This is a genomic window from Caldanaerobacter subterraneus subsp. tengcongensis MB4 (assembly GCF_000007085.1).
GTDB lineage: Bacteria > Bacillota > Thermoanaerobacteria > Thermoanaerobacterales > Thermoanaerobacteraceae > Thermoanaerobacter > Thermoanaerobacter subterraneus.
Genome location: NC_003869.1, coordinates 1,605,344 through 1,836,029, shown reverse-complemented (window position 1 = coordinate 1,836,029; position 230,686 = coordinate 1,605,344). Strand labels below are relative to the sequence as shown.

The following is a 230,686-nucleotide window of genomic DNA, read 5'->3' as shown; positions in this document are numbered from 1 at the left end:
GGTCTTCAATGTACAGGATAGAAACTTTGAAGGATTCAAAAGGGATTGAGAATGTATATAAGCCTGTTGAAATTTATGTGGATGAAGAGGCTATAATCTATAAAGGAGAAAAGAAATAGGCTTCTGCTGATGCAGAAGCCTATTTTTAATAAATAGACAAGCACAAGGCCAGGAGTAAAATCATATATAGAAATGAGCAGATAAATTTGAGAAAGAGTGATATTGATGGAAAAGCAAAAAGAGGGATTTGATGCCTATTTGTTTGTGGTTATTTTTACATTGATACTCTATTTTGCTTTAGGATATGCGAGACCTGAAGAGCCTGCTATAATAATTTTCCCGTTGCCTATAAGATAAGTATATGTCAGGAGGATAAAAAATGTTTGAGCCTGATAATTTTGGAGAACAGCTCAAAGAATTGCTTTTAAAACTTAGGATAGAAGAAAATGATGAAAGTTCTGGTGATGGAGGAAATGGAGAAAACGATGAAGAAAAAGGCTCTTCAGGTGGAGATGAAAAGAAAAAAGGAGTGCTGACTCCTTCACAGATAATGATTATTTTGGCTGTACTTAGCGGTGCTTTAGAACCAATTTCTATAATTGTGGACAGAAACCAAAATGTGCAGGTGGTTTTGTCAGGGACTTTAAGAGTGCCATTGAAGGAAAGCAACCCATCAAAAGGGACTTTAACAGATGAGGAAGAGAAATTGATTAATACATTAAAAGGACTTCTTTCAAAGATTTAAGAAGTCTCTATTTTTTTGCACTTATAACCACAAATGACCCTTTTCCAAAGCCGTACTTTACAGGCTCTTTTTCTTTTATTTCGTCGAGTTTTTTAAATATAGTCTGAGAAAAATTGAAATTTTTAAAACCTGCTTCATACAGCAATTCTACTATTTCAGCTGTTGTGAAAAAGGTGGCTTCTTTGTAAAAAAGGCTTTTCTCCTTGTTTGCTTGATATATTCTCCCTATTGTGCTATCTCTGTCTACAAAGCCTATCAATATTGTTCCATCATTTTTTAGTACTCTGTAGCATTCTTTTAATGCCCTCAATGGATCGTCTACAAAACATATCGTAGTTACCATTAAAACAAGGTCAAAAGAGCTGTCTTCAAAGGGCAGATTTTCTGCTACTCCTTCTATTACATTAAGCCCTTTTTCTATTGCTATTTTTCTCATTTGCAAAGAAGGCTCTATCCCATTTTTTATCCCTAAAGGTAGTGCAAATCTTCCTGTCCCAATTCCCACTTCTAAACCCTTTTCAAATTTGGGCATCAAAAGTTTCACAGCGTCGAGTTCTGATTGGTAGGCATATTCGTTTTCTACAAACCACTCTTCATATCTGTCAAAGTGCTTTTCAAAGGGAGATATTTTGGGCATTTTTTTCATCCTTTCAACTTTAATTTTGCATCATCTTCTTTACTTGACTTCATTATATCACATTTATACATTTATTCCATTCAAATTTTATGTTTGAAAATTATTTTTCTGCACAAAATATTATTGACATAAGTTCAAAATGGTGATATTATATAACTAGGTAATGGTCATATGACCAATATAAAAGGAGGGATTGGTATGCCAAGAGGAGATGGAACTGGTCCTCTCGGATTAGGTCCAAGAACAGGGAGAGGATTAGGGTATTGTGCAGGATATAATGTACCTGGTTATTTAAACCCTATTGGAGCATATTGGGGTTGGTGGGGAAGAGGTCCAGGCTGGGGAAGAGGAAGAGGATTTAGATGGATGTACTACTTGACAGGACTTCCTGGCTGGGCAAGAGGATGGTATGGTTATGTACCTCCAGCAAATGTACCCTATAACCCGTATAATGTAAATGAGAAAGATATTTTAAACGCAGAAGCAAAGTATTTGGAGGACCAGCTCAAATATATAAGAGAGAGATTGGACCAACTAGAGAGGAAAGAAGATAAAAAAGAGGATTAATGGTTTAAAGGTGCAGTCACATAAATGTGGCTGCTTATTTTTTTAGCTATGATTTACTTTAATTTGTAACACACACTTGTTTAATAATTTTATTGACATATGCCAAAAATAATAATATATTAGTAAGTGTAAATTAACATATGTCAATAATGGATGGAGGAGATGGAACATGAAAGTAGCTGTATCTTCACAAGGTAAAACTTTAGAATCCCATGTAGATACCAGATTTGGGAGAGCACAGTTTTTTATCATAGTGGATACTGAAACCATGGATTACAAAGTAGTTGACAATTTGGCAGTGGCGCAAAGCAGTGGTGCTGGAACTAGGGCTGCACAAACTCTTTTGGATGAGGGTATTGAGGCTTTAATTTCAAGCAATGTAGGACCTAATGCTATGGAGGTATTTAAAGCAGCAGAAATTCCTGTATATAAAGCGGTAGACAAAGATGTAAAGACAAATATAGAACTGCTTAAAAAAGGTGAGTTAGAAAAAATAACAGAAGCTACAAATCACGGACACCATCATCACTGGTAAAGGAGCAGTAGAAATGGAAAGAATTAAGATTTCAGTTTTAAGCGGGAAAGGTGGAACAGGAAAGACTACTGTCTCTGTAAATCTCGCTAAGACTTTAAAGGAAAGTTTCTATGTTGACTGTGATGTAGAAGAACCAAATGGGTATCTATTTTTAAACCCTGAAATCGAATATGAAAAAGATGTAAATGTGTTGATTCCGGAAATAGATTACGACAAATGCACTTTGTGTGGTGAATGCGTGAAGGCGTGCCGCTTTGGCGCTTTGACTAAGTTAATTAAAAAGATACTGGTGTTTGACCATTTGTGCCATTCTTGCGGTGCCTGTTATGAAATCTGCCCTTACAATGCTATAAGAGAAGTCCCTAAAAAGATTGGAACGATAAGAAAAGGGAAAGTGGATACTCTGGATTTTATAGATGGCAGGTTAAATTACGGAGAGGCGACAGGAGTTCCGATTTTAAGGGAGATAAACAAAATGATAAAGGATGTAGCCAAACCTGTAATAGTTGATAGTCCTCCCGGCACTTCCTGTTCTGTCATACATTCTATTGAGGGTAGCGATTTTTGTATATTAGTTACAGAGCCTACCCCATATGGCTTACATGACCTTGATTTAGCAGTCCAATTGGTAAAAGAGATGAATATACCTATGGGAATTGTGATAAACAAAGCCGGAGAAAGGGACGAATTAATAGAAGAGTATGCCCAAAAAGAGGGTATAAGAGTGCTTGCCAAAATTCCCTTTAAAAGGAAACTGGCGCAGGCTTATTCAACAGGAAAGTTGTTAATTGAAGTGGATGAAGAGATAAAAAGCATTTTTGGAAGATTAGCAAGTGATGTATTGGGGTTGATAAAAAAATGAAACAGATTGCGATTTTAAGTGGCAAGGGTGGAACGGGTAAGACTACTGTTGCTGCAACTTTAAGCACAATTGTTAAAAACAAAATTATGGCAGATTGCGATGTAGAGGCTCCTAATTTGAATATAATTCTGCAGGGTGAAATAGTAGAAAAATACGATTTTTACGGCAAAGAAACGGCTGTGATTGACAAAGACAAGTGCATAGAATGTGGGCTGTGTGAAGAGCTATGCCGCTTTAATGCGATTTCTAATTTTGAAGTAAATCCTTACTACTGTGAAGGCTGTGGCCTTTGCATGTATAAGTGCCCTGTTGAGGCTATTAAAATGGTAGAGGAAAAAACAGGTCATGTCATATATGCAAAGACAAAAGAAGGGGAAAAAGTAGTTTATGCAGAGCTTTTCCCCGGTGCTGATGGGTCAGGTAAACTGGTAACTGAAGTGAGAAAAAAGGCTAAAGAGGTGGCGGAAGAGGAGGAATATTTAATAATTGACGGTGCCCCTGGGATAGGGTGTCCTGTTCTTGCTTCTGCTACAGGGGTTGACCTTGTTTTAATTGTGACTGAACCAACTTTATCGGGCTTTGCCGATATGAAAAGAGTGATGTCCGCAATTGAGACTTTTAAGGTACCTGTGACCGTCTGTATAAACAAATGGGATTTAAACAAAGAAGTGTCAGAGGAGATAGAAAATTATTGCGAACAAAATGGCATTCCTGTTGTTGGGAGAATAAATTTTGATGAAACTGTAGTAAAAGCCTTAAAGAATCTGAAGAGTTTAAAAGATTATCCTGAGAGCGTAGCTTACAGGCAGATTCTAGACATGTGGGAAAATATAAAGAGAATTTTAGAGGAAAGGGCGGTGACTCAATGAGGATTGCAGTGGCATCAGAGGGGAAAGAGGTTTCTATGCATTTCGGGCATTGCGAAGGGTTTTGGATTTTTGATGTGGAAGGGAAAGAAATAAAAAACTCTTCTTTTTTGCCTAATCCAGGGCACAGACCTGGCTTTTTGCCCGAATTTTTAAAAAACCACGGTGTAGACTGTGTAATTTCTGGAGGTATGGGCATGAGCGCTATTGAGCTTTTCAATAACTACGGAATAGACGTTATAACAGGTGCAGAAGGTGAAGTTGATAAAGTGGTAAAAAAATATTTAGAAGTGACTTTGATGGCTTCTAACAGTCCTTGTGAAGAGCATAAATCTCATGGACATTATCACTGAGGGAAGGGGATGAGAAGGAGTGGAGGTACAAGTTTTAATAGAAAATGTGGTTTTTGCTAGAAATTTTGTGGCAGAGCACGGGCTTTCTCTCCTCCTTAAAAAAGGGAATAAGGAAATAGTGGTGGATACAGGTCAGAGTGAGAATTTCATAAAAAATTGCGGGCTTATGGGGATAGATGTAGGAAGGATAAAGAAAGTGGTTTTAACCCACGGCCACTATGACCACATAGGAGGGCTAAAGGGCCTTCTTGAGAGAAATCCAGAGGTAAAGATATACACCCATAAGGAAATTTTAAATAAGAAATACGCTATGAGAAAAGGGGGGCAGTTTGAAGAGATAGGATTTGATTTGTCTTTTTATGAAAAGTACAAAAATAATTTTGTGCTAATTGATAAAGATGCAGAAATTGAAGAGGGTTTTTATGTAATAACAAATACGGACATAACCTATGACAATGAATTTACTACCAAAAACTTCTTTGTAGAAAAAGAAGGGAAAAGAATACCGGATAAATTTTTAGACGAGGTTTTTGTAGTTGTTAAAGAAGAAGATGGGATAAATGTAGTTACCGGATGTTCTCATGCTGGCATTTTAAATATACTGGAAACCGCCAGAAATCGCTTCGGTGTGTCTTACATAAAGTCTCTAATAGGTGGTTTTCACCTAAGAGGGATGGAGGAAGAGAAAGTAAAGGATATTGCCAGGAAAATTGAGGAATACGGCGTGAAAAAGGTTCTTACCGGCCACTGTACCGGCATAGATGAATACGGATTTTTGAAGTCTGTTTTAAAGGACAAAATTTCGTATTTAACCACAAGCTCTTCCATTGTTGTTTAAACCAAAGAAAACAGGGGGGATTTTAATTGGTGAAAGTAGCTGTTGGTTCCAACGATAAAGTTCACCTTTCTGACAAACACTTCGGCATGAGTAAATTTTTTATAATTTTTGAGGTAGATGAAAATAGTAATTTCAAAAAAGTGGAAGAAAGGGAAAACCCCTATGGGGATGGCAAGCACAGGCATGCAGAGACAGAGGAGATAATGGAAGTTTTAAAGGACTGCGATGTCTTAATAGGCAAGTCTATGGGCAAGGAAAGCCAAAGGAGGATAAAAGAAGAGTGGAATAAAACTCCTATTGTGGCTAAAGAAGTGGAGATGGTTGAAGAAGCTATGAAGTTTTATTGCGAAAAATATTTGTAAGAAGGGGACGATCATATGCCGGGTTTTGGTAGAGAAATGGGAAGAGGCGGTGGATTCGGAGGAGGATATGGAAGGGGTAGAGGATTTGGAAGGGGAGCAGGGTTTGGACCTGATGGCACTTGTATGTGTCAGAATTGCGGTTACGAAATTCCCCATCAAAGGGGAGTTCCTTGCTACACCTTAAAATGTCCCAAGTGCGGAGGGCCTATGGCCAGAAAAGATGTAATGTCTATGGGCGGATATTTTGCTCCACCTGCTCCACCTGAAGCTTATACGCCAGCAGGTGAAAAGAAAGAAAACTATAAATACACCAAACCGCCAAAGCCAAAAGTTGATGAAGAAAAGTGTATAGGTTGCGGTGAATGTTTGAGATTTTGTCCTTTTAAAGCTATTGAACTAAAAGATGGTGTTGCTCACATAGATCCAAATAAATGTAGAGACTGTGGAAGATGCATCGATGTATGTCCGGTAGGTGCAATATCCTAAAACAAAGGCTATCGCATCAGTGAAAGACCTTTTTGCGATAGCCTTTATCTTTGCCAATACTTCTATTTTGTGATAGGATTACTTTTTTGATATTTTCAATACTGTTTACAGCTTCATTGGGGTCATCCGGCACTTTGCCCGGATAGAGCTTGTAAAGCCTTTTATACTCTTCTATTCCTATATTTGGCATTATTACATTGGCTCCGCACTGAAGCCCTTTTGCGTAGCCATCCTTGTCTTTGACTGCTAAAGCGGTAGTGGCAGGTATATTTATATCAGGAAGAAGAAGCCTTGAAAGAGCTATCATCTTGAGCACTAAATTAACATCTCCACCTTTTTCTTTTTCTAAAGGAGTGTTTTCACAGGGTATAAAAGGACCAATACCTAACATGTCGGCATTTATTTTTTTAAAAAACAAGAGGTCATCTGCCAGCATTTCTAAAGTTTGACCGGGAAGTCCAATCAGACTTCCTGTGCCTACCTCATATCCCAGTTCTCTTAAATCCATGAGACACCTTAAGCGGTTTTCATAACTCATGCCAGGATGTAGCTTCCGATAAAGTTCTCTATTTGTAGTTTCAATGCGAAGAAGATACCTGTCGGCACCTGCTTTTTTTAATTCTGCATATTCTTTTTTAGAGAGTTCTCCGATGATTAGTGTGACAGCTACATCCATCTCCTTTATTTTTTCTACTATGTTACACAAAGTGGTTATTTTATAATACCTGTCCTCACCACTTTGAAGTACTATCGTTTTAAGCTCCATTTCTACTCCTCTTTTTGCGCATTCTATTATTTCTTCGGGTTCCATTCTGTAGCGCTTAATTGCTTTATTTGGGCCTCTTAATCCACAGTAAAAGCAGGTATTGTGACAGTAATTGCTAAATTCTATAAGACCTCTTAAATGCACTTCATCTCCTACATATTTTTTCCTTACCCTGTCTGCAGCTTTATAAAGTTCAGAGGGATTTTCCATAGAGAGAAGCATTATAAGGCCTTTTTTGTCAAGAGAATGCTGTTTTTCTAATTTTTCGATTAAACTAGATATATTTTTTTCTGCTGTCAGTTCTTTTATCATGGCATATCACACTCACTTTCTTCTCATAATAAGTATAAAACATTTGTCAACAAAAAATCAATTGAATTGTTAAACTATTTTCTTAACAAAATTTTTGATATTTTATTGACATAATTTCATTAGAAACCTATAATTGAAATAGGGGCCCCTCAGGGTAGGGGGGGGGTAAAAGAAAAATATAATCAGGAGGTAATTTATAGTATGGAGACGGATGTTTTAGTAATTGGAGGAAGTGCGGGTGGAATTTTAGCGGCTTTATCTGTTAAAAAGACGTACAAAGACAAAAAAGTAACAGTTATAAGAATGGCAGAAAGAGTGATGGTTCCTTGTGGAATCCCTTATATTTTTGGTACTTTAAAAGATACTTCAAAAAATGTGATCCCTGATTCTATGCTTACAAATGCAGGAGTAGAGTTGGTAATAGACGAAGTTGTCTCTATTGATAGGCAAAATAAAAAAGTTTCTACAAGAAAAAATGGAGATATTTCTTATAAAAAATTAATTTTAGCGACAGGTTCCCTACCGATAGTTCCGACATTTATACCTGGCTATGACTTGGACAATGTATTCACAATAAAGAAGGATGAGGAGTATTTGAAATTTGTTCAACAAAAGATTAACGAAGCAGAGGATGTTGTAGTAGTAGGTGGGGGCTTCATTGGAGTTGAAATGGCAGAGCAGGTACAATTATTAGGTAAGAATGTTACAATAATAGAAGTGGCAGATAAACTCTTGTGGCAGGCTTTTGACCCAGAATTTAGTGATATGGCGGAAGCTAAATTAAAAGAGCATGGTATAAAAGTGCTTACAGGTACAAAAGTTACAAAGTTTATTGGAGAAAAAGAAGTCAAAGAGGTAGAAATCCATACTGGAGAGAGGATAAAGGCAGACGTTGTTATAGTAGCTATGGGAGTAAAGCCTAATACAAAGTTAGCTGAAGAAGCGGGTATTAAACTAAATGAAAAAGGCGCAATAACTGTTGATGAATATATGAGGACAAATGACCCAGATATTTTCGCAGTAGGTGACTGCGCGGAAAAGAAATGTTTCTTCACAAGGAAAAACGTACCAATACTTTTGGCTTCTATTGCAGCTAATGAAGCTAAAATTGCTGGTGTAAATGCATTTGAGTTAAGATTAGTAAGAGAAAATAAAGGCACTATAAGTGCTTTCTCAACAAAGATATACAATACTGCTTTTGCTGCAGCAGGCCTCACAGAAACACAAGCTAGAGCTGAGGGATTTGATATAGTCATTGGTGAATTTAACACTATAGACAAACACCCTGGAACACTGCCAAATACCATGAATGTTAAGATAAAATTGATTTTTTCAAGGTATTCAGGAGTTATACTGGGAGCTCAACTAGCAGGTGGAGATAATGTGGGTGAAATGATAAACATTTTAAGCCTAGCAATACAAAAAGGGACAACAGCTTCAGAATTGACTACTTTCCAAGTGGCGACCCATCCACTTCTTACTTCATCGCCAGTTTCTTACCCAATAAGTTCTGCTGCTTTAGATGCTTTGTCAAAAATATGATTAAGTGTTATAATTAAATTAAAATGAAAAAAGGCAGGATTTTAACAAACCTGCCTTTTTTCATGAGTTAAAAGGGGAGGGAGAATTTTTATGGATAATATAGTTGATGCAAGGGGTAAAAACTGCCCTATTCCTGTCATTATGACTAAAAAAGCGTTGGAAAACATTCAGGAAGGAAAAATTTTAGTAATTGTGGACAATGAAACGGCTAAAGAGAATGTTTCAAAATATGCGAAAAGTGCAGGTTGTGAAGTGGCAGTAGAAGAAAAGGAAAAAGAATTTTACATAAATATTTACAGGAAAAAGACTGTAATCAATGAAAAGAGCGATAATTATGTAGTTGTCGTTACTTCTGACAAATTTGGTGAGGGAGATGAGAGACTTGGTAAAATTCTAATGAAGAGCTTTATTGTTTCTCTAAAGGAGCAGAGTAAAAAGCCTGAAAGTATAATTTTTATAAATAATGGTGTAAAGCTTACCACAGAAGGTTCAGAAGTCATCGAAGATTTGAAAGAGTTAATGGAAATGGGAGTGGAGATTATCTCTTGTGGAACTTGTCTTGATTTTTATGGCATAAAAGAAAAGCTTTTAGTGGGCAGTATTTCAAATATGTATTCAATAGCAGAAAAAATGACTACTTTGAGGGCAATCAGGGTATAACCTTTAAGAGAAAATGTATTGACGTTGGTGATTTTATGGAATATAATATAATTGTAAAGTATTTAACAAACAATTTAATATTGAAATGGGATGAAGAATGCGGGAGAGACCCTAACCGGGCGCCGAAGGAGCAAGCGGGTATATGGCCTGTATACTCGTGAAACTCTCAGGCAAAAGGACCGCATTCGGACCATATCCCGGAAAGCCTCTAAAGAGGCACCGAAGGAGCAATTCTTCTATAAAGAAGAATCTCTCAGGTAAACAGACGGGGGAATAAAAGGCGTAAGGTCCTTTTATTCCCCTATTTTGGTGATATTATGAAATACGTTATCATCACAAATAACCCTTTAGTAAGAGATAAATATCCTCAAAACTGTGAGTTTGTTGTGGGAACAATTGTTAATGTATTGACAAGGTGTAGAGACCTCATCCATAAAGGATATGTCTTAATGTCCCATCCTTTTGCGGGAAACGTAAAACCAGATTGTTCTCCTTTTAAATCTGTTTTGCTTAAGGAAAATAAAGGCCCTGTTGATTTTAATAGTGTGATGATAATTGAGGAATGCCTTAATAGAGTAAAAGAGATAATAGAGAAGGAAGGAATAAATTATATAGACGATGAAAAGGTTTTAAATGACTTTGCCTACCTTGATAAAGAATTGATAAAAGAAGCTATAGAAACTTTTAGAGAATAGCGAGGTGAAATTGTGTCTACTTTATATGATTGTCTCATAATTGGTGGAGGGCCTGCTGGACTATCTGCAGCGATTTACGCTTCAAGAGGAAAATTGAATACTGTAGTTTTTGAAAGAAGTAAGATTGGAGGTCAAGCTGCTATAACGGATGATATAGAAAATTATCCCGGTTCTGTGGAAGAGGCGACAGGACCTAAAATTGTAAAGAGGATGAGAGAACAGGCAGAATCTTTTGGAACTTGTTTTGTCATGGAAGAAGTCAAAAAAGTAGAATTGAGCGAAAAGATAAAAAAGGTTATAACTACAAAAGGCTGTTATGAAGGGAAGACGGTTATAATTGCTACAGGAGCGGAACATATGAAATTAAATGTGCCAGGAGAAGAAGAATTTATAGGCAAAGGAGTTTCTTATTGCGCAACCTGTGATGCAGATTTCTTTACTGATTTGGATGTGGTAGTGGTAGGGGGAGGGGACTCTGCTGTTCAGGAGGCGTTATACCTCACTAAATTTGCTAAAAACGTTACAATTATCCACAGAAGAGATAAGTTAAGAGCAAACAAATGCTTGCAAGATAAGGCTTTTAAAAATCCCAAAATAAAATTTCTGTGGGACAGCGTAGTGGAAAGGATAGAAGGGGATGGGATAGTAGAGAAAGTTATAGTGAGAAACGTCAAAACAGGAGAGTTGAAGGAAGTAAAAACGGATGGGGTGTTTATTTTCATCGGGATGAAGCCCAGTACAGAAATTTTCAAGGGATTAATTGAGATGGATGAAAGGGGATATATTCTGACAGATGAAAATATGAGGACAAATATTGAAGGAGTGTTTGCCGCAGGGGATTGCAGGGCAAAACTGTTAAGACAAATAGTGACAGCAGCGGCAGATGGGGCGATAGCAGCAGTAGCTGCTGAGAGGTATATTGAAGAATTGGAGTGTTGAAAGGAGGTGAGAATTGGTGATTGAAGTGAATAAAGACAATTTTGATGAAGTAGTAAAAAAGGAAGAAAAGTTGGTCTTGATTGACTTTTGGGGACCAAAGTGCGAACAGTGCCTTGCTTTAATGCCTGAAGTAGAAAAGTTAGAGCAAAAATATGCTGATAAAGTTAAATTTTGCAAATTAGATGCTTCACAAAACAGGAGATTGTGCATTTCTTTGAAGGTATTAGGACTTCCAACTTTTCAGCTTTACAAAAATGGCGAAAAAGTGGATGAAATATCAAAAGATGTGACAATAGAGAAGATTGAGGAGATGATAAAAAGGCATATTTAGAGGAGGTGATTTTATGAGGCTGGAAATAGGGAATATTTATATAAAAGATGTGGTGTTTTCTGATGTAACAAAAGTAAAAGATGGAGTGCTTTACTTAAATAAAGAAGAAATAATTAAAGCTTTAAAGCAAGACAGCAGACTAGAAAGAGTAGATATAGAAATTGCAAAGCCGGGAGAAGAAGTGAGAATAATACCAGTAAAGGACGTAATTGAACCGCGTGTCAAAGTTAGAGGAAAAGGAGGAATATTTCCAGGATTTATAAGCAAAGTAGAGACAGTAGGAGAGGGTAGAACTCATGTCTTAAAAGGGACAGCTGTGGTGACAACCGGTAGGATTGTGGGATTCCAGGAAGGCATAATTGACATGTCAGGGGAAGGTGCAAAATATACTCCTTTTTCGAAGCTTATAAATATCGTAGTGGTGTGTGAACCCGTAGAAGGGCTTCCAAAACATGAACATGAGGAAGTTGTAAGAATAGCTGGTTTAAAAGCAGCAGCTTTGATAGGGGAAGCTGGAAGAGATGTAGAACCTGATGAGATAAAGGAATATGAAACTTTGCCACTCCTTGAAAGTGTGAAAAAGTATCCCGATTTGCCTAGAGTAGGATATATTTACATGTTACAGAGCCAGGGGTTGCTTCACGATACTTATGTGTATGGAGTTGATGCTAAGAAAATTGTTCCAACTTTCATTTATCCTACAGAAGTGATGGACGGGGCTATAGTCAGCGGCAATTGCGTTTCAGCCTGCGATAAAAATACCACCTATGTTCACATGAATAATCCCATCATAGAAGATTTATATGAAAAGCATGGCAAAGAAATAAATTTTGTGGGAATAATCATAACAAATGAAAATGTCACACTAGCGGACAAAGAAAGGTCTTCTGATTATACAGCCAAATTGGCAGAATACCTTGGGCTTGAGGGAGTCATTATTTCAGAAGAAGGTTTCGGGAATCCAGACACAGACTTGATAATGAATTGTCGTAAGCTGGAAGAGAAAGGAATAAAAACGGTTCTTGTTACAGATGAATTTGCAGGAAGAGACGGTTTGTCTCAGTCTTTAGCAGATGCAGACCCGAGAGCAAATGCTGTTGTAAGTACAGGAAATGCAAATGAGATAATAAGGCTCCCAAAAATGAAAAAGATTATAGGGCATATAGAAGCAGCAAATGTAATAGCGGGTGGTTTTGAGGGAAGCGTTAAAGAAGATGGCAGCATAGAGGTAGAATTACAGGCTATTACTGGTTCTACTTCTGAAGTGGGATTTAATAATCTGACTGCAAGAGAATATTAAAGGGAGGTAGAAAGAATGTTAGAAGGTAAGAAAGTGATAATAGTAGGCGATAGGGATGGAATACCAGGTCCTGCCATTGAAGAGTGTATAAAGACAACTGGAGCAGAAGTGGTGTTTACTGCTACTGAATGCTTTGTCTGAACTGCTGCAGGAGCAATGGACCTGGAGATCCAAGGTAGGATTAAAGAGTTAGCAGAAAAATACGGTCCGGAAAATGTAGTAGTGATTTTGGGAAGCAATGAGGCAGAAGCTGCAAGTTTGGCTGCAGAAACGGTTACAAATGGAGATCCTACCTATGCAGGTCCACTGGCAGGGGTCCCGTTGGGACTCAGAGTTTACCACATATTAGAAGAGGAAATAAAGAAGGAGATAGACCCTAATGTGTATGAAGAACAGGTCGGCATGATGGAGATGGTGCTAGATGTTGAGGCAATTTCTAAAGAAGTCAGGTCTATAAGAGAACAGTATTCAAAATATTAAGTTTTCCTCGAAAGGAGGAGATAATTTGTTAAGGGTTGTCCATTATTTAAATCAGTTTTTTGGTCAAATTGGAGGAGAGGACAAAGCTTCAATTCCGCCCATGGTGAAAGAAGGACCGGTAGGTCCGGGAATGGCTTTTAAAGGTTCTTTTGGTGATAAAGCAGAGATTGTAGCAACAGTAATTTGTGGAGACAGCTATTTTAATGAAAACATTGAAAAGGCTACACAAGAGATTCTACAGATGATTGAAAGATATAAGCCTGATGTTTTCATAGCTGGTCCTGCTTTTAATGCGGGAAGGTATGGAACAGCTTGTGGCACCATCTGCAAAGCTGTTCAGGATAAGTTTGGAATTCCTGCGGTTACTGGAATGTATCCTGAAAACCCAGGAGTTGACCTATATAAGAAGCATGTGTACATCATAAAAACTACTGATTCGGCAGCAGGAATGAAAAATGCAGTTTCTAAAATGGCAAGTTTAGCTTTGAAGTTAGGTTTTAAGGAGCCCATAGGTGCGCCTGAAGAAGAGGGATATATTCCAAGAGGAATAAGAAAAAACATCTTTGTTGAAGAAAGGGCTTCTAAAAGGGCTGTAGAAATGCTCATCAAAAAGTTAAAAGGAGAGCCTTTTACCACGGAATATCCTATGCCTGATTTTGACAGAGTTCCTCCCGCTAAAGCTGTAAATGTCAAAGAGGCCCTGATCGCACTCGTCACTTCAGGCGGAATTGTTCCAAAAGGCAATCCAGACCACATAGAATCTTCCAGTGCTTCTAAGTACGGCAAATACAGTATAGAAGGAATAGATAATTTAACTAGCGAAACTCATGAAACGGCTCATGGAGGATATGACCCTGTATACGCCAATGAAGACCCTGACAGGGTGCTTCCGGTTGACGCTTTAAGGGAGTTAGAAAGGGAGGGCAAGATTGGCAAGCTTTATAACTACTACTATGCTACTGTGGGAAATGGCACTTCAGTAGCTAATGCGAAAAGATTTGCTCAAAATATTGCTAAGGAATTGCTTGAAGCCAAAGTGCAGGCTGTTATTCTAACCTCTACCTGAGGAACCTGTACTCGTTGCGGTGCAACGATGGTAAAAGAGTTGGAAAGGGCCGGTATACCAACAGTTCACGTTTGCACCATAGTTCCAATCTCCAAGACAGTAGGTGCGAATAGAATTGTGCCAGCAGTGGCTATACCACATCCTTTGGGCAATCCTTCACTTGGGCCTAAAGAAGAATATGCTTTAAGGAAAAAATTAGTAGAAAAAGCTCTAAAAGCTTTAGAAACAGATATAGAAGGGCAAACTGTTTTTGAATAAAATTTTATGCAGCTCTTTTTAAAAGAGCTGCAATTTCATGTGAAAGGAGTGGCGCTGATGAATCCAGTGATAAAAGGATGTAGTCATATTTTGGTTCATGTGCCTAACGTAATGCTGGAAGCAGGTACAACCCAAATATTAGAAAGAGAAAACAAAAATTCCGATTATCTCTTAAAAATAAATGACTACATAAGGTCTTATGAAGACTGTATTTCTTACCCTCCAAATCAAGCTTATATAGGGAATATATATCCTGACAAACTGAATGATATTCCACGGCCATGGTATCAAAATCCATTGCCTCCTAAGAGATTTGGGTCATTTGGAGAGATAATGCCTGAGGATGAGTTTTACGCTTTGATGCAGATATCTGACGTTTTTGATTTAGTGCTTTTGGAAAAAGACTTTGTAAAAGAAGTTAGAAGAAAATTAGAAGGACATCCATTGATCAGTGAGAAAGATTTGTCAAGATTAAAAGAAGGAGTCTCTTTAGAGGAGATAGAGAGGCAGATAGAAAATAAGGCGGTACCTCTTAGATTTAACGGCAAAATAGTTGGATGTGTAAAGAAAGCTCATGACAAAGATATAACTCTTTCCTCCCATGTAATGTTGGAAAATCTGGCCACAAAGGCTTCTGCAGTATTGGCCTTTAAGCATTTGTTAAAAAATACAGGGATGAGTCCGGAAGAAATAGACTACATAATAGAATGTTCGGAAGAAGCCTGTGGGGACATGAATCAGAGAGGTGGCGGAAACTTTGCAAAAGCCATCGGTGAAATTGTAGGTTGCAGTAATGCCACAGGTGCCGATGTAAGGGGATTTTGTGCCGGACCTGCCCATGCTCTTTTGAATGCTGCGTCGTTAGTAAAAGCAGGTGTTTTTAAAAATATAGTAGTGGTAGCTGGTGGGGCTACTGCTAAATTAGGAATGAATGGGAGAGACCATGTTAAAAAAGGATTGCCTGTCCTTGAGGATGTGTTGGGCGGTTTTGCTGTACTAGTTTCACAAGATGATGGAATAAATCCAATTATTAGATTGGATAGCATTGGAAGACATACAATAGGAGCAGGCGCTTCGCCTCAGGCTGTTATGCATGCAGTAGCAGTGGAACCTCTTGAGAGGTTGGGGCTTAAAGTGACAGATGTTGACAAATATTCAGTTGAGATGCAAAACCCAGAGATAACAGAGCCAGCAGGTGCAGGAGATGTCCCTAAAGCTAACTACAAGATGATTGCAGCACTAGGTGTGAAGCGAGGGGATATAGAAAAGAGTCAAATAGATGAATTCATACTAAAACACGGCATGCCTGGTTTTGCTCCCACTCAAGGGCACATTCCTTCAGGTGTTCCTGTATTGGGGCATATAAGAGAAAAAATACTAAAGGGAGAAATTAAAAGAGCTATGATAATAGGGAAAGGTAGCCTCTTTCTGGCGCGCATGACAAATCTGTTTGATGGGATTTCAATGATTATAGAGGCAAATCCGGGGGTAAAAGAAGAAAAGGGAGTTGAAGAAAAAGAGATAAGGAAAATGATAGCTAAAGCCCTGAGGGACCTTGCAGAGCATCTCATTGGTAGTGAGGTGTAAAAAATGAACAAGAAAGTGATTGCAGAGATTTTTAATCAAATGGCGGATTTTGTTGAGAAGGGGGAATACAGCAAGAAAATAAGAGTAGGAATAACTACCTTAGGCAGTGAACATGGAAGTTCTGAAATAATCCTGGGAGCTAGGATGGCACAAGAGAGGTTTAGCGATGTCGAAGTTGTACTCATTGGGGATAGGGGAGATAGTGACTTAAAATGTTATGAAGCAAAAACACTTGAAGAATGCCACAAAATAATGGAGGATTTATTAGATAGAAAAGAATTGGATGCCTGTGTCACAATGCATTACAATTTCCCTCTGGGTGTTGCTACAGTAGGAAGAGTTGTAACACCTGCAAAAGGGAAGGAACTTTTGATAGCTACCACAACAGGTACTGCTGCTTTTGATAGAATAGAAGCTATGGTGAGAAATGCTGTGTACGGCAATATTGTGGCAAAAGCGCTGGGGATCAAAAAGCCTAGAATAGGAATCTTAAATGTAGATGGTGCAAGACAGGTTGAGCGGATTTTGCTTGAGCTTCGGGAAAGAGGTTATGACATTGATTTTGCGACTTCTATAAGGCAGGATGGGGGCTTGATAATGAGGGGAAATGACCTTTTGTCCGCTTCCTGTGACGTGATGGTGACGGACACACTTACAGGAAATATCATTGTAAAGATTCTCTCTGCTTATACTACGGGAGGAGACTATGAAGCGTTGGGATATGGCTATGGACCGGGGATAGGAGAAAATTATGGAAGACTTATACTGATTTTATCGCGAGCTTCTGGAGCTCCTGTAGCTGCCAATGCCATAAGGTTTGCAGCAGATTTAGTAAAGGGGAATATCTTTGAAATTGCATCAAAAGAGTTTGAGCTGGTTAGAAGAACAGGATTTGATGATGTAATAAAGGGGTTGAAGGGTAAAGAGATAGAAGAGAAGCAAATTTCTGTTAAAATACCCGAGAAAAAGCCAGTTACGGAAGAAATTTCTGGGATTGATGTTCTGGAGCTTGAAGATATGGTGAAACTCTTATGGGAAAATGGGATTTATGCAGAGAGTGGAATGGGCTGCACAGGGCCTGTGATCCTTGTAAGTAAAGAGGATTATGAAAAAGCATTAGAAGTTCTCAACAGGCGGTAATTTTCATAGTGACAAGGCCCTGGGCCGATTTATAATAACAGAAAGGAGGTATCAGTTGTGATAGAAAAAATAAAACTTACACAATTTACAAAAAGCGCTGGTTGAGCAGCCAAGATTGGCCCTGAGGCCTTGGCACAGGTTCTGTGCCAGTTAGAGATAACCTGGAATGAAAATTTGCTAGTTGGTTTGAATACCAATGATGATGCTGCTGTGTACAGATTAAATGAAGACATTGCGATAGTCCACACAGTTGACTATTTTACTCCTGTGGTGGATGACCCTTATGACTTTGGACAGATTGCGGCAGCAAATGCCCTAAGTGATGTATATGCCATGGGAGCAGTTCCTTTGTTTGCGCTAAACGTGGTGTGTTTTCCAGCTGCTTACATTGACGTGCTGAAGGAAGTGTTAAGAGGTGGAAATGACAAAGTGAAAGAAGCTGGAGCTTTAATAGCAGGAGGTCATACTATTGAGGACGAAGAACCTAAATACGGTTTGAGCGTCACAGGAATTGTGCATCCTGAGAAGGTGATAAAAAATTCTACTGCTAAGCCGGGAGATGTGCTGATTCTCACGAAGCCCTTGGGAATTGGTGTTATAAATACTGCCATAAAAGGAGAGATGTGCCCATCTGAAACATATTTATTGGCAGTGGAAGTTATGAAGTATTTAAATAAAGAGGCTTCTGAAATAATGAAGGAAGTTGGAGTTAATGCCTGTACTGATATAACAGGATTTGGACTTTTGGGACATGCCTATGAGATGGCTTTTTCCAGCGGTGTTACTATTGAATTTGATAAAGATTCTATTCCTTTGATTGAAGGGGCGAGAGAATTGGCTCAAATGGGGTTAATCCCTGGGGGATGTTACAGGAATAAAAAGTATTTAAAAGGAAAAGTTTGCATAAAGGTGGAAGAGGACGAGGTCATTGACCTTATGTTTGATCCCCAAACTTCAGGAGGATTGTTAATATCAGTGTCAGAAGAGAAAGCAGAAGAACTTTATCGAAGGCTTAATAAAAAGTTAAAATTTGGAGCTTTTATTGTAGGAAGGGTGAAAGAAAAACAAGAATATGATATTTATGTCAGATAACTCCGGCGAGAGGAGCTGTGCTATGGAGGACTTGTACAGAAAACTTCCGTCAGTAGATGAGATACTTAGGGAAGAAAAAATAAATGAGGTTTTGAAATTTAATAAGAGGGAAGTAGTAAAAAACTGTATAAGGGAAGTTCTTGAAAGATACAGAGAAAAAATTAGAAGGGGAGAAGTAAAAAAGATTGACATAGAAAAAATTTTGGAAGATGTGGTAAGCCAGATTGAAGAGAAAAAGAAAATGAGCTTGAGGAGGGTAGTGAATGGAACAGGAATTATTCTACACACAAATCTTGGAAGAGCTCTATTCCCTCCTCAAGTGAAAGAACATCTGTTAGATATAGCCTTTTGCTATTCCACTTTAGAGTATGATGTGGAAAAAGGAGAGAGGGGTTCTAGGTATTCTCATGTAGAAAAGCTTTTGTGCGAACTTTTGGATGTGGAGGCAGCTTTGGTTGTAAATAATAATGCAGCTGCTGTGCTCCTTGCTCTTAACACTCTCGCTAAAGGGAAAGAGGTTATAGTTTCAAGGGGACAGCTTATTGAAATAGGAGGATCTTTTAGAATTCCCGATGTAATGCTTCAAAGCGGAGCCATTTTAAAAGAAGTGGGTACTACGAACAAGACTTACGACTTTGACTATATAAATGCTATTACTGAGAATACCGCTCTTCTCTTAAAAGTTCACACCAGCAACTACAGAATTGTAGGTTTCACCCATGACATAGCAACTGAGGAATTGGTTCAGATTGGCAGGAAGTACGACATTCCTACAATGGAGGATTTGGGCAGCGGAGTTATGGTAGATTTAAGAGAATACGGTTTGCCCCATGAACCAACTGTCCAGGAAGTTGTAAAAGCAGGTGTGGATATTGTCACTTTCAGTGGAGATAAGCTTTTGGGCGGACCACAGGCCGGGATAATCGTCGGGAAGAAAAAATACATTGACCTCATGAAAAAGAATCCTCTTACAAGGGCATTGAGAGTGGATAAGCTTTGTCTTGTCTCTCTAGAATGTGTGTTAAGAATTTATAGGGATTCTAATCCAGTAGAAGCCATCCCTACTTTAAAGATGCTGACTGCAAAACCTTCCCAATTATATGAAAAGGCAGCTATCTTAAATAAGCTTGTTTTAACAATTCCTAAAGTTAAATCAAAAGTTGTAGAAATTACATCCTTGTCGGGGGGAGGATCACTGCCAGAAGAAAGTTTGCCTTCCTATGGTATTACTTTAGAGGTGGAAGGGTTTGATACTGAAGATTTAGAAAGAAGGCTAAGAATACGAGATATTCCTATAATAACCCGTATAGTTGATGGTGTTGTTACAATAGATGTGAGGACTTTATTAGAGGGTGATGAAGAGGTAATTCTTCATGCTCTAGAAGAAATAACGGGGGTGTGCCAGTGAAAAATATTATAATTGGCACAGCAGGACATATTGACCACGGTAAAACGACCTTGATAAAAGCTCTTACAGGGAAGGATACAGATAGGCTCAAAGAAGAAAAATTAAGGGGAATTACCACGGATTTGGGATTTGCTTATTTTGATTTGCCTTCTGGCATAAGAGCGGGTATAATTGATGTGCCAGGCCATGAAAAATTTATTAAAAACATGCTGGCAGGGGCTCACGGTATAGATATAGTCATGCTTGTAATTGCTGCTGATGAGGGAGTAATGCCACAGACTAAAGAACACGTGGATATACTATCTTTTCTCGATATAAAGGCTGGCATAATTGTGCTGACAAAATGTGATTTGGTAGAAAAAGATTGGCTTTTAATAGTAGAGGAAGATGTAAGAGAGAATTTAAAAGGTACTTTTCTAGAAAATGCGCCAATAGTTCATGTATCGTCTGTTACAGGAGAAGGATTAGATATTTTGGTAAATACACTGGATGAATTAGCGCAAAAAGTTAAGGAAAGAAGTTCAGAAGGAATATTTCGCCTGCCTGTAGACAGAGTTTTTTCTATTGCCGGCTTTGGGACTGTAGTCACTGGTACTTTGATATCTGGAAAGATAAAAGTCGGAGATAAAGTGATGATCTATCCCAAGATGATTGAGTCAAGAGTGAGAAACCTTCAGGTGCATGAAAGAAATGTTGAGTGTGCTTTTGCAGGGCAGAGAACTGCAATAAATTTAGCAAATGTCAAGGTAGAAGAGATAGAAAGAGGAGATGTGATTGCTCCTCCTGAGGCCATTATTCCTTCTACTATGATAGATGTAAAGCTCTCTCTTTTAAAAGAAGCAAAAACTCTTAAAAATAGAGAAAGAATAAGATTTTATACAGGTGCTTCAGAAGTAATAGGAAGAGCAGTGTTGCTTGATAGGGATGAGCTACATGGTGGAGAAAGCTGTTATGCGCAGATTTACCTGGAGGATTGTGTCTCTGTGTTGAGAAAAGATAAATTTGTCATTAGAACTTATTCCCCCATGCTTACGATAGGAGGAGGTATCATATTAGATCCGAATCCGGAAAAACACAAAAGATTTGATATAGAGGTCATTGAAACGCTGAGTAACATTGAAAAACTTGGAGATAAATTTGTGATAGAGAAATTAGTGTATGAGTCGCTATTGCCATTGTCAGAAGAAGAAATTAAGAGAAAAGCAAATGTGGTTGATATAGGTAAATTTTCTCTTAAAAATTTGATTAAGCTAAAATTAGAAGAAAAAGATTATTTTTATCACCGGGAAAAGTATGAAGAGATGTGTTTGAGAACAAAAGAAATCCTCGAGGATTTTCACAGGAAAAATCCTTTAAAAGAAGGCATTTCAAAAGAAGAGCTGAAAAATAAGCTGTTTGGAGATATTAAATCTAAGCTCTGCGATTTTATCTTTGAATTAATGGAAAAGGAAGAGATAATAAAGATAAAAAATCAGCTAGTAGCTTTAAAAGACTTTAAAGTCGTACTTAATGAAGAGCAAGAAAAGTTAAAAGAAAGGATAATAAAAATTTATAGAGACTCAAAATTTGAACCTCCGAAACTTTCCGAGTTAGAAGGGTATCCCGAAATAATTCCTATGGTAGAATATTTGGTAAATATAGGAGAGTTAGTAAAACTTGATGAGGAAATTTTTCTTTCAAAAGATAATTATGAAGAAGCCCAAAATGTGCTGATAAATTATCTTAAGGAAAATAAGGAAATCACTTTGGCAGTTTATAGGGATCTGTTAAATACCAGCAGAAAATATGCTATGGCAATTTTGGAATACTTTGATTCTATTAAACTGACTAAAAGAATAGGAGATGTAAGAGTTCTAGCAAGGGAAATAAAGAATTAAGCCCATGGGAACACCATGGGCTTATTATCAATAGATGGCGGGAGTATGTGGGAATCGAACCCACCTCTCGCTTAAATAGCGAGACCGTAGATTTGAAGTCTAGGAGGCACACCAGCGCCTATCTACTCCCGATAGTTTATTTTATAACATTTTTTAAAGCTTTTCAACAAAAATTTTAGGAGGAAAAAAGATGAAAGGCAATTACATAGCTTTTCCAAGCGTGAATTATGTCATGAGAGCAGAGGATATTTTGAAGAAAAAGAATTTGTGGTATAAAGTGGTACCAACGCCAAGGTCTATTGATTTAAGCTGTGGAATATCGATAATGTACGATAAGAAAGATGAAGAGATAATACGGAAGCTTTTAGAAGAAAATGGTGTTTTAGTAAAGGGATTTTACTCTATAGAATAGATAAAAATTTTTTTGAGACCTTATTGTTTTTTTATATTGCGCGTGTTATAATTTTTATAAAAGTAGCACTAAATTAAAACTAGAGTATACAGTGTACAAGTGCAATTAGAAAATTTTAGTGGAGGTGCGGGAATGTTAAAAGGTTTTAAGAGGTTAAACGTTGTGCTAGCTATACTGCTAATAATTGTTATGTCTTTAACAGCCTGTAGTAAATCGCAGAATCAGGCGCAAATCTCTGAAACTTCCAAAGAGACAGTTCAAACTATAACAGTTACAGATTTGGTAGGAAGGCAGGTGGAAGTAAAAGGTCCAGTACATAAAGTAGTTGCTATTGGTCCTGGAGCTTTAAGGCTTGTGACCTATGTTGATGGTATTGACAGAATTGCAGGGGTTGAAAACATAGACAAAAAATTGACTAATGGCAGAACCTACAACATGCTTTTCCAGGAAGAGTTTGCGAAGCTTCCTACCATTGGGCAGGGAGGTCCTGATTCTACACCGGACGCAGAAAAGCTGGTGCAAGTAAATCCCGATGTAATTTTTGTCATATCTTTGCTTGACAAGTCAAAAGCTGATGACTTGCAGTCAAAGACAGGAATTCCTGTAATTGTTTTGAGTTATGGTAAATTGGGGACTTTTGAAGAAGATATATACACCTCTTTAGAGATTATAGGAAAAGTGTTAGGGAAAGAGGATAGAGCAAAAGAACTGGTGGAGTATATAAAGGGAATTCAAAAGGACTTGCAGGACAGAACTAAAGATATTCCCGATGATAAAAAACCGACAGTTTATGTAGGGGCGTTGGGATTTAAAGGCGCTCACGGCATAGAAAGCACTCAAGGAAATTATCCCCCTTTTATGGCGGTTAATGCTAAAAATGTGGCTGATACTTTAGGGCAAAAAGGTAGTGTAATGATAGAAAAAGAAAAGTTATTGGCTTGGAATCCAGATATAATCTTCATTGATGAGGGGAATCTTGATTTGGTCAAGCAAGATTATCAGAAAAATCCCGATTTTTATAATAATTTGAAGGCAGTTAAGAATGGCAATGTGTATGGGATACTCCCATATAACCAGTACAACACAAATGTTGACACGGCTCTGGTTGATTCATACTGGGTAGGCAAAGTTTTATACCCTGAAAGATTCAATGATGTAGACCCTGTAGAGAAAGCGAAAGAAATATATGCGAAGTTTTTTGGTGAAAAGGGTAAAGTCCTCTACGATAAGATGAAAGAGGTCTATGGCGGTTTTGAAAAAATTAAATTTTAAGGGATAATCAAAGATAAATTCCTCCACTTTTTGTGGGGGAATTATAAAGGACGAGGGGATGAAGTCTTGAGGCAGTTGATATTAGAGGCGGTACCTGAAAGTTACAATCGTTATATAAGGAGAAAAATATGGATAATACTTCTTACTATATTAACAACTTTTCTCCTTGCTGTGTATGCCATAAATGCTGGTTCTGCAGGACTTAGCGTGAAGGATGTAGTAAAAACTTTGGTAGGACAAGGGGAAGAAAGATTCAGGATAATTGTGTGGAATATAAGGATGCCGAGAATTTTATCGGCTATGATGGCAGGAGTAGGGCTTTCTGTAGCTGGGTGTGTTACGCAAAGCATATTGAGAAATCCCTTGGCGTCCCCTTTTACTTTAGGGATATCACAGGGTGCAGCTTTTGGAGCGGCAGTTGCCATTATCTTATTTGGGGCAGGAAGCACTACAAATCCTGATTCTGTAATAATAAACAATCCTTATCTGGTAGTTATCTTTGCTTTTTTGGGGTCTATGGGTTCTACTGTAGTTGTGCTTATGTTGGCAAAAAATTTTAGAGTTACACCTGAAGCGATGGTGCTTGCAGGGGTTGCCTTGGGTTCTCTATTTTCTGCCATCACGATGATTTTGCAGTACTTTGCAGATGATGTAAAAGTGGCTTCAATAGTTTTCTGGACTTTTGGTGATTTGGGAAGGGCTTCCTGGAGAGATTTAACTATAATGTCTGTTGTGGTAGGGATTTCACTTATATATTTTATGTTAAACCGATGGAATTACAATGCTTTAGACAGCGGAGAGGAGACGGCAAAGGGGTTAGGCGTAGAAGTTGAGAAGATAAGGCTTTATGGCATGTTTATGTCTTCTCTTGTTGCTGCAGTGATTACATCTTTTGTTGGCATAATAGGGTTTGTAGGGCTTGTAGGGCCCCACATTATGAGAAGATTGATTGGAGGAGACCACAGGTTTTTAATTCCTGCGTCTTCTGCAATAGGTGCACTGATACTTCTTGCTTCAGATACTCTGGGCAGGACAATAATTTCTCCGATAGTTCTGCCCGTTGGAGCTATCACTTCCTTTTTAGGTGCCCCGGTTTTCCTGTATGTGCTTTCTAGGGGGTATAGAAGGTGATTTTAAACATAGATGGTATAGAATTCAGTTACACCAGCGTTCCTGTGTTAAGAAATGTGAAATTTCATCTTGAAAAAGGAGAATTTTTATCTATTTTAGGAAATAATGGGGCTGGAAAGTCTACTCTTTTAAAATGCATAAACAGGATTTTGAAGCCCCACAAAGGTACTATATACATTGAAAAAGACGAGATTTCAAAGCTCAGTAGGGTGGAAATTGCAAAGAAAATTGGGTATGTCGCTCAAAGAAATGAGAATGGCCGGTTTACAGTATTTGATGCTGTGCTTTTGGGGAGAAAGCCCTATATAAAGTGGGATATTACTGAAAAGGACATAAAAATTGTAAATGAGGTTTTAAAAAAGTTTGATTTAGAAAAACTTGCCTTAAGATACTTAAATGAGTTAAGCGGTGGAGAATTGCAAAAAGTGGTTATAGCGCGGGCTTTGGCGCAGCAACCAGTTGTTATGCTATTAGATGAGCCTACGAATAATTTGGATTTAAAAAATCAGATTGAGGTTTTAAAAATTATAAAAGATACTGTAAAAGAACAGAATATCGCCGCAATTGTAATAATTCACGATTTGAATTTGGCTTTGAGGTTTTCAGATAAATTTTTGCTTTTAAAAGACAATACCATTTTTGCCTATGGTGGAATGGAAGTCATGACTGAAGAAAACATAGAGGCTGTATATGGGATTCCTGTTGCAGTAGAAACCTGCCGAGGAGTACCCGTTGTCATTCCACTTTAACAGCTCAGACAAGGGGGACGGTTCCTTCCGTCTGAGTTTTCAGACAGGAGGAACCGTCCCTCCCGTCTGAGTCCCTCCCGTCTGAATTTTTATTCTACTTTAACGGAAAGGAAGGGAGAATTGCTGTGGAACTAGTACCTATAGGTGTTATACACAGCCCTTATAAAAGGAAAGGGGAAGCGCCTCATCAAGGAAGGGCTAGGAATGAGGAGGCAATATTGGAAATATATCCTGAATTTCAGGAAGGGCTTCAAGAGATAGAGAAGAAAAAGCACATAATAGTTCTTTATTGGTGCCATTTAGGGAAAAGAGACGTGATAAAAACGGCTACTCCGTGGGGACCGGAGATAAAAGGTGTTTTTGCTACCCGTTCACCTAATAGGCCTAATCCTATAGCTTTTTGTGTAGCGGACCTTATAAAGGTGGAGGGCAATAAGCTGTATGTTAAAGGGGTTGATGCTCTTGATAAAAGTCCTATTCTGGACATAAAACCTTACGTATACGAGCTAGACAGTGTCAAACCAGAAGATAGGCTGTAAAGGTAGAGGAGGATTTTTATGGACAAAAAGCTTTGGGAAGAATGTGTTTCCTTTCACGGGCATGAGTGCCCAGGACTTGCAATAGGTTTTAGAGCCAGTGAAGCGGCAATTAAAAAATTGAATCTCACCTTTTCTAAGGGCGAAGAAATTGTCTGCATCACAGAGAACAATGCCTGTGGAGTCGATGCCATTCAGTATATCACAGGGTGTACTTTTGGAAAAGGAAATCTAATTTTTAAGGATAAAGGCAAGCAGGCATTTACATTTTTTAGAAAAGATACCCGGGAAGGTGTTAGAATAGTATTAAAGGCTTTTAATCACGCTGATGACAGAAAAAAGTGGATGGAATACTTGCTTAATGCTCCGCTGGAGGAAATTTTTGATTTTAAGACACCGCCTTATGAAATACCCCCAAAAGCGCGAATATATCCCTCTATTAAATGCGAAATATGCGGAGAGTACGCTGGAGAGCACAGAATAAGGTTAAAAGATGGTAAAAAAGTTTGTATAGATTGTTTTGGGGAATGAAAAAGCACGGGAAAGTGCTTTCAGTTTGTTGACAAAACCCATATTAATTTAAGTGGCATTTTGTGTTAATGCTCCGGAGTTGCAAAGCGACTAAACTAAGGCTCACTTTTCGGGCTCCGGCGGGGTCCCGACCAATTCGCCCTTCGGGCTCAGGTGGTCGCTCGCTTCGCTCGCCCCGCCTTCGCCCCTCAAGTTCGCCAAGTTTAGTTACCGCTTTGACAACAAGTCGCATTTACACACAAAATGCCACTTTTAAACTTTGTCAACAGTCTGAAAGCACGGGAAAGTGCTTTTTCTTTTTTATAAAAAGTTGACAGCCCTTTTTTTATGCGTTTATAATAAAAAACAGGGATTATCTACGCTTATAAAACGTTTACCACCACTATTAAAAATAATGTAGGAGGGGTTAAGAAATGAAGATTGTCAAAGTATTAACTTTGGCTGTTACATTTCTAATGCTCTTCACTGGCTGGAATAATATCGCTTATGCTGATGTTTCAGGAGTGACCTTTTTTACGCCCTATATAAATATAGCGGTTACACCTGGAGAGACTATTTCCTACAGCATAGATGTTCAAAACAAATCTGGTCAAATTAAAAACATACCTTTAAGTGTAAAAGCCCCTGAGGGATGGCAGACTACTTTGACAGCTGGGGGATGGAAGATCGAAGAAATTTCTGTAAAGCCTAATGACAGCCAGACAATAACTCTTACTGTGGAAGTGCCTTTAAAGGTTGATAAAGGAAGCTATAAAGTGGTGCTTTTAGGCTCTGGAGTTCCTGTTTTAACTCTTACAGTAAATGTGACAGAGCAGGGTACTTATCAGACAGAGTTGACTACAGACCAGCCCAATATGGAGGGGACGAATAAGTCTACCTTTAGTTATGAGCTTAAGCTTAAAAACCGTACCCCAGATACGCAAAATTATGCTCTTATCGCTGATGTGCAACCTGGCTGGAACGTGCAGTTTACTGTGGAAGGCAAAGAGGTGACATCCGTATCAGTTGAGCCAAACAGTCAGAAGCTAATTAGGGTTTCTATAACACCTCCATCTCAGATTAAAGCTGGTACTTACAAGATACCAATTAAGGCAGAGACGAAGAATACAAGCGCTTCTGTTACGTTGGAAGTGGTGATAAGGGGCACATATGGGTTAAAGCTTACTACTCCTACAGGAGTGCTTTCAACTGATATAGTTGCCGGTGGAGATAAAAAGGTGACTTTGCAGGTGAAAAATACAGGTTCGGCACAGCTGGCAAAGATAAAGTTTTATGCGGATACGCCTGTGGATTGGCAGGTAACCTTTGAACCTGATACTATAGATACCCTCGCTCCTGGAGAGACAAAAGAGGTTACAGCTACGATACACGCTGATAAGAAAGCCATAGCAGGAGACTATGTGGTCACAATGAGGGCAAGTACCCCAGAGGCTAGTGACGAGGCTGTATTTAGAGTTACTGTAAAGACAAGCTGGGGTTGGGGAATTGTAGCGCTTCTCATAATTGCTGCTACAATAGGGGTTTTATATTATCTGATTGAGAAATACGGGAGGCGGTAAAATTGGCTGATGTTGTAATAGAGCTAAAAGGTCTCACTAAAATCTATGGTACTCAGCCAGCCGTCGACCATCTGGATTTAGAGATAAAAAGAGGAGAGGTTTTTGGACTTTTGGGCCCTAATGGTGCGGGCAAAACTACTACTATTTTAATGATATTAGGCCTTGTGGAACCAACCGAGGGGGAAGTAAAAGTTTTAGGGATTAATTCAACGCGAGAGCCACTTAAAGTAAAAAAATGGGTTGGCTATTTGCCCGAGGATGTCGGGTTTTATGAAGACATGACAGGGCTTGAGAATCTGAAGCTCACTGCTGCTTTAAACGGTATGGAGGAGAAAGAAGCGGTAAAAGCAGCAGAAGAACTGCTTGAAAAGGTGGGGCTTGGGGAAGCTAAAGACAAAAAAGTGGGAGCATATTCCAGAGGCATGAGGCAGAGACTGGGGCTTGCAGATGCCCTTATAAAAAAACCTCAGATAGTGATTCTCGATGAGCCGACTTTAGGGCTTGACCCGGAGGGGATGAAAGAATTTTTGGAACTCATAAAGAATTTGAGCAGAGAAGGCGGTATGACTGTTCTTTTGTCTTCTCACCATCTCCATCAAGTTCAGGAGATATGCGATAGAGTAGGGATATTTGTAAAAGGGAAGCTAATAGCAAAAGGTACTGTGTCGGAACTGGCAAAAGAGCTGTTTTCTACAGAACTTTACACCTTTGAAGTTGCTGTTAATCCTATGGAGGATGACCTTATTTCCAAACTTATGAGTGTGGAAGGCGTGAAAAAAGTAGAAAAGGAAGGTAAAGCCTTCATCGTCCATGCTGAAAAAGACGTTTCTGCTGAAGTTGCCAAAACTGTGGTAAAGGAAGGCTATAATCTTGTAAGGCTTATGCCTAAAAGCTATGGATTAGATGATATTTACCATCGCTATTTTGAGGGGGTGCAATAAAATGCGCCACTCACTGCGAGTCCTTATTAAAAAAGAAATTGCCGACCATATACACAGCTGGAGATTTAACATACTTTTGGCTCTGATATTTTTGACAGCACTTGCCTCTATCTACACTGCTGGAATGGCTATAAGAGATGCAGTATCAAAAGCTGATACTCCGCTGGGCGATTTGTACCTTTTTTTGAAGGTTTTTACTGTATCTGATGGGCGACTGCCTTCTTTTATCACATTTGTGGGATTTTTAGCCCCTCTTTTGGGAATAGGCATGGCTTTTGATGCTATAAATGGGGAGATAAATCGAAGAACATTGGTGAGGCTTATAGCTCAGCCTATTTACAGAGATGACGTAATTTTATCAAAATGGATTGCAGCTCTTCTGGTGATAACAGTTTTCTTCCTGGCACTTGGCTTTTTTGTGATGGGGCTTGCTATATTATTTTTCGGCATTCCTCCTACCTTTGAAGAGGTAATGCGAATAATCGTGTTTTTGCTGGCTACAGCCCTGTACGTAGGAGTATGGCTGAGTTTGGGAATTTTATTTTCTATATATTTCAGACAGCCGGCAACTTCATTGCTTGCCAGCATAGCTGTGTGGCTCTTCTTTGCGCTATTTTACGATATGATAGTAAATATCTTGGTCCCAATAGATACAGAGGGACCTGCACAGATAGTGTTTCGTCAGATGCAGATTCATCAATACCTTTTGAGGATTTCACCAACTACTCTGTATCAAGAAGTTGTTACTACCCTTTTGTCCCCAAATGTAAGGTCACTAGGGCCACTTACAGTTGCTCAGGTAGTTGGAGCGATACCTACGCCTCTTTCTTTTGACCAGAGTCTCCTTTTGATTTGGCCTCAGATTGCTGGGCTTGTTGCTCTTAGCGTTTTCCTCTTTGCAATTTCCTTTACACTTTTTATGAGACAGGATATCCGCCACTGATTGGCGGATTATTTTTTTATCTTGACTTTTAAAGAGGGGTGTGCTATTCTTTTATTAGATAATGAGAATTATTCTCAATATCAAGTATTACTGTATATCAATTTCATGTCGAAAAGAAGGGAGGCATTAGTTTGGAAGAGAAAGTGAGTACGCTTGATAAGCTACCTGTTGGGACAAAAGGAAAAATAGTGAAAATTAAGGCGGTGGGGGAACTGAGAAGGCGACTTGTGGATATGGGAGTAATTCACGGGACAGAAGTCAAAGTGGAAGGGGTAGCGCCACTTGGAGACCCGATTGAAGTTACAGTGATGGGCTACAGGTTAAGTCTTAGAAAAAGGGAAGCTTCTCAGATAGAAATCGAGGTGATATAATTTGTTAAAAAAGGGAGGAATTGTATTGCCTCTTTCTATGCTTCCACCGGGGAAAAAGGCTGTGGTAGTGGACATAATAGGAGGGGAAAGTATAAGAAGAAGGTTAATTGACATGGGGATTGTAAGGGGAGTAGAGATTTTGGTTGTAAAAAACGATGTAGGACCTCTTATAGTAGGAGTTGGGGAGATGAGGTTTGCTTTGGGCTTTGGCATGGCTCAAAAAATATTAGTGGAGGAATTATAGGGGAGGGCAAAGATGGAAAAGATGGGCGTTTTAGAAGGTAGAAAGGAATTAGTGGTTGCATTGGCAGGGAACCCAAATTCAGGTAAAACAAGCTTGTTTAATGAGCTTACAGGATCAAGACAGCACGTGGGGAACTGGCCAGGAGTTACTGTTGAGAAAAAAGAAGGAAGGCTTAAATTTGAAGGTATAGATTTTAAGGTAGTAGACCTTCCTGGCACTTACAGTTTGGGGGCTTACACGGAAGATGAAGTGATTGCCAGGAATTTTATAATATACGATAAGCCAGATGTTGTGATTAATGTGGTAGATGCCACTAATCTGGAGAGAAACTTGTACCTTACAATGCAGCTTTTGGAGATGAATGCAAACCTGGTTATAGCTTTAAACATGTCGGATGAGGCAAAGGCTAAGGGCATTGAGATTGATAAAGATAAGCTGTCGCAGATTTTGAAAGTGCCAGTTGTAATGACAGTGGCCACTAAAGGGGAAGGTGTAAAAGAGTTACTGGAGAACGTACTAAAAGCGGTAGAATTTAAAGGAGAAAGATATCGCATAGATTATGGGAAGGAATTGGAAGAGGGCATTTCTGAGCTTGAAAGTTTGATTAAGGAAGATGAAGAGCTTTCAAAGAAGTTTTTTCCTAGGTGGCTGGCTATTAAATTCATAGAAAACGATGAGAACATAATGAAAGAGTTTTCATCCAAAACGGCATTGATGGAGAAAGTCAAGTTGATCCAAAAGAAGTTAGAAGGGATTTTTGGAGAAGATGCAGAGGTTGTCGTCGCTGATAAAAGATATGGGGTCATTTCTGGTATAGTAAAGGAATGTGTAAAAAAGAGGAGTACTCCTGAAGAGAGGTACACCTTATCTGACAGAATAGATAGGATTGTGACGAATAAATACCTCGGCATTCCAATATTTCTTGTAGCTATGTGGGCGGTTTTTGAATTCACTTTTGCTTTGGGCAATCCCCTATCAGACTGGATAGAAATGTTTTTTGACTGGCTGGGTGAAGTTACAGCCTCCTGGCTTTTGTCAATCGCTGCACCGGACATTTTAATTTCCTTTATAAGAGATGGAATAATTGCAGGAGTTGGTTCTGTACTGGTATTTATACCACCGATTTTCCTCTTATTCTTTGCAATTTCTGTGTTAGAAGATAGCGGCTACATGGCGAGAGCCGCTTATGTTATGGATAGATTTATGACTGCTTTGGGACTTCATGGCAAATCTTTTATACCTATGCTGATTGGTTTTGGCTGCAATGTGCCCGGCATAATGGCTACTAGAACTTTGGAAAACAAGGAGGATAGATTGGTTACTATTCTGGTAAATCCTTTAATGTCTTGTGCTGCCAGGCTTCCAGTTTATGTGCTTTTCGCAGGAGCTTTCTTTGCAGAGAATCAAGGGCTTGTGGTGTTTTCTATATACCTTTTGGGGATAGTGCTGGCAGTTATAATGGCTAAAATATTTAAAAAATTTCTTTTCAAAGGCAAGACAGCTCCTTTTGTGATGGAGCTTCCTCCTTACAGAGTGCCTACTCTAAAGGGCTTGCTTATTCACATGTGGGAGAGAGGAAGTTTATTTGTGAGAAAAGCTGGCACCATAATTTTGGGAGTAGTTGTGCTGGTATGGATTTTATCTAGCCTTCCCGCGGGAGTGGAATATGCCAGCGCTGAGAGCTATATTGGTAGATTGGGAAGCGCTGTAGCGCCCATTTTAAAGCCGGCTGGATTTGGTACTTGGGAAGCGGCTTCAGCCTTGATATTCGGCATTTTAGCGAAGGAAACGGTAGTTGGTACTCTTGGAGTGGTGTACGGTGCAGAGGGAGATGCTTTGTTTGAGGCTATAAGGCAGCATTTTACGCCTCTGTCTGCCTATGCCTTTATGGTTATGACTCTTATATACATCCCCTGTGTGGCTACAATTGCCGCTATAAGAAGAGAGACAAATTCATGGAAATGGACTTTCTTTGCAATAGGATACACTCTGGTTCTCGGATGGCTAATGGCGGTTTTGGTATATCAGGGAGGGCGAATTCTAGGGCTTGGGTAAAAATTTTGTAAAATAAAAGGAAAAAGGTGTTTACCGTGGAATATATTATATTAGTGGGAGCAGGAGTTTTTCGGCCGCTATGATTTGGATTGGGATGAGGAGACAGTTTGAGAAAGGCGGTAAGTGTCATCGTTGTCCTTTTAAAAGGGAGTGTAAAATGACTTGTAAAAATTAAGTTCAGGGGGGAGAGGCAATGGAATGGCTTAAAGTGTTGAAAGAGGATATTTTGAGATTTTTAAAGGAAAAAGAAGGCAATAAGTCTTCATTGGAAGAAATAGCAATAGAGAGTAAAGTAGCTAAAGAAGACGTAATTGAAGCAGTGAGAAGTTTAGAAAAAGATAATTTTGTCAACTTTGAAAAGCAAGAGGTCTCTCTCACAGAAGACGGGAAAAAAGAGGCTGAAGGTATATATGAAAAACACAATCTCGTAGAAAGTGTGTACGGGCATCAAATTGCTCATGCTTTGGAGCATTACGCCATGAAGGATATGAAAAAAGCTTTTGAGTCTGCCTCTTCCCCTAAAAAATTAAAAGATTTTAAAGAGCAACAAATAGGGTTTGTTGTGCGCCTTTCTATAGATAACCCCATGGTATTGTCAAGGATTATAGGGTTAGGCTTTGCACCTGGAAGCTATTTTAAGATTGTCAAGAAAAGAGATGACTTTTTAGTGATAGAATCCCATGGTAGGCTTGTGGTTTTAGGAAGAGAAATTGGAGATGATATAGAGGGGGTAGAAGCTTTTGAGGATGCTTCTGGTAGGACAGCCTAATGTAGGGAAATCGCTCTTTTTGAACACTCTAACAGGAGCAAAGGTTATAGTGTCTAATTACCCTGGTACAACTGTAGATGTTACAGAAGGTAGAACAAAAGTTGGAGATGAATCATGGGAATTTGTAGATACCCCCGGCATTTACAGCCTTACCCCTTCCAGTGAAGAAGAAAAAGTTACATATAGGATAGTATTAGAAGGAAATTATGATTTTGTGATACACATTTTAGATGCACTTGCTTTAGAGAGAAATCTCATAATTTCCCTCCAATTGGCAGAATTAGGAGTTCCTTTCATGATAGCGGTTAATTTTTATGAGGAAGCGCTGAAAAAGGGGATGAAAATTGACTTAAGGGCTTTGGAGGAATTATTGGGCGTTCCTGTTGTGGTGATAAATCCTTTTAAAAAGGAGATTGAAAAATTAAAAAATGCTTTTAAATCAGTAAAAAAGTCTAACTACTCTATTCAGTACGATGACCACATAGAAGAGATGATAGAAATAATAGAAAGAGAAATTGATTATGAGGGAAAGTTTTCTAAAAGAGGCATTGCTGTAAAAATATTAGAAGAAGGGGACATGGTATGTAGACTGTTAAACTTGAATAAGTTTGAAAATTTAAAGGAAAGATATAGGGGAGTTCATCCAAATGTGACAAGAGACATAGTTATAACAAGGGCAGGATATGCCTTTTATATTTCTCAAAAGATTTTAACCTATAAAGAAGAAAGGGCAAATAAATTAAATTTACTTGATAACTTTATACTTAACAATCCAATAGGTAGTGCAGTTTTTAGCTTAAGTGTCCTTTCCCTTATATTTTTAGGGCTTTTCTACATTGGCGGATGGTTTCAGGATGCTTTAGGAAATTTATTTGAAGGATATATTGAAAGCTTAAGCGCATATCTTTCGGCTTACCATCCTCTTCTTGACGTTTTGGTGACAAATGCTTTCATAGGCCTTGCTGCAGGTATAAGTATAGCTGTACCTTATGTGGGTATATTCTATATTTTTCTTACATTCATGGAAGATACTGGTCTTTTATCCCGCTTTATAATCGCATTAAATGGCTTGATGTCAAGGCTTAACCTCCCTGCGAAGGCTATCATTCCTTTGATGCTGGGTTTTGGTTGCAGTGTGCCTGCCATAAAATCTACAAGGATTCTCAGTAATTTCAAGGACAGGTTTAAGGTGGCAATACTCTATTCAGTTGTCCCGTGTTCTTCACGAAATGCCATACTCTTTGGAGTGGTCGGGCATTACGCAGGAATAGGGTATCTTATATTAACTTATTTTACGTTACTCGTTGTTTTTATAATCACTTCAAAGATTTTAGGAATAGTCGTTTCAAAGGAAAGACTGCCTCTTGTAGAAGAAATGCCTCCATATCGCATGCCTGTTGTTAGAAATTTACTGGTTAAAGCATGGGTTAGGATGGAAGACTTTGTAAAAGTGGTTATTCCTCTTTTGGTAGCTGGAGGAATTTTGTACGGCATGTTAGACTATTATGACCTTACTGCTTTTATAGTTAAACCCTTTAGGTTTTTGACAGTAAGCTGGCTTGGACTTCCTGCAAATACCGTAATACCGCTTCTTTATGGCTTTTTACAAAAAGACCTTGTGATTGCAATGCTGGCAAATGCCATGGGGACTTATGACTTTGGGACGGTCTTGTCAAAATTTCAAATATTTACTTTTGGGCTTGCATCTTCAGCACAGATTCCTTGTATAATAGCCTTTGGCATGTTTATAAAAGAATTTGGCTTTAAAAGGGCTTTGATTGTTACGTTTTCTGCTTTTATATACGGCATGTTAATCGCTGGTCTTATTTATAGATTAATTGCATTGATATAAAAATAAAAGGAGGGCTACTATTTATGAGAATATATTTTGAAAGGGATTGGATGAAAGAGCTTCTTTTTGAAGGGTGGGTGTACGAAAAACCTCTGTTGGTAAGCGGACCTGGAGGCTCAGGGAAGCCTTTAATAGGAAATTTCTTTGCTGATGAGTGGCTTAAAAAAGGCGGGAATGTGATATTTATGACTGCTAGCACATCAATTGAAACACACAAGAGAATGATGAAGCATTTGGGATGTGAGTTAGAAAAATATGAGGAGGAAGAGAGGGTATTCTACATTGAACTTGCACCACAGATAGAGGATATAGAGGAAGTTTCTGAAAATTCAATAAGAGCAAATTATGTCAAACCAGAAGTTTGGGACAAAGCGTTGGATTTTGCAGGAGATAAGGTCAAAAAGGGAAGCGATTTAGGCACACTTGTTACAAGTGCCTCTCTTAATTTACTGTTTTTTTCAAAGACCTATGGAGAAAAGATGTATGAGAAGTTAAAGTTTTTAGTTAAAGGTGAAGATAAAAATTACTTTTACGTTCTTACTTTAAATAGCGATGCTTACAAGGATTGGGCAAAAGCACTGGAGGATTCTTCATATAACCTTATGGTAAGCGGTATGAGTGAGAATATGAAGCTTACATTAAAAGTGATTAAGATGCACGAGGTTAAATACAAGGATGAAGAGATTATACTGCCTTTGACACCGGATATAATCATGGAAATTAAAAAAGAGGCTGAAGGCGGGAGGACAACCTGATACCTGCTATTAGAAAGTTGTAGAAAAATCTAACCTCTTTTGTGGCAGTAAATTCTGATATGTTTCAGGAATTTAATGAAAGGCTAAAAGAGGTTTCTGACAATATACTGGAGTTTTTCAAAAAAGGCGAAGGCATTTGGATAAAGGTAAGGAAATTTAAAGGAGAGTACGATAATGAAGAGAAGGAGTTTAAATTTGCCAAAGAGCTTTTTACAACTACAAAAAAAGAGGTAGCAGAAAGGACCTCAAAAATGATATGGGCAAAAAGAGAGGGACATAAACTTAGTTATTTCTTTTAATTCTAACCTTTCTATAGTAAAATATAAAAAGGAAACCAATAAATATGGTGGTGAATATAATGACTTTAAAGGAACGAGCTTACAAGATAATAGACAAAATCCCGGAAGACAAAATGGCAAAAGTTATAGCCATTCTTGAAAACTTAAAAGAATTAATAGAAGAGGAATTGGACGAATTTGATATTCAACTTATAGAAGAAGCTAAACAAGTTCTTGCCAGCGAAAATGAATATGTACCTTTTGAGGAGGTGCTTAAGGAGGCTGGAATTAATGGGGAAGAATTATAAAATAGAATTCAGCAAAAAGGCTGCAAAGTTTTTTAAAACCCAGCCTCTTCTTTTTTGTTTTTCTTAATTTAGCTATTTTTATAAAAAGGCTTGCAGTTTGACCCTGTCTTGGTGGATGAGATAGATGATTTTCTGTGGGAGAAATGGAGAAAAATGTACGAAAGTTATTGACATATGTCAATAAAAATTGTATATTTAAATTGAACATATGTCTGAAATTTGGTGAGTTGTATGGTGAAAAATCAAAAAAACCTTATGCCTCTTTTAGTTAAGGTTCTAAAAGGTAGGGGCTTGAAGGTTACGGAAAAGCGGCAGATCCTTTTGGATGTATTTTTAAAAAATCCGGATAAGCATTTTGATATTGATTCACTTTATGAAGAAGTAAGGAAAAGGTGGCCTCACTATGGAATTGCTACTCTATACAGGAACTTAAAAATTTTAGTAGAAAGCGATATTATCTCTGAAAATCTTATCGGAAACAAGAAATACTATGAGCTCAAGATGTTTAGCAAAAAAAGGATACACGCGCATTTAATCTGCAAATACTGCGGTAATATTGACGAGTATTATAGCCCAGAGCTTATAAAAACTGTAAAAGAGATAGAAAAAAAGTATGACTTTGATATTTACTATGGAGAACTAAATTTTTATGGAATATGCAGCAATTGCAAAGCCAGGCTTTTAGCAAATTCAGAGGAAAAGTCTTAAAGTGCGGCGGGTTTCCGCGCTTTATTTTTTTATTGACTTGGATAGGTGACCATGATATACTAAATATTGAGGCATTAAATTAAGATACTACTATATTTTGTGTCATATTGAGAGTTTTTTAAACAAAAGAATGGAGGGTTACGTATGGAAATTGAGATGAAGGTGATTAAAAGAGACGGGCGAGAGGTGAAATTTGATAAGACAAAAATCTCAAATGCGATTTATAAGGCTTTTAAAGCTGTGGGAGAAGGGGAATACGAAGAGGCATTAGAAATCGCTGATGAAGTGACAAAGCACGTAGAACAGGTTTTTGAGGGGATAGCCAGTGTTGAGCAAATTCAGGATGTGGTGGAAGTATTTTTAATAAAAAGGGGATATGCTAAAGCTGCAAAAGCTTATATTCTTTACAGAAAACAACACCAAGATATAAGAGAGTTTAAAAAGATGGTCATGGATATTGAGAAAATGGTAGATGAGTACCTGGGAAAGCAGGATTGGAGAGTAAATGAGAATAGCAATATGAGCTATTCACTGCAAGGGCTCAATAACCATATATCGAGCAGCATTACTGCTCACTACTGGCTGAATAAAATATACCCTCCAGAGGTGAGAGATGCGCATATAAGCGGGGATTTACATATTCACGATTTGGGACTTTTATCTGTTTACTGCTGCGGCTGGGATTTAAGGGATTTGCTTTTGAACGGGTTTACAGGAGTGGAAGGAAAGGTTCAGAGCAAACCGCCAAAGCACTTCAGGTCAGCCCTTGGGCAGATTGTCAACTTTTTCTATACGCTTCAAGGAGAAGCAGCAGGGGCCCAGGCTTTTTCCAATTTTGATACATACCTTGCTCCCTTTGTTTACTATGACAATTTGTCTTACAGGGAAGTCAAACAGGCCATGCAGGAATTTATATTCAACCTGAATGTCCCAACAAGGGTGGGCTTTCAGACACCTTTTACGAATATAACCATGGATTTGGTTGTGCCCGAGATTATGGCAGATGAGCCTGTAATAATAGGCGGAAAGATTATGGACAGGACCTACAAGGAATTTCAAAAAGAGATGGACATGATAAATATGGCTTTTGCAGTGGTGATGATGGAGGGGGACGCGAAAGGGAGGATATTCACATTCCCCATACCCACTTATAACATAACTAAAAATTTTGACTGGGACAGCCCTGTTGTAAACAAAGTGATGGAGATGACAGCAAAATACGGCCTTCCTTATTTCAGCAATTTTGTAAATAGCGACCTAGACCCAAATGATGTCAGGTCAATGTGCTGTAGACTTAGATTGGACAACAGGGAGTTGAGGAGAAGGGGAGGAGGGCTTTTTGGAGCAAATCCCTTGACAGGGTCAATAGGTGTTGTGACGATAAATATGCCCAGGATTGGATATCTGTCCAGGACGAAAGAGGAGTTTTTCCAGAGGTTAGAAAGACTTATGGACATTGCAAAGACCAGCCTTGAGATAAAGAGGGAAGTACTTGAGAAGATGACAGAAATGGGGCTTTATCCTTATTCCAAGTTTTACCTTAGAGATGTGAAAAAGAGGTTTGGGTATTACTGGCAGAATCATTTCAACACCATAGGGCTTATTGGTATGAATGAAGCCTTGCTCAATTTCATGGGAGTGAGCATTGCCACGGAAGAGGGGAGAAAATTTGCACTTGAGGTCTTAGACTTTATGAGGCATAAGTTAGAACAGTATCAACTGGAATCCAGTTTTATGTACAACCTGGAGGCAACTCCTGCAGAAGGAGCCTCTTACAGATTGGCCAAAAAAGATAAAGAGCTTTTCCCAGATATAATTACTGCAGGAGATGATGTTCCGTACTATACCAATTCTACTCAACTGCCAGTGGATTTTACAGAGGATATATTTACTGCGCTTGATTTGCAAGAGGAATTGCAGACTAAGTACACTGGAGGGACTGTATTTCACGGTTTTATAGGGGAAGCCATTAGCGATGTGGAAACTTGCAAGGCATTGGTAAGGAAAATCGCCTATAATTACAGGATTCCCTACTACACAATAACTCCTACTTTTTCCATATGCGAAGACCACGGGTACATTTCAGGCGAGCATTTTGAATGTCCCTACTGCGGTAGAGAATGTGAGGTTTACAGCCGCGTAGTGGGATACTATAGGCCTATTAAAAACTGGAATGAAGGGAAGAGAAAAGAATTTGAGCAAAGGAAGGAATTTGTGGTATGATGTACGATTTTTTGCCGGTTTCTTTTGTAGATTTTCCTGGGAAAATTGCAGCCACTGTGTTTGTGAGTGGCTGCAATTTTAAATGTCCATACTGCCATAACTCTTATTTGATACAAATGAGAGAAGGAATAAAAAGTGAAAAAGAGTTTTTTGATTACCTTAAAAAGAGGGCAAATTTGATAGAGGGGGTATGCATAACAGGAGGAGAGCCTACACTTTGGAAAGGGCTTAAAGATTTTATAAAAAATATAAAGGACTTAAATTTTGAAGTTAAACTTGACACCAATGGTTCAAGACCTCAAGTGTTGGAAAGTTTGCTTGAAGAGGGATTACTGGATTATATAGCGATGGATATAAAAGCGCCAATAGAAAAGTATGATATGTTTTTAAAAAATGAAAAGGACATAGAAAATATTAAAAAAAGTGTAGAGTTAATAAAAGACTCGGATATAAATTATGAGTTTAGGACAACTGTAAATGATAAATTGCTTACTCTTGAGGACTTCACTTTTATTGCAGATTGGATTTCTCCTGTAAAAAGATATGTTTTACAGAGGTATAAATATGCTGAAGGAGTACTTGATAAAAATTTAAGCGGAACAGGTAATTGTGATATTGATTTTTTGTTAAAAGTAAAAGAGATTGTATCTCAAAAAATAAAAGAAGTATTAATTAGAGAATAAGAGTGACAATTTAATTTGTAATGGACATGCGTCTAAAAAGGATTTATAATGGAATTAGGAAGATTTGTTATGGGCTATATCCGGATAATGAAGAAAAGGTACTTTTTAAATATGAGGCCTTAGAAGAGATTAAAAAGATGGCGGATGACAATTTGACCCAATTTTGGTTGAAAAGTTTTTTGGATTTCACATAGTGTAAAATTATCGTAGGATTTTTAAAGTGAAAAAACAAGAGACAACCCCTGTGATAAAATAGATTGTGGAAAACAAAAAACACGAAAGGGGTGTCTCTTGTGAAAAAACATATTTTTGAGGATATTATACTACAAAATGCTCTAAATTTCACTAGGGAAATGATGAATGTTTTTGAGGATTTATTAAAGAATGGAATGAATATTACAGAGCTTGTAGCAAGGATAAAAGAACTTACGGACAAACTAGGTAGAGAGGCAATAGAAGCAATTATTGAGGAGTTAGATAGGATAATAAAAGAAGACAAGAGAAGGAAAGAAAAATGGGTAGTAGAGAGGAAAGATAAAAAGAGATTAACGACAGTCCTTGGGGATATTGAATATGAGAGGACATATTACAAATCAAGGGAGGATGGTAGATATACATATTTAGTGGATGATGCATTAGAGATAGGACGGCACGAGAGGATAGAAAAGGGAGTAAAAATAAAGTTAGTAGAAAATGCGATAGAAGAATCATACGAGAAAAGTAGCGAGAAAGCATGTCCAGAGAAAATAAGTAAACAGACGGTATTAAACGCATAAGGGAAATAGGAGAAGTAGAGGTGAAGAGAGAAATAAAAGAGAAGAAGGAAGTAAGGGTTTTATACATAGAAGCAGATGAAGACCATGTACCTTTACAAGATGGCAGCAGTGAAACACCGCGATTGATATACATACATGAAGGTAGGGAAGAGAAAAACGGAAGGAACGTACTGAAGAATGTGTATTACAAGGCATACGTAGGAGAGAAAGCAGAAGACATATGGATAGATGTAGCGAATTACATAGAAGAAAATTACAAGGAAGAGAAGATAGAGAAGATATACATAGCAGGAGATGGAGCACCATGGATAAAAGAGGGATTAGAATGGATAGTAAAATCAAGGTTTGTGTTAGACAGATATCATTTAAACAAATACGTATTAAAAGCAACATCAAAAGAGCCAAAGTATAGGGATAAGATATGGAGAGCAATAAATGAAGGGGATAAAGAAGGAGTGAAGAAAATATTTGGTGAGTTAATAAAGATAGCAAAAGAAGAGAAAGAAAAAGAAAAGATAAAGGAAGCGAAGAGATACATACTAAACAATTGGGAAGGGATAAAGATATACAGTGAAGACGAAGATGTAATAGGGTGCAGTGCAGAAGGGCATATAAGCCATGTATTTTCTGCAAGACTTAGCAGGAATCCATTAGGGTGGAGCAGAGAAGGATTAAAGTTAATGGCGAAATTAAGGGTATTTAGCAAGAATGGAGGAGACTTAAGAGAAGTAGAGTGGGGCAAGAAAAAGAATATAAATGCAGGAAGTTACAAATTAACAGAGAAGCAAATAAAAGAGGCAGTAAGGAGAGTTAAAACGTCTACAAATGAAAAAATAAACAATATTACGGTTTTGAATATAGGGAAAGTAACGCCAATATATAGGGTTTTAAGAGCATTAAAATATGCACAAGTTATATAAAGAACATGATAAAACGAAGCCCTGAATTAATTAAGTTTCAGGGGTTGTCTTAAAAAAATCCTACAGTATCTTGACACTATCGGATTTCATGAGGGATTGATATTTTTTCGCAGAAAGTATAAAATATTAAAGTAATTGCAATTTATAAAAATAGTAGGGTGTGATAAAATGCCAAGACCGCCGAAGTGGAGATGGGTTAGAAGCGAACCAAATGTTACTTATTTTAAACCAGTAGGGATTCCGCTTTCTATGCTGGAAGAAGTGATACTCACAGTAGAAGAACTGGAGGCTATCAGGCTGAAGGATTTAGAAGGGTTGGAACAGGAAGAATGTGCCGATATGATGAAGGTATCTCGGCCAACTTTTTTTAGAATAATAACTTCTGCTAGGCAGAAGATAGCTGATGCATTGGTAAATGGCAAGGCTATAAGGGTAGAAGGAGGAAATTACAAAGTATACGGGGAGGATATGAGGGGTCACGGTGGAATGAGGCACAGGCATGGCTGGTATAACGAAGAAGATTAAATTTTGATTAAAATTTCTCGTATTTTCACACAACCTTTCATATATATAGTATAATTGAAAAGGACTATATATATGGAAGGATGAAGTTAATGGACATCGTAAAAAATTTTGTAGATATTGTACTTCACTTGGATAAATATCTTGGAACGATAATTCAAACTTATGGCACATGGACCTATAGCCTTTTGTTTTTTATCATTTTTCTTGAGACGGGTTTTGTAGTGACCCCTTTTCTCCCAGGTGATTCGCTTTTATTTGCTGCAGGGACCTTTGCTGCGATAGGGAGTCTGAACGTGTACTATGTGATTGTGCTTTTAGCTTCTGCTGCAATATTGGGAGATACGGTTAATTACCATATAGGTAAGTTTATAGGTGAAAAAATTTATGAGAGTGAAAATTTGAGATGGATAAAAAAAGAGCATTTACTGGAAGCTCGTGATTTTTATGAGAAGTACGGCGCTATTACTATTGTGGTAGGAAGGTTTATCCCTATCATCAGAACCTTTGTCCCTTTTGTTGCAGGAATTGGCCAGATGAGATGTTTTAGGTTTTTGTTTTACAACGCATTTGGCGGAATTCTCTGGGTTTCTCTTTTTACTTTGGGAGGATACTTTTTTGGAAATTTGAAAATAGTCAAGGACCATTTTGGGTTGGTTACTATTGCTATAATTGTGATTTCAGTGATACCTGCAATTGCCACTTTTCTTAAAAGAAGATGAGCTGGGGTTTTGCCCTAGCTCATCTCAGACTGATGACAAACTCAGAGAAGTGGCATTTTGTATGTAAATGCGACTTGTTACAAAGCGGTAACAAAACTTGGCGAGCTTGAGAGCGGAGGCAGGGCGAGCGAAAGCGAGTGGCCACGTTGAGCCGTAAGGCGAATTGGCCGGAACCCCGCTGGAGCTCGAAAAGCGAGCCTTAGTTTTGTCGCTTTGTAACTCCGGAGCATTAACACAAAATGCCACTTAAAAGATAAGGACTTTGTCAGCACTCTGAGGCAGGATAAAATGTCCTGCTATTTTTTATGCTATAATAAAGAGAGCAACTTAAAAAAGAGGGGGCGGAAAGGTGAAGGCAATAAACAGCGGAATAGATGAGAAACTTTTTGAAGATCTTTTGAAAGTGAACAGGGATACAAATTTTCATCAGTTAATAGGAGTTCATGTGGTAGAACTGGGACAAGGCTATGCTGTGACAGAAATAGAAATTGAAGAAAAGCACCTTAATCCTCTTAATATTGCTCATGGAGGCGTGCTTTTTTCAGTGATGGATATCACTATGGGTATGGCGGCAAGGACAGTAGGTAAACAGGTGATAACTATTGAGATGAATATAAATTACCTTTCCCCAGTAAGAGTAGGGGAAAAAGTGAAAGCCAAAGGCAAAATAGTTCATGCGGGGAGTAAAACTACTGTGGCAGTTTGTGAAGCCTATGCAGAAGATGGGAGGCTTTTAGCTGTGGCAAGAGAAACTTTTTTCAATGTACTGGATTAAGTATTTTTGTGGTATAATTTTGGCAAAAGAGTTGATTAGAGGGGGTAATTTTTTATGAATTTTGATAGCTTTTTGTATAACACCAGGCCATTTTTAAATTACCTTTTTGACTTTTATAGCAACCTTGAAGAAAAAAGCTTGAGCAGTGTAATATACAATGCTGGTGGAGAGGATAAGGTTTCAGTTTTGGTTGTGGATATGCTAAACGGTTTTTGTAAAAGCGGTCCATTAGCTAGTCCAAGAGTGGCAGGCATAATAGAACCTATAAAGAATTTATTAAAGGCCTGCTACAGAATGGGGATAAAAAATGTGTTCTTTTTAAATGACGCTCATCCTTCAGATGCAGTTGAATTTGGAGAATTTCCACCTCACTGTGTAAAAGGCACTTTTGAGAGTGAAATTGTTGACGAATTAAAAGAAATAATTGAAGGAGAACCTGTGATTGTGGAGAAAAATTCGTTGAATGTGTTTTTTGGAGGGGAATTAGAAGGCGGGAATGAGTTTTTAAAGAAAGTTGTTGAAATGATAAAGGAAGGAAAATCTACTTTTATCGTTGTAGGAGATTGTACTGATTTATGCGTTTACCAGACGGCTATGTCTATAAAAATGATTGCAAATGCCAATAATCTTAAAGTAAATGTAATTGTACCGGAAAATTGCGTTGAAACCTATGATACATCTGTAAAAACTGCTCAATCCCTCAAAATAATGCCTCATGATGGCAATTTGATACATACCATGTTTTTGTATCACATGAAATTAAACGGTATAGAAGTTGTAAAAGAGCTGTTGGAGGAGTAATAAAATTCCATATTGACTTTAGGAAATTTTAGTATATAATATTAATAGAGATATTAGGACGGATGTCCGAATTAATTTTGAAAGGGGTTATATATATGACAAGTTTGCTTGAAAAATCTATCAATTTTGGTTTGGGATTATTTGCATTATCACGAGAGAAAATAGAAAAAATAGTAGAAGAACTTGTAGATAGAGGAGAAGTTGCAAGAGAAGATGCACAAAAAATGGTAAAAGACTTGGTAAAAAAAGGTGAAGAACAGAAGGAAGAATTGAGAAAAATGATTAAAGACGCAGTTGCTGAAACGTTAGGCTACATGAATGTTGCCAAAAAGGAAGATATTGTTACTAGGGAAGAGATAAAAAGTATTGTTCGTGAGGAAGTCAGAAAAGTGCTGGAGGAAATGCAAAACACAGAAAAATAAGTAACTATAAAATTTTGATGACAGGTGTGAAATAATGCAACATTTAAGAAGATATAGAGAAATAATTTTCGTATTCATCAAATACGGGTTTGGTGCTATAATTGACAATATTGGAATTTTAAAACATATAAATGTAAGAAGAAAAATCTTGAAGCAAACAAATGATGAAAATATTGCGAAACTTTCCCGTGGAGAAAGATTAAGACTTGCTCTTGAAGAATTAGGACCTACTTTTATAAAAATGGGGCAGATTTTAAGCACAAGGTCTGACATTTTGCCAAAAGATATAATAAAAGAATTGGAAAAATTACAGGACAAAGCTCCTGCTTTTTCTTTTGATGAGGTGAAATCAGTTATACAAAATGAATTTGGCGAAAGTTTGGAGGAAGCCTATGCTGAATTTGAACCTACTCCTCTAGCGGCGGCTTCTATAGCACAAGTTCACAAGGCTTTGTTGTGGTCAGGCAAAACTGTTGTTGTCAAGGTTCAAAGGCCAGGGATAGAAAAAATCATAGCCCAAGATATGAGGATATTAGAAGATATTGCCAAATTTGTTGATAATCATACAAAATATGGAAAAATATACAATTTTACAAAAATGGTAGAAGACTTCAAAAAGAGATTGGAAGAGGAATTAGATTTTAGAATAGAGGGGGAAAACGCAGAAAAGTTCAAAAAGAATTTTTTAAAAGACAAAAAAGTCAAAATTCCTTCTATAATCTGGACCCATACGACAAGACGTGTATTGACGATGGAATACATTGGTGGCATTCCGTTAAATGATTTTAATGCAATTGATGAGGCTGGATTAGACCGCGGTGCAATTGCAAGAAACCTTGCAAAATCTGTATTGAATCAGATTTTAAGGGATGGTTTTTTTCATGGAGACCCTCATCCGGGAAATATTATGGTGCTAGAGGATGGGACAATAGCATTTTTAGATTTTGGAATGGTAGGTAGCTTAAGTCCAGAAAGGAAAAGACAGTTTTCTAAAATGTTGTTGGGGATTGTTTACAAAAATAGCAGGATGATTATTGAAAGCATTATAGATTTAAATGCTGTGACTCTAAATGTCAATATGAAAAAGCTAGAAAAAGACATAAATAATTTGCGAGATAGATATGTTGAAATACCGTTAGAAAAGCTCAAAGTTGGGGAAGTCCTCAATGGGATATTTGACCTTGTATTTTCGTATAATATTGTAATTCCCAATGAATTTAATATGCTGGCTAAAAGCCTTATAACGTTAGAGGGAATAGTAGAAAAGTTAGATCCCAAAATTAGCGTTTTAGAAGTGGCAAAACCAATTGCAAAGCAGTTGATACCTAAAATGTTTTCTACTCAACATATGAAAGAAGAGATAATAAATGCCACAATGGATTATAGCAGATTGATAAAGGAGTTGCCATCGTTTTTATTGAATTTTTTAAGGAAAACAGAAGAAGAAAATTATGCTATAGAATTGAAAATAAGAGACCTTGAAAATTTAGAGAAACGGGTTGATAAGGTATTTAATCGGCTTTCCACCAGTATTATACTTTTGGCTTTAAGTATTGTCATTGCAGGGATTTTAATAGGGTCAGGAATGAGTGCTAATGCTGGTGCAGAAATGTATAAGCTTAATGGGATAATTTTAAAGATTGGTTTAGCGATAGCTTTTGTCATAGTTTTAGGTTTAGCAATTTCTATTTTCCGATCTGGGCGGCTTTAATAAATAAACTTCAAAAGGGGAAATCCAAGATGGAAGGTAAAAACCAATCGCAAAGAATATTAAATGCTGCATATAAGTGTATTTCAACTAAAGGATATGCTAATGTTTCCTTAAGAGACATTGCAGAGGAAGCTGGTGTTGTATTAAGCCAATTGCATTATTATTTTGGCAGTAAGGAAGGGCTTTTTACAGAGGTAATAAAGATGATGATAAATAAATATTTAAAAGAAATAAATGAAGCTTTGAGTATGGGAGAAACTGCAAAAGATAAGATGCTATCCTTAGTGAATTTTTTTAAAGACCTTTTAAAAAATAATCCAGGACTTTTTAAACTGTTGTACGATTTTACAGGTTTAGCTATGTGGTCCTCTTCTTTTAACAGTTTATTAAAAGATTTATTTAATGACTTATCTAAAATGATTGAGGAAAAAATTCTAAGTAACAGTGCTTTAGGAGAGAATTTTAGAAATTATTCTCCACGAGCAGTGGCGAGGATGATACTTGGTGCAATGTTTGGTACGGGAATTCAAGTGATTTTAGATTCTAATGAAAATGAAATTTTGGATGCGTTAAATGCCATACAAATTATCTTTGAGTAAAAATGGTGATGGGAAATGAGACCAAGAGTAGGACTTATACTGGGCGGTGGAGCAGCAAGAGGATATGCGCACTTAGGTATACTAAAAAGATTTGAAGAAGAAAATATTCCTATTGATTTTATAGTAGGCATAAGTATGGGAGCGATAATAGGAGCAATCTATGCTTCAGGACATAATGTAGACAAACTTATAAGTGATGCAAAAAAGATTAATATGTTAAAATTTATAAGTTTATTGGATTTTAAAGCCTCACGAACCGGCTTAGTAAAGGGTGAAAAAATAGAGAAATATTTGCGGGGTTATGTGAAAGAAAGTTTTGAGGAACTTAATATTCCTCTATATATTGTGGCTACTGATATTCAAACAGGAAAGGGAGTAGTATTTAAAGAGGGAGACTTGATAAAAGCTATAAGGGCAAGCATTTCTATCCCTGCCTTTTTTGAACCTGTGGAGTACAATGGAACCAAGTTAGTTGATGGATCAATTGTTGATTCTGAGGCAATAGAATTAGCAGCTAGCTTGGGAGCAGACATAATTATAAATTGCGATGTAAGCTCAAGCATTGATATGGGCTTTTTCGAAAGGTTTTTTTATTCTTTAGCTAATAGTGAGAAAGTGCTGCCAATAAAAAAGTATTTTAATATAAAAAGGCCTTTACCTGAAATCATATCTATTACAACAACCGCTATTAAATTGTTAAAAGACAATTCTAATAAGAATCTTGAAAAAATGGAGGGAAATAAACGGGTTTATACAATAAAACCTAATGTCGATAATATACGCTGGTATAGATTTGACCAGGCAGAAAAATGTATAAATATGGGATTTGAAGCTGCCGATTCTATTGTTGCGAGAATAAAGAGGGAATTAGAAATGTAGGGCAAACGACTTGTGTTTATTTATTCTAAAGGAACTTTTTCCTCAATGTCCAAATAAATTTCAAGCGTAGTATTTACTACAATAAATTTGACTTTTAAGATTATTTTTTTATTTTCAATTGACAAAGTTCTGTATTATAAAAAATATTCCCCGAAGCATTTGTGGAGGGGGTAGAAGGTTCGGAGAAAAAGAATAAAAAGAGGAGAAATATTAAGAAAATGTAAGAAAAAGTCCAAAATATTAGACTATTTCCTATTTGCATTATGTGGTATAATATTTAATGGACAAAAGTAGGGTGTGTACATAAAATATTCAAAATTTTGAGAAGATTGTTGGTAATGAAGAGGTGATTACTTTATGGAATGCCCAAATTGCAAGAGTACTAATGTGGGCAAGATAGGAAATAACCTCTATTTTTGCAGGGACTGCAATTGCGAGATAAAAATAAAAAAATGCACGGCGGTTGTCAGCATGTACGATGCAGAAGGGTGTGTTACAAAAAGGTTTAAGGTATGTTACAACGCATGAAAGGAGGGGCTATCCCTCCTATTTATTTTGTAAATAAAAAGTGGTATTATAAAATTGCACATGGAATGAAATTAACATGTAATTGATAGACTATAGATGGAATAATTTTTTGATTTTTAATTTTGAGGAGTGGTACAGTGGCTGAGATACTTGTTGATAAATTGAAAGAAATTTTAAAAGAGGGGAAATTATATTTAAATGAGCCAATGAAAAGGCATACCTCTTTTAAAATAGGAGGGCCAGCTGATGTACTAGCTGTTCCGGGAAGCAGAGACGAACTTATTAATCTCATCGCATATTTAAGACAGGAAAAAATACCTTTTTTTATTCTAGGGAATGGCACTAATTTGCTGGTAAGTGAAAAAGGTATAAGAGGCGTGGTTGTAAAACTTAGTTCTTTGAGGAATGTCATTGTAGAAGGAACTAAGATAATAGCAGAAGCAGGAGCTTCCCTGTCCTATATTGCAAATGTAGCATTGGTACATGAGCTTACCGGTTTTGAATTTGCAAGTGGCATACCTGGCACTTTGGGTGGGGCCATAGTGATGAATGCCGGTGCCTATGGGTCTGAGATGAAGGACGTGGTAGAAAAGGTAGAAGTCTTAGATGAAAATAACAATATATTGATTCTTTCCAATCAGGAAATGAAGTTCTCTTATAGATATAGCATTTTGCAAGAAAAAGAATGGATAGTTTTGAGAGCCTGGATTTCTCTTGAAAGAGGGAATTATGAAGAGATAAAAAAGAAGATGGAGGAACTAAATCAGAGGAGAAAAGAAAAACAGCCTTTAGATTATCCCAGTGCAGGGAGCACTTTTAAAAGGCCTCCAGGGTACTATGCAGGAAAGCTTATTGAAGATGCGGGGCTCAAAGGGTACTCGATCGGGGGTGCTAAAGTTTCAGAAAAACATTCGGGATTTATTATAAACACTGGGAATGCGACTTTTTACGATGTGCTCAACTTGATTGAGTATATCCAGAAAGTAGTAAAAGAGAAATTTGGAGTTGAGCTTATGCCTGAGATAAAAATTGTGGGGGAAAAATAGGAGAGAGAACAAATGAGGATTTTTGCAGATTATCACACCCATACGATATACAGCCACGGCAAAGGGACAATAGAAGAAAATGTGAAAAAAGCGGTAGAGCTTGGGCTTAAGGCTATTGCTATTACTGACCATGGCCCTGCTCATGTGTTTTATGGCATGAGAAAAAAAGACTTTAAGAAAATGAGAGATGAAATAGACAGGCTTAGGGAAAAATACTCTCAGATAAAAATACTGATGGGAGTGGAAGCGAATTTGATAAGTATAGAAGGGGATATTGATGTTCCCGATGAACTTCTGAAGTATCTAGATATTTTGCTTGTGGGGTACCACACTGGAATAGTACCGAAAAGTTTTAAAGACGCCATTGACCTTTTTGGTAAAAATATGGTGTCAAAGTATACAGGTTATCTTAAAGAAGAGGTGAGAGAGAAAAATACAGAAGCGATGGTAAAAGCAATAAAAAAATATAGAATTGATATAATAACTCATCCTGGAGCAAAGGTGGATATTGATACGCGAAAATTGGCCAGAGCAGCAAAAGAAAGTAGAACAGCACTGGAGATTAACTCGAGTCACGGATACCTGACAGTGGAGTATGTAAAGATAGCAAAGGAAGAAGGATGTAAATTCGTCATAAACAGCGATGCCCATACTCCTTCTAGGGTGGGGGATTTTAAAAAGGGAATACAAATTGCGAAAGAGGCTGGACTCACTGAGGAAGACGTGATAAACGCCGAGAGGTGATAAATTATGAGGTTTGTGATAATAACAGGGCTTTCCGGTGCAGGAAAGACGCAGGCTTTAAAGGCGATGGAGGATATGGGATTTTTTTGCATAGATAATTTTCCTCCCGCCTTAATACCAAAACTTGCTGATTTGTTTTATCAATCAAAAAATATTGACAAGGTAGCTTTGGGGATGGATTTGAGAGGAGGGCAGTTTTTTGAAGATATTTATTCCAGTTTGGACTTTTTGAAAAAAAATAACTACGATTACGAGATAGTGTTTTTAGAGGCTTCTGATGAGGTTTTGATAAAAAGGTTTAAAGAGACCAGAAGGAGACATCCTTTATCTGAAGAAGGGAGAATAGTTGACGGTATAAACGAAGAAAGAAAAAGGCTTTCAGATATAAGGAAAATTGCTAATTATATTATAGACACTTCTAATTTGACTTCTTCTCAATTAAAAGAGGAGTTATCTAATATCTTCCTAAAAGGGAAAAAATTTAAGGGAATTATAATTGATGTTATGTCTTTTGGCTATAAGTACGGAATACCTCTTGAGGCTGACCTTGTGTTTGATGTGAGGTTCTTACCTAATCCTTTTTATATTGACGAGCTGAGACCTTTAACTGGAAATGACGAGAAAGTAAAAGAATATGTGATGAAGTGGGAAGAAGCGAAGGAATTTTTGAAAAAATTGGGAGACATGATCAAATTTTTGATTCCATATTATGTTAGAGAAGGGAAATCACAGCTTGTAATAGCAATTGGCTGTACAGGAGGAAAGCACAGGTCTGTTGCGATTGCCAATGCCCTTTATGACCTTTTAAAAAAAGAGGATTATTCTGTTGTGGTGAATCACAGAGACATTGGAGAGGAGTAGATATTTATGCGAAAACAGCCTCGCATTGTGGCGATTGGTGGAGGTACAGGGCTCTCTACTATGTTAAGAGGGCTCAAGCTTTTCACAACAAATATAACTGCTGTAGTGACAGTGGCAGATGATGGAGGAGGGTCGGGAATTTTGAGAGAAGACTTAGGTATACTTCCTCCTGGAGATATACGAAATTGCATATTGGCTTTGGCAAACACAGAGCCTACAATGGAACAGCTTCTCCAGTACAGATTTACAGAGGGGATGTTAAAGGGGCAGAGTTTTGGAAATTTGTTTTTGGCTGCAATGATAGGAATTTCTAACAGTTTTGAAGAGGCTGTCAAGAGGATGAGTGAAGTATTAGCTGTGTCAGGAAAGGTTTTGCCTGTTACAGTGGAAGATGTGAGACTTGTCGCTGAGCTGGAAAATGGTACTATTATAAGAGGAGAGTCCAAAATACCTGAGATACAGCAAAAAGAAAACAGCAGAATAAAGAGAATATATTTGGAACCTTCTCCTGCTGCTCCTTTTGAAGAAGTTTTAGTGGATATATTGAATGCCGAGGCGATAGTGTTAGGGCCGGGGAGTTTGTATACAAGTGTTATTCCGAACCTTTTGGTAGATGGAATTTGTGATGCTATTGAAACATCTAAAGCCATAAAAATATATGTATGTAATATAATGACACAGCCGGGTGAGACTTTGGGGTATACTGCTACTGACCATATAAAGGCTCTTTTTGACCATGGGCTTAAGTCTTTGGACTATGTGATTGTGAACAAAGGTGAAATCCCTGAGGAGTACAGGCAGCGCTATATAAGAGATTTATCTGAGCCCGTGAAATATGACAAAGAGGAGATAGAAAAAATGGGTATAAAAGTTGTTGAAGAAGACTTGGTAACTATAAAGCAGGAATATATAAGGCATGATGAGCAAAAGCTTGCAGAGATTATTGTAGATTTGATAAGTTAAGTTTAATTTTTAGTCCATCTTGTACAAAAAAATCTATTGACATTCGTCTAAATAAGATATACAATATTATTGAAACGATAGCGCAAGCGATTGCAATAAAATTTTCTACTTTGCTCTTTTTTAATTGCATTTCAGGAAAGCGATTGCTGTAATATTATGGTATTAAAAGTGTAAGGGGGAAAGAGATGAGAAAAAATTTAAAAGCATTTGTGGCGCTTTTTGCAGCAATTTTGCTGTTCTTTAGTGGGTGCAGTAGCAAGCAAGAGGCAAAAGCCCCAAAGTCAGAAGTCATATATCAGGTTATGGTGGATAGGTTTTACAACGGAGACCCTTCAAATGACGACCCAGAAGTGAGCAAAGGAATGTTTGACCCCACCCATACCAACTGGAGGATGTACTGGGGAGGGGATTTGAAAGGACTGACAGAAAAAATCCCTTATATAAAGGGGATGGGGGTCACTGCTATCTGGATTTCTCCAGTAGTGGATAATATAAATAAACCAGCCGTATATAATGGCGAGATTAATGCCCCCTATCACGGATACTGGGCAAGAGATTTCAAAAGAGTAGAAGAACACTTTGGTACATGGGAGGACTTTGACAATTTTGTAAAGGTTGCGCATGAGAATGGAATAAAAGTGATTTTAGATTTTGCGCCAAATCACACGAGCCCTGCCGATGAAGAAAATCCTGATTTTGCAGAAAATGGCGCATTATATGACGATGGGAAGCTATTAGGTACTTACAGTAATGATTCACTTAAGCTTTTTCACCACAATGGCAGCATAAGCAACTGGAATAATTTAAAGGAACTTCAGGATAAAAATTTGTTTGATTTGGCAGATTTGGACCAGAGCAACCCTATTGTTGATAAATACTTAAAAGACTCTATTAAGTTATGGTTTAATCATGAAATTGATGGAGTAAGGCTGGATGCTGCAAAGCATATGCCTATGGAGTGGGTGAAAAGCTTTGCTAACACTATTTACAGTATTAAAAAGGATGTGCTTCTTTTTGGTGAATGGATGTTAAGCGGTCCTACTGACCCGTTGTATGGGTATAATATACAGTTTGCTAATACTACCGGCTTTTCTGTCCTGGATTTTATGTTAAACGGTGCTATAAGAGATGTATTTGGCAAGGGGTACGGATTTGAGAGGTTAAATGACACGTTAGAGGATACCAATAAAGATTACGAAAATCCTTATAAGCTGGTTGCTTTTATAGACAACCATGACATGCCTAGATTTCTGTCCTTGAACAATGACAAGGATAAATTACACGAAGCTATTGCTTTTGTAATGACGACTCGAGGGATACCTGTAATATACTATGGCACTGAGCAGTACCTTCATAACGACACAAATGGCGGTAATGACCCGTATAATAGACCAATGATGGAAAAGTTCGATGAGAGCACAAAGGCTTATACATTGATAAAAGAGCTGTCAAGGTTAAGGCAGCTCACTCCAGCCCTACAGTATGGAACTACTACGGCAAGGTATATTTCTGACGATGTGTATATTTATGAAAGGCAGTATGGAAAAGATGTGGTGCTGGTTGCGATAAATAAAGGAGAGAAAACTACTGTTAAGGCAGTAAAAACATCTTTGAGGAAGGGAATTTATAAAGACTACCTTAAAGGTCTGTTGGAGGGTGTTGAGTTAAAAGTCACAAAAGGCAATGGAGAAAACCTAGTGCAAGGTTTGACTTTACCTGGGGACAGCGTAAGTGTGTGGACAAATGTGAAAGCGAAGTAAAATTTTGGGGTGCACCCCAAATTATTATAAAACCAATTTAAGAGGAGGATTTGTATGAAGAAGTATTCAAAAATACTTGCGTTGTTGACAGCAATGGTGTTTGTGCTGTCAATTGCTCTGACTGGCTGTGGCGGCGGCAGCAAGACAAGTGAAAGTCAGTCATCACAGACTCAGACAGCAGAGCAGAAAAAGGAACCTGTAGAATTGATAGTATGGTCCCACTTGACAGACCCTGAAATAGCAAAAGTTCAAGAAATTGCTAACAAATGGGCTGAACAGACAGGAAACAAGGTCAAAGTTCTAGCAGACCAGAGCGATTTCCAAGCTTTTGCTACAGCTGCTCAAAGCGGTAAAGGGCCAGACATAATGTTTGGATTGCCCCATGACAACTTGGGAACTTTCCAAAAGGCAGGACTTTTAGCTGAGGTTCCAGAGGGAGTTATAAACAAAGATGACTATGTGCCAATGAGCATAAGCGCTGTTTCCTATGATGGAAAGATGTATGCAGTGCCAATTGCTATGGAAACTTATGCCCTTTTCTACAATACGGATAAAGTCAAAACTCCTCCAGCTACATTAGATGACTTGATTAAATTGGGGAAAGAAGTAGGGTTCCAGTATGACGTCAATAACTTCTATTTCAGCTTTGCTTTTATCGCAGCGTATGGCGGATATGTTTTTAAAGACACAGGAGGCGGACTTGATCCAAACGACATAGGGCTCAACAACGAAGGCGCAAAGAAAGGGTTAGAGCTTATAAAAGATTTTGTTCAGAAATATAAATTCATGCCTCCAGATATAAACTATGACATGGCAAAAGGTAACTTCCAGAGTGGCAAAATTGGACTTTATATAAGCGGTCCATGGGATGTGGACGGATTCAAGAAAGCCAATGTTCCATTTAAAGTTGCACCACTTCCCAAAATTGATGGCAAGCCAACTCCTTCTTTTGCAGGTGTGCAGGCTGCATTTGTGAGCGCAAATTCAAAGCATCAGAAAGAAGCTTGGGATTTGATGAAGTACTTGGTTGAAAATACAGGGCTTCCATTGTTTGAGACAGGAAACAGAATTCCTGTGATTAAGTCCTTGCTGGACAATCCAGAAGTTAAGGGCAACGAGATACTAAGTGCATTTGCTGAACAGGCACAGCATGCTATTCCAATGCCAAATATTCCTCAGATGAGCCAGGTATGGACACCTGCTGGTAATGCGCTGCAGCTTATAACCTCAGGAAAAGTGCCTGTTGACAAAGCAGCTGACGATATGGTAAAACAAATTAAACAGGGAATTGCTACAATGCAGTAAAAAGGGGCTTTATGCCCCTTTTTTTAAGGGAAAGGAGGTACAGGATGAACCAGCATAAATCGTTGAAAGATAAGCTAAGACCTTATGCCTATTTGTCTCCAGCAATACTTTCTATGACTGTTTTAAGCTTTGCTCCAATGGCATACACTATCTACATCGCTTTTACTAATTTTAATCTGTATCACTTTAAGAATTATCAATTTGTAGGTTTTAAAAATTTTGTCGACATACTGACAGGACCTTTTAAAAATGTTTTTGCACCTGTTTTTGTGTGGACTGTAATTTACGCCTTATCAGCGACATTGCTAAGCTATATTGTTGGACTTTTATTAGCAGTAATTTTAAATAACAAACATATGTGGGAGACGAATTTTTACAGAGCTATTTTGATTATACCGTGGGGGCTGCCTGGTACTATTGCAGTTCTTACCTGGACAGGACTTTTAAACCAGCAGTACGGCGGTATAAATTTAATACTTCAAAAACTGCACTTACCCATGATACCTTGGCTTTTAGAGCCTTTTTGGGCAAAAGTTGCTATTATAATGGTGAGCGTATGGATGGGTTATCCTTTTATGATGAATGCCTCCCTTGGGGCATTACAGGCTATTCCGCCAGAACTTTATGAAGTGGCGGATATTGACGGGGCTTCGTGGTTTCAGAAGCTTACTAAGATAACTCTTCCGATGCTCACTTCTTCTACATTGCCCTTGATAATATCTTCCTTTGCGTATAATTTCAATAACTTTGGAACAGCTTTCCTCATCACAGGAGGAGGACCACCTAGAACTGACACTTCTTTTGCAGGGCATACGGATATACTAGTGAGTGCTGCTTATAAATTGACAATGCAGGCAAACCGCTATGATTTGGCAGCGGCTCTTTCTATAATCATATTCCTTATCATAGGTACTTTAAGCCTTCTCAACATGAGGCTTACAGGTGCTTTTAAGGAGGTGGATTAAAGTGGAATATGCAAGTGTGAGGACCCAAGCTCAAAAGCCGGCAAGGAAAATTCAGTATAGAGAAAGATTAAAACCCCATGAGAAAGTTTCTCTGTGGATAAGCCGCCTCATCATATGGGCAGTGATAATTGTGATGATGTTTCCGGTGGCGTGGGTAGTGGGAGCTTCTTTTGCGCCAGGAGATGCTTTCTTTTCTGGAGCGATTTTTCCTAGCCACATCACTTTTGAAAATTACACCACTGTATTAAAGAAAACTAATTTTTTGCTCTGGGTAAAAAACAGTATGATTTTAAGTGTGGGGGTAGCAACTATTCAGCTGTTTTTAACAGCTACTTCTGCCTATGCTTTCAGCAGAATGAAATTTGCGGGAAGAAAAAATGGCTTAAAGACTCTTTTAATACTTCAGATGTTTCCAACCTTTATGGCATTGCCAGCCATATATGGGATAATGGCGAAGTTAAATTTATTAGACAATCTATATGCTTTGATGCTGGTGATGGCAGGAAGCAGCGCTTTTAGCATATGGCTTTTAAAAGGGTATATTGATAGCCTTCCAAAAGAGCTGGATGAAGCCGCTTTGGTGGACGGAGCCACTCACTGGCAGATTTTCACAAAAATAATACTTCCACTGGCAACCCCTATGCTCGTAGTGATATTCTTATTTAGTTTCATGGGAGTGTACAGTGAATTTATTTTGTCCAGTGCTGTATTAAAATCACCTGAAAACTATACAATAGCATTAGGACTTCAAAGATTTATAACTAACCAATTTTCAGCTCATTGGACTCAATTTGCGGCTGCTTCTGTGATGGCTTCACTACCACTTGTAATACTATTTATGGTATTGCAGAGATACTTGCAGGCAGGTCTTGCTGCAGGGGCTGTGAAAGGATAAAAATTGTTACACATGGAACAATTTGTAAATACCGGATTTTGTCCGGTATTTTTTTATTTCTTTTAGGGAAAAATAGATAGTGTATTTGCAATGGAGGAGGTTAAAAATGGGAAAAATAGTAGGCATACCAAAAGGGCTTTTGTATTACGATTTTTATCCCATGTGGAAGACATTTTTTGAAGAGCTGGGGGCCAAAGTAATTACTTCACAGAATACGAATAAAAAAATTGTGGACGATGGCGTAAAGAACAGCGTTGAAGATGCTTGTTTGCCTGTTAAAACTTATGTAGGCCATGTGATGGATTTAAAAGAAAGAAGAGTGGATTATATTTTTATACCTAGAATTGTAAGTGTAGAGAAAAAGAAATACTTGTGCTCTAAATTTTTGGGGCTACCTGACTTTATAAAAAGTTTAATAAAGGATTTGCCGCCTGTTATAGACATTGAGGTTAACTACTACAAAGATGAAGAATTTACAAAAAGAGAATTTATAAGAGCTGGGAAAATGTTTGGAAGGACAAAGGGGGATGCTTTAAAAGCCTATCTAAAAGGGATGGAGGAGCAGAGGAGGTTTGAAAATTTGCTGAAAGAAGGGTTTACAAATTTAGAAGCTTTGAAAATGTGGGAGGAAGGGAAAGTAAAAGTAAGAGAAGAAAGAAGAAGGTTCGATTTGAAAATAGCGCTGCTTTCCCATCCTTATAACATCATGGATGAATACATAAGCATGGAGTTAATTGGAAAATTAAGAAATATGGGAGCGGAAGTGATTACTGTAGAGATGCTTAACAAAGCTTCAATATTAGAGGGAGTGGCATTTCTTCCAAAAGATATATTTTGGACGTACGAAAGAGATATTCTAGGGGCAGGGATGTACTTTTTAAAGAAGAAAGGAGTTGACGGAGTTATTATGGTGTCAGCTTTCGGATGTGGTCCCAATTCTATGACGGAGGAGCTTCTTGAGAGATTTTATAAAAGGGAAAAGAATTTGCCTTTTATGCTGCTTACTATAGATGAGCATACAGGAGAAGCAGGAGTTATGACTAGGTTAGAGGCTTTTGTAGACCTTTTAAGGTTTAATAAAAAGGCGGTGGTGGTGTGAAAATTACATATCCTCACATGGGTTCTTTGAATATGATTTTAAAGACTATGTTTGAAGGGATAGGAATAGAGGTCATAGACCCTCCTCCCTCCAGCAACAAAACGTTAACTTTAGGGGTGAGAAATTCTCACGAATTTGTCTGCCTTCCTTTTAAAATCAATGTCGGCAATTTCATAGAGGCTTTGGAAAAGGGGGCTGACACGATTGTAATGCTTGGGGGGATAGGACCCTGCAGGTTTGGGTATTACGGCCAGGTTCAGAGGGAGATTTTAAAAGATTTGGGATATAATTTTGAAATGATTATCCTCGATCCACCCCATGGGAGGGTGAAAGATTTTTTAAAGGAATTGGCTTCCCATTTTCCCAATGTGGATTGGAAGGTGGCTTTGAAGTCTTTTATGCTGGCAGTGAAGAAGATGATTGCAGCGGACAAGTTAGAAAAATTTTTATTGATACAAAGAGCTCATGAGGATGCGCCTGGCATTACTACTAAGATATATGAGGAGTACATAAAAAAGTTAGAAAAGGCTCAAAATGCCAGAGAAGTAAATCAAATCCTTTCTGAGGGGATGAATAAGATAAAGCAAAATGCCAATGTAAAAAGGAAAATACAGCTTAGGGTGGCTTTAGTAGGGGAAATATACATGCTGTTGGAGCCTTCTACTAATATGAACATAGGGAAAACTCTAAATGAACTTGGAGTGGAGGTGACAAAAACAGAGTACCTATCTGATTACCTTATAAACAGCGCTTTTAAACTGCCTCAGAGGCTGGAGTTTAAGAAAAATGCCAGAGGTTACCTTGAGAGAGATATAGGAGGTCATGGACTTAATACTGTTGCAAATACTGTGAAATATGCTAAACTAAAATATGACGGAGTGATTCACATCCTTCCTTTTACCTGCACCCCTGAGATAATAGCACAAGGGATAATTGCCAAAGTAAGTCGGGATTACGACATTCCAGTAATGTCATTAGTGTATGATGAAAATACCGGGCAAGCAGGTTATCAGACCAGAATAGAGGCTTTCGTAGACCTTTTATACAAAAGAAGAGGTTTATGAAAATTAATGGAGGAAAATTGTATTTTGTGTGGAATATATATAGTGGATGGTTTGGCAAGGGGGTGATAGGTAATGAACGAATTAGGAGAATTTTTAAAGAGCGAAAGGCTTAAAAAAGGCATGACTCTGGAAGAAATTCAGGAAATAACTAAAATTCGGACAAGATATTTAAAGGCTATTGAAGACGGGGATTTCAGCGTAATGCCTGCTATGGTCTATGCCAAGGGATTTGTAAAAAGCTATGCAGAAGCTTTGGGGCTTGATGGCAATGAAATTGTGAAAAAGTACGAATACCTCTTCAAAGAAAAGGAAGAGGAAAATTTGTCCAAGGCTAAGAGCTATAAAAAAACCACTTTGGATTTGTCTTGGCTTTTTTCAGCTTTGAAAAAGGCTTTAGTATCTATTTTGATAATAGGCATTATTGGATATGGATTTTATTATTTTTTCGCCCAGATAAAGAAAGGGCTTGCGCCACTCCCTCCTAAACAGGAAGTTTCACAAACTGTGCCTGAAAAAAATGAAACTCCTTCTGCACCTTCTACTCAAGAGAATGTGACTTCCACTGTTTCTCCAAAGACTGTGATAGAAAAGGTTTCAGAAACCTCCAAAAAAATAGAATACAAAATATCTCCTGCTTCTCAATCTTACAAGGTTGAAATCAACATGGTAGGCGAAAAGTGCTGGTTTAGTATAAAAGTAGATGGGAATGTGGTGTACGAGGGTTTGATGACAGCTGGCATGATGAAAACTTTTGAAGTTAAAAATGACATAACTATATTGATGGGATATCCACCAGCTGTTAAAATAAGTGTAGATGGTGAAGAACTGCCAGCTGTAAGTAGTCCCTCTCCAGTTACTATAAACATACACACGTAGAAAGGGGAAAGATATGATAAAAGAGGCTATATTCCACAAAAGCGATATACCTTATGCATATCCTGTAAATAAAGACCAATTAAAAATAGTCTTGAGAACGGCAGTTTTCGATGTGGATAGGGTATACATTCTTTTTAAAGACAGGTATGACTGGCTGGGCAAATTTAAAATAAAGCCTATGACCTTAGTTCACACTAACGAGCTTTTTGACTATTATGAGACTACTCTTGAATTAAATAAGAGGTTTTTGTACTTTTTTTATTTAGTTTCAGAAACGGGAGAAAAACTTTATTACACAGAAGCTGGTTTTTTCAAAAAGAGGCCAGAGGATAGCTTCTGGGGTTTTTTCCACTATCCCTATATAAGGGAAAAGGATATATTTTCTCCTCCGGATTGGGCAAACGAGTGCATAGTGTATCAGATATTTCCAGACAGATTCAACAATGGAGACAGAACTAATGACCCCGAAAACGTAAAGCCATGGGGGGAAAAGCCGACTGCAGATTCTTTTTTTGGAGGGGATTTACAGGGAATAATCGACAAAATAGATTATTTAAAAGAGTTAGGGATAAATGCCATTTATTTAACTCCAATATTTTTGTCTCCTTCTACTCACAAATACGACACCACGGATTATTACACGATAGACCCTCATTTTGGTGACACGGAAAAAGCTAAAGAATTGGTGAGGAAGTGTCATGACAATGGCATAAAAGTTATATTCGATGCAGTGTTCAACCACTGTGGATACGACTTTTTTGCATTTCAGGATGTGGTTAAAAATGGGCCGAAGTCAAAGTACTGGGATTGGTTCAATGTGTACGAATGGCCCATTAAAACGCATCCCAAACCTACTTACGAGACTTTTGGCGAGAATGTGTGGAGAATGCCTAAGCTTATGACTAAAAACCCGGAAGTGCAAAAGTACCTACTGGAAGTGGCTGAATACTGGATTAAAGAAGTAGACATTGACGGCTGGCGATTGGACGTTGCCAACGAAATAGACCATCACTTCTGGAGAAAGTTTAGAGAGGTTGTAAAAAATGCCAAAAAAGATGCCATAATAGTAGGAGAAGTGTGGCATGATGCTTCTCCGTGGTTAAGAGGGGACCAGTTTGACTCTGTCATGAATTATCCTTTTAGAAATGCAGTTGTAGACTTTTTTGCGAAGAGGAAAATAAGTGCTGTAAAATTCAACACACTGATAACTGAGCAGCTTATGAGACACATGGATAGCGTTAATAGAGTCATGTTTAACCTCATAGGTAGTCACGACACTGAAAGGTTTTTGACTCTCGCAAATGGCATGGTGGCGCGGATGAAATTAGCTTTGGTTTTCCAGTTTACATTTGTGGGAGTGCCGTACATCTACTATGGAGACGAAGCTGGAATGGTGGGAGGATTTGACCCTGACTGCAGAAGGTGCATGATATGGGAGGAGGAAAAGCAGAACAAGGGACTTTTTGAGTTTTACAAAAAGCTCATCCGCATAAGAAAGGAGCATGAAGAACTTAAGTATGGCAATTTCACCACTTTGTACGCTGTTGGAAGGGTGTTTGCTTTTAGAAGGGAATATAAAGGAAATTCAATTGTGGTGATTATAAACAACAGCAGCAAAGAGGAAGTGATATTTTTAGAAGAGGCGGGAGGAAAAGAGGATATATTAAAAATGGGAGAATTAAAAAGGAGTGGCAATTTGCTGTATCTTAAGCCTAACACTGCCTATATTTTGAAGTAGCAAATTAAAGGTTATGTGAATAATATGTACAGTAGAAAATAGAGGGGAATCTTAATTCCCTTCTATTTTTTAGAAAACAGGGGTGATGTTATGAAAAATACCTCCCGCTATGGAAGAGATTACTATTATTACAAAGATTATGAAAGACTTTACGCAAATTACGATGCAAGTAAGCTAGAAATTATTAAGAAATTGATAGAAGCTGGAGAGTATGAGAAGTTGAAGGCTTACAGGGGTTTTGATACGAGATACCGTGAAAAAGGAGAGAATAATGAAAATATTCTTTTTTAAAGGCTTCCTCCTTTTTAAGGAGGGCATAGTGTAAAATTATCGTAGGATTTTTAAAGTGAAAAAACAAGAGACAACCCCTGTGATAAAATAGATTGTGGAAAACAAAAAACACGAAAGGGGTGTCTCTTGTGAAAAAACATATTTTTGAGGATATTATACTACAAAATGCTCTAAATTTCACTAGGGAAATGATGAATGTTTTTGAGGATTTATTAAAGAATGGAATGAATATTACAGAGCTTGTAGCAAGGATAAAAGAACTTACGGACAAACTAGGTAGAGAGGCAATAGAAGCAATTATTGAGGAGTTAGATAGGATAATAAAAGAAGACAAGAGAAGGAAAGAAAAATGGGTAGTAGAGAGGAAAGATAAAAAGAGATTAACGACAGTCCTTGGGGATATTGAATATGAGAGGACATATTACAAATCAAGGGAGGATGGTAGATATACATATTTAGTGGATGATGCATTAGAGATAGGACGGCACGAGAGGATAGAAAAGGGAGTAAAAATAAAGTTAGTAGAAAATGCGATAGAAGAATCATACGAGAAAAGTAGCGAGAAAGCATGTCCAGAGAAAATAAGTAAACAGACGGTATTAAACGCAATAAGGGAAATAGGAGAAGTAGAGGTGAAGAGAGAAATAAAAGAGAAGAAGGAAGTAAGGGTTTTATACATAGAAGCAGATGAAGACCATGTACCTTTACAAGATGGCAGCAGTGAAACACCGCGATTGATATACATACATGAAGGTAGGGAAGAGAAAAACGGAAGGAACGTACTGAAGAATGTGTATTACAAGGCATACGTAGGAGAGAAAGCAGAAGACATATGGATAGATGTAGCGAATTACATAGAAGAAAATTACAAGGAAGAGAAGATAGAGAAGATATACATAGCAGGAGATGGAGCACCATGGATAAAAGAGGGATTAGAATGGATAGTAAAATCAAGGTTTGTGTTAGACAGATATCATTTAAACAAATACGTATTAAAAGCAACATCAAAAGAGCCAAAGTATAGGGATAAGATATGGAGAGCAATAAATGAAGGGGATAAAGAAGGAGTGAAGAAAATATTTGGTGAGTTAATAAAGATAGCAAAAGAAGAGAAAGAAAAAGAAAAGATAAAGGAAGCGAAGAGATACATACTAAACAATTGGGAAGGGATAAAGATATACAGTGAAGACGAAGATGTAATAGGGTGCAGTGCAGAAGGGCATATAAGCCATGTATTTTCTGCAAGACTTAGCAGGAATCCATTAGGGTGGAGCAGAGAAGGATTAAAGTTAATGGCGAAATTAAGGGTATTTAGCAAGAATGGAGGAGACTTAAGAGAAGTAGAGTGGGGCAAGAAAAAGAATATAAATGCAGGAAGTTACAAATTAACAGAGAAGCAAATAAAAGAGGCAGTAAGGAGAGTTAAAACGTCTACAAATGAAAAAATAAACAATATTACGGTTTTGAATATAGGGAAAGTAACGCCAATATATAGGGTTTTAAGAGCATTAAAATATGCACAAGTTATATAAAGAACATGATAAAACGAAGCCCTGAATTAATTAAGTTTCAGGGGTTGTCTTAAAAAAATCCTACAGTATCTTGACACTATCTTAAGGAGGGTAGAGTGTTGACAAAATTACCACTTGAAAGATAAGGACTTTGTCAACAAACCATCCTCCTTTTTAAGGAGGGGTTTTTTTTTCAAAAATATGTAGTATAATAATGATAAGCCGGTGAGGTGGTCTCTATGTCTTTTTCTTCAGATACAAAAAACGAATTATCAAGAATTTATCCTGAGGATAGGGAAAGCAAAATTGCAGAGTTGGCTGCTATAATTAGAATGATAGGAAGTGTATCATTTTATGGAAATAATAAACTATCTCTTACTTTGAGCACAGAAAATGCTTCAGTGGCTCGCTTAACTTTTAAACTTTTAAAAGACCTTTTTAAAGTAGCACCTGAGGTAATGGTAAGGAGAGGGAAATATTTAAAAAAGGCATTGACATATATTTTGTTTGTGAGTGACACCAAAGCTGTGAGAGATATTTTAGAAGAGACTAAGATATTGAATAGAGAAAGAGGACATGTAAAATTGAACTATGGAATAGATAGAAAAATTATAAGGACTGTGAAGATGAAAAAAGCTTATTTAAGAGGAGCTTTTTTGGGAGGTGGTTCAATTAGTGACCCTGAAAAAGCCTATCATTTGGAATTTGTGACTCACAACCTTGAACACGGGCAGGATTTGAGCAATTTGATTAATTCTTTTAATTTGAATTCCAAGGTTATTGCAAGAAAAAATAGTTATGTAGTATACTTAAAAGAAGGAGAACAGATTGTAGACCTTTTGAACATAATGGGGGCTCACAATGCTCTTCTCAATCTGGAAAACGTGAGGATTTACAAGGAAATGAGGAATAATGTGAACAGAATAGTCAATTGCGAGACTGCGAATTTGACAAAGACTATTAATGCTTCTCTAAGGCAGATAGAAAGTATAAATTACATTAAAAAAACTGTTGGACTTGATTATTTGCCCCCGAGTTTGAGAGAGGTAGCAGAGCTGAGGGTTAAATACCCTGACCTCAGCTTAAAAGAATTAGGCAAAATGTTGGTTCCTCCTGTGGGCAAGTCAGGGGTGAACCACAGGCTTAGGAAAATTGAAGAAATTTCAAACAAATTAAAAGAGAGGAGAGTTCAGTAATGAAAGAAGTTACTATTGAAATCAAAAATAAGACAGGGCTTCATGCAAGACCTGCGGCTTTATTTGTCCAAACAGCCAGTAAATTTTCTTCCCAGATTTGGGTAGAAAAAGATAATAAAAAGGTAAATGCTAAAAGCATTATGGGAATAATGTCTCTAGGGGTCTCCCAGGGCAATGTAGTGAAGTTGAGTGCTGAGGGAGACGATGAGGAGGAGGCTATAAAAGCTTTAGTTGACCTCATCGAATCAAAGTTCGGTGAAGAGTAAACAAAAAAGGTTTCTTTTCAGAAACCTTTTTTGTGTAAAAGGATGATGGGAATGACAAAAAATGAAATGGTCTTGGAGTACATAAAGAAGCTGCCAGAAGGTACTAAAATTTCAGTGAGAGGGCTGGCACAAACCTTAAAGATAAGCGAAGGGACTGCTTACAAAGCTATAAAAGATGCAGAAAAATTGATGCTAGTGAGTACAATTCCTCGTGTTGGAACTATAAGGAGGAAACAAAAAGAACCCCTGTTTGACAAGCTTACATATGAAGTTATAACCAATGTGGTAGAAGGGGTAGTATTGGGCGGTCATGGCGGAATGCAAATGGAACTTAAAAAGTTTTTGATTGGCGCCATGACTATTGACGAAATGGTAAAATACATAACGCCGGGAGACCTAGTAATAATAGGTAATAGGGAAGATGCGCAGGAGGCGGCATTGAAAGCTGGAGCGGCTGTGATGATAACAGGGGGATTTGATACTTTACCCCACATAAAAGAACTAGCCGACAGGCTTTCATTGCCGCTCATCTCTACTTCTTACGATACTTTTACTGTAGCTACTCTTATAAACAAGGCTATAAATGAAAGCATGACGAGAAAAAAGATTTTGTACGTGAGTGACGTGATGACTTACAATCCTGTGTATATGACCCCTCAGCAGACAGTAAGGGACTGGAAGAGACTGTATGCTGAGACAAAACACACTCGGTTCCCGGTGGTAGACTCTAAGGGAATGCTTGTAGGGATGGTGACTTCAAGAGATGTGGCTACTGCTTCTGACGATGATAGGATAGGCGATATAATGACTCCAAACCCTGTTTTTGTGACAGATACTACTACACTGTCTTATGCTGCCCATTTGATGATATGGTGGAATGTGGAGATACTTCCTGTGACAAGGGGCAAAGAACTTATAGGCCTTATAAGCAGAGAAGATGTGATTAAAGCTTTACATTACATGTCAAAACAGCCGCAGATAAGTGAGGCTATTCAGGATACCATCTTTAGGGACTTTGAGATGGAAAAAATAGAGAATGGAGTGAAGTTTAAAGGAAAAGTCCCTTCTACAATGATTAATCAGTTTGGAACTGTAAGCAGCAGTGCTTTGATGATGTTGATGTGTGAAACGGGTATTTTTGCTATTACACAGAACAAAAGGTATGATGCAGTGCTGGATAATTTTTCTGTGTATTTTATAAAGCCGATGAGGACAGAAGACGTTATTGAAGTTTTTGCTAGGGTTATAGAGATGAGCAATAATTTTAGCAAAGTGGAAATCGGTATAATACATGAAAAGGAAGAGATTGCAAAGGCATTGATGTCTGTAAGGCTTTCTAAGAGAATTAAAATGGTCTAGGTGAGAGCTATGTTTGTACATCTTCACGTGCATACGGAATATAGCTTGTTGGATGGGTCCTGCAGGATAAAGGATTTGATTGCAAAAACTAAAGAGTTGGGAATGAAAGCAATAGCTATTACGGACCACGGGGCAATGTATGGAGTAATAGATTTTTATAAGGAAGCTGTAGCCCAAGGGATAAAGCCTATCATAGGATGTGAGATATACGTAGCACCGAGGAGAATGCAGGATAGAGAATATGGAATTGACGATGAAAATTATCATTTGGTGTTACTGGCAAAGGATATGACAGGGTATAAAAATTTGATGAAAATAGTGACTGCTGCATCTTTAGAAGGATTTTACTATAAGCCCCGTGTGGACAAAGAATTTCTGAAAAATCACAGTGAAGGATTAATTGCTTTAAGCGCCTGCCTTGCCGGTGAGGTCCCTTCCTTGATCTTACGGGGAGATTATGAAAAGGCGAAAGAGGTAGCCCTCTTTTACGATTCCATTTTTGGAAGGGGCAATTTTTATTTAGAACTTCAAGACCATGGCATTTTAGAGCAGAAGAAAGTGAATAGAGAGCTTGTCAGAATGTCTAAAGAAACGGGAATACCGCTAGTTGCTACAAATGATGTCCACTATTTGGAAAAGAAAGATGCAAGAGCTCATGAGGTGTTATTGTGCATTCAAACAGGAAAAACAATTGAAGATGAGGACAGGATGCTTTTCCCTACAGATGAGTTTTACCTTAAATCTCCTGAAGAAATGGAAGAGCTTTTTGCATGCTGTAAAGAGGCTATTGAAAATACCGAAAAAATTGCCGAGATGTGCAATATTGAGTTTGAGTTTAATAAGACTAAGCTGCCTAAATACGACTTGCCAGAAGGAGTGGACTCATACGAGTATTTGAGAAATTTATGCTATGAAGGCCTTTATAAGAGGTATAAAAGCCCAAGCCAGGAAGTCATAGATAGGTTAGAGTACGAGCTTTCAGTGATAAAGCAGATGGGATATGTGGATTATTTTTTAATAGTGTGGGACTTTATAAAGTTTGCAAAAGACAATGGAATCATGACAGGGCCAGGAAGAGGTTCTGCTGCCGGAAGTTTGGTCGCATATACTCTAGGGATCACTAATGTAGATCCTATAAAGTACAATCTTCTGTTTGAGAGGTTTTTAAACCCTGAAAGGGTCAGCATGCCTGACATCGATTCGGATTTTTGCTATGAGAGAAGGCAAGAGGTTATAGACTACGTCGTCCGAAAGTATGGCAAAGACAATGTGGCTCAGATTATAACCTTTGGTACTATGGCAGCCAGAGCTGTGATAAGGGATGTAGGTAGAGCTCTTAACTACCCTTATGCAGAAGTGGACGAAATAGCCAAGATGATACCTTTTGAATTAGGCATGACTATTGACAGAGCTTTGGAGCTAAATCCTGAGCTTAAGGAGAGGTACGAAAAGGACGAAAGAGTAAAACAGCTAATAGATATATCAAAAGCCTTAGAAGGACTCCCCAGGCATGCTTCTACCCATGCTGCAGGGGTGGTCATATCAAAGGAGCCTCTTGTGAACTATGTGCCGCTGCAGAAAAATGATGATTCTGTAGTCACCCAGTTTCCAATGACCACCTTGGAAGAGCTTGGACTTTTAAAAATGGATTTTCTGGGGCTGAGGACTCTCACTGTCATAAGAGATACAATTGAAATGGTAAAGAAAAACAAAGGGATTATCATAGATTTGGATTCTTTAAACTACGATGATCCAAAAGTGTATGAACTTATTTCAAAAGGAGAGACAGAAGGAGTTTTCCAGCTTGAATCTCCTGGAATGAGGCAGTTTATGACAGAGCTTAAGCCTAAAAACCTAGAAGATATAATCGCAGGAATTTCCCTTTACAGGCCGGGTCCTATGGACCAGATACCGAAGTACCTTGCCAACAGAAATAATCCTGAAAAAATAGAGTACGAACACCCCATTTTAAAGCCTATATTAGAGGTGACGTACGGCTCTTTGGTGTATCAGGAACAGGTCATGCAGATTGTAAGGGATGTGGCGGGTTACTCTCTTGGTAGGGCAGACCTAGTAAGGCGTGCAATGGCGAAAAAGAAAATGGATGTGATGGAACAAGAAAGGAAGAACTTTATCTACGGAATAGTGGATGAGGAAGGAAATGTAGTGGTACCTGGCGCTTTGAGGAACGGCCTTGATGAGGAGACAGCAAATAGGCTTTTTGACCAGATGTTAGAGTTTGCCAACTATGCTTTTAACAAATCTCACGCTGCAGCTTACGCAGTCATAGCTTACCAGACAGCCTATTTGAAGAGATATTTTCCAGTGGAGTTTATGGCGGCTCTTTTGAATAGCTTTGTAGATAATTTGGACAAGATAGCTTTTTACGTGCAGGTATGTAAGAAAATGGGGATAAAAGTGCTGCCGCCTGACATCAATGAAAGCGACTCCTATTTCACTGTGGTAGGAGACAAGATAAGGTTTGGGCTGAGTGCTGTGAAGAATGTAGGAATTAATGTGACAGAAGAGATTGTAAGGGAAAGAGAGGCGAGGGGAAAATTTAAGTCTGTAATAGACTTTTTTGAGAGGATGCAGGACAGCCAGCTCAACAAAAAGGCGATAGAAAGCCTCATTAAGGCGGGAGCTTTTGCATCTTTGGGAGTAAAAAGGTCCCAGCTCCTTCAGTCTTACGATAAGCTTATAGAAAGCGTGAAAAAAGCAAAAAGCAGTGCGATCGAAGGACAGATTTCTCTCTTTGAAGTGTCAGAAGAACATAAGGAAATTGATTTTAGATTTCCTGATGTAGAAGAGTACCCCAAAAACAGGATTCTCTCAATGGAAAAAGAGACATTGGGGCTTTATATAAGCGGGCATCCATTAGAAGAATACCTTGAAGATATACCGAAGATTACAAATGTCACTACATTGGATTTTAAGATAAATCCAGAGGATGAAATGTTCACATCCAAATTGGAAGACAATCAAGAGGTTACTATAGCAGGAGTGATAGTGGCTAAAAAGGTGAAGTTTACGCGAAATAGCAATATAATGGCTTTTGTCACTCTTGAGGATATGTACGGCACTGTAGAAGTGATAGTGTTCCCTGCTGTGTATGAGAGATATTCTTCTCTGATAAAGGAAGACAATGCTGTTTTGATAAAAGGTAAAGTGAGCGTAAAAGAAGAGGAGGAGCCAAAGATTTTATGCGATGACATAAAGCTTTTGTCACAGGTCGTTGTAAAGAAGTTGTATATAAACATGGAAGATTCTTCAAAGATAGAAGAGGTAAAAGAGGTGCTTAAGAAATGCCCGGGCAATATGCCTGTAGTGTTGAAGGTAAACAGCAAACTTCTTGCTGCAAAGAGAGATTTATGGGTTAATGGCAGCAAAGAACTCATAAAGAAGTTAGAGGACATAGTAGGGAAGGAAAATGTGAAAGTGGTCTGATTTTTCAAGTTGATAAGTGAAAGAAAATAGATTAAAATATTATCTAGAAACTCTAAGGAGGAAGCTCTATGTGGACGGTAGTATACATGGCACAAGATATGGAGACGGCAGAAAAAGTTAAAGAAGTGTTAACTAAAGAAGGTTTTTTGGTGAAATTGCGTCCACTGAATAAAAAGTTAGATAAAAAAGGTTCATACTGTGAGGTTTTGGTTCCCAAAGCAGAAGCTCAGGATGCTCAAAGCATCATTATTGAATACGGCTTATAATTTTTTTTGCCCGCAAGGGCTTCCTTGACAAAATAGGGACATATGATGTCCAAGTGGGATAAAAAAGGAGGGACATTATGAAGACGATTGGAATACTTACAAGCGGTGGAGATGCTCCTGGCATGAATGCAGCTATAAGGGCTGTGGTGAGGACAGGAATTTACTACGGCCTTAAGGTAAAGGGTATTATGAGAGGATTTGCAGGTCTTGTAGAAGATGAAGTGATAGATTTGGGGCTTTCTTCAGTAGGAGATATTATACAAAAAGGTGGGACAATCTTAAGGACTGCTCGTTGCGAGGAGTTCAAGCAAAAAGAGGTGAGAAAAAAGGCATACGAGACTTTGCAGAAACATGGAATTGAAGGATTGGTTGTAATCGGAGGAGATGGTTCCTTCAGAGGTGCTCAGCTTCTTAGCGAAGAGTGGAATGTCAATACGATTTGTATACCTGGCACTATTGACAATGACATCCCTTGTACAGATTATACTATTGGATTTGATACAGCCTGCAACACTGTGATTGATGCTATAAATAAAATAAGAGATACAGCAACTTCCCATGAGAGAGCGAATATAATAGAGGTCATGGGTAGAAATTCAGGGTACATCGCCCTTTACGCTGGTGTGGCTGGTGGAGCGGAGATGATAATTTTGCCTGAAGTGGAATGGAGTATAGATGAATTATGTGATAAAATAACTTATGGAATAAAGAGAGGAAAACTTCACCACATAATCGTATTGGCAGAGGGAGTAATGAGCGCCCCAGAACTGGCAAAAATGATAAAAGAAAGGCTTCCCAAGTTAGACTTAAGGTACACCATATTAGGACATATTCAAAGAGGGGGAGCTCCCACTGTGATGGACAGAGTTTTGGCAAGTCAGATGGGAGCAAGGGCAGTGGAGCTTCTTTTGGAGAACAAGACGAAGAGAGTAATAAGCATAAGAAACAATCAAATTGTTGACGATGATATAGATGAAGCGCTTTCAATGAAGAAAGAGTTTAACAGAAAGCTTTACGAACTCAGCAAAATCCTCTCTATATAAAATTTTTTAAGGAGTGAAGTTATGAGGAGAACAAAAATAGTCTGTACAATTGGACCTGCTAGTGAGGACTACAATATACTGAGAAAGTTAATAGAAAAAGGAATGAATGTAGCAAGGCTTAATTTTTCCCATGGAGATTTTGAAGAGCACGGAGCGAGGATTGACAACATAAAAAAGATAAGGGAAGAATTAGGTCTTCCTGTAGCTATTTTGCTGGACACAAAAGGACCCGAGATTAGAACGGGAAAGTTTAAAAACGGCGGAGTAGAGTTAAAGGAAGGCCAGACTTTTACATTAACTACAAGGGATGTAATAGGAGATGAAACGGTAGTCAGTGTTTCCTACAAAGGTTTGCCTCAAGATGTTTCAAGAGGTACCCAAATTTTGATTGATGACGGATTGATCTCACTAAGGGTTGTGGATGTCAAAGGGGAAGACATAATCTGTGTAGTTGAAAATTCGGGATTTCTTGGAGACCACAAAGGAGTAAATGTTCCTGGAGTGAAATTGAATCTCCCGGCTTTGACACAAAAAGACATAGAAGATATAGAGTTTGGCATAAAGAAAGGTATTGACATGATAGCTGCTTCTTTTGTCAGGAAAGCGGCAGATGTGCTTGCTATAAGGAGGCTTCTTGAGGACAATAAAGCAGACCACATTCAGATAATTGCTAAAATAGAAAACCGCGAAGGAGTAGAAAATATAGACGAAATAATAAGGGTATCTGACGGGATAATGGTGGCCAGAGGAGATTTGGGCGTTGAGATACCTCTGGAGGAAATACCGATAGTGCAGAAGATGATAATAAAGAAGTGCAATGAAGCTGGAAAGCCAGTTATTACTGCAACCCAAATGCTGGATTCCATGATGAGAAATCCGCGTCCTACTCGTGCTGAAGTTACGGATGTTGCTAATGCTATTTTGGATGGAACGGATGCCATAATGCTGTCAGGTGAGACGGCCCAGGGCAAATATCCTGTCGAAGCTTTTGAGACAATGGCCAGGATTGCGGAAAAGACAGAGGTTTACGTCCAGTACAGAGATATAGTAGGTGTAGGTACAGAGAGAAATGTTTCCATTACTAATGCGATAAGCCATGCTACCTGCACGACTGCGAGAGATATAGGCGCTTCAGCTATCATAACCTGTACAAAATCAGGTTATACGGCTAGGATGGTTTCAAGGTATAGGCCTTCCTCTCCTATCATAGCTACTACTCCTAGCGAGCAGGTGGCAAGAAAGCTTTCCATCGTGTGGGGAGTATATCCTTTAGTGACAAAAGAAGTGTCAACCACAGACGAAATGATAGATGTTGCAATAGAAAGTGCGTTAAAAGCTGGGCTTATAAGGAATGGAGATATTGTGGTGATTTCTGCGGGAATACCTGTTGCCATGACTGGCACCACAAACATGCTCAAAGTTCACATAGTTGGAGATGTGATTTTAAGAGGTATTGGTATAGGTTCAAAATCTACTACTGGCACTGTGTGCATAATTCATGACATTGGCAAGGACAGAGACAAGTTTAGAGAAGGAGATATAATTGTTACAACCAAGACAGAGAGAGATTTTATGCCTCTTATTGAAAAAGCTTCTGCCATAATAACAGAAGAAGGCGGGCTCACCTCCCACGCTGCTATTGTTGGGCTTAACTTGGGGATCCCTGTGATTGTAGGGTGTGAAGGAGCTACTTCAAAACTTCAGGATGGGATGACAGTCACTGTTGACACCACGAGAGGACTGGTGTATAAAGGAATTGTAAACATAAAATGATTGGCTCTTTCTACTTTTTAAGGAGTGATTTGAATGCATATTTGGGATGCGGAGATAAGAGTCCGCTATGGTGAAACTGATAAAATGGGAGTAGTATACTATGCTAACTACCTTCACTGGTTTGAGATTGGGAGAACGGAGTTTTTTCGTTCTCTAGGCATGACTTACAGGGATTTAGAGGAAAGAGATATAATGCTTCCTGTGATTGAAGCTCATTGCAAGTATTTCTCTTCTGCTTTTTACGATGACCTCATAATAATAAGGACTCGCCTTGAATTTGTTACAGGAACGCGCATAAAGTTTTTGTATGAAGTAATAAGAAAAGAAGATGGAAAACTTCTGGCTCAAGGTTATACAGAGCATCCCTTCACTGACAGCACAAGAAAACCTATCAATTTGAAAAAAGTCATGCCCGAAGTGTATCAGATGCTTGTAGAATGCATCCAGTAAATAGAAGAACTAAGGTATATATTACATAAAATTGGATATAATAGTTTTAGAGGGTAACCGACTTTCTTTTCTTTTTTTATTTTTATAACAAACGTTTGCACAATTCTAAAGGGGAGGGAGAAAGTGTTGAAGAGGATTGGAATTTTGTTGATTTTTATAGTGATTGGAGTTTTTGTCCTTTCAGGGTGTTCTGATGTTTCATACGTGAAGGTTGAACATTTAGATAAAACCGAAGCTTCTCAAGGACCAGGGGAGAGAGATACATGGGCGACAGCTCAAAAACAGGGCATTGGCACTGCCAATAATGATGTATCGAAAGTATGGTTTACTTTAGCTCAGGGGGCCCTTTCTGAGATTTACTATCCTACCATTGACAGAGCCAACAGCAAGTTTTTAAAATTTATTGTTACTGATGGCAAAACTTTTGTGGCTGATGAGACAACTGACACTGTAAGCAAGGTAGAGAAGATTAACAACAGGTCTTTAGCTTACAGGCTAGTGAATATTGATAAAAGAGGAAGGTATAAAATTACAAAAGAGATATTTACTGACCCAAGAAGGAATTCTGTTGTCATGAAGGTGAGATTTGAAGCGTTAAAAGGGAAAATGGAAGATTATAAACTTTATCTTGTGTACGACCCTCATATTTCTAATCAAGGAGCGGATAATGAGGGGTATGTTGTAAAAGCGAATGGTGAATACGGATTTATGGCTTGTAGAAACAATGTGTATTCAGCCTTAATGACTGATGCGAAATGGGGGAGCTATTCTGTAGGATATAACGGTGTTAATGACCCTGTGAGCGATTTAAAGAAAAATAAGAAAATGACTTACAAGTTCGATAGGGCTAAAGGGAATATAATTGAGGGTATTGAGATTGATTTAAGAGACAAGACGGAATTTAAAACCGTTCTTTCCTTTGGAGAAAGTGAGGAAGAGGCGTTAAAGACGGCTCTTAGTACTTTAAAAGACAGTTACGACAGGATGCTTGGGATATATATAGCAGAATGGAATAAATACTGCGACGGGCTTAAAAACTTTGGTGGAGAGGCAGACGAGCTTTACTATACCAGTTTAATGTTTTTAAAGGCGAGTGAAGATAAAACCAACAAAGGAGCTTTTATTGCCTCCCTTTCAATTCCATGGGGAGAAGGACAGGGGGATGAGAATAAAGGAGGGTATCACTTAGTTTGGGCAAGAGATTTATACCACATCGCCAATGCTTTTATTGCAGCTAAAGATATAGATTCGGCTAATAGGGCTTTGGATTTTCTAGCTATGGTGGTAGAAAAAAATGGATTTATGCCTCAAAACACTTGGATAAACGGAGACCCTTACTGGAACGGGATTCAGATGGACGAACAGGCTGACCCGATAATCCTGGCATATCACCTTAAAAGATACGATTTGTATGAAAAATTGGTAAAACCCCTTGCTGATTTTATAGTAAGAGTAGGACCTAAGACAGGACAAGAGAGGTGGGAGGAAGCGGGAGGGTATTCTCCTGCCACTATGGCAGCTGAAGTTGCTGGACTTGTCTGTGCTGCTGATATTGCGAAGCAAAACAAAGATATGGAAAGGGCAAAGAAATATCTGGAGACAGCTGACAAATGGCAAGAGTTGATAGACAAACTCACTTATACTACGAAAGGACCTTATGGCAATGGGCAGTATTATATAAGAATTGCAGGTTTACCGGACCCGGATGCCGACTTTTTAATAAGCATTGCCAACGGAGGAGGAGTGTATGACCAGAAGGAGATTGTAGATCCAAGTTTTTTAGAGCTTGTAAGGTTAGGAGTAAAAGCTTATGATGACCCAAAGATATTGAATACTATTTCGGTAGTTGATAGCCTCCTTAAAGTAAATACTCCTAAAGGGCCTTCGTGGTACAGGTACAATCATGATGGCTATGGTGAACCCGCCAAAGGAGAACTTTATCATGGCAAAGGTAAAGGCAGATTATGGCCTCTTCTTACAGGAGAGAGAGGGATGTACGAAATTGCAGCAGGGAAAAAAGCAGATGACTATCTAGAGTATATGAGAAATTTTGCTAATGAAGGTTTTGTCTTGTCAGAGCAAATTTGGGAAGATACAGGACTTCCTACAGATTCTGCTTCTCCTCTCAATTGGGCTCATGCGGAATATGTGGTGCTTTTTGCATCTAACATAGAAGGGAAGGTAGTTGATATGCCACAAATTGTATACAAAAGGTATGTATTAGGGGAGAGATAAAACTCCCCCTATATTTTTTCTTTTTGCGATAGGTTATAATACTCTTTGGAGGAGGGAAGAAACCTTGAATAAAGTAAAAATAGGTGAAAAATACGAAGTAGATATCACTAGCATGGGACACGAGGGGGAGGGAGTTGGAAGAATCGATGGAATAGCTGTTTTTGTGAAAGGAGCCTTAAAGGGAGAAAGAGTTATTGTAGAGATAGAAGAGGTCCATAAAAATTATCTCAAAGGTTATACAGTAAAAATACTAGAAAAATCCCAGCATAGAGTAAATCCTCTTTGTCAGTATGCTGATAGATGTGGTGGTTGTTCTTTGCAACACTTAAGTTATAAAGGCCAACTTGAATACAAGACTCAGAAGGTAAAGGATAATCTAGAGAGGATAGGAAAGATTTATACAAAAGTTCACTATGCGATAGGAATGGAGAATCCATTGAATTACAGAAACAAAGGGCAATTTGTAGTAGGTGAAATAGGAAGAGAAAAGATAACGGGGTTTTACTCTTTCCATTCCCACGAGATTGTACCTGTAGATAATTGCTTGATACAGCATCCTTTGAGCAACAAGGTTGTAAGTGTAGTAAAAGAGTGGTTAAATGAATGTGACATAAGCGTTTATGACAGGAAAAAAGGCAAAGGACTAATAAGGCACGTGGTAGCTAAGGTCGCTTTTAAGACAGGGGAAGTTATGGCAATAATCGTCATAAATGGAGAAGATATACCTTGTAAGGAAGAACTGATAGAGGCCTTGAAAGAAAAAGTGCCAGGGCTTAAAAGTGTTATTTTGAATATTAATACCAGGCGAACTAAGATGATTTTAGGAAATAAGAATATTGTAATTTATGGGAAAAATACCATTGAGGATTTCATAAAAGATTTAAGATTTGAGATATCTCCACTTTCTTTTTTTCAGGTAAATCCTATTCAAACTGAAATTTTGTACGATAAAGCCATTGAATACGCTGGTTTGACGGGAAAAGAAGTGGTAATAGATGTTTATTCAGGAATAGGGACTATATCTTTGTTTGCAGCCAAGAAAGCCTCTTTTGTATATGGAATTGAGTCAGTAAAAGAGGCGGTAGAGGATGCAGAGAAAAATGCTCAAGTGAACGGAGTGAAAAATGTGAAGTTTATATGGGGGAAAGCGGAAAGAGAGATAGCCAAACTTTACAAAGAAGGAGTAAAGGCGGAAGTGGTCATAGTTGACCCGCCAAGAGATGGATGCGATAAGGAGGTTATAAGGGCTATTGTGGGTATAAACCCGAAAAGGATCGTGTACGTATCCTGCAATCCTTCTACTCTTGCCAGAGATTTAAGGTATTTAGAAGATGCGGGCTACAGGACAGTAGAGGTGCAGCCTGTTGACATGTTTCCCTATACTTATCATGTGGAAAGCGTGGCCTTAGTAGAAAGAATGTAGAAAATATATCAAACTTTAAAAGAAGTCGAAAAAAGTTTAAAAGAGCGGTAAAGGGGAGTTACCCTTTTACTGCTCTTTTTAGTTTGTTTATCTCTCTCTTGAAGAAGAGGTACATGGCAGTTCCTTCGAAAGACCACTGGAGAGCAGTTACAAACCAAACTGCTACGACTCCCCATTTAAGGATGTATATGACCACGTACATTAAAGGCAATCGAATCAGCCAGCTTGAGATTGTGGATATGATAAAAGGAATTTTTGTATTTCCACTTCCTTTTAAACCACCCCCGTACACCATTCCTAGAGCCATAAAGGGCTGTTCTATTGAAGCTACCATAAGGCATAAAGCTCCCACTGCTATTACTTCTGGATCGTTTATGAAGGCTCTCATTAAAAGTTTGGGTATTGTGAGAAAGAGTAAAGACATTGTTCCCATGATAGAGGCGGCAAATGTGGCAGAAATTCTCGTGTACCTAATAGCCCCTTCATAATTTTTTGCCCCCACCATTTGTCCTGCCATAGTGGTTGCAGCGACAGCAAATCCCCATCCTGGCATGAAGGAAATAGACTCTATAGTTGTAGCTATTTGATTTGCAGCAAAAGCCACTGTGCCCAGATGCATTATCATGAAAATAGATAAGAGCCTACTTATATCAAAAGCTGCTTCCTGAAGTGAGGCGGGGATAGAAAGTTTTATTATTTCTATGGCTAACTTATGATGATATTGTAAAACATCTCTAAAAGTTAGATTCAAGGTTTTCTGGATTATATAATACCATAAAACAAAGAAAAATCCTACTATATGGGCGATTGTCGTAGCAATAGCAGACCCTTTAACCCCTAGAGCAGGGAAGCCCAGCTTTCCAAAGATTAGAATCCAATCCAGTAGAATATTGAGTATCACTACAATAGCAGCAGCTGTCATGGGAGTCTTAGTGTTTCCTGTAGCTCTTAAAATGGCATTTAAAGTGCTCATCACCATGTTGAAGAATATCCCTACAGAAGCTATTTTCATAAAAACTTTTCCCAGCGCAAGGACGTTTCCACTTGCACCAGCTAAGATTAGTATTTTTTCTGCCAGTAGGAACATTAGAGAAGAAATTATAAAACTGCCTAGTATCCCTAAAAAGATTCCCTGACTGGCATACCTTTTTGCCTTTTCAAATTCCTGAGCTCCAATGCTTCGAGCAACATAAGAGGTAACTCCTATGGCTATTCCCATTGTTACAAATATTGCAGCGAAAGTGTATATTATTTCTGACGCTAGTCCTACAGCGCTAACGCTGTCTTTTCCGCCATACTGCCCCACCATCATGGTGTCTAGTACCCATACTACCATGTAAAGAAGCATTTCCCCTACAGCAGGTAAAGCCAAGTTGAGTATTTTTTTTACTTCTTTTTTGCTACTCATATAACACCCCCTAAAACTAGTACAAAGCAAGCTTTAACGCTGTTTTATGTATAGTTCAAAAATTACACTAACAGTATTATAACACATGTACTTTTATTGACATAATAAAACATCAGTGATAAAGTTAAAGTGCTGATAAAAAGCTTGAGTATGTGAGAAGAGGGAAAGTATGATAGTAAGTGCTAGCAGAAGGACTGATATACCAGCTTTTTATAGTGAATGGTTTTTTAAAAGACTTGAAGAAGGTTTTGTTATGGTAAGGAATCCTTTTAATTTTCACCAAGTGACAAAAGTTCCTCTGACAAAGAATTGGGTGGAGGGCTTTGTTTTTTGGACAAAAAATCCTGCGAGAATGATGAAAAAACTGCATCTCCTTGAGGAATATCCTTACTATTTTTTGTTTACTTTAAATCCATACGATAAGGCAATTGAAAGAAATGTCCCGGACAAAGATTTAGTTATAAAAATTTTTCAAAATCTTTCTAAAACAATAGGTCGAGAAAGAGTGATATGGCGCTATGACCCAATAATACTTACTCCGGAATTTGATATCAAATATCATGTAGATAGCTTTAAATGGCTAACCTCTCATTTAGCTGACTTTACGGAAAAGTGCATAATAAGCTTTGTAACTTTTTACCCTAAAATAGAAAAAAATTTAAGAAAAATAGGAGCACATCCCGTAAGTAGGGAGGAGAAGATAGAAGTCGCTTCAAAATTTTATGAAATAGCCAAGGAAAATGGAATTAAAATAGAAGTATGTGCTGAAGAGGAAGACCTTTCTCCTTTTGGAGTTTTTCCTGCAAAATGTGTGGATAAATTTCTCATTGAGAGAATATCGGGGAAAAAATTACAGGTTAAGAAAGATAAAAACCAGAGAAAATTTTGTGGATGCGATGAAAGTGTTGACATAGGAACTTATGATACATGCCTTCACGGATGCATATACTGTTATGCCAATTCAAGTAGAGAAGCGATAAGAAAAAATGTAAAAAATTTTGATATTAATTCTCCTCTTTTATGCAGTCACTTAGTGGAAGGAGATATAGTGAGGGAAAAGATAAGGGCTTAGTGGAAAAGTTTTCTTATATGTAGTATAATTAAAACAAGAAATTTTTGGGGGTGAGATTGTGCAGAAGGCTGTAGAGTTTACATATAATAGGAAAACCTTAAGGGGGATGTTGCATCTTCCTGAAGGAGTATCTGAAAAGGTTCCTATGGTAGTTATGTTTCACGGTTTTACAGGAAATAAAGTAGAGTCCCATTTTATTTTTGTTAAGATGTCAAGAGCTTTAGAAAAAGTGGGAATAGGAAGTGTGAGGTTTGACTTTTACGGTTCAGGCGAAAGCGACGGAGATTTTAGTGAAATGACCTTTAGCGGTGAATTAGAGGATGCACGACAGATTTTAGATTTCGTTAAAAGGCAGCCGACTACGGATGTAGAAAGAATAGGTCTTTTGGGACTCAGCATGGGAGGAGCTATAGCAGGAATAATAGCAAGAGAAAGAAAAGAGGATGTGAAAGCCTTAGTTTTATGGGCTCCCGCTTTTAATATGCCGGAACTCATAATGGGAGAAGGAGCTAGACAGTATGGGGCAATAATGGAAAGCTTGGGCTATGTAGATATAGGAGGGCTAAAACTTGACAGAGCTTTTGTGGAGGATATAGCGAAGTTTAATATTTTTGAGCTGTCAAGAGGTTATGAGGGGAAAGTGCTCATAGTCCACGGTACTAACGATGAAGCCGTTGAGTACAGGATCTCTGATAGAATACTTCAAGAAGTATATGGGGATAATGCTTTCCGCGTAACTATAGAAGGAGCGGACCATACTTTTAAAAACCTTGAATGGGAAAGAAAAGCGATAGAAGAATCTGTGAAGTTCTTTGAAAGAGAATTAAAGGGATAGCCTTTTGCTATCCCTTTTTCCCATAAAGTTCCACAATTTTTACTATCACTTCAACTGCTTTTTCCATGGCGTGGATCGGTATGAATTCATATTTGCCGTGGAAATTATGCCCTCCAGTGAACAAATTAGGGGTAGGAAGTCCCATAAAACTCAGTCGTGCTCCGTCAGTTCCTCCTCTTATTGGCACCACCTTTGGTTCAATGCCCAAAGACCTCATTGCTTCCATGGCAGTTTCTACTATGTGCATGTGCTTTTCTATAACTTCTCTCATGTTATAGTACTGGTCTTTAAGTTCCAGCTCTACTGTACCTTCTCCATATTTTTTATTTAGAGCTTCTACTATGCTTTTTATATACTCCTTTTTATCTGAAAAAGCCTGTTTGTCAAAATCTCTTATGATGTAATACATTGATGTTTCTTCTACAGTGCCTTGAAAGTTATTTAAGTGGTAGAAGCCCTGATATCCTTCTGTGTGTTCAGGTCTTTCTAGTTCTGGCAGCATGTTCTGAAGCTCTATTCCTATTAAAATGGAATTTTTCATTTTGCCTTTTGCAGTTCCAGGATGAACATTTCTGCCGTGTATCTTTATTTTAGCGCTAGCAGCATTGAAATTTTCGTACTCTATGGTGCCAAGTTCTCCTCCGTCTACAGTGTAGGCAAAATCGCAGGCGAATTTTTTTACGTTGAATTTGTCTACTCCTCTTCCAATTTCTTCGTCAGGAGTAAAGGCAATTTTTACATTGCCATGTTCTATTTCTGGGTGGTTTATTAAATACTCAATTGCAGTGATTATCTCTGCTATTCCAGCTTTGTCGTCAGCCCCCAAAAGGGTAGTGCCGTCTGTTGTTATCAAGGTCTTTCCTATGTAGTTTTTTAATTCAGGGAATTCACTTGTAGAGAGGATTATGCCTTTTTCTTTGTTTAGCACTATATCATTTCCGTCATAATTTTCAATTATTTGTGGTTTTACGTCTTTACCGCACATGTCAGGGCTTGTATCCATATGAGCTATAAAACCTATGGTAGGGATTTTTTTATCTGTGTTGGCAGAAAGCAGTGCTGTGACGTATCCATTTTCGTCTACCTCTACCTCAGATAGTCCTAATTCTTTTAATTCTTTTGCTAGTTCTCTTGCAAAGATAAGCTGTCCTTCTGTACTCGGGAAAGTGTTGGAATTTTCATCTGAAGTTGTGTGGTATTTTACATATTTCAAAAAACGTTCAACTACTTTTGACAATTTTAACCCCTCTTTCTCTTAAAATTTTTCCCAGTGTAAAACTTCAGAAAGGTCTTTTTTGTATTTGGGTTGTGGATCTTCAGCAGGGTAACCGAGCGATATTATTGATATCATGCGGAGATTATCAGGCACGTTTAAGTATTCATTTATTTCCTTTTCATAACTTCTATTATAACCCGCTACCCAACAGGACCCTATTCCGTAGGCTGTAGCTGCAAGCAGTATGTTTTGCGTAGCAGCGGAACCGTCTTCTAAATGATGCTTATTGTCTTTTTCGCAGTATACTATCACACAGGCTGCTGCGTTCTTAATAAAGTCTCCATAAGTTGCTTTTTCTGCTATGAATTTGAGCTTTTCTTTGTCTGTTATGACAATGAAGTGCCATGGCTGAGCATTGTTTCCACTAGGTGCAAGCCTTGCACAGTCTATGATATCTTCTAAAATTTCTTTTGGGATGGGTTTATCAATGTATTTTCTTACACTTCTTCTCTTTTTTAAAACTTCTAAAGCCTCCAACATTTTCACCTCCCAGATAATATTATATCCTATGAGGGGTAATTCTCAAAAAAGATTGTGAGAGGAATTAACTTTGCTAAACTTGTGCAATATAGTTTTATGGTATAAAATTATTATGTAAATAAAAGAAAATGGAGGTTTACATATATGAAAAAGCTGATAAGTTTTGATTATTCAAAAGCTTTGCCTTTTATTCACCCTCACGAGATTGAGTATATGGAAAAACATGCTAAATTATCTCTAGAGATGGTGTTGAAGGCAAATGCCCAAGGCAATGGCTTTTTGGGATGGGTAAATTTGCCTAGAGACTATGATAGGGCAGAGTTTGAAAGGATTAAAAAGGCAGCGCATAAAATTCAGTCCGATTCTGATGTCTTGGTAGTTATAGGGATAGGAGGTTCTTATTTAGGTGCTAGAGCTGCCATTGAGATGCTGTCCCACTCTTTCTATAACCTACTTCCAAAGGGTAAAAGAAACACGCCAGAAATATACTTTGCAGGCAATAGCATAAGTTCTACCTACTTAAAGGACCTTCTAGAGCTCATAGCGGACAAAGAAGTCTCTATAAATGTGATTTCAAAATCTGGCACGACAACAGAACCTGCAATAGCTTTTAGAGTATTCAGAGATTTTATGGAGAAAAAATACGGCAAAGATAAGGCCAGGTCTAGAATATATGTTACTACAGATAGAGAAAAAGGTGCTTTGAAAAAATTAGCTGATTCCGAAGGGTATGAGACTTTTGTGATACCTGATGATGTAGGGGGAAGGTATTCTGTACTCACCGCAGTAGGACTTTTGCCTATAGCAGTAGCGGGTATAAATATAGACGAAATGATGGAAGGAGCATATGAGGCTTCAACTGTATACACAAAGGAAGATTTAAGTGAGAATATAAGCATGCAGTATGCTATTTTGAGGAATATTCTTTACAGAAAAGGGAAAGCCATAGAGATACTGGTAAATTACGAACCAAGACTTCACTATTTTGCTGAATGGTGGAAACAGTTATTTGGCGAAAGCGAGGGAAAAGACCAAAAAGGGATTTACCCTGCTTCTGTAGATTTTACTACTGACCTTCATTCTATGGGACAGTTCATACAGGAAGGCAGCAGAAACATATTTGAGACTGTATTAAATGTGGAGAAACCTGCGAAAGATATCATCATAAACGAAGATAGAGACAACATAGATGGGCTTAACTTCCTGGCAGGGAAGACGATAGATTTTGTAAACAAAAAAGCTTTTGAGGGGACGCTTCTTGCTCATACAGACGGAGGAGTGCCCAATTTAGTGGTTAACATTCCAGAAATAACTCCTTTCTACTTTGGAAATTTAGTTTACTTCTTTGAAATGGCTTGTGCAATAAGCGGATATATAAATGGCGTTAATCCTTTTGACCAGCCGGGAGTAGAAGCTTATAAGAAAAACATGTTTGCACTTTTAGGAAGACCAGGATTTGAAAAAGAAAGGGAAGAACTAGAAAGGAGATTAAGAGGATAGTAAAAAGTCCGGGCATTCACCCGGACTTTTTATTTGGTATACATGAGGTCATAATATTCTTGAAGCATTCTGTTTGCAGAAAAGGCTTCAAAAGTAGTTCTTATACTTTCTTTCATCATTTCTTCCCATTTTTTCTTATCGTTGTAGTAGGTGGGTACTACTTTATTGAGAAGCACATCATATAGAGCTTCTGCATCGTGCTTGTCAAGTTCCTCAAAGTTGTCTGATTCAAACCCATCTCCGAATTGCCAACCATTTACTCCATCAATGCAGGCTTCTGGCCACCAGCCATCGAGGATGCTCAAATTTAAAACGCCGTTCATTGCAGCCTTCATGCCCGATGTACCGCTTGCCTCAAGAGGCCTTCTTGGGTTGTTAAGCCATACGTCTGCGCCGCGAGTGAGCATTTTCCCGATCGTCATATCATAGTCTTCCAAAAATACTACACTTTCAGGGTATTTCTTTGTCATCTTAACAATTCTTGCGACAATTTCTTTGCCCACGTCGTCCAATGGATGGCCTTTTCCTGAAAAGACAATTTGTATTTTTCTGTCTCTCAAATATTCACCGATGGCCTTTTCATTTGTGAAGATAAGGTCGCTTCTTTTATAAGGAGCAGCTCTTCTTGAAAAACCTATAAGGAGTTTGTCTGCGTCTAGTTTCACTCCTGTCTTTTTATATACAAAATCTATTAACTCTTTTTTCAAAAGGTTGTGGGTTTCCAAAAGACCTGTTCCTTTTTTGTAAGCTTCTGTTATCCTCTTGTCCACCCACGTACCTCTATGAATTCCGTTGGTTATAGAAATGATGGGGGCTTTGTTCTCTATATGTTGCCACATTTTGTTAGCAGTTTGGCCATGCAATTTTGATACACCGTTTGCAATTTTAGAAAGTCTTAGTCCTGCTACAGTCATGTTAAAAGGTACCCCACCTATTTGAGCCAACTGTTCTATAGTAAGCCCGTTGTTTGCTCCCATGTACATTAAAAGTTCCAAGTCGTGAGATTCGTTTCCTTCTTTTACAGGGGTGTGAGTTGTAAAAACTATTTCTTTGCGGGTGGCTTCCCAAGCCTCTTCAAAAGACATCCCTTGATTTTCCATTTTTTCTCTTATAAGCTCAATACCAGCCAGAACTGCATGCCCTTCGTTGAAGTGGTAGATGTCAACATCAATTCCTAAGGCTCTTAAAGCTCTTACACCGCCAATTCCTAGCACAATCTCCTGCGCAACCCTTTCCTCACCAAACCATCCGTAAAGCTGGCCTGTTATCCATCTGTCGCCGTTTTCAGGAATGTCTGTGTCTAAGAGGTATAAAGGGGCATTGTCAAAACTATCCACTAGCCAGACTTTGCAGTAGACATCTTTATTTCTTATCTTTACTTTGACCTTTACCCCTGTGTCTTTTAAAAAGTCGTAATTGCGGGTATAATTGCGGTATGCATCGTAAGGATAGCCGTCTTCACCGATATGCTGTTCAGTGTAACCCTGTTTCCAAAGTATTCCTATCCCTACGACTGGAAGACCCATTTCCTTTGCGGCTTTAAGGTAATCCCCTGCTAGAATGCCTAAACCTCCAGCGTAAAGCTTGAAGTTAGATTCAAGGCCGTATTCCATGCAGAAATAAGCTACTCTTGGCAGTTTTTTGTTTTCCATATTAATCCTCCTTATTTGCAACAGTAGTTAACTATATTATAATATTAAACCTCTGGTTATGCAAGTGTTTGCACAAAAAAGAAATGGAGGAGCGGATGAAATTGAAAATTTTCTATTGACATAAAAGTAAAAAGGTAGTATGATAAAGAGTAAATAATTTTAACAATTTAATACTTTAAAATCTCTTATCAAGAGAGGTGGAGGGACTGGCCCGATGAAACCCGGCAACCAGCCTTAGGGCATGGTGCCAATTCCTGCAGCGGTTTCGCTGAAAGATGAGAGATTCTTGTAGTCTCTTCTTTTAGCGAAGGGACTTTTTTATTTTTAAAAAAGGAGGGGCATTAAATGTTGAAAAATGAAAAGCTGTGTAATAAACTTAAAGAAAAGAAATTTGTAATAACTGTGGAAATTTCTCCCCCCAAAGGGATAGATGTAACTAAAACTATCGAGGAAGCTCGAAAACTTAAAGGTGTGGCAGATGCTCTCAATATAACTGATTCACCGATGGCAAATATGAGGATGAGCCCCATAGCCTTGGCGCATATACTTCAGGACCACCTTAACATTGAAACTATTTTTCATCTAACCTGCAGAGATAGAAATCTCATAGGGCTTCAATCAGAGCTTTTAGGAGCTTACGCCCTGGGGGTTAGAAATATACTAGCTTTAACCGGTGATAATCCTTCTTTGGGAGATACACCCCAAGCGAGGGGAGTCTACGATGTAGATTCTGTAGGCCTTTTGAAGATTATAAAAGCTTTGAATTCAGGTTTTGATTACAATGGGAATAAGCTCGATTATCCTACTTCTTTCTGTGCAGGAACTACTGCCAATCCGAATGACTTGAGGGATGAGGCCATAGAAAAGCTGCATGTGAAAGTAGAAGCAGGAGCTGAATTTATACAGACCCAACCGGTGTATGATGAGGAGATTCTTTTTAAGTTTTTGGACAAAGTAAAAGATCTGAAAGTACCTGTCCTTGTGGGAATACTGCCTTTAAAAAGCTATAAAATGGCTTTAAGATTGATGGAGAAAGTGCCAGGGATTGAAATACCAGAAAAAGTTATAAAAAGGCTCCAACATGGCGGAAAAGAGGAAGGAATAAACTTATCCGCCGAGTTTATAAAGAACATAAAAAGTGAAGTTGCGGGGATTCACATAATGCCCATGGGAAGTGTAGACTTTGTTTTTGATATAATCTCTAAAGTGGAAGGAATAGCTATAAGTGCTAAAAAGGCTGAGACGAAGTAATGGGGGGATGAAAGTGGTAGATATTTTTAAAGAATGTGAAAATAGGGTTGTCGTTTTTGACGGTGCTATGGGGACACAGCTTCAGGAAAGGGGACTTAAAGCCGGGGAATGCCCTGAGTATATAAACTTAAAAATGCCTGAGGTGGTTTTTGACATACACAAAGCCTATATTGAGGCTGGAGCCGAAGTCATAGAGACTAATACTTTTGGGGCAAACAGAATAAAACTTGCAAAATACGGACTTGAGGACAAAGTAGAAGAGATTGTAACGAAAGGGGTGGAAATAGCGAGAAAGGCGGCGGGAGATCGTCCAGTAGCCCTCTCTGTTGGCCCAACAGGTGAACTTCTTGCTCCATTTGGAGATATGACTTTTGATGAGGCTTATGAGGTTTTCAAGGAAGTGGTAGTAGCCGCTGAAAAAGCAGGAGCAGACATTGTGATCATAGAAACCATGTCAGATATGTTGGAGGCAAAAGCTGCAATTTTAGCAGCTAAGGAAAACACCAATATGAAGGTCATATGTACCATGACTTTTCAGGAAGACGGACGAACACTTATGGGTTCGGACCCTGTGACGGTAGTAGTAAGTCTACAGGGTTTGGGACTTGATGCAATAGGAGTTAACTGTTCTACAGGGCCGGATAAAATGGTAAAAGTTGTTGAAAAGATGGCTCAAGTGGCGCGTATTCCCATAATTGCTCAGCCGAATGCCGGTATGCCTGTCATAAGGGACGGGAAAACAGTTTACGATTTAAAACCTGAGGAATTTGCCAGTTTCTTTCCACAACTTGTTGAAAAAGGCGCTTGTATAGTAGGAGGTTGTTGCGGTACTACTCCATACTATATAAAACTGGTAAAAAAGGCTGTAGAAAATTTAAAGCCTAAAAAGCTGGAAAATAAATTTACAGCTCTGTCTTCAAATACCCGCACAGTTTTTATAGGCAAAGAATACCCTTTAAGGGTGATAGGAGAGAGGATTAATCCTACAGGAAAGAAAAAATTAAGCGGAGCTCTTTTGTCAGGAGATGTCAATTTAGCTGTTGAGGAAGCTTTGAAGCAGCAAAAGTGCGGGGCCGAAATATTAGATGTCAATGTAGGGGTGCCTGGGATAGAGGAAGAGGAAATGTTGCCAAAGGTAGCGTTTGAAGTTGAAAAGGCGGTGGATTTGCCTTTGCAGTTAGATAGTACCAATGTAAAAGCTATAGAGAAAGCGATAAGAATTTTAAGAGGAAGGCCTATAATAAATTCTGTTAATGCAAAGGAAGAGAGCTTAAAAGAAGTATTGCCAATAGTTAAAAAGTACGGAGCATGTGTAGTTGGGCTTACAGTGGGGGATAAGGGATTGCCAAAGGACAGACATGAGAGGGTTGAAAATGCCAGAAAAATACTGAAGAAAGCAGAAGAGTACGGAATTCCTAAGGAAGATGTGATAATAGACCCCGTGGTGCTTACTGTTTCCTCAGAACAAGGAGCAGCAATTGAAACATTAGAAGCGATGAAAATAATATCAGAGGAATTGGGTGTAAACACGGTTGTAGGGCTAAGCAATATATCTTTTGGTCTGCCTGAAAGAAAGCTCATAAATTCGACTTTCTTGGCCATGGCAGCTTCACACGGGCTTACTGCGGCTATTGTAAATCCCTGCGATGAATCCTTGATGGACACTTTGAGGGCTTCTATGGTTTTGCTTAACAAAGATAAAGGAAGTGAAAATTATTTAAAAGTGTATGGGCAAAGGGTAAAGCCGAAAGAAGAAGTCATAAAAAGACATGAGGAAGATTTTAGCAAAAAGCTGTATGATCAGATTTTAGAAGGGAAAAAGTCGGGAGTTGAAGAAATAGTAATGGCACTCCTTGAGGATAACCCTCCCCTTTCACTAGTGGATGAAATTATAATACCTGCGCTTAAAGAAGTAGGGGACAGGTATGAAAAAGGTATATACTTTTTGCCACAGCTTTTGAGTTCTGCGGAGGTCGTGCAGAGTGCTTTTAAATTGATAAAGGAAAAGCTTCCAAAAGGCACTGCTTCAAAAGGGAAAATAATTTTAGCAACAGTGGAGGGAGATGTACACGATATAGGGAAAAACATAGTTAAGGTTTTGTTAGAGAATTACGGGTATGAGGTAATTGACCTTGGCAAAGACGTAAAAGGCGAGGTAATAGTGGAGGAAGTGAAAAAGACAGGTGCTCCTCTGGTAGGGTTGAGTGCTCTTATGACTACTACTCTTTTTAATATGGAAAAAATTATTAAAATGCTTAAAGAGAATACTGAAGCGAAAGTGATGGTTGGTGGAGCAGTTTTAACAGAAGAGTACGCTTTTAAAATAGGAGCGGATTACTACGGTAAGACCGCACAGGATGCTGTAAAAATTGCTGATAAATTTTTCTTAAAGAACGCTTTGGTTTGTAAGACCTGCAGTTTTTAAAATACGCATATTGAGGTGATGAAATTGTCAGTAGAGGCGGTTAGAGATTTTTTTAGGTCAAGAGGGATAAATTTGGAGGTAAAAATTTTTGAAGATACCAGCACTGTAGAAAAAGCAGCAGAATCTTTAGGTGTTACTCCCGGTGAAATAGCAAAGTCTATGCTTTTTAAGTTGAAAGATAAATACATTATGGTAGTGACAGCCGGTGACAAAAGGATAGATAACAAAAAATTCAAAGAAACCTTTAAAGCTAAGGCGAAAATGGCTTCGCCAGAAGAGGTGCTTGAAGTGACGGGGCATCCTGTTGGAGGAGTTTGTCCATATGGGCTGAAAAATCCTGTTGAGGTGTATTATGATATTTCATTAAAAGAATATGAAATTGTGTATCCTGCTGCAGGCGATGTAAATGCAGCTGTAGAAGTAAAAGTAGAAGATTTAGATAAAATTGTAGAAGGAGAATGGGTAGATGTATGTCAGTGACATACATCTACCTTCTTTAAAAGTATCTTTTGCTCTGGAGGTATTCTTGAATGTGCACCAATGTTTCTCCGAATCTTTGAAAATGCACTATTTCTCTTTCTCTTAGAAAGCGCAAAGTGTCTTTTACACAAGGGTCATCTGTCAAATTTATCAAGTGTTCATAAGTGGAACGGGCTTTTTCTTCTGCTGCCATATCTTCGTGAAGGTCTGCTATGGGGTCTCCTTTTGCCTGTATATAGGCGGCGCTCCAGAGCATACCTGTAGTGTCTACATAAAACGGCGTTCTATCGTGTTCAACGTAGTACTCACCTAATCCTTCTCTTTTTAGTACTTCTGCAGGGACTCCTTTTAAAAGCTTGAAAACAAGTGTAGCTATTATTTCAAGGTGAGCCAACTCTTCTGTGGCGATGTCGGTGAGAATTGCTTTTGACCTTCCGGTTGGCATTACAAACCTTTGGGTTTGGTACCTTAAAGCAGCAGCTAGTTCTCCGTCAGGACCTCCGTACTGGGCTATGAGGTATTTTGCCATTTTTATATCTGGTTTGCAGACTTTAGCGGGGTATTGGAGCTTTTTTTCATATACCCACATCCTTTTTCCTCCTTAATACTCTATTTCCCAGGGCCAGGGATCTTCTACCCATTTCCATGGATATTGACTTTGGCAGTGGCCAAAGACCATTAGTGGACCGTAATATTGAGAGTACTGCTGTTTTAGCATGGCGAGCTGCCCGGAGTAATAATTGTAATCTTGAAGAGCTTTTTGGTCTTCTGGATGCGTGTCAAGATATAGATTTAAGTCTTGGCAGGCAAACTCTAACTCCATGATTTTTTTAAGAAGGTCTAATTGATTGGCGTCCATTTCATTTCACCTCATTTTTTCTCCTACATACGGAAAATCTAACTCAGGAAATACAGTTCCTTTTTTTAAGGCTTCTTCTGGAGGATAAATTGAAACATATTTTTGAATTGGAACATATGCCTGCGCCAGTTTTATAGACGGGCTCTGTTCTGATAAGAAGCTTTTTGGGTAATATATCTGATTGTACATTTGTTACCCCCCAAAATATATTCTTACTAGTATATTATTCGTTGATATGTCTTTTAGTGATAAAAATCTAGTGAACACCTAAAAGCACAAGCATAATTCCGCCAGCTATTGCCGTCCCAAAAACCCCTGCCAAGTTTGGACCCATAGCGTGCATTATTAGGAAATTGTAAGGATTTTCCTTTATAGCCACTGAATGAGATACCCTTGCGGCTATTGGTACAGAAGCTATTCCTGCAGAGCCTATGAGAGGATTTATTTTGCCCCCAGAGAGTTTATTTAAAAGTTTTGCACCCAGAATTCCTCCTGCAGTGCCAGTCATAAAGGCAACTAGTCCAAGAGAAAGGATTTCAAGCGTCTTTAGAGTGAGGAAGGTGTCTGCTCTCATGGTGGAACCTATTGATACTCCCAGAAGAATGGTTATAACGTTCATAAATTCGCCACTTGCCGTTTTTGCAAGCCTGTCAACAACTCCCGATTCTTTTAAAAGGTTTCCCAGCATGAACATGGTAATAAGAGGGGCTATGGGAGGAAGTAGCAGGTCTATCAGAATGGTTATAAATATGGGGAAAATGATTTTTTCTGTTTTTGACACAGGGCGAAGCTGTTTCATCATTATCTGCCTTTCTTTTTTTGTGGTGAGAAGTTTCATTATAGGTGGTTGTATTAAAGGCATTAAAGCCATGTAGGAGTATGCGGCTACTGAGATTTGCGCCATAAGGTGCGGTGCTAGTTTTTGTGTTACATAGATTGCCATTGGGCCGTCTGCTCCTCCAATTATCCCTATTGCGCCCGCTTCAAATATGCTAAAACCTAAGAGTTTTGCCCCAATTAAAGCGATAAATATTCCAATGTGAGCAAAAGCCCCGAGTATCATTATGCTGGGGTTTGCAATCATAGGTCCAAAATCTGTCATTGCTCCTACTCCCAAAAATATGAGAGGAGGATAGATAACCTTTTCAACCCCAAGGTAAAAAAAGTGTATGAGTCCTCCAGGGTCCAATAAACCTGTTTCAGGTATATTAGCTACTATGCTGCCAAACCCTATAGGAAGTAGCAAAAAGGGTTCATACTTTTTTGCGATTGCCAAATATATCAAAATTATTCCTACAAATATAAGCAAAATATTCCCCCAAGTGAGGTGAATAAGACCCGTAGTTTGAAGCATGTCTTCAAAAAGCTTTAATAAAAACCTCATCTGCTACACTCCTTCTATTTTTTGGTGTTAAAAAATTTTTCCAGTTTTCCGAATAAAGGGAATATTTTTGAGAGGATAAAACCTATGAGGAGTAAAAGCAAAGATAGCAGCACCATATCTACTATAGAAAGGTATATGGCTCCTGCGACAGTATCAGGTACCATTTAGATCACCTCGTTTGATTTTTTGCCCAAATCTTAGTATACAATTTTATTTAGTTTATGTAAAGGTTTTTTGAAAATTCCCATTAGAAATATCGGAGGAATTGGGGTATAATGTTAGTGTAAGAAGGAGGATAGGAGAATGGCGAAAGGTGAAATTGTCACAGTAAAAATTGAAGAGATGGATTTTAAAGGCTATGGGGTAGGGTATTGCGAAGGAAAACCTCTAAAAGTAAGGGGAGGAATTTTAGGTCAAAGAGTTGCTGTTAGGGTCAAAAAAGGCAAGAAAGGAAGAGCAGAAGGAGAAATTGTTGAGGTCATTGAAAGGTCCCCTTTTGAAGTGGAAAGCCCTTGCCCTCATTTTGGGGAGTGTGGGGGGTGTACTTATCAAAATCTCTCTTACGAGAATCAGTTGAAAATAAAAAAAGATGTGGTTTTAAAATTGCTTGAAAAAGAAGGGATAAAGGATTTTGAATTTTTGGGAATAGAAAGAAGTCCAAAAGTATACGGCTACAGAAACAAAATGGAGTATACTTTTGGCACTGACAGGGAAGGGAAGAAAGCTTTAGGCCTTCACAGAAAAGGAAAATTTTATGATGTAGTTATGACTGATAAGTGCAATATAGTCGACGAGGATTTTACTAAAGCCCTTTCACTCACTTTCAATTACGCTTTAGAAAAGAACCTGCCTTTTTATGATAAAAAGACCCATGAAGGATATCTCAGGTATCTTGTGGTGAGAAAGGCATCAAAAAACGGGGAACTTTTGATAAATATAGTTACCACGACTCAGCTTAAACACAAATTTGATGACCTCGTAGAACTTTATAGAAGTGCAAATTTTTCTAGTACCTTGGTAGGGGTTCTTCACACTTACAATGATTCCTGGTCTGATGCTGTTATATGCGAAAAACTGGAAGTCCTTTATGGAAGGGACTATTTGATAGAGGAATTGCTGGGGCTTAAGTTTAAAATAAGCGCTTTTTCGTTTTTCCAGACGAATTCCTATGGTGCTGAGAGGATATATTCTACAGTTAGAGAATTTGCGGGAGATGTGTCTAATAAGACTATATTTGACCTTTACTGTGGCACAGGAACTATAGGTATAGTAATGGCTCCTTTGGCGAGAAAAGTTATAGGAATAGAGCTGGTTGAAGAAGCAGTTTTTTCGGCAAAGGAGAATGCTGCCTTAAACGGCCTTGAAAATGCAGTATTTATAGCTGGGGACGTGTCAAAAAAATTGAGAGAAATAAAAGAGAAGCCAGATATAGTGGTAGTAGATCCTCCGAGGTCAGGGGTTAATCCAAAAGCGCTAGAAGACATTGTAAATTTTGAACCTGAGAAGATAATTTATGTTTCCTGCAATCCAGAGTCTTTTGCAAGAGATTTAAGGTTGTTTGTCGACAAAGGATATGCTGTTAAAAAGGTAAAGGCGATAGACATGTTTCCTCACACCTATCATGTGGAGTTAGTAGGGCTTCTTGAAAAGAGTTAAGGAGAGAAGACAGTCATGTTAGTTAGTTTGGAAATGGAGGTAGTTAGATGTCAATAAGAGAGATTGATATAAAGGAAATTGAAGGGATAAAAGTAGGCAATGCAGAAAATGTGGAAGCAGGCACAGGCTGTACTGTAGTGATATGCGAGGAAGGGGCTACTCCAGGAGTGGATGTAAGAGGAGGAGCGCCGGGTACAAGAGAGACAGACCTTATACGGTCAGAAAATCTTGTAGAGAAGATTCATGCTGTAGTTTTAGCAGGGGGCTCTGCTTTTGGACTTGATGCGGCTTCTGGGGTTATGAGGTATTTGGAAGAAAAGGGGATAGGGTTTGATACAGGTGTTTTAAAAATACCTATAGTTGCCAGTGCTATACTTTTTGACCTTGCCGTTGGAAATCCTTATATAAGGCCGGATTTTGAAATGGGATACAAAGCCTGTGTAAATGCTGAAAAAGGAGAATTTACCTATGGGAATAAAGGAGCGGGAACAGGAGCATCGGTAGGAAAATTTTTGGGGATTAAAAGGGCTATGAAAAGCGGGCTAGGATGCTATGCACTTCAGGCAGGAGAGCTCAAGGTTGGAGCGGTGGTAGCGGTAAATGCACTGGGAGATGTCTTTGACCCGGAGACCGGGGAAGTTATAGCGGGCTTGCTGGATGAAAAAGGAGAAAAGATAATAAGCACAGAGGAAGCGATTATAGAGAATATTGGCCGAGAGAAAAGTGTTTTTCGCAATAATACTACGATAGGAGTTGTAATCACAAATGCAATGCTAAGTAAGGCAGAAGCTAATAAAGTGGCTTCAATGGCTCATGATGGATATGCAAGAGCTATAAAGCCTGTACATACCATGTTTGATGGTGACACAATTTTTGTCATGGCAACAGGGAAAGTGAAGGTAGACCCCACTTCAGTAGGCGTTTTAGCAGTTAAAGCAGTGGAGAGGGCCATTGTAAGAGCTGTAAAAGAAGCAGAATCAGCTTATGGACTTAAGTCCTACAAGGACTTAAAAAAATTTTAATTTTGTTGCTTTTTCTGGAAGGTTATAATAAAATTAAGTTGCAGAGAATTTTAAGGAGGCATTCCAGATGACGTGGATAATTTTGGGTATTATTGCGGTGATAGTGCTGTGGTTTATTTTGACTTACAACGGTTTTGTCAATTTGAGAAACAGAGTAGAAAATGCTTGGGCGCAGATAGACGTTCAGTTAAAGAGGAGGTACGATTTAATACCAAATCTTGTAAACACAGTGAAGGGATATGCAGCTCATGAGAGAGAGATTTTTGAAAAATTAGGAGAACTCAGGGCTAAAGCGATGGGGGCAGAAAGCGTAAAGGAAGTTGGAGATACAAATAACCAAATTACTCAGGCTTTGAGGACTTTATTTGCTGTTGCAGAGAATTATCCAGAATTGAAAGCTAATGAAAACTTCTTAAAACTTCAAGAAGAATTGACTAACACGGAAAACAAGATAGCATTTGCACGCCAGTTTTACAATGATGTGGTTATGCAGTACAATGCGGCTCAGCAAAGAATTCCAGCTTCTATTGTGGCTAAAATGATGGGTTTGACTCCAAAAGAATATTACCCAGTAGATGAAGGGGAAAGAGGCCCTATTAATGTTCAATTTTAAATTGTAAGGGATGATGCGCATGACAAAGAGGACATTGTATGAACTTCAGGCAGAAAATGTGAGGAAAACATATCTTTTTATAGTTCTCTTTTCCCTCATACTCTTTGCAGTGGGCTATTTTTTTGTCTGGTATTTTAACTGGGGAATTACAGGCATCATCTTTTTAGCAATTTTTATTGTGCTATACAACTGGATAGCCTATGAGCAGTCTGATAAAATAGCTTTAACGTCGGTAGGAGCTGTGCCCGCCGATCCGGAGAAATTTTATGTACTTCACAACATAGTGGAGGAAGTGGCTCTTGCGGCTGGAGTGCCTAAGCCGAAAGTGTATGTAATGAATGAACCTCAGCCAAACGCTTTTGCTACCGGAAAAGACCCCAAACATGCTTCCATATGTGTTACTACAGGGCTTTTGCAGATGATGAATAGGGAAGAACTGCAGGGAGTTATAGCCCATGAGATGTCTCACATAAGAAATAGAGATATACTCCTTATGACCGTGGTAGCAATAGTAGCTGGGCTCATCATACTTCTAAGGGATGTCTTTTTAAGAAGCATGTGGTGGGGAATAGGAGGGGAAAGAAGAAGAGATAAAAATGACAACCTTGGCATTATTCTTCTCCTAATAGGGCTTATACTCTCTATAATAGCACCTATAGTAGTTTTAATAATAAGGTCGGCTATTTCAAGGCAAAGGGAATATCTGGCGGATGCTACAGGGGCTTACATTGTGAGGGACCCTTACGGACTCGCTTCCGCTTTAGAAAAGATAGGAAATTATACAAGGCCGATGAGAACTGCTTCCAGTGCCACTGCCCACATGTTTATATCAAACCCTTTTGGAAAAGTAGAATATCTTTTTGCAACTCATCCACCAATTGAAGAGAGAATAAAAAGGTTGAAGAGTCTTACAATTTGATAAATATTTATGTGAGAGGTTGAATAAAAAAGAAAGTAGCTGCAGGAGAGATGCTTGATATTCAAGATATGCCTGAACTGTGAAAGCAGGTGGTCTCATCTGCTTTTATTTATTTCCCAGGTAAAGTATGGTATACTTTTATGGTGTAAGTGCAAAAAGGGGTGAGAAGTATGTACGGAGTGGTTTTAGAAGGGGGAGGAGCAAGAGGGGCCTATCAGATTGGAGTTTATAAAGCATTAATTGAGGAAGGAATAGAAGTAAAAGGGATTGCAGGGACTTCCGTTGGAGCACTTAACGGAGCAATTCTAGTTCAAGGAGATTTTGATAAAGCTTATGAAATATGGGAAAATATCTCTTACTCTAGGGTGATAAAAGCAAGCGATGAGGAGATAGAGAAATTTAAGAAAGGAAAGTTGGATAGGGAAGATATTCTTCTTCTGATACAGAGGTTGAGGGGGATAATAAGGGAAGGCGGTTTGGACATAACCCCTTTAAGAAATCTGTTAGAAGAAGTTTTAGACGAGGAGAAAATAAGAAATTCAGGAAGGATTTTGCTATTGTGACAGTGTCCTTAAGCGATTTAAAACCGATGGAACTTTACATTGAAGATATACCTTACGGCAAGCTTATAGACTATTTGATGGCAAGTGCTTATTTGCCGGTTTTTAAAAGAGAAAAGATTGATGGGAAAAGTTTTTTAGATGGGGGTGTGTACAACAACCTTCCTGCCAATTTGCTCATAGATAAGGGGTATAAGGATTTAATAATTATAAGGACAAGAAGCTTTGGAATTATAAAGAAAATTGATTTTACAGGTCTTAATGTGCTTATTATCTCTCCAAAAGAGGATTTGGGAGGGATTTTAGAATTTGATAAGGAAACTGCCAGGTATAATCTTACATTAGGTTATTACGATGGTTTGAAGGCTCTAAGAAGGTTGAAGGGCAGTAAATACTACATAAAAGAGGATGAAAAAGAAGAATTTTTTATCCATTATCTTTTGAACTTGGAGAAAAAGAAAGTAAAAAAACTAAAAGAGATTTTTGATATTAGCGAAGAAGTGCCTGACAAAAGGGCTCTTTTTGAATTTATAATTCCTAGGCTTTCTGCTATTTTGAATTTAGGAGCTAGTTCTAGTTATGAAGAAATATTTTTATATTTGTTAGAAAATTTAGCTGAGTCTTACAAGATAGATAGATTTAAAATTTACACTTATGGCGAATTAATGGAGAAAGTTAGGGAAAAGGTTAAGACAGAGGCAGTAATGGAGGGAGAAGAGAATGTGATAGAAAAGATTGTGAAAAAGGTTTTTATGAAGAGTGAAATTTTAAAAGAAGCTGGGAAAGTGATATTTGGTTAAATGTGTGACAAATTTTTTGTTTTTTGGGAAATAGAGTATAATTGCATTAGGACGTTAAATTTGCGTAAAAGGAGAGAAAAAGAATGACAGAGGAAAAAGGACATAGGTTTTACGATGTAAAGACTTTTTATAGATTTGTGGAGGATTTTTTGACAGATAGAGGACTTTCTAAGCCTTCAAAAAAAGTGAAGCTTAGCAAGGATTTCATGGAGAGAATTATGTTAGCAGTGACGCAGGTGAATGGATGTCCGTATTGCAGTTATTTTCACGCGCAGATGGCTTTAAAATCTGGTATGTCCAATGAAGAGATTAAAAAGTTGCTAAATGGAGAGTTTGGGGATGTGCCAGAAGATCAGGTGGTAGCGCTGATGTTTGCTGAGCATTATGCTGAAACTGCGGGCAATCCAGATCCAGAAGCTTATAAGAGGCTTTTAGAGACTTATGGAGAGGAATATACCTACAGCATAATGAAGGCTATAAGAGCTATCATGGTAGGAAATACTCATGGCAATGCTTTCCACGCTTTAAGAATGAGGATTTCAGGTAAACCTTTTTCTAATAGCAATTTAAAAGATGAATTAGGAGTGGTTTTTGGGATATTTGCGTTTGTTCCAGCAATACTTATAAAGAGGCTTTTTAAAAAGGGCAATAGGGGATAAAATCGTCCGATAAGCCTTTGGGGTGTTATATTCAGTGATGTTGGGAGCTCCTGTGGCTTTTAACTGGGCATTTGGACGTTTTCAGAGTAGATTTCCATACAGGAAACAGTTCCTCATTTTTTCTTTAAGCGGCGGCTTTGCAGGAATTGCTTACACAGATTAATAGGTTTTATTGGAAGCGGTAGAGGCATAGGCTTTGACCTATATTTTTTGGAAATAGCACCTGAGGAGGAGAGGACTGTTTATCTTGGATTGCTTTTTTCTTAAGCAAATTAGAGATTAATTTGAATTGATAATTGTTATCTATTGTGGTATTATGGGAGAAAAAGGAGGGATTTTTTGTGGCAATTGCTTTTATAACAGGGGCTACGGATGGCATAGGAAGAGAAGTAGCTAAAAGGCTTGCTTTTCACGGCTATGATGTCATAATCCACGGGCGAAACGAACTTAAACTAGAAAAAGTTGCAGACGAAATAAGGGATTTGACAGGAAAAAGTGTTTTTAAAATAAAAGCTGACTTTTCCTCTTTGAAAGATTTAAAGAAGTTGGTAAAAGAGATAAAAGATAATTTTTCAAAAGTAGACCTGCTTTTAAATAATGCCGCTACTTTTGAAAAGGAAAGAAAAGTTACTGAAGAGGGTTTTGAGAGAACTTTTATGGTCAATTATCTGGCACCTTTTTACCTCACGATTTCCTTGATTAATGAAGGGGTAGATATAAAATATGTGCTTAATGTAAGTTCTATGGCTCATGCATCTTCAATTGAGTTTGAAGATTTGCAGCTTGAAAAAGGATACGACGGATACAAAGCTTATTCCCTTTCTAAATTGTATATAACCTTATTTACCTATTATCTTGCAGAGATGTTGAAAGGCAAAATATATGTAAACTGCTTACATCCAGGAGTTATAAATACAAAGCTTTTGATGGAAAATTGGGGAGCGATTGGGGCAAGCATAGAGGAAGGGGCTAAAAATGTAATTGATGCAATAAAATATATTGAGGCTCACAATGTTACGGGAGTGTATTTTGACAATGGCAAGCCCTCAAAGTCAAAACCTATTACTTACGACAGAGAAGTTCAGAGAAAATTGTGGGAAAAGACACTGAAGCTACTGAAGATAAATGAAAGAGATTTAAAGTTTTAAAGACAAACGGTAAAATGTCAAGGGGGTAATTAAAAAATTTTTGAGGCATTTAAAGGGCAAAAAGACAAAAAAATACCCTTCTTCCAACATGCCAATAAATGGAATTGGAAGTTCCAAAATAGAGTTCTTTATTAATTTTTAACAAAAGAGTATTTAAATACTAACAACACCTCTTTCTTGATATATTTGACCTTTGCTGAGCATTGCAAAGATCAGAGGGATTAATCTTCTAGCAGTTAAGACGAGGGCACGTTTATGTTGGTGTTTAGGTACCTCGCGATACTTCTTGTTGTAGTACTCTTTAAACCTCACTGTGTGCACCCTAACACAGTTAGCGGCTTCAACAAGATAGTATCGCAGGTACTGATCACCACACTTAACCAAAGAAGTATCCTGGGCATTGAAATTACCAGACTGGTATTTATTCCAGATGAGGCCGGCATACTTGGCAAGAGCAGCTTCATTATTAAACCTTTTGATATCTCCAATTTCGGCGATGATACCAGCAGCAAGGACGTCCCCAATGCCGGGGATAGTAGTTAGAGTTTGATTAAAAGCTTTAAGCTGTCTTTAAACTTGCCGTCAAGCTTTTTAAGTTGGGATTCAAGGAAGCGAATATTTTCAAGTGTCATAGAAAGAGCTAAGTCGTTTGCTTCAGCAAGATCAGGGTGAAGCCTGTAAGCTCTGTTAGCAGCAGCTTTCAAAGTTTTGGCGATTTGAGTAGGGTCTGAGAGTCTGTTATTGCCGTTTTTCACAATAAAGTCGATAAGGTTATCAAGAGGCATGGAAGCAATATCATCAGGAGTAAAATTTTCAATGATAGCTAAGGAAGCTTTACCAAATATGTTGCTAAAAGGGCACTCTGAAGGATAGGTTGAGAACTTGAAGGAAATAAGGTTTAGGGCGCGATTTTTTTCGCGGACCAGACTGCGGACAATATGATAACGCATGCGAGTGAGTCTTTGCAGTGCAGCGTATCTTAAATCTGGCAGCGGAGTTGGTTTGACTTGACCAAATCTAACACATTCAGCGATAACAGTTGCGTCAACAGAATCTGTTTTAGGGAGATGGATATAAGCACCCTTGAAAGATTTAATGATAGAAGGATTGATGACGTAGAATAGAGGATTAAAGGGAGCAAGTTCAGGAGAAGAAGCCAGGAAAGTATGCAAATGCCAGGCATAGTGTGAAGTAGCTTCCATGCCAAATTTAATGGATGAAATATTGAACTGTTGAGCAAGAGAGATAGTGAAATCTATAAGCTGCTGAGCGCCATCTAAATCATTGGGGAAGAATAAAGCTTTTTTAACTAAGCGGTTACCGGCCTCATCAATAAAGGAAGCAGCATTTAATTCGCTAGAGATATCAATGCCCACAATAAGTGTAGAGCTCATGGATAAATTCACGCTCCTTTTTGCAAAAAGTTTTTTGAAGGTCCTTTGTCTCTTAAGTTTTTGTAATACACCCTCGCCGTGGGAAGTAGCCAGATTTAGCTTATAGGGTGCCTGACCATCGATGCTCAAGCGATGGACAGATAAGCTAAAGAGGCACAACAAACGAGTATGTATTACTCAAATAACTCCAGAGGTTCAGTCTTTGCCGAGTGGTAATGCTGCTTTACCAGCATGCCACAGGAGTGAGTCAAAAATACCTCAGTAAACTTAAAAGGGACCTTCTACTTTTAAGTTTATCAGAGACAAAGGACCATTTAAATAAAAATGAGAAATTTAATTATGAGATTGTTTTACCAGGGTAAAAATGGTTTTTAAGGATTTAATTTGTGTGTTTATTATTAAATTTTTAATGTGGATTACAATCATATTATACGAGCATTCCTGTAATAAATTAAAATAGCCTTTGCAAAAATAAAACCCTCCTGGTAAAAAAGAAAGTGAAAAGGAAAAACAATAACCAGGAGGGTGATACACATGAACAAAGTACAAAAACTACTTTTAGTCCACAGTTCTGATATAATTTTTGTCGGGGTCGATGTAGCTAAAAAGACCCATTATGCAAGAATAATAAATCACATAGGACTTGAAGTAATAAAACCCTTCAAATTTAATAATAGCATAGATGGATATGAACGTCTAGTATCCAAAATACTCGAAGCCAAAGAAAAATCGAAAGCAACAAAAATATTAATAGGTTTCGAACCAAGCGGTCATTATTGGAAGCCACTTGCATGGTTTTTAAAAGAAAAAGGATATACAGTAGTGATAGTAAACCCATATCACGTAAAACAAAGGAAAGAAGAGGAGGACAACAGTCCATCAAAAAACGATAGAAAGGACGCGTTAATAATTGCAAGACTAATAAAAGAAGGGAAATTTCTAAACTGTCTTTTACCTCAAAACACATATGCAGATTTAAGAAACCTTTCAGTTGCAAGAAAGCAGTTAATAAAGAAACTAAACAGTGTAAAGAATAAAATTATTGCAATATTAGACGAATACTTTCCTGAATTTGAAGAAGTATTCAAGAATTTGTGGGGGAAAGCAGCCTTATGGATATTGAGGAACTGTCCATTTCCCAGCATAATACTTAAACTGAGCAAAGAAGAAATAGCAGAACAGCTAAAGAAAGCCACTAATAACAGGGTAGGCATGAAAAGGGCAGAAAAGCTCATTGAAGCAGCAAAAAAGTCAATAGGTGTAAAAGAAGGGATAAAAGGGGCACAAATACGTTTAAACATTTACCTTGATGAATTAGAATTTTTAAAAACACAATTAGAAACCATAGAAAAAGCTATGGAAGAACTGCTCAAAAAAATAGACATAGCAGAATATCTGTTAAGCATTCCAGGCATAGGAGTAATAACAGTAGCAGGATTTTTAGCAGAAGTAGGGGACATAGGGAAATACACACACTATAAACAAATCCAGAAACTTGGGGGATTAAACATAACGGATAACCAATCAGGGAAACACAGGGGGAAGACCAAGATATCAAAGAGAGGGCGTCCTGAGTTAAGAAATCTTCTATACAAAGCAAGCCTGACATTAGTAGCCAAAAACAAAGAATTTAAAGCACTTTACAACTACTTTTTAAGAAGGCGAGAAAATCCTTTAGAGAAGAAACAAGCATTAATTGCGATTTCAATAAAACTCATAAGAGTTATGTTTACGCTTGCTAAGAAGAAAGAAAAATACGATTCACAAAAAGTACTTGGAGAATATCGTATGAAGCAAATAAAGGATTAGTAGCCTAGGGGGCAACAAATCAATTTAGAGCAAATAAGGTTGGGGAAGCTGTAGTACCCCCCATAAGGGCAAGACCCTGAATACGAGTAAGAAGCTCCCCAAAAGCCCTCAAAGGCAGGAGGAAGGAATGTAATTAAGGGCATGACCCTGAGAGACATGATAGGGTAGCCGAGGGCTAAGTAAAAAAACATAAAAATATGCTAATAAAAGGCAACCGTGAAATAAGTTGCCTAAGGGAGGTGTTGTGTTGTTTTAAAAAGGCTTTATTTGAAAAAGGTAAAAAGAGCTCAAATTTAGTGAAAAAATGAGATTTTTCAAGCTTGATTGAGCTAATTACAAAATATTGAGATAGGAGTGAATAAAATATGGATTCAATTTATTTTGCTATAACAGGGTTAAATAATTATTACAGCTCAAAGATTTTAAAGCCAGGCATGATAGTGAAATTGGAAAAAGATTATAACAATGATTACGATGATGAGGCTATAGCAGTTACTTTGCCTTATTTAGGTAAAGTCGGCTATGTGGCAAACAGTGTGGGAACAGTTCCCAGAGGGTGTTATAGTGCAGGAAGGCTGTATGACAAATTTGGCAGTTATGCCTATGCTGCGGTTAAATTTGTTGGGAAAGATTTTGCGATTGCAGAATTTTTAGAAGACGATTTTATTAAGATAACAATAAAATTTAAATTAAAGGAAAAGAGGAGAAAAAAGCATAAAAATAAGGCTTAGCGGTGATGAACCATGTATAAGCAAACTTCTATATTTGATGCCAAGTTTGATAAAAACAGGCCTCTAGCAGATAGAATGAGGCCAAGGACCTTAGATGAGTTTGTTGGACAGGAGCATATTTTGGGAAAGGGTAAAGCTCTAAGAGAACTGATAGAAAAGGACAGCATAACTTCTATGATACTTTGGGGTCCACCTGGCGTTGGCAAAACCACTCTTGCTATGATTATAGCCAATATGACAAATTCTAAATTTGTCAATTTTAGCGCTGTACTTTCTGGAATAAAAGAAATAAAAGAGATAATGGCCCAAGCTGAAAGAGATGCTATGTACGGGCAGAGAACTGTTGTGTTTATAGATGAAATTCACAGATTTAACAAAGCGCAACAGGATGCTTTTTTGCCTCATGTAGAAAAAGGAAATATAATACTGATTGGAGCTACTACAGAAAATCCGTCTTTTGAAGTAAATTCAGCTCTTTTGTCCAGGTCTAAAGTTTTTATGATGAAGCCCTTGGATGTTAAGGATATAATGATTATTCTAAAAAGGGCGCTAAAAGATGAGGAGAGAGGCCTTGGGCTTTACAATGTAGAAATCGACGAAGAAAAACTTGAAAAAATTGCTCTTTTTTCTAATGGGGATGCGAGGGTAGCCCTTAATACTTTGGAGATGGCTGTAATGGCAGCTAATGTCGTGAACGGGAAAAGAGTTGTAACAGATGAAATACTCTCTGATGTGATGCAGAAAAAAGCGCTTCTTTACGACAAGGCAGGAGAAGAGCATTATAATTTGATTTCAGCCTTTCATAAGTCATTGAGGAATAGCGATTGGGATGCTGCCCTTTATTGGATGGCAAGGATGTTGGAAGCAGGGGAGGACCCCCTCTATATCGCGAGGAGGATGATAAGATTTGCTTCAGAAGATGTAGGGCTAGCAGATCCACAAGCTCTTTCTGTAGCTATTGCTGCCTATGAAGCTTCTCACTACATAGGCATGCCAGAGTGCAGTGTAAATCTTGCTCAAGCAGCTGTATATCTCGCTTTGGCTCCCAAGTCCAATGCCCTTTATGTAGCTTACAACAGGGTGAAAAAAGATGCAGAAGAGACTTTTGCCGAGCCGGTTCCCATGCATTTGAGAAATGCCCCTACAAAGTTGATGAAGGAATTGGGGTATGGAGAGGGTTACAAATACGCCCATGACTTTGAAGAGAAAGTCACTGATATGGAATGCCTGCCCGAAAATCTTAAGGGTCGAAGATATTACATTCCCACGGATTCAGGTTTTGAGAAAAAGTTAAAAGAGAGAATGGAAGAGATTTTAAAATTGAAAGGGAAATAAAAGCGGCATTTCGCTTGAATTGCAAAATGCCGCTTTTTAGGGTCTACACTTTTTCTTCTTTAGGGTCTTCAAATATGATTATGCCAGGTACAAAGAGGAGTATTATCAAGATTATTATTATAATCCATATCCATTGGCTTTCAGAGTTTTTTTGCTTTCCAGGTTTGCCAGGCATATTTACGACCTCCTTTATGCAGGTTCAATTTCATAATATGTAAAAGGCAAATAAAAAGTTCTCTCTGCGATGCGCAGAGAGAACTAGTTTTTACCCTTTCGGGCCAGCATTTTTTATTTCTTCACTTACCTCTTTGTATTTTTGAAAATTTTCTATAAACCTTTGGGCTAGTCTTTTTGCCGTTTTGTCATACTCTTCTTTATCTTTCCATGTATTTCTGGGGTTTAAGATTTCAGAAGGTACTCCGGGACAAGAAGCAGGGATGTTAAGATTAAATATAGGGTCTTTGGTAAATTCTACTTTATCTAATTCTCCTTTTAAGGCAGCAGATACCATTTTTCTGGTGTATTCTAAGTTTATTCGCTTTCCAATTCCATAAGGGCCTCCTGACCATCCAGTATTCACCAAAAAGACTTTTGTGTCGTATTTTTCAATTTTTTCTCCAAGCATTTTAGCATATACCATTGGAGGTAAAGGTAAGAAGGGAGCACCAAAGCAAGTGGAAAAAGTGGCTTGTGGCTCTGTAATTCCCCTTTCTGTTCCAGCGAGTTTACTGGTATATCCGGACAGAAAGTAGTACATTGCCTGCTCTTTTGTGAGTTTTGCTATAGGAGGCAGTACTCCAAACGCATCTGCAGTCAAAAATATTATAGTCTTAGGATGTCCTCCTATCCCGCTTTGAACTGCCCCAGGTATAAAGTCAATTGGATATGCTGCTCGCGTGTTTTCAGTGATTTTGTCACTTGTGTAGTCAAGTTCCCTTGTGGCTTCATCGTATACAACGTTTTCAAGAATTGCGCCAAACCTTATTGAATCCCATATTTGAGGCTCTTTTTCTCTTGAAAGATTGATGCACTTAGCATAACAGCCACCTTCAAAATTAAAAATCCCTCTTTCAGACCAACCGTGTTCATCATCGCCAATTAAAAATCTTTCAGGGTCTGCAGAGAGAGTGGTCTTTCCTGTACCGGAGAGGCCGAAGAAAAGGGCTGTGTCACCGTCTTTTCCTATATTAGCAGAACAATGCATGGAAAGCACGCCTTTTTTAGGCATAAGGTAGTTCATTAAGGTGAATATGGATTTTTTGATTTCTCCACCGTACTGGGTGCCTCCAATAATTATGAGCTTTTTTGTAAAACTTAAGATGATAAAAGCCTCAGAGTTAACACCGTCAATTTCGGGGATTGCTTTAAAGCGAGGTGCTGCGATTAAAGTATATTCCGGGACAAAATTTTGTAATTCTTTTTCAGTGGGGCGTATGAAAAGCTGTCTTGCCATTAAACTTTGATAAGCGTATTCTGTTATCACTCTTATGGAGACTCTATATTGAGGGTCTGCACCTACAAATCCGTCGAAAATAAAAAGGTCTCTGTTTTGTAAATAGGCAATAAGCCTATTGTACAGCTTTTCAAACTTTTCTACGGAAATAGGCTTGTTATTTTCCCACCATATATCCTCATGAACTTCTGGTTCGTCTACAATGAACTTGTCATTTGGAGATCGACCTGTGTATTTTCCAGTGTACACATTAAAGGCGCCGTTATTTACAAGTACTCCTTCCTCTCTTTTTACAGCTTCTTCTATCAGTTTTGCTACGGGCAAATTTCGGTAAACGTTTTTAAAATTGATTAAACCCAATCTTTCAAGGTTAAGCATTTATGAGGCCTCCTTTTTAGATTTAGAAGTAATTTTTGCAATTTTAGGGTGATTGAATTGCAAAAAATATCTTATTAAGTATAAAATTGTAATTTCTAATAAAATTCTAGCACCTTTCAAAAATTTTTTCAAGGTTTTAAAACTTTGTTGAGGGTCATAAAAAGAGCAAATTTTTTAATAAAAATGTCGAAAAATATGGTATAATAAAAAAGTACTAACAAAAGAGAAATTGAGGAGTGAAGCGGAATTGGAAAAATGTTTTTGTGGAGGAGAAATAGAAATAAAAGAGGTAGAATATAAAATAGTAAAAGGGAAGAAAACTAAGATTTTCAAAAATGTTCCAGCTTATGTGTGCAAAAAATGTGGAGCTGTGTACTATGATACAGATATACTGGATGAAGTCTTTAAAAGAGAGGCTCAGCAAAAGAGTTTGAATTTCGAGTTGTTAAAAGGGTAAATAGGGTCAAGTGTGAGAGAATTGTAATTTTTTCTCCACACTTTTTCAATGAGATATCTGGAAAGGTAAACTACCTTTTCATCCCTTATGGCTTTTTCTATGTCAAAGAATTCGGCAGCGTCATTTTCTATATTGTCAGGCGTTGGTGTTCCAGAGATGTAGTCCAAAAGGAACACTATGTATATTTCCGAACTGCCATCTGGCAGGATTATGCTCCTTACAGAAATTATATTTTTTACTTTTGCATCAATAGAGGTTTCTTCTTTTATTTCTCTTAAAATGGCGTCATCTATATTTTCTCCGGCCTCCACGTGTCCGCCGGGTATTATCCACTTTCCTTTAAAACTGCCATAAGTATGGCGCACAAGAAGTACTTTATTTTCTTTTATAACTATTCCACCTACACCCACTATTATTTTTTTCATAACATCACCAACTAGTTGTTTTACTTAGATTATAGCATAAATTTTAAAGAAAATGGTGAGAAGATGAAACTTGTTGTGGAAAAAAGTGCAGAAGGCCTTACTTTAGAGGGCTTTTTGAAGAGGAAGGGCTTTTCAACAAGATTGATTAAGATGTATAAATGGCATGGAGAGATGCGCGTAAATGGTGAGAAAGAAAATGTAAAGAGGGTTTTAAAAGAAGGAGATGTGATAGAACTTTCCCTTTTTGACACTTCTTCTGATATACTGCCTCAGGAGATGGATCTTTCAATTTGCTATGAGGATGATGAAATTTTGATTGTAGATAAGCCTGCAGGTATGGTAGTACATCCTACAAGAAGGTATAGAGAAGGAACGCTGGCTAATGGAGTTGCCTATTATTTTGAGAAAAAAGGTATAAAAACTCTAATAAGGCCTGTTAACAGATTAGACAAGGGCACCTCCGGTATTGTCATTTTTGCAAAAGAACCTTTTATGCAGTATTACCTTCAGATTGTAAAACCTATGAGCAAATTTTACTATGCTATAGTGAATGGAAAGTTGGAGGGGGAAGGAATTATTGATGTGCCCATCAAAAGAAAATCTTTTATGACAATTGAAAGAGAGGTTTCAGAAGAAGGGGATAGGGCTATCACTTATTACAAATCGCTAAAAGCGACAGAGGAATTTTCGCTTTTGAAAATCAAAATTGCTACCGGTAGAACTCACCAGATAAGAGTGCATCTTAACTATATAGGACATCCCATCGTGGGGGATGACTTATATGGGGAACCTACTTCCTACATTGAAAGGCCTGCTCTTCATGCCTATAGAGTTACTTTTTTCCATCCTCTAAAAGAGAAAGTGATTTCAGTTTATGCTCCTCTCCCAGAGGATATAAAAAGACTTTTTGAGCTTTTATAAATTTTGAAAGATTCCATTTTTAAGTCCAATTTTAAAGAAAAACTCAACAGCTTCTTTATATTCTTTAGGATGCAGTCTTCGATTTATTTCAGGGTAGTTTCTTGCCTTGTAGTAAGGGGTGTACTGACTCATAAGGCTTACGTATACTCCCCTAGGCAGGTTTTCTTTTATCCACAGAAGAATTTTTTTAGTGTCCTCTACATATCTGGGCATTACCAGATGCCTTATCACAAGCCCTTTCTTTATAACCCCATTTTCATCGAATTCTGGTACTCCTACTTGTCTTTCCATTTCCAATATTGCCTGAGTAGCGTACTTGAAATAATCAGGTGCTTCTGAGTATTTCACAGCTATCTCATCGTCATAATATTTAAGGTCAGGTAAGTATATGTCAATGAGACCTTCCAACATCTTTATAGTCTCAACATTTTCATAGGCATTAGTATTGTAAAGAACAGGAATTTTAAGTCCCTTTTCTTTTGCAAGAACAAGAGCCTTTTTTATTGAGTAAGCGTGAATTGTCGGTGTTACGAGGTTTATGTTGTGAGCTCCTTTTGATTGAAGCTTTAAAAATATCTCTGCCAGTTCTTCCTCTGTTACAAAAGTGCCAAACTGATACTGACTTATTTCATAATTTTGACAAAATACGCATTTTAAATTGCAGCCACTAAAAAATACAGTGCCAGAACCTTTTTTTCCGCTTATAAAAGGTTCTTCCCCGTAATGCAAAAAAGCATCTGAAATTTTGGCCTGCCACGGCATATCGCAAAAGCCCCGCTCTACTGACCTATCCACATTGCACTTTCTGGGGCACAGGTTGCACCTCATAAAACCACCTCTTTTTAATTATTATACCATTGTTATTTTTAAATTTTTGTTGCATTTTTATGAGAATTGGTGTAAACTATAATTGTAAACGAAAAACAAAAGTTCCTGTGGGGTTTGTAGCGGGCTAATTTGTTTTCACCCAACGCAACCCATACGGGAATCCGGGTTCATCAGTGGATGAAATGCCTGGGAAACCAGGACTTCAGAAGCTGGTGACAGGGTACCCACCTGCGAGAGCAGGGATGAAAACATAGCCGTACGGCTCCGTGGGTAAAGTTAAAAGCCCCTTTTTGGGGCTTTTATTTTTTTATAAAATTGGAGTATAATAGTGTCGAGGTGAATTTTTATGAAAATTATCGTCAAAGACAGGGAATACGAATACCCTGAAAATACTAGGTTAGAAGATATTGCTAGAGATTTTGAACACCTTTATAACGGAATAATAGTGGCAGCGAAAGTGAATAACGAATTGAGGGATTTGAATTGTACAATTTCTGAGGATAGTGTAGTAGAATTTGTGGATACTACTGTAGAAGAAGGGACAAGAATATATAGGAGAAGTCTTACTTTTGTGTTTATAAAGGCTGTAAAAGAGCTTCTACCAGGTGCTACTGTTACAATAGAACATTCCCTCGGGAAAGGCTTGTACTGTGAAATTCACGGTTATTCCATAAACAATAAGATAGTAGCATCGATTAAGGATAAAATGAAGGAAATAATAGATAAGAATTTGAAAATAGAGAGAAAAATGCTTCCTAGAGAAGAAGCCATAAGGCTTTTTGAAAAAGAAGGTTTAATGGAAAAAGTTAGGCTTTTTAAAGATACTGATAAAGAGAAAGTACCTGTTTATTACTGTGATGGCACAGTTGACTTTTTCTACAGTCCTTGCGTTCCATCAACAGGGTATTTAAAAGTATTTGACATAAGATTTTATTTCCCTGGAGTCATTTTGATTGCACCAGATATCTACAATCCACGTTCTCTTCCTGTATTTGTGGATGTTCCAAAACTTGCTTCTATATTTAAAGAGGCAGAAGAATGGGCTCATATATTGGATATAAATTATGTGGCTTCTTTAAATGACCTCATAAAAAGAGGGGGAGCAAGAGATTTAATCCTGGTTTCCGAGGCTTTTCATGAGAAGAAAATTTCAAAAATAGCTGATTACATCGCTTCAAATAAAATGATAAAAGTAGTCCTTATTGCTGGACCTTCTTCTTCAGGGAAAACTTCTTTCATTCATAGGCTTAGCGTACAGCTCAGGGTAAACGGGTTAAAGCCTTTTGCTATTTCTCTGGACAATTATTTTGTTCCAAGAGAGCTTACTCCTCGGGATGAGTTTGGCAATTACGACTTCGAATCTATCGATGCCCTAGATTTGCCGCTTTTTAATGAACATTTGATAAAACTTATACAGGGTGAAGAAGTAGAAATCCCTATTTTTAATTTTAAAACAGGGGAGAGAGAGCCTGTAGGGAGAAAAGTTAAACTTGAGAAAAATCAGATTATCCTCATGGAGGGAATTCATGGACTTAATGAAAAGCTTACTATCCAAATTCCGAAAGACAATAAGTATAAAATATATGTAAGCGCAATAACTCAGCTTAATTTAGATGAACACAATAGAATTCCAACTTCTCAGACAAGGCTTATAAGGCGAATAGTTAGGGACAGTCAATTTAGGTCTACAGATGCGGCGGAGACTATAAATATGTGGCCTAGGGTGAGGAAAGGAGAAGAACGCTGGATTTTCCCATATCAGGAGCAAGCGGATGTCATGTTCAACTCCTTCTTGCCCTATGAACTTCCTGTATTAAAAAAATACGCTGAACCCCTTTTAAAGAAGGTTTCCAAAGATGACCCTGCTTACTCTATTGCAAAAGAGATGCTGGAATTTTTAAGCTATTTTTATCCAATAGAAGATGAACTTGCTATTCCGCCTAATTCAATCATAAGAGAATTTATAGGTGGAAGCTGTCTGGATGTGTGAGAAGAGGGGCTATATGTGTCCCTTTTTGTTTTTACAAAGAAGGGAATCGTATAATTTTGTAGAAATGAAAAATAAAAGGGCTTTAATATTTTTTTACAAATGCCGATTTTTTAGTTAGATACTAAATGAGGAGGAGGACTGTTATGGCTATTTTTTATTACATGGCAGGAGTTATTGCAATTATTTTAGTAGTAGCTTTTTTGTACTGGTGGATAGTTAAAAGGCGTGTAACTTTGGTGTTAAGGGAAATGAAGGAGGCAATTGATTCAATTGCAAAAGGGGACCTGTCAAGAAAAGTTGACATAAAAGGCGATAAAGAGTTAAAAGAACTGGCTAAATCTCTCAATAGCTTCTTGGAAAATTTTAAAACGCTTATTATGGAGTCTCAGCAGACCGCAGAGCAAACAGTGGTGGGTTCAAAAAAATTGATGATTGCAATTGATAACGTTACCACTGCTGCAAAAGAAATTTCAACTGCCTTAGAAGAAATTGCAAAAGGAGCAGAGGAACAAGCGGTAGCTGCACAGAAGACAGCCAAAAATGCCAGTGAGGCTTTTGAGCTGAATGAAAAGGTTAAGAATAAATTTGAAGAGACAAAGAATTTAAGTATTAGTATGGAAAAAGAGATTAAAGAAAATGAAGAGATTATGCTAGAACTAATGAAGAGGATGGAGGAAAGTGCTAATAAAAACAAAAAACTTATAGAGGAAGTATCTGAATTAAGAGAAAGGGCAAATAAAATAACTGACATAATCGGAATGGTAAACAAAATTGCTGACCAGACAAATTTACTGGCATTGAATGCAGCAATTGAAGCAGCAAGAGCGGGAGAACATGGAAAAGGGTTTGCAGTTGTAGCAGAAGAGGTGAGAAAACTTGCAGAGCAGTCAGCTTCTGCAGCGGGGGAAATAGTGCTTCTCACAAAAAGCATTCAAGATAAAATAAAAGAAGTTTCAGTGAAATTGGAGGAAGAGATTAAAGGAGTATTGGAAAATTTATCTTATGCAAATCAGGTAAAAGACAAACTAGAAAGCGTTGTAAATGCAAGTGAAAATGTGGTGGAGGCAGTTGCTTTTGTGGACGATCTTGTCAATTCTCAATACGAAAAAATAAAAGAGATTGCGGAATTAAATCATAAGATTGCAGCAGTGACACAGGAGACTGCAGCGAATACGGAGGAGACCTTGGCTTCTACAGAAGAACAGGTGTCTTCTATGGAAGAGCTAAGAGAGATGATGAACCGCCTGGATAGCTTTGCTGAAAAACTTCAAAATCTAGTGAAGAAGTTCTCAGGAACAGTAAAGCTTACAGTGGAACAAAAGAGAAGAGTAGAAGAGGCAAAAAAAATACTGCAAAGAATAGCGGAAGAAAAAGGAGAAGAGTTGTTTGGAGATAGAGCAAAGGATATAATCATGGATATTGTGAAAAGATATCCTAATTTTGAATTGGCTTTTTCAATACTGGGAAATGGAGATATAAAAGCGATTTCTGTTGAAGTTGATATATCTAATGTGTATCACAGAACCTGGTTTCAGAGGGCTATTGAGGGGGAAGTGACAGTAACAGAGCCTTACATTTCTTTGGCGACAAATGAAATTTGCGTGACAATAGCAATTCCTGTCTACAAGGGAGAGAAAGTAATTGGAGTTTTTGGAGGAGACGTTCAATTAGGCAAATAAAAGAGAAAAATATGCATAAAATAAAATAGATTATAGTTGAAATATTATTTTTAAAGTGGTATAATATGCTTGAAATGGAATTTGGGTTTTTTGGGTCAATTTGATTTTTTGGAATAAAAAATAAAGTAGAGGAGGAGTTATGATGAATGTAATTGACCCGCTTGTCAGTGCTGTTATTAACTATGTAGAAAAAGACCCAGAAAAAAATTTAGACAAAATAGCTAATCTTCTGTCAAAAATTGCAATAATGCCGCAACATAAACAGCAAATAGAAAGTGTGAAGAGATTTTTAGATGACAAAGACAGCAATTGGTACAGATTTGCAATGAAACTTCTTAAAAATATTGACAAAAACATTATAAAAACTATAGGCGTCAATTTCTTTATAAATGCCAGTCTAAAAGGTATTCCAAAGCAAAAAGAACTGGAGGAGAAATATGATATCAACATTCCATGGGCAATTTTAATGGACCCGACGGAAGCTTGCAACTTAAGGTGCGTAGGGTGTTGGGCAGGACAGTACAAACCTCACAATCTTTCTTTTGAAGTGATGGATAGAGTATGTACAGAAGCGGAAGAGCTTGGAGTATATTTCATAGTTCTATCTGGCGGAGAGCCTACGCTGAGAATGAAAGATATAATAAAACTTGCTGAAAAACATAAAAACCAAGTATTCCATTTGTTTACCAATGGAACTTTGATTGATGAGGACATGATAAAAGAAGTAAAAAGAGTTGGCAATATTACTTTTGCAGTAAGTATTAATGGCTTCAGAGAGACAAACGATGCAATACGCGGTCAGGGGACTTTTGATAAAGTAATGAGGGCAATGGATTTGATGAGAGAAAATGGAGTGCTCTTTGGATATTCAGCTACATACACAAGAACGAATGTAGAGGAAGTTTCAAGTGATGAATTTGTAGACATGATGATAGATAAAGGTGCTGCCTTTGCTTGGTATTTTACTTATATTCCTATAGGCAGAGACCCAGATATAAGCTTCATGGTGACACCTGAGCAAAGAAAATACATGTACGAGAGGATAAATTATATAAGGGCTACAAAGGAACTTTTTGCAATTGACTTCTGGAATGACGGAGAATACAGCGGTGGATGCATTGCAGGAGGAAGAAGGTATTTACACATAAATGCAGCAGGAGAAGTAGAGCCTTGTGCTTTTATACATTATTCCAATGTTAATATAAACGAAGTGAGTCTTTTAGAGGCATTGCAGTCTCCTATTATGAAGGCTTACAGAAAAAGGCAGCCTTTTAATTCAAACCATTTAAGGCCATGTCCTCTCATTGACAATCCTGAGAAGCTTCTAGAGATAGTTAGAGAATCAAAAGCAAAACACACAGAAGCAAGCGAAGCCTCTCACATAGAAAATCTGTATGAGGATTTAAGGGTAGTAGCTGATAATTGGGGCAAAGTGGCTGATGAAATTTGGGAGGAAAAGATGGCAGCAAGAACGGCAGTGAAAAAAGAGGCTTGACACTTTTGCCGAAATTTCTTATAAATTAGGTATAACTTATTAGACGATGAGGTGCAAAAATGCTGACAAATAGGAGAAAGGAGTTTCTAAAGGCTGTAACTGAGTTATATGAGGAAAAGAAAGAACCAGTTCATTATAGCGATGTGGCTGAAAAGATGAAAATAAGCAAATGGACAGCTTACGACGTTTTAAAAGAATTGGAAAAAGGTGAATATGTAAAAGCGGAATACTACCTAGAAGAAGGGAAAAGCCAGGGCAGGTCTACAGTGAGGTTTGTGCCTACGGAGAAGGCTTATCAATTGTTTGAAAGAGTAGAAAATAACGAATGGAAGATTTTAAGAGATAATCTGATAGACAGAGTAAAAAATGGCAAAAGTGCTTCGTTAGAGGAGCTATTGCATGAGATGTTTCACGCTTCAAAGCCACTGGAATTCTGTGCCTATGCTATTGCAGCTTTTCTGTTAAAACTCAGAATGATGACAGGCATTTCTCTTGAAAGCATAGAAAGTAATATTCTTGCTTGTGTCAATCCTACTTCTTCTTTGATTTTATTTGTGGGAACTGTTCTTGGGGCTTCGCTTTACAACAGAATTAAGAGTGATGTAGACAAGGTTTTATCCGAAAATGTGAAGAAGTTTTATACTTATCTAAACGAACTGGACCAAAAAGACATACATTTGCTCAATAATTTTTTAAAAGACTTGCTGGCTGTTGCTGTCTGAAGCAATAGCCTTATTTTTTTACGTCAGAATCTATTGAAGAAAACTGATATCAATGGTATAATGTATGTGTAAAATTTTACATAATAATTGGGAGGTAAGTGTGATGAAAGTATATGTTGACCAAGATGAATGCATAGCTTGTGGGGTTTGCATAGACATGTGTCCGGATGTTTTTGACTGGAATGAAGATGGCAAGTCCCATGTAATTGTAGATGAGGTTCCAGCTGACCTCGAAGACTGTGTAAGAGATGCAATGAGCTCTTGCCCAACTGAAGCAATCAAAGAAGCATAACCCGGATTTTTCCGGGTTTTTTCATGTATTTTGGCAAAGGCTTTAGGGGAAAATAAAGACAAAAGAAATTTGGGGGGATTTTATGGGTAAAAGAAAAAAATTATACCCTAAAGCCGAAGATGAGCTGGATTCTTTAAAACAGGAAGTGGCAGAGGAATTGCATCTGGATGACGATATTGAAAAACGCGGATGGGAAAACATGACTACAAGAGAAGTGGGAAAGATAGGCGGCAATATGGTAAAAAAGATGATAAGATTTGCAGAAAAAGAGATGGATGAGAGAGATGGCAAAATAGACGTTGACGAGGGCTGAAGAGGAATCTTCAGCCTTTTTTATGATATTTTTTGTGGCAAAAGAGGAAAATTTGATTTGTTGTCGAATAATAATTATTATAAAAAATTCTCAGGGGTGTTTTTATGGAAAAATTGAGAGTAGAGAAATTGAAAAGGTACATAGACCCGGCGATTTTGGACTTTGAAACAACTGATGAGGTTCCTGCTCTAGAGGGAATCATAGGGCAGGACAGAGCGCAAAAAGCGATGGAATTTGGGGTAAAAATTAAGCAAAAAGGCTATAACATTTTTATAACAGGCATTACTGGCACAGGCAGAACCAGTTTTGCTGCTACTTACATAAAGGAAATTGCTAAGAAAGAAAAAAAGCCAAATGACTGGGTTTATGTCTACAATTTCGAAAAACCTTCTCAGCCCATTGCGATAGAGTTACCTGCTGGGTTGGGAAAAGAGTTTAAGAAGGATATGGAGGAATTTGTAGAACAGCTTCAAAAAGACATTCCTAAAGCCTTTGAGTCGGATTCCTATGAAATGCAAAAAGGTGAAATAGTAAAAAAGTATCAAGAAAAGAAAAATGAGCTGATAGAGAATTTGAATGAACTAGCGAGAAACTACGGATTTGTCTTGAGGGATACCCGCACAGGACTTATAAGCATTCCTGTGATTGAGGGGAGACAGATAAACCAGGAGGAGTTTCAGCAGTTGGATGAGGAAGTGAGGAAAGAGATTGAGAAAAAAGCTGCAGAGTTTGAAGTAAAGGCTATGCAGGTCTGGAAAGAGATACAGCTTTTAGACAAGCAGGCGAGAGAAGAAATTAAAAAGCTTGACAATGATATAGGGCTTTTTGCTGTGGGTCATCTGATTGATGAATTAAAAGCGAAGTATAGCGAGTATGAGAGCGTCACCAATTATTTAGAGAGTGTAAAGAAGGATATTTTAGAAAATATTGATAGTTTTAAGGCTATAGATGGAGAAGCTTCTCCCTTTCCTTTCTTAAGAAAGGAAAAAGGATTTCTCAAAAAGTACATGGTAAACCTGTTTGTTGACAATAGCAATACAGAAGGAGCTCCGGTGGTGTTTGAGTACAATCCCAATTACAACAATCTAGTGGGGAATATAGAGTATGAAAGTGATTTTGGAGTTGCTACTACTGATTTTACTAAGATAAAAGCAGGAGCTCTGCATAAGGCAAACGGCGGTTATCTGATATTACAGGCGAAAGATGTGCTGTCATATCCTTTTGCTTGGGATGCCTTGAAGAGGTCTTTAAAGACGGAAAAAGTGATTATTGAAAATATTTCCTCGCAGTACGGGTTTTTGTCCATTTCTTCTTTAAAGCCTGAACCCATAAGGCTTTCTGTGAAAGTTATATTGATAGGCACTCCTTATCTTTATTATCTTTTGTACAATTACGATGAAGATTTTAGCAAGCTTTTTAAGGTAAAAGTGGACTTTAATGAGGAAATGGAGTTAAATGAAGAGAATATAAGGAAGCTATCTTCTTTTATAAAGACTCACTGCATTGAAGATAACCTAAAACCTTTTGACAAAACTGCTGTTGCCAGGGTAATAGAGTATAGCACAAGGCTTTCTGAAGACCAAAACAAGTTGAGTACGCGTTTTAATGAAATAGTAGAGGTGCTGTATGAGGCGGACGCTTGGGCAACCCTGGAGGGAAGTGAAGTTGTAACGGAAGAACATGTAAAGAAAGCTATAGAAGAGAAGATAAAGAGGGTAAACAAGTTAGAAGAGAAGATGCTGGAATATTTCAAAAAAGATATTTACCTGGTGGAGGTCACAGGTGAGAGGGTAGGATGCGTGAACGGGCTGGCAGTTATAGATCTGGGAGATTATGAGTTTGGAAAGCCTTCAAAGATAACTGTAACTACTTATCCAGGGGAAGAAGGAGTTGTGAATATTGAAAGAGAGTCGAAGATGAGCGGGCGCATTCACGATAAAGGCGTGATGATACTTACAGGATATCTGGGAAGCAAGTTTGCTAAGGATTTTCCTCTTACTTTGTCTGCCCGAATTGTGTTTGAACAGTCCTACGAAGGTGTAGAAGGGGATAGTGCTTCTTCTACAGAGCTTTATGCGCTTTTGTCAAGTCTTTCAGATGTTCCAATAAAGCAGGGAATAGCAGTTACAGGGTCTGTAAACCAGTTTGGGGAGATACAGCCTGTTGGAGGAGTCACTCATAAGATAGAAGGTTTTTATAAAGTTTGCAAGGAGAAAGGCTTGACAGGAGATCAAGGGGTGATAATCCCTTACCAGAACGTGTCCAATTTAGTTTTGTCAGATGAGGTTATAGAAGCGGTGGAAAAGGGGCTTTTCCACATATACAGCGTTAAGACAGTAGAAGAGGGCATGGAAATACTTACTGGCAGAAGTTTTGAGGAGATTTATGAAAGAGCTTATAATAAACTGAAGTACTATTACGAACTTTTGACAAACAAAAAAGAGGACAAAGGGGAGAAAAAGTGAGCTGTATAAGCAAAAAGGAAATAACAGACTTTGCTAAAGCAGTTGGCATTGACTTGATCGGTTTTGCTTCTGCCGATTGCCTTAAAGGATATAAAAGCTTTTTAGAAGAAAGAAAAAGTCTAGGTTATGAATGCCCTATTGAGGAGAGAATGCCGGATAAGAGGGTCTCTCCTGAATTTATTTTGCCAGAAGTTAAAACCATAATTTCTGTAGCTTTGTCCTACAATATAGAATACCAAGTAAAACTTCCTAGTAAAAGCTTTGGCATAATCTCAAAAAGCAGCTGGGGAATGGATTATCATTTGGTTTTAAAAGAAAAGATGAAAAGAGTGTGTGAGTTTGTAAAATCAAAATGTCCTGATGTAAAGACGGTTTCTCTGGTGGACAACAATCCTCTTTTGGAAAGGGCAATAGCCTATCACGCAGGGATAGGGTGGTTTGGTAAAAATGGGCTTATAATAAACGAAGAATACGGTTCATACCTTTTCTTAGGAGAAATTTTAATAAACGAATATTTTGAGCCTGATACTCCTCAGGAGTCAAAGTGTGGCGATTGCGATTTGTGTATGAAAGCTTGTCCTACAAAAGCTATAGAAAAGCCGTATATAGTTAATGCAAATAAGTGTCTTTCCTTTATAACAGTCAAAAAAGGAGAAATAGAAGAGGAATTTTTAAAAAAATTAGGAAGGAGAATATACGGATGCGATACCTGTCAGGAAGTCTGCCCTTTTAATAAGGAAGCCAAAAAAGTGAAAAGAGAAGAATTTACGCCTTCCAAACTTTTGCCTAGGCCTAACTTGATCGAGATTTTAAATATGTCAAATAAAGAGTTTAAGGAAATTTTTGGACCTACAGCTTCTTCTTGGAGAGGGAAAAGTGTTATAATAAGAAATGCAATAATTGCCTGTGTGAATACGAAAGACCAAGAGTGCATAGAGCCTATCAAGAAGCTTCTAAAGTCTCCGAGCCCTCTTTTGAGGGGATATAGTGCCTGGGCTATATCTTACTTGGAAGAAAGAGATAAAGCTATAGAGGAAATAAAAGAAGCTTTGAATAAAGAAAAAGATGGTTTTGCAATAAAGATGATGGCAGAAGCCTTACAAAAACTAGAAAGGTGAGGAAAGTGCGCATATCTAAAGAAGAAGCCCTGAAAGTCATAGAGATTTTGAAAAAAATCTATCCAAATGCAAAATCTGGTCTTAAGTTTAATAATCCTTTTGAGCTTTTGATTGCCACTATTTTGTCTGCTCAGTGCACTGACAAGAGGGTAAATATAATCACTGAGAGGCTTTTTAAAAAGTACAAGACTCCAGAGGATTTTTTAAAATTGACTCCTGAAGAACTTCAGGAGGAGATAAGGGAGTGTGGCCTTTACAGGAATAAGTCCAAAAGCATACTTGAGACCTGCAGAATTTTGAAAGAAAAGCATAACGGAAAAGTGCCTGATACTTTGGAAGAACTAATGGCTTTACCAGGGGTAGGAAGAAAGACTGCCAATGTGGTTTTAAGCAATGCCTTCTCAAAAGATGCCATAGCTGTGGATACCCATGTATTTAGAGTTTCAAACAGAATAGGGCTGGCAGATAGCAAGGATGTTTTGACAACTGAGAAACAGCTCATGGAAATTATACCGAAAAATTTGTGGTCAATATCCCACCACCTTTTGATATATCACGGCAGAAATTTATGTACTGCTAGAAAGCCTAAGTGCGACAAGTGTCCAGTAAAGGAGTTTTGCCTTTACTTTAAGGGGAGAAAAATTTAATGTTTTTGTAATTTTTTTAAGGAATAATTAATTGTATTGGAAGAGAAATTGTCATATATTAAAAAAAGAGACCAAAATTAAAAATGGGAGAGAAATGGATGCAGGCAAAGGGTGGAAGCAATAAGAATAAAAAGCGCAATTATTTCTACTTGGTAACTGTTTTGGCGTTGGCAGTTTTCTTATCTTTTGCTTTTGCTTACTTTTACGTCCTTCTCACGTCTTCCTATATTGCTAAAGGTGTGTTTATAGAAGGAATTAATGTAGGGGGGATGGAAAGGGAGGAAGCTCTCAGTATTATCAAAGAAAAATTTAAGGTTCCCAAGTTTTCTATTGTAGCTTTTTATGAAGGACAATCTTTTGAGATTACGACGGAGGATATTGGGCTTCAGTATAACTATGAGGAAGTGGTAAATAAAGCCTATGAGGTGGGCAGAAATGGAAATGTATTGGATAGGATAAGGGAAATTTACACCGTAGGAAGAGAAGGGAGAAATTATAACCTTTCCCTTTCTTATGATGAAAAACCGTTAAAAGAATTTATTGATAGGATAGCAGAGAAAATTGATAAAAAGCCTGAAAATGCTTCTATAAGGATTGTAAGAGGTGTAAAGAGCATAACACCAGAGAAGCTGGGGTTTAAAGTAGACAAAGAAAAAACCCTTAGCAATATAGTGGATGAGTTGAGCAAAGCTATTGAAAATAAACTTTTTGGTAGAGTAGAGGTAGAAGTATCCGTTAAAAAAGTGCTGCCACAAGTGACAAAAAGTATGCTGGATTCGATTAACGGCAGGATTTCGACGTTTTCTACTGTTTTTAACGCAGAGGATGTAAACAGGAGCGATAACCTTGTTGTAGCTTCCCGGGCGATAAACGGAACTCTTCTTTTGCCAGGAGAAGTGTTTTCATTGAACAAAGCCCTTGGACCGAGGGTCATAGAGAGGGGATATAAGGAGGCTCCGGTGATAATAGATAACAAATTGGTGCCGGCTTTAGGTGGAGGGATATGCCAGGTAGCAACTACGCTTTACAACGCTGTGCTGCGGGCGGATATAACGGTTGTGGAAAGATATCACCACAGCTTCCCTGTGGCTTATGTTCCGCCGGGACAGGATGCGACTATTTCAGGGGATGTGCTGGATCTGAAATTTAAAAATTCCACTCAGTACCCGATTTACATAGAGTCATATATAGAAGGCAACAGGCTGATAATAAACCTGTATGGACATGTGGAAAATCCTTCAAGATGGGTGGATATACAATCAGAAATCGTGGAAAAGTATGAGCCAAGTGTGAAGTACATAGAAGACCCTAACCTGCATGAAGGAGAAGTGATTGAAGAAGTAAAGCCCCAGACGGGGTACAAAGTCAACGTGTACAGGCTGACTTATGAAAACGGCAAGCTTGTAAAAAAGGAATTTTTGTACAGGGACCTTTACAAGCCTGTAGATGGGGTTATAAAAAAGGGGACTAAGAAGGTCCCTAAGGAAAACAACCCCCTTAAGGCTACAAGCCCAGTTGTTCCTCCCACAGATACTTCACCGCCACCGGATACTTCAACTGAAGAATCGCCTGCAAATTAAAAAAGTCCCACTTTTTAAAGTGGGGCTTTTTAATTGTTCATTTTTTTCTGACATGCGGGACAGTAACCGTAGAAATATAGTTTTTGTCCCACAACTTTGTAATCCGTGTGCTTTTTTACCTCTTCCAATAAATCTTTAAAAATGCTTTCATCCAAGTCTTCTACCTTGCCGCATCCAAGGCAGACTATGTGAGGATGGGGAGTGGTCTTTGCGTCATATCTGAAACTGCCTTCTCCTACATTCAATTCCTGAATTAGCCCTGTATTTTTTAAAACTTCCAAAGTCTTGTACACTGTAGCAAGGCTCATTGTAGGAAAATCAGAGACTAGCTTTTTGTAAATGGTTTCAGCAGTGGGATGCTCATTTGTATGCATTAAGAAATTAAGAATTGCAAGGCGCTGAGGCGTCACTTTGAGTCCTTTTTGCTTTAGAAGAGCAGTAATTTCCTCCATATTTATCACTCCAATCCATAAAAAATAATCTTTCTCTCTTAATATTTCGTGTTTTTATTATATCCCTATTTTTTAATAATGTCAATCGTTTTTATTAGAAAGGCGTATCGACTGAACTTTCGAAATAAGGTATAATATAACTGAACAGAATAGCAAAAGGAGTTGAAAAAAGTGCAGTATAAGCTAATTGCTATTGATATGGATGATACGCTTTTAAGGCACGATAAGACAATTTCTGAGGAGAACATTAAGGCGCTCCACAGGGCAAGAGAAAAGGGAGTGTATGTAGTGATTGCGACGGGAAGAGTGTTTGCCTCTGCTTACGCTTATGCTGATATGATCGGTTTTAGAACTTATATTATTGCAAGCAATGGAGCTTTGATAAGGGACCCAGATAACAACACTATCTATGAAAGCATTTTAGATTACAACAACATGATAGAGGTGATAAGAACCTGTCAAAAATATGGAACCTATTTTCAGTTGATAAGCGATACCACAGTGTACACTCCAGAGATTACAAATAAATTCCAGAGATATGCTGAATGGAATGCCCTTTTGAAAACAGAAATAAAAGTAGAAGTCGAAGAAATAGAAAATCCATTGGAAGAAGCGGAAAAACTTAAAGACAGGGTTTTGAAAGTGATAGTTTTCAATGAGGATCCAGACCTATTAAAAAGAATTAGAAGTGAGCTTTCTGAGAGGTTAGATGTGCAGATTACCAGCTCTTACGTGGACAACATTGAAATCATGAACAAGGGGGTCAGCAAAGGAAGGGCTTTAGAAATTCTTGGAAGATATCTTGGAGTCTCTAGAGAAGAGATGATAGCTATTGGAGACAGTGAGAATGACATAGAAATGATTAAATTTGCGGGATTAGGGGTGGCTATGGAGAATGCTATTGATGAAGTGAAAAAAGTAGCAGACTTTATCACAAAGTCCAACATGGAAGATGGGGTGAAACACGTTATTGAAAAATTTATATTAACTTGAGAGAGGGGATTTTGTTATGAAAAAGACTGTTCATTTGAGGATAACTGGACATGTCCAGGGAGTGGGGCTCAGGTATTCTGTGTATCAGAAGGCTACGTCTCTTGGAATTACGGGCTATGCAGAGAATTTGTACGATGGAAGTGTTGAAGTGGTAGCAGAAGGGGATGAGGAGAGCATAAAGGAGCTCATACATTTTATCAAGACAGGCTTGAGGTGGGCAAGAGTGGATAACGTGGAGGAGAGATGGTTAGAGTATAAAGGTCAGTACAAAGATTTTCGCATTTATTGAGGTTTTCCTTTCTTTTTTTATTTATTTAAACGTTTAAATGTGATATAATATTTTAAAAAGCTTCATCTATTTAGTGGATTAAATTACCTTGTGTATAAGATGGGATTGAGGGTGCATGGGTATGAGGATGGAATTTGATCTGAAACTTCAGCAAACCCAAAAGCTCATAATGACTCCAGAGCTAAAACAGGCTATTGAAATTTTGCAGTTAAATGCTCTGGAGTTAAATGAATTGATACAGCAGGAACTGGAGAATAATCCCCTTCTTGAGAGAGAAGAGGTTGAAGAAGATATATACGTGGTAGATGTCAAAGAATTGGCCAAAAGCATAAGGGAAATGGAAAAGAGGATGTACTACAGGGATTCTGATGATGAGGAAATGGATGAATTCAATTATGAGAATTTTGTGTCTGCTAAACCAGGCTTAAGCGATCATCTTCTTTTTCAACTTCATATAACACCTGTTCCTACTAGGATTCGCAAGATATGCGAGTATATAATATTTAGCCTAACTCCCAGTGGTTATTTAAAAGAAGATGTAAGAGAAATTGCACAGATGCTGGAGTGCACTGAAGAAGAGGTTTTGGAGGCATTGGCTGTTGTGCAATCTTTTGACCCCCCTGGTGTAGGTGCCCGCAATTTGCAGGAGTGTCTGAAACTTCAGCTTCTTGCACAGGGCAATTACAAAGGAATTATAAAAGACCTTGTTGAAAATCATTTAGAAGATATTGCAGAGGGCAGGTATTCTTACTTAGCAAAGCTTTACAATGTGTCTGCAAAAGAGGTGCAGAAGGCGGTAGATGCGATAAAAAAGTTAAATCCCAAACCGGGAAGCGTTTTTGCACCGGAAGCAGAAGGGTATATAGTTCCTGATGTAGAAGTGATAAAAAGGGATGGGGAGTATTTGGTGTTAGTAAATGATTCGAATATTCCGAGGTTACGGATTAACAGTTACTATTATTCCATATTAGAAAGTTCTGATGAAGAAGCTAAAAAATATATAACCTCTAAACTCCAGTCAGCTATGTGGCTTATAAAAAGCATAGAGAGCAGAAAGGAAACGCTGTATAAAGTTGTAAAGACCATAGTTGACCTTCAGAAAGAGTTTTTGGATAAAGGGATAAATTACTTGAAGCCTTTGACGCAAAAGCAGGTTGCGGATATACTCGGAATACATGAGTCAACTGTCAGCAGAGCTATAAACGGAAAATACGTCCAGACTCCAAGAGGGACTTTTGAGCTCAAGTTTTTCTTCCAGTCGGGGCTTTCCAGCAAGAATGGAAAAGAGTTTTCAGCTGAAACTGTTAAAAATTTGATTAAAAAGTTGATAGAGGAGGAAGACCCTGCGAACCCCTTAAGCGACCAGAAAATAGCAGAGATTTTAAGGGAGAAAAATATAAATATTTCTAGGCGAACTGTGGCAAAATATAGGGAGGAATGCAATATCCCTTCAACTCTTAAGCGAAAAAGATATTAAGTTTTTGTATTGAAAAAGGTTTGAAATTAGTATAAAATAGTTGGTGTAGGTTATTTTTATAAAAGGTGGGACATTTAAAGAATAACGGGACGGGAAGTGTCCTGAAGAGGGAAATGACATGAAGGATATAATAGCCTTGCAACAGAAAATAGTACCAGAGCTTATAGAACTTCTCCAAAAAAGGTATGCTATAATGAGAAACATCTACTTTAACCAGCCCATAGGTCGTCGAGCTCTTTCTCACCAGTTAAACATAGGAGAAAGGATAATACGCACAGAGGTTTCTTTTCTGAAGTCCCAGGGCCTCATAGATATAAATCCAATGGGCATGACAGTCACTAAAGAAGGCGAAGAATTGATTGAGAGCTTGAAAGATTTTATACATGAACTCAAGGGACTTGATAACATAGAGAAAGTCCTTGAGGAAAAATTAAAAGTGGAAAAAGTTATAGTGGTGCCTGGAAATACAGAAGAAGACCCGATGACAAAAAAAGAGCTTGGCAAATCTGCCGCCAATTACCTTAGAGAAATAATAAGGTATGACAGTGTCATAGCTTTAACAGGCGGATCTACTGTGCTGGAAGTTGCAAATGGCATGCCTCAATTGTACGCCCAATCAGAGATAGTAGTAGTTCCTGCTCGTGGAGGTCTAGGGAGGGAAGTAGAAAAACAGGCTAACACGATTGCCTCCATACTCGCTAAAAAACTTGGCGGTACATATAAGATGTTGTATGTTCCTGACCATTTAAGCAAAGAAGCAGTAGAAAGCCTTATGAAAGAGCCTGATATAAAAGAAGTAGTTGATATACTCAAAAAAGCGGACATCCTCATCTTTGGAATAGGTAGAGCTGATGTGATGGCTGACAGGAGAAATCTTCCACAGTCTATAAAGGATTTTTTAAAGGAGAAAGGTGCTGTGGCAGAAAGCCTGGGATATTACTTTGATAAAGAGGGAAAAATAGTATACGCAACACCTAGTATTTTCCTTACCATTGATGATTTGAAGTCAGTAAAGCATTTGATAGGAGTTTCTGGTGGGAAGAGCAAGGCAGAAGCTATTCTAGCCACCTGCAGAAGTGGAAATGTTAAGGTGCTCGTGACTGATGAAGGAGCTGCTTTTGAAATTTTAAGAATGGTGTAAAAACACCTTATAAGGTGTTTAACAAAAAAACTAACAAGGAGGAGTACATAATGGGTGTTAGAGTAGGAATTAACGGTTTTGGAAGAATAGGAAGGAATGTGTTTAGAGCTGCTTTAAAGAAAAATGCTGATTTAGAATTTGTGGCTGTCAATGATTTGACAGATGCTAAAACATTGGCTCACCTTCTCAAATACGACTCTGTCTTAGGGAAATTTGAAGGGGAGGTTTCTTACACTGATGACTCTCTAATTGTAAATGGGAAAGAGATAAAGATATTCAAGGAAACAGACCCAGGTAAGCTTCCATGGGGAGATTTGGGAGTGGACATTGTAATTGAGTCTACAGGAAGATTTACTAACAAAGAGGATGCTATAAAGCACATACACGGTGGAGCTAAAAAGGTGATAATTACAGCTCCTGCAAAAAATGAGGATGTTACAATTGTGATGGGTGTAAATGAGCACATGTATGACCCTGCTAATCACCATGTGATTTCAAACGCATCATGTACGACAAACTGCTTGGCTCCTATTGCAAAAGTATTGAATGACAAATTCCGCATTAAAAAAGGTATGATGACAACAGTTCACTCTTATACAAATGACCAGAGAATATTGGATCTTCCTCACAGTGATTTGAGAAGAGCGAGAGCTGCAGCTGTTTCAATAATACCTACGACAACAGGTGCGGCAAAGGCCATCCACTTGGTAATTCCTGAGTTAAAAGGCAAGATGAACGGTTTTGCAATGAGAGTTCCAACGCCTAACGTTTCAGTTGTAGATTTGGTGGCTGAAGTAGAAATTCCAACCACGGTAGAGGAAGTAAACGCTGCTATGAAGGAAGCTTCTGAGACATACATGAAAGGTATCTTGGGATACTCTGAGGACCCATTGGTTTCTGTGGACTACAAGGGAGACGACAGGTCTTCAATAGTGGATGCTCCTCTCACAATGGTAGTGGAGGGCACACTCGTTAAAGTAGTTTCCTGGTACGACAACGAATGGGGTTACTCCAACAGAGTCGTTGACCTGGCTCTTTATATAGCTGAAAGGATGTAGCAGGGCAAAGGTCCGCGTCCTTCAAGGACCGGACCTTTAAATCCTAATATAGGGGAGGTTTTTGAAGTGAAAAAGAAAACTGTGAGAGACATAGACGTTAGCGGAAAAAGAGTTTTAGTTAGAGTAGATTTTAACGTGCCGATGGATGAAAATAAAAACATAACAGATGACAGGCGCATAAGAGAAGCTCTTCCCACCATTGAGTATTTAATAAATCACAACGCAAAAGTGATACTGGTATCTCACCTGGGGAGACCTAAGGGGAAATTCAATCCGGATTACTCTTTAAAGCCTGTTGCAAAAAGGCTGTCTGAGCTTTTGAAAAAGCCTGTAATTATGGCAGAGGATGTGATTGGAGAAGATGCTAAGGTAAAAGCTGCTGCCTTAAAAGAAGGGGAAGTTCTCCTTTTGGAAAATGTTAGATTCCATGCAGAAGAGGAGAAGAATGACCCTGAATTTGCAAAAGAGCTTGCATCTTTAGCAGATATATACGTAAATGATGCTTTTGGCACTGCTCACAGGGCTCACGCTTCTACTGCAGGAGTTGCCAAGTATCTTCCAGCAGTGGCAGGTTTTTTAATTGAAAAAGAGCTTTCTATAATGGGAGAAGCGTTGGAGAATCCTAAGAGACCTTTTGTGGCGATTTTAGGTGGAGCTAAAGTTTCTGATAAAATTGGGGTTATAACAAATCTTCTGGAAAAAGTGGACAGCCTGTTAATTGGCGGTGGAATGGCTTATACCTTTATTAAGGCGAAGGGCTACGAAATAGGGAAATCTCTTTTGGAAGAGGATAAAATTGAACTAGCAAAGGAAATAATGGAAAAAGCAAAGCAGAAGGGCGTAAATTTCATGCTTCCTGTTGATACAGTTATCGCGAAAGAGTTAAAATCCGGGGTACCTTATGAAGTGGTTGACATTGACAAAATGCCAGAAGACCAGATAGGAGTTGACATTGGGCCTAAAACAATAGAAGAGTATTCAAAAGTGATAAAGCATGCCATGACAGTTGTATGGAATGGACCAATGGGAGTTTTTGAAATACCTGAATTTGCCAAAGGTACAAAAGCTATCGCAAAGGCTTTGAGCGAGTGCAAAGGTACAACAATAGTAGGAGGAGGAGATTCTGCAGCTGCCATAGAACAGCTTGGCTATGCTGATAAAGTCACCCACATTTCAACTGGAGGCGGTGCGTCACTGGAATTTTTAGAGGGGAAAGTCTTGCCGGGAATTGACATTTTGAATGATAAGTAAAGGGGTGTTTTGTTTTGAGAAGGCCTATAATTGCAGGAAATTGGAAAATGCATAAGACCCCTTCAGAGGCAGTGAAATTGGTAGAAGAGCTGATTCCTCTAGTAAAAGATGCAAAAGCCGAAGTAGTAGTAATTCCCCCTTTTGTAGATTTGACAGAAGTTGCTAGAGTCATAAAAGGTACTAATATATTGCTGGGAGCACAAAACATGTTCTGGGAAGAAAAGGGGGCTTACACAGGAGAAATTTCACCTGTAATGCTAAAAGAAATAGGAGTAACTTATGTGGTAATTGGCCATTCTGAAAGAAGGCAGTATTTTAAAGAGACAGATGAAATGGTGAATAAAAAAGTGTTGTCTGCCCTTTCACACGATTTAAAACCTATCGTCTGTGTAGGAGAATCTCTTTCTCAAAGAGAGGAAGGAAAAACTTACGATGTAGTTTTAACTCAGACAAGGGAAGCTTTAAAAGGCGTATCTGAGGAAGATATAACAAAAGTAGTCATCGCTTATGAGCCTGTTTGGGCAATAGGGACGGGTAAAAATGCTACTCCACAGGACGCCAATGAGGTTATAAAAGCTATAAGGAATACAATAGCAGAACTTTATGGGAAAGATAAGGCTGAAATGGTGAGAATACAGTACGGAGGAAGTGTGAAACCTGATAACATCTCTGGTTTCATGGCAGAAAGCGATATAGACGGAGCTTTGGTTGGCGGTGCCAGCCTTGTGGCTGAGGATTTTGCAAAGATTGTGAATTACTAAATTTTACATAGAAAGGGGAAGTGGTATGTCATCAATTATTGATATTTATGCGAGGGAAATATTAGATTCTCGTGGCAATCCTACGATTGAGGTAGAAGTTGAATTAGACAGTGGTGCAGTGGGAAGAGCTGCTGTACCGTCTGGGGCTTCTACTGGGGCTTTTGAAGCAATTGAGTTAAGAGATGGAGATAAGTCAAGATACTTAGGAAAAGGCGTATTGAAAGCAGTACAGAATGTAAATGACATTATTGCGCCAGAATTAATTGGTATGGAAGCACAGGACCAGGTAGCAATTGATAAAGCTATGATTGAACTGGATGGAACGCCCAATAAAAGCAAGTTAGGAGCAAATGCTATTTTAGGTGTGTCTTTGGCAGTTGCAAAAGCGGCAGCAGAAGAGCTGGGTCTTCCTCTGTACCAGTATTTAGGGGGCGTAAATGCTAAGACACTTCCTGTTCCAATGATGAACATACTAAATGGCGGAAAGCATGCTGACAACAATGTAGATATACAAGAGTTTATGATTATGCCTGTAGGAGCTCCCAATTTTAAAGAGGCTTTAAGGATGTGTTCAGAAGTTTATCACAGCCTGAAAAATGTGCTTCACTCCAAGGGATTGAGCACTACAGTTGGCGATGAGGGAGGTTTTGCGCCTAACCTTACATCGAATGAAGAGGCAATTAAAGTAATACTTGAGGCTATAGAAAAAGCCGGATATGTACCTGGGGAAGACATAGTTTTAGCGTTGGACCCTGCGGCCACTGAAATGTACAAAGAAGATGGGAAATACCATTTTGAAGGAGAGGGAATTGTGAGAACTTCTGAGGAAATGATAGAGTTCTGGGAGCAGCTCGTCAGCAAATACCCCATTGTTTCTATAGAAGATGGACTTGCAGAGGAAGACTGGAACGGATGGAAACTCTTAACTGAAAGATTGGGCAAAAAGGTGCAGCTAGTAGGAGACGACCTATTTGTGACGAATACGGAAAGGCTCTCAAAAGGCATTAACATGGGAGTTGCAAATTCAATACTCATAAAGCTCAATCAGATAGGTACTCTGACAGAGACATTGGATGCCATTGAAATGGCTAAAAGGGCAGGCTACACTGCTATCGTATCTCACAGGTCAGGAGAGACGGAAGATACAACTATTGCTGATTTAGTAGTAGCTACAAATGTAGGTCAGATCAAAACAGGTGCTCCAGCAAGGACCGATAGAGTTGCAAAATATAACCAATTATTAAGAATAGAAGAAGCATTGGGAAGCGTGGCCCAGTATCCTGGAAAAAATGCTTTCTACAACATCAGAAAATAAAAAAAGCTTAAAGGGGACTTTTCGCGTCCCCTTTTCTAAATTTCCTCTTGATTTGTAAAAGATGTACTTGTATAATATATACTGTGGCATTATTGGGCTTAAAAATTTTAAATGAGGCGGTGTGAACATGCTGACGACAGTGCTTATGGTTATGCAGGTTCTGGTTAGCATATTTTTGATAGTTATAGTGCTCCTTCAAAAAGGGAAAAGTGCAGGAATTTCAGGAGTAATTGCTGGTGGAGCGGAAACTTTCTTTGGCAAACACAAGGCGAAAACTTTAGAGGGTACTTTAGAAAGGCTTACAGTAATCGGTGCTACACTTTTTATAGTTTTATCGATAATACTTACAATATTGATGGCAAGATAAACGATAAAAACCCTTTTATGGGTTTTTATTTTTACTATTTAAAAAGGCCAGGTGGTCGGATGAAAGTTAGAGAAATTACAGAGGAGCTGGAATACAAGCTCCTTTCTCCATATGCTGCGAAAAGCCGAGAAAGCCGTGGAAGAGCCAGAGAAGAAGAAAAGTGCGACATAAGGACTGATTTTCAAAGAGATAGGGACAGAATAATTCACAGTAAAGCCTTTAGAAGATTAAGCCATAAGACACAGGTTTTTATTTCTCCGGAAGGGGACCACTACAGGACAAGGTTAACTCACACACTGGAGGTAGCACAAATTGCCCGCACAATAGCGAGGGCTTTAAGACTGAATGAAGACTTGACAGAAGCGATTGCCTTAGGACACGATTTGGGTCATACTCCTTTTGGGCATTCTGGAGAAGAAGTCCTAAATAAACTCTTAAAAGGTGGATTCAGACACAGCGAGCAGAGCATAAGAGTGGTAGAAGTTTTAGAAAATGACGGAAAGGGGCTTAATCTTACTTGGGAAGTGAAGGATGGGATATTAAACCATTCTACTGGAGGAAAACCCAGTACTTTGGAAGGGCAAGTGGTGCAGATTTCTGATAAGATAGCATATATAAATCACGATATAGACGATGCTATAAGAGGGAGAGTACTAAAACCAGAGGATTTGCCGAAGGATTTGATAGCTATTTTGGGGGATAAGCATGGCAAGAGGATAGACACAATGGTGAGGGATGTCATTTATAACAGCATGGGGAAACCAGAGGTTTCCATGAGCAAGGAGATATATGAGGCGACATATCAGTTAAGGGCTTTTCTGTTCGAAAAGGTATATATTGGCTCGAAAGCCAAAAGAGATGAAGAAAAAGCCAAAAGAGTTGTTGAGCAGCTTTTTTATTATTTCTATGACAATGTAGATAAAATGCCTAAAGAGTTTGTAAGACTTGCCGAAATTTATGGAAGAGAGAGGGCTGTAGCTGACTATATTGCGGGAATGACAGATAAATACGCTCTTTTAAAGTACAAGGAAATTTTTCTGCCTAGCCCGTGGTTTGAGCAAAATATTTTTGACTTATAAAAGAAGGATTTTTTAATTTTTTGTCGAATATATATTGGACGTCATAAAAAGAGGAATTTAACAATTTCTGTCGAATAGAATAATTAGGTGATATTGATGGCTTATACGAGAGAGTCCATTGAAAAGGTGATAGAGGCCAATGACATTGTAGATGTGATTTCTGACTATGTAGAGCTCAAAAGAGCTGGAAAGGAATTTCGGGGACTCTGCCCTTTTCACAGGGAGAAGACGCCATCTTTTATGGTAAGCCCTACTAAACAGGTATACCATTGTTTTGGTTGCAATGCCAGTGGCAATGTAGTGACCTTTATAATGGATATTGAAAATTTAAGCTTTAAAGAGGCTATTGAATTTTTGGCTGAAAGAGCAGGGATTCCTCTAGAAGAAGTAGATTTAAGTGAAGAAGAGGCCAAGAGGAAGAAGATAATTGAGGAAATATACAGAGTAAATAAAATAGCTGCTTTGTTTTTTCATCGGAAACTCTTTTCAGAAGAAGGAGTCAAAGCTTTAGAATACTTAAAGAGTAGAGGACTTAGCAGCACTACAATAAAAAAATTTGGCATAGGGTATGCTCCCTCAAATGATGACCTCCTTAATTTCTTAAAAGGAAAAGGATATAAAGAAAATTTTTTAAGCAAAGCAGGACTTGTGGTTTATAAAAGTGGCAAATACTATGACAGGTTTAAAGATAGGGTCATGTTTCCTATCATCGATGTAAGGGGCAATGTGGTAGGATTTGGGGGACGAGCCCTGGATGATTCTTTGCCTAAATATCTTAATACACCTGAGACTGAAATCTTTAAAAAAGGCAAGACTCTTTTTGCTATAAACTTTGCGAAAAAAACCCAAGATGACAAGTTTATAATAGTGGAAGGATATATGGATGCAATTTCTCTGCATCAGGCAGGTATTGACTGTGCTGTTGCGTCTTTGGGGACCGCTTTGACTGAAGATCAGGCAAGGCTTATAAAAAGATACAAGAAAAATGTCGTGATTGCTTATGATGCTGATGAAGCTGGGGTTAATGCTACGTTGAGGGGACTTGACATTTTAGAAAAATTGAATATAAATATAAAAGTGCTGAGCATACCTGAAGGGAAAGACCCTGATGAATTTATTAAAAAAGAGGGAAGCGAGGCCTTTAGAAGGCTTGTTGAAAATGCTGAAAGTTTGATAGAGTTTAAGTCGAAAATTTTCAAAAAAGGTTTTGACTTTGAAAAAGTTGAAGATAGAATAATATATGTTAAAAAAATTGCAAGTGAAATAGCAAAAATTTCTGACGAAGTGAAAAGAGAAGTTTATATTTCAGCTGCTGCTAAAACTGCTCAAATACCTGAAAATGCTGTTAGAACAGAGGTTGACCGATTTGTCAAGAGGGAAACCGAAAAAAAACAAAAATTTATGTATAGGACTGGCAATATAAGGCATAATATATACAGTAGCAGTAAAATATCACCAGAAAAGTACTTAATTGCATTGCTTTTACACGATAATAATTTGTATCACAAGATAAAAGGTGTAATTAAACCGGATATGTTGGAGGACTCCAAGTTAAAACCTATCTTTGAGGAAATAGTATCGAGTTTAGAGGGAGGAAAACAGGTTCAAATAAAAGATATAGTATACCTTATTCAGGAGGAAGATAACTTAATTTCAGATTTTAACGATATAGTAAAAGCCCTTTTTGAAGCGGAGGACCTTTCGCAAATGGTGGATGACATCCTGCAGAAGATTTTGCTAAATAATCTTGCAAGAAAGAGAGAAGAGATAAGAAAAGAGATATTAAATGCTCATCTTCTGGGGGATGTAGAAAAAGAGAGAGAGCTTCTTATTAAACTTCAAAATTGTGAAAAGGAGATGCTTAAGATAAAAGATGGGCAGAAAGAGAGAAACCCATAGGGAGGGGAAATCTATGAGTAACAATGAAGAATTAGCAAGAGAAGCCATTAATGAACTTATAAATAAAGGGAAAAAAACCGGAATGCTCACTTACAATGAAATAATGGACTCCCTTGAGGATATAGATTTAAATCCTGACCAAATCGAAAAAGTATATGACACTTTTGAAGATATGGGAATAGAAATAGTAGGAGATGAACCCCGACAGGAAGAAATATCAGAAGAGGACCTCAATTTGGACGACCTCTCTCTTCCTGAGGGAGTCAGCATAGATGACCCTGTGAGGATGTACCTCAAAGAAATCGGCAAGATACCTCTACTCACTCCAGAAGAAGAAATTGAATTGGCAAAAAGAATAGAGCAGGGAGATGAAGAAGCGAAAAAGCGCCTGATAGAAGCTAATTTGAGGTTGGTGGTAAGCATTGCAAAAAGGTACGTAGGGCGTGGCATGCTCTTTTTAGACTTGATACAAGAGGGTAATCTCGGGCTTTTGAAGGCCGTAGAAAAATTTGACTACAGAAAAGGGTATAAATTCAGCACCTATGCTACATGGTGGATCAGACAGGCTATAACTAGAGCTATAGCTGATCAAGCTAGGACGATAAGAATTCCTGTGCACATGGTAGAAACTATAAACAAATTGATAAGGGTGCAAAGGCAATTGCTCCAGGAATTAGGCCGTGAACCTACCCCTGAAGAATTGGCAAAAGAAATGGGAATGCCTGAAGAAAAAGTCAGAGAAATTCTCAAAATAGCTCAAGAACCAGTTTCTCTTGAGACTCCTATAGGTGAAGAGGAAGACAGTCACTTGGGAGATTTCATACCTGATGAAGATGCTCCGGCTCCTGCAGAAGCTGCAGCTTACACCATGCTGAAAGAGCAACTCATGGATGTTTTAGATACGCTGACTCCTAGGGAGGAGAAGGTATTGCGGTTAAGGTTTGGACTTGACGATGGACGAGCTAGAACTCTTGAAGAAGTTGGCAAAGAATTTAACGTCACAAGAGAGAGAATAAGGCAGATTGAAGCAAAAGCTTTGAGAAAATTGAGGCATCCTTCAAGGTCCAAAAAATTAAAAGATTTTCTCGATTGATGATGGCTTCTTGACAATCTCGCAAAAATCATTATAATTAATATTAGCGTATTCCTCAGTAGCTCAAGGGTAGAGCAGCCGGCTGTTAACCGGCAGGTTGTAGGTTCGAATCCTACCTGAGGAGCCACTTTTTGGGCCTTTAGCTCAGCTGGCAGAGCGGTCGGCTCATAACCGATTGGTCCGGGGTTCGAATCCCTGAAGGCCCACCATCTCGATAAAAAAAGCATTTGAGGTTGTCAAATGCTTTTTATTTTTTTGTTTTGGAGGATTGTATGAGACTTCCAGAGCGTCTAAAAGCTATCACTAAATACATTCCGCCAGAGGTAAGAGTAGCTGATATTGGCACTGACCATGGGTTTATACCCATTTATCTTGTTGAGAATAAAATTGCTAAATACGTTATAGCAACTGATTTAAATTGCGGTTCCCTCAATAAGGCGATTGACAATATAAAAAATAAAAACTTAGAGATGTTTATAGAGACCAGATTAGGGGACGGATTAAAGGTGCTCACACCTGGAGAGGTGGAAGTTGCGATTATTGCAGGTATGGGTGGGCTTTTGATAATAAAAATCCTCACAGAAGGGAAAGAGATAGCACAAACTATAAAAAAATTCATTTTTCAGCCAATGAGGGATGCTGATAAATTAAGGAGATATCTAGTTCAGAACGGCTATAAAATTTCTGAGGAAGATTTAGTAAAAGAAAGAGGCAAGTTTTATGAGATTATAATAGCAGAACATGGTAGACAAAAGATTGAAAATGACGTATATTACGAAATAGGGCCAAAACTCGTAGAAAAAAATCATCCCCTTCTTAAAGAGTTTTTGCTTTACAAGATACAAAAAATTCGAAGGATTTTGAATAAAATTCCACCTGGAGATCCAAAGAGAAAAGGCTTAGAAGAGAAAATAAAAAAGCTTGAGGTGTTGGGCGATGGCAGTGAAATGCCAAACAATAGTTTCTATAATGGATAGGCTTGCGCCGCGCAAATTTGCCCAGGATTGGGACAATGTGGGGTTAATTGTAGGAGACCCTTTACAGGATGTTTCGAAGATACTAGTAGCACTTGATGCCACTCATGAAGTTGTTGAAGAAGCTATAGAGAAAAAAGTAGATATGATTGTGACTCATCATCCGCTGATTTTTAAGTCTATAAAATCTGTCAGATCCGATACGCCAGTCGGCATGCTTGTCATGAAACTTATCAAACATGAGATTTCCCTTTATGCAGCTCATACTTCTTTTGATATAGCACCAAATGGCATGAATGACATCTTGTGCAATATATTGGGGATTTACGAAAGAGAAGTTCTAGATGTCACATATTCAGAAGATTATAAAAAAGTCGTTGTGTACGTGCCCAAGGGATATGAAGATGTAGTGCGGAATGCCATGTGCAGCGCAGGAGCAGGTTTTATAGGAAATTACAGCGATTCCACTTTTCAGGTAGAAGGCACAGGCACTTTCAAACCTATGGAGGGAGCCGACCCATTTATTGGGGAAGTAGGGAAGTTAGAAAAGGTAGAAGAAATAAGACTGGAAACAGTAGTTCCACAAAAATATTTGGATAAAGTGATAAACGCCATGCTAAGAGTCCATCCCTATGAAGAAGTTGCTTATGACGTTTATTCACTGGCAAATCTCAGGGAAGAGTACGGACTTGGAAGAATAGGAGTCATTGAAGAGACGACTTTGAAAGAATTAGCCTTAAAGGTCAAAGCAAAGCTTAAAGCTGAATCTCTCAAGGTGGTTGGCGATTTAGAAAGAAGAGTTAAAAAAGTTGCTGTATGCGGTGGAAGTGGTGCAAGCCTAATTCATAAGGCTGTTATGAAAGGAGCGGATGTTTTAATAACTGCCGATATAGGCTATCACGATGCGGTAGAAGCCCAGCACCTCGGTTTAGCTTTGATTGATGCTGGCCATTTTGCCACAGAAAACATAGCAGTGAGGTTTATCGCAGAATACTTGATTGATGAAACTCAAAAACAAGGGCATGAAATAGAGGTCTTTGTAAGTGAAGTTCAAAAAGACCCTTTTACATGCCTTTAAGTAAGGCTTGACAATAGCAAAAGCCTGTGGTAATATATCATTGTCTGATATAAAAAATGATATACAATGCATGTGAGTAAGTCGGATGGCCGCGGGCGAGGCATTTGCCTCGCACGAGGAAAGTCCGAGCTCCACAGGGCAGGGTGCCGGGTAACACCCGGTGGAGGCGACTCCAAGGAAAGTGCCACAGAAATGTAGACCGCCTGACGCTTTCAAAGGCGTCGGGTAAGGGTGCAACGGTGCGGTAAGAGCGCACCAGCAGCCGGGCGACCGGCTGGCTAGGTAAACCCCACCCGGAGCAAGGCAAATAGGAGGGAGTAGGTGGCCCGCCATTTCCCTCGGGTTAAGCCGCTAGAGGTATCAGGCAACTGATACCCTAGATAGATGGCCATCTAAAACAGAACTCGGCTTACGGACTTGCTCACATGCTGAAAAATTCTGCTTTCCCGGGGACGGGATTTTTTATTTGCCACTATTTTGCCAGCACAAAAATTGTGAATAGTTTGTTAAAGGGGTTTTTGTCGTTTTTTACTTTTTGTTTGATTTAAAAACGTTTTTTTGTTAATATTATATTTAGCGAAACTCATAGAGAGGAGGAAATACATGAGCATACATATTGGAGCAAAAGAAGGAGACATTGCCGAAACAGTACTGCTTCCGGGAGACCCATTGAGGGCTAAATATATAGCAGAAAATTTACTGGAAGATGCAAAGTGCTACAATGAAGTCAGAGGTATGTACGGCTTCACCGGATATTACAAGGGGAAAAGAGTGTCAGTGCAAGGAACAGGAATGGGGGTGCCTTCTATATCCATTTATGTGAATGAACTTATAACAAGTTACGGCGTGAAAAACTTGATAAGAATAGGTACATGCGGTTCATTACAGCCAGACATAAAGATAAGAGATATTGTGATTGCTATGAGCGCCTCAACTGACTCTGCTATAAATAAAATACGTTTTAATGGAATGGATTACGCTCCTACGGCAAGTTTTAAGCTTTTGAAAAAAGCCTATGACAAGGCTGTTGAAATGGGGATAGAGCCAAAAGTTGGAAATATACTTACTACAGATACTTTCTACCATGACGACCCAGAGAGCTGGAGGCTTTGGGCAAAATTTGGAGTGTTGGCTGTAGAAATGGAGACAGCGGGGCTTTACACTTTGGCTGCCAAGTATGGGGTTGATGCTCTTACTATACTTACTGTAAGCGACAGTTTGGTTACAGGTGAAGCGACCTCAGCTGAGGAGAGGCAGAAAACTTTCATGGACATGGTTAAGATTGCTCTGGAGATTGCATAGTAAAGTGGCATTTGAAAATGCCACTTTACTATTATCTATTTAGAAAGGAGAGATATTTTATGGAACCTCTTAAGTTTAAGCCAATATTTATGGAGAGAATATGGGGAGGAACTGCTTTAAAAGAGAGGTTTGGGTTTGATATTCCTGAAGGCAAAAAAATAGGGGAACTCTGGACAGTGTCTGACAATAGGACGGCAGTTAGTGTAATTGATGGAGGAGAATTTGACGGGAAAAAGATAAGCGATGTGGCGTTGGAATTTGCTGAAAGTCTCTATGGGAAGGGGAAAAAATACGAAAGGTTTCCTCTCCTCATAAAAATCATAGATGCGCAGGATAAACTCTCAGTTCAAGTTCACCCTGATGACGAATACGCCTACAAGTACGAAAATGGTGATTCGGGTAAGACAGAGATGTGGTACATAATAGATGCTAAGCCGGGTGCCAAATTGGTCTGTGGTCTAAAAGAAGGTACCACAAGAGAAGAATTTATAAAACTTTTAGAAGAGGAAAGACTAGAAGAATGTCTAAAAGAAGTAGAAGTCAAGGCGGGAGATGTTGTCTACATTCCTGCTGGGATGGTACATGCGATAGGCGAAGGCATTTTGATATGCGAAATTCAGCAGAATTCCGATTTGACCTACAGGGTCTATGACTACAACAGAGTGGACGAAAAAGGCAGAAAAAGAGAGCTCCATGTAGATAAAGCACTTGATGTAATAGATTTTGAACTCAAATCAGATAAGATAGTGCCTATGTTTGAAGAAATAAAAGGAGGGCGTATTGCAAGAGCAGTTGAATCCCCATATTTTAACGTTGAGATAATTGAACTGGCTGAAAAAATGGAGTTTGAAACTTATGACAGATTTGAAACTCTTACTTCTGTGGAAGGCATATTAGAGGTAGAGTGGGAAGAAGGGACAAAAGTAGTAAAGGCAGGAGAAACTATTGTCATACCCGCTTTTGTAGATAAATACAAAGTTAAAGGAAAAGCTAAATTTCTCAAAGCATATGTGCCGTGAGTTTTATTAAAGTTTTGGCATTTTGAATTGCGCAGCCGTTGACGTCATTGTTGAAATACACGTAAATTTCATCGCAATTTTTTAAATATTCTTCTATGTCTTTTGCCAATTCCTCAAGTTCTTCTTCTGAATAGGAGGAACTGAACAAAGCTTCAGGCCCATGCATTCTAATGTAAGCAAAATCTGCTGTGACAACTTTTGCCTTAGGATACCGGGAGGAATCTGCTATTACCCAGGCGACTTTCAATTTCCTCATAAGGTCATAGACTTCTTCATCAAGCCAGCTTTTATGCCTGAATTCCAAGGCAAATTTGTAGTTTTCTTTCCCTCTTAAAAAGTTTATGATTTTTTCTACATTTTCTTGGTCTTTTTTAAAACTTGGAGGGAATTGCAGGAGAATAGGTCCTAACTTGTCCTTCAACAGGTCTATCCTTTTTTTGAAATTGTTCCACGCTTCTTCCACATCACAAAGTTTTTTTAAGTGAGTTATGTGGCGGGAGGCTTTTACAGAAAAGATGAAACCTTCAGGAGTAGAGGTATACCATTTCATCAAAGTTTTTTCTTGAGGTAAGTGGTAGAAAGAAGAATTTACTTCAGCGCTCAGAAAATGCTTTGAATAAAAGCTAAGCCTTTCTTCATAAGGAAGGTTAGAAGGATAAAAAATTTCTTTCCAGTGGGAGTATGCCCAACCGGATGTCCCTATGTAGAGCTTTTTCCCCATCTTTTTTCCTCCTTTCAGAATGTGTTGCTTTTAAGAGTATGATACAACACAAAAAATCTATATGACAATAGTTTTGTCAAATTAGGGAGTTGCATATCTTAAGAGATTGTATTATAATAAAAACAGACAGATGATGGGGTCATAGCTCAGCTGGTTAGAGCGCTACGTTGACATCGTAGAGGCCACAGGTTCAAGTCCTGTTGACCCCACCATATGAAAATGAAGGCTTTCAGGGCTCACGAGAGCCCGTTTTTTTTTTACTTTTTTTGCTGTTTTGATGCCATTTTGGTGCCAGAATTTTTTCAGCTTTATTCTGGTGACTTGGTTTTTTTCATGCTTAATTTATGGAATTATAAGGCAATAATTCCTGGAGCTGTTTGGCGAATACTTTTCAATATGGTATAATATTTTAAGGCGTGATATTAAAATTGGAGGTGGGAGTGGGGTTGAAAAATCTAAATGGAAAGTGGGGATTGGACTCATCTAAAGAGTTTTACTGGGAGCCAGATGTGGAAGGAGGCTATAGAGTTTACAAAGTAAAGTCTGTTATTATAGAACATCAGTCACTGTATCAGAAGATAGACATTGTAGAACTTGAAACTTGGGGAAAGAGTTTATTTTTAGACGGCAGCCTTCAGTCAACAGAATCAGATGAATTTATATACCATGAACTTTTGGTGCATCCAGCTATGCGTGTTCACCCTTCTCCTAAGAGAGTTTTGATATGCGGGGTAGGAGAGGGGAAGAGCGTAAGAGAAGTTTTAAAATACCCGACAGTAAAAGAGGTAATAGGTGTTGATATAGATAAAGAAGTAGTTGCCCTCTGTCAGAAACACTTGGGTAAAACACCTATTGATGACAAGCGTGTGAGACTTGTATATCAAGATGTAGCAGAATTTATAAAAAATTATAGAGGCGAACCCTTTGATGTAGCTATAGTAGATGTAACAGATGATTTAGATGGGCCTGCTAGGAGTGTTCACCAGTTAGACTTTTATAAAAGGCTTTATGAAATTTTAGGCGAAAAAGCTACTGTGGTAGTGCAGGGGACATCAGCTTTTTCGAAAGTTAAAAATGTCGGCTTTTGCCACATCTATGAGATTCTCAAAGAAGTATTTCCTTTTGTAATTCCCTATGCCGATTACATCCCCTCTTTTAGCGATTTGTGGACTTTTTTTGTGGCTCTGAAAGGAATTAAAGACTTAACCCCAAGGCATGAAATCCCCCGTGACCTTAAGTATTACGATGAATATACAAATGAAAGGATTTTTACTCTAGCTAAGCCTTTGAGAGAAAAACTAGGGGTATGATAGTACCCCTTCAGACTGTTGACAAAATAAAGAAGTGGCATTTTGTGTGTAAATGCGACTTGTTGTCAAAGCGGTAACTAAACTTGGCGAACTTGAGGAGCGAAGGCGGGGCGAGCAAAGCGAGCGGCCACCTGAGCCTGAAAGGCGAATTGGCCGGTACCCCGCCTGAGCCCGAAAAGTGAGCCTTAGTTTAGTCGCTTTGCAACTCTGGAGCATTAACACAAAATGCCACTTAAATAAGAAAGACTTTGTCAACAAACTGTAGGGGTATGATAGTACCCCTTTTTAATTTAAGAAATTGCAAGATTAGATGAAACTTTGACGAAAGGTTATACTTAGTTTTTTATACATAAAATTTTCACTTCTTGCAAAATATATAACCGAATCACAAAAGTGAGGAGGTTATGCCTTTTTATGAAGAGAAAAAATCTCATAATGACAATTTTGGTAATTTTTATAGTGGTCAGTTTGATTTTTTTAAATGGATGCAAGAGTGGGACACAAAAACAGTTTTTTAAGCCTTTTGCTGGGGTTAAGGGTAAGAAATTGCAAGTTGTGGGATTTTACATGGATTCTCAAGGGTATGACAATTCTTATCAGTCTCTAGTGAGATATTCCAAATACATAGATACGCTTTCACCGCTTTGGCTAACAGTTGAGGGAGATGGGACAGTAAAGGACTCTACTAATCCGCAGGCCTTAAACTACGCCAAAAAACAGGGTATAAAAGTAGTTCCCCTGGTGAATGTTGCCAATAGCAAGGATGAAGTGCTTTTAGACCCCAATATTCGCGACAAAGTCATCTCTCAATTGGTAGTTCTTCTAAAAAAGCACGATTTTGACGGGTACAACATAGACTTTGAGTTCATACCTCATGGAGAAAAGAATTATGTAAAGGACAAGGATTATCTGACGGCCTTTGTGGCTAAGTTAAAGCCTCTTGTCAAAAAAGAAGGAAAAATATTGGACATATCAGTTATACCTCACTATCAAGTGCCAAAAGAAATATCCGGAATATACGATTATAGAGAACTAGCGCATTTGGTGGACCACGTTACATTGATGACTTATGACAGGCATAATGCTTCTACTCCTCCTGGTCCTGTTTCACCGGAACAGTGGGTAGAGTATAATGTAAAGGATGCCCTCAATGAAGGGTTTAAGCCTGAGCAGATATGCCTTGGGGTTGCTACTTATGGCTATGACTGGCCTGCAAGCAAAAGCGGAGGTTTCTCAAGGCCTACCAAAGAAATCATGACAAAGGCAAAACTTCAGGGGATTGAGATAAAATGGAGTGATAAGTACCAAGAACCCTACTATACTTACTATGACAAAATAACCGGTACCACAAGGGAGGTTTGGTTTGAGAATTCATATACATTGGCAGAAAAAATAGAAGTGGCAAAAAGGTATAATCTCCATGGAATATGTGTGTGGAGGATTGGTTTTGAAACCCCCTCTTTCTGGAAAGTAATTGACCAGAAAATAGGTGCGCGGTAAAAAATGTTGAAAACATTTAAGTTTGAGTATATAATAGATATGTAAATTACCAATTTGTTGGGGGGATTTTTATGGATTTAAACTCTTACATAGACAGCATGAGGGATGAAATCATAAAATCCGTTCAGGAATTAGTCAGAATAAAAAGCGTGCAGGATGAACCGAAACCAGGTATGCCGTACGGAGAAGGCGTTGCAAGAGCGCTAGAGAAAGCGCTTGAAATTGCAGAAAGGTTGGGATTTAAAACTAAGAACCTGGACGGCTATATAGGGTATGCAGAGTACGGTGAAGGAGAAGAAATGATTGCAGTGCTGGGGCACCTGGATGTAGTGCCTGAAGGGGATGGGTGGACATATCCGCCCTATGGAGCTGAGATACACGACGGAAAGATATATGGGAGAGGTACTGTGGACGACAAAGGGCCAATAATCGCTGCTTTATATGGCCTAAAAGCCATAAAAGATGCAGGCCTTAAGCTTTCGAAAAGAGTGAGGATTATTTTCGGGACTAATGAAGAAACAGGGTCCCATGAGATAAAATATTATCTGGAACACGATGAAGCTCCCACAATGGGCTTTACTCCTGATGCACAGTACCCGATTATACATGCAGAAAAAGGAATAACAATGTTCAATGTGGTCAAAGATTTTAATAAAAAGCCAAGTAGAATAGTGGTAAAATACATCAAAGGTGGAGAAAGGCCCAATGTGGTCCCCGGTTACTGTGAGGCGAGGCTTAAGGTTGAAGAGGAAAATACCAAGAAAGAGATTTTGAATGAATTAGAAGCTTTTGTAAGAGAAACGGGGTATGACCTTAAATTTGAGGAGAAGGAAGGCGATTTAGTAATAAAGTCTTTTGGGATACCTGCCCATGGAAGCCTTCCACATCTCGGGAAAAACGCAATAATGCAACTATTCCTCTTTTTGGATAGAATAAATTTAGATGAAAGCGATGTGAAGGACTTTATACACTTCTTTGCGACGAATGTTGGCATGGAGACTAATGGCAAAACTTTTGGAATATACCTAAAAGATGAGACAGGAGAGCTCACCTTTAATGTGGGAACTGTTTCGATAGATGAGGACAAGGGAGTATTGGGATTGAATATAAGATATCCTGTCAAGCACAAGTATGAAGACTGGATGAACATTTTTGAGGAGAAGATAAAAGGTCAGGGTATGAGAATAGAGGATATGCTGCACCAGCCGCCTTTGTATTTCCCACCTGATCATCCCTTGATAAAGATTTTAAGTAAGGTTTATGAAGAGCAGACGGGACAGAAAGCAGAGCTTTTGGCTATAGGTGGTGGAACTTATGCCAAAGAAATGCCGAATACTGTAGCTTTTGGTCCTGTTTTCCCAGGAAAACCAGAGCTGGCTCATCAGGCTGATGAGTACATAGAAATTGAAGACCTGATATTAAACGCAAAAATTTACGCTCACGCAATATATGAACTTGCCAAATAAAATCTCCTTGCATGTGCTTTGAAATTGTATTATAATAAATAAAGAAGCGGTGGGGTCATAGCTCAGCTGGTCAGAGCGCTGCGCTCACATCGCAGAGGTCACAGGTTCGACTCCTGTTGACCCCACCATAGTAAAATTAAGACTTTGACGGTCCTATCAAAGGACCGTTTTTTCTATTTTTTGCTGTTTTGGTGCCAAAGTTTTTAATTTTTTATTAGAATCTCGTTTAATTCTTCATATAAGTTTTTTAAAACACTCTGGTAATCTTTTTCTCCTGTTTCGACTGATTCCATGAGCTTTTCCAATTGGCGGGTAGTTTCTTCGTTTATGTAGTTCATATATCTTTCTGACAAGTACGAATAGACCTTTCTTCCCAAAGCAGTGGTTCTAAGCCTTTTATAAACGTCCTCAATTATATACTTCCTTTTGAAAAGTATATCTACTATTTTTGCATATGTGGAGGGCCTGCCTATATTTCTTTTTTGCATTTCTTCAATCAAAGAAGCTTGTGTGAAAAGGGGAACTGTGTGAGTAGTGTAAGTCCTCTTAGAAACTACTGAGTATTTTTTCTCTTCAAAGGGTGTATAGACTGTTATTGGGTTAAAAATATTCCATCCTTCTTCTTGTAATTTTACTGGCACCTCCCTTTCTACCTGAAAAGAACCATTCTTAATCAAAATTTTTTGATTTATCACGACAGGGGATGTCATTTGGCTTGCCATGAATCTATTGAATATCAAAGAATACACTTTTATGTGCATGGGACTTAAATAGGCAGCTATTTTTTCTGTGATGAATTCAGATAATTCTTCTGGAGATATCGGTTTTACCGGTCTTATGGCCTCATGAGCTCCTTCTTTACCCCATTCTCTTTCAGACAAAAGGGTAATTTTACCTATTTTCTCAAGGTATGACCGCGCTATTTTCTGTCCTGTAGAAGAAATTCTGGTGGAGTCTGTTCTGTGATAAGTTATAAAGCCTAGCTCAAAAAGCGTCTGGAGTATTTCCATTATCTGCTGCACAGGCAGTTTAAATTGCTGAGAAGCAGCTGTCAACAAAGAAGGAGTATTAAAAGGTGGTAAGGGAGAAAGCGCCTGTTCTTTTTCTTCTACTATCTCCACTTCTACCTCGTCTACATCTATTTTTCCATCTACTTCAAATTTAAATCCATTATCCAGTGTGAACTGAGTTACAGTTTTTTTGCTTTTACTGTGTTCTATTTCTTTTTCTAAAATCCACCCGAGAACGGTGCTTTGCACTCTTCCTGCAGATAAATTAGAGTTTTGAAAATTTTTCTGAAGCCGCAAGCTCAGTTCAAATCCTACCCATCTATCTTCGATTCTCCTCACAATTTGCGACTTTACAAGATTCACATCACAGTTTCTCCGATTTCTTATGGCCTTATCGAAGCCAAATTTTGTAATTTCGTGCATTTCAATGCGCTGAACGTTTTTATTTACCGGTTTTATATATTGGGAGATATCCCACCCAATTTTTTCGCCTTCCACGTCTGGGTCTGTGGCAATTATCACTTCATCTACTTCCATCGCGATGTCCCTTAAAGCTTCTAAAATTTTTTTCTTATCATCAATCTTGTCTGAATTGCAGTAGGGGCAACGGGGTAGTTCATCTGTAAACTGAGCTCCGCAGGAACTACAACGCTTTATGGAGTTGTAGTAAGGAATGAATCTGCCATCATTTATCTCCACGCCGTGCAGCCCTGTTTTTGTCTCCAAATCATACAAATGTCCTTTTGATGCAGTTAAAAGCAAAATACCTTCCTGTGTTATTGACTCGTGTACCATTAAAGACCCGTATCTTCTTGTAGAAGATTTTTCTAAAAATTTTGAAATAGTTTGGGCCTTTGTAGGAGATTCGACGATTATCATTCTAGATTTCATGTCTTTAGAAGAGCTGTCTGTTGAAATGGCTTTTCTAGTTTCTTCTGCTTCTTTCACTAAATGCTCAATTTCACCTTCTTCTGTCCACTCTTCCTCGGTGAGGTAGAGAAGTCTTGCCTTTAAAAGTTCAAATAAGGAATCGTCTTCCTCAAAGAGTATGGAAATTCCTTTGGTGAGAGATGTACCGAATATTCTCGAAGTCCTTCCAGAAGCCTGGATGTATGTGTACACATCAGGTATTACTATGAGATTTTTCTCTTTATCAAATTTTGTAGTGGGGAAATTTTTCTGTATGAGTTTTTCCCAGGTTTCAGGTGATATGTATTTTTCTACAGATTTTCTGAGCTTTTCTGTTGAAAGCCTCTGCAGGTCTTTGAAGTAGGCCTTCAATTTTGGGTTGTTTTCTAAATAATCCTGAAAATTTCTTTCTAGAATAAATCTGGGAGCATTTTCTAACTTTGTGCTGAATTTAAAAGAGGGAGTTCCCCAAAATACTGCAAATTTGATCCTTAAAGGCAAGTCAATTCCCCTTACTAATTTTCCGTAGTAAGAGTATATGCCACATAGAAGCTGTAGGCTTCCCTCCTTAAATTTTTCAAAAGATTTCTCAAAATCTTCCCATGTTTTACCTAATTTTACTCCATGTTCTTCTAAATAGTTTGCAATTTCTTTCCCTTCTTCTTCTGTGGGTACAAAGAGCAGGATTCCGTCTTTTAAGAGGTTAATTATATAGAGCAATTTTTCTAGCGATTTTTCTTTTATTCTCACGTTTGTTATATTCCGTGCACTGGTAGTAAATCTTCCGATTTCAAAACCCAAAAGTTCTCTAAATAAAAGGGGTTTTATGCCTTTTGGTTTTGCGGTGGCAGAAGAGACGATTAACCTTCCTTTTGGAGCTTTTTCTTCAATTTGAATTTTATCGGAATTGTTACCTTTTTTTAGATTGTCTAAAGTTGAGTCTATCGCTTTTTGTGAGATTCCTATCATATTAAGAAGTGTGTCAATATTTTTCGATGATTTCAAAACTGCATCTACGTCATCCACAAATACGAGGTCAAAAACTTTTTGAGAAAGCTGCTCTTTTCTTTTGGATATGAACTGGGATGAGATTACCAGTATGTCGTAGTTTCCTTCAGAAAAGTTTTTTTCAAATTTTTCCCTTTCCTTTTTTTTCAGCGAAGACGTATAAAAGAGAATATTCACATCTTCATCTTCTTTAGAAAATTCAATCAACCTCTTTGCTGCCTGTTCTACCAGTGAGACCGTGGGGAAAACGAGAGCTACTTTACCGCCTTTTTTTGCAATCCAAAGAGCTGAAATTAGTCCAAATGTAGTTTTGCCGACTCCAGTTGGAGCAACGAGTGTAAAGCTTTTTGAGAGTAAAAGCCGCTTTGCCCAGAATCTTTGATACCCGGTGGGCTTTTTGTTTATTTTTGAAAAGAAAAATTCTTCAAATTCCTTGTATTGTTGATTTAAATTCCAGTATTTTTCATATCCTTTAAGACTGTTGTTGAGTTTCAAACCTTTTAGGACATCTCCATCTTCAAACGGCAAGCACACCTCACAAGGTAAGCCTTTTTCATTTCTTGTGTCCGTGTTTATTCCTCCGCAGTTTATGCAGGAGTGATAGTATTTTGCACCTGTTGCCAATGCCATTGCCCCCTACTTTGAAATATTAGCTGTTTTTCTATTTTCCAAATATACTAGAAAACTTTGAAAAAATCAATCCTCTTGACATGCTGTTGAAATGCTGTAAAATGGTATTATACAATGAAAATCGAAGTTGGAGGTAGCGATAATGGACATTCCTTCATTGAGCCCATATGCTTTTAAATTCGGACCTATTGCCGTTCACTGGTATGGAATTTTTATGGCTATTTCTATTGCGGTAGGAGGATACTACCTTTATAAGCAGGCGACGAAATTGAATTACGATGAGGATTTTTTGTTAAACCTTTTAATGATAGTTGTGATATTTGGGGTTATTGGAGCAAGACTCATGTTTGTGCTTGCCAACTATCCTGAGTGGTTTGTTAAAGACCCTGTACAGGTTTTTAAAATTTACGAAGGTGGGCTTTCATGGCATGGTGCAGTACTTGGCGGCTTTTTGGCAGGTCTTTATTATTGCCGAAAAAAGGGAGTTAGAATAAATCCTCTGGAAGATTTCGCTGTAGTTGGGCTGGCTTTGGGAAATATGCTGGTGAGAGTGGGCAACATATTTAACCATGAGGTTTTGGGAAGGCCGACAGAGTTTTTCTTCGGCAGATGGCCAGCCCAGCTCGTTGGTGTAGCTATAGGAGCTTTTCTTCTCATAAGGTATTTTTACGTGCAGAAAAAGCACATGCCTGACGGTTATCAGTTTTGGTCTTTTATCTTTTATTACCAGCTTTTAAGAGGAGTGTTTGAGGAGACTGTAAAAGACGTACCTCTTGTGTGGCCTGTATATTTAAATGAAGAATGGGGTATTGGATTGTTTACTATGACGCAGGTGGCTACTCCATTTATATTAATACTGGCTTACTGGATGATTAAAAGAGTTTTGAATGACCCTAACAGGCAGTATTACGATTGAGTTTTTGTTTTTGATAGGTTTTATGGTAAAATTATATTGACAAAATTTTTACAAGGGAGTTGTAGCTATGGAAAAGCAAAAGGTTTTTGAAAGGTTGATTGACGAAATTAAGGCAAAAGCAAGAGACATAACTGATATGGATACATTTTACAAGGAAGTTGTGCGAATTTTATCCGAAAATGTGCCCTATTACAATTGGACGGGTTTTTATTTCATGAAAGACGGGGAATTAGTGATAGGACCTTATATTGGCAGGCCTACAGAGCATGTTAGAATAAAAGTGGGACAGGGAGTTTGTGGAAGGGCTGTAGCTGAGAAAAGCACTATAATAGTTGATGATGTGACTAAAGAAGATAATTATTTAGCCTGCAGCCTTGAGACAAAATCTGAAATAGTAGTTCCAATTTGGGCTAATGGAGAAATAATAGGAGAAATAGACATTGACAGTGATGACTTGGCTGCTTTTGATGATAAGGATAAAATATTTTTAGAGGAAGTGGCTAAAATTATTGGTAGAAAATTAGAAGGAAAGTTTTAAAGGAGGGATTTAGGTGAGAGAGAGAGTAGAAGAGATATTAAACCTTATAAAACCTTCACTTCAGGCAGATGGAGGAGATGTAGAGCTTGTAGATGTCACCGAAGACGGTGTTGTAAAAGTGAAATTGACTGGAGCCTGTGGAGGTTGCCCTTTTGCTACTTTGACGCTAAAAGAGGGTATTGAAAGAGCAATTAAAGAGGAAATTCCAGAAGTAAAAGAAGTTATAGCAGTTTAATCCGGGTCTTCCCGGATTTTTTATTTTACGTAAGTTTCGGGAAAGCTAATTAGAGGAGATTATCGACAAAGAAGGGGTGAAGGTATGGAAGATAGGTTTTTGTTTGAGCTTTTGAAGTGGGAAGCAGCAAAAGAGCTAGGACTTCTGGAAAAGGTGAGGGAAGTTGGATGGCCTAATCTCTCAGCTCAAGAAACAGGCAAAATAGGAGTTTTAGTGAAGAGAAAAATTAAAGAAAAAATGAAAAAGAACAATAAGATGTGATATACTGATACTTGAAAGGGGGGATTGTTTTTTATGGACAGCAAGAATTTGTTTAAAAAAGCGGCGGAACTTATAAAATCCTCTCAAAAGACTATGGTCTTAACAGGTGCAGGAATTTCTACGGAAAGCGGAATTCCTGATTTTAGAAGTCCTGGTACAGGCTTATGGGAAAATATGGACCCTACAGAAGTTTTGTCCACAAAAGTTTTGTTCAATTCACCTGAGGAGTTTTACAGGGTGGGCTTTAAAATTTTGTCCTCTATGAGAAATGCAGAGCCAAATGAAGCTCATTATATATTGAGTGAAATGGAGAAGGAAGGAATAATTGCGGGGGTAATTACGCAGAATATAGATAACCTTCATCAAAAGGCGGGCTCAAAAAAAGTTTACGAAGTTCATGGAAATACGAGAGAAGGAAGTTGTTTAAGATGCGGGGAGAAGGTGAGTTTTGAACTTTTGGAAGAAAAAGTGGCAAAAGAAGAGATACCTCCCCGTTGCGACCGCTGTGGAGGAATGCTAAGACCAGATGTGGTTCTTTTTGGGGACCCAATGCCTCATGCCTTTGATTTAGCTCTGAAAGAGGTGCAGGAAAGTGATCTTTTGATAGTCATAGGTTCTTCGCTGGTCGTCGCCCCTGTGAATTTTTTACCTGGGATGGTGGACGGCTTAATAATAATAAATGCTACAGAGACCCCTTATGACTATAAAGCTGACGTGGTGATAAGGGAGAAAGCTAGCTACGCACTTAGAAATATATGGAATTTAATAAAAAGTTGAACATAGTGTAAAATTATCGTAGGATTTTTAAAGTGAAAAAACAAGAGACAACCCCTGTGATAAAATAGATTGTGGAAAACAAAAAACACGAAAGGGGTGTCTCTTGTGAAAAAACATATTTTTGAGGATATTATACTACAAAATGCTCTAAATTTCACTAGGGAAATGATGAATGTTTTTGAGGATTTATTAAAGAATGGAATGAATATTACAGAGCTTGTAGCAAGGATAAAAGAACTTACGGACAAACTAGGTAGAGAGGCAATAGAAGCAATTATTGAGGAGTTAGATAGGATAATAAAAGAAGACAAGAGAAGGAAAGAAAAATGGGTAGTAGAGAGGAAAGATAAAAAGAGATTAACGACAGTCCTTGGGGATATTGAATATGAGAGGACATATTACAAATCAAGGGAGGATGGTAGATATACATATTTAGTGGATGATGCATTAGAGATAGGACGGCACGAGAGGATAGAAAAGGGAGTAAAAATAAAGTTAGTAGAAAATGCGATAGAAGAATCATACGAGAAAAGTAGCGAGAAAGCATGTCCAGAGAAAATAAGTAAACAGACGGTATTAAACGCAATAAGGGAAATAGGAGAAGTAGAGGTGAAGAGAGAAATAAAAGAGAAGAAGGAAGTAAGGGTTTTATACATAGAAGCAGATGAAGACCATGTACCTTTACAAGATGGCAGCAGTGAAACACCGCGATTGATATACATACATGAAGGTAGGGAAGAGAAAAACGGAAGGAACGTACTGAAGAATGTGTATTACAAGGCATACGTAGGAGAGAAAGCAGAAGACATATGGATAGATGTAGCGAATTACATAGAAGAAAATTACAAGGAAGAGAAGATAGAGAAGATATACATAGCAGGAGATGGAGCACCATGGATAAAAGAGGGATTAGAATGGATAGTAAAATCAAGGTTTGTGTTAGACAGATATCATTTAAACAAATACGTATTAAAAGCAACATCAAAAGAGCCAAAGTATAGGGATAAGATATGGAGAGCAATAAATGAAGGGGATAAAGAAGGAGTGAAGAAAATATTTGGTGAGTTAATAAAGATAGCAAAAGAAGAGAAAGAAAAAGAAAAGATAAAGGAAGCGAAGAGATACATACTAAACAATTGGGAAGGGATAAAGATATACAGTGAAGACGAAGATGTAATAGGGTGCAGTGCAGAAGGGCATATAAGCCATGTATTTTCTGCAAGACTTAGCAGGAATCCATTAGGGTGGAGCAGAGAAGGATTAAAGTTAATGGCGAAATTAAGGGTATTTAGCAAGAATGGAGGAGACTTAAGAGAAGTAGAGTGGGGCAAGAAAAAGAATATAAATGCAGGAAGTTACAAATTAACAGAGAAGCAAATAAAAGAGGCAGTAAGGAGAGTTAAAACGTCTACAAATGAAAAAATAAACAATATTACGGTTTTGAATATAGGGAAAGTAACGCCAATATATAGGGTTTTAAGAGCATTAAAATATGCACAAGTTATATAAAGAACATGATAAAACGAAGCCCTGAATTAATTAAGTTTCAGGGGTTGTCTTAAAAAAATCCTACAGTATCTTGACACTATCAAAAAGTTGAAAAAAAGTTTGACTTTTTGAAGTTTTGGTGTTATGATAAATAGGTAAATCATTTATTAGTTTGGAGGAAGATGTAAATGGTAAGAGGTAAAGTTAAATGGTTTAATGCCGAGAAAGGCTATGGTTTTATTGAGAGAGAGGATGGCACAGACGTATTTGTGCACTACTCCGCGATTGAAGGCGAGGGCTTTAAGACGTTAGAGGAAGGACAGGCGGTAGAATTTGAGGTAGTTCAGGCGGCTAAAGGCCCACAGGCTTCTAAGGTAAGAAAGCTGTAACTGCCGAATTTTAAACCCTAACATGTATATGTTAGGGTTTTTTGATATATAAAAGGTGGAGGTTTACAAAATGGGTGACTATATCGTAAAAGCGACTGCTTATGAGGACAATGTGCTGGCTTTTGCAGCTCTCTCAAAAGATACAGTAAATAGGGCAAAAGAGATTCACAGTCTTACGCCTACTGCCTGTGCAGCTTTGGGCAGAAGCCTTACAGCTGTTGCGATGATGAGGACTATGATGAAAGGAGAGAAGGATAAAGTCACTCTTGTCATAAAAGGGGATGGACCGATAGGCAGTATTGTGGTCGTATCCAATTTTCCAGGTATTGTAAAAGGATATGTGGGAAATCCTTTTGTCGATTTGCCTTTGAGTGAAAAAGGAAAGTTAGATGTGGGAAGGGCTGTTGGTAAAAAAGGTTATGTGACTGTGATAAAGGATATAGGTTTGAAAGAGCCTTACATAGGGACGGTGGAGATCCAGACAGGAGAAATTGGAGATGACATAGCCTATTACTTTTACACTTCTGAGCAGATTCCCTCTGCTGTAGGATTAGGAGTTTTAGTGGGGAAGGAAGGGGATGTGCTGACAGCGGGAGGGTTTATACTTCAGCTCCTTCCCGATGTAAAAGAAGAGGTAATATTAAAGCTTGAAAAGGCTATTGGTCAAATTACCTCTGTAACAGACCTTTTGAGGCAGGGGAAGACTCCGGAAGATATTTTGACCTCTATTTTTGAAGAGGAAGAAGTAAAATTTTTAGAGAAAATACCGCTAAAATACGAGTGCGACTGTTCACAGGAAAGATTCGAGAGTGCTATTCTTGCCTTAGGGAAAGAAGAGATACAAAAACTTATTAAAGAAGAACAAGGTATTGAGACTGTGTGCCATTTCTGCGGCAAAAAGTATTTTATAACTAGAGAAAGACTTGAGGAGCTTTTAAAAGAAGCGGAAAATTGATGCTGATTTATGAAATTGGGTGTTGACTATTGAGAGTTTTTTATGTATACTATTACTTGCATGGAGCAAAATTGGTCGTGTAGCTCAGCTGGGAGAGCACCTGCCTTACAAGCAGGGGGTCATAGGTTCAAGTCCTATCGCGACCACCATGGCCCAGTAGCTCAGCTGGTTAGAGCGCCAGCCTGTCACGCTGGAGGCCGAGGGTTCAAGTCCCTTCTGGGTCGCCATCCTGCCCCGATAGCTCAGTAGGTAGAGCAAGGGACTGAAAATCCCTGTGTCAGTGGTTCGATTCCACTTCGGGGCACCATCCAAGCGGGCATAGCTCAGTTGGCAGAGCATCACCTTGCCAAGGTGAGGGTCGCGAGTTCGAGTCTCGTTGCCCGCTCCATAAGGCGACATAGCCAAGCGGTAAGGCAGGGGTCTGCAAAACCCCGATTCCCCGGTTCGAATCCGGGTGTCGCCTCCATAAAATATAGTGGCTCTTTGTCAATAGTTGGGGTGGGTATTTTTCTGAATGCCTACCTCTTAGTTTTTCATATATGATTTTGTTATTATAACCTTCTGTTACAGAGTTACTATAAGGAAACACTCGCATTAGTTATTTCTTCAAACCAACTGTTAAATACCTGCACACGTCTCTTAAATTCATCAATTTTGCTTTCTTTGGCTGGTTGTATCCGTTTTTTAATTCTATTTTTGTTTCTTCTGAAGATTGGTTTTTTAATACTTTATCGAATTGTTCTTTTAACTGGTATGCCATCTTTAAATCATCACTGTACCAAAACATTACTTCTACTTTTTCTTTTTGTTTTTCTGTCAAAGTATCGTATTTTGCAAAAAGCAGCCTCCAGCTCTTTTTAAAATATTTTCTTTTATTAGCCGGCAATTCCTTTTGTACTCTCTTTCTTACATTCTCTACTGCCCAATATACATACCTTGTAAAATGAAATTTGTCTATGGCTATTTTGGCTCCTTTAAAATATATTTTTGTTATATCAGCAAAAGGTCTCCACATATCTATAGTAACCCATTTTACTTTGTTTCTGTTTCTAAATCTTTTGAAATATTCACTTAAATTCTCTTGCTTTCTGTCATTTAAAATATCTAAAATTTTTCTTTCTTTGGGGTCTACAACAATGCAATGATATTTCCTCTCTCCAGAATTTCCTTAATTTTAGATGTTAATTTCCCGCATTTTGGACAAACGTGAGGCTTTTGCTTCATTTTGATGTGAAACTCTATTCTATCGTCATTTCCTATAATGTTTTCCCAAATTATATCTTCAGATTTTAAAAGATTTGTGATATAATTACTTTGCACTTATTCTGATGCTTCCTTTTGTTGGGTTGTTTTAACCACTTCTATTATAGCAGGCATTCAGAATAAGTGCGCTCTTTTTTTGTAGGATGTTTTTCATCCACCCCAACATTTATTATAGAACCATTTTTTAAAAAATTTTACCTGCGAAACCTTGACACGGACGTGGAAATTGTAGGAATTCAATTTTTTTAATCTTTATGATATAATAAAAATAAAGCTGTAATTGAAAAATTAAATACTCAAGTGCTAGGGGAGCCAGAAATGGCTGAGAGGGGATTCGTTCCCGACCCTTAGAACCTGACCAGGGTAATGCCTGCGAAGGGAAGCACGTTTTATTGAGTCTGTAAAAAGTGCTCACCTGAACAGGTGGGCTCATTTTATTATTTTGGAGGTGGTCATATGGAAGTTAGCTCTTACAATTGCCGGTTCTGACTCTGGGGGAGGAGCAGGAATTCAAGCAGATTTAAAGACTTTTTCAGCCCATGGAGTATACGGCATGAGTGTCATTACTTCAATAACAGCGCAAAATACCATGGGGGTTTTAGGAATTGAGGATATAAGTCCTGATATGGTGTATCTGCAAATGAGGGCAATTTTTGAGGATTTGTATCCCTGTGCAGTGAAGATAGGTATGGTGTCTAATGAAGACATAATTAAGATGATTGCAAAAGGATTAAAAGATTACAATGTAAAAAATGCTGTGCTGGACCCTGTCATGCAGGGGCTATAAAACATTCATTGGCCATAGGGCATGGAGTAGGTCCCACTAACCATTTTTGGAATATAGAAATAAGGAAGGTGTGAGATATGGACTTAACCCTTTATGCTATAACGGATAGGTCTTACATAAAGGATATGGATATTGCTGACGCAGTAGAACTAGCAATAAAAGGCGGTGCAACAATAATTCAACTGAGAGAAAAAGATATATCAAGTAGGGAATTTTATGAAATTGCTCTTAAAGTTAAAGAAGTGACAAAAAGAAATAAAATTCCTCTCATTATTAACGACAGAGTGGATATAGCTTTGGCAGTAGATGCAGATGGAGTTCACGTTGGACAGGAGGATTTGCCAGCAGATGTTGTAAGGAGAATGATAGGTCCTCATAAAATAGTAGGGGTATCAGCGAGGACAGTGGAGGAAGCTTTAAAAGCACAAAGGGATGGAGCGGATTATTTAGGGGTAGGAGCAGTGTTTAAGACTCCTACAAAGCCGGAAGCGGAAGCCATTGGAATAGAAGGGCTGAAAAGGATAAAAGAGGCTGTTACTATTCCAGTCGTTGCAATAGGAGGTATAACGAAGGATAATGCTTATGAAGTCATGTTAAAGTCGGGAGTAGACGGGATATCTTCAGTTTCAGCTGTATTTTATGGGGATATAGAAAACAATACAAGAAAACTTTTGGAGGTTATAGCAAAAGCGATAAACGATAGGAGGAATTTGAAATGAAAAAAGAATCACCGGCACAGGTTGTATGCTTACCTCTGTAGTAGCAAGCTTCTGCGGAGTATGTGAAGATTATTTTGAAGCTACAGTAGAAGCTTTTGTAGCTTTTGGAATAGCAGGGGAAAGAGCTGCTCAAAGCAGCAATGTCAAAGGGCCCGGCAGTTTTAAAGTGACATTTTTTGATGAGATATATAATCTCACGCCGGAGATAATAGAAAAAGATAGGAAGGTGGAAGTATGAATAAAATACATCGTATGGTTTTTATGGCACTTATTATTGCTATAGGCACCTTGACTTCTCAATATGTATGGTTTAGTGTAGGTGTTGCCAAAGTTACACCCGTTCAACATGCTATTAATGTTATTTCAGCAGTTTTTTTGGGTCCTTGGGGAGCGTTAGAAGTAGCTTTTATTATAGGACTATTGAGGAACATCCTTGGTGTTGGATCGCTTTTGGCATTTCCAGGAGGAATGGTTGGTGCATTCATTGCTGGATATCTTTATAGATTTACACGTAAGTTTTATTTTGCCTCTATAGGAGAAGTTATAGGTACAGGCATTATAGGGGCTTTGCTTTCTTATCCTATAGCTAAGTATATACTGGGAAGTTCCGGCGCGGCTTTTATGTTTGTCATTCCATTTTCGCTTTCAAGTACAATAGGCTCGGTGATAGGATATGTAGTGGTATTGGTTTTAGCAAAATATAAGAAATTTATCTCATAAATTTAAATTAAGAAAGCAGGTGTGAATTATGAAAATTAAAAATTTTACCCTTTTTCTAATATGGGCAGGTGCAGCAATCTCAATTGCTGAAATCTATACAGGTTCGCTATTTGCACCTCTGGGTTTAACTAAAGGTTTGTTGGCTATTTTAATAGGCCATATCATTGGTACATTATTTTTCTCGCTTGGGGGTCTTATGTCATATATCCTCAAGTTGCCAGCAATAAAATCAACAAAAGTTGTTTTGTGCAATAAGGGTACAATTTTTTTAGGGGCACTAAACATTTTGCAATTGATTGGATGGACAGCAGTCATGATTATACAATCAGCAAAAGCTTTTAATGGTGCTCTTGGTATGTCTGTTAGTGTAGGAATACTTTTTGTAGGCATATCTGTTTTATTATGGTCACTATTTTTTGAAAGTGAAGCATACTGGGTAAATAACATTGCAGTAATATTGTTGTTTATATTGACTATTGGTGTTGTAGCATTTTTAAAGGGCGGGGAAATTTTAACACCAGAAGGTAACATAAGTTTTGCAGATGCAATCGAACTTGCCGTTGCTATGCCTGTATCCTGGCTGCCTTTAGTAGGAGATTATACGATCAACAGTGAAAATAGAAAATCTAGCTTTATATATACATTTTTAGGTTATTTTATTGCAAGCTGCTTTATGTATTTTATAGGGCTTTTTGTTTCCTTAAAGACGGGAGGGAAAGATATAATTTCATATTTTGCATCAATAAAATCTGGGTTTATACCATTGCTAATAATACTTTTATCAACAGTGACAACCACTTTTATGGATGTATACTCTGCTGCGATATCTACAATGGCAGTTATTAAAACAAGGCTCAGTAAAAAAGAGCTATTAATAATTTATTCGCTGACAGGTATCATAGCAGCATATCTATTCCCAATTGATAAATATCAAAACTTTTTATATGCTATCGGTAGTGTATTTATTCCAGTATACACAGTAGTTTTTGTAGGCTTCTTTATATTAAAATATGAAGAAAGTGGGTACCTTAATATTCCTGCAGTTGTATCATCTATCATTGGAATTATTACGTATAATTACATGGTATATAACGGTACTTCATTATTGAAATGGTATCTAACTCCTACTATAACAACAATATTTTTGACTGCTTTAATTTATACTGTAACACAAACTTTTTTTAAGAGAAAAGAGAAAATTTTGTGATTGATGAAATTGTAAAAACTCTTGAACGACGTAAAAGGGAAAGTGCCACTTATACATGTCATCACAAATTATGTTGTGATGAATGATAATGCAAACGCACTTTTGAGTTTTGGAGTATCACCTGTGTTACCGCAGCTGTATAATTGACCCAGGGGTAACGAGAAGGAATTGACCCACCCCCTGTCGAAATACCCCTTTGATCTAAATCTATCATCTCAGAGGATCGGAGGGAAATAAATGTTAGATAGGGAGTGGGTCTATTATCATGTTATACGAATTAAAAGCAAAAGGCAAGAGTATTCGTGCAATCGCACGAGAAACAGGTCATTCCAGAAATACAGTAAGAAAATATCTTAGAGCAGAAGGTATTCCTGAAAAAACCGCATCCTAGAAGAGGTTCAAAACTTGATCCATACAAAGACACTATCCCTTTGATTGTGAAGTTATTTATGAGAGAATCAAAGAAGAAGGTTACACTGGTGGTCGCACCATCTTAAGAGACTATGTAAGGCAATTTAGACCTCCAAAACAGCTTTCCACCGTATGCCGTTATGAAACCAAACCCGGTCAGCAGGCTCAGGTTGACTGGGGTGAATATACCTACATTGATGAGGAAACCGGAGAAGTACGCAAGCTCTATCTCTTTTGTCATGGTGCTTGGTTATTCCAGAGCAATATATGTGGAATTCACAAACCGATGTGACGTTCGCACTTTTATCCGCTGTCTGATACACGGATTTGAATATTTCGGCGGAGTAAGCGACGTAGTCCTTACCGATAGAATGAAAACTGTAATACTGGGCACTGGTGAAAACAAAAAGCCTCTATGGAACCCCACATTTGAAGACCTTGCTGCCACTCTTGGATTTACTCCCAAAGTTTGCAGAGCTAGACGCCCTCAGACTAAAGTTAAGGCAGAAATTGAAAATAGCTAAAAAGTTGCTAGAAGAAAAGATGGAAATAAAAAAATTGCTAAAATTACAAACCTACCAGAGGAAGAAATAAATATGCTTGTGTTTGAAGAATCTGAGATATGTAGGAAAATACTAAAAAAAGGAAAGAGAAAATAGGTTAATAATAGCTAAAAGATTATTAAAGGAATAGAAGGGAATAAAATTGTTAAAGCTATGGAACTATCAACAGAAGAGATAAACAAGCTTATATTTGGAGATACAGAGACGTACAGAAAAATATTAGAAGGAGGAGAAAAAGCAGGCAGACTGGCGGTAGCTAGAGAGCTGTTAGAAGAGGGAATGGAAATAGATAAAATCGCTAAAATTACGAAATTATCTATAGAAGAAATAGATACGCTTATACTTGAGCTGATTGGTGAGCTTTATTTTAAGGAGGTAGTTACTCAAGAAAAGATTGAGGAAAATATAAAAGATATCTTGAACCTTATGGCAAGTAAAATGAGTTTTATTATCAGTTTTATTACTGAAGAAATGTTAAATCAGCCATATATTTTGCCTCCCATCATTGAACAATTTACTAGTGGTTAAATTTTAGATGAAGCGTAAAAATCTGTTAAAGAAATATGTATCCAGGTTAAAAAGTTTGTATAAAGTTCTCAGTATCAACGCTCAATTCATTGTACTGCCTTCCGGTCCCTAGTGTTAAGGATGTGCTGTTGGTAGGCTTTTGTCCATCCTCTACATTAGGGTTTTTACAGTTATTGTAAATCAACTAGTAATAAAAGTTGTTTTATTGGAATAGCTTTGTTTTTTAAAAGTTTTTACTGCCTGAAATATTTAGCTGTCGCTAAGTATTTTCATTGCTTTATAAGCTTTATCTTTTTTCGCTTTAATATCCATTTTTCTTGCAGGTTCTTCGGGGGCTTGTCAAGAAATAATGTTTTGTATAAAACAGATTTTTAAGATTGGTAACCATTATAATCACCCTAGCTTTCTTCTGTTCTCTTATAAGGGTAATAGCCTGAGCTACTAGGATTTGATTGAGCACAAATTCAAAGTACGGCTAATGTTCCGGCTGCTTCCTTGGTAGTGGTGTCCGTAATTTTGAACACTTTAGGATTGCCACTAGAGTCCATAGGGATGTTGTTTGCCATAGATCGGTTTATGGATATGGGTAAGACTGCTGTCAATGTGTTTGGGAACACCATGGTGGCTGTACTAGTTGATAAATGGGGGGGTAAATTTCCATCCGAGGAAAGGAATTACTAGCAGGAGCTGATTAATAAATTTGCTAAGGATTATAACCTACTGAAGCACCTTCCTGCTCCCCAAATATAGTGCAGACTGTATCATCAAAATTCATAATGACTTCACGTTTTGTTCCTTTAGATTGCAGGGAAAGCAAAGTTTTGTTAATAAGTCTTAATTTTTCAAGAGAGCTTTCAGGCATAGCTTTAATTAAGTCTCTGTATACTTTTTCGCTGGAAACTTTATGTCTTTTAATTTCTGTGTATGCATTATCATATCTTAGTTGGTCCATGTGAAGAAAGCGAGTATTCCCTTGAATTACAGAATCAATCATAAAGTCAATAATCTTGGTTGGTTGAAAGACAGCATTTGGTGCTTTTTTAAAGGATAATATGCTGGAAAGAATTTTATTAAAGCCGATTTTTTCTTTAAATGCTTGGATGTATGTGAAAGCTACATTGTTTGATACTGTCAAATTGTCAAAAGTTGCTGGCAAAATGTATTTTGAAGACCCCTTTTCTTTTGTAAGATTAAGTGTTAAACTCATATTATGGAGATTCTCCTTTCTGTTAATGTTTTTGTTTGAGACTTAAATTTTATCAAAAAAAGGAGAATCTCTATATATATTTTTTGTAAAAAATTTTTCACTTAATTTAGCCCTCAAATGGCTTTATTTGGGCATTTCGTAAATTCACTTGCCGAATCCAAGATAAATTATCAAAAACATTAAAACCAGCGTTACCTAAAAAATAGCTATATTAATTGGAGTTTCATAAGTTATATGAAAAATTTTATTCAAACAAATGATTTTCATCCTCTAATCAAATTATAATCTCCGTACTTTAATTCATGAGGAGATTAGTCATTCAACTTAGCCTTAGCAAAATGCAATCATGCAGAAATATGAGTTTAAAAGAATAAAAGTAAAAAAGTAAAAATCTAACAAAACTAAGGTTGATAAGCTTAATATCATTTAAGCCTTATCAATAACCGTTTGAACGGATTTCAAAGTAAACACTTTTGACAGGACCAAATTAAGGAGGGGGATTTTTTATGGGAAAAAAGAGAAAGATAGTTGGGATTCTGGGAGGATTAGGGCCGATGGCTACTGTAGATTTATTTCGTAGAATTGTTGAATTTACTCCTGCTAAAGTAGACCAGGAACATTTGAGGATTATAATCGATTGTAATCCTCAGATACCAGATCGTACCAAAGCTATTTTATATGGAGGTCCTGATCCTACTCCTGAGCTTATAGCGACAGCGAAGAATTTAGTGAAAGCAGGGGCTGATTTTATAGTAATTCCTTGTAACACAGCTCATTATTTCTTAGACTATTTAAAAAGAGAGGTAGATATCCCTATTATAAATATGATTGAAGAAACAGCCCGTTATGTAAGAAATAACTATCCTTATGCAGAATGCGTGGGCTTGTTAGCTACTTCGGGAACTATAAAAAGCAACCTTTACCATAAGGCTTTTAAAAAGTTTGGTATTAGTGTTTTAGCAGGGGATGAAAAGAAGACTATGGAAGCTATATACGGTGAAGAAGGAATAAAGGCAGGCAATTTGGGAGAGAAACCGAGGAGGTTATTAAAAGAAGCAGCTCAAGAACTTATTAGGAGAGGAGCACAGGTTATAATAGCTGGTTGCACCGAGATTTCATTAGTTTTAGGAGAAGAAGATGTTTCCCTACCTTTAGTAGATCCTCTAACTATCTTGGCTAAGGTAGCAGTAGAATTGGCTTTAGGGATATAAGAGCTGTTGAATTAGTGTTACCTTTAATATGAGTAGAATCCATAGAAACAAACTCACCAGAGATAACGCCCAAATATTTGAGGATATTAACCTGATTTTTAAAGATAGTGGTCAAATAATCATGGGCAAACTCATTAATAAAGCGGCGGAAAGTCCAGTAAGAAGGGAGAGGTTTAGTAATATCGATGCCACAAAGATGAGCAATAATAAGATTATTGCGAAGGCAGTCTGCGAGGTCAGTAATTTCACCGAATCTTTCAGCCTGCATAACGATAAAAGCTCTAAACATTGTATGATGAGAATAACCTTTACGGCCAGGGCCAGAAGAAGGGAATTCAGGTATTGAAGATGGATCAAGATTTTCAAACATAGAAGAATAGAAGTCAATTTTAGAGTGAGAAGTAAAGAGCTCAGGTATATTTAAGAGTAATTGAAGCTGATACATGTGGGATTTCCTCCTTATAAGTATTTTATGGCGGATATATAATAATTCGACAAAAAAAGGGAGGAAATCCCACATAAAAGATAAAAAAATTTAAAAGTGATAGCAAAAAAGTACACCTTGGAAGTGGCTTAAATGAAGGCTTTCAAATTATGCACAAGTCTATTTTAGATTACTATATGGGTTGACACACGGCAAAATATTGGGGCGGAAATTATCGCTTCTTGTTTGTTTTTAAATTACTATATGGGTTGAAAAATTTTTCTCACAATTTTCCCTTTATAAAGGGCAGAAACTTACGAAAGGCAAGCTCAAAGCCTGTCTTTTTTTATTGGCTCTTTGTCAATAGTTGAGGTGGGTATTTTCTGAATGCCTGCCTTTAATTTTATTGCTCATTCGGTTATAGCAAGCATTTAGAATAAGTGCTATATTTTACGGTATATTCTTTATCTACCCCAACATTTATTATAGAACCTGTAAAATTAAGTACTAAACTCATATTATATGAGATTCTCCCTTCTTTATCAGAAAAAGGGGAGAATCTCTATATATTTTTTGTAAAAATATTTTTTGTAAAAAATTTTTTACTTAATTTAACCCTCAAATGGCTTTATTTGGGCATTTCGTAAATTCACTTGCCGAATCCAAGTTAAATATTTTTATACCTCACGTCTGACCTTTCTTTTAAAATTTCTTCTAAAGCTTCAACAACTTTATAGTTATATTTTTGGGGTTGACTTTTTAGCTCAGCAATAGCTTCTGTGATGCTTTTCAGTCTTTTTTTATTGTATGGTCTTTCAGTAGTCATGGCATCAAAAGAATCACAAACACCTATTATTTGTGCACTCAAAGGAATAATATTTGTACCAAAAGGGTATCCTGAACCATCTAATCGTTCGTGATGATAGAGGACGGCAGGTACTAACTCTTCTAATGGAGGGAAAAGCTTTAACATTTCTGCTCCGTCAATAGGGTGTTCTCTCATAATCTCATACTCCAGTTCAGACAAGGGAGCAGGCTTTTCAAGGAGAGAAATAGGAATTAATTTTTTACCTATGTCATGGAGTAATCCTCACATAGCATTGTAAATTTGCTCTTCTTTAGGTAATCCCCATTTTTGAGAAATTAGATATGTAAGATGAGATACTCTAACGCTATGTAAATAGGTAGTGAGATGATACTTTTTTAGTCCAGTTACAAGAAGTTTTATAAAGTGGTATTTTTTATTGGATTCGTCTAGCACTTAAAATCAACCCCTCTTCCTCTCTTTAAATTCGACATAATCTGATAAAATTCTACCTCTTGTTTCATCATATGTCAATTTTTTGAAAAAAATCAAAAAAATTCTGACAATTTATAAAAAACAATAAGCGAGCTCTCCTGCGTATTGCCTCAAATAGGCTTAAGATCAGGGTTGTTTGGACCGAAATAAATACTAGGGATGTCATTTTCACATAAGAAAAGAGATGGAGGAGAACGTGATGGCCCAGCAATTAGCTCAAGCCTATGAGAGGTTAAAAGAACAGACAGATAATTTGATAAGGCAAAACGAAGAATTACAGGAATTTAATGCTGAGCTAGAGGCTTCCTATGAGTAGCTAGAAGCTTTAACCCGTGAACTTAAGCTTTCAGAGAGGAAATATCGCCTGTTAGTGGAAAACATAAGGGATATTTTATGGGTGACTGACAAGAATTTTGCCATTGAGTTTGTAAATTCGAGAGTGGTGAGGTATTTAAACTATACACCTCAAGAATTAATTGGTAAAAGCATATTTGAAATTGTTGATAGGAATGAGTATTGAAGAAGCGATTAATGAAATTTTAAGAAACAAAGGGACTCAATTTCATCCTGAAGTGGTGGATGTGTTTATCTCTATATACATGAATGAAAGGTATAGATTGGAAGAAATAAAAAATCAAATTTTAGAATCTGCTTCTTAAAAATCGGTTTACTCTTTGGAGTAGACCAACTTCTGGTTTAGTTTCGGTAACTGTATTTTTGAATGTAGTTGTTAAACTTTCAGTTGTTTTTTGATTGGATGTGATTATTATGTGTCCATTCTCATATATTACTTTGTATCCAAAAACCTCACCAACAAATCTTAAAGGTACGTATGTACTACCATTTATAAGTTGTGGCGCTACAATAAGCTCATAATTTTTTCCATTAACTTTTGCAATTTTATGACTAATTATAAGCTGTACAGTAATTTTGCCTCGAAAAGCTGTAACCGTTTTAGTTTTTTCTTTCCAGTTTACCTTAGCACCCTAATGCCTCGAAAAATGCTCGCATAGGAACTAAGGCTATATTATTTTTTATAATAGGCTTTTGTTCAAAAACTACGTTTTGCCCGTTAATTGTAATTGTTATGTTTGCTGCTTGCGCTGAAAGGGGAATTAATATTGAAAAATTATGACAAATCTCAAAAGACTTTCTAAAACAATTCAATAAAAGCTCAAAAGAAAGATAAACGCCTCAAATATCTTGACAGGATAATTTACGGCTATATAATAAATAGATATAGAGTAAGCAGCGGAAAATAATAAGTTGCAAACATTTTGCTAACATAAATAAATAAAAACGCTTAAAAACAGCTGTGAAACAAACTTAATAATTTCCAGCAAAATTAGCAAAAAAACTTACTCTTTAGGGCTTTTTAAAACTTTTTAATGGTAATTAAAAATACACAAAAAATCCCTAAGAGGTCTGCAAAACCTTGTTCCCCAGTTCGAATCCGGGTGTCGCATCCATAATTATTGAGAGACCTTCTAAAGCCCTAAAGAAGGCTTATATTTTTTGATCTTCTGGGAGGGAAGAGTATGAAAGAATTGACCAGCATAGAAAATGTGGAAAACCTCATACGAGAAAATGGCATGGTGTTTTTTTATTTTTCCACGGAAGACTGTGGCATCTGTTCTTCCTTGCTTCCTAAGCTTGATAAAATGCTGGAAAGTTACCCCAAGGTAGAGAGTTTTCACATTTCTATTGACAAAATGCCGGCGGCATCTGGTAAATTCTCTGTTTTTACTGTTCCTACGATTATAGTGTATGTGGATGGAAGGGAAGCCATAAGAGAAGCACGGTTTATATCAATGGATGTTTTGGAAGAAAAGCTTTCAAAGTATTATTCTCTCTTCTTTGAAGAGAGCACTTAGTTTTAATGAAATTTTAATGCAATGAATTGCTAGCTTTTCTTCCAAAATTTTTATATAATATTATGGGGTTGCTCATTAAATTTTATGGGGGAAGAGTTGTGAAGGGAAGGCTTATTTTAATTGTAGATGATGATAGGTTTACACGAAGAATATTAAGAGATATTTTGGAAAAAGAAGGGTATTCTATTATAGAAGCAAGAGATGGGGAAGAGGCTTTTAGGCTATACAAAGAGATGCTTCCAGACATGGTCATCTTGGACGTGGTGCTACCTGGGATGAGCGGATTTGACCTTCTAAAAATTTTAAGAAAAGAAGAGGAAAATCTAATGCTTCCCATTTTGGTGCTTACGGCTAAAGGGGATTTTGAAGAAAAGATAAAAGGGCTTGAACTGGGAGCTGATGATTATTTGGTAAAACCTGTAAATGAAAAGGAGCTGGTCATTAAAGTCAACAATTTGTTTCAGAGAATTGAGCACAATAGGATGGCTAATCCTTTAACGGGCTTAAGGGGAAACATAGACATAAAAGAAGAAATAAAGAGAAGGATTAAATCAAAAGAGCTTTTTGCTGTTTTGTACATAGATTTGGATAATTTTAAGTCTTACAACGACTACTATGGCTTTCTTAGAGGGGACGAAGTTATTAAACTTACAGCAAAGATTTTATCCGATGCTGTAGAGCTTGTTGGCAATGACAAGGACTTTTTAGGTCATATAGGTGGAGATGACTTCGTGATAATTACTACTCCCGAGAAAGCTGAGGAGATGTGCAAGTACATAATTTCTCGCTTTGACAGTGAAATAAAATTTTTATACGATAAAAAAGACAGAGAAAGAGGTTACATAGAGACCACTAGTAGAAGAGGAGAGAAGCTTAAGTTTCCTTTTGTGTCAGTTTCTATTGCTATTGTGACTAATGAGTTTAGAGATTTTAGAAGCGATTTGGAAATAAGTGAAGTAGCGGCAGAACTCAAGAAAAAATTAAAACAGATGAAAGGGAGCTGCTATTTGAAAGATAGGAGAAGGGGTTAAATGGCATACAAAAAGTATGCCATATTTTTGTAATTTTTTACAGGAAGGGTGAATTTTTTGAATCCTCTTGTCCCTGAAAAAAGTGTCAATTGCGTTCTCCTAGATGGGAGAGAAATAGAAATTGGAAATGCTTTAGAAAGATTAGGCATAGAAGTCATATATACGGAAAAATGTGATGAACTTTATGAAGCTATTTCCTATCATCCTGATATTCTTGTGCACCCTGTAGAAGAGAAAGAAGTAATAGTGGCACCAAATGTTTCTCAAAGGTTTATTAACGAGCTTACAAAGTTTGGCATAAAAGTAGTAAAAGGTAAAACTTTTCTTAAAAGAAACTATCCATATGATATAGCATATAATGTAGCAAGATTAGGGAATACAGCTTTTCACAATTTGAAATATACTGATCCGGTTTTGAGAGAGATTTTAGAGAAAAAAGGTGTGAAGTTTTTACATGTCAACCAGGGATACACTAAGTGCAATATGGCAATTGTGGATGAGAAAAGTTTTATAACTTCCGACAGAGGTATATTTGAAGTGGGATTGAGAAGTGGATTTGATGTGCTCTTAATTGAGCCAGGGGGAATAATTCTAGAAGGGTTTGATTATGGATTTATAGGAGGAGCAACGGGGCTTATAGGGGAGAAAAGATTGGCAGTGACAGGGACTTTTTATCATCATAAAGATTATGAAAAAATAATGGAATTTTTAGATAAAAAAGGAATTAAAATCACTTATCTGACTTCTGGTCAAATAAAAGACATCGGTTCCATCATTCCACTCTTTTGACCTGCACAAAAACGGAGCAATGTACACATACTATTAGCGAAAGGAGTGAAAGAAATTGCAACTTTTTTCCATCGCAGTTTCAAATAAATTGAATATAGATGAAGAAAACTTGATATCTGCTTTTAAAAATTTATCAAATAAAGGAGTAAAAGTGATAGTTAGTTCAAATATATGCAGGAGTTCTACTTATTATGAATTGAAATTGGAAGAAAAATTTGCATTTGGCAAAGACAATAAAGCTAGGGATTTGATAGCAGAGGCTATTTCAGATATAATTGTAAACTATGCAGTTAATTGGATTGTATCAAAGCTTATTGGCAAATATTATTATTACTTTAGCCAACAGGAAAAAGAGGATATAAGAAAAATTGCTTACAGTATTTTAGAAAGTGAAGACAATATAGAGACTTTTAAAAGGGTAAAGAGAAAAGAAATAGCTAAAGAGGTATTCGATTTTTTGGAAGAAAATAGGCACATTGATATAGAAGGTTTTGTGAATTTCAGGTTAAAAAGTTTTGTGGGAGAGTTGAGCGAAGTAGTAGATAAGGCAGTAGACGAGTTTTTAATGCAGAAAGAGTACAACGAGTTTGTAGGGCTTTTGAAATATTTTGTAGAGTTACAAGACTCCAAGTTAGAGGTTTTAAATGTGGTGGTGGATAAGGGAGGTAAGTTTCACCTCTACAATGAAAGTTATGAACCTTTATCCAGCGAATATATAAAAGAAATAGCGGGAGAACTTCAGGAAGGTGTTGTGACGGATGAGGACGCTTTGATAAGCATTTTGATAACTATTGCTCCTCAAAAGATATTTTTTCACTCAGTAAATTACTTAAAAAATAAAGAGATTTTGGACACGATAAAAAAGGTATTTACCAATAGGGTGGAGGTTGTGTGTTCTGAAGTTAAATGCGAAAAGTAAAAATGGTTATTGACAAATGGCTTTAATGGGGATATAATGAATTAAAAATTGAATATGAAGGCAATGATGGGAAGAGTAGATATTCATAAGGAACATCACAGAGATTGAGTGACATAGGCTGAGATCACTCAAATGTTCCGAATATCGAAGACCACCCCGGAGCTGCGGATGATGAGTCCGAACGGTTATTCCGATATAATACCAGAGTATAAAGAAGAGTGGAACCGCAGATGACCTCTGCCTCTTTACGGGGTAAGAGGTTTTTTATTTAAAATTATACACATTTATACAAAGGAGGTCAAAACAGTTGAAATTAGTGGTAAAAAATGATATAATTTTAATTGGGTGATGATAAATGTTATTAACCATAAAAAAGGTTAAAGAGCTGTATGATATGGTGAGAATTACATTAATAAACTGGGAAAAGGAAGGATTAATAACCCCAGTTAGAACACCAAAAGGAAGAAAGATGGTAGTATGAAGTCATACATGAGATAGCAAGTGGAGTAAATGAAATAAAGAGCTAGCAGAAGACTTAATAGCAATAGTAACATCTTTCGCAGCAAGAATTTACGGACAAAGGGGTGGCAAAAAACATGGTAGTAATACAGGCTAAACTCATTTTTCTAAACCAACAAGACAAACAAATAGTATTAGACTTAATGAGAAGATGGTCCTCCTGCATGAGATTTGCATACAAAAGGCTTCTAGAAGGTTATGATAGAAAAACATTAAAAAGAGACCTTCAGGGGATGTTTGACTTAAACTCAAGATATGTAGATGATGCAATAATGAAAGCAAGAAGCACACTAGAATCTGCTAGAGAATTAGGCAAAAATCCAAAGAAAGTAATTTTTGGAGGAAGAGACTTATTTGGAAAACTTCAAAAGCACCATATAAATGGGAAAGCATATAAAAAGCTAAAGACAAAGTGGCATGAAAAGAGAAAAGGAAATCTCTATTCAAGAGGGGATAAAAGCAAAAAAGGAAATCTCAACACAAGAATAGAAGTAAAAGAAAATGGCACTTTCTTAAGGATAAATGTAGGGGAAAGAAAATATGTATATGCCAAAATAGAAGCAGGTTACAAAAAGAATAAGAGAAGAGAAGAACTTCTTAAGGAAATTGCCGAATCAAACATACCTTATTCTGTAGAATTAAAACTCAAAAATGGCAATATATACACCTATTTTGCCATTGAAGAAGAATATCCGAAAATAAAGATAACAAAAGATAAAGGAGTCATAGGGATAGATATAAATGCATATCCAGACAACATATCATGGACAGAAGTAGATGAAAAAGGGAATCTAATAAGCTATGGCAGTATACCGATGCCAGAGCTTGCAAGTGGCAGTTCAGATAAAAGGGAATATTTCAGATGGCAGTATGCTCATGAGATAGTAAAGATAGCAAAAGAGAAAGGAAAAGCAATTGTAATTGAGGGATTAGAAATAAAAGAAAAAGGCAAAAGAGGAGACTATTCAGGGAGAAAATCAAGGAGGATAAGACATAGTTTTAGCTACAAATCACTTCTTTCAAAAATAAAAACACTAGCAAAAAGAGAAGGTGTAGAAGTAATAGAGATAGACCCTTCTTACACCTCAATAATAGGGATGTTAAAATATGCACCGCAGTATATGATAACAAAAGATATAGCAGCAGCCTATGTAATAGCAAGAAGGGGTTTAAGACTGCAAGAAAAGATACCAGATAATTATATAAAGTTTCTCAACACATTGACTGTGGATGAATTAGAAGAATTAAAAGAGCATGTAAAGAAAACAGTCAGGAACAAGTACTTAAAGAAGAAACACCTGAAAGAGATAAAGAAAGCGATAGAGATTTTACAAAGCCTTGAGAGTAAGCCGGGAAGGGTGCTAAGACCTCTGTATGGAACAAGTTTTAGTGCCTATGATTTCTGGCGAGTTCTCAAGGTAGCGGTGGTGACTCCACTCTCTCCTGAGAAGGTAAAAAGAGACTTCTCTACCCTGAAAGAGTTACTAATTCAGGGTAAGTGGAGAGACTCTTAAGGGCGCGAGTTCCTGCTTCTTGGGGCAGGGGCTATGGCTTTCCCAAATACCGCCTGCTGGGGCTGGGAAAGTCTGAAGGGCGGACTACAAATACCCCAGCTATCTAAACTGTACATTTTTGTACAGTTTGGGTAACCAGGTTAAGGCGATGGTAATTACTTTAAGGGACGGCACGAAAAGAGAATTTGAAAAGGGAATCACTGTGTATGAAATTGCAAAAAGTATAAGCGATAAACTGGCGAGAGAGGCTGTGGGAGGAAAATTTAATGGCAAGATAGTAGAGCTTAATACGAAGATTGAAGAAGATGGGGAGTTAGAGATTTTGACTTTTGAAGATGAAGAGGGGAAAAAGATTTACTGGCACACTTCTTCCCATATTCTGGCACAAGCTGTCAAAAGGCTTTTTAAAGATGTCAAACTGGCAATCGGCCCTGCCATAGACAATGGCTTTTACTACGATTTTGATACAGAAAGGCCTTTCACAACAGAAGATTTTGAGGCTATAGAGGAGGAAATGAATAAAATAATAAAAGAGGACTACAAGTTAGAGAGATTTGTCCTTTCAAAAGAAGAAGCTATAAAGTTTATGAAAGAAAAAGATGAGCCCTATAAGGTAGAGTTGATTGAAGAGATACCAGAAGGAGAAGAAATTTCCTTTTACAAGCAGGGAGAGTTTGTGGACCTATGTGCAGGACCTCATCTCCCCTCTACAGGCATGGTAAAGGCCATAAAATTGCTTTCAGTAGCTGGTGCTTATTGGAAGGGCGATGAGAAGAACAAGATGCTGCAAAGAATATATGGCATAAGCTTCCCCAAGAAGAGCATGCTGGACGAGTACCTACATATGATGGAAGAGGCTAAAAAGAGGGACCACAGAAAATTGGGGAAGGAGCTTGACTTATTTAGCATACATCCTGAAGGGCCTGGTTTTCCATTTTTCCATCCGAAGGGCATGATTATAAGGAATATATTGGAGGATTTTTGGAGAAAAGAGCACATAAAGAGGGGATACCAGGAGATAAGAACTCCTATAATTTTAAACGAGGAGCTCTGGAAGAGGTCTGGACACTGGGACCACTACAAAGAGAACATGTACTTTACGGAAATTGACGGACAGACTTATGCGATAAAACCGATGAACTGTCCTGGAGCGATGTTAGTTTATAAGTCAACACTTAGAAGCTATAGAGATTTGCCGTTAAGGCTTTGCGAGCTGGGATTAGTCCACAGGCATGAGCTTTCTGGAGTGCTGCACGGGCTCATGAGGGTGAGAAGTTTCACGCAGGACGATGCTCACCTTTTCATGACTCCAGAACAGGTGGAAGATGAGATTTTAGGGGTAATAAACCTGGTTGACTATTTCTACAAGATATTCGGATTTGAGTATCATGTGGAACTTTCTACAAGACCTGAGAATTCTATGGGAACAGATGAAGAGTGGGAGCTGGCGACAAATGCCTTGATTTCTGCTTTAAAGAGAGCTAATCTGCCTTACAAGGTGAATGAGGGAGAAGGGGCTTTTTACGGGCCTAAGATAGATTTCCACTTAAAGGACAGCATAGGTCGCACATGGCAGTGCGGGACAATTCAACTGGATTTCCAGATGCCAGAGAGGTTTGAACTGGAGTATATAGGACCAGACGGAGAAAAACACAGACCTATAATGTTGCACAGGGTGATTTACGGCAGCATAGAAAGGTTTATTGGAATTTTAACAGAGCATTTTGCAGGAGCTTTTCCCACATGGCTTGCGCCTGTGCAGGTGAGAGTTTTGCCTATTTCTGAAAAGCACCATGAATATGCGAGAAAAGTCTATGAGCGCTTGCAGGAGCACGATATAAGGGTTGAGCTAGATGACAGAAATGAAAAAATAGGATACAAGATAAGGGAAGCACAGCTTCAAAAAATTCCTTACATGCTGATTGTGGGAGATAGGGAAGTAGAAGAGGGAAATGTTTCGTTAAGGTCCAGAAAAGATGGGGATTTGGGGCCAATTTCTCTAGACAATTTCATAGAAAAAATTCTAAAAGAGATAGCTACAAAAGCGCTCTAAAATCAAAATGTCCCTTTTCAAAAGGGGCATTTTGATTTCTTGAAAGAATTTTAAAAACATGGTAAGCTAAAATTAAAATATTTTATTTTGAAGGGAAGGGACATGAAAAGGGATATTGAAGTTTACAGGTATTTGAGGCATAACATAAGGATGAATCTATTCAATGGGATTGCATGGGCAATAGGCTTTAACATGGTTAACCCTTTTATCGGAATATATGCCATAAAATTGGGAGCGAATGACTTTCAGGTTTCTCTTTTAAATTCGCTTCCCGCTCTAATGGTGGTAGTTTCAGTTATTCCTGTGACCTACTTGATTAATAAACTAGAGGATGTTCACAAGTTTTCCTATGTAACTTTGTATATAGCAAGGACCTTTTATTTTTTGTTAGCCCTCGCTCCATTTTTTAGGAAAGATATTCAGCCATGGATAGTGGTATTGCTTGTAGGGCTTATGAACCTGCCTTCTGTCACTGTTGGAATGTGCTGGCAGTCATTTATGAGCGAATTGATACCTCAAGAGTATAGAAGCAAGGTTTTCGCTGATAGAAATTTTTGGACTACTATTGTAGGGACGATAGTGGTACTCCTCACAGGTTGGCTTCTTGACATAATAAAATTTCCATGGAATTATCAGATTATATTCACTGTGGCTTTTATATTTGGATTAATAGAGGCCTATTATTTTTCGAGGTTCCATGTGGTCAAAAGGGAGAAAAAGGAAGTGAGCAATTTTGCTCAAGCCTTTAAAAATATGTTTGAAAGCAAGAAGTTTATCTACTTCAACGCTACCTCATTTTTGTACTATTTTGTCTGGATGATGGCGTGGCCAATTTTTACAATTTACAAAGTAAACTATCTTCATGCCAATAATGCCTGGATGAGCATTTTCACTATTGTGTCTTCTATAGGGTCGATTATAGCTTTTTACAGATGGGCAGACTTGTCCAATAGGAAAGGAAATGGATATGCTGTGGCACTAAGCGCCCTGCTAATTGGGTTTATACCTCTTATGTGGGCTACGGCAAAGAACTTGTACGTTGGTGCGGTTTTTGATTTTTTTGGGGGAATAGCAGTAGGCGGGTACAACATGCTTTTATTGAACTGGCTTTTGGAGCTTTTGCCTCCAGGTTCTGAAAAGATGACTTACATAGGAGTTTTTACTTTTATCACTCAAATAGCTGCTTTTGTCTCTCCTGTTGTGGGAATGTGGCTTTACACGAAGATGGGGTATGTCACCTTTATGGTGTTTACAGGTATAGTGAGAATTCTCGTGAGCCTTCTTTACTTTGTGGTGGCATCCTATGAAGAAAAGATAGAGGAAGAAGAAAAGGTAGGGGGATAAGATGAGATATCTTACAGCTGGAGAATCACACGGGGAGGCTTTGATTGCCATTATTGAAGGGCTTCCTTCAAATCTTTTTATTGATGCAGAATTTATCAATAAAGAGCTGGAAAGAAGACAAAAAGGCTACGGCAGAGGAGGAAGGATGGCTATTGAAAAAGATGAAATACATATAATAAGTGGGGTAAGGGATGGGAAGACTACTGGTGCCCCTCTTGCAATGGAGATTAAAAATAGGGATTATAAAAACTGGAAGGATAAAAAGGTTCCTCCTGTCACAAGGCCCAGGCCAGGACATGCAGATTTACCCGGTTCTATTAAGTATAACCAGAGGGATATAAGAAATATTTTGGAAAGAGCCAGTGCCAGAGAGACGGCGGCAAGGGTGGCAGTTGGAAGTGTTGCCAAGCTTCTCTTGAAAGAATTGAATATATCTTTAAAAAGCAGAGTTTTGGAGATTGGAGGAGCAAAAAGAGAAGAAAAGTGGAAAAGGCTTATTGAAAAAGCGAAAAAAGAAGGGGATACTCTGGGAGGAATAATAGAGATTGTGATTGAAGGGGTGCCTGTTGGGCTGGGAAGCCATGCTCAGTGGGATAGAAAGTTGGATGCGTTACTCGCTTATCATGTGATGAGCGTTCAAGGCATAAAAGGTGTTGAATTTGGACTGGGATTTGAGGCGGCAAGACTTCCCGGATCGCTGGTGCACGATGATATATATTACAAGGAAAACGAGGGTTTTTATAGAAAGACGAATAATGCCGGAGGCATTGAGGGAGGCATGTCAAACGGGAATCCTATAGTGATAAGGGCTGCTATGAAGCCAATTCCCACTCTTTTACGGCCTCTTGACTCTGTGGATATAGCTACAAAAGAAGAGACAAAAGCTATTTATGAAAGGTCGGATGTCACTGCTGTTGAAGCTGCTGCTTGTGTTTTGGAGGCTGTCTGTGCATGGGTGATTGCTGATGAATGCCTTAAAAAATTTGGCGGTGATTCAGTTGAGGAGCTAAAAAGAAACTATGATACTTATTTAGCATATGTGAGAAGTTTTTGAATGATTAACAATAAGTACAATTAAAGGGGGAAGAGGTATGTTAATCAATACCTCGAAGCACGAAGTTTATTATCAGGCAGGTTACTCTATTGGCAGTCAACTTCTTGTAAATGCCCTAGAAGAAATACCTGCTAAAATAGGCGAACTTGGAATGGGAGACCTTAAGCTGCAAAGTGCAAAAAATGATAAGATAATAGTCAAATGGCATGAGTGTTTAACATGTTCGCACTTGCTTCCTATAGGTGAGCCTCAATGCTATTTAGAAACGGGTTTGTTAGCGGGGGTTCTCAACAAACTTTTTAAAAAGAAAGTGGAAGTAAAAGAGACTAAGTGTTGGGGGACAGGAGAAAAGTATTGTGAGATGGAAGCTACCATCTATCCTACTTCTACCAGTGAGGGTTTTAATTTCGTTTTTTCAGAAGAAAGCAATAAATTACTTTTAGCGCTTGCTGTCCAATCTGTTCAAGCAAATAAAAACTATCAAAAGGTCCTCTTAGGGTATATGAACGACGTGAAAGAATTATCTTTAAGCAACGTGGAAACCCTCTTCCATATGATGCCTTTTGGTCTGATAATTGTTGATAGTCAGGGGAAAGTAGTAGAAATAAATAAAACTAGTGTTCATATGCTAGGCATTGGTGGACAAAGGGTGCAAGGTCGATTGTTAGAAGAGATAATACCTTTAACTAATTATTCTGAAATACTTACGGCGGGTAAACCTCAAGTATGGACCTTTCAAAGCACAAAAGGGGAAACTATTATTGTGATAGGCATGCCTTTTAGTGCCCGTGTTAAAAATGAATACATGCTGTTTCAGCTTTTACCTGCTGAAAGAGAACTGGTATATCATCTTTTGGAATCCATTACAAAGTCAGAAATAGGAATTGAATATAACTATAAAGTTAGAGAAGTCAATTGCTCTAAACCTTTTCAATTTAATCATATTCGAACTTTAAATTGGTGTTTTAAAAACGTTTTAATTTTAGCCCAAAAAGCAGCTAAAACTAATGCTACCATCTTAATTGTAGGAGAGAGTGGTACAGGAAAAGGAGTGTTAGCACAGGCTATTCATCAGGAAAGTTTTCGCCGCCATGGTCCTTTTATAAGAGTGAATTGTGCTGCTATCCCTTCTGAACTGTTGGAATCTGAACTTTTTGGGTATGAAGAAGGTGCTTTTACTGGAGCTAAGAGGGGCGGAAAGCCTGGTAAATTTGAATTGGCAGATGGAGGGACTATTTTTTTAGATGAAATTGGAGATATGCCTCTTAGCATGCAGGCAAAACTTTTAACTGTCTTGCAAGAAAAAGTGGTAGAAAGATTGGGAAGTACTAAGGCAAGAAAAATAGATGTGCGAGTGATAGCAGCGACTAGTAGAAATTTGGAAAAAATGGTGCAAGAAGGATGTTTCAGGGAAGACCTTTTTTATCGCTTAAACGTAGTTAAGCTGTTACTTCCTCCTTTACGAGAAAGGCCAGAAGACATACCGTTCTTGGTGGAAGATATTTTAAAGAGAATAAACGAGGAATGTGGAAAAAAATTGCGGATTTCTCCTGCAGCTATGGAATATCTTTTAAGCTATTCTTGGCCCGGCAATGTGAGGGAATTGGAAAATGTTTTAGAGAGGGCTGCTATATTGGCTGAGGGCCAGGAAATTCAGCCTCAACATTTAATGATAGACTATTTTGGACAAAATAAAAGTATAAAGAAAATTTCACCACTTTGTGAAGTCCAAATGGAAGCAGAAAAGGAAGCTATTATTCGAGCTTTAGAAGCTTTTGGTGGCGAAAAATCACGTGCTGCTAAAGCATTAGGTATCTCTCGGCAAGCTCTTTATGCTAAAATGGTTCGCTATGGATTGCTTAAAAAATAGTGTCAATTTTTTTTGACGTGTAAATTTAAATTGACATGATAGATAACAAGACCGGTTGATTTTAACGGTCTTTTTCTTTTGGCACGATTTTTGCTAAACAGATAGAAATGGATTTAAGGTGTACCATATAAGGATTGGAGGTATTTGAATGAAAATCGCTATTTCTGGGAAAGGTGGTGTAGGTAAAACCACTATAGCTGCAGGTTTAATTAAATATTTTGCACAAAAGGGTTACCAAGTATATGCTGTAGATGCAGACCCTGATACCAGTTTGGGGATGATACTAGGGCTTCCTGAGGAAAGGATTGGCAGTCTTAAACCCATTGTAGCTATGCGGGAATTGATTGCTGAACGGACAGGGGGAAATGGTGCTTTCTTTTCTTTAAATCCGGATGTAGACAGTATTTTGGAAGATTACACTATTCGAAATGGCAATATTCTTTTTTTAAAAATGGGAGCCGTCAAACCGGGAGGTTCTGAGTGTTATTGCCGGGAAAACACGGTACTTAATGCTCTTGTAAATTCTATTATTTTAAAACGCAAAGAAATTGTGGTTATGGATATGAGTGCTGGAATTGAGCATCTTACAAGAGGGACTGCCCGTGGGGTAGACATCATGCTAATTGTCACGGAACCTACTCTGGTTAGTATACAAACAGCCAGAACTATACAAAAACTAGCTACAGAACTTGGTATTTCCAAGATAAAATTTGTCGCTAATAAAATTCGTCAATCAAAGGATGAAGAATTTATTCTTAGCCACCTGCCCCCAGGTGATGTTATTGGCCTGATTCCATTCCAAACGGAAATTTTAGACCAGGCTGCCGGTTTTAACAGTGAGCAGTCTTTTACGGCAGCAGGTATTACCGAACTGGCTACTAGGTTGTTAAACTAACTAGATGTTGCCCGAGCGTATTCAACCGGAGTTCTCCGCAGAGATAGCCGTGGCCTTGATTAAGGGAGCAAAAACCAAGGAGGTGAAGTTCAACTAAATGATATTTAATGACGACCACGAGTGCAGTAGGAATAGCTGCTGCAGAAACCCTCCGCTTTGGGGGTGGGTAAAGCTGAATGGGCCTAGAGCGAGAAAATGGATGCTGCAGGTAGGACTTTATGCCATAAGCAATTTTTAACTTAAAACAAGCACTAATACTTAAAAGCTTGCGGCGTTGCCGCCTATTATTAAAGGAGGTTGATGTTTATGACTAAACAGTGTAAGGTTTCTTTGGATCCGGCGGTTTGCGAGATGGTAGAAAAGGCCAGGCGCGTGAAGGTGGAGACGGTCTGGGACCGCTACCAGGCCATGCTCCCACAGTGCGGCTTTGGTGAAACCGGGCTGTGCTGCCGGCACTGCCTGCAAGGCCCCTGCCGCATTGATCCCTTCGGAGGCGAACCCAAGCTCGGCATATGCGGGGCTACTGCGGACGTCATTGTAGCCCGGGGCCTTGATCGAGCTATTGCAGCGGGGGCGGCGTCCCATTCTGGCCATGCCAGACACCTGGCCCATACCCTAAAGCTGGCGGCCAAGGGCAAGGCGCGGGACTACACCATTAAAGACAAAGCCAAGCTGCGCTCTGTGGCTGCGCGACTCGGCATCCCCACCGAGGGGAGAAGTATCGCAGAGATTGCTTTAGATGTGGCGGAAGCGGCCCTGGCTGATTTCCACGAGAAAGACACACCGGTAATGTGGGCAGCCACCACTGTGACTAAGAAGCGGGCTAGACTATTTGAGGAAAAAGGTTTGCTCCCCAAGGGTATAGACTACGAAGTATCCGATATCATGCACCGTACCAGCTACGGCGTAGATGCGGACCCCGTTAACCTGCTTCTGGGCGGGTTGCGATGTGGTTTGGCAGACCTGGCCGGCTGCTATATGGGCACAGACATGGCCGACATCCTCTTCGGTACTCCCCAGCCGGTGGTGACGGAGGCTAATATGGGGGTGTTGAAGGCCGATGCCGTCAACGTGGCGGTCCACGGCCATAACCCGGTCCTTTCTGAAGTGATCGTTGCGGTGGCCAAGGAGATGGAGGCCGAGGCCAAGGCGGCTGGCGCTTCTGGCATCAATGTGGTGGGCATCTGCTGTACAGGCAATGAGGTACTGATGCGGCACGGCATTCCGGCCTGCACTCACTCGGTGAGCCAGGAGATGGCCCTGGTAACCGGTGCGCTGGATGCCATGGTGGTGGATTACCAGTGCATCATGCCCTCCCTGGCCACGGTGGCCGAATGTATGGGCACTAAGCTCATCACTACCATGGAGATCGCCAAAATCCCCGGTGCCATCCATATCGAGTTTTCAGAGGAGAAAGCCGGGGAGAAAGCCCGGGAGATCCTCCGCCTGGCCATCGAGACTTTCACCCGGCGCCGGGGTAAGCCGGTGGACATACCGCCATATAAGACCAAAGTGGTTGCAGGCTTTTCCGTGGAAGCCATCGTGAAAGCCCTCTCTAAGCTAAATGCCGAGGATCCTTTGAAACCCCTGATCGACCAGATCGCCGCCGGCAATATACGAGGAGTCTGCCTCTTCGCCGGGTGCAACAACGTCAAGGTTCCGCAGGACCAGAATTTTACCGCCATAGCTCGCAGGCTACTTAAGGAGAACGTGCTGGTTCTGGCTACCGGCTGCGGAGCAGGTGCGCTCATGCGCCACGGGTTCATGGATCCGGCCAACGTGGGCGAGCTCTGCGGAGAAGGTTTGAAGGCGGTCCTGACCGCCATAGGTGAGGCCAACGGGTTGGGTGGGCCGCTGCCACCGGTGCTGCATGTGGGCTCCTGCGTGGACAATTCGAGGGCGGTGGCCCTGGCTGTGGCGGTGGCCGACCGGCTGGGCGTAGATACGGATCAGCTGCCGGTGGTGGCTTCGGCTGCTGAGGCAGTGGCGGAGAAAGCCGTCTCCATCGGGACCTATGCCGTGGCTCTGGGCTTACCAACCCACGTGGGAGTCATGCTGCCGGTCCTGGGGGGCCCTCTGGTTACCAAAGTGCTGACAGACAAAGTCAAGGAGTTGACCGGTGGTTACTTTATCGTGGACCTAGACCCCGAGTCCGCGGCCGAAAAGCTCCTGGCGGCCATTGACGAGCGCAGGGCTGCTCTGGGGCTCAGCGTTCCGGGAGGTGGGCGGCGATGATACGGAGAGAGATCTTCGTCCGTTATGATCGATGTGTAGGCTGCCATTCCTGTGAGCTGGCCTGCGCCATAAGCCATACCGCGGCCCGAGACTTGTTTGGGGCCATCTTGGGAGGCGAAAAGGCACAGAAGCTCCTATGGGTAGACCAGGTAGGTCCAGTGAAAGCGCCGGCCGTCTGCCGGCATTGTGAAGACGCCCCGTGCGTGGCGGTCTGCCCAACGGGGGCCATGCACAGGCGGGAGGATGGCCTCAACCTGGTTAATTTGCCCCAGTGCATTGGTTGCTGGATGTGCGCCTTGGCCTGCCCCTTCGGGGCGGTGAGCCGGGGCGATGGCAAAGCTATAAAGTGCGATCGGGAGTGCTTGGATGAGGAAGGTGTGCCAGCCTGCGTTCGAGCATGCCCCACTGGTGCCTTGGTTTTTAAGACTGTAGAAGAATTTGAAGCTGACCGGCGTCGTGAAGTTGTTACTTCATTAAAATAATATCCTTATAAAGGAAGGTAGAAAGACTACTTTTCTACCTTCCTTTATCAAAATCGTCTTCCAACTAATAGAAAGTTAGAAAATAAAAAATTAAACAAGTTTAAAGAACTACTGTTATTATGTGGATATTTTGAAGGCAGGAGGTAAAACTTGATGACTGTTCAACAGTTATTTTTGTTATCTATTTTCTTATATGTTGTAGGAGCACTTATCTCTTTGGGATTAAATAGGGACGGCAAAATTGCAAATTATGTTTCTGGAACAACTGCTTTCTTGGCAGGATGCACTGGAGTCGCTTCAGCTGTTCCGGTCCTTATTGAAGGGAAAGGTTTTATATTGGAAGGCATGGAGTTTATCCCTTTTGGGCGATTTACAATTAATGTTGATCCTCTTTCAGCTTTTATGACATTGGTTATTTCTCTACTTAGTATTGCCACAGGTGTTTATTCTATTTCTTATCAGGAAGAGTATATTGGGAAAGGCACCGGCGTAATGGGTTTTTTAAATAATATCTTTATTGTTTCAATGATTTTGGTAGTTACTAGTGACAACGCTTTCTATTTTTTAGTTTTTTGGGAGCTGATGACGCTGGTTTCTTATTTCCTGGTTTGTTTTGAACAGGAAAACAGAGAGGCAATAAAAGCTGGATTTGTGTATTTTGTAATGGCCCATGTTGGCACAGTTTTGATAATGATTTCGTTTATATTATTTTATGTTTATACCGGTACTTTTGATTTTGCCGCTTTTAGGAATGCAAATCTTTCGCCTGTTATCAAGAATTTAGCTTTTCTTCTGGCTTTTTTGGGATTTGGGGTTAAGGCAGGCATCGTTCCCTTCCATTTCTGGCTGCCTCAGGCTCATCCTGCCGCTCCTTCTAATGTTTCTGCTCTTATGTCTGGTGTCATGATTAAGACAGCTATTTACGGCATTATAAGAGTTGGGGTGGACTTTTTGGGGGCTGCTACATGGTGGTGGGGCCTTACGGTCCTTGCCTTTGGGGCTATTTCAGCAGTTTTTGGAGTGCTTTATGCTGTTAGTGAAAATGACCTTAAACGCTTGTTGGCCTATTCCAGCATAGAGAATGTGGGAATTATCCTGATGGGAGTCGGTGCGGGAATGATGGGAATAGCCACAGGATACGTTAGTGTAGGCATATTAGGTATTCTGGCGGGGCTTTATCATTTGATAAATCACGCTGTCTTCAAAGGGTTGCTTTTTCTTGGGGCGGGCTCGGTAGTTTACCGCCTCCACACAAGGAATATGGAGGAGATGGGAGGATTGGCCAGATATATGCCATGGACTGGATTGACCTTCTTTATAGGCGCTTTGTCGATTTCCGCCCTTCCTCCGCTAAATGGCTTTGTAAGCAAATGGTTTACATACCATACTCTGTTTGCTGTCAGCACAAAAGGGAGTGTGCTGATTAGAATGGCATTTCCTCTCGCCGCAGTCGCTTTAGCCTTAACAGGAGCTTTGACGTCTCTGTGTTTTGTAAAAGCATATGGAGTGACTTTTACTGGACCTTTTCGAGGTGGCAATGAATTAAAGATTAAAGAGGTTCCTGTGACCATGCTTATAGGGATGGGGCTTTTAGCAATAGGCTGTTTTGTTTTGGGGCTTGGCGCGCCGGTTGGGGCTGGATATATTGCGAATGTGGCTTCAGCGTTGCTACATGTATCTTCACCCAAGGTAAGTGACGGTCTGTCGATATTTCCAGCAAGCAGTGAGCAGGCCATGCTTTCTACGCCACTTGTGCTTGTTTTTGTCGTAGGACTTGCGATATTGCCCCTATTAATTATTGGAACAGGTGGAAAGCGAGCAGGAAGGCGAGTGGACTTTGAACCCTGGGCATGTGGCTATAAATATTCATCTCGCATGGCGTGGACATCCACAGCCTTTGCTCACTCACTGTACCCGCTTTTCAGTCCAGTATATTTGCTTAGGACTGCATTTACAGAAGCTGGTCGTTTCATTATTTTGCTTTTCAAAAAGGCGATGGCGTATATATCACAGATAGAGCTGATGTGGGAACGTTATATATACTATCCTTTGCTTCATTTCATGGTCTATATAGGTAAACGTGCACAAACTTTCCAGACAGGTAATGTCCGGATGTACTGCCTGTACATAATCCTGACTCTTGGGGTTCTTTTGATAGCGACGGTGAGATAGGAGGTAAAAAGATGTTGGATGGCAAATTGTTTTTTGTGGGCTTGTTGCAGGCATTATTGCTAATGGCAGTAGCGCCATTTTTTTCGGGCTTTGCCCGTGTTTTAAGGGCGAAAATTCATTCGAGGAAAGGTCCCAGTATATTTCAGGATTACCGCGATATTTTCAAATTAATAAAAAGACAGCGAGTAGTGCCGGCACAGAGTAGCTGGATTTTTTGCTTGACTCCTTACGTAATGATGGCGACAATTTTGCTCATCGCAATGATGACCCCAATTTTAACTTTACAATCGCCATTAAGGATGGTGGGGGATTTAATTGCAATTGTTTATTTGTTTGCTTTGGGGCGGTTTTTTTTCGCTGCTGCAGGTCTAGATTCTGGTAGTGGATTTGCGGGGATAGGTGCCAGCCGTGAAATGACACTGGCAGCGCTGGTGGAACCAACTATTATACTGGTTTTGTTTGTGATGGGGCTCCTTGCCGGTTCGACTGATATAGGTGTAATAAGTCAAAAGGTGGCAACGGGTGAAATATCATATTATAGTCCCACAGTTTGGCTTGCGATGGCAGCTTTTTCTATTGCCGCTTTTATTGAAACTGGTAAATTGCCTTTTGATTTGGCAGAAGCAGAACAGGAAATCCAGGAAGGACCGCTTACGGAATATTCGGGAGGCTCCCTCGCTCTTCTCAAATGGAGTTTGTCTATGAAGCAGGTTGTGGTGATTGCTTTGTTTATGGCCATCTTTTTCCCATTTGGAAATGCGGCAGTTGTAAATGGTTTTTCTATTCTGATGTCTACGGCAGTATTTTTGCTGAAAGTTGCTATCTTTTACGTGATTGCAGCTTTGCTGGAAAACAGTATGGCCAGACTACTGCTTTTCAGGGCCCATGAAGTAACCTGGGCTGCCTTTGGGATCGCTTTGCTGTCTTTTGTTTTCTTCCTTGTTAATGTCTAAAAGATTCGGGAGGAGATACTTAATGTCTGGTACTAATATAGTTAATGTTTTATCTGTGCTGCTCATCCTGACCTCTATGTTAGTAGTGGAAACAAGGAAGTTACGGATGGCGGCATATATGTACAGATTCCAATCTTTAGTTTTGGTTACTATTTTTCTTTCTATTGCTGTGTTTATGGAGGCAAAACCTCTGTACATTTGGTCAATCACTGCCCTTATTACAAAAACTTTTTTAGTGCCATATCTCATCCTCAAGGTTATCGAAAGGGTAAAAGAACAGGAAGAGGGAGTGGCTATTGACAGGAAATTAACTATTATTCTGGCTGTGGGCATTTTAGCTTTATCCTTCGCAGTGGTGGAACCTTTTCACATGCAGGCAGTACTAAAATTGAGAGTGGCCCTGGCAGTTTCCATAGCTCATTTTATGCTGGGCCTGCTCTGCATACTCGCCAGAAAAAATGCCCTCAAACAGATATTGGGTTACTGTCTTATGGAGAATGGGTCCCATTTGACTCTGGCTATTATGGCTTACAATGCCCCTGAAACGGTGGAAATTGGCATTCTGACAGACGCTGTTTTTGCTGTATTGATTATGACAATTATTGCCAGACGCCTTTTTAAAGATTTTGGTACTCTGGACACTGATAAGCTCACACTACTAAAAGGTTAGGTGATTGAGGTGGAAAAAAGTATTTTGTTTTACTTGTTGCTTGCGGTACCGCTGGCTACCTCCTTTCTGGCTTTTGGCATAAAGTCCCGACGGGTGGTAGAGGCTGTACACTTTGCAGGAATAAGTATAGAGGCTTTCCTCTCTTTACAGATGGTGCAGTATGTAATAAGGGAAGAGAGGCTGTTTGCTCTTGGTGATATGCTTTACGCTGATAGTCTGGTGGCGATTTTGCTCCTTATTATTGGAGTTGTGGGGTTTTTAAACGGTTTTTACTCTATAGGACATATGAGATATGACATTAGCCGTGGCGAAATAGATGAGAAGGAAATCTCCTCTTATTACGGCTTTTACCATATACTTTTGTTTACGATGGTGCTTTGCGCTTTATCCAACAACATCGCCATTATGTGGGTAGCGCTGGAAGCAACTACTCTGGGTTCAGCCTTTTTGGTTGGGTTTTATAAACACAAAGCATCGGCGGAAGCTGCCTGGAAGTACGTTTTGATCTGCAGCGTTGGGTTGGCCTTTGCGCTTTACGGGACTATTCTAACCTACTCTAATGCTTTTGCCATGGTGCAGGATGCCCATAAAGCTATGTTGTGGACTGAACTTATAAAAATGGCTCCTCGTTTAGACCAGCAAGTGATGAAACTGGCTTTTGTGTTCATTTTAATCGGGTTTGGTACCAAAGTGGGTTTAGTTCCCATGCATACATGGCTACCTGATACTTACAGCGAATCTCCAAGCCCTGTTAGTGCACTGTTATCTGGTGTACTCATGAAATGTGCGCTGTTTGCGATAATAAAGTATTACACAATTGCTCTGCAGGCTATTGGTAAAGAGTTTTTAGAGACACTGCTTCTAATTTTTGGACTTGTGTCTGTAGGTGTTTCGGCTTTTTTTATCCTGGTGCAGAAGGACATCAAAAGGAAATTGGCTTACAGTAGTGTAGAGCATGTAGGCATTATCGCTACTGGCCTGGGTGTTGGGGGAACCTTTGGAGTACTGGGTGCTCTTCTTCACGCCATAAACCACAGTGTCACTAAATCCCTTTTATTCTGTACTGCTGGAAATGTGATTGTAAAGTACGGCACAAGAGATTCACAAAGAATTAGAGGAATATTCAAGGTAGCTCCTGTTACTGCCTTCCTGTGGACAGCGGGGCTTCTTGCGTTAGTGGGCTCACCTCCTTTTAACATTTTCATAAGTGAGGTCGTAACTGTGATAGCTGGCATAGAAGCTGGCCATTTTTGGGCGATGATATTATTCCTTGTTTTACTTGTGGTTGTCTTCGTGGCGTTTTTTGTGTTGATAAGCGAGACGGTTATTGGCTCTCCTCCAGAAGATTTACCTAAGGGCGATGTCAATTGGTTGACATTACTACCAATCGGTATCTTGTTTGTGTTTATGGCAGCGCTGGGGTTACATTTGCCTTCTACTTTAAGTCAACTATTGCAAAGGGCAGTGACCATTGTTTTAGGAGGGACGATATAAATGGTTTGGTATGCACTGGGCAGCATCCTTCTACCATTGGTAGGAAGTTTAGTTGTGCTGTTTTTGTCAGAACAACAGGTAAAAAAGGCAGGTCAGTTGTTCTCTTTCCTGGCCTTTCTGTGTGGTTTGGCCTTATTGGTTTCTTTTGCACTAACCGGTGAAAGTTTTAGCCGGGAATTGGTGGCTATAAATGGTGTAACCTGCTATGGGATTACTGTAGATGCTTTAAGCGTTTTGACCAACTTTTTAGTAGTTTTAATTGGATGGCTTATATGTACCTATTCAGCGGGATATATGAGCCCCGATAACAGAGAGCATCCAATTTGCGAGGGGATTAACAGGTTTTATTCTCTCATGCTGCTTTTTATCGGTTCTATGGCGGGTGTGGTTTTCTCTACAACATTACTTGGACTTTTGTTTTTCTTTGAAATTACCGGTATTTGTTCATGGAGCTTGATTGGATTTTATGGAGATGAAAAATCCCGAAAGTCCGCCCTTTGGGCAATTGCACTTACTCATTCTGCTGCACTGGGACTTTATGTGGCTACTGCTTATCTTTACGTAAAGACGGGCAGCTTTTCTGTAACCGCTCTTGGCAAATTGACGGAGGCGGAAAAAACCATTGCTTTTATAGGAATCCTGATCGCCTGCTGGGGAAAGTCTGCACAACTTCCTTTTCATCCCTGGCTTCCGCGGGCGATGGTGGCACCTACTCCCGTCAGTGCCTATTTGCATGCTGCTTCAATGGTCAAAGTCGGAGTCTATATCTACGCCAGAACTGTCCTGGCGGCGGGGAAAGTTCCAGCAGTAATCGGCCAGGTTGGGGCTATTATGGCAGTGATTACCATGATATATGGATTTATCATGTATTTTCCACAGCAGGATATGAAGCGACTGCTTGCTTATTCTACTATCACCCAGCTTTCCTATATTTTTCTGGCTATTTCTATCTTCATTTTGGGTTCACAAATGGCTTTTAAAGGAGGGGTAGCCCATATCTTTAACCATGCCTTTGGCAAAAGCCTGTTTTTCTTGGTGGCAGGGGCACTGTCTTATACAACTGGTACCCGTAAGCTTCTAATGTTCAGAGGAATTTTAAAAAAAATGCCCGTCATTGGCCTGGGATATATTGCGGCTTCGATGGCCATAACTGGTGTTCCTCCTTTTAATGGTTTTTTCAGTAAAATTATGATCATAATTAGCGGTTTTGAGATTAGCAGGCACAATTTATTGATTCTTATTTTAACTATTATAACTGTCATTGAGTCTGTTGGAAGTTTTATATGGTTTCTCAAATGGATGGGAACAAATGTCTTTGGTACACCTTCCGAAACGGTGGCTACTGCTGGAAAACCTCCGCTGGCTATCAAGTTTGTCCTTGCCTTTCTCATAATTATGACTCTTATATCCCAATACATTGCTTTGGCGCTGTTAAGTTAAAAATTGGGTATGTGTCAGAATAAAAAGGAGGTTGAAAAGGGTGGAGAATGAAATAAAGGCACAACAAGACAGAAAAAAATATGTTAGGGCTTTGTACTCAAAGTTTGGTGCGAGCATCCTTGAAGAGAAGTGGCAAACACCGGATCAAGTGACTCTGACAGTAAAGCTAAATATACTCCCAGAAATTGTAGAAGAGGCATATTACGGACAGGGAGGGTGGCTGTCAAATGTTATCGGTAACGATGAGCGCAGCATAAACGGACATTTTGCGGTATACTATGTTTTATCCATTGAGGCAGAAAAAGACCCGGATAAAAACCTTTGGCTGACAGTTAAGGCTTTGGTTCCTGCTGACAAACCAGAGTTTCCTTCGGTAGCGCCTCGTGTGCCGGCAGCTGTATGGTACGAACGGGAGGTGCGGGATATGCTGGGGTTGGAGCCGGTGGGGCTTCCAGATGCGAGAAGACTTGTGTTGCCCGATGACTGGCCAGATAACCTTTATCCTTTGCGAAAGGATATGGATTATCGTCTACGCCCTGAGCCGGCAGCGGAAGAAGAAAATTATGAGTTTATCGAAGTAAAAGGAGAAGGTATTGTAGAAGTACCACTGGGACCGCTTCACATTACTTCTGACGAGCCTGGACATTTCCGACTCTATGTCGACGGCGAATATATCGTTGATGCCGACTACCGCCTTTTCTATGTGCATCGAGGCCTTGAAAAACTTGCTGAAAGTCGCATGGACTATAACCAGGTTACTTTTTTAGCGGAGCGAATTTGTGGAATTTGTGGTTATGCACACAGCGTGGCGTATGCCATGGCAGTAGAAGCAGCCAACAGAATTGAAGTCCCTCTGCGGGCCCAGTATATTCGAACTATTCTATTAGAGGTAGAGAGGATACACAGCCACCTTTTGAATATAGGGTTAGCGGCTCACTTAGTGGGTTTTGATTCGGGCTTTATGCATTTCTTTAGAATAAGAGAAAAGGCTATGCAGATGGCGGAAATTCTTACAGGTGGTCGAAAAACTTATGGAATGAACCTCATAGGAGGTGTACGACGTGATATTTTAAAAGAGGAGAAGGTTCAGGCCTTGCGATTAATTTCTGAGATTCGATCTGAACTTAAAGAACTTATCGATATGTTGCTAAATACCCCCAACTTTATTTCGCGAACACAGGGAGTTGGGCGTCTGGACCCTAAGGTAGCTCGAAACTTTGGATCGGTTGGCCCCAATCTGAGAGGTTCTGGATATGGACGAGATACACGAGCGGACCATCCCTATTGTGCCTACAAACATGTATCTTGGAATGTTATCTCCAAGGAGGGATGTGATGTTTTGTCTAGAGTATTAGTACGAGCGGAAGAGCTTTTTGAGTCTTTAGATATAATTGAAAGATGTTTGTCTGATTTGCCTCCTGGTCCTATCCTTCATGAAGGGTTTACCTATACACCTTATACTTTTGCACTTGGATATACGGAAGCTCCTAGGGGAGAAAATGTCCATTGGGTGATGACAGCTAATCAACATCAGGTGTACCGGTGGCGAGTACGGGCCTCTACTTATAATAATTGGCCAGTCCTTCGTTATATGTTTTACGGTAATACTGTGGCCGATGCACCTTTGATTGTGGCAAGTATTGACCCTTGTTACTCTTGCGCTGAAAGAGTTACATTGGTCGATGTGCGTAAAAAGAGGGCAAAAACTGTCCAATATCAAGAATTGGAACAATACTGTCGCGAAAGAAAATATTCACCACTGAAAAATTAGCTTAACTATAACTATAAAAGCAAGGAAGGGGATATGAAAAGATGTTAAGACTGCTTAAAAAGGCGCTGCAGGTTGGAGAAGCAACAGTTGAGTATCCTTTTAAGCCGGTAGAAGTAGCTCAAGGTTTTCGCGGGAAGCCGGCGTATGACTTCAGCCGGTGTATAGGTTGTGGGGCTTGTGCTACTGCTTGTCCTTCAAATGCTATTACCATGGATTGTGATCTAGATAGAGGGATTAAGTCCTGGAATATAAATTACGGCCGCTGCATTTTTTGCGGTCGTTGTGAAGAGGTGTGTCCTACAGGAGCTATTGTACTTTCAACAGAATTTGAACTGGCTGTTATTAAAAAAGAGGATATGTACTGTCGAGCTGAGTTTCAGCTTTGTAGATGTATCTTTTGTGGGGAATACTTTGAAACATTTCGTGAAATAGAATACGTACGAGAAATATTAGAACAAACAGGTTTGACAAAGAAGAGCTTGGAAAGTTGGGTTCAACTTCTTAAAGTATGTCCAAAATGTAGGCGTCATAAAGTAGCAAGGATAGCAGCACTAGATAATTGGCATGTTGATTTAAATGGGAGGAGGGAGGAAAAATGGAACCAGAAGCTAAGTTACAAGAACTTAAAGCAAAGTTGAAAAATGTCATTAAACGTTCTGCCTACCTCTACAGGGTAGACTGTGGCGGATGTAATGGATGCGAGATTGAAATTTTCGCTGCTATCTCACCTGTTTATGACCCAGAAAGGTTTGGCATCAAAATAGTGTCCTCGCCGCGGCATGCTGATATTCTTCTCTTTACCGGACCTATGACAAGGGCTATGCGGCTTCCTGCTATACGGGCGTATAAAGCAGCACCTGACCCTAAAATCGTAGTGGCTTACGGCGCTTGTGGCTGCAGTGGCGGTATTTTTCACGACTGCTATTGTGTATGGGGAGGAATTGACAAATTCTTTCCCGTAGATGTATATATCCCCGGCTGTCCTCCAACTCCGGCTGCTACTTTGTACGGCTTAGCTGTGGCTTTGGATTTGCTACATCAGAAAATTAAAGGAGAGCAGTTTGTAGAAACAGAGGTTACCCCTGTTCCTGCAAAATATGAGGGGGTTTGCCCTGACCTAGCTAAGGATATTGAAAGGGAAGCCCGACGCCTGAGCGGTTACTTGCATGGTAGGCGGATAGCTGCACAATATCTGGAATTTGTGAAACAAGGAGACCCGCTGTCAGTAGATCGCAAAATTAAAGAGTTGGTAAAACAACAAAAAGATCCACGATTGGCTGAAATTTTTTTAAGTTTGCACAAAATTTACATGGAAAGGGTAGGTCATGATGCCGGGTAAAGTAAAATTCTTTAAACTCTCCAAAAGGTTTGTGGACGAAAAAGATGCCCCTGCCGAAGTCGAACAGCTAAAATACTATGCTTTAGCTATTGGTCACCATATAGGGATAGTTGATTGTTTGTCGCCTGTTATGACTATGGAAGAGAAAGACTATTTAGAATGGATCAGTAAATTCCCCCCAGGAAAGGTCAGAAGAAAATTGGAAGGCTTGACAAAATGGGGAGAAATCGAGATAAATAGAGAACATGTTGCTTTGTTAGTGTCAACGTTATCCCAAGCTTTTCCTAGTTTTTTACCAGAAGAAAAAGAATGGGCTAACTGTTTGCTTAAGCTTCTCCATTCTATACAAAAAGAACCAGCTATATATGTGGTGGTGAGACTGAGTGAAGAGAATAGTGATTACTGTAGGCAATGAGATGATGGGGGATGATGGAGCTGGCCCATTATTGGCCCGGCTTTTAGAACAAAACCCTATACCTGGATGGCAGGTCATTGATGGTGGGTCGGTGCCTGAGAATTACTTGCATAAAATACGGTATCTTAAACCAGATGTGGTAGTAGTAGTCGACGCATGTGAAATGAATTTAAAAGCTGGTAGTATACGACTAATTTCAGAAAGCCACATTGTTTGCAAGTTCATCCTGTCCACGCATAATTTACCTTTGACCTTTTTTATTTCCGCTTTGAGAGAAGTAGTGCCAGAAGTTTATTTTATTGGTATTCAGCCTGCAGCAGTAGGTTTTGGCATGCCGATATCTTCTGAAGTATGTCGAGCTGTTCAGATTGTGTATCAAAAATTACAAACAGGAAACCTTGACTTTCCACACCTGGATGATTAGGGGGGTGATGCGTAGCCGAGTGAGACTGCAAGATAATAGGTTTTTAGGTTTTGTAAAATCTAAGAGTAAAAATTTATAAAGGGGGAATTTTTATGCACATACCAGAAGGATATTTAAGTCCTCAAACCTGCGCCGTTATGGGTGCTGCTATGGTACCAGTGTTGACAGTTGCAGCAAAAAAAGTCAACAAAAGTTTTGACAAAAAGGACGTTCCTGCTATGGCGATAGGGTCAGCTTTTGCTTTTACCATAATGATGTTTAACGTGCCAATACCAGGGGGTACAACTGCCCACGCAATTGGCGCCACACTGCTTGCAACAACTTTAGGGCCTTGGGCGGCAAGTATATCTCTTACGCTAGCCTTATTTATTCAAGCATTGCTTTTTGGCGATGGAGGAATTTTAGCTCTTGGAGCAAACAGCTTTAATATGGCATTTATAGCTCCTTTTGTGGGATATGGAATTTACAGGCTCATGTTATCTCTCAAACTAAATAAGGTTTTATCATCTGCTATAGGGGGATATGTAGGAATAAATGCTGCAGCTCTTGCTACAGCAATAGAACTTGGACTTCAGCCATTGCTTTTTCATACAGCAAATGGAACACCTCTATATTTCCCTTATGGATTAAACGTAGCAATACCTGCAATGATGTTTGCTCATCTTACTGTAGCTGGTATTGTAGAAGCTGTTATAACAGGCCTTGTAGTATATTATTTACAAAAAGTAGACGAAGAAAATATATTACATAAATTCTCATATAGGCTTAGAGGTGATAATAGATGAAAAAATTCTACATTGCAGCTATAGTTATAATACTCCTCACTCCTCTCGGGCTTTTAGCTCCTGGTTCGGCCTGGGGAGAATGGGGCTTAGATGAAATAAAGAGCATGATAGGATATGTACCCGAGGGAATGAATCGATTTTCGGAAGTTATAAAAGCAATATTACCCGATTACAGTATACCAGGATTTGATGCCAATTTCTTCCAACAAGCTTTAGGTTATATTTTTTTAGCAGTTGTAGGAATTGCAGCTATTGTATTGATGTTTGCAATATTAGGGAGGATCATGGGAAAACCCCAGAAGAAAAATGGATAAGGCGAAAAAATAATTGACAAAAAAATAAAATAATGATAAACTAAAAAAGCGAATAAGTAGAAGCGCCCGCTTCTCACCTTTCGCCATAGGGCAGAAAGGTTTCTTCTTGAAAGTCAAAAGTAATATGGGCGAAGAAGCGGGTGGATTATCCGCTTTTATTTTTTGATAATTTTTAGGAGGTGTGTATTTATTAACCATCGGGATTTTCAGGTAAATGAGCAAATTAGGGACAAAGAGGTAAGGCTTATTGACCAGGATGGCAAGCAGATAGGGATAATGTCTGCCAAGGAAGCTTATAAGATTGCACAGGAGAGGCATTTGGACCTTGTGAAGATCGTTCCCAATGCCAATCCCCCTGTTTGTAAATTGATGGATTTTGGCAAGTACAGGTATGAGCTTAGCAAGAGGGAAAAAGAAGCTAAGAAAAAACAAAAGATAATAAATGTGAAGGAGATAAGGATGTCCCCTAATATTGAAGACCATGACTTTGGAGTCAAATTGAAAAGTGCGATTAAGTTTTTAAAGGATGGGGACAAGGTGAAGGTGACTATAAGGTTTAGGGGGAGAGAGGCGGCTCACACCTCCCTGGCAGAAGACCTTTTGAAGCGCTTTGCTGAGGAACTGAGGGAGTACGGCAATGTAGAAAAGGCGCCGAGCATGGATGGTCGCAACATGATGATGGTAATAGCACCTAAAAAACAGTAGAAGAGGAGGATAATTATGGCAAAAATAAAGATGAAAACTCATAGGGGAGCAGCAAAGAGATTTAAGGTGTTAAAATCCGGAAAAGTAAAGAGGATGAAAGCTTATAAGAGTCACCTTTTGACTCACAAAAGTTCAAAGAGGAAGAGAAGATTAAGAAAAGCTACTTATTTAGAGGGAGCAAGTGCCAAGACTATAAAGCGTCTTTTACCATATTCATAAAAATAGGAGGTTGTAAAAATGGCTAGGGTAAAATCCGGAAAAGTTACGAGAAGAAGGCATAAAAAGATACTAAAGCTTGCAAAAGGTTACTGGGGAGCGAAAAGCAAGCTCTTCAGAGTTGCTAATCAGGCTGTAATGAAGTCTTTGATGTACGCTTATATTGGAAGAAAGTTAAGGAAGAGAGATTTCAGAAGGCTTTGGATTACCAGGATTAATGCAGCTGCAAGAGCTTATGGTATTTCTTACAGCAGGTTTATAAACGGTCTCAAGAAAGCAGGGATAGAGATCAACAGAAAGATGCTTTCAGAAATGGCAATACACGATGAAAAGGCTTTTGCAGAGTTAGTGAACATAGCTAAACAGCAATTAAACGCATAAGGCCAGTTTTAGATGGCCTTTTGCTTTAATAAAAAAGAGTGGTGCAATATGCTCATAACGAGTGAGGACAATAGCTTTATAAAGAAGATTAAAAAGCTAAAAGATAAAAAAGGGCGATATGAAGAAAAGCTCTTTTTTGTAGAAGGATTAAACAGCGTAAAAGAAGCCTTGGATAGTGACTTTAAAGTGGAGTATGTGGTAGTAGGGGAAGATGTGGAATTTGAGTTTAAAGGAGATTTTAAGCTAATACGCATTGCAAATAAGCTGTTTAAAAAAATCAGTGATACGGTGACTCCTCAAAAAATAATGGCGATTGTGAGGATGCCAGTGTACCGCGAAGAAGATTTTATAAAAGAAGAGGGCGTGTACGTTATAGCAGATAATGTACAGGACCCGGGAAATCTTGGGACAATCATAAGAACGGCTGATGCTTTTGGGGCTGATGCTGTTTTTACAATAAATAACTCTGTCGATATATATAACCCAAAAGTTCTCAGAGCCTCAATGGGGTCAATCTTTCACATTCCTGTCATCGCTACAGCAAATGAAGTGCTTTACAAACTTAAAGGAAAAGGTGTCAAAGTTTTTGCCACGCACCTAAAAGGGGAAAAATTTGTGCATGAAGTTGAGATAGACAAAGGTACAGCTTTTATTCTGGGAAATGAAGCGAGGGGAGTGAGCTCTTTAGATTTTGTAGACGGCTTTATAAAAATTCCTATGACAGGGAGAGCAGAATCACTGAATGTTTCCATTGCGGCAGCAATATTTTTGTACGAATCACAAAGGCAGAGGTTGATAAAAAATAAGCAAAATGGTATAATCTTAAAAAAATACAGCCAAATGCGATGAAGGAGTAAAGTACATTATCGAAGGCCACAGGGAGATGGCGCCGTAGACTGAGAGCGCCATTGGCAGGTAGATAATGGAAGTTCCCTCTGGAGCAGCGTGCTGAACCAATAGTAGGCATTGCCGGGCGACCGTTACCTAAAATGAGGGAGCACCTCAAATGGGGTGCTAAGATAGGTGGTACCGCGGAATTCTTCGTCCTATGACGGAGGATTTTTTATTTTATAATCACAAGAAAAGGGGTTGAAAAAGGGATGGAGGAGTTACTAAAAGAGCTTTCTAAAAGAGCAGAAGAAGAGATTCTTAAGGCAAAAAGCCTTCAAGAAATTGAAAGTTTAAGGGTTAAATATTTGGGGAAAAAGGGCGAGCTTACGCAAATTTTGAGAGGGATGGGAAGTTTAAGCCCTGAAGAAAGGCCAGTGATAGGGCAGTTAGCCAATGATGTGAGAGAAAAAATAGAGAATATGATTTTGGAGAGAAGAGAAAAAATTGCCAAAGAAGAAAAGGAAAGAAAGATAAAAGAAGAGTACATAGATATTACCATGCCAGGCAAGCCTTACAAATACGGGCATAAGCATCCTATTACTCTTGTGATGGATGAAATTAAAAGAATTTTTCTGGGCCTAGGTTTTTCTATTGCAGAAGGGCCAGAAGTAGAGCTTGCTTACTACAATTTTGAAGCTTTGAACACTCCGGAAGACCATCCTGCTCGCGACTTGCAGGATACTTTTTACATAACTTCTGATATACTTTTGAGGACGCAAACTTCTCCAGTTCAAGTGAGGACTATGGAAAAGACCAAACCACCTATAAGAGTTATTTCGCCCGGCAGAGTCTACAGGTCTGATGACATAGATGCTACGCATTCTCCTGTATTCCATCAGATGGAGGGTTTAGTGGTAGATGAGGGCATCACAATGGGGGATTTGAAAGGGGTTTTAAACGTATTTGCTAAAAAGTTTTTCGGGGAACAGACAAAGACAAAATTTAGGCCCCACTTTTTCCCCTTCACAGAGCCCAGTGCAGAAATGGATGTAAGCTGTTTTGCTTGTGGCGGTAAGGGATGCCGTGTGTGCGGCTACACCGGCTGGATTGAGATTTTAGGTGCAGGCATGGTCCATCCTAATGTCTTGAGGATGTCAGGAATTGACCCTGAGAAGTATACCGGTTTTGCCTTTGGGTTGGGAATAGACAGGATAGCGATGTTAAAATATGGGATAGAAGATTTGAGATTGTTATTTGAAAACGACATGAGATTTATAGAACAATTTTAAGGGGTGAGCTTATGTTAGTGTCTCTTTCTTGGTTGAAAGAATTTGTAGATATAGATGAAGACGCTAAGACAATAGCCGAAGGGTTGACCATGTCTGGTTCGAAAGTGGAAGGCATAAAAAGTTACGGGGAAGAAATTTCCAATGTAGTTGTAGGGCAGATTGTATCTTTGGAAAAACATCCTAATGCAGATAAATTGTGGGTTGGGATTGTGGACATTGGAAGTGAAAAATTGCAGATTGTCACAGGGGCAGAAAATATAAAGGTAGGGGCCTATATACCGGTAGCATTGCACGGTGCTACTCTTCCGGGTGGAGTGAAGATAAAAAGAAGCAAATTAAGAGGAGTAGAGTCTGAGGGCATGATGTGTTCTGCGGAAGAGCTGGGGCTTGATGAGAGCCTGCTGCCTGAGTATCAGAGAAACGGGATATTCATCCTGCCTCCACTTCCTCTTGGGATGGACATAAATGAGGCATTGCAGCTTAAAGATGATGTTTTAGAATTTGAGATAACGCCAAATCGCCCCGACTGTCTATCTGTAGTTGGAATTGCGAGAGAGACTGCGGCAACTTTCAGAAAATCTTTCAGAATGCCAGAAATCAGAGTTACAGAAGTGGAGGAGCCCAATCCTGCCAGAGTGACTATAGAGGCGCCGGACCTTTGCTACAGGTACGTTGCGAGGGTCGTGAAAAATGTCAAAATAGGTCCTTCCCCCATCTGGATGCAGGTAAGGCTGTTGAAGGCAGGTATAAGGCCTATAAACAACGTAGTAGATGTGACTAACTATGTGATGCTGGAGCTGGGACAGCCTCTGCACGCTTTTGATTTGGACAAAGTAAAGAATAAACACATAATTGTGAGAAGGGCAAGAGACGGAGAAAAATTGGTTACTCTAGACGGGAAAGAGAGGATTTTAGATAGTTCAATGCTTGTGATAGCGGACGAAGAAAAGGCAATAGGCCTTGCAGGAGTAATGGGAGGAGAGAACACAGAAATAACGGATTCCACAGTGAATATACTCATAGAGAGTGCCAATTTCAAAGGCAGCAATATAAGGCATACCTCCAAAAAGCTGGGTCTTAGAAGCGAGGCTTCAGCGAGGTTTGAAAAAGGGCTAGACCCAGAAATTACAGTTCTTGCCTGTGAGAGAGCAGCCCAGCTCATGGAAAAGTACTGCGGTGGAGAGGTATTAAAAGGAATTGTGGATGAATATCCGAAGCCAATGGAAAGAACAGTATTGACTGTAAGGCCTGATAGGATAAATAAATTTTTGGGCACAAATTTAGCTACCTCTGAAATGATTGAGATCTTAAGGTCTTTAGAATTTGAAGTAGTTGAAAAAGGAGAAGAGCTTGAAATAAAAGTTCCTCACTTCAGAAAAGATGTGACTATGGAGGCAGATATTGCAGAAGAAATAGCTAGGCTTTATGGTTACAACAATATTGAAGATAGTCTTATGAAAAATGCTCAGACCACTTTAGGTTCTCTTACAAAAGAGCAGCAGCTGGAAGAAAAGGCGAGAGAAGTACTGCTGGCTTGTGGACTAAATGAGATTGTCACAATGTCATTTATGGGAGAGAGGGATTTAGACAGAATAAATGTTCCTAAAGACAGTGTTTTGAGGAAAGCTGTCAAGATAATAAATCCCCTTGGCGAAGAGCAAAGCCTTATGAGGACTACACTTTTGCCTTTTATGCTAAATGTGGCTTATACCAATTACAGCAGAAAAGTGGGGGAATTTAGGGCTTTTGAAATCTCAAGGGTATTTTTACCAAAAGAACTGCCTTTGAAGGAACTGCCTGAAGAGGTAAAGACTATTTCTCTGGGAATGTACGGCAAGGAAGTGGACTTTTACACCATAAAAGGAGTAATTGAAGAACTGCTTGAAGTGATGGGGATTGTTGATGTAGAATATGTGAGGGCAGAGGAACCTTCTTATCATCCTGGAAGGTCAGCAAAAATACTCTTTAAAGAAGAAGTATTGGGTGTCTTTGGAGAAGTTCATCCGGATGTTTTGGAAAATTATGACTTGCCCGTGAGAGTGTATGCGGGGGAGTTGAATTTGGATAAAATCATAAAATTTGCTAATGTAGATAAAAAGTACACCCCGCTTCCCAAATACCCTGCAGTTGAAAGGGATATCGCAGTGGTCGTAGATAAGGATTTGTTTGTGGCTGAAGTTGAAAAAGTAATAAAAGAGACCGGCAGAGGGTTTGTAGAAAAAACTGCCCTGTTTGATGTTTACAAAGGACCCAACATCCCTGAAGGAAAGAAGAGCGTCGCCTTTTCCATCTGGTACAGGTCTTATGAGAAAACCTTGACCGATGAAGAAGTCAATGAAGTCCATGCTAGGATAGTTAAGGCTTTAGAGGAAAAATTGGGGGCTAAATTGAGGTAAAAAAGAAGGAAAATTGCTTTTTATGTAGAAATAAATAGAATAACAAAGGATTAAGGGGATGTTTCTGTGGAGTTAAACAGGGTTAGTGTAACGATTAATGGCAATGAGTATATTTTAAAGTCCGATTATCCCGAAGAGCATGTAATAAAACTTGCAAATTATGTAGACAATGTAATTAAGGAATTGATGCAGAGCCATAAAAATCTTTCACAGGTTCAGCTGTTCTTGCTTGCTTCTTTGAACATTGCCGATGAGCTTTTCATGTCTAAGGAGGAAAACAATGCAATAAAAAAAGAGCTGCTTTCGTTGAAGACAGAATTAGAAGAAAAAAATAGGCGGATAAAAGAGCTGGAACAAGAGCTAGAAAATACTGTAAATAAACTTTTGGAGACAGAAGAAGAGTTCAGGCAGTTTTTAGAAACATTTGACCAAGAAAAGTAAAGGTGGTTGGATGAAAAGGGTTGAACTATTGGCACCGGCAGGGGATTATAATGCGCTTTTAAATGCTGTAAATGCAGGCTGTGATGCCGTTTATTTGGGAGGCAAGAATTTTGGGGCAAGAGCTTATGCCCCTAATTTTGATTATGAGGACCTTGAGAAAGCTTTAGAGTTTTGTCATTTGAGGGATGTTAAGGTTTATGTGACTGTCAACACTTTGATATTAAACGAAGAAATGGATAAACTTGTAGAGTACATTGACTTTTTATACTCAATTGGGGTAGACGCTGTTATAGTGCAAGATTTAGGAGTGCTGAAATTTTTAAGAGAAAATTATCCGGATTTTGAAGTGCACGCCAGTACGCAGATGACAGTACATAACCTGGAAGGCGTGCGGGAATTAGCTGAAAAAGGTGTGTCCAGGGTTATTTTATCAAGGGAATTGACTCTTAAAGAAATAAAAGATATTGCTTCCAATTCCCCTATAGATGTAGAGGTTTTTGTTCACGGGGCTATGTGCGTGAGCTATTCAGGTCAGTGCTTTATGAGCAGCCTCATAGGAGGAAGAAGCGGCAACAGAGGGAGATGTGCTCAACCCTGCCGTTTGAAGTATTCTTTAGTCAACAAGGAAGGGAATATTTTAAAAGAAAATTTGCACCTTCTGAGTATGGCGGATTTGTGCACAATTGAACATATACCTCTCCTTATTGAAGCAGGCGTTTCTTCTTTTAAGATTGAGGGAAGGATGAAAAGTCCGGAATACGTCGCTTCTGTTGTGAAAGCTTACAGAGATGCCATAGACAGTTATTACGAAGAGAGAGCTTTTGATAGTACTAAAGCCATGGAAGAAATGGCTAAAGTCTTCAATAGAGGTTTTTCTACGGGGTATTTGTTTGAGAGAAAGCCTTCCAAGATGAGCTATGTTACTCCTAAGAATATAGGGGTACCTGTTGCGGAGGTAGTAAAAACCAAAGGGAGAGAAGTAAAAGTAAGGCTTCTTCAAGACATAAGAAAGGGAGATGGGATTTCTGATTCAAAGGGAGAAAAAGGGCACAGGATACAGGAAATCATAAAAAATGGGCAGAAAGTAGATGTGGCTTTTAAAGGGGAGATAGTGACCCTTTATTTGGATTTTTACCCCAAAGAAAAAGATATTTTGAATAAAACTTACGATTACCTTTTAAATGAAAGTTTAAAAAATTTGCCAGAGAAAAAGGTTCCTGTGAAAATTTATGCAGAATTGAAAAAAGAGATGCCTTTTGTAGTTAGAGTAGAAGATGGAATTTTCTTTGGGGAAGCGAACAGTGGAAGTATTCCGCAGGTAGCTAAAAAGGTTTCTATAGAAGAGGATTTTCTAAAGGACAAGTTGTCTCAGATTGGCGATACGCCTTTTTATCCTGAGAAAGTAGTTGTAAGTTTAGATAAAGGGCTTTTCATGCCTGTAAAGGACATTAAGGAGACAAGAAGGAAGGCAATATATGAATTAAAGTTAAAAAAATTGGCTTTCTATCAAAGGGAAAAGCTACAGAAAAAAGTTAAGCTTCCAAAGGGAAGAGAAAAGAGTGAAAGTCCAGTTTTGACCTTCTACACTGATAAATTAAATCATCTAGAAATCGCAGCATCTCTGGGGATACAGTATGTTTATTTTGATTACAAACTCAATGAAAGTATCTTAAAACAAGCAGTTAAATTGCTGGAGGGAAAAGATACTGTACTTGTTGCTGCTTTTCCTTCAATTTTAAGAGAAGAGATGAAAGATATTGAAAGGCAATTGCGGCTTTTAAGAGAATTGGATATACGGAATATCCTTGTTTCCAATTTGGGGCTTTATCATATTTTAAAAAATAGTGACTTTAGACTGTTTATTGATTATCCTCTCAATGTTTTCAACAGCCTTGCTGTAGAGTATTTTAATGCTTACGCTGTGACCCTTTCTTATGAACTTACGCTTGAGCAGATGAAAGACATTGCAAAAAGAAGCGATATAAAGTTTGAGGCAGTGATATATGGTCACCTTCCTCTTATGACTACGGAATACTGCCCTATAAGAAATTTAGTGGGTTGCGACAGGGCAAAATGCGAAAAGGGTTACTATTTTCTTAAAGACAGGAAAGGTAAATTGATGCCTATAAAGAGCAATGGTTTTTGCAGGATTCAGATTTTAAATGGGGATGTGCTCTTTATGGCAAATCACATGGAAGAGCTGAAAAAATCCGGCCTTTCTTTTCTCAGAATAAATGATACAATAGAAGAAGATGAGGAAATAGAAAAAATTTTACAAATGCATATAAAAGCATTAGAAGGAGAAAAAATTGAGGTTCCAGAGGGAAACTATACCAAAGGACATTTTTACAGAGGAGTTTTGTAGTCATGAAGGGAATGAGGGAAAAAACTTTAAAAAGCCTTGAGTTTGACAAAATAGTTAAGCTAATTGCGAATGAATGCGACTCAGAGCTTGGGAGAGAAAAAGTTTTTGACATAGAGATAAAAAAAGATTTAAAGGCAATAGAATTTGAATTAGACTTGCTCAATGAGGCAGTGAAATTTATCTATTCCTATGGGGATATATCTTTTTCTTTTCAAGACATAAGAGAGCATGTAAAAAAAGCGCAGATTGATTACATCCTCTACAACAGGGAACTTTTAGGTATTAAAAATTTTCTCAGCCTTGTGGAGGAAGTCAAGGCCCACTTTAAATCGCTGTATGACAGGGAAGACTTTTTATTGCTTAAAGAATTTGATAAAAGGCTTGTTCCTCTAAAAAGTTTAAAGGAGAAGATTGAGAATACGGTGATTTCTGAAGATGAGATCTCAGATGAAGCCTCTCCGGTTTTGAAAGCAATAAGGAGGCAGAAGGCATCAATAAATGAGAAGATAAAGTCTACTTTAAATTCTATAATTTCTACAAGGCAAAAAGAACTTCAAGAGCCAATAATAACAATGAGACAGGGAAGATATGTCGTGCCAGTAAAACAGGAATACAGGAATGTGTTTAAAGGCATAATACACGACCAGTCTTCCACAGGGGCTACTTTGTTCATCGAGCCTATCCAAGTAGTAGATTTAAACAATGAATTGAGGGAGTTAGAATTAAAGGAGCAGAAGGAGATAGAAAGGATACTTTTTGAACTTTCTCAAGAAGTTAAGAAGAATGCTGAAGCTATTTTCAAAGATGTTGAAGTGGTATCTGAACTGGATTTCCTATTTGCAAAAGCCCGTTATTCAATAAAGATAAAAGCTTCAAGGCCTGAGCTAAATACTTCAGGGTATGTAAATCTCAAAAAAGCGCGCCATCCTTTGATAGACCCTGAGAAAGTCGTTCCAATAGACATACACATAGGAAGAGAGTTTACTACCTTGGTAATTACAGGTCCTAACACAGGAGGTAAAACTGTCACTTTAAAGACAGTAGGGCTTTTGACTTTGATGGCGATGGCAGGAATAAACATTCCTGCAGAAGAGAAATCCCAGATTTCCATATTCGAAGATGTCTTTGTGGACATAGGCGATGAGCAGAGCATTGAGCAAAGTTTGAGCACCTTTTCTTCTCACATGACAAATATAGTGAGTATTCTTAAAAAGGTCAATAAGAATTCTTTGGTGCTTTTGGATGAGTTGGGGGCAGGGACTGACCCTCTTGAAGGTTCTGCACTTGCTATGAGCATCTTGGACTTTCTCCACAGGACAGGATGCAGGACAATAGCCACCACCCATTACAGTGAGCTCAAGCAGTACGCCTTGAAGACCAAGGGCGTGGAAAATGCCAGTGTCGAGTTTGATGTGGAGACCTTACGGCCTACTTACAGGCTTATCATAGGTATTCCTGGAAGGAGCAATGCTTTTGAGATTTCAAGAAGGCTTGGGCTTTCAGAGGAAATAATTGAAAATGCCAAGAGCTACATGTCTGGTGAGGCCATAAGGTTTGAGGATGTCATTAAAGACGTAGAAGAAAAAAGAAAAGATCTAGAAAATGCTTATCAGGAAGTAGAAAGGCTAAAAAAAGAAGTGGAAGTCTTAAAAGAGGAATTAGAAAAGGAGAAGAGAAAGCTCGAATCTCAAAAAGATAAAATATTGAAAGAGGCTAAAGAAAAAGCTAGGGAGATAATTAAAGAAGCAAAGCAGACTGCAGAGGAAGTAATAAAGAGGATAAAAGAGGCAGAAGAAAAAGAGAAAAACAAAGACAGGGCGATACAGGAAATAAGGGAGAAGATCAAGAAAAATCTAGAAGAGTTGGAAGAAGAGGTTTTAAAACCTAAGGAATTTTCTTATGGCAAAATCCCTGATTCTTTAAAAGCTGGACAGACTGTTTATATTGTCCCATTAGACCAAAATGGAATTGTTCTCTCTCCACCGGATGCATCAGGAAATGTTGAAGTGCAGGCGGGAATTTTGAAGATGACAGTTCACATAAGCAATTTGAGAGTCAAAGAAGAGCAGGAACAGGAAGAAGTGAAAAAGGGTTACAGCAGGTTTATCAATGAAAAGGCAAAGTCGATAAGCCCCTCTCTTGATGTCAGAGGTATGACTTTGGACGATGCTCTTTTGGAAGTGGAAAAATACATTGACGATGCGTATCTGGCAGGGCTTAATCAAGTGACTATAATACACGGAAGGGGTACAGGAGTTTTGAGGACGGGAATTGCCAAATTTTTAAGAAATAGTAAGTATGTAAAATCCTTTAGGCTAGGCAGATATGGTGAGGGCGGTGATGGTGTCACCATTGTTGAATTGCACAGCAGATAGGAGGGGACTTATGTACCTTGTGAGTGCCTGTTTGGCAGGGATAAACTGCAAATATGACGGCGGCAACAATGAAAGAGAAGAGATAAAAAATTTAGTAAGGGAAGGCAAAGCTATTTTGGTTTGCCCTGAGCAGTTAGGGGGGCTTCCAACTCCTAGACTTCCTTCTGAGATAAGGGGAGATAGAGTTTTTAATGTTAAGGGAGAGGAAGTCACTGAGAATTTTTACAGAGGAGCGTATGAGACTTTAAAAATAGCTGAGCTTTACGGTATAAAAGAGGCAATTTTTAAAGCCAAAAGCCCTTCTTGTGGATGTGGGCAGATATACGACGGGACCTTTTCCGGTAGATTGATTGAAGGCGACGGGATAACTACAAGGATTTTAAAACAAAATGGAATAAGAGTGATGACGGAAGTGGAATTTTGCGAAAAAACAAAAAAGAGTGAGTAAAACAGCTTCCCCTACATAAAATTGTAGGGGAGGTGTTTTTGTTGAGGAGGAAAAAGTGGGGTTATAGGAGAGTAAAAGGCCTTTACATATATTTGATTTACACCATTGTAGCACTAATTTTTTTCTATTATTTTACGGAATACAGATTAAAGCCGGCGATAATTGCTGTAAGTGAAACTCTGGCAAAAGAGACAGCAGTGAATACCATAAACGATGCTATAAATGAAAGAGTGCTCAAAGGGATAGAGTACAAAGACTTGGTTTATGTTAGAACAGACAACAACGGAAAAGTTTCGATGCTTCAGGCTAATACGATTGAGATGAATCTTTTGGCTTCAAAAATCACGAGAGAAGTCAAAGAAAATTTGAATAGTATAGGGCCTTTATATGCAAAAATCCCTTTGGGGTCCGTGTTTTCTAGTGATTTATTTGCAAATGTAGGGCCCAGAATAAAAGTTGGCCTTTTGCCTGTCGGGGCAGTTGATGTGGACTTTAGCTCTCAATTTGAGCCGGCAGGAATAAATCAAACAAGGCACAGGATTTATTTGGACATACGCACCACTATAAGGATAATTGCCCCCTTGACATCAGACGAAGTGCAGGTTACCTTGCACATGCCTATTGCTGAAAGCATAATAGTTGGAGATGTGCCGGCAAGCTATGTTGATGTCAACGGGGATAAATTTACTGTTCCAGTTCCCCAGCCTTCTGATTCGAAAGTGGAAATCAAGAAATGACTATTGAAATTTTGTCGAGAAGCTGATATAATAAAAAACGTGTGAAGTGGGGACGTAGCTCAGTTGGGAGAGCACCTGCCTTGCAAGCAGGGGGTCGGGAGTTCGAATCTCCTCGTCTCCACCATTTTTTTATTTGATGGGTATCTGATATCCTCAAGGGATATTTTAGATTGTGGAAGATAAAAACTTTGTCAACGAACTGTAATACCCGTTTAGGGTATTTTTTTTGCCTTCTTCAAGTTTAGCATTTTTTTCTTCAAAATGCAGGATTTTTTACTTTTTTGTCGAATTATTAAAACAATGGGCTCAGGAGGTGAGATGAATGACTCAAAGTAGTGAAGTCCTGTATAAAAAAAGATTAGAAAACATTGTAGAAAAAACTATTGAAGTCATTGAAAGCAGCAAGCAACAGATTTTTGAGATCCTTGAAAAAGCAAAAGATGAAGCTAGAAAGCTGGAAGCACAGTTGGAAGAACTTAAAGTTCAGGTGATAAACGTCATAAAAGAAGTGGAAATGTGTGAGAAAAAAGAAAAAAAATGTCGACTGAAATTGGCTTTGGTGAGCAAACAGTTTGGTCACCTCTCTGAGCAGGCAATAAAAGAAGCTTATGAGGAGGCAAAAGAGGCGCAGATAGAGTTGGCTCTAAAAAGGAGAGAAGAAAAGGAGCTTATAGAGAGGAGAAATGAACTAGAGAGGAAGCTTCTTGATACGAAAGCCATTATAGAAAAGGCTGAAAAGTTATCTTCCCAGATAAACATAGCTTTAAATTATTTGAATGGAGATTTGAAGGCGATGAACCTACAGCTGGAGCAACTCAAGGACAAGCAGGCTTTGAGCGTGAAGATCATTGAGGCCCAAGAGGAAGAAAGGAAAAGAATTGCAAGAGAGATTCACGATGGACCGGCTCAAGCAATGGCAAATGTTCTTTTAAAGTCAGAATTATGTGAAAAGTTAATCACAAAGGATGTGGAGCAGGCAAGGTTAGAACTCAAAAATTTAAAAGAAATTGTCCAGCAGTCTTTGAAGGAAGTCAGAAAGATAATCTACGATTTGAGACCTTCTGCATTGGACGATTTAGGCCTTGTACCCGCTTTGTCCAGGTACATAAAGAATTTTGAAGAAGAGACCGGGATACATGTTGATTTTACTGTGCTTTCAGATTACCAGAGGTTGAGTCCAGAGATTGAGGTCACATGTTTTCGCGTGGTGCAGGAGGCCCTCACAAATATAAAAAAGCATTCCAGGGCAAAGACTGCTTCAATTAAGTTTGAGTTTGGGATGAAATTTGTAAGCATAATCATAAAAGACGATGGGATAGGATTTGATAAAGAAAAGATAGGACAGGGATATGGCCTTATGGGGATGAGGGAGAGGGTGGAAATTTTGAATGGAAAGTTTGAGATAAGCAGTTTCAAAGGCAAAGGGACTCAAATTTACATTTCCATTCCTGTAAGGGGTGTTGAGGATGATTCGGTTGCTAGTGGCTGATGACCACGCTCTCATAAGAAAAGGACTTGTCCAGCTGATAGAACTTGAGAAGGATATAAGAGTGATATCCCAAGCTTCAAATGGTGAGGAAGCTTACAGGCTTGCTAAAGAACTTTCTCCTGACATAATTTTGATGGACATAAATATGCCTGTAATGAATGGCATAACAGCAGCGAAAAAATTGAAGGCAGAAAAACATCCCAGCAAAATACTGTTTTTGACTATTTACAATGACAAAGAATACTTGGTTGAGGCTTTGAAGTTAGGAGTGGAAGGTTACATATTAAAGGATGCTGAGTATGATGACCTTATAAAGGCTGTCCGCACAATTTACAATGGTGGAGTGTACATTCATCCTTCTCTCATGCAAGAGATAGAGGATTCGAATGAGGAATTATTAAGAAAAGAACTTACTCCCCGCGAGATAGAAATACTCAAGTTGCTCTCTCAAGGATACAGCAATAAAGAGATCGCACAGAAACTATTTTTAAGCGAAAAAACTGTGAAAAATCACGTCTACAATATTTTCCGCAAACTGGGTGTCAAGGACAGAACGCAGGCTGCAATTTATATGCTCAAAAATCAGACGATTTTACAGAGTTAATCCTTTACAAGGCTAAATTTGACTTTTATTCAAAAAGGGAATAATATTATAGATGGATGTTTCAATATTAAAAGCAGCGGGGGGTAATGTAATTGGAAGAAAAAGATCTGAAGGAAATTGAAAAGAGACTGGGGTATAAAAATGTGGATGCATGGACTAAAATTTCCAGTGAGGAGAGGGAAAAAGTATTTGAGTTTGCAGAAGGCTATAAAGAATTTATGGCAGAGTGTAAAACTGAAAGGGAAACAGCGGAGAAGATAATTAAAATTGCGGAAGAACACGGCTTTATTGACATTGAAAAAGCTACAAATTTGAAACCAGGCAGCAAAGTGTACTACAACAACAAAGGGAAATCAGTAGTCTTAGCTGTAATTGGGAAAGAGTCCATGCAAAAGGGCATTAAAGCCGTAGCCTCCCACATAGATTCTCCTCGAATAGATTTAAAGCCCAATCCTCTGTATGAAGAAGGCGGATTAGCGCTTTTTAAAACCCACTACTACGGAGGCATTAAGAAATATCAATGGGTTACAATACCTCTGGCGCTTCACGGCGTAATTGTAAAGTCAAACGGAGAAAAGATAAATATAGTGGTGGGGGAAGACGAGAACGACCCTGTACTTTACATAACTGATTTACTGCCCCATTTAGGGAAAGACCAAATGGAAAAGAAAGCGTCGGAAGTGGTGACAGGGGAAGCTTTAAATGCAGTAGTGGGAAGTATACCGCTGTCTGAGGAAGTAAGTGTAAAACCGAGTATACTCAAATATTTAAATGAGAAGTACGGCATAGTAGAAGAAGATTTATTAAGCGCTGAATTAGAACTAGTTCCCGCTTACAAACCAAGAGATGTAGGTTTTGACAGAAGTATGATTGCAGCTTACGGGCAGGATGACAGAGTCTCTGCTTACACTTCCCTGAAAGCTATCCTGGAGATAGGAGTTCCTGAAAGGACTGCTGTTGCTATATTTGCAGATAAAGAAGAAGTAGGAAGCATGGGAAATACAGGTTTGCAGTCAAGGTTTTTTGAAAACGCCATTGCAGAAATCCTTGAAAAATATGAGGGCAGTACTGATATAAAACTAAGGAGACTTATGGCAAACTCTGAAATGCTCTCTGCAGATGTAAATGCTGCTTTTGACCCGACGTATGCTGAAGTGAGTGAAAAACAAAACACAGCTTATTTTGGTAAGGGTGTATGCATAACAAAATACACTGGGGTGAGAGGAAAAGCTGGATCCAATGATGCAAATGCAGAGTTTGTGGGGAAAGTTAGAAGGCTTTTCAATGAAAATGGAGTAATCTGGCAGATGGAAGAACTTGGGAAGGTTGACATGGGAGGCGGCGGCACTGTAGCTCAATATGCAGCTAATTACGGGATGGAAGTGTTGGACTGCGGCGTGGCTCTTTTGAGCATGCACGCGCCTTATGAATTGTCTTCCAAAGTGGATGTGTACATGGCTTACAAAGCCTATAAAGTTTTCATGGAAAAAGATTAATCCGGGAAGTTCCCGGATTAATCTTTTATAAAAAGTTCCACTACTATTATTCCATTTCCTTGTTTATTTTTTACTATTCCGACTCCAATTTTATTGTAATAAGGATTTAATATATTCGCCCTGTGCCCTTCTGAATTCATCAAAGAATAGTGAGCTTTTATCACGTTAGAATTTACTGCTATGTTTTCACCTGCCATATAATAATTTATTCCAAATTTTTTGAGCATGTCAAAAGGAGAGCCGTAATTTGGAGAAATGTGAGAAAAGTAGTCGTTGTCCCGCATGTCTTCAGCTTTTAGTCTAGCAACTTTGCACAGATTTTCATCTACCTGTAATGGCAAGAGGTTGTTTTTTTTTCTTTCTTTATTCACCAGTTCTACTAAAGTTTTTTCCTCCTGTGAAAGTACTGCACTTGTTTGAATTTGTGAAGTGTTACTTGGATTCGCTGTATTACTATTTATGATACTGGAGGAAGGTGTGTATGAAGCTATTTTTTTGTTTAAGGAGACAGGCTGTCTTACTGTTATAAGAGCAGAAGGTCTTATTAAATTGTTTTTTGAAAAATAGCCATAAGAGTAAAAGATTGAAGCGTCAGCAGAATTAAAAGAAAAAAGTGAAATTGCTGCTAAAACTAGTGCTATTGTTGATTTTGTTTTCATGTACACCACCTCAAATCAATATATTCTACAGAAAGCTGTAAATTCCTTCAAGTAATTTATGGACATGGATAGTGTCAAGATACTGTAGGATTTTTTTAAGACAACCCCTGAAACTTAATTAATTCAGGGCTTCGTTTTATCATGTTCTTTATATAACTTGTGCATATTTTAATGCTCTTAAAACCCTATATATTGGCGTTACTTTCCCTATATTCAAAACCGTAATATTGTTTATTTTTTCATTTGTAGACGTTTTAACTCTCCTTACTGCCTCTTTTATTTGCTTCTCTGTTAATTTGTAACTTCCTGCATTTATATTCTTTTTCTTGCCCCACTCTACTTCTCTTAAGTCTCCTCCATTCTTGCTAAATACCCTTAATTTCGCCATTAACTTTAATCCTTCTCTGCTCCACCCTAATGGATTCCTGCTAAGTCTTGCAGAAAATACATGGCTTATATGCCCTTCTGCACTGCACCCTATTACATCTTCGTCTTCACTGTATATCTTTATCCCTTCCCAATTGTTTAGTATGTATCTCTTCGCTTCCTTTATCTTTTCTTTTTCTTTCTCTTCTTTTGCTATCTTTATTAACTCACCAAATATTTTCTTCACTCCTTCTTTATCCCCTTCATTTATTGCTCTCCATATCTTATCCCTATACTTTGGCTCTTTTGATGTTGCTTTTAATACGTATTTGTTTAAATGATATCTGTCTAACACAAACCTTGATTTTACTATCCATTCTAATCCCTCTTTTATCCATGGTGCTCCATCTCCTGCTATGTATATCTTCTCTATCTTCTCTTCCTTGTAATTTTCTTCTATGTAATTCGCTACATCTATCCATATGTCTTCTGCTTTCTCTCCTACGTATGCCTTGTAATACACATTCTTCAGTACGTTCCTTCCGTTTTTCTCTTCCCTACCTTCATGTATGTATATCAATCGCGGTGTTTCACTGCTGCCATCTTGTAAAGGTACATGGTCTTCATCTGCTTCTATGTATAAAACCCTTACTTCCTTCTTCTCTTTTATTTCTCTCTTCACCTCTACTTCTCCTATTTCCCTTATTGCGTTTAATACCGTCTGTTTACTTATTTTCTCTGGACATGCTTTCTCGCTACTTTTCTCGTATGATTCTTCTATCGCATTTTCTACTAACTTTATTTTTACTCCCTTTTCTATCCTCTCGTGCCGTCCTATCTCTAATGCATCATCCACTAAATATGTATATCTACCATCCTCCCTTGATTTGTAATATGTCCTCTCATATTCAATATCCCCAAGGACTGTCGTTAATCTCTTTTTATCTTTCCTCTCTACTACCCATTTTTCTTTCCTTCTCTTGTCTTCTTTTATTATCCTATCTAACTCCTCAATAATTGCTTCTATTGCCTCTCTACCTAGTTTGTCCGTAAGTTCTTTTATCCTTGCTACAAGCTCTGTAATATTCATTCCATTCTTTAATAAATCCTCAAAAACATTCATCATTTCCCTAGTGAAATTTAGAGCATTTTGTAGTATAATATCCTCAAAAATATGTTTTTTCACAAGAGACACCCCTTTCGTGTTTTTTGTTTTCCACAATCTATTTTATCACAGGGGTTGTCTCTTGTTTTTTCACTTTAAAAATCCTACGATAATTTTACACTATGATGGACATGAAGGAACATTGTATCAACTGAGGGAGGTGTAGAATATACTGGTTCTGAGGTGGTATGTGTGAAATACGGGTTGATCGTGTTTTATTCCTATCAGCATGGGCTTATGGCAGAGAGAGTATTAAAAAGGCACAATATTGCTGTAGAATTTGTTCCTACGCCAAGAAGCATTTCAGAAGGGTGCAGTCATTCTCTCAAATTTGGGCTTGAGTCTTTAAAAGTGGTGCAAAATTTATTACAGAGAATTAATGTTCCATACAAGGGAATATACGAAGTGGAAAAAATACCGGCGGGGTATAAAATAGTAAAAGTGGTTTAGTCCTCTTCTTTTATGAAGAGGCTTTTTATTTTTTGAAATGTAGTGGCATTTTTAATGCTTTCTAGCTTGGAGTTTAAAATTAGTACTTGATTCTGTAAGTCCTTTATCTGCCTTTTTAGGTTTTCATTTTCTCTCATCAATCTGTTTACCATTGTATTGTAATTGTCTGCTTTAAGAGATATCTTTGCTTTTTCCTCATTTGCTTGCTTTAAAAGCTCCTGAAGTTCAAAGATGTTTTTGTTTTTCATTGCAATTTCGGCATTTTTTCTGTTTAATTCTTCTTCCAAAAAAGACTTTTCCTCTTTCAAAGTCTGTAACTTTTTGATTAAGAGATTTAAGTACTCTTGGACTTCTTTTATGTAAAAGGTGAAATAAGTGCTTTTTTCTTCTGGTTCCTTCCTAGGTTTGTATTCCAGTGGTATTATTTCTCCTTTTTTGCTTAGGAAAATGTAATTAGATTGTAAATTCCCTAAGGGAGCTCTCAGTTTAAAAAATTCTACTTCTTGGAGTGAGAAAGGAAGTTTAAAGGGTTTGGACCAGCTATTTCCACTGTCGGAGGATATGGTTGCAAAAAGGCTGTCTTTTTGTATGTAGCTTCCCCACAGGTTGTTATCTATAACAGAAAGGTGCAAATTTTTAATTTCGGTGGAGTAGGCTAAGGTAGTGGCAGCGGTCCAGTTTCCTTTTGGCCAGCTGCCTGGAGTTTTTTTCTTATACTTTATCTCTTGAATTATGTCCTCTTCTATCCAAAGGGTGTGTATGTTTTTCTGAGAGTCTACCGAAATAGCAGGTGAGAAGATTTTTTCTGATTCGGAAATTAAAAATTTTGGTGACCAGGAATCTTGCGTGTAGAAAAGGTAGTAAAGTTGTGTTTTATTTTTCTCAACTGTTGTATAAAGAAGATGAACATTTCTTTCATCTTCTAAAAATACTTCATAGAAAGGGAAGAGTAAAGGGCCTTTAATTAAAGCGATGTTTTTGCCACTCCAGTTTTTATCCCATTTTTGATGAATTAAAAGCATTTCTCGAGGTTTGCTTATACTGCTTAAGGTGTAAAAAAGGTGTACCACCTTGTTTTTTATTAATAGGGTAAAATTATCAAGATGCGTATTTTTATCAGGGTAAGAGTAAAGAACTTTTTTATGCCATCCCCTTTCTGAAAGAATTAATAAAACTAATTCTCCTTCTGAATTTTGGTATATCAAATTTAGTTTTCCTTCATCATCAAAACAGGCATCAAAATCGCTTTCACAGTCAGAAACTATGACTTCCTCCGCCTCTTTACCTTCACTTATTTTTTTAAGAGCTATCTTTTTGTCTTCTAAATAAAGGTATTTAAAAAAATCTCCTTTTTCGATGAGTATATTTGCCATTTTCAAGCCCCCTTTCGCTAAAATATATGCAAATAAGTTGCGATATAGAATTGTTAAACTATTAACATGACTTTTAAAAAGGATTTTTAGCAAAAATGTAGAAATAATATATAATATAAAGTAGCTTTGATGCAATAAGAAAAAAGGAGCATTCCTGTAATGAATAAAAAATAAGGGAGAATGGACTTTGAAAAAATAAGTACCTCCTGATAAAATACAGAGTGTAAGTTTAAGAACTTACCTCGAATTATCAAAATAAACAGGAGGTACCTAAAATGAAGTATAAACAAAATGAAAAGATTTTGCAAGTAACGGGAGACACATTAATTGCGGGAGTAGACATAGCAAAAGAAAGCCATTATGCCAGAGCATTTGACTACAGAGGAGTAGAATATGGGAAATACCTGAGATTTGAAAACAATAGAGAAGGTATGACAAAATTTCTTAACTGGGCAAAAGACTTGATGGAGAGACATAAGAAAAACAAACTAATAGTAGGGATAGAACCGACAGGGCAATATTGGCTGTGTTTTGCCCAATACCTTAAAGACAATAACATAAAGGTAGTATTGGTTAATCCATTTCATGTAAAGATGAGCAAAGAATTAGATGACAATTCTCCCACAAAAAGCGATAAGAAAGACCCAAAAACAATAGCAATGCTAGTAAAAGACGGGAGATATGTAGAGCCGATAATACCTGAAGGAGTATATGCGGAATTAAGGGTAGCGATGGACATAAAAGAGAGGTTGAACAAACAAATAGGGATGACAAAAAATCAAATAACAAGATGGTTGGACATATACTTTCCAGAGTTTAACACCGTATTTTCAGACTGGGAAGGGAAAGCAGCACTTATCACATTAAGAGAATTTCCAACGCCTGAGAAGATAGCAAAAAAGAGTGCTGAAGAAATAATATCGATATGGAAGAAAGAAGTACAAAGAGGGGTAGGAGAAAAAAGGGCTATAAAGCTGATAGAAACTGCTAAGGAGAGCATAGGGAAGAAGCAGGGCATAAAGATGGCGGAATACGAGATAAAGACTCTCATTGAACAATACGAATTTTTAAAAAAACAAATTGAAGAAATAGAGAAGAAGATGGAAGAATTAATAGTTGAGATACCAGGGGTTAAAGAACTACTAGAAATCAAAGGGATAGGAGTAAACACAGTAGCAGGTTTTATTGCAGAAGTAGGAGATATTGAAAAATATGAACATCCAAAACAGATACAAAAACTAGGGGGATTAAACCTAATAGAAAATAGCTCTGGTAAGCATAAAGGAGAAACGACAATAAGTAAAAGAGGGAGGAAGCGATTGAGGAGTGTGCTATTTAATGCAGTAATGGCCTTGGTCGCAAAAAACGAAGAATTTCGTGAACTACACAAATATTACACCACCAGAGCGCAAAACCCGCTAAAAAAGAAGCAATCACTAATAGTATTGTGCAACAAACTGATAAGGATATTTTATGTCATATTAAAGAAAGGAGTAAAATATGACCCAATCAAGATGATGAAGGACATAAAGAGGCCAGGCTTACAGGAAGCTGCATAAAAAGTGCCAACATACTATCAAATCAATTAAGGGTTAATCATCTTCTCTTCAGCTTTAACTTAGTCACATCTAAAGAGCTGACCCTTAAGAAGAAATTGATTTTTATGAAAAGCGAAAGTGTGAACGATGTGACATAAAAGGTAAAGTAAGGAATAAGACAAAAACAACCAATCAAGAGATGGGATATTGACAACAAGAGCGGGAATTGTCATAAAAATAATCACCATACGGGCAAAGACCCTGCAATGGAGCAGAAATGACATCCACCTCATGGCAGGTAGAACGAAGGAATTAAGGACTAAGATCCAGTGAGACATGGGAGGGTAAACCCCATGAGATAAGTGGAGCTATCCCGCCATAATATGGAAATAGGATATGAGGTTTATTAAGCTTACCCATTTAATGGTTAGATAAGTAAGAAATGGTAATATAAGCCATGAGATGCTCTTGTTGTGATGAGAAAATTAAAGAAAAACTAAGATATTAAGAGAAAATAAAAGATAATAGAGGGAGGAGTATAATCATGAATTACGATGTGATAGTCGTAGGAGGAGGACCTGGAGGTTATACTGCAGCCATTAGATTAAGTGAATTGGGTAAAAAAGTAGCTTTGATAGAAGAAGATTCTCTGGGAGGTACATGCCTTAATAGAGGGTGTATTCCTACAAAGGTTTATGCTCACGCTGCAGAACTTGTAACCCGCATAAAAGAAGCAAAAGACTTTGGAATAACTGCAGAGTACACTTTAGATATTGCCAAGCTTCGCCAGAAAAAAGAGCGGGTAGTAAAGAGATTAGTAGGTGGGGTAGGTTATTTGATGAACTTACACCACATTGATGTCATAAATGGAAAGGGAACGTTTATTGATAAAAATACTGTTGAAGTAAATGGAGCAAAGTACACTGCAGAGAATTTTATAATTGCTACTGGTTCAAAGGTATTTCTGCCCCCTATAGAGGGAATTGACTTAGAAGGCGTCATGACAAGCGATAAAGCTTTGGAATTAGAAAAAATTCCTGAAAAAATAGTGATAATTGGAGCAGGAATTATTGGACTTGAATTTGCAAATATTTATGCTTCTTTGGGGAGCAAAGTAATTATGATAGAGATGCTTCCTCAGCTTTTACCAATGCTTGATAGAGATGTAGTTGGAGTGATGGAAAAAGCATTGAAAAAGCAAAAGATAGAGCTTCATCTAAATAGTAAAGTAGAAAAAATAGAAAGAGGTCTGAGAGTAATTTATACAGAAAACGGTAATCAAGAGAGTGTCGAATGTGATGCTGTTTTGGTTGCGGTAGGAAGAGTGCCTAATGTAAACGGGGTCGATGCTTTAAACCTCGAGATGAACGGAAGAGGAATAAAAGTGGATTCCCATATGAGGACAAGCATAGAAAATATATACGCTATTGGAGATGTTACAGGAGGCATACAACTGGCACATGTGGCTTCTTATCAGGGAATTGTAGCTGCTCACAACATAGCAGGGGAAGAAAAAGAAGCGGATCTGACGGCGGTACCTAACTGCCTTTATACAAATCCAGAGGTTGCTTGGGTTGGTCTTAATGAATCACAGGCAAGAGAAAAGTATGGAGAAGTGAAAATAGGCACTTTCCCGTATACGGCTTTGGGAAGGGCTATGACTATGGGAGAAAGCGATGGGTTTGTGAAAATAATCGCAGAAGGAAAATATGGAAGAGTAGTCGGTATGGAGATAATAGGGGCTGGTGCTACAGAGATAATACATGAAGGGGTATTGGCCATAAAAGAGGAGTTTACGCTGGAGGAATTGGCAGATAGCATACATGCTCATCCTACACTTTCTGAGAGTATAAAAGAGGCTGCAGAGGATGCTTTAGGGATGCCAATAAACAAAGGTTAAAATAGGGGGAATTGTTTTGAGGAGAGGAGAAGTATTAAAATTAGGTGTGGTTCCTTATCTTGAAGGGAAAGAGATACAGCTTAAGGCTTTTGAAAAAGTTAAAAAGGAAGAAACAGACGGTATTTTGATATTACTTCAGCATAAGCCAGTATACACCATAGGTGTTTCAGGTGGATATGATGAAGACATACTGGTCCCCATTGATTACATAAAAGAAAAGGCAGAGCTTTACAAAGTAGAAAGGGGAGGAAAAATAACTTTTCACGGGCCTGGACAGGTGGTAGCCTATCCCATTTTTAACCTGGCAAAATGGCAGAAAGATGTTCACCTTTTTGTTCATAATTTAGAAGAAGCTGTAATAAGGCTTCTGAGGGAATATGGGATTATCGCCGGACGCAAGGAAAAGTACACGGGTGTGTGGGTTGGAGATGAAAAGATATGCGCAATAGGCATTGCGGTTAAAAGGTGGATAACTTGGCACGGTATAGCGCTCAATGTTAACACTGACCTGTCTTACTTTGGCCTTATTAACGCTTGTGGAATTACAGAGTTTGGTGTCACTTCCATGAAAAAGCTTGGAATAGAAGTTGAAATAGAAGAAGTGATGGACAGACTTGTGGACAAGTTTGAAGAGGTGTTCGAAATAAAATTTGAAGAGATTGATTTAACTAGATTGGCGGTGGTTGACAGTGCGAAAGCCTGAATGGCTTAAAGTGAGAATTTTAAGTGAGGATTTAAACAGGATGGAAGCTTTTTTGAAAAATATGGCCTTAAATACCGTATGTCAAAGTGCAAACTGCCCAAACATGGGGGAGTGCTTTGCAAGGAGAACAGCAACTTTTATGATAATGGGCAACATATGTACTAGAAACTGCAGATTTTGTGCAGTGGAAAAAGGGCATCCTCAGCCCCTTGATGAAGAAGAGCCGAGAAGAGTGGCGGAAGCAGCTAGAAGGTTGGGGTTAAGGCATGTGGTAGTTACGTCTGTTACAAGGGATGATTTGCCAGACGGTGGGGCTTCACATTTTGCGAAGACAATATATGAGCTAAAAAAGCTGCCAGGAGTCACTGTTGAAGTGCTTGTGCCTGATTTTATGGGAAATGAAGAGGCAATCAGGACTGTTGTGGAAGCAAAACCTGATGTAATAAATCACAATGTAGAGACGGTTCCGAGGCTTTACTCAAGAGTGAGGCCAAAAGCGGATTACATTAGGTCTTTAAACCTCCTTAAAAAGGTCAAAGAGCTGGACCCTCTAATACTTACTAAATCAGGGATTATGGTGGGACTGGGCGAAACAGAAGAGGAAGTAATAGAAGTTATGAAGGATTTAAGAGATATTGATTGCGATATGATGACCATAGGACAGTATCTAAGACCTTCTCATAAGCACATAGAAGTAGCTGAATATGTAACCCCTGAACAGTTTAAAAGATATGAAGAGATAGGCTACAAATTAGGATTTAAGCATGTAGCTTCTGGGCCGTTGGTTAGAAGTTCTTATCATGCTGATGTGGGTTTGAGTTTAGCAAGAGGATGAGTTATTTGTGGTAAAGAAAAAGCAGCTTTCAAAATGGGCTTTTAATGAAGGCTGCTTTTTTTGTAAAAAGGGGGATTTGAATGAAGGATTTTATTTCCTTTATGGAAAAGGCGTGGTGGAGATACATTACAGAAGGTATATTGGAGGAAGGGATTAGGGAAGAAATAAAAGAGTCTTGGAAGTTATGCAGAGAATATGGAGTGGACCCTTTTGGAGGGGTGGGAGAGATATTAGATGAAAAAAGTATGAAAGTAAGATTAAAAGAAAATGAAGAGTTGATCTCTGTTGCCCATCCTATAATGGAGGATAAAACAGTTGGAATTAATAATAATAAAAAAATGATACAACTTTAATTAGGTGATGATGAATGTTATTAACTATAAAAAAGTTAAAGAGCTGTATGATATAAGCAGGATTACTTTAATAAACTAGGAAAAAGAAGGATTAATAACCTCTGTTAGAATACCGAAGGGAAGAAGATATAAAAAAGAAGATATAGAGAAGTTACTAGGTATGCTGGAAGAAAAACCAAAACCTAAAGTAGTTTTATATGCGAGAGTATCTACAAAAAAGCAAGAAGAATATCTTAAAAAATCAGATTAAAAGACTTAAAGAGTATCCTAATTCTCAGGGTTGGCAGTATGAAATTATATCCGAAATAGCAAGTAGAGTAAATGAAAACAGGAGAGGTTTATTAAAGCTTTTGAACAAGATAAAAAGAGGAGAGGTTGAAAAGGTTGTAATAGAATATCCTGATAGATTGGCGAGATTTGGATTTGAATATATTAAATTTTTCATGGAAAGCTTTGGAGTAGAACTAATAATTTTAAATGATAAAGAAAATGAAGAATACGCGAATAAAGAGCTGGCAGAAGACTTAATATCAATAGTCACCTCATTTGCAACAAGGATTTACGAACAAAGAGGTGGTAGAAAACATGATATTAATACAGGCTAAACTTGTGTTTTTAAGTCAAGAAGACAAACAAACAGTATTAGACTTAATGAGAAGATGGTCTTCATGCATGAGATTTGCATACAAAAGACTTTTAGAAGGTTATGATAGAAACACATTAAAAAGAGACCTTCAGGGAATGTTTGATTTAAACTCAAGATATGTAGATGACGCAATAATGAAAGCAAGAAGCACATTAGAATCCGCCAAGGAATTAGGAAGAAGCCCAAAAAGGGTGATCTTTGGTGGGAAGAAACTGTTTGAGAAACTCCAAAAACGCCATATAAACGGGAAAGCATATAAAAAATTAAAAATTAAGTGGCAGGAGAAGAGAAAAGGAAACCTTTATTCAAGAGGGGATAAAAGCAAAAAAGGAAATCTCAACACAAGAATAGAAGTAAAAGAAAATGGCACTTTCTTAAGGATAAATGTGGGAGAAAGAAAATATGTATATGCCAAAATAGAAGCAGGCTATAAAAAGAATAAGAGCAGAGAAGAACTCCTACAGGAAATCGCCGAGTCAAACATACCTTACTCTGCAGAATTAAAACTCAAAAATGGCAATATATACGCCTATTTTGCTATTGAAGAAAAATATCCAGAAACAAAAATAACAAAAGAGAAAGGGGTCATAGGAATAGATGTAAATGCATATCCAGACAACATATCATGGGCAGAAACAGATGAAAAAGGAAATCTAATAAGTTATGGTAAGATATCTATGCCGGAGCTATCAAGTGGAAATAAAAACAAAAAAGAATACTTCAGATGGCATTATGCTCATGAGATAGTAAAAATAGCAAAAGAGAAAGGAAAAGCAATAGTAATTGAAAAATTGGACATAAAAGAAAAAGGCAAAAGAGGAGACTTTTCAGGGAGAAAGTCAAGAAGGATAAGACATAACTTTAGCTATAAATCACTTCTTTCAAAAATAAAAACACTAGCAAAAAGAGAAGGGATAGAAGTAATAGAGGTAGACCCTTCTTATACCTCAATAATAGGCATGTTGAAATATGCACCACAGTATATGATAACAAAAGACATATCAGCAGCCTATGTAATAGCAAGAAGAGGGCTAGGACTACAAGAAAAGATACCGGATAACTATGTAAACTTCCTCAACACATTAACTGAAAAGGAATTAGAAGAGTTAAAAGAACATGTAAAATATACAGTCAAAAATAAAAATTTAAAGAGGAAGCACTTAAAAGAAATAAACAAAGCAATAAAACTTATACAAAGCCTTGAGAGTGAGTCAGGAAGGGTGCTAAGACCTCTGGATGGAACAAGTTTTAGTACCTATGATTTCTGGCGAGTTCTCAAGGTAGCGGTGGTAACTCCACTCTCCCCTGAGAAAGTACCAAGAGACTTCTCTGTCCTGAAGGAATTATTAATTCAGGGCAAGTGGGGAGACCCGTAAAGGCGCAAGTTCCTGCTTCTTGGGGCAGGGGCTATGGCTTTCCCAAAAACCGCCTGCTGGGGCCGGGAAAGTCTGAAGGGCGGACTACAAATACCCCAGCTGCCTAAACTGTACGCTTTTGTACAGTTTGGGTAACCAGGCCGCATTACAGAGGAAGATGTAAAGAGATATATTTCTGAAAAGCAAATTGGTACTTTACCAGAGAAAACTGAAAAGGAAATAGTTTTAAGAGAAGAACAAATTCTCCAAAAAGCAGAAAGAGTGCCAATGGACACTATGAGAAGGACTATAAGCCAAAGAATGAAAAAAAGCTGGACAGAGATTCCTCATGTGACGGAAGACATCAAAGTAGATGTGACAGAACTTGTTAATTTAAGAGAGAATTTAAACAAATCTGGAGAACATAAATTTACCTACACTGATTTGATTGCAAAAGCTTGTGTTATTGCATTAAAGAAAAATCCTGTTTTAAATTGGTCTATTGAGGGAGATGAAATAATTAAAAATCCTAACATCAACTTAGGAATTGCAGTGGCATTAGAGGATGGATTAATAGTTCCTGTGGTGAAGAATGCTGAAAATAAATCTTTACTAGAGCTTTCAAAAGAGATTAAAGAACTAAGTGAAAAAGCAAGAGAGAATAAGCTAACTCCTGATGAAATAACAGGTGGTACTTTTACTATCACTAACCTAGGAATGTATGAAATAGATAGCTTTACTCCTATTATAAATCCTCCAGAAAGTGCTATATTAGGAGTTAACAAAATATACAAAGAACCAGTGGTAATAGAAGACAATATTGTCATACGGCACACAATGAAACTTAGTCTTTCTTTCGACCATCGACTGATTGATGGAGCTACTGCTGCTAAGTTTTTGCTCGACCTAAAGAAAATTTTGGAAAATCCTGTATCCATGCTTATTTAAATCTTTAAATGGCGGGCCATGTATTTTAGGCTCGCTTCTTTTATACTTTAAAAACTATGATATAAATTAGAGTTAACATATCGAAGGGAGGGTAACTCTTATGTTAGAAAAGCTTATTATTACGGTTTTGGCAGAAGATTCTGTGCTATATGAGAGTCCATTTTTAGGGCAGCATGGGGTTTCTTTTTTAGTTGAGGCTTATGGAAAAGAAAAGAAAAATATTTATTTCTAGGCTTAATTTTATAACTAACCCCTTTTTAAGGCATGTAGGCGTGATGAGAGGAAATATGAAGGAAAAAATAGAGGAAAATGGCGGCAGACTCTTTTTGACAAGAGACCCTCTTGAGATAATGCCCGGGGTTTTGACTACGGGAGAGGTGAAGAGAATTACTGATAGAGCTATACAAGGCTTTTGGTGAAAGATTTATACCTCTTCATACGGGAATGAAATTTGAATTTTGACAATTGTAACACATCCCCCTTTATCTGCGTATATTGTAGTAGTAGAAAAAGGCTAAGCTTTTTCAAGAATAAAGGGGGAAATAATATGGCTTTTACAAGGAAAGTATTGGGTCAGCAGGAGATAGTGCCAGGGCCAGTACAACCAGGGCAACTTCCGGAACCTACAGAAATTGCCTGCATAGAAGTCACTAAAATATACGATGCTTGTTCTCAAAGGCTGTGCCTGGATAATATACCGCCAATTACTTTTGTCCCAACACTAACTACTTTGACACCTACTTTTGGTGAGATAACAAATATAAAAATTTCCCTTGTAGAGCCGCCAGGCTTTGTGATAACACCTATCACTGAAAGACCTGGTTTTGCGAGGGTTGAAGCGACTTTCCAGGTAACTTTTGATGTGGTCATAAATTACCCTGATGGTACAACACAAACATTGCCGGGAAATATTACTACTTTTAGTAAAGACATCGTGCTTTATGTGCCTGATCCAAATGTAGCTATAATGAAGTACGAAGCTATGGGAGAAGGTTTATACGGCAAAGTGAATGTAGGGGTAACTACTACTGTAGAGGTCATAATAGGTGTCTGGATTATAATAAAATCTGCAGTAGATGTGCAATTGCTAGTGCCTTCTTACGGATTCTGTCCTACGCCTGCGGCCTGTGAGGAGTTTGCTACTGACGTGTGTGATATCTTCTATAAAAAGCCCTTCCCAACCTTTGAGCCGCCACAGATGTACCAAAATCCTTAATTTGCCAGCGAATTCGCTGGCTTTTTTACATAACAATTGACTGTTTGCAAATTTTATGGCAAAGTTAATATAGGAAAACAAACTTATTGAAAGGTGTGTTGCAAGTGGTGGACAATTTGAGAAATGATATATTAATGAGATTAAGGACCATAAAAGGTCATATAGCTGGAATAGAAAAAATGGTGGAAGAGGAGAAAAGCTGTGAGGAGATTTTACTTCAAATTGCAGCAGTAAAGGCATCTTTAGAAAAAGTAGGCATGTCAATAATACAGGAGCATGCAAAAGACTGTATACTTGCCAGTGAAGATGGAAAGGCTACTTATGAAGATGTGCAAAGAATTATTAACCTTTTAGTTAAATTTGCAAAATAAAGGGATGATGATTATGGAAGTGTATTTGGACAACAGCGCTACCACAAAAGTGAGAAAAGAAGTCATAGACAAAATGCTTGAAGTTTTAGAAGAGGAATATGGTAATCCTTCTTCACTTCACAGAAAGGGTTATCAAGCAGAAAAGCTCTTAAAAGAAGCGAGAGAAAATGTTGCGTGTCTTATAGGCGGCAGACCAGAAGGCATTATATTTACTTCTGGCGGGACAGAGTCTAATAACCTTGCTCTCATAGGAGTGGCAGAAAGCCTCAAGAAAAAGGGCAATCACATAATTTCTTCTACCATAGAACATCCTTCAATTTTAAATGTGCTTAAATTTTTAGAAGAAAGTGGGTTTAAAGTTACTTACATTGAAGTGGACAAAAAGGGAAAGGTTAATCCTGAGGATGTTGAGAATGCTATTAACGATAAAACTATACTCATCTCAATTATGGCAGTAAATAACGAAATAGGTACCATAGAGCCTATTGAGGAGATAGCAAGTATAGCGAAGAGAAATGGCGTTTTATTTCACGTAGATGCTGTACAAGCTGCTGGCAAGATAGAGATTGACGTAAAGAAACAAAAGCTTGACATGGTGTCTTTAAGTGCGCATAAGATTCACGGTCCAAAAGGAGTAGGGGCGCTATATTTATCGGAGGAAGTGAGAATAAGACCCATAATATTTGGAGGAGGGCAGGAAAAGAACATAAGGTCTGGCACAGAAAATATGCCCGGTATTGTAGGATTTGGAGTTGCTAGCAGACTGGCCAAAGAAAGTTTAGAAGAAGTTTCTCAGAAGCTCATGGGGTTAAAAAAGAGGTTGTGGGAGGGTATTTCTTCAGAAATAAAAGATGTGCATTTGAATGGACCTGAAGTAGAAGAAGGCGCGCCGCATATACTTAACGTTTCTTTCCGTGGAGTCAGAGGAGAGGTGCTTTTACACGCTTTAGAAGAAGAGGGTATTTACGTCTCCACTGGATCTGCTTGTTCATCGAAAAAGAGAGGAGGAAGTCACGTCCTTAAAGCAATAGGCTTAAAAGGAGACCTGCTAGAAGGGGCTATCCGCTTTTCTCTGGGGATTTTTAATACTGAGGAAGACATAGATTACACAGTGGATATTTTGAAGAAAAAAGTTGACTTTTTAAGAAGATTTAAACGGAGGTAAAATAATGAAAGACGTACTTCTCATAAAATACGGAGAATTGGCATTGAAAGGAGAAAACAGGTCTTTTTTTGAAAATACACTTGTAAAAAATATAAAATACGCTCTAAGAGATTTTGATGGCGTAAAAGTCGAGAAAACCCATGGGAGAATTTATGTGGAGTGCGAAAAAGATGTTGAAGAGGCAATAGAAAGGTTAAAAAAAGTCTTTGGAATAGTCGGGATAACGAGGGCAAAAGAGGCTGACCTTGACCTTGAGGAAATTTTTAAAGCTGCTGTAGATCTCATGAAAAGTCACCAGGGCAAGACTTTCAAGGTAGAAACCAAAAGGCCCAATAAGGCCTTTCCTTATAATAGCATGGAGGTAAGCAGAAGAGTAGGAGCAGCCGTTTTGAAGAATGTGAAAAACATGAAAGTGGATGTACACAATCCTGATGTGCTCCTTAATGTGGAGATAAGGGAAAAAGCCTTTTTATATGCAGGGGTTATTGAAGGGGCAGGAGGTCTTCCTCTTGGCACGAATGGAAAAGCGACTGTACTTCTTTCGGGAGGAATTGACAGCCCTGTAGCGGCATGGATGATGATGAAAAGAGGTGTGGAAGTAGAGGCTGTTTACTTTCACAGCCCTCCGTACACGTCAGATAGGGCGAAGGAAAAAGTTGTGGACCTGTGTAAAGTGCTTTCTCAATATGGAAGGGGAATGCGACTGCATGTAGTCCACTTCACTGACTTGCAGCTTGAAATTTACGAAAAATGCCCTGCTAGGTTAACGACAATAATAATGAGAAGAATGATGATGAAAATAGCGGAAAAAATCGCTCAGCAGAATGGCTCTCTAGCCCTTATAACGGGAGAGAGCCTTGGACAGGTGGCAAGCCAGACCATTGAAAGCCTGTATGTAACCAATTCTTCTGTTTCACTTCCTGTCTTTAGACCTTTGATTGGGATGGATAAGAGGGAAATAATTGATATAGCTCAGAAAATTGGCACCTACGAAATCTCCATAAGGCCTTATGAGGACTGCTGTACTATATTCGTTCCAAAACATCCTGCTACAAAGCCCAAGCTGGAGAAGGTTTTAGAAGCAGAAGAGAAGATGGATTACCAAAAATTTATAGACAATTTTGAAGAAGAAGTAATAGAAATTTGAGTCAGGTTGCACCTGACTCAAATTTATTTTTTAAAAATTAAACTTTTAGCTAGATAAAATTAAAAAATTTAAAATTGATATTGACATTTTTGAAGGAAGTGTTATAATGAAATCAAAGCTTATGACTTGAGGTGAAACCTATGAAAGAAGTGATAGGGATTTGTCCTGTGTGCGGGGAAAAGATGAGGGTTACGAGACTAGAGTGTTCTCACTGTGGAACTGCTATTGAGGGGCAATTTGAACTTTGCAAATTTTGCTATCTTACAAGGGAACAGAGGGAGCTGTTAGAGATTTTCATAAAGACAAGAGGAAATATAAGGGAGATGGAAAAAGAACTCAATCTGTCGTATCCGACTATAAGGAACAAACTGGATAATTTGATTGCAGCATTAGGGTATGAAGTGGAAAGAAGACCTGTGGTCGATAAGAAGGAGGTGCTGAGGAAGTTAGAAGAAGGGGAAATCACTGTAGATGAAGCTATAAAGCTTCTTAAAGAAGGATGAGGGAGGGTTTTTAATGGAAGAGGAAAAAATGGTGGTATTGAGAATGCTGGAGGAGGGCAAGATTACTGCTGAAGAAGCAGCCATTCTCTTGGAGGCTTTGGAAGGGAGAAGAGAAGTGAATCTTCAGGAAGAAGGTAGTTTTAATTTATTAGACAAATTTAAGGAAAGGATGACTGCTCTTTCCGATATTCCGAAAGAAGTAGAAAAAGGGCTTGATAAAATTGAAGAAAAAATTGAGGGAATAAAGAAAAAGGATTTTGGAACCAGCATTGCTGACAGGATATTGGATTTTATCTGGGAGGGGAGGGAAGAAAAGCTTGAGAAAGATTTTGAATTTAAAGATGTTGGAGAAAGCATTTCTTTAAAGATAGCCGTTGCAAACGGCAATATAACTTTGAAGAGGTGGGATAAAGATTACATCCGGACAAAGGTGGAGTATGCAATAAGAAGCAGAGGGGGAGGCTTAGATGTAAAATATGAGGAAAATTATTTAAAGATAGTAGGAGATAAGGGAGTGAAAAAAGCAGAGATCGAAGTGTACCTTCCAGCTGTCAAGTGCGATGAAGTAAAACTTGAGACCGTAAATGGGGAAATTTCTGCTGAGGACCTAAAGATGAAAAAAGTAGCTTTAAAGAGCATTAACAGCGATGTAGACTTAAAAGATGTATGTTTGGAAGAAGCGGACATTTCCACGGTAAATGGGGATGTCTCTATTCACAACCTTAAGGTCGATTTGCAGAAAGTTTTTCTGAAAATAGATACTATCAACGGAGATGTTGAGGTCAAATTAGAGGATAAAAATGTGGGAGTATATTACAAATTGAAGACGATAGCTGGGGATTGCAGCATAAATTTACCAGGGACCTCTCAGGCGACAAGAAATAGGCACTATTTAAAAGGAAATACAAAAAATTACAGAGAATCAGAAAAGAAACTGGAAATTCATGTAAATTCAATAAGTGGAGATATTACCTTAGAGTGAGGTGGGTTTTATGGAAGAAAGATTGAGGATTTTGAAGATGGTAGAAGAAAAAAAGATAACAGCAGAGGAGGCGGCTGAACTTCTTAAGGCTCTGGAAGTAGAGGAAGAAAAGGAGATAAGGAGGCCCCATAGAAGAATTAGGTGGCTTAAAATTAGGGTAACAGATATGAATACCAACAAAGTGAAGGTTAATTTATCTATACCTTACAGCCTTTTATCGTGGGGCATGAGAATAGCCGGGAGATTTACTCCCAGCGACATATTAGAAGAGCACGGTATCAATTTTAATGACCTTTTAAAAGCTATAGAAGAAGGAGAAACAGGAAAAATCGTGGATGTATACGATAAAGAGGATGGAGAACATGTGGAAATAAGCCTGGAGTAGATTACACGTTAAATCTAAATACTACAACATCTCCATCCTGCATGACATAGTCTTTGCCTTCAAGCCTTAAAAGCCCCATTTCTCTTGCTGCTGCCTGTGATCCTGCTTTGACTAAATCTTCAAAGGAGATTACTTCTGCTCTTATAAACCCTCTTTCAAAGTCAGAGTGGATTTTCCCAGCCGCTTGAGGAGCTTTAGTTCCCCTTTTTATTGTCCAGGCATGTACTTCTTTAGGCCCTGCAGTGAAAAATGTAATTAGTCCTAAAAGAGAATATCCGTGCCTTATTATATTGTTAAGCCCGGGCTCTTTGAGCCCGTATTCTTTTAAAAGCTCATTTCTTTCTTCATCTGGAAGAGCTGCTAGCTCTTCTTCAATTTTTGCGCTTATTACTAAAACTTCTGAGCCTTCTTTTAATGCATATTCTCTTAGCTTTTTTACGTGTAGATTTTCTTCTCTTAAGATTAAATCTTCTTCTGATATATTTGCCACATACATCACAGGCTTTGAAGTTAAAAGCATCAGCTGATTTACTACGGCTTTTTCTTCTTCATCAAATTGAACTGCCCTTGCAGGCTTTCCCTCTTCCAGTGTATTTTTTATTTTTTCCAAAACTTCAAGTTCAAAGGCGGCTTTTTTATCGTTTCTAGCAAGTTTTGAAGTTTTTTGCATTCGCCTTTCTACAGTCTCTAAATCAGCCAGTATGAGCTCCAGGTTTATAATCTCGACATCTCTTACGGGGTCAATAGACCCTTCCACATGCACTATATTGCTGTCTTCAAAGCATCTCACAACGTTTAAAATTGCGTCTACTTCTCTTATATGAGATAAAAATTTATTTCCTAAACCTTCTCCTTTGCTTGCGCCTTTTACAAGGCCTGCAATGTCCACAAATTTTATGGTGGCAGGAACTACTTTTTGAGGATTTTCAATTTTAGCAAGAAAATCCAATCTTTCATCGGGGACAGATACAATCCCTACATTTGGCTCAATAGTGCAAAAAGGATAATTGGCGCATTCTGCACCAGCTTTGGTTATTGCGTTAAAAAGTGTGCTCTTTCCTACATTTGGTAGACCAACAATTCCTATTTCCATTTATTCTCCCTCCATTAATTATACACATATGGATTATATATTACTCATAAAAATTTTTCAAATGTTTTTAATGCTTTTCCATAATTTAGCATAATACTTTTTTATAAACGTGCAAAAATATATTTTGAGGAGGTGTATAGCATTGAAAAAGATAAAAAATATAATAACCGTTTTGCTGATAGGTGTAATGATTCTGACGTCAATGGCAGGGTGTAAGACTGCTACAAAAAAGCCTGCTCCTGCAAGGTACACTCCTACGCCTACAAGGCCAGCGCCGGCACCTTCAAAGGCTACTCCAACGCCGGGATATACTACACCTGCGCCAACAGCTCCTACAGCTCCGACACCTGCGCCTGTTAGAAAGCCAACTACAGAGAGCATGAGGGCTTCAAGGGTTGCGACAAGTGTGGCTAGAATTCCCGAAGTCAATAAGGCTACTGTCGTCATATCAGGTACGACTGCTCTTGTAGGAGTGGACATGAAGGCAAAGGTTCAGGGAACTCACGAAAAGGATGTAAAGAAGAAAATAGAAAAAGCAGTAAAAGATACAGATAAGTCTATAACAAGAGTGTATGTGACTGCTGACCCGGACCTTTATAAAAGGATTGACAATATAGCGAGGGGAATTTCTGAAGGAAGGCCTGTGTCGGAGTTTGCAAAGCAAATTTCTGAGATAATCAAACGCATCACTCCTGGCATGTAAAAACCTGGGGGTTTCCCCGGGTTTATGTATTATCAAATTTGTGATACAATTATCGTGTGATGAAGTATCTGGATTATTTTAGAAGGAGTTGATCTGATGGAGCTTATACATAAAGAGCTAGGAGATGGGATAAATCTATACCTAGATGTTACGGACAAGTTTAAAACGGTGACGGTAAATCTCTACGTGCAGAACAAATTGGGAGATGAAGCGACTTGGTATGCGCTTATACCTTCTGTTTTAAAAAGGGGGACTTCCGCCCTTAAAACTTACAAAGATATGGTAAAGTATCTAGAAATGCTTTATGGCACTACTATGGCTGTATCAGTATACAAAAAAGGAGAAAGGCATTTCCAACAGTACAGATTGGAATTGCCGCAAGAGGAATATGTAAGTGAAAATGTATTTGAAAAAGGGATAAAATTTTTGTATGAATTGGTTTTTGAACCTTTTACGCAGGATGGAGCATTTTTGAAGGAATATGTGTTACAGGAGAAGGAAGTGCAGAAGAATTTGATAGAGTCAAGGATAAATGACAAGACCAAATATGCAGTTGACCGCTGCTATGAAGAAATGTGCAAAGGAGAGCCTTTTGCAATTTTTGAATTGGGTAAGAAGGAAGACCTGGACTTGATAGACGAGAAAAACCTTTTTGAATATTACAAAAAGTGTATTGACACATTGCCAGTAGATATATATGTGGTGGGGAATGTAAATCCTGAATATGCCGAAGAAGTTTTTAGGAAGTATTTCAATTTAAGAAGAAAAGAGGTTTTAGAAATTCCTTTTACAGATGTTAGAAAGGAAGTAAAGGAAGTAAAGTACGTTACAGAAGAGCTTGATGTAAATCAAGGGAAGCTCACATTAGGTTTTAGGACAAATGTACCTCCGGACAGCGAAGAATATTACCCTCTTTTAGTATACAGCACTGTTTTAGGAGGAGGTCCTTTTTCCAAGCTTTTTATTAATGTTAGAGAAAAGGCAAGTCTTGCTTATTACGCTTATTCGCGTCTTGAAAGGTTTAAAGGACTTATGGTGATAAGTTCAGGAATTGAAGTGGAAAATTACAGCAAAGCCCTTGATATAATCCTTAAAGAGGTCGGAGAGATGGAAAAGGGTAATATATCAGATTATGAATTTGACTCTGCCAAAAAGTCCTTATACACTTCGCTGAATGCTATAAAAGACAATGCAACTTCAAAAGCAGACTACTATCTTTCCCAAAAGATAGCAGGGACAAATTTAGGAATAGAGGAATTCATAAAGAAAATAGAGAAAGTCAGTAAAGAAGACGTAGTAGAAGTATCTAAAAAAGTGAAATTGGATACGGTTTACTTCATGAGGAATAAAAAGGAGGCATAAACAGTGCAGCAGGTTTATGATGAAAAGGTCAGAGAGAAGATTTTGTTTGAAGAGCTTGAAAATGGACTTAAAGTTTATGTGATGCCTAAGAAAGGATATACAAAGCAGTTTGCTATATTTGCAACTCGATTTGGGTCAAATGACAGCAAGTTTATCGCACCGGGCGATGATTATGTTACAGAAGTTCCTGATGGCGTGGCCCATTTTCTTGAACATAAAATGTTTGAGGAAGAAGAAGGCAGCATTTTTGAGAAGTTCTCTCAACTTGGGGCATCTGCGAATGCCTATACGAATTTTACTACTACTGCCTATCTGTTTTCTAGTACAGAAAATTTTTATGAAAATTTAAAGCTTTTGGTCCATTTTGTGCAAAATCCTTATTTTACGGATGAAAATGTGGAAAAAGAAAAGGGGATTATAGCCCAGGAGATAAGGATGTATCAGGATGACCCAAACTGGAGAGTGTATTTTAACGCCTTGGAAGCTTTATATCACGTCTATCCTGTGAAAAAGGACATAGCAGGGACTATTGAGTCCATCTCAAGAATTGACAAAGATATTTTGTACAAATGCTATTACACCTTTTATCATCCTGAAAATATGGTCTTATTTGCTGTAGGGGATATTGATGTTGACAAGACTCTTCAGGTTATAGAGGAAAATGTAAGGCAAGTTAAAAAACAAGGTGAAATAAAGAGGATTTACCCAGATGAACCTGTAGAAGTTCACAAAAAAGAAGTAGTTCAGAATATGCAGGTTTCTATTCCTCTTTTCAATTTGGCGTTCAAGGACACAGATGTGGGCTTTGGCGGAAGGAATTTATTGAAAAAGAGTTTGGAAGTGCAGATAGGATTAGAAATGGCTGTCGGCAGGAGTTCTGAACTTTATGAAAAACTCTATCAGGAAGGTCTTGTGGATAGCACTTTTGGCTTTGATTACACGGGGGAGATAGATTATGGATACACTATAATAGGTGGGCAGTCAAAAGACCCGCTCAAAGTTAGGGATATTATTATTAAGGCTTTTAAAGAAAAAAGCTTTTTGGACAGGGAGACTTTTGAGAGAATAAAGAGGAAGTACATTGGAAAATTTCTCAGGACTTTTAATTCGGTGGAAAGCATAGCCTATAGTTTTATAAACCTGTACATGAAAGACATAGATTTGATGGATTATTTACCGGTTTTACATCAGATAAACTTCAAGGATGTAGCAGAGAGGGTTGAAAGCCATTTAAATGAAGAAACTAGTGCGATGTCTATCATATACCCTGTTAAATAGGTCTTTGGACCTTCTAGGTCTAAAGACCTGTTTTTTTATTTTTTTATAAAATTTTAGCAGGATTTTTTGATTTTATATAGAATAACATATTAAGTGGTGAATTGTGGTGGTAAGTGGGAGAATGTGAAAGGAAAGTTGGGAGTTTGCCATGTTAATGGGGCAGTACGAACACACAATTGACTCAAAGGGAAGAGTCATAATTCCTGCAAAATTCAGAGAGGAATTAGGGGAAAAGTTTGTGCTCACAAAAGGTTTGGACAACTGCCTCTTTGTGTACTCACTGGATGAATGGAAAAATATAGAAGAAAAGCTCAAAACTCTTCCACTTACCAAGAAAGATGCAAGGGCTTTTACTAGATTTTTCCTTGCTGGGGCTGTTGAATGCGAGGTAGACAAACAGGGAAGAATACTTATACCTTCTCATTTGAGGGAACACGCAAAAATAGAAAAAGATGTGATATTTATAGGCGTATCTACTAGGGTTGAGATTTGGAGTAAAGAAGTTTGGGAGGAGTATTCCAAGAGCACAGATGTGTCCTTTGAAGAGATTGCAGAGCATTTGGATAATTTTAACATATAATTTGGGGTAGAGAGCATGGAATATGTTCATAAAAGCGTACTTCTCAAAGAAACGATAGAGCACTTAAATATAAATCCAGAAGGTATTTATGTGGATGGAACTTTAGGCGGTGGAGGTCATTCAGAGGAAATATTAAAGAGGCTTACTACTGGGAAATTAATTGCAATTGACAGAGATGAAGAAGCGATTTTAGC

General features: G+C 38.3%; 223 protein-coding genes, 11 tRNA genes, 2 other RNA genes, 12 pseudogenes, 3 riboswitches and 2 other annotated features (2 of these 253 cut by a window edge). Of the genes and pseudogenes, 219 read left to right on the top strand and 29 right to left on the bottom strand.

Annotation, left to right across the window (positions count from 1 at the left end; genetic code table 11):
* The 3 genes from TTE_RS09100 to TTE_RS09095 all read left to right on the top strand — a co-directional run.
* Positions 1 to 119, top strand: the 3' end of a protein-coding gene (locus tag TTE_RS09100) for a bis-aminopropyl spermidine synthase family protein (protein WP_011026055.1). 958 nt of this gene lie to the left of the window's left edge; the window shows 119 of its 1,077 coding nt (coding positions 959–1,077); its start codon lies off the left edge, out of view; its stop codon occupies positions 117 to 119.
* 106 nt (positions 120 to 225) lie between these two features.
* Complete coding sequence (locus tag TTE_RS14500) at positions 226 to 357, top strand: hypothetical protein (protein ID WP_022587203.1); 132 nt, start codon at positions 226 to 228, stop codon at positions 355 to 357.
* Positions 358 to 379: 22 nt separating this feature from the next.
* Positions 380 to 745 carry a hypothetical protein gene (locus TTE_RS09095; protein WP_011026053.1) on the top strand — a complete coding sequence of 122 codons (366 nt, stop codon included), beginning with the start codon at positions 380 to 382 and terminating at the stop codon, positions 743 to 745.
* 7 nt (positions 746 to 752) lie between these two features.
* Here the strand turns inward: TTE_RS09095 and TTE_RS09090 are convergent, their stop codons facing one another.
* Positions 753 to 1,382: a class I SAM-dependent methyltransferase gene (locus TTE_RS09090; protein ID WP_031313852.1), complete on the bottom strand. Its 630-nt coding sequence runs from the start codon at positions 1,380 to 1,382 to the stop codon at positions 753 to 755.
* A gap of 198 nt (positions 1,383 to 1,580) precedes the next feature.
* On the opposite strand from TTE_RS09090, the gene TTE_RS09085 reads away from it, so the two are divergent.
* The 8 genes from TTE_RS09085 to TTE_RS09050 all read left to right on the top strand — a co-directional run bounded on the left by TTE_RS09085 (position 1,581) and on the right by TTE_RS09050 (position 6,251).
* Positions 1,581 to 1,949, top strand: a complete 369-nt coding sequence (locus tag TTE_RS09085) for a DUF5320 domain-containing protein (protein WP_011026051.1) — start codon at positions 1,581 to 1,583, stop codon at positions 1,947 to 1,949.
* Between the two features lie 169 nt (positions 1,950 to 2,118).
* A complete protein-coding gene (locus TTE_RS09080; protein ID WP_011026050.1) occupies positions 2,119 to 2,484 on the top strand; it encodes a NifB/NifX family molybdenum-iron cluster-binding protein in 366 nt (121 codons plus the stop codon).
* 13 nt (positions 2,485 to 2,497) lie between these two features.
* The gene (locus tag TTE_RS09075; protein WP_009610736.1) at positions 2,498 to 3,346 is read left to right on the top strand and encodes an ATP-binding protein; all 849 of its coding nucleotides are present in this window, start codon (positions 2,498 to 2,500) and stop codon (positions 3,344 to 3,346) included.
* A complete protein-coding gene (locus TTE_RS09070; RefSeq protein ID WP_011026049.1) occupies positions 3,343 to 4,215 on the top strand; it encodes an ATP-binding protein in 873 nt (290 codons plus the stop codon). Before TTE_RS09075 ends, TTE_RS09070 begins: the two co-directional genes overlap by 4 nt.
* Complete coding sequence (locus TTE_RS09065) at positions 4,212 to 4,565, top strand: NifB/NifX family molybdenum-iron cluster-binding protein (protein WP_011026048.1); 354 nt, start codon at positions 4,212 to 4,214, stop codon at positions 4,563 to 4,565. Before TTE_RS09070 ends, TTE_RS09065 begins: the two co-directional genes overlap by 4 nt.
* Before the next feature lie 19 nt (positions 4,566 to 4,584).
* On the top strand, positions 4,585 to 5,403 hold the full coding sequence (locus tag TTE_RS09060) for an MBL fold metallo-hydrolase (protein WP_009610747.1): 819 nt from the start codon (positions 4,585 to 4,587) through the stop codon (positions 5,401 to 5,403).
* A 29-nt stretch (positions 5,404 to 5,432) separates the two neighbouring features.
* A complete protein-coding gene (locus tag TTE_RS09055; protein WP_226990199.1) occupies positions 5,433 to 5,765 on the top strand; it encodes a NifB/NifX family molybdenum-iron cluster-binding protein in 333 nt (110 codons plus the stop codon).
* 15 nt (positions 5,766 to 5,780) lie between these two features.
* Positions 5,781 to 6,251: a 4Fe-4S binding protein gene (locus tag TTE_RS09050; RefSeq protein ID WP_011026046.1), complete on the top strand. Its 471-nt coding sequence runs from the start codon at positions 5,781 to 5,783 to the stop codon at positions 6,249 to 6,251.
* Positions 6,252 to 6,267: 16 nt separating this feature from the next.
* On the opposite strand, the gene hydE is transcribed toward TTE_RS09050, so the two are convergent.
* Positions 6,268 to 7,329 carry a [FeFe] hydrogenase H-cluster radical SAM maturase HydE gene (gene hydE / locus TTE_RS09045; protein ID WP_011026045.1) on the bottom strand — a complete coding sequence of 354 codons (1,062 nt, stop codon included), beginning with the start codon at positions 7,327 to 7,329 and terminating at the stop codon, positions 6,268 to 6,270.
* A gap of 201 nt (positions 7,330 to 7,530) precedes the next feature.
* Here hydE and TTE_RS09040 point away from each other — a divergent pair, with 201 nt between their 5' ends.
* The 13 genes from TTE_RS09040 to selB all read left to right on the top strand — a co-directional run bounded on the left by TTE_RS09040 (position 7,531) and on the right by selB (position 21,704).
* Positions 7,531 to 8,871 carry an FAD-dependent oxidoreductase gene (locus TTE_RS09040; RefSeq protein ID WP_009610733.1) on the top strand — a complete coding sequence of 447 codons (1,341 nt, stop codon included), beginning with the start codon at positions 7,531 to 7,533 and terminating at the stop codon, positions 8,869 to 8,871.
* Positions 8,872 to 8,961: 90 nt separating this feature from the next.
* Positions 8,962 to 9,531 (top strand): sulfurtransferase-like selenium metabolism protein YedF, encoded by a 570-nt coding sequence (gene yedF, locus TTE_RS09035; protein ID WP_009610731.1) that lies wholly within the window; start codon positions 8,962 to 8,964, stop codon positions 9,529 to 9,531.
* 90 nt (positions 9,532 to 9,621) lie between these two features.
* Positions 9,622 to 9,723, top strand: a riboswitch (glycine riboswitch).
* Between the two features lie 125 nt (positions 9,724 to 9,848).
* Positions 9,849 to 10,226: a GrdX family protein gene (locus TTE_RS09030; RefSeq protein WP_011026044.1), complete on the top strand. Its 378-nt coding sequence runs from the start codon at positions 9,849 to 9,851 to the stop codon at positions 10,224 to 10,226.
* A gap of 12 nt (positions 10,227 to 10,238) precedes the next feature.
* Entirely contained in the window at positions 10,239 to 11,165 is a 927-nt protein-coding gene (gene trxB / locus TTE_RS09025; RefSeq protein WP_009610743.1) for a thioredoxin-disulfide reductase, read from the top strand.
* Between the two features lie 16 nt (positions 11,166 to 11,181).
* Positions 11,182 to 11,496 carry a thioredoxin TrxA gene (gene trxA / locus TTE_RS09020; protein WP_041587335.1) on the top strand — a complete coding sequence of 105 codons (315 nt, stop codon included), beginning with the start codon at positions 11,182 to 11,184 and terminating at the stop codon, positions 11,494 to 11,496.
* A 13-nt stretch (positions 11,497 to 11,509) separates the two neighbouring features.
* Positions 11,510 to 12,796, top strand: a complete 1,287-nt coding sequence (locus tag TTE_RS09015; protein WP_009610732.1) for a glycine/sarcosine/betaine reductase component B subunit — start codon at positions 11,510 to 11,512, stop codon at positions 12,794 to 12,796.
* A 15-nt stretch (positions 12,797 to 12,811) separates the two neighbouring features.
* Positions 12,812 to 13,276: a glycine/sarcosine/betaine reductase complex selenoprotein A gene (gene grdA / locus TTE_RS09005; RefSeq protein ID WP_081427418.1), complete on the top strand. Its 465-nt coding sequence runs from the start codon at positions 12,812 to 12,814 to the stop codon at positions 13,274 to 13,276.
* A gap of 25 nt (positions 13,277 to 13,301) precedes the next feature.
* Positions 13,302 to 14,600 carry a glycine reductase complex selenoprotein B gene (grdB, locus tag TTE_RS09000; protein ID WP_081427417.1) on the top strand — a complete coding sequence of 433 codons (1,299 nt, stop codon included), beginning with the start codon at positions 13,302 to 13,304 and terminating at the stop codon, positions 14,598 to 14,600.
* A 57-nt stretch (positions 14,601 to 14,657) separates the two neighbouring features.
* Positions 14,658 to 16,187 carry a glycine/sarcosine/betaine reductase complex component C subunit beta gene (gene grdC, locus TTE_RS08990; protein ID WP_011026042.1) on the top strand — a complete coding sequence of 510 codons (1,530 nt, stop codon included), beginning with the start codon at positions 14,658 to 14,660 and terminating at the stop codon, positions 16,185 to 16,187.
* A gap of 3 nt (positions 16,188 to 16,190) precedes the next feature.
* Positions 16,191 to 17,327: a glycine/sarcosine/betaine reductase complex component C subunit alpha gene (gene grdD / locus TTE_RS08985; protein WP_011026041.1), complete on the top strand. Its 1,137-nt coding sequence runs from the start codon at positions 16,191 to 16,193 to the stop codon at positions 17,325 to 17,327.
* A gap of 57 nt (positions 17,328 to 17,384) precedes the next feature.
* Positions 17,385 to 18,419 (top strand): selenide, water dikinase SelD, encoded by a 1,035-nt coding sequence (gene selD / locus TTE_RS08980; protein ID WP_081427416.1) that lies wholly within the window; start codon positions 17,385 to 17,387, stop codon positions 18,417 to 18,419.
* 22 nt (positions 18,420 to 18,441) lie between these two features.
* Positions 18,442 to 19,827: an L-seryl-tRNA(Sec) selenium transferase gene (gene selA, locus TTE_RS08975; protein ID WP_011026039.1), complete on the top strand. Its 1,386-nt coding sequence runs from the start codon at positions 18,442 to 18,444 to the stop codon at positions 19,825 to 19,827.
* Positions 19,824 to 21,704, top strand: a complete 1,881-nt coding sequence (gene selB, locus TTE_RS08970; protein ID WP_009610734.1) for a selenocysteine-specific translation elongation factor — start codon at positions 19,824 to 19,826, stop codon at positions 21,702 to 21,704. The genes selA and selB overlap by 4 nt, the downstream gene beginning before the upstream one ends.
* 35 nt (positions 21,705 to 21,739) lie before the next feature.
* Here selB and TTE_RS08965 read toward each other — a convergent pair.
* Positions 21,740 to 21,834: transfer RNA gene (locus TTE_RS08965), tRNA-Sec, on the bottom strand.
* A 60-nt stretch (positions 21,835 to 21,894) separates the two neighbouring features.
* Here TTE_RS08965 and TTE_RS08960 point away from each other — a divergent pair.
* The 54 genes and pseudogenes from TTE_RS08960 to rlmD (TTE_RS08700) all read left to right on the top strand — a co-directional run bounded on the left by TTE_RS08960 (position 21,895) and on the right by rlmD (TTE_RS08700) (position 77,255).
* On the top strand, positions 21,895 to 22,116 hold the full coding sequence (locus TTE_RS08960; RefSeq protein ID WP_011026038.1) for a DUF3343 domain-containing protein: 222 nt from the start codon (positions 21,895 to 21,897) through the stop codon (positions 22,114 to 22,116).
* Positions 22,117 to 22,248: 132 nt separating this feature from the next.
* A complete protein-coding gene (locus TTE_RS08955; protein ID WP_011026037.1) occupies positions 22,249 to 23,388 on the top strand; it encodes an iron ABC transporter substrate-binding protein in 1,140 nt (379 codons plus the stop codon).
* A 66-nt stretch (positions 23,389 to 23,454) separates the two neighbouring features.
* The gene (locus TTE_RS08950; protein ID WP_009611284.1) at positions 23,455 to 24,519 is read left to right on the top strand and encodes a FecCD family ABC transporter permease; all 1,065 of its coding nucleotides are present in this window, start codon (positions 23,455 to 23,457) and stop codon (positions 24,517 to 24,519) included.
* Positions 24,516 to 25,268 carry an ABC transporter ATP-binding protein gene (locus TTE_RS08945; protein ID WP_009611289.1) on the top strand — a complete coding sequence of 251 codons (753 nt, stop codon included), beginning with the start codon at positions 24,516 to 24,518 and terminating at the stop codon, positions 25,266 to 25,268. The genes TTE_RS08950 and TTE_RS08945 overlap by 4 nt, the downstream gene beginning before the upstream one ends.
* Positions 25,269 to 25,393: 125 nt before the next feature.
* The gene (tsaA, locus tag TTE_RS08940; RefSeq protein ID WP_009611283.1) at positions 25,394 to 25,807 is read left to right on the top strand and encodes a tRNA (N6-threonylcarbamoyladenosine(37)-N6)-methyltransferase TrmO; all 414 of its coding nucleotides are present in this window, start codon (positions 25,394 to 25,396) and stop codon (positions 25,805 to 25,807) included.
* A gap of 18 nt (positions 25,808 to 25,825) precedes the next feature.
* On the top strand, positions 25,826 to 26,335 hold the full coding sequence (locus tag TTE_RS08935) for an FmdE family protein (protein ID WP_011026036.1): 510 nt from the start codon (positions 25,826 to 25,828) through the stop codon (positions 26,333 to 26,335).
* A 413-nt stretch (positions 26,336 to 26,748) separates the two neighbouring features.
* The gene (locus TTE_RS08930; RefSeq protein WP_009611286.1) at positions 26,749 to 27,894 is read left to right on the top strand and encodes an NEW3 domain-containing protein; all 1,146 of its coding nucleotides are present in this window, start codon (positions 26,749 to 26,751) and stop codon (positions 27,892 to 27,894) included.
* Positions 27,895 to 27,896: 2 nt separating this feature from the next.
* Positions 27,897 to 28,835, top strand: coding sequence for an ABC transporter ATP-binding protein (locus tag TTE_RS08925; RefSeq protein ID WP_011026035.1), 939 nt, complete (start codon positions 27,897 to 27,899; stop codon positions 28,833 to 28,835).
* Position 28,836: 1 nt separating this feature from the next.
* Positions 28,837 to 29,778 carry an ABC transporter permease gene (locus tag TTE_RS08920; RefSeq protein WP_011026034.1) on the top strand — a complete coding sequence of 314 codons (942 nt, stop codon included), beginning with the start codon at positions 28,837 to 28,839 and terminating at the stop codon, positions 29,776 to 29,778.
* 131 nt (positions 29,779 to 29,909) lie between these two features.
* On the top strand, positions 29,910 to 30,149 hold the full coding sequence (locus tag TTE_RS08915; RefSeq protein ID WP_011026033.1) for a FeoA family protein: 240 nt from the start codon (positions 29,910 to 29,912) through the stop codon (positions 30,147 to 30,149).
* 1 nt (position 30,150) lies between these two features.
* Positions 30,151 to 30,393, top strand: coding sequence for a FeoA family protein (locus tag TTE_RS08910; RefSeq protein WP_011026032.1), 243 nt, complete (start codon positions 30,151 to 30,153; stop codon positions 30,391 to 30,393).
* 12 nt (positions 30,394 to 30,405) lie between these two features.
* Positions 30,406 to 32,448: a ferrous iron transport protein B gene (gene feoB, locus TTE_RS08905; RefSeq protein ID WP_011026031.1), complete on the top strand. Its 2,043-nt coding sequence runs from the start codon at positions 30,406 to 30,408 to the stop codon at positions 32,446 to 32,448.
* Positions 32,449 to 32,641: 193 nt separating this feature from the next.
* A complete protein-coding gene (locus TTE_RS08900; RefSeq protein WP_011026030.1) occupies positions 32,642 to 33,217 on the top strand; it encodes a FeoA domain-containing protein in 576 nt (191 codons plus the stop codon).
* Entirely contained in the window at positions 33,195 to 35,069 is a 1,875-nt protein-coding gene (feoB, locus tag TTE_RS08895; RefSeq protein ID WP_041587334.1) for a ferrous iron transport protein B, read from the top strand. The genes TTE_RS08900 and feoB (TTE_RS08895) overlap by 23 nt, the downstream gene beginning before the upstream one ends.
* A gap of 23 nt (positions 35,070 to 35,092) precedes the next feature.
* A complete protein-coding gene (locus tag TTE_RS08890; protein WP_011026028.1) occupies positions 35,093 to 35,824 on the top strand; it encodes an ATPase domain-containing protein in 732 nt (243 codons plus the stop codon).
* Between the two features lie 59 nt (positions 35,825 to 35,883).
* Positions 35,884 to 36,123 carry a hypothetical protein gene (locus TTE_RS08885; RefSeq protein WP_041587185.1) on the top strand — a complete coding sequence of 80 codons (240 nt, stop codon included), beginning with the start codon at positions 35,884 to 35,886 and terminating at the stop codon, positions 36,121 to 36,123.
* Between the two features lie 59 nt (positions 36,124 to 36,182).
* Positions 36,183 to 36,410: a hypothetical protein gene (locus TTE_RS08880; RefSeq protein WP_226990129.1), complete on the top strand. Its 228-nt coding sequence runs from the start codon at positions 36,183 to 36,185 to the stop codon at positions 36,408 to 36,410.
* Between the two features lie 231 nt (positions 36,411 to 36,641).
* Positions 36,642 to 37,118 carry a Fur family transcriptional regulator gene (locus tag TTE_RS08875; protein ID WP_041587184.1) on the top strand — a complete coding sequence of 159 codons (477 nt, stop codon included), beginning with the start codon at positions 36,642 to 36,644 and terminating at the stop codon, positions 37,116 to 37,118.
* 144 nt (positions 37,119 to 37,262) lie between these two features.
* The gene (locus tag TTE_RS08870) at positions 37,263 to 39,341 is read left to right on the top strand and encodes a ribonucleoside triphosphate reductase (protein ID WP_011026024.1); all 2,079 of its coding nucleotides are present in this window, start codon (positions 37,263 to 37,265) and stop codon (positions 39,339 to 39,341) included.
* Positions 39,338 to 40,024, top strand: a complete 687-nt coding sequence (locus TTE_RS08865) for an anaerobic ribonucleoside-triphosphate reductase activating protein (RefSeq protein ID WP_009611017.1) — start codon at positions 39,338 to 39,340, stop codon at positions 40,022 to 40,024. The genes TTE_RS08870 and TTE_RS08865 overlap by 4 nt, the downstream gene beginning before the upstream one ends.
* Positions 40,025 to 40,317: 293 nt before the next feature.
* Positions 40,318 to 41,720 (top strand): annotated as a pseudogene (locus TTE_RS08860) (ISLre2-like element ISTte3 family transposase).
* 168 nt (positions 41,721 to 41,888) lie between these two features.
* A complete protein-coding gene (locus TTE_RS08855) occupies positions 41,889 to 42,245 on the top strand; it encodes a DUF134 domain-containing protein (RefSeq protein WP_011026022.1) in 357 nt (118 codons plus the stop codon).
* Positions 42,246 to 42,334: 89 nt separating this feature from the next.
* A complete protein-coding gene (locus tag TTE_RS08850) occupies positions 42,335 to 42,964 on the top strand; it encodes a VTT domain-containing protein (protein WP_011026021.1) in 630 nt (209 codons plus the stop codon).
* A gap of 349 nt (positions 42,965 to 43,313) precedes the next feature.
* Positions 43,314 to 43,739 carry a PaaI family thioesterase gene (locus tag TTE_RS08845; RefSeq protein ID WP_011026020.1) on the top strand — a complete coding sequence of 142 codons (426 nt, stop codon included), beginning with the start codon at positions 43,314 to 43,316 and terminating at the stop codon, positions 43,737 to 43,739.
* Positions 43,740 to 43,793: 54 nt separating this feature from the next.
* Positions 43,794 to 44,540, top strand: coding sequence for a cysteine hydrolase family protein (locus TTE_RS08840; RefSeq protein WP_009052954.1), 747 nt, complete (start codon positions 43,794 to 43,796; stop codon positions 44,538 to 44,540).
* 62 nt (positions 44,541 to 44,602) lie between these two features.
* Positions 44,603 to 44,962, top strand: a complete 360-nt coding sequence (locus TTE_RS08835) for a phasin family protein (RefSeq protein ID WP_028986124.1) — start codon at positions 44,603 to 44,605, stop codon at positions 44,960 to 44,962.
* Between the two features lie 34 nt (positions 44,963 to 44,996).
* Positions 44,997 to 46,673, top strand: coding sequence for a 2-polyprenylphenol 6-hydroxylase (gene ubiB, locus TTE_RS08830; RefSeq protein ID WP_004401600.1), 1,677 nt, complete (start codon positions 44,997 to 44,999; stop codon positions 46,671 to 46,673).
* Between the two features lie 29 nt (positions 46,674 to 46,702).
* Positions 46,703 to 47,272, top strand: coding sequence for a TetR/AcrR family transcriptional regulator (locus tag TTE_RS08825; protein ID WP_011026018.1), 570 nt, complete (start codon positions 46,703 to 46,705; stop codon positions 47,270 to 47,272).
* Between the two features lie 15 nt (positions 47,273 to 47,287).
* Positions 47,288 to 48,151, top strand: a complete 864-nt coding sequence (locus TTE_RS08820; RefSeq protein WP_009611015.1) for a patatin family protein — start codon at positions 47,288 to 47,290, stop codon at positions 48,149 to 48,151.
* 357 nt (positions 48,152 to 48,508) lie between these two features.
* Positions 48,509 to 48,679, top strand: coding sequence for a hypothetical protein (locus tag TTE_RS14035; RefSeq protein WP_011026017.1), 171 nt, complete (start codon positions 48,509 to 48,511; stop codon positions 48,677 to 48,679).
* A gap of 137 nt (positions 48,680 to 48,816) precedes the next feature.
* Positions 48,817 to 49,725 carry a UDP-N-acetylmuramate dehydrogenase gene (gene murB / locus TTE_RS08815; protein WP_011026016.1) on the top strand — a complete coding sequence of 303 codons (909 nt, stop codon included), beginning with the start codon at positions 48,817 to 48,819 and terminating at the stop codon, positions 49,723 to 49,725.
* Between the two features lie 12 nt (positions 49,726 to 49,737).
* Positions 49,738 to 50,469 (top strand): PHP domain-containing protein, encoded by a 732-nt coding sequence (locus TTE_RS08810; RefSeq protein WP_009611014.1) that lies wholly within the window; start codon positions 49,738 to 49,740, stop codon positions 50,467 to 50,469.
* A 6-nt stretch (positions 50,470 to 50,475) separates the two neighbouring features.
* Positions 50,476 to 51,330, top strand: a complete 855-nt coding sequence (gene rapZ, locus TTE_RS08805; protein WP_009611021.1) for an RNase adapter RapZ — start codon at positions 50,476 to 50,478, stop codon at positions 51,328 to 51,330.
* Between the two features lie 6 nt (positions 51,331 to 51,336).
* Positions 51,337 to 52,293 (top strand): gluconeogenesis factor YvcK family protein, encoded by a 957-nt coding sequence (yvcK, locus tag TTE_RS08800; protein WP_011026015.1) that lies wholly within the window; start codon positions 51,337 to 51,339, stop codon positions 52,291 to 52,293.
* A 185-nt stretch (positions 52,294 to 52,478) separates the two neighbouring features.
* On the top strand, positions 52,479 to 54,053 hold the full coding sequence (locus TTE_RS08795) for an alpha-amylase family glycosyl hydrolase (protein WP_011026014.1): 1,575 nt from the start codon (positions 52,479 to 52,481) through the stop codon (positions 54,051 to 54,053).
* A 54-nt stretch (positions 54,054 to 54,107) separates the two neighbouring features.
* Complete coding sequence (locus TTE_RS08790; RefSeq protein WP_009611026.1) at positions 54,108 to 55,358, top strand: sugar ABC transporter substrate-binding protein; 1,251 nt, start codon at positions 54,108 to 54,110, stop codon at positions 55,356 to 55,358.
* A gap of 44 nt (positions 55,359 to 55,402) precedes the next feature.
* Complete coding sequence (locus tag TTE_RS08785) at positions 55,403 to 56,323, top strand: carbohydrate ABC transporter permease (RefSeq protein WP_041587183.1); 921 nt, start codon at positions 55,403 to 55,405, stop codon at positions 56,321 to 56,323.
* A gap of 1 nt (position 56,324) precedes the next feature.
* Positions 56,325 to 57,218 carry a sugar ABC transporter permease gene (locus TTE_RS08780; protein WP_009611027.1) on the top strand — a complete coding sequence of 298 codons (894 nt, stop codon included), beginning with the start codon at positions 56,325 to 56,327 and terminating at the stop codon, positions 57,216 to 57,218.
* Positions 57,219 to 57,324: 106 nt separating this feature from the next.
* The gene (locus tag TTE_RS08775; RefSeq protein ID WP_011026013.1) at positions 57,325 to 58,317 is read left to right on the top strand and encodes an acyl-CoA dehydratase activase-related protein; all 993 of its coding nucleotides are present in this window, start codon (positions 57,325 to 57,327) and stop codon (positions 58,315 to 58,317) included.
* Positions 58,314 to 59,381 carry a 2-hydroxyacyl-CoA dehydratase gene (locus TTE_RS08770; protein ID WP_011026012.1) on the top strand — a complete coding sequence of 356 codons (1,068 nt, stop codon included), beginning with the start codon at positions 58,314 to 58,316 and terminating at the stop codon, positions 59,379 to 59,381. Before TTE_RS08775 ends, TTE_RS08770 begins: the two co-directional genes overlap by 4 nt.
* A 72-nt stretch (positions 59,382 to 59,453) precedes the next feature.
* A complete protein-coding gene (locus tag TTE_RS08765) occupies positions 59,454 to 60,257 on the top strand; it encodes a helix-turn-helix domain-containing protein (protein WP_011026011.1) in 804 nt (267 codons plus the stop codon).
* 13 nt (positions 60,258 to 60,270) lie between these two features.
* Positions 60,271 to 61,995 carry a glycoside hydrolase family 13 protein gene (locus TTE_RS08760; protein WP_009611031.1) on the top strand — a complete coding sequence of 575 codons (1,725 nt, stop codon included), beginning with the start codon at positions 60,271 to 60,273 and terminating at the stop codon, positions 61,993 to 61,995.
* A 90-nt stretch (positions 61,996 to 62,085) separates the two neighbouring features.
* Entirely contained in the window at positions 62,086 to 62,286 is a 201-nt protein-coding gene (locus TTE_RS13940) for a hypothetical protein (RefSeq protein ID WP_011026010.1), read from the top strand.
* Positions 62,287 to 62,414: 128 nt separating this feature from the next.
* On the top strand, positions 62,415 to 63,818 hold the full coding sequence (locus tag TTE_RS08750; RefSeq protein WP_011024560.1) for an ISLre2-like element ISTte3 family transposase: 1,404 nt from the start codon (positions 62,415 to 62,417) through the stop codon (positions 63,816 to 63,818).
* A gap of 218 nt (positions 63,819 to 64,036) precedes the next feature.
* Positions 64,037 to 64,993 carry a DNA-binding protein WhiA gene (gene whiA, locus TTE_RS08745; RefSeq protein WP_011026009.1) on the top strand — a complete coding sequence of 319 codons (957 nt, stop codon included), beginning with the start codon at positions 64,037 to 64,039 and terminating at the stop codon, positions 64,991 to 64,993.
* A complete protein-coding gene (locus TTE_RS08740) occupies positions 64,993 to 65,259 on the top strand; it encodes an HPr family phosphocarrier protein (protein ID WP_011026008.1) in 267 nt (88 codons plus the stop codon). Before whiA ends, TTE_RS08740 begins: the two co-directional genes overlap by 1 nt.
* A gap of 51 nt (positions 65,260 to 65,310) precedes the next feature.
* Positions 65,311 to 66,618, top strand: coding sequence for a DRTGG domain-containing protein (locus TTE_RS08735; RefSeq protein WP_011026007.1), 1,308 nt, complete (start codon positions 65,311 to 65,313; stop codon positions 66,616 to 66,618).
* 9 nt (positions 66,619 to 66,627) lie between these two features.
* Positions 66,628 to 70,065, top strand: coding sequence for a DNA polymerase III subunit alpha (locus TTE_RS08730; RefSeq protein WP_031313863.1), 3,438 nt, complete (start codon positions 66,628 to 66,630; stop codon positions 70,063 to 70,065).
* Positions 70,066 to 70,133: 68 nt separating this feature from the next.
* Positions 70,134 to 70,331 (top strand): hypothetical protein, encoded by a 198-nt coding sequence (locus TTE_RS08725; RefSeq protein WP_011026005.1) that lies wholly within the window; start codon positions 70,134 to 70,136, stop codon positions 70,329 to 70,331.
* A 77-nt stretch (positions 70,332 to 70,408) separates the two neighbouring features.
* Positions 70,409 to 71,374 (top strand): 6-phosphofructokinase, encoded by a 966-nt coding sequence (pfkA, locus tag TTE_RS08720; protein WP_011026004.1) that lies wholly within the window; start codon positions 70,409 to 70,411, stop codon positions 71,372 to 71,374.
* 21 nt (positions 71,375 to 71,395) lie between these two features.
* The gene (gene pyk, locus TTE_RS08715; protein ID WP_009611282.1) at positions 71,396 to 73,147 is read left to right on the top strand and encodes a pyruvate kinase; all 1,752 of its coding nucleotides are present in this window, start codon (positions 71,396 to 71,398) and stop codon (positions 73,145 to 73,147) included.
* Positions 73,148 to 73,180: 33 nt separating this feature from the next.
* Positions 73,181 to 73,597 carry an acyl-CoA thioesterase gene (locus TTE_RS08710; RefSeq protein ID WP_011026003.1) on the top strand — a complete coding sequence of 139 codons (417 nt, stop codon included), beginning with the start codon at positions 73,181 to 73,183 and terminating at the stop codon, positions 73,595 to 73,597.
* A gap of 123 nt (positions 73,598 to 73,720) precedes the next feature.
* Complete coding sequence (locus tag TTE_RS08705) at positions 73,721 to 75,832, top strand: glucan 1,4-alpha-glucosidase (protein ID WP_011026002.1); 2,112 nt, start codon at positions 73,721 to 73,723, stop codon at positions 75,830 to 75,832.
* A 64-nt stretch (positions 75,833 to 75,896) separates the two neighbouring features.
* Entirely contained in the window at positions 75,897 to 77,255 is a 1,359-nt protein-coding gene (gene rlmD / locus TTE_RS08700; RefSeq protein WP_011026001.1) for a 23S rRNA (uracil(1939)-C(5))-methyltransferase RlmD, read from the top strand.
* 58 nt (positions 77,256 to 77,313) lie between these two features.
* On the opposite strand, the gene TTE_RS08695 is transcribed toward rlmD (TTE_RS08700), so the two are convergent.
* Positions 77,314 to 78,663, bottom strand: a complete 1,350-nt coding sequence (locus tag TTE_RS08695; RefSeq protein WP_011026000.1) for an MATE family efflux transporter — start codon at positions 78,661 to 78,663, stop codon at positions 77,314 to 77,316.
* 169 nt (positions 78,664 to 78,832) lie between these two features.
* Between TTE_RS08695 and TTE_RS08690 the strand changes: the two genes are divergently transcribed.
* Both TTE_RS08690 and TTE_RS08685 read left to right on the top strand, forming a co-directional pair.
* Positions 78,833 to 79,735 carry a DUF1848 domain-containing protein gene (locus tag TTE_RS08690; RefSeq protein WP_011025999.1) on the top strand — a complete coding sequence of 301 codons (903 nt, stop codon included), beginning with the start codon at positions 78,833 to 78,835 and terminating at the stop codon, positions 79,733 to 79,735.
* Between the two features lie 58 nt (positions 79,736 to 79,793).
* Positions 79,794 to 80,570 (top strand): alpha/beta hydrolase, encoded by a 777-nt coding sequence (locus TTE_RS08685; protein ID WP_011025998.1) that lies wholly within the window; start codon positions 79,794 to 79,796, stop codon positions 80,568 to 80,570.
* A 7-nt stretch (positions 80,571 to 80,577) separates the two neighbouring features.
* Here the strand turns inward: TTE_RS08685 and pepT are convergent, their stop codons facing one another.
* Positions 80,578 to 81,807 carry a peptidase T gene (pepT, locus tag TTE_RS08680; RefSeq protein WP_011025997.1) on the bottom strand — a complete coding sequence of 410 codons (1,230 nt, stop codon included), beginning with the start codon at positions 81,805 to 81,807 and terminating at the stop codon, positions 80,578 to 80,580.
* A gap of 18 nt (positions 81,808 to 81,825) precedes the next feature.
* A complete protein-coding gene (locus tag TTE_RS08675; RefSeq protein WP_031313864.1) occupies positions 81,826 to 82,323 on the bottom strand; it encodes a nitroreductase family protein in 498 nt (165 codons plus the stop codon).
* A 147-nt stretch (positions 82,324 to 82,470) separates the two neighbouring features.
* On the opposite strand from TTE_RS08675, the gene TTE_RS08670 reads away from it, so the two are divergent.
* On the top strand, positions 82,471 to 83,826 hold the full coding sequence (locus TTE_RS08670) for a glucose-6-phosphate isomerase (protein ID WP_011025995.1): 1,356 nt from the start codon (positions 82,471 to 82,473) through the stop codon (positions 83,824 to 83,826).
* A gap of 29 nt (positions 83,827 to 83,855) precedes the next feature.
* Here TTE_RS08670 and glgP read toward each other — a convergent pair whose 3' ends face one another.
* Positions 83,856 to 85,478 (bottom strand): alpha-glucan family phosphorylase, encoded by a 1,623-nt coding sequence (gene glgP / locus TTE_RS08665; protein ID WP_011025994.1) that lies wholly within the window; start codon positions 85,476 to 85,478, stop codon positions 83,856 to 83,858.
* Between the two features lie 182 nt (positions 85,479 to 85,660).
* Positions 85,661 to 85,760, top strand: a riboswitch (SAM riboswitch).
* Between the two features lie 63 nt (positions 85,761 to 85,823).
* Here glgP and TTE_RS08660 point away from each other — a divergent pair.
* From TTE_RS08660 to TTE_RS08650, 3 genes are read left to right on the top strand one after another with little or no spacing between them, the layout of a single operon-like run.
* Complete coding sequence (locus tag TTE_RS08660; RefSeq protein WP_011025993.1) at positions 85,824 to 86,729, top strand: methylenetetrahydrofolate reductase; 906 nt, start codon at positions 85,824 to 85,826, stop codon at positions 86,727 to 86,729.
* Positions 86,730 to 86,742: 13 nt separating this feature from the next.
* On the top strand, positions 86,743 to 89,154 hold the full coding sequence (locus tag TTE_RS08655; protein ID WP_011025992.1) for a homocysteine S-methyltransferase family protein: 2,412 nt from the start codon (positions 86,743 to 86,745) through the stop codon (positions 89,152 to 89,154).
* An 18-nt stretch (positions 89,155 to 89,172) separates the two neighbouring features.
* On the top strand, positions 89,173 to 89,634 hold the full coding sequence (locus TTE_RS08650; RefSeq protein WP_011025991.1) for a YbaK/EbsC family protein: 462 nt from the start codon (positions 89,173 to 89,175) through the stop codon (positions 89,632 to 89,634).
* Positions 89,635 to 89,650: 16 nt separating this feature from the next.
* On the opposite strand, the gene TTE_RS08645 is transcribed toward TTE_RS08650, so the two are convergent.
* From TTE_RS08645 to TTE_RS08630, 4 genes are all read right to left on the bottom strand, one after another.
* Positions 89,651 to 90,223: a manganese catalase family protein gene (locus TTE_RS08645; RefSeq protein ID WP_009611155.1), complete on the bottom strand. Its 573-nt coding sequence runs from the start codon at positions 90,221 to 90,223 to the stop codon at positions 89,651 to 89,653.
* A 12-nt stretch (positions 90,224 to 90,235) separates the two neighbouring features.
* Positions 90,236 to 90,493, bottom strand: a complete 258-nt coding sequence (locus tag TTE_RS08640; RefSeq protein WP_011025990.1) for a spore coat protein CotJB — start codon at positions 90,491 to 90,493, stop codon at positions 90,236 to 90,238.
* A 6-nt stretch (positions 90,494 to 90,499) separates the two neighbouring features.
* Complete coding sequence (locus tag TTE_RS08635; protein ID WP_011025989.1) at positions 90,500 to 90,682, bottom strand: spore coat associated protein CotJA; 183 nt, start codon at positions 90,680 to 90,682, stop codon at positions 90,500 to 90,502.
* Between the two features lie 67 nt (positions 90,683 to 90,749).
* Positions 90,750 to 91,877, bottom strand: coding sequence for a sodium ion-translocating decarboxylase subunit beta (locus TTE_RS08630; protein WP_009611151.1), 1,128 nt, complete (start codon positions 91,875 to 91,877; stop codon positions 90,750 to 90,752).
* A gap of 303 nt (positions 91,878 to 92,180) precedes the next feature.
* Here TTE_RS08630 and rlmD (TTE_RS08625) point away from each other — a divergent pair, with 303 nt between their 5' ends.
* From rlmD (TTE_RS08625) to TTE_RS08595, 7 genes and pseudogenes are all read left to right on the top strand, one after another.
* On the top strand, positions 92,181 to 93,533 hold the full coding sequence (gene rlmD, locus TTE_RS08625; protein WP_009611153.1) for a 23S rRNA (uracil(1939)-C(5))-methyltransferase RlmD: 1,353 nt from the start codon (positions 92,181 to 92,183) through the stop codon (positions 93,531 to 93,533).
* Positions 93,534 to 93,580: 47 nt separating this feature from the next.
* Complete coding sequence (locus TTE_RS08620; RefSeq protein WP_011025988.1) at positions 93,581 to 94,555, top strand: P1 family peptidase; 975 nt, start codon at positions 93,581 to 93,583, stop codon at positions 94,553 to 94,555.
* Positions 94,556 to 94,622: 67 nt separating this feature from the next.
* Positions 94,623 to 95,168 carry a LemA family protein gene (locus TTE_RS08615; RefSeq protein ID WP_011025987.1) on the top strand — a complete coding sequence of 182 codons (546 nt, stop codon included), beginning with the start codon at positions 94,623 to 94,625 and terminating at the stop codon, positions 95,166 to 95,168.
* A gap of 19 nt (positions 95,169 to 95,187) precedes the next feature.
* Positions 95,188 to 96,087 (top strand): zinc metalloprotease HtpX, encoded by a 900-nt coding sequence (htpX, locus tag TTE_RS08610; RefSeq protein WP_011025986.1) that lies wholly within the window; start codon positions 95,188 to 95,190, stop codon positions 96,085 to 96,087.
* Positions 96,088 to 96,257: 170 nt separating this feature from the next.
* A pseudogene (locus TTE_RS08605) lies at positions 96,258 to 97,447 on the top strand (patatin-like phospholipase family protein).
* Between the two features lie 83 nt (positions 97,448 to 97,530).
* A complete protein-coding gene (locus TTE_RS08600; protein WP_011025983.1) occupies positions 97,531 to 98,106 on the top strand; it encodes a carboxymuconolactone decarboxylase family protein in 576 nt (191 codons plus the stop codon).
* Between the two features lie 341 nt (positions 98,107 to 98,447).
* Positions 98,448 to 99,254 (top strand): SDR family oxidoreductase, encoded by an 807-nt coding sequence (locus TTE_RS08595; RefSeq protein WP_011025982.1) that lies wholly within the window; start codon positions 98,448 to 98,450, stop codon positions 99,252 to 99,254.
* A 153-nt stretch (positions 99,255 to 99,407) separates the two neighbouring features.
* On the opposite strand, the pseudogene TTE_RS08590 reads toward TTE_RS08595, so the two are convergent.
* Positions 99,408 to 100,648, bottom strand: a pseudogene (locus tag TTE_RS08590) (IS110 family transposase).
* Positions 100,649 to 101,182: 534 nt separating this feature from the next.
* On the opposite strand from TTE_RS08590, the gene TTE_RS08585 reads away from it, so the two are divergent.
* The 3 genes from TTE_RS08585 to TTE_RS08575 all read left to right on the top strand — a co-directional run bounded on the left by TTE_RS08585 (position 101,183) and on the right by TTE_RS08575 (position 104,523).
* Complete coding sequence (locus TTE_RS08585; RefSeq protein ID WP_011025981.1) at positions 101,183 to 102,457, top strand: IS110 family transposase; 1,275 nt, start codon at positions 101,183 to 101,185, stop codon at positions 102,455 to 102,457.
* A gap of 365 nt (positions 102,458 to 102,822) precedes the next feature.
* The gene (locus TTE_RS08580; RefSeq protein WP_011025980.1) at positions 102,823 to 103,188 is read left to right on the top strand and encodes an HIRAN domain-containing protein; all 366 of its coding nucleotides are present in this window, start codon (positions 102,823 to 102,825) and stop codon (positions 103,186 to 103,188) included.
* A gap of 12 nt (positions 103,189 to 103,200) precedes the next feature.
* Entirely contained in the window at positions 103,201 to 104,523 is a 1,323-nt protein-coding gene (locus TTE_RS08575; protein ID WP_009610882.1) for a replication-associated recombination protein A, read from the top strand.
* A 43-nt stretch (positions 104,524 to 104,566) separates the two neighbouring features.
* Here the strand turns inward: TTE_RS08575 and TTE_RS14495 are convergent, their stop codons facing one another.
* Both TTE_RS14495 and pckA read right to left on the bottom strand, forming a co-directional pair.
* Entirely contained in the window at positions 104,567 to 104,698 is a 132-nt protein-coding gene (locus TTE_RS14495) for a hypothetical protein (RefSeq protein ID WP_022587079.1), read from the bottom strand.
* 90 nt (positions 104,699 to 104,788) lie between these two features.
* A complete protein-coding gene (gene pckA / locus TTE_RS08570) occupies positions 104,789 to 106,354 on the bottom strand; it encodes a phosphoenolpyruvate carboxykinase (ATP) (protein WP_011025979.1) in 1,566 nt (521 codons plus the stop codon).
* A 247-nt stretch (positions 106,355 to 106,601) separates the two neighbouring features.
* On the opposite strand from pckA, the gene TTE_RS08565 reads away from it, so the two are divergent.
* Positions 106,602 to 106,811, top strand: coding sequence for a YgiT-type zinc finger protein (locus tag TTE_RS08565; protein WP_011025978.1), 210 nt, complete (start codon positions 106,602 to 106,604; stop codon positions 106,809 to 106,811).
* Here TTE_RS08565 and TTE_RS08560 read toward each other — a convergent pair.
* Complete coding sequence (locus TTE_RS08560; protein ID WP_011025977.1) at positions 106,772 to 107,236, bottom strand: NUDIX hydrolase; 465 nt, start codon at positions 107,234 to 107,236, stop codon at positions 106,772 to 106,774. The two genes, TTE_RS08565 and TTE_RS08560, sit on opposite strands and share 40 nt — an antisense overlap.
* Before the next feature lie 63 nt (positions 107,237 to 107,299).
* Between TTE_RS08560 and TTE_RS08555 the strand changes: the two genes are divergently transcribed.
* Positions 107,300 to 108,157, top strand: a complete 858-nt coding sequence (locus TTE_RS08555) for an RluA family pseudouridine synthase (RefSeq protein ID WP_009610874.1) — start codon at positions 107,300 to 107,302, stop codon at positions 108,155 to 108,157.
* Here TTE_RS08555 and TTE_RS08550 read toward each other — a convergent pair.
* On the bottom strand, positions 108,152 to 108,985 hold the full coding sequence (locus TTE_RS08550; protein WP_011025975.1) for a radical SAM protein: 834 nt from the start codon (positions 108,983 to 108,985) through the stop codon (positions 108,152 to 108,154). The two genes, TTE_RS08555 and TTE_RS08550, sit on opposite strands and share 6 nt — an antisense overlap.
* A gap of 99 nt (positions 108,986 to 109,084) precedes the next feature.
* On the opposite strand from TTE_RS08550, the gene ssrS reads away from it, so the two are divergent.
* The 11 genes from ssrS (at position 109,085) to TTE_RS08500 (ending at position 121,286) form a co-directional block, all read left to right on the top strand.
* Positions 109,085 to 109,262, top strand: a non-coding RNA gene (gene ssrS, locus TTE_RS13565) — 6S RNA.
* Positions 109,263 to 109,331: 69 nt separating this feature from the next.
* Positions 109,332 to 110,975 (top strand): nucleoside kinase, encoded by a 1,644-nt coding sequence (locus tag TTE_RS08545; RefSeq protein WP_011025974.1) that lies wholly within the window; start codon positions 109,332 to 109,334, stop codon positions 110,973 to 110,975.
* A 143-nt stretch (positions 110,976 to 111,118) separates the two neighbouring features.
* Positions 111,119 to 112,654, top strand: coding sequence for a methyl-accepting chemotaxis protein (locus TTE_RS08540; RefSeq protein ID WP_011025973.1), 1,536 nt, complete (start codon positions 111,119 to 111,121; stop codon positions 112,652 to 112,654).
* A gap of 142 nt (positions 112,655 to 112,796) precedes the next feature.
* Positions 112,797 to 114,149: a radical SAM protein gene (locus TTE_RS08535; protein ID WP_011025972.1), complete on the top strand. Its 1,353-nt coding sequence runs from the start codon at positions 112,797 to 112,799 to the stop codon at positions 114,147 to 114,149.
* Positions 114,150 to 114,208: 59 nt separating this feature from the next.
* Positions 114,209 to 114,871, top strand: a complete 663-nt coding sequence (locus TTE_RS08530) for a hypothetical protein (RefSeq protein ID WP_011025971.1) — start codon at positions 114,209 to 114,211, stop codon at positions 114,869 to 114,871.
* A gap of 103 nt (positions 114,872 to 114,974) precedes the next feature.
* The gene (locus TTE_RS08525; protein WP_041587181.1) at positions 114,975 to 115,163 is read left to right on the top strand and encodes a ferredoxin; all 189 of its coding nucleotides are present in this window, start codon (positions 114,975 to 114,977) and stop codon (positions 115,161 to 115,163) included.
* An 82-nt stretch (positions 115,164 to 115,245) separates the two neighbouring features.
* Complete coding sequence (locus TTE_RS08520) at positions 115,246 to 115,476, top strand: small, acid-soluble spore protein, alpha/beta type (RefSeq protein ID WP_011025969.1); 231 nt, start codon at positions 115,246 to 115,248, stop codon at positions 115,474 to 115,476.
* 104 nt (positions 115,477 to 115,580) lie between these two features.
* Positions 115,581 to 117,941 carry a Lon protease family protein gene (locus TTE_RS08515; protein ID WP_041587180.1) on the top strand — a complete coding sequence of 787 codons (2,361 nt, stop codon included), beginning with the start codon at positions 115,581 to 115,583 and terminating at the stop codon, positions 117,939 to 117,941.
* A complete protein-coding gene (gene queG, locus TTE_RS08510; RefSeq protein WP_011025966.1) occupies positions 117,938 to 119,059 on the top strand; it encodes a tRNA epoxyqueuosine(34) reductase QueG in 1,122 nt (373 codons plus the stop codon). The genes TTE_RS08515 and queG overlap by 4 nt, the downstream gene beginning before the upstream one ends.
* A 5-nt stretch (positions 119,060 to 119,064) precedes the next feature.
* Complete coding sequence (nth, locus tag TTE_RS08505; protein WP_011025965.1) at positions 119,065 to 119,706, top strand: endonuclease III; 642 nt, start codon at positions 119,065 to 119,067, stop codon at positions 119,704 to 119,706.
* Positions 119,707 to 119,804: 98 nt separating this feature from the next.
* On the top strand, positions 119,805 to 121,286 hold the full coding sequence (locus tag TTE_RS08500; protein ID WP_011025964.1) for a VanW family protein: 1,482 nt from the start codon (positions 119,805 to 119,807) through the stop codon (positions 121,284 to 121,286).
* 29 nt (positions 121,287 to 121,315) lie between these two features.
* Here TTE_RS08500 and TTE_RS08495 read toward each other — a convergent pair whose 3' ends face one another.
* Positions 121,316 to 121,738, bottom strand: a complete 423-nt coding sequence (locus tag TTE_RS08495; RefSeq protein WP_011025963.1) for a Fur family transcriptional regulator — start codon at positions 121,736 to 121,738, stop codon at positions 121,316 to 121,318.
* A 171-nt stretch (positions 121,739 to 121,909) separates the two neighbouring features.
* Here TTE_RS08495 and TTE_RS08490 point away from each other — a divergent pair, with 171 nt between their 5' ends.
* The 19 genes from TTE_RS08490 (at position 121,910) to TTE_RS08405 (ending at position 138,834) form a co-directional block, all read left to right on the top strand.
* A complete protein-coding gene (locus TTE_RS08490) occupies positions 121,910 to 122,731 on the top strand; it encodes a Cof-type HAD-IIB family hydrolase (RefSeq protein ID WP_011025962.1) in 822 nt (273 codons plus the stop codon).
* Between the two features lie 16 nt (positions 122,732 to 122,747).
* Positions 122,748 to 123,020, top strand: coding sequence for an acylphosphatase (locus tag TTE_RS08485; protein ID WP_011025961.1), 273 nt, complete (start codon positions 122,748 to 122,750; stop codon positions 123,018 to 123,020).
* Positions 123,021 to 123,141: 121 nt separating this feature from the next.
* A complete protein-coding gene (gene rpoN, locus TTE_RS08480; protein ID WP_011025960.1) occupies positions 123,142 to 124,497 on the top strand; it encodes an RNA polymerase factor sigma-54 in 1,356 nt (451 codons plus the stop codon).
* Between the two features lie 118 nt (positions 124,498 to 124,615).
* Positions 124,616 to 125,638 carry a sugar-binding transcriptional regulator gene (locus TTE_RS08475; RefSeq protein WP_011025959.1) on the top strand — a complete coding sequence of 341 codons (1,023 nt, stop codon included), beginning with the start codon at positions 124,616 to 124,618 and terminating at the stop codon, positions 125,636 to 125,638.
* Between the two features lie 50 nt (positions 125,639 to 125,688).
* Positions 125,689 to 126,696, top strand: a complete 1,008-nt coding sequence (gene gap, locus TTE_RS08470) for a type I glyceraldehyde-3-phosphate dehydrogenase (RefSeq protein WP_011025958.1) — start codon at positions 125,689 to 125,691, stop codon at positions 126,694 to 126,696.
* A gap of 66 nt (positions 126,697 to 126,762) precedes the next feature.
* Positions 126,763 to 127,947 (top strand): phosphoglycerate kinase, encoded by a 1,185-nt coding sequence (locus TTE_RS08465; protein WP_011025957.1) that lies wholly within the window; start codon positions 126,763 to 126,765, stop codon positions 127,945 to 127,947.
* A gap of 14 nt (positions 127,948 to 127,961) precedes the next feature.
* Positions 127,962 to 128,708, top strand: a complete 747-nt coding sequence (gene tpiA / locus TTE_RS08460) for a triose-phosphate isomerase (protein WP_011025956.1) — start codon at positions 127,962 to 127,964, stop codon at positions 128,706 to 128,708.
* Between the two features lie 25 nt (positions 128,709 to 128,733).
* Positions 128,734 to 130,023: a phosphopyruvate hydratase gene (gene eno, locus TTE_RS08455; RefSeq protein ID WP_011025955.1), complete on the top strand. Its 1,290-nt coding sequence runs from the start codon at positions 128,734 to 128,736 to the stop codon at positions 130,021 to 130,023.
* Positions 130,024 to 130,150: 127 nt separating this feature from the next.
* Positions 130,151 to 130,390 (top strand): preprotein translocase subunit SecG, encoded by a 240-nt coding sequence (gene secG, locus TTE_RS08450; protein WP_011025954.1) that lies wholly within the window; start codon positions 130,151 to 130,153, stop codon positions 130,388 to 130,390.
* 59 nt (positions 130,391 to 130,449) lie between these two features.
* Positions 130,450 to 131,469, top strand: a complete 1,020-nt coding sequence (locus TTE_RS08445; RefSeq protein ID WP_011025953.1) for a deoxyguanosinetriphosphate triphosphohydrolase — start codon at positions 130,450 to 130,452, stop codon at positions 131,467 to 131,469.
* 96 nt (positions 131,470 to 131,565) lie between these two features.
* Entirely contained in the window at positions 131,566 to 133,368 is a 1,803-nt protein-coding gene (gene dnaG / locus TTE_RS08440; RefSeq protein ID WP_011025952.1) for a DNA primase, read from the top strand.
* Between the two features lie 13 nt (positions 133,369 to 133,381).
* On the top strand, positions 133,382 to 134,461 hold the full coding sequence (rpoD, locus tag TTE_RS08435; protein ID WP_041587179.1) for an RNA polymerase sigma factor RpoD: 1,080 nt from the start codon (positions 133,382 to 133,384) through the stop codon (positions 134,459 to 134,461).
* Between the two features lie 52 nt (positions 134,462 to 134,513).
* Positions 134,514 to 134,588: transfer RNA gene (locus tag TTE_RS08430), tRNA-Asn, on the top strand.
* Positions 134,589 to 134,594: 6 nt separating this feature from the next.
* Positions 134,595 to 134,670: transfer RNA gene (locus tag TTE_RS08425), tRNA-Ile, on the top strand.
* Between the two features lie 63 nt (positions 134,671 to 134,733).
* The gene (locus TTE_RS08420; RefSeq protein ID WP_011025950.1) at positions 134,734 to 135,438 is read left to right on the top strand and encodes a tRNA (adenine(22)-N(1))-methyltransferase; all 705 of its coding nucleotides are present in this window, start codon (positions 134,734 to 134,736) and stop codon (positions 135,436 to 135,438) included.
* Positions 135,398 to 136,513, top strand: a complete 1,116-nt coding sequence (locus tag TTE_RS08415; protein WP_041587178.1) for a Nif3-like dinuclear metal center hexameric protein — start codon at positions 135,398 to 135,400, stop codon at positions 136,511 to 136,513. The genes TTE_RS08420 and TTE_RS08415 overlap by 41 nt, the downstream gene beginning before the upstream one ends.
* Positions 136,514 to 136,586: 73 nt before the next feature.
* An RNA gene (gene rnpB / locus TTE_RS13375) (RNase P RNA component class A) lies at positions 136,587 to 136,941 on the top strand.
* Between the two features lie 175 nt (positions 136,942 to 137,116).
* A complete protein-coding gene (gene deoD, locus TTE_RS08410) occupies positions 137,117 to 137,815 on the top strand; it encodes a purine-nucleoside phosphorylase (protein WP_011025948.1) in 699 nt (232 codons plus the stop codon).
* 59 nt (positions 137,816 to 137,874) lie between these two features.
* The gene (locus TTE_RS08405) at positions 137,875 to 138,834 is read left to right on the top strand and encodes a type I phosphomannose isomerase catalytic subunit (RefSeq protein ID WP_011025947.1); all 960 of its coding nucleotides are present in this window, start codon (positions 137,875 to 137,877) and stop codon (positions 138,832 to 138,834) included.
* On the opposite strand, the gene TTE_RS08400 is transcribed toward TTE_RS08405, so the two are convergent.
* Entirely contained in the window at positions 138,815 to 139,555 is a 741-nt protein-coding gene (locus tag TTE_RS08400) for a DUF72 domain-containing protein (RefSeq protein ID WP_011025946.1), read from the bottom strand. The two genes, TTE_RS08405 and TTE_RS08400, sit on opposite strands and share 20 nt — an antisense overlap.
* 135 nt (positions 139,556 to 139,690) lie before the next feature.
* Between TTE_RS08400 and TTE_RS08395 the strand changes: the two genes are divergently transcribed.
* The 5 genes from TTE_RS08395 to TTE_RS08370 all read left to right on the top strand — a co-directional run bounded on the left by TTE_RS08395 (position 139,691) and on the right by TTE_RS08370 (position 143,959).
* Positions 139,691 to 139,767 (top strand) — tRNA-Val (locus TTE_RS08395).
* Positions 139,768 to 139,995: 228 nt separating this feature from the next.
* Positions 139,996 to 140,865: a methyltransferase domain-containing protein gene (locus tag TTE_RS08385; RefSeq protein WP_226990127.1), complete on the top strand. Its 870-nt coding sequence runs from the start codon at positions 139,996 to 139,998 to the stop codon at positions 140,863 to 140,865.
* A gap of 414 nt (positions 140,866 to 141,279) precedes the next feature.
* A complete protein-coding gene (locus TTE_RS08380; RefSeq protein ID WP_011025943.1) occupies positions 141,280 to 142,365 on the top strand; it encodes a glycosyl hydrolase family 18 protein in 1,086 nt (361 codons plus the stop codon).
* 71 nt (positions 142,366 to 142,436) lie between these two features.
* Positions 142,437 to 143,831 (top strand): dipeptidase PepV, encoded by a 1,395-nt coding sequence (gene pepV, locus TTE_RS08375; RefSeq protein ID WP_011025942.1) that lies wholly within the window; start codon positions 142,437 to 142,439, stop codon positions 143,829 to 143,831.
* A gap of 51 nt (positions 143,832 to 143,882) precedes the next feature.
* Positions 143,883 to 143,959: transfer RNA gene (locus TTE_RS08370), tRNA-Val, on the top strand.
* A 75-nt stretch (positions 143,960 to 144,034) separates the two neighbouring features.
* Here the strand turns inward: TTE_RS08370 and rgy are convergent.
* Positions 144,035 to 147,388: a reverse gyrase gene (rgy, locus tag TTE_RS08365; protein WP_011025941.1), complete on the bottom strand. Its 3,354-nt coding sequence runs from the start codon at positions 147,386 to 147,388 to the stop codon at positions 144,035 to 144,037.
* A 142-nt stretch (positions 147,389 to 147,530) separates the two neighbouring features.
* Here rgy and TTE_RS08360 point away from each other — a divergent pair, with 142 nt between their 5' ends.
* The 13 genes from TTE_RS08360 (at position 147,531) to TTE_RS08305 (ending at position 153,413) form a co-directional block, all read left to right on the top strand.
* A complete protein-coding gene (locus TTE_RS08360; RefSeq protein WP_011025940.1) occupies positions 147,531 to 148,304 on the top strand; it encodes a prolipoprotein diacylglyceryl transferase in 774 nt (257 codons plus the stop codon).
* Between the two features lie 67 nt (positions 148,305 to 148,371).
* On the top strand, positions 148,372 to 148,842 hold the full coding sequence (locus tag TTE_RS08355; RefSeq protein ID WP_011025939.1) for a GAF domain-containing protein: 471 nt from the start codon (positions 148,372 to 148,374) through the stop codon (positions 148,840 to 148,842).
* A gap of 13 nt (positions 148,843 to 148,855) precedes the next feature.
* Positions 148,856 to 149,077 carry a NifU family protein gene (locus TTE_RS08350; RefSeq protein ID WP_011025938.1) on the top strand — a complete coding sequence of 74 codons (222 nt, stop codon included), beginning with the start codon at positions 148,856 to 148,858 and terminating at the stop codon, positions 149,075 to 149,077.
* Between the two features lie 84 nt (positions 149,078 to 149,161).
* Positions 149,162 to 149,338 carry a small, acid-soluble spore protein, alpha/beta type gene (locus TTE_RS13560; protein WP_011025937.1) on the top strand — a complete coding sequence of 59 codons (177 nt, stop codon included), beginning with the start codon at positions 149,162 to 149,164 and terminating at the stop codon, positions 149,336 to 149,338.
* A gap of 33 nt (positions 149,339 to 149,371) precedes the next feature.
* Positions 149,372 to 150,115, top strand: a complete 744-nt coding sequence (locus TTE_RS08345; RefSeq protein WP_041587176.1) for an SIR2 family NAD-dependent protein deacylase — start codon at positions 149,372 to 149,374, stop codon at positions 150,113 to 150,115.
* A gap of 105 nt (positions 150,116 to 150,220) precedes the next feature.
* Positions 150,221 to 151,624, top strand: a complete 1,404-nt coding sequence (locus TTE_RS08340; RefSeq protein WP_011024560.1) for an ISLre2-like element ISTte3 family transposase — start codon at positions 150,221 to 150,223, stop codon at positions 151,622 to 151,624.
* 167 nt (positions 151,625 to 151,791) lie between these two features.
* The gene (locus tag TTE_RS08335) at positions 151,792 to 151,992 is read left to right on the top strand and encodes a cold-shock protein (protein WP_011025935.1); all 201 of its coding nucleotides are present in this window, start codon (positions 151,792 to 151,794) and stop codon (positions 151,990 to 151,992) included.
* 70 nt (positions 151,993 to 152,062) lie between these two features.
* Entirely contained in the window at positions 152,063 to 152,947 is an 885-nt protein-coding gene (hslO, locus tag TTE_RS08330; protein WP_011025934.1) for an Hsp33 family molecular chaperone HslO, read from the top strand.
* Between the two features lie 73 nt (positions 152,948 to 153,020).
* Positions 153,021 to 153,096 (top strand) — tRNA-Val (locus TTE_RS08325).
* Between the two features lies 1 nt (position 153,097).
* Positions 153,098 to 153,174, top strand: a tRNA-Asp gene (locus tag TTE_RS08320).
* A gap of 4 nt (positions 153,175 to 153,178) precedes the next feature.
* Positions 153,179 to 153,254, top strand: a tRNA-Phe gene (locus TTE_RS08315).
* Between the two features lie 5 nt (positions 153,255 to 153,259).
* Positions 153,260 to 153,335: transfer RNA gene (locus tag TTE_RS08310), tRNA-Gly, on the top strand.
* 3 nt (positions 153,336 to 153,338) lie between these two features.
* A tRNA-Cys gene (locus TTE_RS08305) sits at positions 153,339 to 153,413 on the top strand.
* A 132-nt stretch (positions 153,414 to 153,545) separates the two neighbouring features.
* Here TTE_RS08305 and TTE_RS08300 read toward each other — a convergent pair.
* A complete protein-coding gene (locus tag TTE_RS08300) occupies positions 153,546 to 154,049 on the bottom strand; it encodes a transposase (RefSeq protein WP_235619568.1) in 504 nt (167 codons plus the stop codon).
* Between the two features lie 456 nt (positions 154,050 to 154,505).
* Positions 154,506 to 154,608, top strand: a riboswitch (TPP riboswitch).
* A 56-nt stretch (positions 154,609 to 154,664) separates the two neighbouring features.
* Here TTE_RS08300 and TTE_RS08295 point away from each other — a divergent pair.
* The 9 genes and pseudogenes from TTE_RS08295 to TTE_RS14645 all read left to right on the top strand — a co-directional run.
* Positions 154,665 to 154,985 (top strand): annotated as a pseudogene (locus tag TTE_RS08295) (hydroxymethylpyrimidine/phosphomethylpyrimidine kinase); the annotation flags it as partial.
* An 89-nt stretch (positions 154,986 to 155,074) separates the two neighbouring features.
* A complete protein-coding gene (gene thiE / locus TTE_RS08290) occupies positions 155,075 to 155,716 on the top strand; it encodes a thiamine phosphate synthase (protein WP_009610994.1) in 642 nt (213 codons plus the stop codon).
* Between the two features lie 7 nt (positions 155,717 to 155,723).
* Positions 155,724 to 155,954, top strand: a pseudogene (locus TTE_RS08285) (hydroxyethylthiazole kinase); the annotation flags it as partial.
* Complete coding sequence (gene thiW / locus TTE_RS08280; RefSeq protein WP_011025933.1) at positions 155,951 to 156,436, top strand: energy coupling factor transporter S component ThiW; 486 nt, start codon at positions 155,951 to 155,953, stop codon at positions 156,434 to 156,436. The pseudogene TTE_RS08285 and the gene thiW, both read left to right, overlap by 4 nt.
* A gap of 28 nt (positions 156,437 to 156,464) precedes the next feature.
* Entirely contained in the window at positions 156,465 to 157,643 is a 1,179-nt protein-coding gene (gene cytX / locus TTE_RS08275; RefSeq protein ID WP_011025932.1) for a putative hydroxymethylpyrimidine transporter CytX, read from the top strand.
* A 42-nt stretch (positions 157,644 to 157,685) separates the two neighbouring features.
* The gene (locus TTE_RS14650) at positions 157,686 to 157,790 is read left to right on the top strand and encodes a hydroxyethylthiazole kinase (RefSeq protein WP_236612025.1); all 105 of its coding nucleotides are present in this window, start codon (positions 157,686 to 157,688) and stop codon (positions 157,788 to 157,790) included.
* Between the two features lie 118 nt (positions 157,791 to 157,908).
* Positions 157,909 to 158,563 (top strand): annotated as a pseudogene (istA, locus tag TTE_RS08270) (IS21 family transposase); the annotation flags it as partial.
* Positions 158,564 to 158,770: 207 nt separating this feature from the next.
* Positions 158,771 to 159,145, top strand: a complete 375-nt coding sequence (locus TTE_RS14095) for a hypothetical protein (protein ID WP_011025931.1) — start codon at positions 158,771 to 158,773, stop codon at positions 159,143 to 159,145.
* A 462-nt stretch (positions 159,146 to 159,607) separates the two neighbouring features.
* On the top strand, positions 159,608 to 159,826 hold the full coding sequence (locus tag TTE_RS14645) for a cation:dicarboxylate symporter family transporter (RefSeq protein WP_081427414.1): 219 nt from the start codon (positions 159,608 to 159,610) through the stop codon (positions 159,824 to 159,826).
* A gap of 25 nt (positions 159,827 to 159,851) precedes the next feature.
* On the opposite strand, the pseudogene TTE_RS08260 reads toward TTE_RS14645, so the two are convergent.
* Positions 159,852 to 160,352, bottom strand: a pseudogene (locus tag TTE_RS08260) (transposase); the annotation flags it as partial.
* A gap of 506 nt (positions 160,353 to 160,858) precedes the next feature.
* Between TTE_RS08260 and TTE_RS08255 the strand changes: the two are divergent.
* A complete protein-coding gene (locus tag TTE_RS08255) occupies positions 160,859 to 161,563 on the top strand; it encodes an aspartate/glutamate racemase family protein (RefSeq protein ID WP_009610996.1) in 705 nt (234 codons plus the stop codon).
* A 13-nt stretch (positions 161,564 to 161,576) separates the two neighbouring features.
* Here TTE_RS08255 and TTE_RS13545 read toward each other — a convergent pair.
* Together TTE_RS13545 and TTE_RS08240 are read right to left on the bottom strand one after the other, a co-directional pair.
* Positions 161,577 to 162,008, bottom strand: a pseudogene (locus TTE_RS13545) (transposase); the annotation flags it as partial.
* A 646-nt stretch (positions 162,009 to 162,654) separates the two neighbouring features.
* Positions 162,655 to 163,248 (bottom strand): annotated as a pseudogene (locus TTE_RS08240) (HD-GYP domain-containing protein).
* Positions 163,249 to 163,486: 238 nt separating this feature from the next.
* On the opposite strand from TTE_RS08240, the pseudogene TTE_RS14570 reads away from it, so the two are divergent.
* Together TTE_RS14570 and TTE_RS13935 are read left to right on the top strand one after the other, a co-directional pair.
* Positions 163,487 to 163,798, top strand: a pseudogene (locus TTE_RS14570) (PAS domain S-box protein); the annotation flags it as partial.
* Complete coding sequence (locus TTE_RS13935) at positions 163,779 to 163,946, top strand: hypothetical protein (RefSeq protein WP_157858517.1); 168 nt, start codon at positions 163,779 to 163,781, stop codon at positions 163,944 to 163,946. The pseudogene TTE_RS14570 and the gene TTE_RS13935, both read left to right, overlap by 20 nt.
* Here the strand turns inward: TTE_RS13935 and TTE_RS14285 are convergent.
* Complete coding sequence (locus TTE_RS14285; protein ID WP_226990196.1) at positions 163,929 to 164,216, bottom strand: copper amine oxidase N-terminal domain-containing protein; 288 nt, start codon at positions 164,214 to 164,216, stop codon at positions 163,929 to 163,931. The genes TTE_RS13935 and TTE_RS14285 overlap by 18 nt on opposite strands.
* A 49-nt stretch (positions 164,217 to 164,265) precedes the next feature.
* Positions 164,266 to 164,454: a stalk domain-containing protein gene (locus tag TTE_RS14280; RefSeq protein ID WP_226990126.1), complete on the bottom strand. Its 189-nt coding sequence runs from the start codon at positions 164,452 to 164,454 to the stop codon at positions 164,266 to 164,268.
* Positions 164,455 to 164,825: 371 nt separating this feature from the next.
* Between TTE_RS14280 and TTE_RS08230 the strand changes: the two genes are divergently transcribed.
* The 40 genes and pseudogenes from TTE_RS08230 to TTE_RS08035 all read left to right on the top strand — a co-directional run bounded on the left by TTE_RS08230 (position 164,826) and on the right by TTE_RS08035 (position 207,416).
* Positions 164,826 to 165,161: a thioredoxin family protein gene (locus TTE_RS08230; protein WP_011025922.1), complete on the top strand. Its 336-nt coding sequence runs from the start codon at positions 164,826 to 164,828 to the stop codon at positions 165,159 to 165,161.
* A 98-nt stretch (positions 165,162 to 165,259) separates the two neighbouring features.
* Positions 165,260 to 166,192 (top strand): GGDEF domain-containing response regulator, encoded by a 933-nt coding sequence (locus TTE_RS08225; RefSeq protein ID WP_031314053.1) that lies wholly within the window; start codon positions 165,260 to 165,262, stop codon positions 166,190 to 166,192.
* A 57-nt stretch (positions 166,193 to 166,249) separates the two neighbouring features.
* Positions 166,250 to 166,981, top strand: coding sequence for a DUF6873 family GME fold protein (locus TTE_RS08220; RefSeq protein ID WP_081427412.1), 732 nt, complete (start codon positions 166,250 to 166,252; stop codon positions 166,979 to 166,981).
* Positions 166,982 to 167,036: 55 nt separating this feature from the next.
* Positions 167,037 to 167,900 (top strand): putative sporulation protein YtxC, encoded by an 864-nt coding sequence (ytxC, locus tag TTE_RS08215; RefSeq protein ID WP_011025919.1) that lies wholly within the window; start codon positions 167,037 to 167,039, stop codon positions 167,898 to 167,900.
* Between the two features lie 355 nt (positions 167,901 to 168,255).
* Positions 168,256 to 168,516: pseudogene (locus tag TTE_RS13530) on the top strand (hypothetical protein).
* Entirely contained in the window at positions 168,497 to 169,933 is a 1,437-nt protein-coding gene (locus tag TTE_RS08205; RefSeq protein ID WP_011025918.1) for an IS200/IS605 family accessory protein TnpB-related protein, read from the top strand. The pseudogene TTE_RS13530 and the gene TTE_RS08205 overlap by 20 nt, the downstream one beginning before the upstream one ends.
* A 148-nt stretch (positions 169,934 to 170,081) precedes the next feature.
* Complete coding sequence (gene thrS / locus TTE_RS08200) at positions 170,082 to 171,986, top strand: threonine--tRNA ligase (protein WP_041587175.1); 1,905 nt, start codon at positions 170,082 to 170,084, stop codon at positions 171,984 to 171,986.
* A gap of 102 nt (positions 171,987 to 172,088) precedes the next feature.
* On the top strand, positions 172,089 to 173,330 hold the full coding sequence (locus TTE_RS08195; RefSeq protein WP_011025916.1) for an MFS transporter: 1,242 nt from the start codon (positions 172,089 to 172,091) through the stop codon (positions 173,328 to 173,330).
* A gap of 1 nt (position 173,331) precedes the next feature.
* Positions 173,332 to 174,384: a chorismate synthase gene (locus TTE_RS08190; protein WP_011025915.1), complete on the top strand. Its 1,053-nt coding sequence runs from the start codon at positions 173,332 to 173,334 to the stop codon at positions 174,382 to 174,384.
* Between the two features lie 37 nt (positions 174,385 to 174,421).
* Complete coding sequence (locus TTE_RS08185; protein WP_011025914.1) at positions 174,422 to 176,254, top strand: sigma 54-interacting transcriptional regulator; 1,833 nt, start codon at positions 174,422 to 174,424, stop codon at positions 176,252 to 176,254.
* Between the two features lie 148 nt (positions 176,255 to 176,402).
* The gene (locus TTE_RS08180; protein ID WP_011025913.1) at positions 176,403 to 177,149 is read left to right on the top strand and encodes an AAA family ATPase; all 747 of its coding nucleotides are present in this window, start codon (positions 176,403 to 176,405) and stop codon (positions 177,147 to 177,149) included.
* A 306-nt stretch (positions 177,150 to 177,455) separates the two neighbouring features.
* On the top strand, positions 177,456 to 179,384 hold the full coding sequence (cooS, locus tag TTE_RS08175; RefSeq protein WP_011025912.1) for an anaerobic carbon-monoxide dehydrogenase catalytic subunit: 1,929 nt from the start codon (positions 177,456 to 177,458) through the stop codon (positions 179,382 to 179,384).
* Complete coding sequence (locus tag TTE_RS08170; protein ID WP_011025911.1) at positions 179,381 to 179,866, top strand: 4Fe-4S dicluster domain-containing protein; 486 nt, start codon at positions 179,381 to 179,383, stop codon at positions 179,864 to 179,866. The genes cooS and TTE_RS08170 overlap by 4 nt, the downstream gene beginning before the upstream one ends.
* Positions 179,867 to 180,019: 153 nt before the next feature.
* Positions 180,020 to 182,038: a hydrogenase 4 subunit B gene (gene hyfB, locus TTE_RS08165; RefSeq protein ID WP_041587174.1), complete on the top strand. Its 2,019-nt coding sequence runs from the start codon at positions 180,020 to 180,022 to the stop codon at positions 182,036 to 182,038.
* Positions 182,039 to 182,049: 11 nt separating this feature from the next.
* Entirely contained in the window at positions 182,050 to 182,991 is a 942-nt protein-coding gene (locus TTE_RS08160) for a respiratory chain complex I subunit 1 family protein (protein WP_011025909.1), read from the top strand.
* Positions 182,992 to 183,013: 22 nt separating this feature from the next.
* A complete protein-coding gene (gene hyfE / locus TTE_RS08155; RefSeq protein WP_011025908.1) occupies positions 183,014 to 183,661 on the top strand; it encodes a hydrogenase 4 membrane subunit in 648 nt (215 codons plus the stop codon).
* 9 nt (positions 183,662 to 183,670) lie between these two features.
* Positions 183,671 to 185,155, top strand: coding sequence for a hydrogenase 4 subunit F (locus tag TTE_RS08150; protein WP_011025907.1), 1,485 nt, complete (start codon positions 183,671 to 183,673; stop codon positions 185,153 to 185,155).
* Positions 185,156 to 186,595 carry a hydrogenase 4 subunit D gene (locus TTE_RS08145; RefSeq protein WP_011025906.1) on the top strand — a complete coding sequence of 480 codons (1,440 nt, stop codon included), beginning with the start codon at positions 185,156 to 185,158 and terminating at the stop codon, positions 186,593 to 186,595. It abuts the gene before it with no gap.
* A 40-nt stretch (positions 186,596 to 186,635) separates the two neighbouring features.
* Positions 186,636 to 188,366, top strand: a complete 1,731-nt coding sequence (locus TTE_RS08140) for an NADH-quinone oxidoreductase subunit C (RefSeq protein WP_009610669.1) — start codon at positions 186,636 to 186,638, stop codon at positions 188,364 to 188,366.
* A gap of 41 nt (positions 188,367 to 188,407) precedes the next feature.
* Positions 188,408 to 189,004, top strand: a complete 597-nt coding sequence (locus TTE_RS08135; RefSeq protein ID WP_009610664.1) for a formate hydrogenlyase complex iron-sulfur subunit — start codon at positions 188,408 to 188,410, stop codon at positions 189,002 to 189,004.
* Positions 188,962 to 189,705, top strand: a complete 744-nt coding sequence (locus TTE_RS08130; RefSeq protein WP_009610670.1) for an NADH-quinone oxidoreductase subunit B family protein — start codon at positions 188,962 to 188,964, stop codon at positions 189,703 to 189,705. Before TTE_RS08135 ends, TTE_RS08130 begins: the two co-directional genes overlap by 43 nt.
* Positions 189,692 to 190,120, top strand: a complete 429-nt coding sequence (locus TTE_RS08125; protein WP_226990123.1) for a formate hydrogenlyase maturation HycH family protein — start codon at positions 189,692 to 189,694, stop codon at positions 190,118 to 190,120. Before TTE_RS08130 ends, TTE_RS08125 begins: the two co-directional genes overlap by 14 nt.
* Positions 190,089 to 190,544: a hydrogenase maturation peptidase HycI gene (gene hycI, locus TTE_RS08120; RefSeq protein WP_011025904.1), complete on the top strand. Its 456-nt coding sequence runs from the start codon at positions 190,089 to 190,091 to the stop codon at positions 190,542 to 190,544. The genes TTE_RS08125 and hycI overlap by 32 nt, the downstream gene beginning before the upstream one ends.
* Positions 190,545 to 190,636: 92 nt before the next feature.
* On the top strand, positions 190,637 to 191,329 hold the full coding sequence (cbiM, locus tag TTE_RS08115; protein ID WP_009610663.1) for a cobalt transporter CbiM: 693 nt from the start codon (positions 190,637 to 190,639) through the stop codon (positions 191,327 to 191,329).
* The gene (locus TTE_RS13930; protein WP_011025903.1) at positions 191,326 to 191,643 is read left to right on the top strand and encodes a PDGLE domain-containing protein; all 318 of its coding nucleotides are present in this window, start codon (positions 191,326 to 191,328) and stop codon (positions 191,641 to 191,643) included. Before cbiM ends, TTE_RS13930 begins: the two co-directional genes overlap by 4 nt.
* A gap of 48 nt (positions 191,644 to 191,691) precedes the next feature.
* Positions 191,692 to 191,810, top strand: a sequence feature (ribosomal protein L20 leader region).
* Complete coding sequence (infC, locus tag TTE_RS08105; RefSeq protein WP_011025902.1) at positions 191,806 to 192,348, top strand: translation initiation factor IF-3; 543 nt, start codon at positions 191,806 to 191,808, stop codon at positions 192,346 to 192,348. Its footprint overlaps the feature before it by 5 nt.
* A 15-nt stretch (positions 192,349 to 192,363) precedes the next feature.
* Entirely contained in the window at positions 192,364 to 192,567 is a 204-nt protein-coding gene (gene rpmI, locus TTE_RS08100; RefSeq protein ID WP_011025901.1) for a 50S ribosomal protein L35, read from the top strand.
* 18 nt (positions 192,568 to 192,585) lie between these two features.
* Positions 192,586 to 192,945: a 50S ribosomal protein L20 gene (gene rplT / locus TTE_RS08095; protein ID WP_011025900.1), complete on the top strand. Its 360-nt coding sequence runs from the start codon at positions 192,586 to 192,588 to the stop codon at positions 192,943 to 192,945.
* A gap of 48 nt (positions 192,946 to 192,993) precedes the next feature.
* The gene (locus tag TTE_RS08090; RefSeq protein ID WP_011025899.1) at positions 192,994 to 193,794 is read left to right on the top strand and encodes a TrmH family RNA methyltransferase; all 801 of its coding nucleotides are present in this window, start codon (positions 192,994 to 192,996) and stop codon (positions 193,792 to 193,794) included.
* Positions 193,782 to 193,997, top strand: a binding site (T-box leader). It overlaps the preceding gene by 13 nt.
* 48 nt (positions 193,998 to 194,045) lie before the next feature.
* Positions 194,046 to 195,065, top strand: a complete 1,020-nt coding sequence (gene pheS / locus TTE_RS08085; RefSeq protein WP_011025898.1) for a phenylalanine--tRNA ligase subunit alpha — start codon at positions 194,046 to 194,048, stop codon at positions 195,063 to 195,065.
* An 11-nt stretch (positions 195,066 to 195,076) separates the two neighbouring features.
* Positions 195,077 to 197,461, top strand: coding sequence for a phenylalanine--tRNA ligase subunit beta (pheT, locus tag TTE_RS08080; protein WP_011025897.1), 2,385 nt, complete (start codon positions 195,077 to 195,079; stop codon positions 197,459 to 197,461).
* Positions 197,462 to 197,527: 66 nt separating this feature from the next.
* Positions 197,528 to 197,902, top strand: a complete 375-nt coding sequence (gene zapA / locus TTE_RS08075) for a cell division protein ZapA (RefSeq protein WP_011025896.1) — start codon at positions 197,528 to 197,530, stop codon at positions 197,900 to 197,902.
* Positions 197,903 to 197,912: 10 nt separating this feature from the next.
* Positions 197,913 to 200,267, top strand: a complete 2,355-nt coding sequence (locus TTE_RS08070; RefSeq protein ID WP_011025895.1) for a DUF3656 domain-containing U32 family peptidase — start codon at positions 197,913 to 197,915, stop codon at positions 200,265 to 200,267.
* 11 nt (positions 200,268 to 200,278) lie between these two features.
* On the top strand, positions 200,279 to 202,642 hold the full coding sequence (locus TTE_RS08065) for an endonuclease MutS2 (protein ID WP_041587330.1): 2,364 nt from the start codon (positions 200,279 to 200,281) through the stop codon (positions 202,640 to 202,642).
* A gap of 10 nt (positions 202,643 to 202,652) precedes the next feature.
* Entirely contained in the window at positions 202,653 to 203,090 is a 438-nt protein-coding gene (locus TTE_RS08060; RefSeq protein WP_011025894.1) for a DUF523 domain-containing protein, read from the top strand.
* Between the two features lie 41 nt (positions 203,091 to 203,131).
* Positions 203,132 to 203,827, top strand: coding sequence for a sporulation protein YunB (yunB, locus tag TTE_RS08055; RefSeq protein ID WP_031314049.1), 696 nt, complete (start codon positions 203,132 to 203,134; stop codon positions 203,825 to 203,827).
* A gap of 48 nt (positions 203,828 to 203,875) precedes the next feature.
* A tRNA-Ala gene (locus tag TTE_RS08050) sits at positions 203,876 to 203,951 on the top strand.
* A gap of 198 nt (positions 203,952 to 204,149) precedes the next feature.
* Entirely contained in the window at positions 204,150 to 205,316 is a 1,167-nt protein-coding gene (locus TTE_RS08045) for a sensor histidine kinase (protein WP_011025893.1), read from the top strand.
* The gene (locus TTE_RS08040; protein ID WP_009610608.1) at positions 205,294 to 205,920 is read left to right on the top strand and encodes a response regulator; all 627 of its coding nucleotides are present in this window, start codon (positions 205,294 to 205,296) and stop codon (positions 205,918 to 205,920) included. The genes TTE_RS08045 and TTE_RS08040 overlap by 23 nt, the downstream gene beginning before the upstream one ends.
* Positions 205,921 to 206,012: 92 nt before the next feature.
* Positions 206,013 to 207,416 (top strand): aminopeptidase, encoded by a 1,404-nt coding sequence (locus tag TTE_RS08035; RefSeq protein ID WP_011025892.1) that lies wholly within the window; start codon positions 206,013 to 206,015, stop codon positions 207,414 to 207,416.
* A gap of 17 nt (positions 207,417 to 207,433) precedes the next feature.
* Here TTE_RS08035 and TTE_RS08030 read toward each other — a convergent pair whose 3' ends face one another.
* Together TTE_RS08030 and TTE_RS08025 are read right to left on the bottom strand one after the other, a co-directional pair.
* Complete coding sequence (locus TTE_RS08030) at positions 207,434 to 208,075, bottom strand: CAP domain-containing protein (RefSeq protein WP_011025891.1); 642 nt, start codon at positions 208,073 to 208,075, stop codon at positions 207,434 to 207,436.
* A gap of 148 nt (positions 208,076 to 208,223) precedes the next feature.
* Entirely contained in the window at positions 208,224 to 209,627 is a 1,404-nt protein-coding gene (locus TTE_RS08025; RefSeq protein ID WP_011024560.1) for an ISLre2-like element ISTte3 family transposase, read from the bottom strand.
* Between the two features lie 171 nt (positions 209,628 to 209,798).
* On the opposite strand from TTE_RS08025, the gene TTE_RS08020 reads away from it, so the two are divergent.
* Complete coding sequence (locus TTE_RS08020; RefSeq protein WP_011025890.1) at positions 209,799 to 210,056, top strand: DUF3343 domain-containing protein; 258 nt, start codon at positions 209,799 to 209,801, stop codon at positions 210,054 to 210,056.
* Here the strand turns inward: TTE_RS08020 and TTE_RS08015 are convergent.
* On the bottom strand, positions 210,053 to 211,429 hold the full coding sequence (locus TTE_RS08015; RefSeq protein ID WP_009610615.1) for a hypothetical protein: 1,377 nt from the start codon (positions 211,427 to 211,429) through the stop codon (positions 210,053 to 210,055). The genes TTE_RS08020 and TTE_RS08015 overlap by 4 nt on opposite strands.
* A gap of 275 nt (positions 211,430 to 211,704) precedes the next feature.
* Here TTE_RS08015 and TTE_RS08010 point away from each other — a divergent pair, with 275 nt between their 5' ends.
* The 17 genes and pseudogenes from TTE_RS08010 (at position 211,705) to TTE_RS07935 (ending at position 225,476) form a co-directional block, all read left to right on the top strand.
* On the top strand, positions 211,705 to 212,988 hold the full coding sequence (locus tag TTE_RS08010) for an IS110 family transposase (protein WP_009609557.1): 1,284 nt from the start codon (positions 211,705 to 211,707) through the stop codon (positions 212,986 to 212,988).
* A 523-nt stretch (positions 212,989 to 213,511) separates the two neighbouring features.
* Positions 213,512 to 214,867: a dihydrolipoyl dehydrogenase gene (gene lpdA / locus TTE_RS08005; RefSeq protein ID WP_011025889.1), complete on the top strand. Its 1,356-nt coding sequence runs from the start codon at positions 213,512 to 213,514 to the stop codon at positions 214,865 to 214,867.
* A gap of 16 nt (positions 214,868 to 214,883) precedes the next feature.
* On the top strand, positions 214,884 to 215,570 hold the full coding sequence (gene lipB, locus TTE_RS08000) for a lipoyl(octanoyl) transferase LipB (protein WP_003868833.1): 687 nt from the start codon (positions 214,884 to 214,886) through the stop codon (positions 215,568 to 215,570).
* A complete protein-coding gene (gene lipA, locus TTE_RS07995; protein WP_003868834.1) occupies positions 215,557 to 216,405 on the top strand; it encodes a lipoyl synthase in 849 nt (282 codons plus the stop codon). Before lipB ends, lipA begins: the two co-directional genes overlap by 14 nt.
* Before the next feature lie 80 nt (positions 216,406 to 216,485).
* A complete protein-coding gene (locus tag TTE_RS07990) occupies positions 216,486 to 216,758 on the top strand; it encodes a hypothetical protein (protein WP_011025887.1) in 273 nt (90 codons plus the stop codon).
* A 10-nt stretch (positions 216,759 to 216,768) separates the two neighbouring features.
* A pseudogene (locus TTE_RS07985) lies at positions 216,769 to 217,363 on the top strand (IS607 family transposase).
* Complete coding sequence (locus TTE_RS07980; RefSeq protein ID WP_011025885.1) at positions 217,344 to 218,780, top strand: IS200/IS605 family accessory protein TnpB-related protein; 1,437 nt, start codon at positions 217,344 to 217,346, stop codon at positions 218,778 to 218,780. The pseudogene TTE_RS07985 and the gene TTE_RS07980 overlap by 20 nt, the downstream one beginning before the upstream one ends.
* A gap of 261 nt (positions 218,781 to 219,041) precedes the next feature.
* A complete protein-coding gene (locus TTE_RS07975; RefSeq protein ID WP_226990122.1) occupies positions 219,042 to 219,707 on the top strand; it encodes a dihydrolipoamide acetyltransferase family protein in 666 nt (221 codons plus the stop codon).
* Between the two features lie 100 nt (positions 219,708 to 219,807).
* Positions 219,808 to 219,939, top strand: a complete 132-nt coding sequence (locus TTE_RS14490) for a hypothetical protein (RefSeq protein ID WP_259081907.1) — start codon at positions 219,808 to 219,810, stop codon at positions 219,937 to 219,939.
* A 55-nt stretch (positions 219,940 to 219,994) separates the two neighbouring features.
* On the top strand, positions 219,995 to 220,126 hold the full coding sequence (locus TTE_RS14485; protein ID WP_259081909.1) for a hypothetical protein: 132 nt from the start codon (positions 219,995 to 219,997) through the stop codon (positions 220,124 to 220,126).
* Between the two features lie 128 nt (positions 220,127 to 220,254).
* Positions 220,255 to 220,923, top strand: coding sequence for a hypothetical protein (locus TTE_RS07965; RefSeq protein ID WP_011025882.1), 669 nt, complete (start codon positions 220,255 to 220,257; stop codon positions 220,921 to 220,923).
* 104 nt (positions 220,924 to 221,027) lie between these two features.
* Positions 221,028 to 221,294 carry a metal-sensitive transcriptional regulator gene (locus tag TTE_RS07960; protein WP_011025881.1) on the top strand — a complete coding sequence of 89 codons (267 nt, stop codon included), beginning with the start codon at positions 221,028 to 221,030 and terminating at the stop codon, positions 221,292 to 221,294.
* Between the two features lie 13 nt (positions 221,295 to 221,307).
* The gene (locus tag TTE_RS07955) at positions 221,308 to 222,459 is read left to right on the top strand and encodes a cysteine desulfurase family protein (RefSeq protein ID WP_041587172.1); all 1,152 of its coding nucleotides are present in this window, start codon (positions 221,308 to 221,310) and stop codon (positions 222,457 to 222,459) included.
* Between the two features lie 4 nt (positions 222,460 to 222,463).
* On the top strand, positions 222,464 to 223,606 hold the full coding sequence (gene thiI, locus TTE_RS07950) for a tRNA uracil 4-sulfurtransferase ThiI (protein ID WP_011025879.1): 1,143 nt from the start codon (positions 222,464 to 222,466) through the stop codon (positions 223,604 to 223,606).
* Positions 223,607 to 223,746: 140 nt separating this feature from the next.
* Positions 223,747 to 224,109, top strand: a complete 363-nt coding sequence (locus TTE_RS07945; RefSeq protein ID WP_011025878.1) for a DUF2089 domain-containing protein — start codon at positions 223,747 to 223,749, stop codon at positions 224,107 to 224,109.
* 13 nt (positions 224,110 to 224,122) lie between these two features.
* Complete coding sequence (locus tag TTE_RS07940) at positions 224,123 to 225,091, top strand: DUF4097 family beta strand repeat-containing protein (protein WP_011025877.1); 969 nt, start codon at positions 224,123 to 224,125, stop codon at positions 225,089 to 225,091.
* A gap of 10 nt (positions 225,092 to 225,101) precedes the next feature.
* The gene (locus TTE_RS07935; RefSeq protein WP_011025876.1) at positions 225,102 to 225,476 is read left to right on the top strand and encodes an SHOCT-like domain-containing protein; all 375 of its coding nucleotides are present in this window, start codon (positions 225,102 to 225,104) and stop codon (positions 225,474 to 225,476) included.
* Position 225,477: 1 nt separating this feature from the next.
* On the opposite strand, the gene ychF is transcribed toward TTE_RS07935, so the two are convergent.
* Positions 225,478 to 226,569, bottom strand: coding sequence for a redox-regulated ATPase YchF (gene ychF, locus TTE_RS07930; RefSeq protein ID WP_011025875.1), 1,092 nt, complete (start codon positions 226,567 to 226,569; stop codon positions 225,478 to 225,480).
* Between the two features lie 142 nt (positions 226,570 to 226,711).
* Between ychF and TTE_RS07925 the strand changes: the two genes are divergently transcribed.
* From TTE_RS07925 to rsmH, 5 genes are all read left to right on the top strand, one after another.
* Positions 226,712 to 227,272 (top strand): YhcN/YlaJ family sporulation lipoprotein, encoded by a 561-nt coding sequence (locus tag TTE_RS07925; protein WP_022587362.1) that lies wholly within the window; start codon positions 226,712 to 226,714, stop codon positions 227,270 to 227,272.
* A 96-nt stretch (positions 227,273 to 227,368) separates the two neighbouring features.
* A complete protein-coding gene (gene yfmF / locus TTE_RS07920; protein WP_009611108.1) occupies positions 227,369 to 228,634 on the top strand; it encodes an EF-P 5-aminopentanol modification-associated protein YfmF in 1,266 nt (421 codons plus the stop codon).
* A 3-nt stretch (positions 228,635 to 228,637) separates the two neighbouring features.
* Entirely contained in the window at positions 228,638 to 229,912 is a 1,275-nt protein-coding gene (gene yfmH / locus TTE_RS07915) for an EF-P 5-aminopentanol modification-associated protein YfmH (RefSeq protein WP_009611104.1), read from the top strand.
* A 148-nt stretch (positions 229,913 to 230,060) separates the two neighbouring features.
* Complete coding sequence (mraZ, locus tag TTE_RS07910) at positions 230,061 to 230,492, top strand: division/cell wall cluster transcriptional repressor MraZ (protein ID WP_011025873.1); 432 nt, start codon at positions 230,061 to 230,063, stop codon at positions 230,490 to 230,492.
* Positions 230,493 to 230,507: 15 nt separating this feature from the next.
* A protein-coding gene (gene rsmH / locus TTE_RS07905; protein WP_009611109.1) for a 16S rRNA (cytosine(1402)-N(4))-methyltransferase RsmH crosses the window boundary here: on the top strand, positions 230,508 to 230,686 show its beginning. The gene runs 748 nt beyond the window's last position; 179 of the gene's 927 nt are visible here — the first part of the coding sequence; the start codon lies at positions 230,508 to 230,510; the stop codon falls past the right edge of the window.

What these genes read in the sequence shown, in the direction of transcription:
- TTE_RS08525 (WP_041587181.1), top strand. Translation starts at nt 114,975, where the DNA reads ATGAAAGTATATGTTGACCAAGATGAATGCATAGCTTGTGGGGTTTGC.
- TTE_RS08380 (WP_011025943.1), top strand. Translation starts at nt 141,280, where the DNA reads ATGAAGAGAAAAAATCTCATAATGACAATTTTGGTAATTTTTATAGTG.
- TTE_RS08195 (WP_011025916.1), top strand. Translation starts at nt 172,089, where the DNA reads ATGAAAAGGGATATTGAAGTTTACAGGTATTTGAGGCATAACATAAGG.
- TTE_RS08735 (WP_011026007.1), top strand. Translation starts at nt 65,311, where the DNA reads ATGACAAAAAATGAAATGGTCTTGGAGTACATAAAGAAGCTGCCAGAA.
- TTE_RS08355 (WP_011025939.1), top strand. Translation starts at nt 148,372, where the DNA reads ATGGAAAAGCAAAAGGTTTTTGAAAGGTTGATTGACGAAATTAAGGCA.
- thiE (WP_009610994.1), top strand. Translation starts at nt 155,075, where the DNA reads ATGGACTTAACCCTTTATGCTATAACGGATAGGTCTTACATAAAGGAT.
- mraZ (WP_011025873.1), top strand. Translation starts at nt 230,061, where the DNA reads ATGTTAATGGGGCAGTACGAACACACAATTGACTCAAAGGGAAGAGTC.
- grdC (WP_011026042.1), top strand. Translation starts at nt 14,658, where the DNA reads ATGAATCCAGTGATAAAAGGATGTAGTCATATTTTGGTTCATGTGCCT.
- TTE_RS08875 (WP_041587184.1), top strand. Translation starts at nt 36,642, where the DNA reads ATGGTGAAAAATCAAAAAAACCTTATGCCTCTTTTAGTTAAGGTTCTA.
- TTE_RS08400 (WP_011025946.1), bottom strand. Translation starts at nt 139,555, where the DNA reads ATGGGGAAAAAGCTCTACATAGGGACATCCGGTTGGGCATACTCCCAC.
- deoD (WP_011025948.1), top strand. Translation starts at nt 137,117, where the DNA reads ATGAGCATACATATTGGAGCAAAAGAAGGAGACATTGCCGAAACAGTA.
- TTE_RS08935 (WP_011026036.1), top strand. Translation starts at nt 25,826, where the DNA reads ATGGACAAAAAGCTTTGGGAAGAATGTGTTTCCTTTCACGGGCATGAG.
- TTE_RS14485 (WP_259081909.1), top strand. Translation starts at nt 219,995, where the DNA reads ATGAAGGAAAAAATAGAGGAAAATGGCGGCAGACTCTTTTTGACAAGA.
- TTE_RS09070 (WP_011026049.1), top strand. Translation starts at nt 3,343, where the DNA reads ATGAAACAGATTGCGATTTTAAGTGGCAAGGGTGGAACGGGTAAGACT.
- TTE_RS08760 (WP_009611031.1), top strand. Translation starts at nt 60,271, where the DNA reads ATGATAAAAGAGGCTATATTCCACAAAAGCGATATACCTTATGCATAT.
- TTE_RS08540 (WP_011025973.1), top strand. Translation starts at nt 111,119, where the DNA reads ATGGCTATTTTTTATTACATGGCAGGAGTTATTGCAATTATTTTAGTA.
- TTE_RS08135 (WP_009610664.1), top strand. Translation starts at nt 188,408, where the DNA reads ATGTTAAGACTGCTTAAAAAGGCGCTGCAGGTTGGAGAAGCAACAGTT.
- TTE_RS08160 (WP_011025909.1), top strand. Translation starts at nt 182,050, where the DNA reads ATGTTGGATGGCAAATTGTTTTTTGTGGGCTTGTTGCAGGCATTATTG.
- TTE_RS08360 (WP_011025940.1), top strand. Translation starts at nt 147,531, where the DNA reads ATGGACATTCCTTCATTGAGCCCATATGCTTTTAAATTCGGACCTATT.
- TTE_RS08615 (WP_011025987.1), top strand. Translation starts at nt 94,623, where the DNA reads ATGACGTGGATAATTTTGGGTATTATTGCGGTGATAGTGCTGTGGTTT.
- secG (WP_011025954.1), top strand. Translation starts at nt 130,151, where the DNA reads ATGCTGACGACAGTGCTTATGGTTATGCAGGTTCTGGTTAGCATATTT.
- TTE_RS08775 (WP_011026013.1), top strand. Translation starts at nt 57,325, where the DNA reads ATGGGAAAAATAGTAGGCATACCAAAAGGGCTTTTGTATTACGATTTT.
- thiI (WP_011025879.1), top strand. Translation starts at nt 222,464, where the DNA reads ATGAAAGACGTACTTCTCATAAAATACGGAGAATTGGCATTGAAAGGA.
- cytX (WP_011025932.1), top strand. Translation starts at nt 156,465, where the DNA reads ATGAAAATTAAAAATTTTACCCTTTTTCTAATATGGGCAGGTGCAGCA.
- TTE_RS08230 (WP_011025922.1), top strand. Translation starts at nt 164,826, where the DNA reads ATGAAAGAATTGACCAGCATAGAAAATGTGGAAAACCTCATACGAGAA.
- thiW (WP_011025933.1), top strand. Translation starts at nt 155,951, where the DNA reads ATGAATAAAATACATCGTATGGTTTTTATGGCACTTATTATTGCTATA.
- TTE_RS08170 (WP_011025911.1), top strand. Translation starts at nt 179,381, where the DNA reads ATGATACGGAGAGAGATCTTCGTCCGTTATGATCGATGTGTAGGCTGC.
- TTE_RS08070 (WP_011025895.1), top strand. Translation starts at nt 197,913, where the DNA reads ATGAAAAGGGTTGAACTATTGGCACCGGCAGGGGATTATAATGCGCTT.
- TTE_RS08660 (WP_011025993.1), top strand. Translation starts at nt 85,824, where the DNA reads ATGTTGAAAAATGAAAAGCTGTGTAATAAACTTAAAGAAAAGAAATTT.
- TTE_RS08635 (WP_011025989.1), bottom strand. Translation starts at nt 90,682, where the DNA reads ATGTACAATCAGATATATTACCCAAAAAGCTTCTTATCAGAACAGAGC.
- TTE_RS08580 (WP_011025980.1), top strand. Translation starts at nt 102,823, where the DNA reads ATGGATTCAATTTATTTTGCTATAACAGGGTTAAATAATTATTACAGC.
- TTE_RS08010 (WP_009609557.1), top strand. Translation starts at nt 211,705, where the DNA reads ATGAAGTATAAACAAAATGAAAAGATTTTGCAAGTAACGGGAGACACA.
- TTE_RS08495 (WP_011025963.1), bottom strand. Translation starts at nt 121,738, where the DNA reads ATGGAGGAAATTACTGCTCTTCTAAAGCAAAAAGGACTCAAAGTGACG.
- TTE_RS09080 (WP_011026050.1), top strand. Translation starts at nt 2,119, where the DNA reads ATGAAAGTAGCTGTATCTTCACAAGGTAAAACTTTAGAATCCCATGTA.
- TTE_RS08670 (WP_011025995.1), top strand. Translation starts at nt 82,471, where the DNA reads ATGAAAAAGCTGATAAGTTTTGATTATTCAAAAGCTTTGCCTTTTATT.
- TTE_RS08500 (WP_011025964.1), top strand. Translation starts at nt 119,805, where the DNA reads ATGCAGGCAAAGGGTGGAAGCAATAAGAATAAAAAGCGCAATTATTTC.
- TTE_RS09095 (WP_011026053.1), top strand. Translation starts at nt 380, where the DNA reads ATGTTTGAGCCTGATAATTTTGGAGAACAGCTCAAAGAATTGCTTTTA.
- TTE_RS08865 (WP_009611017.1), top strand. Translation starts at nt 39,338, where the DNA reads ATGATGTACGATTTTTTGCCGGTTTCTTTTGTAGATTTTCCTGGGAAA.
- TTE_RS09075 (WP_009610736.1), top strand. Translation starts at nt 2,498, where the DNA reads ATGGAAAGAATTAAGATTTCAGTTTTAAGCGGGAAAGGTGGAACAGGA.
- pckA (WP_011025979.1), bottom strand. Translation starts at nt 106,354, where the DNA reads ATGCTTAACCTTGAAAGATTGGGTTTAATCAATTTTAAAAACGTTTAC.
- rplT (WP_011025900.1), top strand. Translation starts at nt 192,586, where the DNA reads ATGGCTAGGGTAAAATCCGGAAAAGTTACGAGAAGAAGGCATAAAAAG.
- rgy (WP_011025941.1), bottom strand. Translation starts at nt 147,388, where the DNA reads ATGGCATTGGCAACAGGTGCAAAATACTATCACTCCTGCATAAACTGC.
- TTE_RS08015 (WP_009610615.1), bottom strand. Translation starts at nt 211,429, where the DNA reads ATGGCAAATATACTCATCGAAAAAGGAGATTTTTTTAAATACCTTTAT.
- TTE_RS08040 (WP_009610608.1), top strand. Translation starts at nt 205,294, where the DNA reads ATGATTCGGTTGCTAGTGGCTGATGACCACGCTCTCATAAGAAAAGGA.
- TTE_RS08065 (WP_041587330.1), top strand. Translation starts at nt 200,279, where the DNA reads ATGAGGGAAAAAACTTTAAAAAGCCTTGAGTTTGACAAAATAGTTAAG.
- TTE_RS08485 (WP_011025961.1), top strand. Translation starts at nt 122,748, where the DNA reads ATGAAAAAGACTGTTCATTTGAGGATAACTGGACATGTCCAGGGAGTG.
- rpoN (WP_011025960.1), top strand. Translation starts at nt 123,142, where the DNA reads ATGAGGATGGAATTTGATCTGAAACTTCAGCAAACCCAAAAGCTCATA.
- TTE_RS08890 (WP_011026028.1), top strand. Translation starts at nt 35,093, where the DNA reads ATGAGAATATATTTTGAAAGGGATTGGATGAAAGAGCTTCTTTTTGAA.
- TTE_RS08090 (WP_011025899.1), top strand. Translation starts at nt 192,994, where the DNA reads ATGCTCATAACGAGTGAGGACAATAGCTTTATAAAGAAGATTAAAAAG.
- TTE_RS08840 (WP_009052954.1), top strand. Translation starts at nt 43,794, where the DNA reads ATGAATTTTGATAGCTTTTTGTATAACACCAGGCCATTTTTAAATTAC.
- TTE_RS14500 (WP_022587203.1), top strand. Translation starts at nt 226, where the DNA reads ATGGAAAAGCAAAAAGAGGGATTTGATGCCTATTTGTTTGTGGTTATT.
- pyk (WP_009611282.1), top strand. Translation starts at nt 71,396, where the DNA reads ATGAGGAGAACAAAAATAGTCTGTACAATTGGACCTGCTAGTGAGGAC.
- hslO (WP_011025934.1), top strand. Translation starts at nt 152,063, where the DNA reads ATGGGTGACTATATCGTAAAAGCGACTGCTTATGAGGACAATGTGCTG.
- TTE_RS08690 (WP_011025999.1), top strand. Translation starts at nt 78,833, where the DNA reads ATGATAGTAAGTGCTAGCAGAAGGACTGATATACCAGCTTTTTATAGT.
- TTE_RS08060 (WP_011025894.1), top strand. Translation starts at nt 202,653, where the DNA reads ATGTACCTTGTGAGTGCCTGTTTGGCAGGGATAAACTGCAAATATGAC.
- TTE_RS08415 (WP_041587178.1), top strand. Translation starts at nt 135,398, where the DNA reads ATGGCAGTGAAATGCCAAACAATAGTTTCTATAATGGATAGGCTTGCG.
- hyfB (WP_041587174.1), top strand. Translation starts at nt 180,020, where the DNA reads ATGACTGTTCAACAGTTATTTTTGTTATCTATTTTCTTATATGTTGTA.
- feoB (WP_041587334.1), top strand. Translation starts at nt 33,195, where the DNA reads ATGCTTCTGGTAGGACAGCCTAATGTAGGGAAATCGCTCTTTTTGAAC.
- gap (WP_011025958.1), top strand. Translation starts at nt 125,689, where the DNA reads ATGGGTGTTAGAGTAGGAATTAACGGTTTTGGAAGAATAGGAAGGAAT.
- TTE_RS08855 (WP_011026022.1), top strand. Translation starts at nt 41,889, where the DNA reads ATGCCAAGACCGCCGAAGTGGAGATGGGTTAGAAGCGAACCAAATGTT.
- TTE_RS08520 (WP_011025969.1), top strand. Translation starts at nt 115,246, where the DNA reads ATGGGTAAAAGAAAAAAATTATACCCTAAAGCCGAAGATGAGCTGGAT.
- TTE_RS08190 (WP_011025915.1), top strand. Translation starts at nt 173,332, where the DNA reads ATGAGATATCTTACAGCTGGAGAATCACACGGGGAGGCTTTGATTGCC.
- rpoD (WP_041587179.1), top strand. Translation starts at nt 133,382, where the DNA reads ATGAGTAACAATGAAGAATTAGCAAGAGAAGCCATTAATGAACTTATA.
- cbiM (WP_009610663.1), top strand. Translation starts at nt 190,637, where the DNA reads ATGCACATACCAGAAGGATATTTAAGTCCTCAAACCTGCGCCGTTATG.
- thrS (WP_041587175.1), top strand. Translation starts at nt 170,082, where the DNA reads ATGGTAATTACTTTAAGGGACGGCACGAAAAGAGAATTTGAAAAGGGA.
- TTE_RS08850 (WP_011026021.1), top strand. Translation starts at nt 42,335, where the DNA reads ATGGACATCGTAAAAAATTTTGTAGATATTGTACTTCACTTGGATAAA.
- TTE_RS08820 (WP_009611015.1), top strand. Translation starts at nt 47,288, where the DNA reads ATGAGACCAAGAGTAGGACTTATACTGGGCGGTGGAGCAGCAAGAGGA.
- TTE_RS08600 (WP_011025983.1), top strand. Translation starts at nt 97,531, where the DNA reads ATGACAGAGGAAAAAGGACATAGGTTTTACGATGTAAAGACTTTTTAT.
- TTE_RS08955 (WP_011026037.1), top strand. Translation starts at nt 22,249, where the DNA reads ATGTTAAAAGGTTTTAAGAGGTTAAACGTTGTGCTAGCTATACTGCTA.
- TTE_RS07940 (WP_011025877.1), top strand. Translation starts at nt 224,123, where the DNA reads ATGGAAGAGGAAAAAATGGTGGTATTGAGAATGCTGGAGGAGGGCAAG.
- TTE_RS08405 (WP_011025947.1), top strand. Translation starts at nt 137,875, where the DNA reads ATGGAACCTCTTAAGTTTAAGCCAATATTTATGGAGAGAATATGGGGA.
- TTE_RS08125 (WP_226990123.1), top strand. Translation starts at nt 189,692, where the DNA reads ATGATGCCGGGTAAAGTAAAATTCTTTAAACTCTCCAAAAGGTTTGTG.
- TTE_RS08710 (WP_011026003.1), top strand. Translation starts at nt 73,181, where the DNA reads ATGCATATTTGGGATGCGGAGATAAGAGTCCGCTATGGTGAAACTGAT.
- TTE_RS09090 (WP_031313852.1), bottom strand. Translation starts at nt 1,382, where the DNA reads ATGCCCAAAATATCTCCCTTTGAAAAGCACTTTGACAGATATGAAGAG.
- TTE_RS07990 (WP_011025887.1), top strand. Translation starts at nt 216,486, where the DNA reads ATGAAGGATTTTATTTCCTTTATGGAAAAGGCGTGGTGGAGATACATT.
- TTE_RS14490 (WP_259081907.1), top strand. Translation starts at nt 219,808, where the DNA reads ATGTTAGAAAAGCTTATTATTACGGTTTTGGCAGAAGATTCTGTGCTA.
- TTE_RS08555 (WP_009610874.1), top strand. Translation starts at nt 107,300, where the DNA reads ATGAAACTTGTTGTGGAAAAAAGTGCAGAAGGCCTTACTTTAGAGGGC.
- TTE_RS08930 (WP_009611286.1), top strand. Translation starts at nt 26,749, where the DNA reads ATGAAGATTGTCAAAGTATTAACTTTGGCTGTTACATTTCTAATGCTC.
- TTE_RS08515 (WP_041587180.1), top strand. Translation starts at nt 115,581, where the DNA reads ATGGAAAAATTGAGAGTAGAGAAATTGAAAAGGTACATAGACCCGGCG.
- pepV (WP_011025942.1), top strand. Translation starts at nt 142,437, where the DNA reads ATGGATTTAAACTCTTACATAGACAGCATGAGGGATGAAATCATAAAA.
- selA (WP_011026039.1), top strand. Translation starts at nt 18,442, where the DNA reads ATGGAGGACTTGTACAGAAAACTTCCGTCAGTAGATGAGATACTTAGG.
- TTE_RS09030 (WP_011026044.1), top strand. Translation starts at nt 9,849, where the DNA reads ATGAAATACGTTATCATCACAAATAACCCTTTAGTAAGAGATAAATAT.
- TTE_RS08045 (WP_011025893.1), top strand. Translation starts at nt 204,150, where the DNA reads ATGACTCAAAGTAGTGAAGTCCTGTATAAAAAAAGATTAGAAAACATT.
- TTE_RS08730 (WP_031313863.1), top strand. Translation starts at nt 66,628, where the DNA reads ATGTTTGTACATCTTCACGTGCATACGGAATATAGCTTGTTGGATGGG.
- TTE_RS08695 (WP_011026000.1), bottom strand. Translation starts at nt 78,663, where the DNA reads ATGAGTAGCAAAAAAGAAGTAAAAAAAATACTCAACTTGGCTTTACCT.
- TTE_RS08880 (WP_226990129.1), top strand. Translation starts at nt 36,183, where the DNA reads ATGACTTTAAAGGAACGAGCTTACAAGATAATAGACAAAATCCCGGAA.
- TTE_RS09065 (WP_011026048.1), top strand. Translation starts at nt 4,212, where the DNA reads ATGAGGATTGCAGTGGCATCAGAGGGGAAAGAGGTTTCTATGCATTTC.
- rlmD (WP_009611153.1), top strand. Translation starts at nt 92,181, where the DNA reads ATGGCGAAAGGTGAAATTGTCACAGTAAAAATTGAAGAGATGGATTTT.
- cooS (WP_011025912.1), top strand. Translation starts at nt 177,456, where the DNA reads ATGACTAAACAGTGTAAGGTTTCTTTGGATCCGGCGGTTTGCGAGATG.
- TTE_RS08870 (WP_011026024.1), top strand. Translation starts at nt 37,263, where the DNA reads ATGGAAATTGAGATGAAGGTGATTAAAAGAGACGGGCGAGAGGTGAAA.
- TTE_RS08585 (WP_011025981.1), top strand. Translation starts at nt 101,183, where the DNA reads ATGAACAAAGTACAAAAACTACTTTTAGTCCACAGTTCTGATATAATT.
- TTE_RS08475 (WP_011025959.1), top strand. Translation starts at nt 124,616, where the DNA reads ATGAAGGATATAATAGCCTTGCAACAGAAAATAGTACCAGAGCTTATA.
- TTE_RS08785 (WP_041587183.1), top strand. Translation starts at nt 55,403, where the DNA reads ATGAACCAGCATAAATCGTTGAAAGATAAGCTAAGACCTTATGCCTAT.
- TTE_RS08205 (WP_011025918.1), top strand. Translation starts at nt 168,497, where the DNA reads ATGGTAGTAATACAGGCTAAACTCATTTTTCTAAACCAACAAGACAAA.
- TTE_RS13560 (WP_011025937.1), top strand. Translation starts at nt 149,162, where the DNA reads ATGGAAGATAGGTTTTTGTTTGAGCTTTTGAAGTGGGAAGCAGCAAAA.
- yedF (WP_009610731.1), top strand. Translation starts at nt 8,962, where the DNA reads ATGGATAATATAGTTGATGCAAGGGGTAAAAACTGCCCTATTCCTGTC.
- TTE_RS08725 (WP_011026005.1), top strand. Translation starts at nt 70,134, where the DNA reads ATGTGGACGGTAGTATACATGGCACAAGATATGGAGACGGCAGAAAAA.
- hyfE (WP_011025908.1), top strand. Translation starts at nt 183,014, where the DNA reads ATGTCTGGTACTAATATAGTTAATGTTTTATCTGTGCTGCTCATCCTG.
- TTE_RS08920 (WP_011026034.1), top strand. Translation starts at nt 28,837, where the DNA reads ATGCGCCACTCACTGCGAGTCCTTATTAAAAAAGAAATTGCCGACCAT.
- TTE_RS08030 (WP_011025891.1), bottom strand. Translation starts at nt 208,075, where the DNA reads ATGAAAACAAAATCAACAATAGCACTAGTTTTAGCAGCAATTTCACTT.
- TTE_RS08960 (WP_011026038.1), top strand. Translation starts at nt 21,895, where the DNA reads ATGAAAGGCAATTACATAGCTTTTCCAAGCGTGAATTATGTCATGAGA.
- TTE_RS08575 (WP_009610882.1), top strand. Translation starts at nt 103,201, where the DNA reads ATGTATAAGCAAACTTCTATATTTGATGCCAAGTTTGATAAAAACAGG.
- rpmI (WP_011025901.1), top strand. Translation starts at nt 192,364, where the DNA reads ATGGCAAAAATAAAGATGAAAACTCATAGGGGAGCAGCAAAGAGATTT.
- pfkA (WP_011026004.1), top strand. Translation starts at nt 70,409, where the DNA reads ATGAAGACGATTGGAATACTTACAAGCGGTGGAGATGCTCCTGGCATG.
- eno (WP_011025955.1), top strand. Translation starts at nt 128,734, where the DNA reads ATGTCATCAATTATTGATATTTATGCGAGGGAAATATTAGATTCTCGT.
- pheS (WP_011025898.1), top strand. Translation starts at nt 194,046, where the DNA reads ATGGAGGAGTTACTAAAAGAGCTTTCTAAAAGAGCAGAAGAAGAGATT.
- TTE_RS08180 (WP_011025913.1), top strand. Translation starts at nt 176,403, where the DNA reads ATGAAAATCGCTATTTCTGGGAAAGGTGGTGTAGGTAAAACCACTATA.
- TTE_RS08650 (WP_011025991.1), top strand. Translation starts at nt 89,173, where the DNA reads ATGAAATTGTCAGTAGAGGCGGTTAGAGATTTTTTTAGGTCAAGAGGG.
- TTE_RS08810 (WP_009611014.1), top strand. Translation starts at nt 49,738, where the DNA reads ATGAGGATTTTTGCAGATTATCACACCCATACGATATACAGCCACGGC.
- TTE_RS08825 (WP_011026018.1), top strand. Translation starts at nt 46,703, where the DNA reads ATGGAAGGTAAAAACCAATCGCAAAGAATATTAAATGCTGCATATAAG.
- TTE_RS08620 (WP_011025988.1), top strand. Translation starts at nt 93,581, where the DNA reads ATGTCAATAAGAGAGATTGATATAAAGGAAATTGAAGGGATAAAAGTA.
- whiA (WP_011026009.1), top strand. Translation starts at nt 64,037, where the DNA reads ATGTCTTTTTCTTCAGATACAAAAAACGAATTATCAAGAATTTATCCT.
- TTE_RS14035 (WP_011026017.1), top strand. Translation starts at nt 48,509, where the DNA reads ATGGAATGCCCAAATTGCAAGAGTACTAATGTGGGCAAGATAGGAAAT.
- ubiB (WP_004401600.1), top strand. Translation starts at nt 44,997, where the DNA reads ATGCAACATTTAAGAAGATATAGAGAAATAATTTTCGTATTCATCAAA.
- yvcK (WP_011026015.1), top strand. Translation starts at nt 51,337, where the DNA reads ATGCGAAAACAGCCTCGCATTGTGGCGATTGGTGGAGGTACAGGGCTC.
- TTE_RS09040 (WP_009610733.1), top strand. Translation starts at nt 7,531, where the DNA reads ATGGAGACGGATGTTTTAGTAATTGGAGGAAGTGCGGGTGGAATTTTA.
- glgP (WP_011025994.1), bottom strand. Translation starts at nt 85,478, where the DNA reads ATGGAAAACAAAAAACTGCCAAGAGTAGCTTATTTCTGCATGGAATAC.
- TTE_RS08145 (WP_011025906.1), top strand. Translation starts at nt 185,156, where the DNA reads ATGGTTTGGTATGCACTGGGCAGCATCCTTCTACCATTGGTAGGAAGT.
- TTE_RS08545 (WP_011025974.1), top strand. Translation starts at nt 109,332, where the DNA reads ATGAAAATTATCGTCAAAGACAGGGAATACGAATACCCTGAAAATACT.
- TTE_RS08765 (WP_011026011.1), top strand. Translation starts at nt 59,454, where the DNA reads ATGAACGAATTAGGAGAATTTTTAAAGAGCGAAAGGCTTAAAAAAGGC.
- TTE_RS08630 (WP_009611151.1), bottom strand. Translation starts at nt 91,877, where the DNA reads ATGAGGTTTTTATTAAAGCTTTTTGAAGACATGCTTCAAACTACGGGT.
- TTE_RS09085 (WP_011026051.1), top strand. Translation starts at nt 1,581, where the DNA reads ATGCCAAGAGGAGATGGAACTGGTCCTCTCGGATTAGGTCCAAGAACA.
- TTE_RS07945 (WP_011025878.1), top strand. Translation starts at nt 223,747, where the DNA reads ATGAAAGAAGTGATAGGGATTTGTCCTGTGTGCGGGGAAAAGATGAGG.
- hydE (WP_011026045.1), bottom strand. Translation starts at nt 7,329, where the DNA reads ATGATAAAAGAACTGACAGCAGAAAAAAATATATCTAGTTTAATCGAA.
- TTE_RS07965 (WP_011025882.1), top strand. Translation starts at nt 220,255, where the DNA reads ATGGCTTTTACAAGGAAAGTATTGGGTCAGCAGGAGATAGTGCCAGGG.
- TTE_RS08790 (WP_009611026.1), top strand. Translation starts at nt 54,108, where the DNA reads ATGAAGAAGTATTCAAAAATACTTGCGTTGTTGACAGCAATGGTGTTT.
- TTE_RS08645 (WP_009611155.1), bottom strand. Translation starts at nt 90,223, where the DNA reads ATGTGGGTATATGAAAAAAAGCTCCAATACCCCGCTAAAGTCTGCAAA.
- TTE_RS08255 (WP_009610996.1), top strand. Translation starts at nt 160,859, where the DNA reads ATGGGAAAAAAGAGAAAGATAGTTGGGATTCTGGGAGGATTAGGGCCG.
- TTE_RS13940 (WP_011026010.1), top strand. Translation starts at nt 62,086, where the DNA reads ATGAAAAATACCTCCCGCTATGGAAGAGATTACTATTATTACAAAGAT.
- lpdA (WP_011025889.1), top strand. Translation starts at nt 213,512, where the DNA reads ATGAATTACGATGTGATAGTCGTAGGAGGAGGACCTGGAGGTTATACT.
- TTE_RS09015 (WP_009610732.1), top strand. Translation starts at nt 11,510, where the DNA reads ATGAGGCTGGAAATAGGGAATATTTATATAAAAGATGTGGTGTTTTCT.
- grdD (WP_011026041.1), top strand. Translation starts at nt 16,191, where the DNA reads ATGAACAAGAAAGTGATTGCAGAGATTTTTAATCAAATGGCGGATTTT.
- TTE_RS08885 (WP_041587185.1), top strand. Translation starts at nt 35,884, where the DNA reads ATGTTTCAGGAATTTAATGAAAGGCTAAAAGAGGTTTCTGACAATATA.
- yfmF (WP_009611108.1), top strand. Translation starts at nt 227,369, where the DNA reads ATGGAGCTTATACATAAAGAGCTAGGAGATGGGATAAATCTATACCTA.
- TTE_RS14095 (WP_011025931.1), top strand. Translation starts at nt 158,771, where the DNA reads ATGGAACTATCAACAGAAGAGATAAACAAGCTTATATTTGGAGATACA.
- TTE_RS08560 (WP_011025977.1), bottom strand. Translation starts at nt 107,236, where the DNA reads ATGAAAAAAATAATAGTGGGTGTAGGTGGAATAGTTATAAAAGAAAAT.
- TTE_RS08535 (WP_011025972.1), top strand. Translation starts at nt 112,797, where the DNA reads ATGAATGTAATTGACCCGCTTGTCAGTGCTGTTATTAACTATGTAGAA.
- TTE_RS08795 (WP_011026014.1), top strand. Translation starts at nt 52,479, where the DNA reads ATGAGAAAAAATTTAAAAGCATTTGTGGCGCTTTTTGCAGCAATTTTG.
- ychF (WP_011025875.1), bottom strand. Translation starts at nt 226,569, where the DNA reads ATGGAAATAGGAATTGTTGGTCTACCAAATGTAGGAAAGAGCACACTT.
- TTE_RS08640 (WP_011025990.1), bottom strand. Translation starts at nt 90,493, where the DNA reads ATGGACGCCAATCAATTAGACCTTCTTAAAAAAATCATGGAGTTAGAG.
- TTE_RS09050 (WP_011026046.1), top strand. Translation starts at nt 5,781, where the DNA reads ATGCCGGGTTTTGGTAGAGAAATGGGAAGAGGCGGTGGATTCGGAGGA.
- TTE_RS07935 (WP_011025876.1), top strand. Translation starts at nt 225,102, where the DNA reads ATGGAAGAAAGATTGAGGATTTTGAAGATGGTAGAAGAAAAAAAGATA.
- TTE_RS08445 (WP_011025953.1), top strand. Translation starts at nt 130,450, where the DNA reads ATGAAAGTTAGAGAAATTACAGAGGAGCTGGAATACAAGCTCCTTTCT.
- TTE_RS08345 (WP_041587176.1), top strand. Translation starts at nt 149,372, where the DNA reads ATGGACAGCAAGAATTTGTTTAAAAAAGCGGCGGAACTTATAAAATCC.
- TTE_RS13930 (WP_011025903.1), top strand. Translation starts at nt 191,326, where the DNA reads ATGAAAAAATTCTACATTGCAGCTATAGTTATAATACTCCTCACTCCT.
- TTE_RS08420 (WP_011025950.1), top strand. Translation starts at nt 134,734, where the DNA reads ATGAGACTTCCAGAGCGTCTAAAAGCTATCACTAAATACATTCCGCCA.
- TTE_RS08130 (WP_009610670.1), top strand. Translation starts at nt 188,962, where the DNA reads ATGGAACCAGAAGCTAAGTTACAAGAACTTAAAGCAAAGTTGAAAAAT.
- TTE_RS08740 (WP_011026008.1), top strand. Translation starts at nt 64,993, where the DNA reads ATGAAAGAAGTTACTATTGAAATCAAAAATAAGACAGGGCTTCATGCA.
- TTE_RS14495 (WP_022587079.1), bottom strand. Translation starts at nt 104,698, where the DNA reads ATGCCTGGCAAACCTGGAAAGCAAAAAAACTCTGAAAGCCAATGGATA.
- dnaG (WP_011025952.1), top strand. Translation starts at nt 131,566, where the DNA reads ATGGCTTATACGAGAGAGTCCATTGAAAAGGTGATAGAGGCCAATGAC.
- TTE_RS08835 (WP_028986124.1), top strand. Translation starts at nt 44,603, where the DNA reads ATGTCCGAATTAATTTTGAAAGGGGTTATATATATGACAAGTTTGCTT.
- rapZ (WP_009611021.1), top strand. Translation starts at nt 50,476, where the DNA reads ATGAGGTTTGTGATAATAACAGGGCTTTCCGGTGCAGGAAAGACGCAG.
- TTE_RS07980 (WP_011025885.1), top strand. Translation starts at nt 217,344, where the DNA reads ATGATATTAATACAGGCTAAACTTGTGTTTTTAAGTCAAGAAGACAAA.
- TTE_RS08335 (WP_011025935.1), top strand. Translation starts at nt 151,792, where the DNA reads ATGGTAAGAGGTAAAGTTAAATGGTTTAATGCCGAGAAAGGCTATGGT.
- TTE_RS08900 (WP_011026030.1), top strand. Translation starts at nt 32,642, where the DNA reads ATGGAATGGCTTAAAGTGTTGAAAGAGGATATTTTGAGATTTTTAAAG.
- TTE_RS07955 (WP_041587172.1), top strand. Translation starts at nt 221,308, where the DNA reads ATGGAAGTGTATTTGGACAACAGCGCTACCACAAAAGTGAGAAAAGAA.
- TTE_RS08550 (WP_011025975.1), bottom strand. Translation starts at nt 108,985, where the DNA reads ATGAGGTGCAACCTGTGCCCCAGAAAGTGCAATGTGGATAGGTCAGTA.
- TTE_RS08185 (WP_011025914.1), top strand. Translation starts at nt 174,422, where the DNA reads ATGTTAATCAATACCTCGAAGCACGAAGTTTATTATCAGGCAGGTTAC.
- feoB (WP_011026031.1), top strand. Translation starts at nt 30,406, where the DNA reads ATGGAAAAGATGGGCGTTTTAGAAGGTAGAAAGGAATTAGTGGTTGCA.
- pheT (WP_011025897.1), top strand. Translation starts at nt 195,077, where the DNA reads ATGTTAGTGTCTCTTTCTTGGTTGAAAGAATTTGTAGATATAGATGAA.
- TTE_RS08530 (WP_011025971.1), top strand. Translation starts at nt 114,209, where the DNA reads ATGCTGACAAATAGGAGAAAGGAGTTTCTAAAGGCTGTAACTGAGTTA.
- htpX (WP_011025986.1), top strand. Translation starts at nt 95,188, where the DNA reads ATGACAAAGAGGACATTGTATGAACTTCAGGCAGAAAATGTGAGGAAA.